This is a genomic window from Bradyrhizobium monzae (genome assembly GCF_021458635.1).
GTDB lineage: Bacteria > Pseudomonadota > Alphaproteobacteria > Rhizobiales > Xanthobacteraceae > Bradyrhizobium.
In genome coordinates, this window is record NZ_JAIRDQ010000001.1 from 1,576,154 (window position 1) to 1,798,702 (window position 222,549).

223 protein-coding genes, 1 tRNA gene and 1 pseudogene (2 of these 225 only partly in view) are annotated in these 222,549 nt (G+C 63.4%); 85 read left to right on the top strand and 140 right to left on the bottom strand.

What is annotated here, in order from left to right; translation table 11 throughout:
* From K3F49_RS07640 to motA, 9 genes are all read right to left on the bottom strand, one after another.
* A protein-coding gene (locus K3F49_RS07640; RefSeq protein ID WP_234680265.1) for a flagellar hook-basal body complex protein FliE crosses the window boundary here: on the bottom strand, positions 1-195 show its 5' portion. The gene continues 138 nt to the left of window position 1, outside the view; 195 of the gene's 333 nt are visible here — the first part of the coding sequence; it begins with the start codon at positions 193-195; the stop codon falls past the left edge of the window.
* A gap of 2 nt (positions 196-197) precedes the next feature.
* Positions 198-614 carry a flagellar basal body rod protein FlgC gene (flgC, locus tag K3F49_RS07645; protein ID WP_234680266.1) on the bottom strand — a complete coding sequence of 139 codons (417 nt, stop codon included), beginning with the start codon at positions 612-614 and terminating at the stop codon, positions 198-200.
* An 11-nt stretch (positions 615-625) separates the two neighbouring features.
* Complete coding sequence (gene flgB / locus K3F49_RS07650; protein ID WP_234680267.1) at positions 626-1,027, bottom strand: flagellar basal body rod protein FlgB; 402 nt, start codon at positions 1,025-1,027, stop codon at positions 626-628.
* A gap of 64 nt (positions 1,028-1,091) precedes the next feature.
* Positions 1,092-2,177 carry a flagellar biosynthesis protein FlhB gene (flhB, locus tag K3F49_RS07655; protein ID WP_234680268.1) on the bottom strand — a complete coding sequence of 362 codons (1,086 nt, stop codon included), beginning with the start codon at positions 2,175-2,177 and terminating at the stop codon, positions 1,092-1,094.
* A gap of 13 nt (positions 2,178-2,190) precedes the next feature.
* Positions 2,191-3,231: a flagellar motor switch protein FliG gene (locus K3F49_RS07660; protein WP_027535980.1), complete on the bottom strand. Its 1,041-nt coding sequence runs from the start codon at positions 3,229-3,231 to the stop codon at positions 2,191-2,193.
* Between the two features lie 2 nt (positions 3,232-3,233).
* A complete protein-coding gene (gene fliN, locus K3F49_RS07665; RefSeq protein ID WP_200469626.1) occupies positions 3,234-3,608 on the bottom strand; it encodes a flagellar motor switch protein FliN in 375 nt (124 codons plus the stop codon).
* Between the two features lie 75 nt (positions 3,609-3,683).
* Positions 3,684-3,998, bottom strand: a complete 315-nt coding sequence (locus K3F49_RS07670; protein WP_234680269.1) for a hypothetical protein — start codon at positions 3,996-3,998, stop codon at positions 3,684-3,686.
* Positions 3,979-4,920, bottom strand: a complete 942-nt coding sequence (locus K3F49_RS07675) for a flagellar motor switch protein FliM (RefSeq protein ID WP_234680270.1) — start codon at positions 4,918-4,920, stop codon at positions 3,979-3,981. The genes K3F49_RS07670 and K3F49_RS07675 overlap by 20 nt, the downstream gene beginning before the upstream one ends.
* Positions 4,917-5,825, bottom strand: a complete 909-nt coding sequence (gene motA, locus K3F49_RS07680) for a flagellar motor stator protein MotA (protein ID WP_234680271.1) — start codon at positions 5,823-5,825, stop codon at positions 4,917-4,919. The genes K3F49_RS07675 and motA overlap by 4 nt, the downstream gene beginning before the upstream one ends.
* A gap of 142 nt (positions 5,826-5,967) precedes the next feature.
* Between motA and K3F49_RS07685 the strand changes: the two genes are divergently transcribed.
* The 4 genes from K3F49_RS07685 (at position 5,968) to K3F49_RS07700 (ending at position 10,338) form a co-directional block, all read left to right on the top strand.
* Positions 5,968-6,759 (top strand): DUF1217 domain-containing protein, encoded by a 792-nt coding sequence (locus tag K3F49_RS07685; RefSeq protein WP_234680272.1) that lies wholly within the window; start codon positions 5,968-5,970, stop codon positions 6,757-6,759.
* 3 nt (positions 6,760-6,762) lie between these two features.
* On the top strand, positions 6,763-7,491 hold the full coding sequence (gene flgF / locus K3F49_RS07690; protein ID WP_234680273.1) for a flagellar basal-body rod protein FlgF: 729 nt from the start codon (positions 6,763-6,765) through the stop codon (positions 7,489-7,491).
* A gap of 36 nt (positions 7,492-7,527) precedes the next feature.
* A complete protein-coding gene (gene fliI, locus K3F49_RS07695; protein WP_234680274.1) occupies positions 7,528-8,853 on the top strand; it encodes a flagellar protein export ATPase FliI in 1,326 nt (441 codons plus the stop codon).
* Between the two features lie 849 nt (positions 8,854-9,702).
* Positions 9,703-10,338, top strand: coding sequence for a MarR family winged helix-turn-helix transcriptional regulator (locus tag K3F49_RS07700; protein WP_234680275.1), 636 nt, complete (start codon positions 9,703-9,705; stop codon positions 10,336-10,338).
* A gap of 898 nt (positions 10,339-11,236) precedes the next feature.
* Here K3F49_RS07700 and K3F49_RS07705 read toward each other — a convergent pair.
* Positions 11,237-12,301, bottom strand: a complete 1,065-nt coding sequence (locus tag K3F49_RS07705; protein ID WP_234680276.1) for a ketopantoate reductase family protein — start codon at positions 12,299-12,301, stop codon at positions 11,237-11,239.
* A 358-nt stretch (positions 12,302-12,659) separates the two neighbouring features.
* Here K3F49_RS07705 and K3F49_RS07710 point away from each other — a divergent pair, with 358 nt between their 5' ends.
* Positions 12,660-14,171, top strand: coding sequence for an ATP-binding protein (locus tag K3F49_RS07710; protein WP_234680277.1), 1,512 nt, complete (start codon positions 12,660-12,662; stop codon positions 14,169-14,171).
* Positions 14,172-14,292: 121 nt separating this feature from the next.
* Here K3F49_RS07710 and K3F49_RS07715 read toward each other — a convergent pair.
* The 11 genes and pseudogenes from K3F49_RS07715 to K3F49_RS07765 all read right to left on the bottom strand — a co-directional run bounded on the left by K3F49_RS07715 (position 14,293) and on the right by K3F49_RS07765 (position 27,361).
* Positions 14,293-16,603 (bottom strand): annotated as a pseudogene (locus K3F49_RS07715) (TonB-dependent receptor domain-containing protein).
* A complete protein-coding gene (locus tag K3F49_RS07720) occupies positions 16,575-17,639 on the bottom strand; it encodes a HoxN/HupN/NixA family nickel/cobalt transporter (protein ID WP_234680278.1) in 1,065 nt (354 codons plus the stop codon). Before K3F49_RS07720 ends, K3F49_RS07715 begins: the two are co-directional and overlap by 29 nt.
* A 248-nt stretch (positions 17,640-17,887) precedes the next feature.
* Entirely contained in the window at positions 17,888-18,628 is a 741-nt protein-coding gene (locus tag K3F49_RS07725; RefSeq protein ID WP_234680279.1) for an ABC transporter ATP-binding protein, read from the bottom strand.
* On the bottom strand, positions 18,625-19,473 hold the full coding sequence (locus K3F49_RS07730; RefSeq protein ID WP_234680280.1) for an ABC transporter ATP-binding protein: 849 nt from the start codon (positions 19,471-19,473) through the stop codon (positions 18,625-18,627). Before K3F49_RS07730 ends, K3F49_RS07725 begins: the two co-directional genes overlap by 4 nt.
* Complete coding sequence (locus K3F49_RS07735; protein WP_234680281.1) at positions 19,473-21,296, bottom strand: ABC transporter permease; 1,824 nt, start codon at positions 21,294-21,296, stop codon at positions 19,473-19,475. Before K3F49_RS07735 ends, K3F49_RS07730 begins: the two co-directional genes overlap by 1 nt.
* A gap of 53 nt (positions 21,297-21,349) precedes the next feature.
* On the bottom strand, positions 21,350-22,507 hold the full coding sequence (locus tag K3F49_RS07740) for an ABC transporter substrate-binding protein (protein ID WP_234680282.1): 1,158 nt from the start codon (positions 22,505-22,507) through the stop codon (positions 21,350-21,352).
* A gap of 62 nt (positions 22,508-22,569) precedes the next feature.
* A complete protein-coding gene (locus K3F49_RS07745; protein WP_234680283.1) occupies positions 22,570-23,148 on the bottom strand; it encodes an alkylhydroperoxidase domain protein in 579 nt (192 codons plus the stop codon).
* 14 nt (positions 23,149-23,162) lie between these two features.
* A complete protein-coding gene (locus K3F49_RS07750; RefSeq protein WP_234680284.1) occupies positions 23,163-23,762 on the bottom strand; it encodes a CMD domain protein in 600 nt (199 codons plus the stop codon).
* A 32-nt stretch (positions 23,763-23,794) separates the two neighbouring features.
* The gene (locus K3F49_RS07755) at positions 23,795-24,829 is read right to left on the bottom strand and encodes a putative FMN-dependent luciferase-like monooxygenase (protein ID WP_234680285.1); all 1,035 of its coding nucleotides are present in this window, start codon (positions 24,827-24,829) and stop codon (positions 23,795-23,797) included.
* A gap of 131 nt (positions 24,830-24,960) precedes the next feature.
* A complete protein-coding gene (locus K3F49_RS07760) occupies positions 24,961-25,743 on the bottom strand; it encodes a MetQ/NlpA family ABC transporter substrate-binding protein (protein WP_234680286.1) in 783 nt (260 codons plus the stop codon).
* Between the two features lie 175 nt (positions 25,744-25,918).
* Complete coding sequence (locus tag K3F49_RS07765; RefSeq protein ID WP_234680287.1) at positions 25,919-27,361, bottom strand: MATE family efflux transporter; 1,443 nt, start codon at positions 27,359-27,361, stop codon at positions 25,919-25,921.
* 154 nt (positions 27,362-27,515) lie between these two features.
* Between K3F49_RS07765 and K3F49_RS07770 the strand changes: the two genes are divergently transcribed.
* A complete protein-coding gene (locus K3F49_RS07770) occupies positions 27,516-28,091 on the top strand; it encodes a TetR/AcrR family transcriptional regulator (RefSeq protein WP_234680288.1) in 576 nt (191 codons plus the stop codon).
* A 106-nt stretch (positions 28,092-28,197) separates the two neighbouring features.
* Here the strand turns inward: K3F49_RS07770 and K3F49_RS07775 are convergent, their stop codons facing one another.
* The 10 genes from K3F49_RS07775 to K3F49_RS07820 form a co-directional block, all read right to left on the bottom strand.
* On the bottom strand, positions 28,198-28,485 hold the full coding sequence (locus K3F49_RS07775) for a DUF1330 domain-containing protein (protein ID WP_234680289.1): 288 nt from the start codon (positions 28,483-28,485) through the stop codon (positions 28,198-28,200).
* A gap of 10 nt (positions 28,486-28,495) precedes the next feature.
* Positions 28,496-29,416 (bottom strand): NAD(P)-dependent oxidoreductase, encoded by a 921-nt coding sequence (locus tag K3F49_RS07780; protein WP_234680290.1) that lies wholly within the window; start codon positions 29,414-29,416, stop codon positions 28,496-28,498.
* Between the two features lie 32 nt (positions 29,417-29,448).
* Positions 29,449-30,723, bottom strand: coding sequence for an amino acid ABC transporter substrate-binding protein (locus K3F49_RS07785; protein ID WP_234680291.1), 1,275 nt, complete (start codon positions 30,721-30,723; stop codon positions 29,449-29,451).
* 35 nt (positions 30,724-30,758) lie between these two features.
* A complete protein-coding gene (locus tag K3F49_RS07790) occupies positions 30,759-31,490 on the bottom strand; it encodes an ABC transporter ATP-binding protein (protein ID WP_234680292.1) in 732 nt (243 codons plus the stop codon).
* Entirely contained in the window at positions 31,480-32,244 is a 765-nt protein-coding gene (locus tag K3F49_RS07795; protein WP_234680293.1) for an ABC transporter ATP-binding protein, read from the bottom strand. Before K3F49_RS07795 ends, K3F49_RS07790 begins: the two co-directional genes overlap by 11 nt.
* Positions 32,241-33,239, bottom strand: coding sequence for a branched-chain amino acid ABC transporter permease (locus K3F49_RS07800; protein WP_234680294.1), 999 nt, complete (start codon positions 33,237-33,239; stop codon positions 32,241-32,243). The genes K3F49_RS07795 and K3F49_RS07800 overlap by 4 nt, the downstream gene beginning before the upstream one ends.
* Entirely contained in the window at positions 33,239-34,117 is an 879-nt protein-coding gene (locus tag K3F49_RS07805; RefSeq protein ID WP_234680295.1) for a branched-chain amino acid ABC transporter permease, read from the bottom strand. Before K3F49_RS07805 ends, K3F49_RS07800 begins: the two co-directional genes overlap by 1 nt.
* Before the next feature lie 103 nt (positions 34,118-34,220).
* Positions 34,221-35,204: a quinone oxidoreductase family protein gene (locus K3F49_RS07810; RefSeq protein WP_234680296.1), complete on the bottom strand. Its 984-nt coding sequence runs from the start codon at positions 35,202-35,204 to the stop codon at positions 34,221-34,223.
* Between the two features lie 31 nt (positions 35,205-35,235).
* A complete protein-coding gene (locus tag K3F49_RS07815) occupies positions 35,236-35,679 on the bottom strand; it encodes a cupin domain-containing protein (RefSeq protein WP_234680297.1) in 444 nt (147 codons plus the stop codon).
* A gap of 46 nt (positions 35,680-35,725) precedes the next feature.
* Positions 35,726-36,889 carry a zinc-dependent alcohol dehydrogenase gene (locus tag K3F49_RS07820; RefSeq protein ID WP_234680298.1) on the bottom strand — a complete coding sequence of 388 codons (1,164 nt, stop codon included), beginning with the start codon at positions 36,887-36,889 and terminating at the stop codon, positions 35,726-35,728.
* A gap of 188 nt (positions 36,890-37,077) precedes the next feature.
* On the opposite strand from K3F49_RS07820, the gene K3F49_RS07825 reads away from it, so the two are divergent.
* The 3 genes from K3F49_RS07825 to K3F49_RS07835 are packed head-to-tail and all read left to right on the top strand — an operon-like array spanning position 37,078 to position 39,751.
* Complete coding sequence (locus tag K3F49_RS07825) at positions 37,078-37,722, top strand: FadR/GntR family transcriptional regulator (protein ID WP_234680299.1); 645 nt, start codon at positions 37,078-37,080, stop codon at positions 37,720-37,722.
* A gap of 31 nt (positions 37,723-37,753) precedes the next feature.
* A complete protein-coding gene (locus tag K3F49_RS07830) occupies positions 37,754-38,839 on the top strand; it encodes an LLM class flavin-dependent oxidoreductase (protein WP_234680300.1) in 1,086 nt (361 codons plus the stop codon).
* 27 nt (positions 38,840-38,866) lie between these two features.
* Complete coding sequence (locus K3F49_RS07835; RefSeq protein WP_234680301.1) at positions 38,867-39,751, top strand: polysaccharide deacetylase family protein; 885 nt, start codon at positions 38,867-38,869, stop codon at positions 39,749-39,751.
* A 5-nt stretch (positions 39,752-39,756) separates the two neighbouring features.
* Here the strand turns inward: K3F49_RS07835 and K3F49_RS07840 are convergent, their stop codons facing one another.
* The gene (locus tag K3F49_RS07840; RefSeq protein ID WP_234680302.1) at positions 39,757-42,078 is read right to left on the bottom strand and encodes a molybdopterin guanine dinucleotide-containing S/N-oxide reductase; all 2,322 of its coding nucleotides are present in this window, start codon (positions 42,076-42,078) and stop codon (positions 39,757-39,759) included.
* Between the two features lie 457 nt (positions 42,079-42,535).
* Here K3F49_RS07840 and K3F49_RS07845 point away from each other — a divergent pair, with 457 nt between their 5' ends.
* Entirely contained in the window at positions 42,536-44,326 is a 1,791-nt protein-coding gene (locus K3F49_RS07845) for a peptide ABC transporter substrate-binding protein (protein WP_234680303.1), read from the top strand.
* Between the two features lie 80 nt (positions 44,327-44,406).
* On the opposite strand, the gene K3F49_RS07850 is transcribed toward K3F49_RS07845, so the two are convergent.
* A complete protein-coding gene (locus tag K3F49_RS07850; protein WP_234680304.1) occupies positions 44,407-45,342 on the bottom strand; it encodes an AraC family transcriptional regulator in 936 nt (311 codons plus the stop codon).
* A 103-nt stretch (positions 45,343-45,445) separates the two neighbouring features.
* On the opposite strand from K3F49_RS07850, the gene K3F49_RS07855 reads away from it, so the two are divergent.
* The 7 genes from K3F49_RS07855 (at position 45,446) to K3F49_RS07885 (ending at position 50,389) form a co-directional block, all read left to right on the top strand.
* The gene (locus tag K3F49_RS07855; protein WP_234680305.1) at positions 45,446-45,784 is read left to right on the top strand and encodes a carboxymuconolactone decarboxylase family protein; all 339 of its coding nucleotides are present in this window, start codon (positions 45,446-45,448) and stop codon (positions 45,782-45,784) included.
* Positions 45,785-45,920: 136 nt separating this feature from the next.
* Entirely contained in the window at positions 45,921-47,192 is a 1,272-nt protein-coding gene (soxC, locus tag K3F49_RS07860) for a sulfite dehydrogenase (protein ID WP_234680306.1), read from the top strand.
* Positions 47,179-47,724 (top strand): c-type cytochrome, encoded by a 546-nt coding sequence (locus K3F49_RS07865; protein ID WP_234680307.1) that lies wholly within the window; start codon positions 47,179-47,181, stop codon positions 47,722-47,724. Before soxC ends, K3F49_RS07865 begins: the two co-directional genes overlap by 14 nt.
* 10 nt (positions 47,725-47,734) lie before the next feature.
* Complete coding sequence (locus K3F49_RS07870) at positions 47,735-48,205, top strand: DUF302 domain-containing protein (RefSeq protein ID WP_234680592.1); 471 nt, start codon at positions 47,735-47,737, stop codon at positions 48,203-48,205.
* Positions 48,206-48,235: 30 nt separating this feature from the next.
* Positions 48,236-48,556, top strand: a complete 321-nt coding sequence (locus K3F49_RS07875; RefSeq protein ID WP_234680308.1) for a hypothetical protein — start codon at positions 48,236-48,238, stop codon at positions 48,554-48,556.
* Positions 48,557-48,716: 160 nt separating this feature from the next.
* Entirely contained in the window at positions 48,717-49,595 is an 879-nt protein-coding gene (locus tag K3F49_RS07880) for a carbohydrate ABC transporter permease (protein WP_234680309.1), read from the top strand.
* Positions 49,592-50,389 carry a carbohydrate ABC transporter permease gene (locus tag K3F49_RS07885; protein ID WP_234680310.1) on the top strand — a complete coding sequence of 266 codons (798 nt, stop codon included), beginning with the start codon at positions 49,592-49,594 and terminating at the stop codon, positions 50,387-50,389. Before K3F49_RS07880 ends, K3F49_RS07885 begins: the two co-directional genes overlap by 4 nt.
* A gap of 10 nt (positions 50,390-50,399) precedes the next feature.
* On the opposite strand, the gene dhaK is transcribed toward K3F49_RS07885, so the two are convergent.
* The 13 genes from dhaK to K3F49_RS07950 all read right to left on the bottom strand — a co-directional run bounded on the left by dhaK (position 50,400) and on the right by K3F49_RS07950 (position 61,113).
* Positions 50,400-51,389 carry a dihydroxyacetone kinase subunit DhaK gene (gene dhaK / locus K3F49_RS07890; RefSeq protein WP_234680311.1) on the bottom strand — a complete coding sequence of 330 codons (990 nt, stop codon included), beginning with the start codon at positions 51,387-51,389 and terminating at the stop codon, positions 50,400-50,402.
* A gap of 37 nt (positions 51,390-51,426) precedes the next feature.
* Positions 51,427-51,852: a hypothetical protein gene (locus tag K3F49_RS07895; RefSeq protein ID WP_234680312.1), complete on the bottom strand. Its 426-nt coding sequence runs from the start codon at positions 51,850-51,852 to the stop codon at positions 51,427-51,429.
* Complete coding sequence (gene ptsP / locus K3F49_RS07900; RefSeq protein ID WP_452100619.1) at positions 51,849-53,447, bottom strand: phosphoenolpyruvate--protein phosphotransferase; 1,599 nt, start codon at positions 53,445-53,447, stop codon at positions 51,849-51,851. Before ptsP ends, K3F49_RS07895 begins: the two co-directional genes overlap by 4 nt.
* A 4-nt stretch (positions 53,448-53,451) precedes the next feature.
* A complete protein-coding gene (locus K3F49_RS07905) occupies positions 53,452-53,766 on the bottom strand; it encodes an HPr family phosphocarrier protein (protein ID WP_234680314.1) in 315 nt (104 codons plus the stop codon).
* Positions 53,759-54,160 carry a dihydroxyacetone kinase phosphoryl donor subunit DhaM gene (gene dhaM, locus K3F49_RS07910; protein WP_129267357.1) on the bottom strand — a complete coding sequence of 134 codons (402 nt, stop codon included), beginning with the start codon at positions 54,158-54,160 and terminating at the stop codon, positions 53,759-53,761. Before dhaM ends, K3F49_RS07905 begins: the two co-directional genes overlap by 8 nt.
* Positions 54,157-54,771: a dihydroxyacetone kinase subunit DhaL gene (dhaL, locus tag K3F49_RS07915; protein WP_234680315.1), complete on the bottom strand. Its 615-nt coding sequence runs from the start codon at positions 54,769-54,771 to the stop codon at positions 54,157-54,159. Before dhaL ends, dhaM begins: the two co-directional genes overlap by 4 nt.
* Positions 54,768-55,775, bottom strand: coding sequence for an ABC transporter ATP-binding protein (locus K3F49_RS07920; protein WP_234680316.1), 1,008 nt, complete (start codon positions 55,773-55,775; stop codon positions 54,768-54,770). Before K3F49_RS07920 ends, dhaL begins: the two co-directional genes overlap by 4 nt.
* Positions 55,768-56,865, bottom strand: a complete 1,098-nt coding sequence (locus K3F49_RS07925; protein WP_234680317.1) for an ABC transporter ATP-binding protein — start codon at positions 56,863-56,865, stop codon at positions 55,768-55,770. Before K3F49_RS07925 ends, K3F49_RS07920 begins: the two co-directional genes overlap by 8 nt.
* Positions 56,866-56,870: 5 nt before the next feature.
* Positions 56,871-57,083: a hypothetical protein gene (locus tag K3F49_RS07930; protein WP_234680318.1), complete on the bottom strand. Its 213-nt coding sequence runs from the start codon at positions 57,081-57,083 to the stop codon at positions 56,871-56,873.
* Positions 57,080-58,033 carry a carbohydrate ABC transporter permease gene (locus tag K3F49_RS07935; RefSeq protein ID WP_234680319.1) on the bottom strand — a complete coding sequence of 318 codons (954 nt, stop codon included), beginning with the start codon at positions 58,031-58,033 and terminating at the stop codon, positions 57,080-57,082. Before K3F49_RS07935 ends, K3F49_RS07930 begins: the two co-directional genes overlap by 4 nt.
* Positions 58,030-58,989 carry a carbohydrate ABC transporter permease gene (locus K3F49_RS07940; protein WP_234680320.1) on the bottom strand — a complete coding sequence of 320 codons (960 nt, stop codon included), beginning with the start codon at positions 58,987-58,989 and terminating at the stop codon, positions 58,030-58,032. The genes K3F49_RS07935 and K3F49_RS07940 overlap by 4 nt, the downstream gene beginning before the upstream one ends.
* 100 nt (positions 58,990-59,089) lie before the next feature.
* Positions 59,090-60,436, bottom strand: a complete 1,347-nt coding sequence (locus K3F49_RS07945; RefSeq protein WP_234680321.1) for an ABC transporter substrate-binding protein — start codon at positions 60,434-60,436, stop codon at positions 59,090-59,092.
* A 275-nt stretch (positions 60,437-60,711) separates the two neighbouring features.
* Entirely contained in the window at positions 60,712-61,113 is a 402-nt protein-coding gene (locus tag K3F49_RS07950) for a VOC family protein (RefSeq protein WP_234680322.1), read from the bottom strand.
* Positions 61,114-61,890: 777 nt separating this feature from the next.
* Here K3F49_RS07950 and K3F49_RS07955 point away from each other — a divergent pair.
* Positions 61,891-63,297 carry a tyrosine-type recombinase/integrase gene (locus K3F49_RS07955; RefSeq protein ID WP_234680323.1) on the top strand — a complete coding sequence of 469 codons (1,407 nt, stop codon included), beginning with the start codon at positions 61,891-61,893 and terminating at the stop codon, positions 63,295-63,297.
* 186 nt (positions 63,298-63,483) lie between these two features.
* On the opposite strand, the gene K3F49_RS39625 is transcribed toward K3F49_RS07955, so the two are convergent.
* The 4 genes from K3F49_RS39625 to K3F49_RS07970 form a co-directional block, all read right to left on the bottom strand.
* Complete coding sequence (locus tag K3F49_RS39625; protein ID WP_452100625.1) at positions 63,484-63,591, bottom strand: Rap1a/Tai family immunity protein; 108 nt, start codon at positions 63,589-63,591, stop codon at positions 63,484-63,486.
* 30 nt (positions 63,592-63,621) lie between these two features.
* The gene (locus K3F49_RS07960; RefSeq protein WP_234680324.1) at positions 63,622-63,972 is read right to left on the bottom strand and encodes a hypothetical protein; all 351 of its coding nucleotides are present in this window, start codon (positions 63,970-63,972) and stop codon (positions 63,622-63,624) included.
* Positions 63,973-64,110: 138 nt separating this feature from the next.
* Positions 64,111-64,545 (bottom strand): phage terminase small subunit P27 family, encoded by a 435-nt coding sequence (locus K3F49_RS07965; RefSeq protein WP_234680325.1) that lies wholly within the window; start codon positions 64,543-64,545, stop codon positions 64,111-64,113.
* A 645-nt stretch (positions 64,546-65,190) separates the two neighbouring features.
* Positions 65,191-65,604, bottom strand: a complete 414-nt coding sequence (locus K3F49_RS07970) for a hypothetical protein (RefSeq protein WP_234680326.1) — start codon at positions 65,602-65,604, stop codon at positions 65,191-65,193.
* 157 nt (positions 65,605-65,761) lie between these two features.
* Here K3F49_RS07970 and K3F49_RS07975 point away from each other — a divergent pair, with 157 nt between their 5' ends.
* Complete coding sequence (locus K3F49_RS07975) at positions 65,762-66,202, top strand: Spy/CpxP family protein refolding chaperone (RefSeq protein ID WP_234680327.1); 441 nt, start codon at positions 65,762-65,764, stop codon at positions 66,200-66,202.
* 879 nt (positions 66,203-67,081) lie between these two features.
* Here K3F49_RS07975 and K3F49_RS07980 read toward each other — a convergent pair.
* From K3F49_RS07980 to aspD, 3 genes are all read right to left on the bottom strand, one after another.
* Positions 67,082-69,847 carry a decarboxylase gene (locus tag K3F49_RS07980; RefSeq protein WP_234680328.1) on the bottom strand — a complete coding sequence of 922 codons (2,766 nt, stop codon included), beginning with the start codon at positions 69,845-69,847 and terminating at the stop codon, positions 67,082-67,084.
* Between the two features lie 268 nt (positions 69,848-70,115).
* Complete coding sequence (locus K3F49_RS07985) at positions 70,116-71,591, bottom strand: OprD family outer membrane porin (protein WP_234680329.1); 1,476 nt, start codon at positions 71,589-71,591, stop codon at positions 70,116-70,118.
* Between the two features lie 234 nt (positions 71,592-71,825).
* Complete coding sequence (gene aspD, locus K3F49_RS07990; protein WP_234680330.1) at positions 71,826-73,439, bottom strand: aspartate 4-decarboxylase; 1,614 nt, start codon at positions 73,437-73,439, stop codon at positions 71,826-71,828.
* Positions 73,440-73,787: 348 nt separating this feature from the next.
* Here aspD and aspT (K3F49_RS07995) point away from each other — a divergent pair, with 348 nt between their 5' ends.
* Both aspT (K3F49_RS07995) and aspT (K3F49_RS08000) read left to right on the top strand, forming a co-directional pair.
* A complete protein-coding gene (aspT, locus tag K3F49_RS07995) occupies positions 73,788-75,479 on the top strand; it encodes an aspartate-alanine antiporter (RefSeq protein WP_234680331.1) in 1,692 nt (563 codons plus the stop codon).
* A gap of 28 nt (positions 75,480-75,507) precedes the next feature.
* Entirely contained in the window at positions 75,508-77,190 is a 1,683-nt protein-coding gene (aspT, locus tag K3F49_RS08000) for an aspartate-alanine antiporter (RefSeq protein ID WP_276575364.1), read from the top strand.
* A gap of 351 nt (positions 77,191-77,541) precedes the next feature.
* Here the strand turns inward: aspT (K3F49_RS08000) and K3F49_RS08005 are convergent, their stop codons facing one another.
* The 8 genes from K3F49_RS08005 to K3F49_RS08040 all read right to left on the bottom strand — a co-directional run bounded on the left by K3F49_RS08005 (position 77,542) and on the right by K3F49_RS08040 (position 83,514).
* Positions 77,542-77,736: a hypothetical protein gene (locus tag K3F49_RS08005; RefSeq protein ID WP_234680333.1), complete on the bottom strand. Its 195-nt coding sequence runs from the start codon at positions 77,734-77,736 to the stop codon at positions 77,542-77,544.
* Positions 77,733-78,665: a collagen-like triple helix repeat-containing protein gene (locus K3F49_RS08010; RefSeq protein WP_234680334.1), complete on the bottom strand. Its 933-nt coding sequence runs from the start codon at positions 78,663-78,665 to the stop codon at positions 77,733-77,735. Before K3F49_RS08010 ends, K3F49_RS08005 begins: the two co-directional genes overlap by 4 nt.
* Positions 78,666-78,703: 38 nt before the next feature.
* On the bottom strand, positions 78,704-78,898 hold the full coding sequence (locus K3F49_RS08015; protein WP_234680335.1) for a hypothetical protein: 195 nt from the start codon (positions 78,896-78,898) through the stop codon (positions 78,704-78,706).
* A 151-nt stretch (positions 78,899-79,049) separates the two neighbouring features.
* Positions 79,050-79,283 carry a hypothetical protein gene (locus K3F49_RS08020; RefSeq protein ID WP_234680336.1) on the bottom strand — a complete coding sequence of 78 codons (234 nt, stop codon included), beginning with the start codon at positions 79,281-79,283 and terminating at the stop codon, positions 79,050-79,052.
* A gap of 134 nt (positions 79,284-79,417) precedes the next feature.
* On the bottom strand, positions 79,418-81,229 hold the full coding sequence (locus K3F49_RS08025; protein WP_234680337.1) for a DNA polymerase: 1,812 nt from the start codon (positions 81,227-81,229) through the stop codon (positions 79,418-79,420).
* A 5-nt stretch (positions 81,230-81,234) separates the two neighbouring features.
* A complete protein-coding gene (locus tag K3F49_RS08030) occupies positions 81,235-81,891 on the bottom strand; it encodes a hypothetical protein (protein WP_234680338.1) in 657 nt (218 codons plus the stop codon).
* Positions 81,892-82,052: 161 nt separating this feature from the next.
* Entirely contained in the window at positions 82,053-82,727 is a 675-nt protein-coding gene (locus tag K3F49_RS08035; RefSeq protein ID WP_234680339.1) for a hypothetical protein, read from the bottom strand.
* A 172-nt stretch (positions 82,728-82,899) separates the two neighbouring features.
* On the bottom strand, positions 82,900-83,514 hold the full coding sequence (locus K3F49_RS08040; protein ID WP_234680340.1) for a hypothetical protein: 615 nt from the start codon (positions 83,512-83,514) through the stop codon (positions 82,900-82,902).
* Between the two features lie 336 nt (positions 83,515-83,850).
* Here K3F49_RS08040 and K3F49_RS08045 point away from each other — a divergent pair, with 336 nt between their 5' ends.
* From K3F49_RS08045 to K3F49_RS08055, 3 genes are all read left to right on the top strand, one after another.
* Positions 83,851-84,105: a helix-turn-helix transcriptional regulator gene (locus tag K3F49_RS08045; protein WP_234680341.1), complete on the top strand. Its 255-nt coding sequence runs from the start codon at positions 83,851-83,853 to the stop codon at positions 84,103-84,105.
* Positions 84,106-84,457: 352 nt separating this feature from the next.
* Positions 84,458-84,682: a hypothetical protein gene (locus K3F49_RS39370; protein ID WP_346657302.1), complete on the top strand. Its 225-nt coding sequence runs from the start codon at positions 84,458-84,460 to the stop codon at positions 84,680-84,682.
* Positions 84,683-85,490: 808 nt separating this feature from the next.
* Complete coding sequence (locus tag K3F49_RS08055; RefSeq protein WP_234680343.1) at positions 85,491-85,793, top strand: hypothetical protein; 303 nt, start codon at positions 85,491-85,493, stop codon at positions 85,791-85,793.
* Here K3F49_RS08055 and K3F49_RS39630 read toward each other — a convergent pair.
* The 16 genes from K3F49_RS39630 to K3F49_RS08135 all read right to left on the bottom strand — a co-directional run bounded on the left by K3F49_RS39630 (position 85,764) and on the right by K3F49_RS08135 (position 99,608).
* Positions 85,764-86,030, bottom strand: a complete 267-nt coding sequence (locus tag K3F49_RS39630; RefSeq protein ID WP_452100633.1) for a TackOD1 domain-containing metal-binding protein — start codon at positions 86,028-86,030, stop codon at positions 85,764-85,766. The genes K3F49_RS08055 and K3F49_RS39630 overlap by 30 nt on opposite strands.
* Positions 86,031-86,052: 22 nt before the next feature.
* Complete coding sequence (locus K3F49_RS08060; protein WP_234680344.1) at positions 86,053-87,099, bottom strand: HlyD family secretion protein; 1,047 nt, start codon at positions 87,097-87,099, stop codon at positions 86,053-86,055.
* 12 nt (positions 87,100-87,111) lie between these two features.
* A complete protein-coding gene (locus K3F49_RS08065; RefSeq protein ID WP_234680345.1) occupies positions 87,112-88,374 on the bottom strand; it encodes a glycosyltransferase family 2 protein in 1,263 nt (420 codons plus the stop codon).
* Between the two features lie 213 nt (positions 88,375-88,587).
* Positions 88,588-89,250 carry an SOS response-associated peptidase gene (locus K3F49_RS08070; RefSeq protein WP_234680346.1) on the bottom strand — a complete coding sequence of 221 codons (663 nt, stop codon included), beginning with the start codon at positions 89,248-89,250 and terminating at the stop codon, positions 88,588-88,590.
* A gap of 41 nt (positions 89,251-89,291) precedes the next feature.
* On the bottom strand, positions 89,292-89,846 hold the full coding sequence (locus K3F49_RS08075) for a DUF3237 domain-containing protein (protein WP_234680347.1): 555 nt from the start codon (positions 89,844-89,846) through the stop codon (positions 89,292-89,294).
* Positions 89,847-89,859: 13 nt separating this feature from the next.
* Positions 89,860-90,273 (bottom strand): hypothetical protein, encoded by a 414-nt coding sequence (locus K3F49_RS08080; RefSeq protein ID WP_234680593.1) that lies wholly within the window; start codon positions 90,271-90,273, stop codon positions 89,860-89,862.
* 878 nt (positions 90,274-91,151) lie between these two features.
* Positions 91,152-91,922, bottom strand: a complete 771-nt coding sequence (locus tag K3F49_RS08090; protein WP_234680349.1) for a bestrophin-like domain — start codon at positions 91,920-91,922, stop codon at positions 91,152-91,154.
* A 160-nt stretch (positions 91,923-92,082) separates the two neighbouring features.
* Positions 92,083-92,292 carry a PRC-barrel domain-containing protein gene (locus K3F49_RS08095; protein ID WP_234680350.1) on the bottom strand — a complete coding sequence of 70 codons (210 nt, stop codon included), beginning with the start codon at positions 92,290-92,292 and terminating at the stop codon, positions 92,083-92,085.
* Positions 92,293-92,437: 145 nt separating this feature from the next.
* The gene (locus tag K3F49_RS08100; protein WP_234680351.1) at positions 92,438-93,118 is read right to left on the bottom strand and encodes a LuxR C-terminal-related transcriptional regulator; all 681 of its coding nucleotides are present in this window, start codon (positions 93,116-93,118) and stop codon (positions 92,438-92,440) included.
* 702 nt (positions 93,119-93,820) lie between these two features.
* Positions 93,821-94,252 carry a hypothetical protein gene (locus tag K3F49_RS08105; RefSeq protein WP_234680352.1) on the bottom strand — a complete coding sequence of 144 codons (432 nt, stop codon included), beginning with the start codon at positions 94,250-94,252 and terminating at the stop codon, positions 93,821-93,823.
* 61 nt (positions 94,253-94,313) lie between these two features.
* Positions 94,314-95,423: an HlyD family secretion protein gene (locus K3F49_RS08110; RefSeq protein WP_234680353.1), complete on the bottom strand. Its 1,110-nt coding sequence runs from the start codon at positions 95,421-95,423 to the stop codon at positions 94,314-94,316.
* Between the two features lie 184 nt (positions 95,424-95,607).
* Positions 95,608-96,273 carry a hypothetical protein gene (locus K3F49_RS08115; protein ID WP_452100637.1) on the bottom strand — a complete coding sequence of 222 codons (666 nt, stop codon included), beginning with the start codon at positions 96,271-96,273 and terminating at the stop codon, positions 95,608-95,610.
* Positions 96,274-96,362: 89 nt separating this feature from the next.
* Entirely contained in the window at positions 96,363-97,109 is a 747-nt protein-coding gene (locus tag K3F49_RS08120; protein ID WP_234680354.1) for an outer membrane protein, read from the bottom strand.
* A 129-nt stretch (positions 97,110-97,238) separates the two neighbouring features.
* Positions 97,239-98,192, bottom strand: a complete 954-nt coding sequence (locus tag K3F49_RS08125) for an AraC family transcriptional regulator (protein ID WP_234680355.1) — start codon at positions 98,190-98,192, stop codon at positions 97,239-97,241.
* A 120-nt stretch (positions 98,193-98,312) separates the two neighbouring features.
* Positions 98,313-98,666, bottom strand: a complete 354-nt coding sequence (locus tag K3F49_RS08130; protein WP_234680356.1) for an HdeA/HdeB family chaperone — start codon at positions 98,664-98,666, stop codon at positions 98,313-98,315.
* 222 nt (positions 98,667-98,888) lie between these two features.
* On the bottom strand, positions 98,889-99,608 hold the full coding sequence (locus K3F49_RS08135; protein ID WP_234680357.1) for an outer membrane protein: 720 nt from the start codon (positions 99,606-99,608) through the stop codon (positions 98,889-98,891).
* Between the two features lie 249 nt (positions 99,609-99,857).
* Between K3F49_RS08135 and K3F49_RS08140 the strand changes: the two genes are divergently transcribed.
* Positions 99,858-100,343 carry a hypothetical protein gene (locus K3F49_RS08140; protein ID WP_234680358.1) on the top strand — a complete coding sequence of 162 codons (486 nt, stop codon included), beginning with the start codon at positions 99,858-99,860 and terminating at the stop codon, positions 100,341-100,343.
* Here K3F49_RS08140 and K3F49_RS08145 read toward each other — a convergent pair.
* On the bottom strand, positions 100,284-100,769 hold the full coding sequence (locus K3F49_RS08145; protein WP_234680359.1) for a DUF992 domain-containing protein: 486 nt from the start codon (positions 100,767-100,769) through the stop codon (positions 100,284-100,286). The genes K3F49_RS08140 and K3F49_RS08145 overlap by 60 nt on opposite strands.
* A gap of 391 nt (positions 100,770-101,160) precedes the next feature.
* Here K3F49_RS08145 and K3F49_RS08150 point away from each other — a divergent pair, with 391 nt between their 5' ends.
* The 5 genes from K3F49_RS08150 (at position 101,161) to K3F49_RS08170 (ending at position 105,690) form a co-directional block, all read left to right on the top strand.
* On the top strand, positions 101,161-101,622 hold the full coding sequence (locus tag K3F49_RS08150; RefSeq protein WP_234680595.1) for a DUF2721 domain-containing protein: 462 nt from the start codon (positions 101,161-101,163) through the stop codon (positions 101,620-101,622).
* A gap of 254 nt (positions 101,623-101,876) precedes the next feature.
* Positions 101,877-102,872 (top strand): AraC family transcriptional regulator, encoded by a 996-nt coding sequence (locus K3F49_RS08155; protein ID WP_234680360.1) that lies wholly within the window; start codon positions 101,877-101,879, stop codon positions 102,870-102,872.
* A gap of 226 nt (positions 102,873-103,098) precedes the next feature.
* Positions 103,099-104,040: an AraC family transcriptional regulator gene (locus tag K3F49_RS08160; RefSeq protein WP_234680361.1), complete on the top strand. Its 942-nt coding sequence runs from the start codon at positions 103,099-103,101 to the stop codon at positions 104,038-104,040.
* A gap of 269 nt (positions 104,041-104,309) precedes the next feature.
* Positions 104,310-104,969, top strand: coding sequence for a hypothetical protein (locus K3F49_RS08165; RefSeq protein ID WP_234680362.1), 660 nt, complete (start codon positions 104,310-104,312; stop codon positions 104,967-104,969).
* A gap of 190 nt (positions 104,970-105,159) precedes the next feature.
* Positions 105,160-105,690 carry a hypothetical protein gene (locus K3F49_RS08170; protein WP_234680363.1) on the top strand — a complete coding sequence of 177 codons (531 nt, stop codon included), beginning with the start codon at positions 105,160-105,162 and terminating at the stop codon, positions 105,688-105,690.
* 231 nt (positions 105,691-105,921) lie between these two features.
* Here the strand turns inward: K3F49_RS08170 and K3F49_RS08175 are convergent, their stop codons facing one another.
* Positions 105,922-107,349 (bottom strand): DUF1254 domain-containing protein, encoded by a 1,428-nt coding sequence (locus K3F49_RS08175; RefSeq protein WP_234680364.1) that lies wholly within the window; start codon positions 107,347-107,349, stop codon positions 105,922-105,924.
* 669 nt (positions 107,350-108,018) lie between these two features.
* On the opposite strand from K3F49_RS08175, the gene K3F49_RS08180 reads away from it, so the two are divergent.
* On the top strand, positions 108,019-109,323 hold the full coding sequence (locus tag K3F49_RS08180) for a TAXI family TRAP transporter solute-binding subunit (protein WP_234680365.1): 1,305 nt from the start codon (positions 108,019-108,021) through the stop codon (positions 109,321-109,323).
* A gap of 61 nt (positions 109,324-109,384) precedes the next feature.
* Here the strand turns inward: K3F49_RS08180 and K3F49_RS08185 are convergent.
* From K3F49_RS08185 to mnmA, 4 genes are all read right to left on the bottom strand, one after another.
* Positions 109,385-109,461, bottom strand: a tRNA-Met gene (locus tag K3F49_RS08185).
* 228 nt (positions 109,462-109,689) lie between these two features.
* A complete protein-coding gene (locus tag K3F49_RS08190; RefSeq protein WP_234680366.1) occupies positions 109,690-110,052 on the bottom strand; it encodes a hypothetical protein in 363 nt (120 codons plus the stop codon).
* A 46-nt stretch (positions 110,053-110,098) separates the two neighbouring features.
* Positions 110,099-110,737, bottom strand: a complete 639-nt coding sequence (locus K3F49_RS08195; protein WP_234680367.1) for a class I SAM-dependent methyltransferase — start codon at positions 110,735-110,737, stop codon at positions 110,099-110,101.
* Positions 110,738-110,869: 132 nt separating this feature from the next.
* Entirely contained in the window at positions 110,870-112,051 is a 1,182-nt protein-coding gene (mnmA, locus tag K3F49_RS08200) for a tRNA 2-thiouridine(34) synthase MnmA (RefSeq protein ID WP_234680368.1), read from the bottom strand.
* A gap of 343 nt (positions 112,052-112,394) precedes the next feature.
* Between mnmA and K3F49_RS08205 the strand changes: the two genes are divergently transcribed.
* The 8 genes from K3F49_RS08205 to flbD all read left to right on the top strand — a co-directional run bounded on the left by K3F49_RS08205 (position 112,395) and on the right by flbD (position 120,593).
* A complete protein-coding gene (locus tag K3F49_RS08205; protein ID WP_234680369.1) occupies positions 112,395-113,996 on the top strand; it encodes a flagellar hook-length control protein FliK in 1,602 nt (533 codons plus the stop codon).
* Positions 113,997-114,009: 13 nt separating this feature from the next.
* Positions 114,010-114,723 carry a flagellar hook assembly protein FlgD gene (locus K3F49_RS08210; RefSeq protein ID WP_234680370.1) on the top strand — a complete coding sequence of 238 codons (714 nt, stop codon included), beginning with the start codon at positions 114,010-114,012 and terminating at the stop codon, positions 114,721-114,723.
* A 274-nt stretch (positions 114,724-114,997) separates the two neighbouring features.
* A complete protein-coding gene (sciP, locus tag K3F49_RS08215; protein WP_002714638.1) occupies positions 114,998-115,273 on the top strand; it encodes a CtrA inhibitor SciP in 276 nt (91 codons plus the stop codon).
* Between the two features lie 191 nt (positions 115,274-115,464).
* Complete coding sequence (gene fliF, locus K3F49_RS08220) at positions 115,465-117,084, top strand: flagellar basal-body MS-ring/collar protein FliF (RefSeq protein WP_234680371.1); 1,620 nt, start codon at positions 115,465-115,467, stop codon at positions 117,082-117,084.
* A gap of 14 nt (positions 117,085-117,098) precedes the next feature.
* A complete protein-coding gene (gene fliG, locus K3F49_RS08225; RefSeq protein ID WP_234680372.1) occupies positions 117,099-118,190 on the top strand; it encodes a flagellar motor switch protein FliG in 1,092 nt (363 codons plus the stop codon).
* On the top strand, positions 118,190-118,810 hold the full coding sequence (locus K3F49_RS08230) for a FliH/SctL family protein (protein ID WP_234680373.1): 621 nt from the start codon (positions 118,190-118,192) through the stop codon (positions 118,808-118,810). The genes fliG and K3F49_RS08230 overlap by 1 nt, the downstream gene beginning before the upstream one ends.
* A 3-nt stretch (positions 118,811-118,813) precedes the next feature.
* Positions 118,814-119,164, top strand: coding sequence for a flagellar motor switch protein FliN (gene fliN, locus K3F49_RS08235; RefSeq protein ID WP_234680374.1), 351 nt, complete (start codon positions 118,814-118,816; stop codon positions 119,162-119,164).
* Between the two features lie 43 nt (positions 119,165-119,207).
* Positions 119,208-120,593 carry a sigma-54-dependent transcriptional regulator FlbD gene (gene flbD / locus K3F49_RS08240; protein ID WP_234680375.1) on the top strand — a complete coding sequence of 462 codons (1,386 nt, stop codon included), beginning with the start codon at positions 119,208-119,210 and terminating at the stop codon, positions 120,591-120,593.
* 124 nt (positions 120,594-120,717) lie between these two features.
* Here the strand turns inward: flbD and K3F49_RS08245 are convergent, their stop codons facing one another.
* A complete protein-coding gene (locus tag K3F49_RS08245) occupies positions 120,718-121,050 on the bottom strand; it encodes a GYD domain-containing protein (protein WP_234680376.1) in 333 nt (110 codons plus the stop codon).
* Between the two features lie 616 nt (positions 121,051-121,666).
* Between K3F49_RS08245 and K3F49_RS08250 the strand changes: the two genes are divergently transcribed.
* Positions 121,667-122,938, top strand: a complete 1,272-nt coding sequence (locus K3F49_RS08250; protein WP_234680377.1) for a M20 family metallopeptidase — start codon at positions 121,667-121,669, stop codon at positions 122,936-122,938.
* On the opposite strand, the gene K3F49_RS08255 is transcribed toward K3F49_RS08250, so the two are convergent.
* The 13 genes from K3F49_RS08255 to K3F49_RS08315 all read right to left on the bottom strand — a co-directional run bounded on the left by K3F49_RS08255 (position 122,929) and on the right by K3F49_RS08315 (position 134,552).
* Complete coding sequence (locus K3F49_RS08255) at positions 122,929-123,084, bottom strand: hypothetical protein (protein WP_234680378.1); 156 nt, start codon at positions 123,082-123,084, stop codon at positions 122,929-122,931. The genes K3F49_RS08250 and K3F49_RS08255 overlap by 10 nt on opposite strands.
* 82 nt (positions 123,085-123,166) lie before the next feature.
* A complete protein-coding gene (locus tag K3F49_RS08260; RefSeq protein ID WP_234680379.1) occupies positions 123,167-123,748 on the bottom strand; it encodes a flavin reductase family protein in 582 nt (193 codons plus the stop codon).
* Between the two features lie 32 nt (positions 123,749-123,780).
* Complete coding sequence (locus K3F49_RS08265; RefSeq protein ID WP_234680380.1) at positions 123,781-124,611, bottom strand: ATP-binding cassette domain-containing protein; 831 nt, start codon at positions 124,609-124,611, stop codon at positions 123,781-123,783.
* 7 nt (positions 124,612-124,618) lie between these two features.
* Complete coding sequence (gene ssuC / locus K3F49_RS08270; RefSeq protein WP_234680381.1) at positions 124,619-125,425, bottom strand: aliphatic sulfonate ABC transporter permease SsuC; 807 nt, start codon at positions 125,423-125,425, stop codon at positions 124,619-124,621.
* A complete protein-coding gene (ssuD, locus tag K3F49_RS08275; protein WP_234680382.1) occupies positions 125,422-126,600 on the bottom strand; it encodes an FMNH2-dependent alkanesulfonate monooxygenase in 1,179 nt (392 codons plus the stop codon). Before ssuD ends, ssuC begins: the two co-directional genes overlap by 4 nt.
* Positions 126,597-127,550, bottom strand: a complete 954-nt coding sequence (locus K3F49_RS08280; RefSeq protein WP_234680383.1) for a sulfonate ABC transporter substrate-binding protein — start codon at positions 127,548-127,550, stop codon at positions 126,597-126,599. Before K3F49_RS08280 ends, ssuD begins: the two co-directional genes overlap by 4 nt.
* A 38-nt stretch (positions 127,551-127,588) precedes the next feature.
* Positions 127,589-128,539, bottom strand: a complete 951-nt coding sequence (locus K3F49_RS08285) for a sulfonate ABC transporter substrate-binding protein (RefSeq protein ID WP_234680384.1) — start codon at positions 128,537-128,539, stop codon at positions 127,589-127,591.
* 369 nt (positions 128,540-128,908) lie between these two features.
* Positions 128,909-130,078: a cytochrome P450 gene (locus K3F49_RS08290; RefSeq protein ID WP_234680385.1), complete on the bottom strand. Its 1,170-nt coding sequence runs from the start codon at positions 130,076-130,078 to the stop codon at positions 128,909-128,911.
* A 169-nt stretch (positions 130,079-130,247) separates the two neighbouring features.
* On the bottom strand, positions 130,248-130,565 hold the full coding sequence (locus K3F49_RS08295; protein WP_234680386.1) for a DoxX family protein: 318 nt from the start codon (positions 130,563-130,565) through the stop codon (positions 130,248-130,250).
* A gap of 3 nt (positions 130,566-130,568) precedes the next feature.
* Positions 130,569-131,507, bottom strand: a complete 939-nt coding sequence (locus K3F49_RS08300; protein ID WP_234680387.1) for an NAD-dependent epimerase/dehydratase family protein — start codon at positions 131,505-131,507, stop codon at positions 130,569-130,571.
* Between the two features lie 53 nt (positions 131,508-131,560).
* On the bottom strand, positions 131,561-132,481 hold the full coding sequence (locus tag K3F49_RS08305; RefSeq protein ID WP_234680388.1) for a LysR family transcriptional regulator: 921 nt from the start codon (positions 132,479-132,481) through the stop codon (positions 131,561-131,563).
* Between the two features lie 292 nt (positions 132,482-132,773).
* The gene (locus K3F49_RS08310; RefSeq protein ID WP_234680389.1) at positions 132,774-133,502 is read right to left on the bottom strand and encodes a hypothetical protein; all 729 of its coding nucleotides are present in this window, start codon (positions 133,500-133,502) and stop codon (positions 132,774-132,776) included.
* Between the two features lie 261 nt (positions 133,503-133,763).
* A complete protein-coding gene (locus K3F49_RS08315; protein ID WP_234680390.1) occupies positions 133,764-134,552 on the bottom strand; it encodes a helix-turn-helix transcriptional regulator in 789 nt (262 codons plus the stop codon).
* 337 nt (positions 134,553-134,889) lie between these two features.
* Here K3F49_RS08315 and K3F49_RS08320 point away from each other — a divergent pair, with 337 nt between their 5' ends.
* Complete coding sequence (locus K3F49_RS08320) at positions 134,890-135,051, top strand: hypothetical protein (protein WP_234680391.1); 162 nt, start codon at positions 134,890-134,892, stop codon at positions 135,049-135,051.
* Between the two features lie 42 nt (positions 135,052-135,093).
* Here the strand turns inward: K3F49_RS08320 and K3F49_RS08325 are convergent, their stop codons facing one another.
* The 3 genes from K3F49_RS08325 to K3F49_RS08335 all read right to left on the bottom strand — a co-directional run bounded on the left by K3F49_RS08325 (position 135,094) and on the right by K3F49_RS08335 (position 138,847).
* A complete protein-coding gene (locus K3F49_RS08325) occupies positions 135,094-136,299 on the bottom strand; it encodes an LLM class flavin-dependent oxidoreductase (RefSeq protein ID WP_234680392.1) in 1,206 nt (401 codons plus the stop codon).
* Between the two features lie 58 nt (positions 136,300-136,357).
* Complete coding sequence (locus K3F49_RS08330) at positions 136,358-137,584, bottom strand: acyltransferase family protein (protein ID WP_234680393.1); 1,227 nt, start codon at positions 137,582-137,584, stop codon at positions 136,358-136,360.
* 87 nt (positions 137,585-137,671) lie between these two features.
* Complete coding sequence (locus K3F49_RS08335; RefSeq protein WP_234680596.1) at positions 137,672-138,847, bottom strand: AraC family transcriptional regulator; 1,176 nt, start codon at positions 138,845-138,847, stop codon at positions 137,672-137,674.
* A 174-nt stretch (positions 138,848-139,021) separates the two neighbouring features.
* Here K3F49_RS08335 and napE point away from each other — a divergent pair, with 174 nt between their 5' ends.
* From napE to K3F49_RS08365, 6 genes are all read left to right on the top strand, one after another.
* Positions 139,022-139,207 (top strand): periplasmic nitrate reductase, NapE protein, encoded by a 186-nt coding sequence (gene napE, locus K3F49_RS08340; protein ID WP_074122641.1) that lies wholly within the window; start codon positions 139,022-139,024, stop codon positions 139,205-139,207.
* Between the two features lie 25 nt (positions 139,208-139,232).
* Positions 139,233-139,544, top strand: a complete 312-nt coding sequence (locus K3F49_RS08345) for a chaperone NapD (RefSeq protein ID WP_234680394.1) — start codon at positions 139,233-139,235, stop codon at positions 139,542-139,544.
* Between the two features lie 17 nt (positions 139,545-139,561).
* On the top strand, positions 139,562-142,075 hold the full coding sequence (gene napA / locus K3F49_RS08350) for a nitrate reductase catalytic subunit NapA (RefSeq protein WP_234680395.1): 2,514 nt from the start codon (positions 139,562-139,564) through the stop codon (positions 142,073-142,075).
* Positions 142,039-142,542: a nitrate reductase cytochrome c-type subunit gene (locus K3F49_RS08355; RefSeq protein WP_234680396.1), complete on the top strand. Its 504-nt coding sequence runs from the start codon at positions 142,039-142,041 to the stop codon at positions 142,540-142,542. Before napA ends, K3F49_RS08355 begins: the two co-directional genes overlap by 37 nt.
* Positions 142,539-143,177, top strand: coding sequence for a NapC/NirT family cytochrome c (locus K3F49_RS08360; RefSeq protein WP_234680397.1), 639 nt, complete (start codon positions 142,539-142,541; stop codon positions 143,175-143,177). Before K3F49_RS08355 ends, K3F49_RS08360 begins: the two co-directional genes overlap by 4 nt.
* A 101-nt stretch (positions 143,178-143,278) precedes the next feature.
* Positions 143,279-144,394 (top strand): ATP-dependent DNA helicase, encoded by a 1,116-nt coding sequence (locus K3F49_RS08365; RefSeq protein ID WP_234680398.1) that lies wholly within the window; start codon positions 143,279-143,281, stop codon positions 144,392-144,394.
* A 13-nt stretch (positions 144,395-144,407) separates the two neighbouring features.
* Here K3F49_RS08365 and K3F49_RS08370 read toward each other — a convergent pair whose 3' ends face one another.
* A complete protein-coding gene (locus K3F49_RS08370) occupies positions 144,408-146,096 on the bottom strand; it encodes a caspase family protein (protein ID WP_234680399.1) in 1,689 nt (562 codons plus the stop codon).
* 246 nt (positions 146,097-146,342) lie between these two features.
* On the opposite strand from K3F49_RS08370, the gene msrA reads away from it, so the two are divergent.
* The 4 genes from msrA (at position 146,343) to K3F49_RS08390 (ending at position 148,272) form a co-directional block, all read left to right on the top strand.
* Positions 146,343-147,044 carry a peptide-methionine (S)-S-oxide reductase MsrA gene (gene msrA / locus K3F49_RS08375; RefSeq protein WP_234680400.1) on the top strand — a complete coding sequence of 234 codons (702 nt, stop codon included), beginning with the start codon at positions 146,343-146,345 and terminating at the stop codon, positions 147,042-147,044.
* A 30-nt stretch (positions 147,045-147,074) separates the two neighbouring features.
* On the top strand, positions 147,075-147,494 hold the full coding sequence (msrB, locus tag K3F49_RS08380; protein WP_234680401.1) for a peptide-methionine (R)-S-oxide reductase MsrB: 420 nt from the start codon (positions 147,075-147,077) through the stop codon (positions 147,492-147,494).
* Positions 147,495-147,601: 107 nt separating this feature from the next.
* Positions 147,602-147,766, top strand: a complete 165-nt coding sequence (locus K3F49_RS08385) for a DUF3309 family protein (protein WP_187436663.1) — start codon at positions 147,602-147,604, stop codon at positions 147,764-147,766.
* Between the two features lie 212 nt (positions 147,767-147,978).
* Positions 147,979-148,272, top strand: coding sequence for a hypothetical protein (locus tag K3F49_RS08390; RefSeq protein WP_027532521.1), 294 nt, complete (start codon positions 147,979-147,981; stop codon positions 148,270-148,272).
* 81 nt (positions 148,273-148,353) lie between these two features.
* Here K3F49_RS08390 and K3F49_RS08395 read toward each other — a convergent pair whose 3' ends face one another.
* Positions 148,354-148,914 (bottom strand): DUF4112 domain-containing protein, encoded by a 561-nt coding sequence (locus tag K3F49_RS08395; protein WP_234680597.1) that lies wholly within the window; start codon positions 148,912-148,914, stop codon positions 148,354-148,356.
* A 61-nt stretch (positions 148,915-148,975) separates the two neighbouring features.
* Positions 148,976-149,401 carry a DUF5413 family protein gene (locus K3F49_RS08400; protein ID WP_234680402.1) on the bottom strand — a complete coding sequence of 142 codons (426 nt, stop codon included), beginning with the start codon at positions 149,399-149,401 and terminating at the stop codon, positions 148,976-148,978.
* 143 nt (positions 149,402-149,544) lie between these two features.
* Between K3F49_RS08400 and K3F49_RS08405 the strand changes: the two genes are divergently transcribed.
* A complete protein-coding gene (locus tag K3F49_RS08405) occupies positions 149,545-149,790 on the top strand; it encodes a hypothetical protein (RefSeq protein WP_234680403.1) in 246 nt (81 codons plus the stop codon).
* A gap of 279 nt (positions 149,791-150,069) precedes the next feature.
* The gene (locus tag K3F49_RS08410; RefSeq protein WP_234680404.1) at positions 150,070-150,366 is read left to right on the top strand and encodes a hypothetical protein; all 297 of its coding nucleotides are present in this window, start codon (positions 150,070-150,072) and stop codon (positions 150,364-150,366) included.
* A 127-nt stretch (positions 150,367-150,493) separates the two neighbouring features.
* On the opposite strand, the gene K3F49_RS08415 is transcribed toward K3F49_RS08410, so the two are convergent.
* Together K3F49_RS08415 and K3F49_RS08420 are read right to left on the bottom strand one after the other, a co-directional pair.
* Positions 150,494-152,080: a hypothetical protein gene (locus tag K3F49_RS08415; RefSeq protein ID WP_234680405.1), complete on the bottom strand. Its 1,587-nt coding sequence runs from the start codon at positions 152,078-152,080 to the stop codon at positions 150,494-150,496.
* Between the two features lie 37 nt (positions 152,081-152,117).
* A complete protein-coding gene (locus K3F49_RS08420) occupies positions 152,118-153,410 on the bottom strand; it encodes an adenylosuccinate synthase (RefSeq protein ID WP_234680406.1) in 1,293 nt (430 codons plus the stop codon).
* Positions 153,411-153,836: 426 nt separating this feature from the next.
* Here K3F49_RS08420 and K3F49_RS08425 point away from each other — a divergent pair, with 426 nt between their 5' ends.
* Positions 153,837-154,769: a DMT family transporter gene (locus K3F49_RS08425; RefSeq protein ID WP_234680407.1), complete on the top strand. Its 933-nt coding sequence runs from the start codon at positions 153,837-153,839 to the stop codon at positions 154,767-154,769.
* Between the two features lie 113 nt (positions 154,770-154,882).
* On the opposite strand, the gene K3F49_RS08430 is transcribed toward K3F49_RS08425, so the two are convergent.
* On the bottom strand, positions 154,883-155,287 hold the full coding sequence (locus tag K3F49_RS08430) for a VOC family protein (RefSeq protein WP_234680408.1): 405 nt from the start codon (positions 155,285-155,287) through the stop codon (positions 154,883-154,885).
* A gap of 108 nt (positions 155,288-155,395) precedes the next feature.
* On the opposite strand from K3F49_RS08430, the gene K3F49_RS08435 reads away from it, so the two are divergent.
* Positions 155,396-155,878, top strand: a complete 483-nt coding sequence (locus K3F49_RS08435; protein WP_234680409.1) for a MarR family winged helix-turn-helix transcriptional regulator — start codon at positions 155,396-155,398, stop codon at positions 155,876-155,878.
* On the opposite strand, the gene K3F49_RS08440 is transcribed toward K3F49_RS08435, so the two are convergent.
* Complete coding sequence (locus K3F49_RS08440) at positions 155,865-156,269, bottom strand: DUF1330 domain-containing protein (RefSeq protein ID WP_234680410.1); 405 nt, start codon at positions 156,267-156,269, stop codon at positions 155,865-155,867. The genes K3F49_RS08435 and K3F49_RS08440 overlap by 14 nt on opposite strands.
* Positions 156,270-156,373: 104 nt before the next feature.
* Between K3F49_RS08440 and K3F49_RS08445 the strand changes: the two genes are divergently transcribed.
* Positions 156,374-157,309, top strand: a complete 936-nt coding sequence (locus K3F49_RS08445; RefSeq protein WP_234680411.1) for a DMT family transporter — start codon at positions 156,374-156,376, stop codon at positions 157,307-157,309.
* Positions 157,310-157,407: 98 nt separating this feature from the next.
* Entirely contained in the window at positions 157,408-158,385 is a 978-nt protein-coding gene (locus K3F49_RS08450) for a Bug family tripartite tricarboxylate transporter substrate binding protein (RefSeq protein WP_234680412.1), read from the top strand.
* Positions 158,386-158,536: 151 nt separating this feature from the next.
* Here the strand turns inward: K3F49_RS08450 and K3F49_RS08455 are convergent, their stop codons facing one another.
* Positions 158,537-160,222: a methyl-accepting chemotaxis protein gene (locus K3F49_RS08455; RefSeq protein WP_234680413.1), complete on the bottom strand. Its 1,686-nt coding sequence runs from the start codon at positions 160,220-160,222 to the stop codon at positions 158,537-158,539.
* A 262-nt stretch (positions 160,223-160,484) separates the two neighbouring features.
* On the opposite strand from K3F49_RS08455, the gene K3F49_RS08460 reads away from it, so the two are divergent.
* The 6 genes from K3F49_RS08460 (at position 160,485) to K3F49_RS08485 (ending at position 167,560) form a co-directional block, all read left to right on the top strand.
* Positions 160,485-161,528 carry a C-terminal binding protein gene (locus tag K3F49_RS08460; RefSeq protein WP_234680414.1) on the top strand — a complete coding sequence of 348 codons (1,044 nt, stop codon included), beginning with the start codon at positions 160,485-160,487 and terminating at the stop codon, positions 161,526-161,528.
* Positions 161,529-161,630: 102 nt separating this feature from the next.
* Positions 161,631-162,974: an ABC transporter substrate-binding protein gene (locus K3F49_RS08465; RefSeq protein WP_234680415.1), complete on the top strand. Its 1,344-nt coding sequence runs from the start codon at positions 161,631-161,633 to the stop codon at positions 162,972-162,974.
* Positions 162,975-163,141: 167 nt separating this feature from the next.
* A complete protein-coding gene (locus tag K3F49_RS08470; RefSeq protein WP_234680416.1) occupies positions 163,142-164,098 on the top strand; it encodes a carbohydrate ABC transporter permease in 957 nt (318 codons plus the stop codon).
* Positions 164,091-164,993 carry a carbohydrate ABC transporter permease gene (locus K3F49_RS08475; protein WP_234680417.1) on the top strand — a complete coding sequence of 301 codons (903 nt, stop codon included), beginning with the start codon at positions 164,091-164,093 and terminating at the stop codon, positions 164,991-164,993. The genes K3F49_RS08470 and K3F49_RS08475 overlap by 8 nt, the downstream gene beginning before the upstream one ends.
* Positions 164,994-165,122: 129 nt before the next feature.
* Positions 165,123-166,094, top strand: coding sequence for an MBL fold metallo-hydrolase (locus K3F49_RS08480; RefSeq protein WP_234680418.1), 972 nt, complete (start codon positions 165,123-165,125; stop codon positions 166,092-166,094).
* 110 nt (positions 166,095-166,204) lie between these two features.
* On the top strand, positions 166,205-167,560 hold the full coding sequence (locus K3F49_RS08485; RefSeq protein ID WP_234680419.1) for an esterase-like activity of phytase family protein: 1,356 nt from the start codon (positions 166,205-166,207) through the stop codon (positions 167,558-167,560).
* A gap of 151 nt (positions 167,561-167,711) precedes the next feature.
* Here K3F49_RS08485 and K3F49_RS08490 read toward each other — a convergent pair whose 3' ends face one another.
* A complete protein-coding gene (locus tag K3F49_RS08490) occupies positions 167,712-169,391 on the bottom strand; it encodes a mucoidy inhibitor MuiA family protein (RefSeq protein WP_234680420.1) in 1,680 nt (559 codons plus the stop codon).
* Positions 169,392-169,580: 189 nt separating this feature from the next.
* Positions 169,581-170,201: a response regulator transcription factor gene (locus tag K3F49_RS08495; RefSeq protein WP_234680421.1), complete on the bottom strand. Its 621-nt coding sequence runs from the start codon at positions 170,199-170,201 to the stop codon at positions 169,581-169,583.
* Between the two features lie 202 nt (positions 170,202-170,403).
* On the opposite strand from K3F49_RS08495, the gene K3F49_RS08500 reads away from it, so the two are divergent.
* Positions 170,404-171,441, top strand: a complete 1,038-nt coding sequence (locus K3F49_RS08500) for an AraC family transcriptional regulator (protein ID WP_234680422.1) — start codon at positions 170,404-170,406, stop codon at positions 171,439-171,441.
* A 3-nt stretch (positions 171,442-171,444) separates the two neighbouring features.
* Here the strand turns inward: K3F49_RS08500 and K3F49_RS08505 are convergent, their stop codons facing one another.
* Positions 171,445-172,656: an NnrS family protein gene (locus tag K3F49_RS08505; protein WP_234680423.1), complete on the bottom strand. Its 1,212-nt coding sequence runs from the start codon at positions 172,654-172,656 to the stop codon at positions 171,445-171,447.
* 140 nt (positions 172,657-172,796) lie between these two features.
* Here K3F49_RS08505 and K3F49_RS08510 point away from each other — a divergent pair, with 140 nt between their 5' ends.
* On the top strand, positions 172,797-173,507 hold the full coding sequence (locus K3F49_RS08510; RefSeq protein ID WP_234680424.1) for a Crp/Fnr family transcriptional regulator: 711 nt from the start codon (positions 172,797-172,799) through the stop codon (positions 173,505-173,507).
* Positions 173,508-173,554: 47 nt separating this feature from the next.
* Here the strand turns inward: K3F49_RS08510 and K3F49_RS08515 are convergent, their stop codons facing one another.
* Entirely contained in the window at positions 173,555-173,752 is a 198-nt protein-coding gene (locus tag K3F49_RS08515) for a DUF1858 domain-containing protein (RefSeq protein WP_234680425.1), read from the bottom strand.
* Positions 173,753-173,825: 73 nt separating this feature from the next.
* The gene (hemN, locus tag K3F49_RS08520; RefSeq protein WP_234680426.1) at positions 173,826-175,178 is read right to left on the bottom strand and encodes an oxygen-independent coproporphyrinogen III oxidase; all 1,353 of its coding nucleotides are present in this window, start codon (positions 175,176-175,178) and stop codon (positions 173,826-173,828) included.
* A 251-nt stretch (positions 175,179-175,429) separates the two neighbouring features.
* Between hemN and nirK the strand changes: the two genes are divergently transcribed.
* Together nirK and K3F49_RS08530 are read left to right on the top strand one after the other, a co-directional pair.
* Positions 175,430-176,527 carry a copper-containing nitrite reductase gene (gene nirK, locus K3F49_RS08525; protein ID WP_234680427.1) on the top strand — a complete coding sequence of 366 codons (1,098 nt, stop codon included), beginning with the start codon at positions 175,430-175,432 and terminating at the stop codon, positions 176,525-176,527.
* Positions 176,528-176,579: 52 nt separating this feature from the next.
* The gene (locus K3F49_RS08530) at positions 176,580-177,455 is read left to right on the top strand and encodes an SUMF1/EgtB/PvdO family nonheme iron enzyme (RefSeq protein WP_234680428.1); all 876 of its coding nucleotides are present in this window, start codon (positions 176,580-176,582) and stop codon (positions 177,453-177,455) included.
* Between the two features lie 196 nt (positions 177,456-177,651).
* Here the strand turns inward: K3F49_RS08530 and K3F49_RS08535 are convergent, their stop codons facing one another.
* Both K3F49_RS08535 and K3F49_RS08540 read right to left on the bottom strand, forming a co-directional pair.
* Complete coding sequence (locus tag K3F49_RS08535; protein WP_212298191.1) at positions 177,652-178,302, bottom strand: CoA transferase subunit B; 651 nt, start codon at positions 178,300-178,302, stop codon at positions 177,652-177,654.
* 15 nt (positions 178,303-178,317) lie between these two features.
* Entirely contained in the window at positions 178,318-179,025 is a 708-nt protein-coding gene (locus tag K3F49_RS08540) for a CoA transferase subunit A (RefSeq protein ID WP_234680429.1), read from the bottom strand.
* A gap of 273 nt (positions 179,026-179,298) precedes the next feature.
* Here K3F49_RS08540 and K3F49_RS08545 point away from each other — a divergent pair, with 273 nt between their 5' ends.
* The 4 genes from K3F49_RS08545 (at position 179,299) to K3F49_RS08560 (ending at position 184,614) form a co-directional block, all read left to right on the top strand.
* Positions 179,299-181,200 (top strand): AsmA family protein, encoded by a 1,902-nt coding sequence (locus tag K3F49_RS08545; protein ID WP_234680598.1) that lies wholly within the window; start codon positions 179,299-179,301, stop codon positions 181,198-181,200.
* Positions 181,201-181,395: 195 nt separating this feature from the next.
* Entirely contained in the window at positions 181,396-182,781 is a 1,386-nt protein-coding gene (locus K3F49_RS08550) for an ABC transporter substrate-binding protein (RefSeq protein ID WP_234680430.1), read from the top strand.
* Between the two features lie 97 nt (positions 182,782-182,878).
* Positions 182,879-183,751: a carbohydrate ABC transporter permease gene (locus tag K3F49_RS08555; protein WP_234680431.1), complete on the top strand. Its 873-nt coding sequence runs from the start codon at positions 182,879-182,881 to the stop codon at positions 183,749-183,751.
* Positions 183,748-184,614: a carbohydrate ABC transporter permease gene (locus K3F49_RS08560; RefSeq protein ID WP_234680432.1), complete on the top strand. Its 867-nt coding sequence runs from the start codon at positions 183,748-183,750 to the stop codon at positions 184,612-184,614. The genes K3F49_RS08555 and K3F49_RS08560 overlap by 4 nt, the downstream gene beginning before the upstream one ends.
* Positions 184,615-184,709: 95 nt before the next feature.
* On the opposite strand, the gene K3F49_RS08565 is transcribed toward K3F49_RS08560, so the two are convergent.
* Genes K3F49_RS08565 through K3F49_RS08590 form a run of 6 tightly spaced genes read right to left on the bottom strand, consistent with a single transcriptional unit; the run spans position 184,710 to position 192,002 of the window.
* Positions 184,710-185,522, bottom strand: a complete 813-nt coding sequence (locus tag K3F49_RS08565) for an ABC transporter permease (RefSeq protein WP_234680433.1) — start codon at positions 185,520-185,522, stop codon at positions 184,710-184,712.
* 1 nt (position 185,523) lies between these two features.
* A complete protein-coding gene (locus tag K3F49_RS08570) occupies positions 185,524-186,435 on the bottom strand; it encodes an ABC transporter permease (protein WP_234680434.1) in 912 nt (303 codons plus the stop codon).
* Positions 186,432-187,601 (bottom strand): ABC transporter ATP-binding protein, encoded by a 1,170-nt coding sequence (locus tag K3F49_RS08575; RefSeq protein WP_234680435.1) that lies wholly within the window; start codon positions 187,599-187,601, stop codon positions 186,432-186,434. The genes K3F49_RS08570 and K3F49_RS08575 overlap by 4 nt, the downstream gene beginning before the upstream one ends.
* A 52-nt stretch (positions 187,602-187,653) precedes the next feature.
* Positions 187,654-189,132, bottom strand: a complete 1,479-nt coding sequence (locus K3F49_RS08580; RefSeq protein ID WP_234680436.1) for a glycerol-3-phosphate dehydrogenase — start codon at positions 189,130-189,132, stop codon at positions 187,654-187,656.
* Between the two features lie 39 nt (positions 189,133-189,171).
* On the bottom strand, positions 189,172-191,856 hold the full coding sequence (locus K3F49_RS08585; RefSeq protein ID WP_234680437.1) for a sensor domain-containing protein: 2,685 nt from the start codon (positions 191,854-191,856) through the stop codon (positions 189,172-189,174).
* Complete coding sequence (locus tag K3F49_RS08590) at positions 191,856-192,002, bottom strand: hypothetical protein (RefSeq protein WP_234680438.1); 147 nt, start codon at positions 192,000-192,002, stop codon at positions 191,856-191,858. Before K3F49_RS08590 ends, K3F49_RS08585 begins: the two co-directional genes overlap by 1 nt.
* A 59-nt stretch (positions 192,003-192,061) precedes the next feature.
* On the opposite strand from K3F49_RS08590, the gene K3F49_RS08595 reads away from it, so the two are divergent.
* Positions 192,062-193,165 carry an NAD(P)/FAD-dependent oxidoreductase gene (locus K3F49_RS08595; RefSeq protein WP_234680439.1) on the top strand — a complete coding sequence of 368 codons (1,104 nt, stop codon included), beginning with the start codon at positions 192,062-192,064 and terminating at the stop codon, positions 193,163-193,165.
* 103 nt (positions 193,166-193,268) lie between these two features.
* Here K3F49_RS08595 and K3F49_RS08600 read toward each other — a convergent pair whose 3' ends face one another.
* Complete coding sequence (locus tag K3F49_RS08600; protein WP_234680440.1) at positions 193,269-193,451, bottom strand: YdcH family protein; 183 nt, start codon at positions 193,449-193,451, stop codon at positions 193,269-193,271.
* Between the two features lie 325 nt (positions 193,452-193,776).
* Here K3F49_RS08600 and K3F49_RS08605 point away from each other — a divergent pair, with 325 nt between their 5' ends.
* The 3 genes from K3F49_RS08605 (at position 193,777) to K3F49_RS08615 (ending at position 194,588) form a co-directional block, all read left to right on the top strand.
* On the top strand, positions 193,777-193,983 hold the full coding sequence (locus K3F49_RS08605; protein WP_008546179.1) for a YdcH family protein: 207 nt from the start codon (positions 193,777-193,779) through the stop codon (positions 193,981-193,983).
* Between the two features lie 113 nt (positions 193,984-194,096).
* The gene (locus tag K3F49_RS08610) at positions 194,097-194,315 is read left to right on the top strand and encodes a hypothetical protein (RefSeq protein ID WP_234680441.1); all 219 of its coding nucleotides are present in this window, start codon (positions 194,097-194,099) and stop codon (positions 194,313-194,315) included.
* Positions 194,316-194,336: 21 nt separating this feature from the next.
* The gene (locus tag K3F49_RS08615; RefSeq protein WP_234680442.1) at positions 194,337-194,588 is read left to right on the top strand and encodes a hypothetical protein; all 252 of its coding nucleotides are present in this window, start codon (positions 194,337-194,339) and stop codon (positions 194,586-194,588) included.
* Positions 194,589-194,590: 2 nt separating this feature from the next.
* Here K3F49_RS08615 and K3F49_RS08620 read toward each other — a convergent pair whose 3' ends face one another.
* Positions 194,591-195,310 carry a GGDEF domain-containing protein gene (locus tag K3F49_RS08620; RefSeq protein WP_234680443.1) on the bottom strand — a complete coding sequence of 240 codons (720 nt, stop codon included), beginning with the start codon at positions 195,308-195,310 and terminating at the stop codon, positions 194,591-194,593.
* Between the two features lie 141 nt (positions 195,311-195,451).
* Between K3F49_RS08620 and purE the strand changes: the two genes are divergently transcribed.
* Positions 195,452-195,940, top strand: coding sequence for a 5-(carboxyamino)imidazole ribonucleotide mutase (gene purE / locus K3F49_RS08625; protein WP_234680444.1), 489 nt, complete (start codon positions 195,452-195,454; stop codon positions 195,938-195,940).
* Positions 195,937-197,043 (top strand): 5-(carboxyamino)imidazole ribonucleotide synthase, encoded by a 1,107-nt coding sequence (locus K3F49_RS08630; protein WP_234680445.1) that lies wholly within the window; start codon positions 195,937-195,939, stop codon positions 197,041-197,043. The genes purE and K3F49_RS08630 overlap by 4 nt, the downstream gene beginning before the upstream one ends.
* 184 nt (positions 197,044-197,227) lie before the next feature.
* Here K3F49_RS08630 and aqpZ read toward each other — a convergent pair whose 3' ends face one another.
* Positions 197,228-197,950: an aquaporin Z gene (gene aqpZ / locus K3F49_RS08635; protein ID WP_234680446.1), complete on the bottom strand. Its 723-nt coding sequence runs from the start codon at positions 197,948-197,950 to the stop codon at positions 197,228-197,230.
* 259 nt (positions 197,951-198,209) lie between these two features.
* Between aqpZ and rpsU the strand changes: the two genes are divergently transcribed.
* Positions 198,210-198,512, top strand: a complete 303-nt coding sequence (gene rpsU / locus K3F49_RS08640) for a 30S ribosomal protein S21 (RefSeq protein WP_092227201.1) — start codon at positions 198,210-198,212, stop codon at positions 198,510-198,512.
* A gap of 125 nt (positions 198,513-198,637) precedes the next feature.
* A complete protein-coding gene (locus K3F49_RS08645; protein WP_234680447.1) occupies positions 198,638-199,288 on the top strand; it encodes a tetratricopeptide repeat protein in 651 nt (216 codons plus the stop codon).
* A gap of 9 nt (positions 199,289-199,297) precedes the next feature.
* Here K3F49_RS08645 and K3F49_RS08650 read toward each other — a convergent pair whose 3' ends face one another.
* The 11 genes from K3F49_RS08650 to K3F49_RS08700 form a co-directional block, all read right to left on the bottom strand.
* Complete coding sequence (locus tag K3F49_RS08650) at positions 199,298-200,275, bottom strand: prolipoprotein diacylglyceryl transferase (protein WP_234680448.1); 978 nt, start codon at positions 200,273-200,275, stop codon at positions 199,298-199,300.
* A gap of 93 nt (positions 200,276-200,368) precedes the next feature.
* Positions 200,369-200,653, bottom strand: coding sequence for a cupin domain-containing protein (locus tag K3F49_RS08655; protein WP_234680449.1), 285 nt, complete (start codon positions 200,651-200,653; stop codon positions 200,369-200,371).
* A 22-nt stretch (positions 200,654-200,675) separates the two neighbouring features.
* The gene (locus K3F49_RS08660; RefSeq protein WP_234680450.1) at positions 200,676-201,773 is read right to left on the bottom strand and encodes a calcium:proton antiporter; all 1,098 of its coding nucleotides are present in this window, start codon (positions 201,771-201,773) and stop codon (positions 200,676-200,678) included.
* 63 nt (positions 201,774-201,836) lie between these two features.
* Positions 201,837-202,637, bottom strand: coding sequence for an alpha/beta hydrolase (locus K3F49_RS08665; RefSeq protein WP_234680451.1), 801 nt, complete (start codon positions 202,635-202,637; stop codon positions 201,837-201,839).
* Positions 202,638-202,713: 76 nt separating this feature from the next.
* Positions 202,714-204,114 (bottom strand): NAD(P)(+) transhydrogenase (Re/Si-specific) subunit beta, encoded by a 1,401-nt coding sequence (locus tag K3F49_RS08670; RefSeq protein ID WP_234680452.1) that lies wholly within the window; start codon positions 204,112-204,114, stop codon positions 202,714-202,716.
* A 39-nt stretch (positions 204,115-204,153) separates the two neighbouring features.
* Positions 204,154-204,471 carry a proton-translocating transhydrogenase family protein gene (locus K3F49_RS08675; RefSeq protein ID WP_027532463.1) on the bottom strand — a complete coding sequence of 106 codons (318 nt, stop codon included), beginning with the start codon at positions 204,469-204,471 and terminating at the stop codon, positions 204,154-204,156.
* Positions 204,472-204,492: 21 nt separating this feature from the next.
* Positions 204,493-205,623, bottom strand: coding sequence for a Re/Si-specific NAD(P)(+) transhydrogenase subunit alpha (locus tag K3F49_RS08680; RefSeq protein ID WP_234680453.1), 1,131 nt, complete (start codon positions 205,621-205,623; stop codon positions 204,493-204,495).
* A 142-nt stretch (positions 205,624-205,765) separates the two neighbouring features.
* Positions 205,766-205,918 carry an aa3-type cytochrome c oxidase subunit IV gene (locus tag K3F49_RS08685; protein WP_008136857.1) on the bottom strand — a complete coding sequence of 51 codons (153 nt, stop codon included), beginning with the start codon at positions 205,916-205,918 and terminating at the stop codon, positions 205,766-205,768.
* A 99-nt stretch (positions 205,919-206,017) separates the two neighbouring features.
* Positions 206,018-206,413 carry a type II toxin-antitoxin system death-on-curing family toxin gene (locus K3F49_RS08690; protein ID WP_234680454.1) on the bottom strand — a complete coding sequence of 132 codons (396 nt, stop codon included), beginning with the start codon at positions 206,411-206,413 and terminating at the stop codon, positions 206,018-206,020.
* 12 nt (positions 206,414-206,425) lie between these two features.
* The gene (locus K3F49_RS08695; RefSeq protein ID WP_234680455.1) at positions 206,426-206,650 is read right to left on the bottom strand and encodes an AbrB/MazE/SpoVT family DNA-binding domain-containing protein; all 225 of its coding nucleotides are present in this window, start codon (positions 206,648-206,650) and stop codon (positions 206,426-206,428) included.
* 105 nt (positions 206,651-206,755) lie between these two features.
* Complete coding sequence (locus K3F49_RS08700) at positions 206,756-208,663, bottom strand: M3 family oligoendopeptidase (RefSeq protein ID WP_234680456.1); 1,908 nt, start codon at positions 208,661-208,663, stop codon at positions 206,756-206,758.
* A gap of 127 nt (positions 208,664-208,790) precedes the next feature.
* On the opposite strand from K3F49_RS08700, the gene K3F49_RS08705 reads away from it, so the two are divergent.
* The 3 genes from K3F49_RS08705 (at position 208,791) to K3F49_RS08715 (ending at position 214,758) form a co-directional block, all read left to right on the top strand.
* A complete protein-coding gene (locus K3F49_RS08705; protein WP_234680457.1) occupies positions 208,791-210,287 on the top strand; it encodes a sigma-54-dependent transcriptional regulator in 1,497 nt (498 codons plus the stop codon).
* Positions 210,288-210,632: 345 nt separating this feature from the next.
* Positions 210,633-212,882 (top strand): L,D-transpeptidase scaffold domain-containing protein, encoded by a 2,250-nt coding sequence (locus tag K3F49_RS08710; protein WP_234680458.1) that lies wholly within the window; start codon positions 210,633-210,635, stop codon positions 212,880-212,882.
* A 274-nt stretch (positions 212,883-213,156) separates the two neighbouring features.
* The gene (locus K3F49_RS08715) at positions 213,157-214,758 is read left to right on the top strand and encodes a DUF882 domain-containing protein (protein WP_234680459.1); all 1,602 of its coding nucleotides are present in this window, start codon (positions 213,157-213,159) and stop codon (positions 214,756-214,758) included.
* A 10-nt stretch (positions 214,759-214,768) separates the two neighbouring features.
* On the opposite strand, the gene K3F49_RS08720 is transcribed toward K3F49_RS08715, so the two are convergent.
* The 4 genes from K3F49_RS08720 to K3F49_RS08735 form a co-directional block, all read right to left on the bottom strand.
* On the bottom strand, positions 214,769-215,194 hold the full coding sequence (locus K3F49_RS08720) for a DUF1801 domain-containing protein (RefSeq protein ID WP_234680460.1): 426 nt from the start codon (positions 215,192-215,194) through the stop codon (positions 214,769-214,771).
* 43 nt (positions 215,195-215,237) lie between these two features.
* The gene (locus K3F49_RS08725) at positions 215,238-217,004 is read right to left on the bottom strand and encodes an adenylate/guanylate cyclase domain-containing protein (RefSeq protein WP_234680461.1); all 1,767 of its coding nucleotides are present in this window, start codon (positions 217,002-217,004) and stop codon (positions 215,238-215,240) included.
* Positions 217,005-217,114: 110 nt separating this feature from the next.
* A complete protein-coding gene (locus tag K3F49_RS08730) occupies positions 217,115-217,387 on the bottom strand; it encodes a DUF2312 domain-containing protein (protein WP_007596286.1) in 273 nt (90 codons plus the stop codon).
* Positions 217,388-217,584: 197 nt separating this feature from the next.
* A complete protein-coding gene (locus K3F49_RS08735) occupies positions 217,585-217,890 on the bottom strand; it encodes a DUF1244 domain-containing protein (protein WP_234680462.1) in 306 nt (101 codons plus the stop codon).
* A 170-nt stretch (positions 217,891-218,060) separates the two neighbouring features.
* On the opposite strand from K3F49_RS08735, the gene K3F49_RS08740 reads away from it, so the two are divergent.
* Entirely contained in the window at positions 218,061-218,657 is a 597-nt protein-coding gene (locus K3F49_RS08740) for a DUF1036 domain-containing protein (protein WP_234680463.1), read from the top strand.
* Positions 218,654-220,090 carry a pyruvate kinase gene (gene pyk, locus K3F49_RS08745; RefSeq protein ID WP_234680464.1) on the top strand — a complete coding sequence of 479 codons (1,437 nt, stop codon included), beginning with the start codon at positions 218,654-218,656 and terminating at the stop codon, positions 220,088-220,090. Before K3F49_RS08740 ends, pyk begins: the two co-directional genes overlap by 4 nt.
* A gap of 149 nt (positions 220,091-220,239) precedes the next feature.
* Here the strand turns inward: pyk and K3F49_RS08750 are convergent, their stop codons facing one another.
* Entirely contained in the window at positions 220,240-220,920 is a 681-nt protein-coding gene (locus K3F49_RS08750; protein ID WP_234680465.1) for a helix-turn-helix domain-containing protein, read from the bottom strand.
* Between the two features lie 268 nt (positions 220,921-221,188).
* Here K3F49_RS08750 and K3F49_RS08755 point away from each other — a divergent pair, with 268 nt between their 5' ends.
* Positions 221,189-222,549, top strand: partial view of a glycosyltransferase 87 family protein gene (locus K3F49_RS08755; RefSeq protein WP_234680466.1) — the 5' portion only. The gene runs 280 nt beyond the window's last position; the window shows 1,361 of its 1,641 coding nt (coding positions 1-1,361); the start codon lies at positions 221,189-221,191; its stop codon lies off the right edge, out of view.

Below are 222,549 nucleotides of genomic sequence, written 5' to 3' on the forward strand. Positions count from 1 at the left end.
GATCGACGCGCTCTCGCCGGCCTTCAGCGTGCCGATCGCGTCCGTGGTCACCTGCTTCATCACGGAATCGAAGCCGACGTCGTCGCCGGCCTGAACCGGAGACGACGCACTGGGCGCGATGGTCTGCGTTTCGGTGATGCGGGACGCCGCCGCCTGCCCAGCGGTGATCGCAGTGGATGAAATCGCTTCTAGCATTGTCAGCTCCTCAGAAGATCGATGGTCATGCCGAGCATCGATCTCACCTGCTTCACGACCTGGAGATTAGCTTCATAGGACCGGTTGACTTCCCGCATGTCCGCCATTTCGATCATCATGTTGACGTTCGGCATCTTGACGTAGCCGGCCTTGTCGGCCGCGGGATGTCCCGGATCGTACTCGACACGGTACGGCGTGGTGTCGACCCCGATCTCCTTGACCTTCGCCAGCTGCGTGCCCGAGGCACGATCCATCGCGGCATCGAAAGTGATCGTCTTGCGCTGATACGGATCGGCACCGGCGGTGCGTCCGGTCGAGCTCGCATTCGCGAGATTTTCCGAAACAACCCGCATGCGCGTCGACTGCGCTTCGAGCCCGGAGCTAGCGACCGTCAACGAAGCCGATAGGGCGTCAAGCATGTCAGTTCACCTCAGGTCTTCGCGCTGGTCAGAACCATGCGATTGAACGACCGCACGATCGCCGAATTCATCGAATAGTCGCGGTTGACGTCGCTGCCCTTGATCATTTCCTGCTCGAGGCTGACCGAGTTGCCGGAATGAACGACATCCCAGCTATCCTTCTTCGCGGTTGCCCGCGTATCGGTTTCTGCCGGGGACAGTTGCATATGCGTGGGCGAAGTCGTCGCGAGCCTGACCGGCATTCCGTCGAGCACCTTGTTGAATGGCTCGACGTCGCGCGCCTTGAAACCCGGCGTATTGGCGTTGGCGACGTTGGTAGCGATGGTCGACTGACGAAGCTCGAGCCAGCGCGCCTGCGACGATGCGAGTTCGAAGAGATAAAGCGGTCCCACGACGGCCCCATTATGATTCATTGGAAAGAACCCTAGGGCGTTAAGCTTTCGTCAAGCTGTTGCGCGGAGCACCATCCTCGTAAATCTACTGAACCTTCTCGGGTCGCGGCGTTTGCTTCGACTGCAGGAAGTAGATGATCTCGGCAACCGGGCGGAAGAATTCGGCTGGGATGACCTGATCGACCTGCACCGCTTCGTAGAGCGCACGTGCGAGAGCCTTGTTCTCGATTACCGGAATCCTGTTCTGCTCGGCGGCCTCGCGGATCTTCAACGCGATCACATCCATGCCCTTGGCCACCACGAGCGGCGCCGGGTTTTCGTCGCGGTTGTAGCGCAACGCGATCGCGAAGTGCGTCGGGTTCGCGATCACCAGCGTCGCGCGCGGCACGGAGGCGATCATGCGTTGGCGCGAGCGGTCGCGCGCCAGCGAGCGCAGGCGCGCCTTGATCAGCGGGTCGCCCTCGGCCTGCTTGTGCTCGTCCTTGATCTCCTGCTTGGTCATGCGCAGCTCACGCCGCCAGCGGAAACGCGCCCAGGCGAGATCGATCGCGACCAGCACGATCGTGGCAATGCAGATCGCCGACACGATCCGCATCGCGATGGTGAGGATCATCTCCGGCAACGCGACGGGATCGGTGTACATCGCCTCGAATGCCCTCGCTTCCGACGATCGCAGCACGAAGCAGACGACCGCGGTCACCGAGGCGAGCTTGAACATCGACTTGGCGAACTCCACCAGGCCCCGCGTTCCGAAAATGCGGCTCCAGCCGCTGGCCGGGGAGATTCGGGAGAAGTCGGGCAGGACGCGCTGCAGCACCAGTCGCGGCGCGTTTTGCAGCAGCGACGCAGCGAGCCCGAACGCCGCTATGATCACAACCAGCGGCACCAGGAATCGCAGTGCCTCGAGGCCGACCACGGTGAGAAGATTCAGTGCGTCCGCCGCGGTGCTGAGCGGGAAGCCATCGGGTTCGTCGATAAAGCTCCTCAAGGTCGGCGTGAGCCCCTGCACGCCCTGGCCGATCAGGAATGCCTGAATCACCATCAGCGCCGCCATGGTCGCGAACATGGACGCCTCCCGAGAGACCGGAATATTGCCCTGTTCGAGCGCATCGCGGACTTTCTTCTCGGTCGGCTCTTCTGTTTTGCTCTCCTGATCGGATGACTCTGCCATGCCTGCCCAGCGGTCAGCGGAAGACCAGCTCATCCTCCTGGTCGGGATTGAGCTCGATTTCACCCTTCTCGGCGAGGTCCAGGGCGAGGTCGGTGATGACGCGGCGCGCCTCCAGCACGTCGCGCTGGTTCGACGGCTCGCCAATCGCAAGTTCGTGCTCGACGACGCGACGGACGCGCGAGGCGACCGCGGACAGGATCAGCTCGCGGAAATGCTTGTCGGTGCCCTTCAGTGCGACGACGATACGATCGGTCGGCACCTGGTCGAAGATCATGGTGCGCGCCTTCGGCGCCAGGTTGATGACGTCGTCGAAGGTGAACAGCAGCTCCTTCAGCACTTCGGCCGACTTCGGCCGCTTCTCCGACAGGCTCTTGAGCATGTCCTCGATATGGCCTCGCTCCATCTTGTTGATGATGTCGGCGACGCGGGCGTAGGTGTCGGCGCCGAGGTTGCGGGCGAAATTGAGCGTCAGGTCTTCGTGCAGCGTCTTCTCGAGGACCTTCATAGCGTCGTCGACGATCGGCTTGAGACTGAGCACGCGCCGCATCAGCTCGTTGCGCAGACTTGACGGCAACTGGCTCATCACCTTGGCGGCGCAGGACGGCTTGACCTTGGAAAGGATCAGGGCCGCGGTCTGCGGATGCTCCTTGGAGAGGTAGGTCGCCAGCGAGTTTTCCGACACCGACGAGACGCGGTCCCACACCGACCGGCTCGAATTGCCGAGCAGGTCCGACATGATCGCCGAGACCTGGTCAGCGGGAAGCACGTCGCCGAGCACGGCTTCGAGGCCGCCGAGGGTACCGAGAATGTTCGCGCCCATCGAGAACTGCTGGGCGAACTCCTCGACGATGGACTCGAGTTCCTGCGCCGTGATCGGCCGCAGCTCAGCCGCAGCCTTGGTGACGATGCGGATGTCCTGCGGCTCAAACTGCGCGAGCACGCTCGCGGCCGCCTGCCGGCCCATGGCCAGCAGAAGCGCCGCGACCTTTTCCGTTCCGCCCAGCGTGGCAACGCCTCGTTGCTTGATGGGAGCGATGCCGACCTGTGCCGCCATGTTCAGGAATCACTCTGCCCCAGCGGGCCGACGATCTCGGTCAGCGACACGCCGAAGCGCGAATTGTCCTCTTCCACGACGACCACTTCGCCACGGGCGACGACGCGACCGTTGACCACGACGTCGACGGGCTCGCCGACGCGATGATCCAGCGGAACCACGGCACCGCGGCCGAGCTTCATCAGGTTCGCCACCGGGATGGTGGCCGATCCCAGCACCACCTGCATGGTGACGGGAATGCGCAGGATGGCATCGACATTGGCGAATTTGCCGGTCTCCTCTGCGGTGCGCGCGGCGATCTCCGCCAACCGCTCCAGCGGAGACGTCTCGGCATCATCTGATGCGGTTGCTGACTCGTAGTCGAAGGATTGCGCCATTTGGTATCGCCTCTTGGTATTTCCGCTCCCGGAGCGCCGCGGCGTTCCGATCCATCCGTTCAGCCAGTCCCGGCCCTAATGCTTGTTGACCTCGGTGCCGTTCGCGGTCGCAGCGGGCTGCAACCCGGTCCGCGCATCGAGCGCCGCAATAACCTCGTGAGCCTGGTCGATCCTGGTGCTCAGCACGTTGGCGAGCCGGCCAAGATTGGCCGTTGAATCATGCGCCGCGGTGATCACGGTATCGAAGGTGCCCGCGGTCTCGTGGACGATGGTCGAGAACTCACCCTGATAGTTGCGCAGCCGCGCCAGCTCGCGGTGCATTCGGGTCACGCGCATGCTGGTGAAGGCCAGCGCGATCAGCAACACGGCATCAACGAGATAGGATATCATCGACGAACTCCCGCTTCTGATCGACGGGATCAGCCACCTGCATGGCGTAGTAGCCATCAAGCTGGCCGATCTGGCACCAGAACAGCACCTGGTTGTTGCTCTCGAGCCGCGCCAGCGAGCGCGGCGTGGCTTCGAGCTCGAGCACCTGTCCGACCTTGAACTTCACGACGTCCTCGAGGGATATCATCTTCTCGTCGAGCACCGCGCTCAGCGTCACCTCGGTGCGGTGAACCTCGCTCTCCATCTGCTCGCGCCAGCGCGGGTCGGCCGCACGACCGTCGCTGACGACGACGTGGGCGAGCTTCTGCCGCAGCGGATTGAGCGCGGAATGCGGGATGATCAGGAACATCTGACCGCCGCGGTAGAGCGCCTGCAACATGATGTTCGCGCAGATCGACATGTTGCCGCTCCGCCCGATCGCCAGCGACGCCATGGCGGTCTCGACCCGCTCGACGCGGAAGGTGACGTTGGAGGTGCCGGCGAACGCGGTTTGCAGCGCCTTGGCGAACCGCTCGAACAGTGCCTGGACGAGACGCATCTCGATGTTCGAGAACGAGCGCTCGACGTCGAGAGGTGGTTCGGCGCCGTCGGAGCCGAACATCGCCTCGACCATGGTGAACACGAAATCGCGGTCGAGCACGATAATGACGCGGGAGTCCCACTGCTCGGCATAGAGTACGGCGGCGACCGCGTTGCCCTCGTAGTCCTTGATGATATCGCCGACGCGGTCGTTGACGATTCCGTTGACCGAGAAGTAGCAGGGCGTTCCGGCTATCGGCTGCAGGCTGTCCGTGCACGATGCCGCCATGCGATCGAAGATCACATTGAGCATCGGCATGCGTTCGATCGAGATGCCGGCCGCGTCCAGCAGGTAGTTCGGCAGCTGCTTCCGTTGATCGATCTCGACGTCTTCCATCGTCATGCGCGTGCAGCCTTGGGTGCGGCCTTGGGTTCAGCCTCGGTCACGACGGCCTTGGGACCTGCAATGGTCTCGTTCTCGACGACGTCGATCGACGGCCGCTCACCGCTCGCGATCATCTTGCGGCCGTGCTCGACCGCGATCTGCGGCATGGCGCCGTTCATGAACGCCAGCAGCGTCTGCTTGACGATGATGTAGGGCCGGCACTTCTTCTCGCGCGTCATTTTGATCTTCAGCGCGAAGGGCGAAATGATGCCGTAGGACAGGAAGATGCCGGCGAAGGTACCGACCAGCGCCGCGCCGATGAAGCCGCCGAGCAGCTTCGGCGACTGATCGAGCGCGCCCATGGCCTTGATGACGCCGAGCACGGCGGCGACGATACCGAGTGCCGGCAGCGCCTCCGACACCGTCACCAGCGCATGGTAGGGCGTCAGCTTGCTCTTCACGATGGTGTGGATCTCCTCATCCATGAGCGCCTCGATCTCGTGCGTGCGCGCATTGCCCATGATGATGAGGCGGACATAGTCACAGATGAACTGAAGCAGCGCCGGATCGGCCAGCACGCTCGGAAACGCCTTGAAAATCTCCGAGGACGAGGGATCGTCGATATGCGCCTCGACCTCGTTGCGGCCCTTGCCGCGGAGCTCGCGCATCAGCGCATGAAGCGCTCCGAGCAGATCGAGATAGTAGCGCTCACCCGGCACCGCGCCGGTGATGGCCTGCATGCAGGCCACCCCGGTATCCACGACCGTCTTCCACGGATTGGCCACGATGAAGGTGCCGACCGCAGTGCCCATGATGATCACGAACTCCCACGGCTGCATGAGCACGGCCAGATGCCCGCCCATGGCGGCAAATCCGCCGAGCAGCGCCGCCACCGTGATGAAAATCCCCACGAAACTGAGCAACCCGCCACTCCATCGCCGATCCCATCGAGAATATCTAGTCGGCCACGCTTGCGCGAAGCTGGCTTCGGCATGGCCAGCCCCGCGCAAGCAATTCGCGGCAGCTTGAGACGATGTCGCAAGAGCGGCCAAAGGGGCGCGTGCCATGCTATCCACGATCGCGGATTACACCAGGCTGACCAAGGACATGGGCAAGTCGCTCACGCAGGTGGCGGATGAACCGGACGTGAGCCGCGATACCGACTACTTTCTGAGCCATATCGGCAATGTGAAGACGATCGACGACTTCCTGGGCGACTATCGGCTCTACGCCTACGCGATGAAGGCCTATGGCCTCAGCGACATGACCTATGCCAAGGCCTTCATGCGCAAGGTGCTGACCGAGGGCGTCTCGGACAAGGACGCCTTCGCCAACAAGCTCAGCGACAGCCGCTACAAGGAATTCGCCACGGCGTTCAATTTCGCTGCCAATGGTGCCAACGCGACCTCGACCACCGCGGCCACGACCGGCACGGCGACCCAATACGTCACGCAGACGATGGAGCAGAACGCGGGCGACCAGAACGAGGGCCTGCGGCTTGCTCTCTACTTCACGCGCAAAGCCGCCTCGATTACGAGCCCCTACCAGATCCTCGCCGACAAGGCCCTGACCCAGGTGGTGCAGACCGCGATGGGCTGGTCGTCGACGATCTCTTCGTCCGACATCGACATGCAGGCCAAGATGATCACGGACAAGATCGATCTCACCGATTTCCAGGACCCGACCAAGGTCACCAAATTCGTGCAGCGTTTCGCGGCGATGTGGGATGCGACCCAGGCCCAGAGCGACACCTCGACCAACCCCGCGCTGGTCCTGATCACCGGCGCATCGACGTCGTCGGCCAGCCTGGATACCAACATGCTCACGACACTTCAGAACATCAAGTTCAACAGGTAAGCCATGCAATCGGCTCTTTATGTGGGATTGTCGGCGCAGGTCGCGCTCGAAAAGCGCCTCCAGACGATCGCCAACAACGTCGCCAACGTCAACACGTCCGGCTTTCGCACCGACGTGGTGAAATTCGAGACGGTGTTGTCCAAGGCCGCCGCGAACCCGGTCGCGTTCTCCTCGCCCGGCGAAAACATCATCTCGCGCGAGCAAGGGAGCATCACCGAGACCGGCAACCCGCTCGACGTCGCCGTGGTCGGACAAGGCTGGATCGCCTTCGCCGGCCCCAACGGCACGGTCTACACCCGCGACGGCCGGCTCCAGCTCGCCGCCAACGGCGACCTTCAGACGGTGTCGGGCTTCCCCATCATCGATTCCGGCGGTGCGCAGATCTCGCTCGACCCGAACGGCGGCCCCGTCTCGATCTCGCGCAGCGGCACGATCACCCAGGACAACAACGAGATCGGCAGCATCGGCCTGTTCAACATTCCCGCCGATGCCAATCTCGATCGCTACGGCAATTCCGGCGTCACGCCCGACCGTCCTGCGACCGCCATCGGCGATTTCAGCCGGGACGGCTTCAAGCAGGGCTATGTCGAGGGCTCCAGCGCCAACCCGATGATGGAATTGACCAAGCTGATGTCGGCCTCACGCGCCTTCGACAGCACGAACTCGCTGATCGAGGGCACCGAGAGCACGCTCAGCAACGCAATCCGGACGCTGGGCGATCCGAGTAAGTAGGCTGCGCGTCGCGCGTAATTGGGGTGGACGGTTTCCTTGAACGCTCTTCGTCAACTTGAGTGGGCGCTGCTCGAGCTCCAGCAGAGTACGCCGCTGGCAAGCATCAGCGGTGCGATCTCCGAGATCGCGCCGACGCATTTCCGCGTCTCCGGCCTGTCACGCGCCGTCAAGCTCGGCGAGCTGATCGGCGTCAATTCCGGGGGCAAGCCCCAGATCGGCGAGGTGGTGCGGATCGACAGCGACGGCATCGTCGCAAAGCCGTTCGACCGGCAATTCGCCGGCGGGCTCGGCTCGGTCGCCTACCGCATGCCGGCATTGTCGTTCGCGCCGGATCCGAGCTGGAAGGGCCGTGTCATCAACGCGCTCGGCGCCCCGCTGGACGGAATGGGCCCGCTCACCCCGGGATCGCGTGCGGTCTCGGCGGAGACCGAAGCGCCGCCGGCGATGAAGCGGGCGCGCGTCCACAAGCCGCTACGCACCGGCGTCCGTGTCATCGACCTGTTTGCGCCGATCTGTGCCGGCCAGCGCGTCGGCATCTTTGCCGGCTCCGGCGTCGGCAAATCGACGCTGCTCGCGATGCTCGCCCGCAGCCAGGGTTTTGACACCGTCGTGCTGGCGCTGGTCGGCGAGCGCGGCCGCGAGGTGCGCGAATTCATCGAGGACGTGCTCGGCAACGACCGCAACCGCTCCGTCACCATCGTATCGACCGGTGATGAAAGCCCGATGATGCGGCGGCTGGCGCCGAAGACCGCAATGGCCGTGGCCGAATATTTCCGCGACCGCGGCGAATCGGTGCTGCTCGTGGTCGATTCGATCACCCGCTTCGCCCACGCCGCCCGCGAGGTCGCGCTGGCGGCCGGCGAGCCCGCGGTAGCCCGCGGCTACGCTCCGACGGTATTCACCGACCTGCCCCGCCTGCTGGAGCGAGCCGGGCCCGGCGAGGAGGGCTCCGGGACCATTACCGGCATATTCTCCGTGCTGGTCGACGGCGACGACCACAACGAGCCGATCGCCGACACCATCCGCAGCACACTGGATGGGCATATCGTGCTCTCCAGGCACATTGCCGACCAGGCGCGCTATCCTGCCGTCGACGTGCTGGCCTCGGTCTCCCGCCTCGCCCACAACGTCTGGGATCCCGAGGAGCGCGAATTGGTGAGCAAATTGCGCACCCTGATCGCCAAATACGAGGACACCCGAGACCTTCGCCTGATGGGCGGATATCAATCGGGACGTGATTCGGGGCTCGACCAGGCGGTCGACATGGTCCCGCGAATCTACAACGCCATGCGACAGGACGTCTCTGCTGCGCCGAGCGCCGATCCGTTCCGCGAGCTCAGGGACATGCTCAAGAGCGACTAGCGGCGCAAGCTACTGCCTGGGCGCGACCAGCACCGGGCATATTGCCCTCGATACGCGCATGTCGTGGCACAAACTGCATAGGCGTTTGTCCGACAATGCTGGCCGCACGAGTCTCAACCATTTGGATGAGACGATCAGCATGGTCGTGGAAAACGACGTGCGGATGATACGCCAGGCACGACGTCATAACAACCGCCACGTGTAATCCCCGCGAGTTCCCCCGATGCCGTTCTGGCGATTCCAGAAGCAGATCACGGAAGTTGTGGATGATTTGCGTGGTGCACAGCGCCTGTCGTGCACAAGCTTCGATCAACTTGCATCGACGACGGACAGCAATATCCGTGCAATCAAACCGTCGTAGAACGGCATGCATCTAGCCCGTTAGACTACGTATTGCGTTCACTATCATGTGTCCTGAACAGCTAGATTGTCTTGAACGTTACATCCGTCTGCAACGACATCCGTGCGCAACGAGTGTCTCTACTTGATTTTGTTGAGAAGCTCATTCATCGTTTCGGGGAACATAAGAAACGTCTGCGTGTGACTTGAACTCAGGGGCTTCGGTTGTACAACTCCGATCCATCGTCCGGCGGTGACGGCAGCTCGGGCTTGCGTTTGACGACCCGGCAGTTGGCAGGCCATCGGCAGCAGCGTTTCTCGCGCAGTATCCTGCGACGCCCATCAGTCCAAATCATGTGCCGTGCAGTCCAAGGCTTCGCGCTGAAGCCGGTCACGACGCACGCATCGGACGTTGGCGGGCAACAGGATTCTCGCGAGACATTCGTGCGCCGTGATGCAAAGCGGCTTCGGGGCGCCGCACACGCGATTCCCGGGGCGAGGTAGGAATTTATGCCGTTGGCACGCGAAGCCGTCGAGCTGCTGGTTCAGGCGGCCAGAGCCTGGTATTTTGAAGGCAATCAACACGGGTTGCGCGATCGGGAATGGATGGCGTTGCGCTTTCTCGGCCGCGCCAATCGATTCTCGCGCACACCATCCGCGCTCGCCGGCTTCATCGGCGCGACCCGGGCGACCGCGTCGCAGATCGTGAAGACGCTGGAGAGCAAATCCTTCCTGGTGCGCAAACCGTCGCAGGAAGACAAGCGTTCTGTCGTGCTGCACGTCACGACGCAGGGTGAGAAATGGCTGAGCCAGCACGATCCGATCAATCACGTCGTCAACGCGGTCAGAGGCCTCGAGACCGACGACCGCATCCAGCTGCGCGACTCGCTCCGCGAGGTTCTCAATCATCTCGACGCAGCCCATCAGCGGCTCGATGCCAGCGTCTGCCGCGATTGCATGTTCCTGGCCGAGCGCAGCCCCAGCACGGGCAAAGGACGCGCCACCGCCGAATTCATGTGCCGTTTGTATCGTGCGCCCGTCTCGCTCGAGGAGACGGAGCTGCTCTGCACCAGCTTCGAGCGCACCCGTGACCGCCCCAAGATCGAGGAGCATCTCGATCGCGCGCGTGTGGCAAGCCAGAGTTGAGGGTGTTGCGTGCCGCGTGAGCGGTGTTGTGCGCAGCCGCTTCCCCATTGGGAGCGTCATCGCACAGTGCCGTAGGGTGTGTGGCAAGCAGCCTCCCCGATCTCGTCATTGCGAGCGCAGCGAAGCAATCCAGAATCCCTCCGCGGAAAGACTCTGGATTGCTTCGCTGCGCTCGCAATGACGGAGTATGAAGCGACGACTTCGCTCTTCCGGTTCGCATTTCGAATCTCAGACACGCCTTCTCATCCTCGCGACGCATTTCGCCCGAGCTTTGCTTGGTCACTCCACCCTCTTGTCCAAGAGGGCGCAGGGAAGGCCGGGTGCCGGCGGCACCCGCGGTCCGCTGCGCGAAAATGTAGCGCAGGAAAACCGCACAGCAGCATACAGGCGAAGCCTAACACACGGCCTTCCCTGCGCGGTGGGTTGACGGCTTATGCCGTGCTCTCCCGGGAGCCGAATTCCTTCTGGCCTCCCTCGCCTCGCAGATTCGCGATGCGGTTGACCCGGTTGGGCGCTCCACACCTCCGCGACAAGCTTGACCGTAGCGACGACGGTCGGGACCACACGGTTTTGCCGTACGCGCGTCCGCCCGATGCCAAAGGGTCTCGCAGCAGTGTGCACACGCGCCGCAAGAATGTTGGCGAGACGAACTTCACAGCGCCGCTCATCCACACGCGGTTTCGGGCTCACAGGGACTACCCGCCCTGCCCGCACCCCTCGTGCCGACGCTGCCGCGTCCACCGCAAGCCCGGCTCTCGATCAGTGACGACGTACGATCGCCCCTCCAGGTCGAGCCGGGATGCGCAACACATACGCCAATTCCGAATTTCGGTAAAGTGGAATATTTTTACCGGCGCGGATTGACAGCCCCTGCAGGTGTTTCGCCCGTCGGGCGCCGTTACTGCGCGCCCGATCCGCCCTGCACGATCTTTTCGTTCAGCTTCTGGTCGACGGTATCGACGGTGCGGTCGATCTCGGCGTTGGGTGTGCCGATCTGATGCGAGATCAGCTTCACCAGAAGGTCGACGCGCTCGATGAACGGCGCGCCGCCGGCCACGGCCCGCGCCGCCGACGACGGCTTGAGCAGGCTTTCGGCGGCCTTGGCGTATTTCGCAAACGGCACCTGGTCCTGCGGATCGGCGCCGAGGCGGCGCGCGATGGCGTCGACATGGTCGTAGATCGTCTGCGAGCGCGCGAGATCGCCGTGCACGGCGTCGCGGATCGACTGCGGCTCTTGCGGCGTGATGCAGCGATAGTTGCCGGTGAGCAGCATCGACCATTTCGCCAGCGGCACGAACAGCGAGTCAAACACCTTCAGCTTCACCGGCACGTCATGACCGTCGAGCGTCACCGCGTCGATATCGGCCTCGAGCTCGCGCAGCACCTTGTTGTGCTTGTCGTCGGCGAAAGCCGAGGCCTTGAAATTCGTGGGCAGGCCGACATGCAGCACGTTCGCCGCCTCTTCCGGCGGACGGAACGCCTGCGGATCGGGCGAGCACAGCGTCACCAACCCGGGCTCGAACCGCTCCCACACCTGCGCATTGGTGTAGGCCTCCTCGAGATCCATGTCGGCGAGCGCCGGAATGCGTTTGAGATAAGGCAGCGGCGGCATGTTCATGATCGAGAGGCACGGCAGCTTCGCCGCGGCGATCTTGACCATGAGCAAGCGGACGGTGTGGTTGGTGTATTGCGGCTCCTGCATCGCAAGACCGACAAGGTCATACCGCGAGACGTCGACATTCTGCGGCGTTATCGCGTCGAGCTTGCCGGGCAGATCGCGCGAGAAGATCGCGCGGTGCACCGCCTCGTCGCGCAGCTTGATGCGCACCTCGGTCCCGTCGCGGTTGATCAGCTCCGCGGTCTTGGCGCGGCAGACCAGGGTCACGTTGTGCCCGGCCATCAGCAGCTTGGTGCCCAGCAGAGAGCCGTAGGAAGCTCCGAGAATCAGAACGTTGCGCGCCATGGTTTCGTCCCCTCGACAATGTGTGTGATTTTTTGAGCCCCGGCTGTCGCGGGTGCGTTGCAGCATTTAAGGCAAACCGGCCCGGGATGGCAACTGGGATAATGCATACAAGGCAACGCCGAATTTTCCGTCTCCCGGACGGACCGGCGGCTCGCTTCCGCTGAAGCGGCTGCGGCTTTACCGAAAGCAAGGCGCCCTCAACGAGTCGCCCCTCGGGCCGCCCCGCGCTTCTACGACTTTCAAATCTCGGCTGAAATTCCGCCGTGGGCAACGCGGCGTGTTCCGTCCTGTTTCGCTCGACGCGTCCCGATCCGATTGATAAGCCCCTGTCCGCGAATGGAAGGGCCTGAGTCGGGACATGACGGTTGCGATCGAGATGGGGCTGACCACGGCCGGCGCCGCGGCGGCCATGGACCTCGAGGAACTCCTGGCGACCCGTCTCCTGGTGCAGGGCAATTCCGGCTCCGGCAAGTCGCATCTGTTGCGGCGCCTGCTCGAGCAGAGCGCGCCCTGGGTGCAGCAGGCCATCATCGACCCCGAAGGCGATTTCGTCACGCTGGCCGGGCGCTTCGGCCATCTGGTGATCGAGGCCGAGGATCACACCGAGCGCGGCCTGCAGGTCGCGGGCGAACGCGCCCGGCTGCACCGGGTCTCCACCGTGCTCAATCTCGAAGGGCTGGATGCCGAGAACCAGATGCGGCGCGCGGCTGCCTTCCTCGGTGGCCTGTTCGACGTCGAGCGCGACCACTGGTACCCGATGCTGGTGGTCGTCGACGAGGCGCAGCTGTTTGCGCCGGCGGTCGCCGGCGAGGTCTCGGATGAAGCGCGAAAACTCTCGCTCGGCGCCATGACCAATCTGATGTGCCGCGGCCGCAAGCGCGGGCTCGCCGGCATCATCGCGACGCAACGTTTGGCAAAGCTCGCCAAGAACGTCGCCGCCGAAGCCTCGAACTTCCTGATGGGCCGGACATTCCTCGACATCGACATGGCGCGCGCCGCGGACCTGCTCGGCATGGAGCGGCGGCAGGCGGAAGCCTTTCGCGATCTCGAACGCGGACAGTTCATGGCGCTTGGACCTGCGCTGTCGCGCCGTCCGCTGCGGCTGAACATCGGCCCGACCGACACCTCCCCGCGCAACTCGACGCCGCGGCTGATGCCGATGCCGGAAGCGGCGCTGGAGGACGCGCGCGCCGTGATCCTGGCAGCGCCGCCGCTGGAGGCAACGCGCGCACAGCGCCGGCCGGCGCCGGACCTGCTCGAGCAGCTCCGCGCGGCAAAGGCAGCAGCGCCCGAGGTCAGCCCCGAGGTGGTCGAGGTGCCCGTCAGTGCCGAAGAGCTCGCCGAGCGGCGCGAGCGCGTGGATCGGACGCTGCGCGCCGTGCTGGCCGCGCCCGATGCCGGCTTCCGCGCCATCGGCGTGCTTTACCAGGAATTCGTGGTCCGCTGCCGCATCGAGGGCCTCGGCGCCGCCGTGCCTGACCTCGGCGAATTCCGCCGCATGCTGACGCATGCACGCGCAGGCCTCGGCACAGACATCGCCGAGGACGAGGCCTGGCAGGAGGTGACGCTGCGCGCCTCGATCCTGCCCGACGACATGCAGGGCGTGTTCATGATGATCGCGCGCGCCGCCAAGGAAGGCTGGCCCTGCCCCGGCGATGCCGCGATCGCCCGCGCCTATGGCTCGCATTCGCTGCGCCGGGCCCAGCGCCTGCTCGGCTATATGGAGGAGCAGGGCCTGATCGTCGTCCAGCTCGACGGCGGCGGACGCAGGTTCGTGACGCTGGTGGAATTGGCCTGGGCGACGGCGCCGGGCGATCCCAATCGCGACGATTTACCGGTGGAGACGGTGCAGAGCGCGGCGTCGGCCTAACTTACATTGCAAGCTACGACAGAAGCCGTCATGCCCGGGCTTGTCCCGGGCATCCACGTTCTTGGTCACGCGCTGAAGGGCCTGGATGGCCGGGACAAGCCCGGGCATGACGATGTGGCAATCAAAACGCCCCGGCCACTGTCAGCCGAAACGTCAGCGGCTCGACCGGGTGCAGCACGTAGTCCATCACGCCGTTCTGGCAGACCGGGGTCGGCGCGACACCGCCGGCGCAGAGATTATAGAGCGTGTCGGTCTTGAGCAGCGAACCATAGGCGTAGGTGATCTGGTTTGCCTGCGTGTCGAACAGATTGAGCACGTCGAGCTGGATGCGCCAGCCATTGTCGGCGCGATAGCCGAGGCGGCCATTGAAGATGCTGGTCGCTGACGAGCGAAACGCATTGTCCTCCGTCAGCGGGCTCGCCGCCAGATAGCGCCAGCGCACACCACCGAACCAGCCGGTCTTCTCGCCGAGCGTGATGCCGGCGGAGGCCACCATCGACGGCGCGTTCGGAATGTAATTGCCGGGCGCGTTGCCGATCTGCGCCTCGGGATAGCCGGCGAGCGAGGCATAGACCGCCGCCTGGTCGAAATCATAGCCGCGGAAGCGCGCATGCGTCATGGCGAGATCGGCATCGATGTCGATCCAGGAGCGCGGGCGATAGTGGTTTGTCCACTCAAAGCCGTAGCGGCGGCCGGCGCGTGTCGCCTCGGTATCGCCGGCGTCACCCGAAAACAGGATCTCAGAATCCTGGTCGAGGATGAAGACGCTAAATGACGAGTCGAGGCCGGGAATGACTTTGCTGCGAACGCCGACCTCGGCGCCGCGGGTGCGCACCAAGAGCGGAGATTGCGAGAGCCTTGTGGCGGGATCGCTAGGGACTTCCGTCGTGGTCGCGCCACGGGCGTCGTTGGAGTGCATGCCGTAGCCAGCGCCAAGGAAGAATTCGGTCTGGTTGAACGGGCCGAGCACCATCCTGAATTTGGGGCTTCCGAGCGAGGCATCGACGTGCCCGGAATTGTTGGAATTGAACAGTGAGGTGACGTCAGCGTTATAATAATCACCGCGCCAGCCGACCGTGGTCCGGAGCCAGTCGGTCCAGCGCACGGTGTTTTCCGCATAGATGCCGACGCTGCCCTCACCCACCTTGTCACTGCGGACGCTGGACAGGAAGCTGCGCTGGAACGTGTTGGAGAGCGCGAGATCGATCGCGTCATTGCATGCCGAAGGTCGTCTGCATCGGCAGGCCCGCGAACGAGCCGTTCAGCGTGCGCGAAATATTCGCGCCGGCCATCAGGCGGTCGTCGTGCTGACGAAACTGGTCGCCGAGCACGGAATCATTTAGGAAGTAGGTGAAATTATTGAAGAGATCGAGCTGGCTCTTCACGACAAAGGCGTTGGCCTTCCAGGAGCCGAGATCGTCGCTCTGCGCGACGCGGCCTGACAGGGCGAAGCGATTGGTGTCGCCGCCGTCGCTTGGATCCTCCGAGCCGAAGCGGTCGAGAAAACCGCTGGTGATCGCGCGCTGCGGCACCTGGTCTGTCGAATTCCACGTGTTGGCATAGGCCATGCCAGTGACGGAGACGCCGTCGGTTGCAGTGCCCTGGCTGTAGCGCAGGAGGCCGTTGAGCTTCTTCACATCGTCCGGATTTACCCACGGGCCGTTATAGGTGCTGATCTCGCCGGCCACGAGCAGCGAACCGTCACCGACCTTGGCGGAATCCATGCCGAGCAGGCGGCGATAGCCAAAACTGCCGACCGTTACTTGCGCGAGGCCCTTTTCGGTGCGATCGATCAGGTCAATATGGATACTGCCGACCGAGGCGAAATCGCCTTCCTCGGCGAAATATGGCCCCTTGCGCACATCCATCGCGCTGATCGTCTCGGGGATCAGCCAGTTCAGGTCGGCATAGCCCTGGCCATGCGCATGGGTGCGCATGTTGACGGGGACGTCGTCGACGGTGATGGCGAGATCGGTGCCGTGATCGAGATTGTAGCCGCGCAGAAAATACTGGTTGGCTTTGCCCTCGCCGGAGTGCTGGGTGACGATCAGCCCCGGCACGGCCTCGAGCGCCTCGCCGGGCCGCGTGAAGGTGCGCGCATTGAGCGCCTCGCCGGAGATTGTGAACTCGCTCGCCATGCTCGGCGCACTCTTGGCGCCGGAGGCAACGCTCGTGGCGTCTGTTCCCGGAGCTGGCACCGGCTGGGCAACGACGGGACGCCTCGCCGCGGCAGGTCCGACGGGGCGTCGCGTCGTGGATGGCTTTTTGTGATGCGGCGTCTCGCCGCCGCTGACCTCGACGGGCGGCAGCTCATGCGGCGCACCGCTGCTCTGCGCGAAGGCGTCATCCGCTACAAGGACGAAGGCCGGGAGTGCCGCGAGAACGGCGCAACGACGGCCGGACTCAGGCCACCTCGGTCGCATCGAGACCATCCGGCGTGGCGCCGCGCCCGTCTGCGAACATGCGGCGGTAGATCAAGCTCGAGACGAGCCAGGCGATCACAAACAGCGCGATCACCGCGAAGCCGACATTGGCGAGCGAGTCGTTGAGGGCGTCGACCAGCGCCCACACGCCGCCGTTAAGGCCAAGTCGGTCGGAGATCAGGCCAAGCGCCTCGATGCCGCCGATGAACAGCGCAACCGCGACGGAGGCACCCGTGATGGTGAGGTTGTACCAAAGCTTTCGCATGGGATCGACGAAGGCCCAGCGATAGGCGCTCACCATCAGCGTTGAATCGGCGGTGTCCACCAGCGCCATGCCTGAAGCGAACAGAGCCGGGAAGACCAGGATGTCGGCGAGCGATGCGCCGCGCGCGGCTTCGGTGGCGGAGATGCTGAGCAGGCCGATCTCGGTCGCGGTGTCGAAACCGAGGCCGAACAGCAATCCGAGCGGAAACATGTGCCAGGGTTTTGTCACCAGCCGAAACATCGGGCCGAGCAGGCGCGCGAGAAAGCCGCGATTGGCAAGCAGCGCGTCGAGCCCTTCGGCGTCATGAACTCCCCGCTCCCGGGCCGCTCGAAATGTCCGCCACAAGCCGGCGAAGATGGCGAGGTTGATGGCGGCGATCACCAGCAAAAACAGCGCCGACACCGAGGTGCCGATCAACCCACCGATATCCCTGAGCAGGCTGTCGCCGCCGAGGCTGACCACGCCGAGCGCGAGCAGCATGGTCGCGATCACGACCACCGTGGAATGGCCAAGCGCGAAATAGAGACCGACGCTGCGCGGCGTATCGCCCGCCTGCATCAGCTTGCGCACGACATTGTCGATGGCCGCGATATGGTCGGCGTCGACCGCGTGGCGCAGGCCGAACACCCAGGCGAGCAGCGTGGTCGCCATCACTGCAGGTCGATCGCCGAACGCCGCGAAAGCCCAGGCCCATGCGACGACATTGGCGACGACGAGCCCGCCGAACAGCAGCACCGTTCCGGGCTCGACCGCCCGCAAAGACCTCGTCACGAAACTCATTCCGCCGCGCCTCGTTGCGTCAACGGTATGATCTTTTCACAGAATTATCATACGGACCAGCCCCGGCTGCTGCCCAATGATCGCATATGCGAAATTGCAGGAGGTCGTCATGCCCGGGCTTGTCCCGCCTGCGCGGCCGAAGCCGCTTCGGCGAGGCGAAGGCCCGGGCATCCACGCTCTTCGTGCCCGCAGCAAGACGTGGATGGCCGGGTCAAGCCCGGCCATGACGCCGTGGAGACAGCAGCGCCTTACGCCGCCTCGGAGCCGCCGAGATAGGCGTCGCGCACGCGGGGGTCGTCCTTCAGCGTCCGCGCCGAGCCGGAGAGCACGATCTTGCCGGTCTGCAGCACATAGGCCTCGTGCGCGATCTCGAGCGCGAGGCTGGCGTTCTGCTCGACCATGAAGACCGAGACGCCTTCCTGGTTGATGGTGCGGATCAGCTCCAGCACGCGGTCGACATAGAGCGGTGACAGGCCCATGGTCGGCTCGTCCATCACGATCATCCTGGGCCGGCTCATCAGCGCGCGCGCCATCGCCACCATCTGCTGCTCGCCGCCGGACAGGGAGCCCGCGCGCTGCGACAGCCGCTGCCCGAGCTTCGGGAACAGCGTCAGCATCTTGTCGAGATCCTGCGCCACCGCATCGCGGTCGTTGCGCACGAAGGCACCCATCAAAATGTTCTCGCGGACGCTCATGTCGGCGAACAGCCGTCGCGCCTCCGGCACCGAGGCGATGCCGCGGCGGACGATCTGCGGCGTGGTGAGCCCGATCAGCGAGGCGCCGTCGAACGTCACTTCGCCTGAGCGCGGCTTTACCAGGCCAAGGATGATCTTCATCGTCGTTGATTTGCCGCTGGCATTACCGCCGAGCAGGCAGACGATGTGGCCGCGACCGACTGATATGGACAGGTCGAAATGCACCTGGGCCTGCCCGTAAAACGTGTTGACGTCAGTCAGCACCAGCAGCGGTTCGGGTGCGCCCGTGGTCATGCCGCGCTCTCCTGCTCTGCCGTCCCCGACAGGCCGTGGCCGAGATAGGCCTCGATCACCTTGGGATCGTTGCGCACCTCTTCGCCCGGCCCTTCCGCAATCTTCTGGCCCTCGTCCATGACGATGACGCGATCCGAGAGCCGCATCACCATCTCCAGCTTGTGCTCGATCAGGAGGATGGTCAGCCCCTCCGCCTTCAGCTCGGCAACGAGTGCCTGCATCTCCGCGGTCTCGCTCGGGTTCATGCCGGCGGTCGGCTCGTCCAGCAGCAGGAGGCGCGGCTTCAGCGCCAGCGCGCGGGCGATCTCGACGCGGCGGCGGTTGGCGTAAGAGAGGCTGTAGGCCGGCTGGTCGATCCGCGGCAGCAACCGCTCGCCGAAGCGGGCGAGAATGGCTTTGACCTCTTCGCGCAGCCGCTCTTCCTCAGCCTTGACGCTGGAAGGGCGCAGCAGCGCCAATCCCAATTCCAGGAGCGGGCCGATCACCGGCACCGCCGGCTTCACCGCGCGCAAGCGTGTGTGGGCGCCGATCAGGACGTTGTCCATCACGCTGAGATTGCCGAAGACGCGGCCGAGCTGGAACGTGCGCGCGATGCCGCGGCCAGCCAGCCGTTCCGGCGAGAGGCCGGTGATGTCCTGTCCCTCGAAGCGAACCTCGCCCGCATCCGGCCGGTCGAGCCCGGTCACGAGATTGAACAGCGTGGTCTTGCCGGCGCCGTTCGGCCCGATGATGCTGACGAGCCCGCCCTTGGCGAGGTCGAGATCGATGCCGTCGACGGCCGTCAGCCCGCCAAAGCGGCGGGTCAAGCCGCGCAGGGACAACAGCGGTGCATGCGCCTCCGCCATCAGATCGTCCCCAACAGGCCCTGCGGCCTGAACCGCACGAGCAACAAGAGGACGATGCCGTAGATCAGGATGCGGTACTCCGCCGCGATCCGGAAGACTTCCGGCAGGCCAACCAGCGCGACCGCTCCGACGATAGCGCCGACGACGTTGCCCAAGCCGCCGAGGATCACGACCGTGAGCGCCAGAATGGATTGCTGCGTGTTGAAGGTCTCGTGGTTGATGTAGGAATATAGATGCGCCGCGATACCGCCGCTGACGCCGGCTGCGAACCCGCCGAAGATGAAGGCGAGCGATTTGTAGCGGTTCAGGCTGAGCCCATAGGCGCGCGCGGCGACGTCATCGTCGCGGATGGCGCGAAAGCTGCGGCCGAGATGCGATGAGAGCAAGCGCGCCTGGAGCAGCGCCAGCACGACCATCACGGCAAAGCTGAACCAGTACACCGAAGTGGGACTGATCAGATCGTAGCCGAACAGCGACAGCGGCGGGATGCCGGAGATGCCGATCGGGCCGCGTGTGACGCTTTCCCAGTTCAGGATCACCAGCGACACGATCTCGCCGATGGCGAGCGTCGCGATCGAGACGTAATGCCCGCGCAGCCGGAACGACGGCGAGATCAGGATCGTGCCGAGCGCGGCGCTCATCAGGCCGCCGGCGATGATGGCGAGACCGACGGGAACGGAGAGCGTCAGCGACAGCAGCGCCGACGTATAGGCGCCGATCGCGAGCAGCGCGGCGTGCCCCAGCGAGACCTGGCCGATCGTGCCGGCAACCAGCGTGAGGCTGAGCGCCAGCATGCCGAGCAGCCAGGCGTTGATCAAGGTCTGCAGCACGTAGAAGGACACCGGCAACAGCGGCAGGATCGCAAACACAGCCGCCGCGACCAGCAACGCCCAGCGCGGAATGCGCACCGGCCGGCTCGGCGCGATGAATGTGCCGGTGAGCGGCTCCGGCGGCGCCTGCCGGGCGCTGGCAAATAGCCCGTTCGGCCGCAGCACCAGCACGACGACCAGCAGCAGGAAGGCGAACAGATTGCGGTAGCTGGTGCCGAACACGGCGACGCCGTAGCTCTCGACCAATCCCAATAGCAGGCTGCCGACCACGGCACCGGGCACGTTGCCGGCGCCACCGACGACTTCCGCGACGACGCCCTTGAGCGTCGCCTGCAGGCTCATCGCGGTATCGATCTGGTTGTAGTACATGCCGACCAGCAGGCCGGAGACGCCACCGAGCGCGGCCGCAATGCCGAATACCGCCTGATTGACCCGGTTGACATCGACGCCCATCTGCATCGCGGCGTCGCGGTCCTGCGAGGCCGCGCGCACCGCCCAGCCGAGCTTGCTGTAGCGCAGGAACACGAACAGCAGCACCGCGCTGGAGATGCCGACACCAGCGATGAGGAGATCGAGCGGGCCGATCGTGCCGCCACCGACCTGGAAACGCACATCCGGCAGCTGGCTCGGCAGCGCGCGCGGATTGGGCGAGAAGGTCAGCATCACCAGCTGATCGAGCACGAAGCTGATGCCGATCGTCGCCAGCAGCGGCGCGATGCGCACGGAGTTCTGTAAGGGCCGCAGGCCGAACCGCTCGATGATCAGCCCGACCAGCGCCGCCACCACCGCGACGAAGATGATGGTCAGCGGCAACGGCGTGTGCAGCTGCACCACCGCGACCCAGCCGATATAGGCGCCGACGAGATAGATCGATCCTTGCGCAAAGTTGATCAGCCGGCTGACGCCGAAGATCAGCGCGAGCCCGACTGCCACGAGGGCGTAGACATTGCCGACGATCAGCCCGTTGATGGTGTAGTCGAGCCAGGAAGACACGCGATAGTCCCAATCAGAGAAAAGCGGCCGAGACTGGAGCCCCGGCCATCATGTCAGGTCGGCTTGCCGTCCCAAAGCGAGAACTGGCCCTTGCGGACAACGAGTTCTGCATTCATCGCGCCTTTGACGCGGCGGCTCGCGACGTCGAACGTCGCGGCGCCGAAGATCACGCTCGGAACGTCCTTGACCTTGGTGAAGGCGTCGCGGATCGCCTTGCGATCGGTGCCGCCGATCTTCACCACGGCGGCGGCCATGTTCATGGCGTCATAGGCGTAGGCGTTGAAGGCATCGGGCTCGAGCCCGTTGTACTTCTTCTTGAAGCCAGCGATGAATTTCTGCACTTCTGGCCGCGGATCCTCCGGGAAGTAGCGCGTGCCGACGTGAACGTCCTCGACGGCGTCACCGCCGAGCTCGAGGAATTTCGGCGAATAGACCGAGCTCGCGGCGCAGATCACCTGCTTCAACCCGACCTGGCGCGCCTGCCGCGCGATCAGCGCACCGTCGGAATAATAGGAGATCAGGATCAGCCCATCCGGATTGGCGTCGCGGACGCGGACCAGCGTGGAGCGGAAGTCGCGCTCCTCGGCGATATAGCCTTCGGTGATGGCGATCTCCGCGCCAAATTCCTTGGCGGCGTTGTTGAAATAGTCGCGGCTGGTGCGGCCCCAATCGGTGTTGAGGTGCAGCACCGCAAGCTTCTTCAGGCCAAGCTTCTTCACCGCATAGGCCGCCAGCAGCGGCTGCTCGTCGGCCTGGCTCACCGACGTGCTCCACATGAAATCACCGCCCTTGGTGAAATCAGGGTGCGAATTGGTGAAACCGAACTGCACGAGGCCGCCGCGCTGATAGATCGGCGAGGCCGCCATCGAGGCGGGGCTGGAGAAATCGCCGAGCTCCAGCACGATGCGGGGGTCGGAGACGAATTTCTGCGCGATCGCCACCGACTGGCGCGGATCGCTCTGGCTGTCCTCGAAGCTGTAGGCGAGCTTGCGGCCGTTGATGCCGCCGCCGGCCAGGATCTCGTCGAGCGCGAGATCGAAGCCCTGCTTCCACTGCGTGCCATATTGCGCATTCGGCCCCGTGAGCGGCCCGCTGACGCCGAGCAGGATCGGTTCGGCGTTGTCAGCGAAAGCTGCGCGCGAGAGTGATGTTCCCGCGATTGCGGCGGCGAGCGAGCCCTTGATCAGGGTTCGGCGATCGATGTTGCTCATGCACGGCTCCATCCAGTCAGGTGTTACAAACAAAGCAGCAATTCTTGTGCCGGTGAGATTGCCTATTTCGAGGGCTCGCCGAGCGACAGCATCAGCCGGTTCGCCCAGTTGAAGAACGAGGCGCCGTTGATGACGTCGACGATCTCGGCGTCGTCGAGGCCCGCACTGCGCAGCTCCGCGATATTATCAGGGCCGAAGGCGATCGGCGTCGAGGCCAGTGCCACCGAGGCCTTGATCACGGCGTTCCAGCGCGCGCCGAGATCGGCGTTGACGCCTTCATCGAGCAGCTTCTGCACGTCCTCGCGGCGTTTGGAATAGGTGCTGGCGAAGCGCGCATGTACCGAGGCGCAATAGATGCAGCCGTTGTAGCGCGAGGTCGCCGCCGCCGCGAGCTCACGCTCGGCACGCGGCAGGCCGTCGGCGACGTTGTAGAAGATGTCCTTGTCGGTCTTGGTGCGGGCTTCCAGCACCTCGGGATCGCGCACCAGCAGGCGAAAATATTCCGACTTGGCGCGGGCGCGATCGACCAGGCCGGCGAAATGCCGCTCGGTGAGCTCGGCCTCGGGCAGCGGCTCGATCCAGGAGACCCAGCCAAGCTCGTCCTGGGTGAAGACGACGGGCGGATTGACGGTGGCGCTCATGATGCAGCCTCTTCTTACGCGTTTACTGCGGCGAGCGTGCGCAGGCCGCTGATGACCCGCACCTGAAACGACAGAAACGCGACGAGTTGGGAGAAGGTGACGATGCCGGTGTTCGACCAGCCGGCGGCAAGCAGCGCCTTCATGTCGGTGGACGCCGCATCGCGCGGCCGGAACACCAGGAGGTGCGCATGCTCGAGCGCCGCGACGAGCCGGGTGCCGAGAACTGGCATGCTCGCCGCGCTCACCCGATAAATAAGACCGGCCGTGTTCTCGGCCGAGAGCGGGCCGGCAGGGAACGAGCCATACGGACCCGAGGTCTTGCCCCGCGCGATCTCGGCCTCGATCGCTTCAAGCAGGGCCGCCCCACCCGCGCTCGCCACAAGCTTCTCGCGATAGAAAGTCGCAACGGGGGACTCGCCATGGAGACCGGTTACGAAGGCCGCGACCGCGGCCCGCTCGAGCAGCGAGACCTCGCCGGCGTCGATCGGCTCGAACAGGGAGAGATAGCTCTTCTGCGCGTTCTCGCGCGCCTGCAGGCGCTTGGCGCGGATGGTGTCCAGCGCCGACCCGGGCTTGATCCCGGCGAGCGTGTCGATGATGTCAGGCGTACTCATCATAAGGCCTCGTACAATCCAGAAAATCCCGGCTAGCCGGCCAGGGCCACATCAGGCGCGGTCCGGCTCCAGCCCAGCGCCGGCGCGACCTTGTCGGCCACGAGTTCGATCGAGCGCAGCACATAGGGATGCGGCGCATCGACCGAATGGACCTGGAACACCAGATCGGTCACCCGCTCCAGCGTCGCGTCGGTGCGCAGCGAGGCAATGACCTCGTCGGCGCCGCCGACATGGGTGTCAAACGCCGTGATCATCTCCTCCAGCGTCTCGCCCGGAGGAAGGTGACCGCCCTTCATGAACTGCGGCAATGCGCGCCGCAGCCCGATGTCTGCCAGCCGCACCGCCTCGCGATGATCGTCCGCGACGAACACGCTGCGCGACGCCATGATGCGCGGCTCGGCGCCCGGCGGCAGTGCCGCGAGATAGGCATCGATGATCGGGTTCTGGATCTCGGCGAGCGTGGCGTTTGGCGCGTCCTTGGCGCGCGGCTGGGTGCGCGAGAGCAGCAGGCCGTCGCCAGCCTTTCCGGCGCGCGCCCCGCCCGCCACCGAGAACGTCGCCTGCCAGATGCGCTTGTCCAATTGCGGCCGCTGCGGATAGAGCGTGTCGCCGCCGTCGAGCTGTTTGCCCGTCAGCGCCTTGCGGACCACCTCCAGATTGCGCGCGAAGATCTCGTTGCGCTGGGTGCCGTCGAGACCGAAAGCGGCAAACGCGGACGGGTTGCCACCAGTTCCTACGCCGAGCTCGAACCGACCGTTGCAAAGCAGATCAAGCACCGCGGCGTCCTCTGCCACCCGGACCGCACTCTCCAGCGGCAAGGTGACGATGCCGGTGCCGAGGCGAATGCGCGAGGTTTGGGCTGCGACATAGCCGAGGAACGTGAAGGGCGACGGCAGTCCGCCCTCGCGCTCGTGAAAATGGTGCTGCGCGATCCACGCGGAATCGAGCCCCGCCTTCTCGGCCCGCACGATCTGCTCGGCGGCGAAGCGATACCGCTCCGCAGGCGGTGCCTCGTCGAGCAGCCGCGTGAAGAAGCCCAGGCGTTTCAGGTTTGCAAAGCGTTTCATACGACCCCTGTCGGGCGAGGATGGCCACGACCCCGATGATGTCGGTTGCGAGGGCCCAACACAAGCGGGCAATGCGCAAGGCTGCCCGCCGCGACCGGCCTCGTGCGCTGGACCTTGTCTAGGCAGATTGCCTACCAGCTCGGCAGCACTGCGCCCTTGAACTTGGTGAGGATGAACTCCTTCACCTCGGGCGTGTGATAGCTGTCGACCAGGATCTTGACCCAGGGCTTGTCCTTGTCGGCGCTGCGCACCGCGATGAGGTTGACATAGGGCCCCTTCGGGTCCTCGCGCAGGATCGGGTCCTTGACGGGATCGAGGCCCGCCTGGGTTGCATAATTGGTGTTGATCGCGGCTGCGTCGACGTCGTCGAGCGCGCGCGGCGCCTGGGCCGCATCGACCTCGATGAACTTCAGCTTCTTGGGATTCTCGGTGACGTCGAGCACGGTCGGCTTGAAGCCCACACCGTCCTTCAGCTTGATCACGCCCTTGTCGCGCAAGAGCAGCAGCACGCGGCCGCCATTCGTCGGGTCGTTGGGGATCGAGATCTTGCCGCTGTCGGGAATGTCAGCGAAAGCTTTGTGCTTCTTCGAATAGACGCCGATCGGGAAATTCACGGTCAGAGCGACCGACTCGATCTTGTAGCCGCGGTCGGCCTTCTGATTGTCCAGATAAGGCTGGTTCTGGAACGAATTGGCCTGGATGTCGCCGGCATCGAGCGCCGCGTTCGGCACCACATAGTCGGAGAATTCGATGAGCTGGATGTCGAGCCCCTGCTTGGCGGCGACCGGCTTCACGGCCTCGAAGATCTGGGCATGCGGCCCCGGCGTCACGCCGATCTTGATGGTCTCGGCTGATACTGCGGCCGACCATGCGGCCAGCGCCGTTGCGAGGATCAAAGCGGGACGAAACGACATCTTGGTCTCCGTGACTCGACGACAATGAGTGGAACCGTATTCGCTTCTCCGCCGGGCGAAATCAATGAAATGAAAATCCATATTTCCCGCCTGCGGCGGGCAACGCTTCTCCGTTCGCCGCAAAATGGGAAACGAACGCAAATCGGGGCAGATGCAGGCCGCGCGCAAGCCCTTCCTAGGCGCGCGGCTCGGCGCGCCAGGTCGACGGCGACAGCATGATCAGCACGCAGATCACGGCGTAGGCGGCGAGCGACACCGTGACCATGGCGGCGAGCCCGGTCATTCCCGCGCCGAAATACGCAACCGCAATCCAGCCGCCGCCGGCCGCGATCAGGATGCGCGCGACCGCGGACAGCAGAGGACCCATTGCCCGGCCCGTGCCTTGCGCGGCGAACGACGCGACGAAGCCAAAACCCAGCGCGGCATAGGCTGGCGCCACGATGCGCAAGTAGGTCATGCCTTCGCTCACCACGTCCGCGTCGTGGCTGAAGAGATGCAGCCAGGCCGTCGGAAAGATCGCGACCAGGAGGCCGATCGCGCCGGTCATGATCATGCCGGCGGCGCCACTGACCCAGCCGATCCTCTGCGCCCGCGCCGCCTGGCCCGCCCCCATGTTGACGCCGACCATGGTCAGCGTCGCCGTGCTGATGCCGAACAGCAGCGGGATCATGATGTAGTCGAGCCGCGAGGCGATGCCGTAGCCGGCAAGCGCGGAGGTGCCGAACAGCCCGACCGCGCCGGTGACGAGGATGACGGTGAGGTTGGTCAGAACGGCGTTGAACGCAGTAGGGATGCCGACCTTCAACATGTCGCTGAAAATCTTTGCGCGCAGCGGCACGATGTGCAGCCTCAGACCGGATGCCCCCGAGGACATGTAGCGCAGCAGGAACAGCATGGCCGCGCCGTAATAGAGGCCGAAGGCAATGCCGGCGCCGCCGATGCCGAGACTTGGGACTGGTCCGAAGCCGAAGATCAGCAGCGGCGACACCGGGATCGTCACGATCGCGCCGATCAGCGTCACCAGCGCCGGCACCTTGACGTTGCCGGAGCCGCGCAGCGCCGCCGCCTGGAGGTTAACGATCCAGACGGGAATCGCGCCCGCGAACAGATAACTCGAATAGGTGATGGCCGCGTCGAGCGCGCCGTCGCGGCCGCCGAGGGCGCGGAACAACGCCGGGCCGCCGAAGTGCACCCCCAGCGTAAACAGCGCGCCCGCGATGATCGCGAGCACAATGGCGTGGAACAGTGCCGCATCCGCGTCGTCGCGGCGGCCGGCGCCGACCGCGCGCGCCACCGACGAGGCGACGCCTGAGCCGAACCCGCCATTCGACATCATGGTCATCAGCATGAAGATCGGGAATACCAGCGCGGCACCGGCCAGCGCATCGGTGCCGAGATAGCCGACATAATAGGCTTCCGCGATATTGACCGCGGTCTGCGCCACCAGGACGGTCACGGTCGGCAGCGCGAGCTTGAGCAGCGTCGGCAGGATCGGCGCCGTCAGAAGCGCGGCGCGCCGCTGATCGGCGGCTATCGGCGCGGTGCGAGGCGCGGACACGCTGCGAGCGGGCGCCTCCATTGTGGACAAAGGCGATGCGGCGACGTCCTCGACTGACATTCCTGAGGTCCTGTTGTTCTTCGGGCCCGCCGCCGGTGCGTCAGCCATTGTATTATAATCATCATGCTTTATTATGATCGTAATGCAATAGCAAATCGCTCACGATCCCGTGGCCGCGCCTTTCAGGCCGGCCGACAGGAGGGAGTCAGGCCCCATGCGCTACGAAAAGGGACACAAGGACGAGACCCGCCGGCACATCCTGGATGTCGCCTCAGCGCAGTTCCGCGAGAGCGGGATCGCCGCAGTCGGCCTATCCGGCATCATGTCGGAGGCGGGCCTCACCAACGGCGCCTTCTACTCGCACTTCGCCTCCAAGGAGGATCTGGTGCGGGAGGTGCTGATCGACGCGCTCACCCGGCGCGAAGAGCGACACAAGGCCAATCTGGAAAACGGCGTCGCGCTGGAGAGCACGATCCGCGACTATCTCTCGACGCGGCATCGCGACCACGCTGGAACCGGCTGCCCGACCGCCGCACTTGTCGCCGAGATCGCGCGCCATCCGAAGGCGACACGCGATGCCTTCACCGGCAAGGTCGCTGACATCATCGTGCTGATGGCGGAGCAGATCAGGCAGGGCTCCGCCAAGGAGCGGCGACGCAAAGCGATCACGATCTATTCGACCATGGTCGGCGCGCTGCAATTGGCCCGCGCCGTCAACGACAAGGAATTGTCCGATGAAATCCTGGAGAATGCGGTGGAAGCCGCGGTGACAATCGCGAACGAACGCTGACGCGTTCGACAGCCCGATCGCCAACTTCCCCAAGCTCGCTGAGTTCGCACTGGACCCGTCGCCTGAACCTGCTGTCAGGCGACGGTCCGGTTTTCCTCAAGACGATCTAGTCAAGTCCCTCGACCGCCACCATGTGGCGCTCGGACGTGCCAATGGTGTATTTGAGCGCCTCGGAATATTCGGGCGAGTTGTAGCATTTCACCGCGGCATCGAGGCTCGGAAAGCGCGCGACGATGCTGCGTTCGTAATTGCCGCCCTCGAGGATTACCTGCTTGCCACCGCGCGCGAGAAACACGCCGCCATGCTTCTCGATGGCAGGCCCGGCGAGAGCGGCGTACTTCCCGTAAGTTTCGGGATCGGTCACGTGAACGCGTGCGCACCAATAGGCAGACATGGCTCTTCCTTTACGATTGGGAGGACGAAACTGTGGGCGCATCTGCGCCGCTGCGACGGTCGAAGCCGTTGATGTGCTCGAGCACGGCGCAGATCGAGGCGGTGTCGCGCGCCGCAAAGCCGAGCGCCTCGCCCACGTGATAGAGCTGCTCGGCCGCAGCAAAGACCGGCAGTGCGCAGTCGAGCTCGGCGGCGAAACCCGAGATGATGGAGAGATCCTTCAGATGGGTCCGGATGGTCGCGGTCGGATTGTCGTAATTCTCGTCGCGCATCAGCGGCCCGCGCATCTGGAACATGCGTGACGTCCCTGCGCTGTCGGCGAGCGTATCGTAGACCAGGCCTGGATCGATCCCGGCCTTCATGCCGAGCAGCATCGCTTCCGCAGCCGCGGCGTTATGGATCGTCACCAGATGATTGGCGATGTATTTCATGATGCTGCCGGTGCCGAACCGGCCGAGATAGACTTGCCGCCGCGACATCCCAGCGAACGCGGACGCGCATCGCTTGAACGCGTGCTCGTCGCCGCTGCCCAGGATCACGAGATCGCCGGTTGCGGCCTGCGCGCCGGTGCCGCTGACGGGGCAATCGAGCAAGGTCTTGCCAGCGCTCTCCAACACGGCGAAAGCCTCACGCTTGGCCGACAGCGGCAGCGTCGAACATTCAATCAGAATCTGTCCGGAGCCGCTCGCAACGGCGACACCAGCTGCGGCCTCCGCGAGCGCAGCGCTACCGGGCAGCGAGGCAAAGCTGATCCCGGCGGCCTCGACCACGTCCTTCGGCGACGACAGCACCTTGCCGCCCATATCGGAAAGACGATCCCGTGCCGCCGGCACGGGATCGTAGCCAACCACGGCAAAGCCGGCCTTGATCAAATTCCGCGCCATGGCGGAGCCCATGATCCCGATGCCGAGCATGCCGATCGCTTCAGTCATGAATTCTCGTTTCTTCTTTTTGAACGGTCTGGTCAGTTCTGCGCGGCCTTCTGCGCATTGGCGAACGGATAGACCAGGTCACCGGATTTGTACTTCGGCGGGAAGATGATTACTTCCTTGCCGGCCTGGGTGAACTGCTGGATGTCGTTGCCCTTGATGTTGCGGAACTGCACCGCGAACATCCGCGGCTCGACCCACTCGCCATCAGGACCGAAGGCGATATCGCCGACCACGGTCTGGAATGTGTTGCCATGGATGTAGCTGATCAGTTTCTGCTGATCGACGCCGCCGGTCTTGGTCACGGCCTCGCCGAGAACCTGAAGCGCCGAGTAGACGAAGGCCGGCACGTAATAGCCGAGCGCGTCGACGCCGACCTCCGCCGCCTTGGCCTGGTACTTCTTCAGCATGTCCTCGATGCCCGGGAATTTGACCGTCGGCTCGGGGATGTACTGCTCGAAGGAGACGACGCCGTTCAGCGCCTCGCCGAGCTGCTGCTTGATCGCGGCATATTGGGTGCCGACCATGGCGCCCCCGAACACCTTTGGCTCGAGATTGATCTCGTGCGCGGTGCGAATGATGCCGACCGTATCGGACGGATAGGACGCGACGAACACCAGGTCCGGCGACGTCGCCTGCAGCGCCTTCAGCACGGGCGTGAAGTTCACCGTCGTCGGCGGATAGACCTTGTCGTAGACGACGGTCAAGCCGAGCCGCTTGGCCTGCATGCGGGCGCCTTCCAGCGCGTTCTTGGAGAACTCCGCGTCAGCGCCGACCAGCGCCACCGTGGTCGGCTTCGGATCCATCGCGATCGCATTCTCGAAGAAGCCGCGGGTCAGCGAGTCCTTGCCGTTCGGCCCATAGGGCTGGATCTGGAAATAGCCGGGATATTTGAACTGCTCGTTGATGGCGAGCGCGAACATGCCCATGATCAACCGCTTGTGCTGAATGATCGTCGGCATCGCCGGCGCGGTCTGGTTGGTGTTGTTCGACAGCAGCAGATCGACCTTGTCGACGTCGAGCAGCTTGGAATAGATGCCGGGCACGAGACCGGGATTGCTCTGGTCATCATAGGGCACGAGCTCGACCGGCCGGCCAATCAGGCCACCGGCCTTGTTGACCTCGTCGGCCCAGATCTGCGCGCCGAGCAGCGCCGCCTTGCCGTTGCCGGCGAGCGGCCCGGTCAATTGGATGCCGAAGCCGATCTTGATCGGATCAGCCGCGCGCGCCGCATCGCTGGACAGATAGAGCGCGGCAATCATTGTCGAGAGCGCCAAAGCGACGCCCCTCAAGCCAGTCAGCCGAAACATCCTCACGTCGTCCTCCCTGTTTTATATTTTGAGTTCTACATGCCGAGATAATGCTGTCGTATCAGGTCGCTCTGCTGCATTTCTTCAGGGCTCTCGCCCCGGAAAGCGATCTCGCCGTGGACGATCACATAGCCCTTGTCGGCGATCCGCATCGCCTGTGTGAAATTCTGCTCCGCCATCAGCACGGTCAGATGATAGCGCTCCTTGAGCTGCGCGATCATGTCGATGGTGCGGCTGACGAACAGCGGGGCTAAGCCCACCGACGGCTCGTCGACGATCAAGATGCTCGGCGCCGACATCAGCGCGCGCCCCAGCGCCAGCATCTGCTGCTCGCCGCCGCTCATCGTGCCGGCGAGCTGCGCGCGGCGTTCCGCAAGTCGCGGGAACGCCTCATAGCAATAGGCCATGTTGTCCTTCAGCCGCGCCCGTGCCGTCGGACGGTAAGCGCCGAGCAGCAGATTCTCCTCGACCGTCAGGCGCGGAAACAGCCGGCGGCCTTCCGGCACCAGCGCCACGCCGAGATCGATGATCTCCTCGGTCTCCTTGCCGATGAGATCATGCTCCTTGCCGTCGATGGTCGCGACGATGCGGCCCGAGCTCGGCCGCACCGCGCCCATGATGGTCTTGATCAGCGTGCTCTTGCCGTTGCCGTTGGTGCCTAGCAAGATCACCGTCTCACGCGGGGCGACGTTCATGGATACGTTGTGAAGGACGCGAACCGATCCGTAGCCGGCATTGATGTTGTCGATGCGGATGCTACTGGCCAAGATATGCCCCTATCACCCGCTCATCGGCTATCACGTCCTTCGGCGCACCGTCCGCGATCTTCTCGCCGGCGACCAGCACGACCAGCCGCTCGGAGAATGCCATCACCGCGCGCATGATGTGCTCGATGAAGATCACGGCGACGCCGCGCTTGTTCAGCGCGAGCAGCAGCGCCAGGATCTCGTCGACCTCCGAATGCGACAGGCCCGCCAGGGCCTCGTCCGACACCAGCAGCGTCGGGTCCGTCGCCATGGCGCGCGCCAGCTCGAGCTTGCGCATCTCGACCTGGGTCAGATCGCCCGGCAGCCGATGCAGCTTGCCGCCGAGGCCGAATTCGCCGAGCAGCTCCGTGCTGCGCGCACGGATCTGCGGCTCGGTCAGATGCGTGCCGCCGCGCGCGTTAACCGCGTAGACCAGCGGGATGCGAAGATTGTCGAGCAGCGACAGGCTGTGAAACGGCCGCGGCAGCTGGAAGCTGCGCCCGAGCCCGAGCCGTGCGCGTTGATAGGACGAGAGACTGTCGATCGCCCTGCCCGCGAACGAAATCGAGCCGCCATCCGTCTTCAGCGCGCCGCACAGGCAGTTGGTGAGCGTGCTCTTGCCCGAGCCGTTGGGACCGATCAGGCCGAGCCGCTCGCCGGGCCGCACCGCGAGGTCGACATTGTTCAGCGCGACGAAGCCGCCGAAACGCTTGGTGATGCCGCGGGCATCGAGGATCAGATCGTTTGCCACAGCCGGGCTCGCCTCGGTCGTCATGGGCTGCTCCGCTTCTCGGTCACGAGCATCGCCGCGAGCGGATTGGTCTCCGGATCGACCTTCTTGCCCCCTAAGGACCGGATTAGTCCCAGAATTCCGTTCGGCGCGGCGATCACGAAGATCACGAGCAGCACGCCGACCACGAGCAGATTGACCGACGACGAAATCAACACCGTCATGGCCTGCTGCATGGTACCGAGCAGGACCGCCCCGATCACCGGGCCAAGCCAGCTCGTGGTGCCTCCGACCAGCGGCATCGCGACGCTGTTGACGGTGTAGGCCAGGCTGAACGAGGAGGTCGGCTCGACATAGGTCAGATAGAACGGCAGCGGCGCGCCGGCCATTCCCATCAAGGCGCCGCTGATGGCGGCTGCGACCAGCTTGAGCCTCAGCACCGGAACGCCGGAGGCGGCAGCCGCTGTTTCATCGTCGCGAATGGCGGCGAGGCCGAAGCCGAAAGTCGAGCGTTCGATGACGCGCGCGACGATGACGGAAGCGACCGCGAGCACCGTCATCAGGAAGAAGAGATAGGCGACATAACTGCCGAACACCGGAGCATCGGTCGGCCGCATGATGTAGATGCCGCGCGAGCCGCCGACATAATCCCAGTTGGTGATGAAGGTCTGGACCACGACCGAGAGCGCCAGCGTTGCGATGGTGAAGTAGACACCGCGCAGGCGGATCGTCAGATATCCCATGGCCAGCCCGACAGCGCCGCACAGCACGCCTGCAATCGGGATCAGCACCGGAATCGGCAGATCGAGCCATTTGTTCAGCGCCGCGGCGCTGTAAAGCCCGATGGCGAGGAACGCCGTCGTGCCGAAATTGACGTAACCGACATAGCCGCCGAGGATGTTCCAGGCCGTCGCCAGCACGACGTATTGAAGGACGAAGTAGGCGGCGAACACATAGTACTCGTTGGTCACGAAGGTGCTGGCACCGACCAGCGCGACGCCGACCAGGCAGGCAAGCAGGATGAAGCGCCCGTTAGACATCAGGCTCTCCCGAACAGGCCGGCGGGCCTGACCACCAGCGCAATCAGCAGGAAGCCGAACGCGATCGCGGGCGACCAGGACGGACCGTAGAAGGTCGCGGTGATGCTCTCTGCCACGCCGACGATCACGGCCGCGATGAAGGTGCCCGGCAACGAGCCGATGCCGCCGAGGACGCAGATCGCGAAAATTCTCCCGATATAGTCGCGCCCCATCGACGGCTCCACCGGCTGGAGAATGATGAGGAAGGCGCCGGCCAGCGACGCGGTGGCGGTAGATAGCCCGAAGGCGATGCGCTTGATGCGAACAGGCGCGGCGCCCATCAACTGCAGCGCGAATTTGTCCTGCGCCACCGCCATGATGGCGCGCCCGGTGAAGGTGCGCGCGAAGAAGATTTGCAGGCCAACCAGCAGCAGGACGGAGGCCAGGAACGGAATCAGCATCCGGACCGGCAGCGAGACCGGCCCGATATTGTAGGACGGCCCGATATAGGGCGCCTCGACCAGGCGGTAGTCGACGCCGAAGATCAGCTGAAGACCGACCTCGGTGATGAAGAGCAGACCGAAGAAGAACGCGAGGCCGCGGATCAATTGCGTGCCGCGCCGCTCGAAGGCGAATTCATAGGCGGTGTAGAGCAGCGTGCCGAGAAAGTAGAACGGAACGGTCGCGAGCAGGCCAACCAGGATCGGGTCCAACCCGAACTGGGAGTTCAGCACATAGGCGATGAACGAGCCGAGCAGAATGAGCGCCGGATGGGCGATATTGCTGATGCCGAGCATGCCGAACGCGATCGAGATGCCGACCGCCATGGCGGCGTAGAAGCCCCCGACCAGAACGCCGGACACGATCGAATCGAGCAATAGTCCTGCGTATTGTCCCATCCGCTGCCGGCCTCCTCCTGTTGACGTACCCAACCGAAATTATTGTTCTGGTTGTTCTGCGGGGTCTCTCGGAGGCGGGAGCTTGCCGCCTCCGTCGATAAAGTCAGGGCATCAGCAGCGACGACCCCTGGGTTGATCCCGCCTCGAGATCGCGATGGGCCGCGGCCGCCTCGGCGAGCGCATAGCGGTGCCCGATCACCGGCTTGATCACGCCCTTGCCGACGAGGTCGAACACGGCGGCGGCCGATGCCACGAGATCCTCGCGCGCGGCGATGTAAGTCGCAAGTGTCGGCCGCGTATAATAGAGAGATCCGTTCTTCTGGAGCAATGCCGCCTCGAGTGGCGGCGGCGCACCGGTGGTCGCGCCGAAGGTGACGAAGAACCCGCGCGGGGCGAGCGAGGCGAGCGTGGCTTCAAAACTGTCCTTGCCGACGGAATCATAGGCGATCGCGACACCCTTGCCGCCGGTCAGTGCCTTCACCCGCTCGGGGATGCGTTCGTTCCTACGGTCGATCACGGCATCGTAGCCGTGCGCGAGTGCGAGCTCCGCCTTCTTCCCGCCGCTGGTGACGCCGATCATGCGGGCACCGAGATGCTTGCCCCATTGGCCGGCGATCAGGCCGACGCCGCCGGAGGCCGCGTAGAACAGCACCTGCTGCCCCGGCTTGACCGCAACGCAGCGGTTCAAGAGGTACTCCGCCGTCATGCCCTTCATCAGCACGGCCGCTGCGGCCTCGTCACTCACGGATTGCGGAATGGGAGCGAGGCGTGCGGCCGGCATCAGCCGGTGGGTCGCATAAGCGCCCGGCGCCGAGCCGCCATAGGCGACACGGTCGCCGGCCTTGAATTCCGTCACGCCCTCGCCGACGGCCTCGACCACACCCGCGGCTTCGGCGCCGAGTCCGGCCGGGAGATCCAGCGCATAAGAGCCGTCGCGGAAATAGACGTCGATGAAATTGAGGCCGATCGCGGTCTGCCGCATCAGCACTTCGCCCTTGCCCGGCGCGGCCAGTTCGACCGTCTCCAGCTTCAGGACTTCAGGGCCGCCCTGCGCGGCCATGCGAATTGCCTTGGCTTTCGTACCCATCCAAAAATTCCCGTCTGCCGATCCTGCCCGGCTATGATGCCATCTTGATGTCAGCGCCTTGCGGAATCACGAGCCGTGCGCTGTCCGGCACTGCCAGCGCCTTGTTGGCACTGTCGAGGAACTCGACCGTGGTGAACAGCAGATCCGTGGTGCCGATGTTCTCGACCGCGTGCACCATGTACTCGCCGGCACCAAAGGCGAGATGCCTGGTTTCGCCCTTGTAGTGCTCGACATCGACGATGCGGCCATCCTCGAAATAGCCGCGCGCCTTGCCCGGATTGTGCGCGGTCCAGAAATAAGTCAGCACGTGGCGATGAAAGCCACAGCGCTTGCCCGGCGTGATCGACAGGTGCCAGACGCGTACGCGATCGGTCTCCGACACCAGCACGCTGCCGACGCAGCCGCTGTTGCGCCCTTCCTCATATTCGCGCTGCACTTCGACGGGCCAATGAGCGCGGGGATTCGAGTCCGACATGAGCCGTTTCCTTCCAGATGCTAGCAATTGCCGCAGGGCAGCGTCCTCACGCCACTTTCTTCTTCGTCTCGGTCACCGCGCCGCGGGTCTTGATCACGACCTTGATGGCGTCGTCGATGCGATTGCGCGCGTAGTGCAGCGCCATCGGCAGGTCCGCGAGCGGAAATGTGTGGGTATGGATCAGCGTGGCGTCGAAACGCTTTTCCGCCATCAGCGCCATGGCGCGATGCGTCGCGCTCCTGCCCTCGCCACGAATGCCATAGACGTAGATGTTGTTCTTCACGAGCGCACCGATGTCGGCCAGCACCGGCTCATGCGGAAACGCGGCGAGGCAGATCTTGCCACCGCGATTGACCATCTTGGCGGCTTCGTTGATCGCCGTGTCGGTGCCGGCGCATTCGACGACATAGTCGGCGCCGCGCCCCGTCATCTCCTTGACGACCGACACAAGATCTTCGTTGCGCACGTTGACGACGCGATCTGCGCCAAGCTTGGTGCCGATCGCAAGCCGGGCGTCGCGGGTACCCGACAGAATCACGGGGCTCGCGCCGAGCGCTTTCGCAACGGCCACAGCGAGAAGCCCGATCGGGCCGGGTCCGGTAACGACCACGCTCTCCCCGGCAACGAGGCCGCCGAGCTCGGTGAGGCCGTACATCGAGGTCCCGGCGGTGACCACCAGCGTCGCCTCCTCGTCGCTCATGTCGTCGGGCACGCGCGACAGCGTATTGATGTGGTTGACGGCATATTCGGCGAAGCCGCCATCGGTGGTGAAGCCGTTGGCGCGATGGCCCTTGTCGACATCGCCGTAGTTCAGGCCGTAGTTGTGGCAGGAGGTGTACATGCCCTGCCGGCAGCGCTTGCACTGGCCGCAGCCGGCGTGGATCTCGACCGTGACGCGCTCGCCGATCCGGTATTCGTCGACGCCGGGACCAAGCGCTGCCACCGTGCCCATATATTCGTGTCCGGGCGTAAAGTTCTTGTTGAAGGGCGGACCACCCTGGATCAGCGCCGGCGTGCCGTGCTCGATGATCTCCAGATCCGTTGCGCAGATCGCAACCGCATCGATGCGCACGAGCACTTCCGCGCGCTTCGGCATCGGCACCGGCTTTTTGCTGAGGCGGAGCTGGCCGGGGTCGCCCAGCACCCAGGCCTTCATCATGTCGGGAATCGGCATGTCGGTTGACGTGCGAACGTCAGCAGCCTCGACCATCGCAACGATCCCTCACCTATTGGTCAACCAATTTTACAATTGGCTTTTTGATTGGTTGAAGCCTCGCTTTCAAATCCGCTGCTGTCAACGTCAAACTTTCATCACTGTCGTTTTGGTCTTGCATTTGTGAACACAATGCGCGCGAAATAGAGATTGGTTGATATTGGTTGCAACAGAGGATTGGACCGGTGTTCGATTTGTTGGCTCGATTGACTGAAGGCGGTCCCGGCACGCGCCTTCCGCCGGAGCGACAACTCGCCGTGCAGTTCGGCGTTTCGCGCAACGAGATCCGCAAGGCGCTCGCGCGCCTCGAGCTGGACGGCCGCCTCTCGCGCGAGGTCGGCCGCGGCACTTTTATCCGCGCGCCCGCGAACAACGGCAGCGCCAATCTCGCCGCACTGCGCGACAGCACCAGCCCGCGCAACGCGATGGAGGCAAGGCTCGTGCTGGAGCCGGAGATCGCCAGCCTCGCCGCGGTCAACGCCACCTTCAAGCAGATCGAAGGCATGCGCGTGCTGGCGCGGCAGATGCGCGAGGCCGAGACGTGGAAGGACTACGAAACGCTGGACGGGCGACTGCACCGCCTGATCGCGGAGGCGACCGGAAATCCGCTGTTGTCGGCGATCCATCAGACGGTCGACGACGTCCGGCGCGCGGTGGTGTGGCGATGGCTCGATACCAGGCCGGAGCGTCCGCCGGAGGACTATTCCTCCTTTGCCGAGCACGACGCATTGATCGACGCGATCGAGCAGCGCGATCGCGCGCGCGCAATGGAAGCAATGCGCCGACATCTGCGAACCACCGTCGACAAGCTGATGGGAACGCAGGCCTGACGTCCCATATAAAAACAACAAGGTGCCGGCTATGAAACTGGGCTTCTTCACGATGCCGATCCATCCGCTGGAGAAGGACTGGCGACAGTCCCTGGCTGAGGATCGCGAAGCGTTTCTGCTCGCCGACGAGCTCGGCTTCAGCGAGGCCTATGTTGGCGAGCACGTCACCGACCAGGCCGAGAACATCACCTCCTGCATCGCGTTCCTGGCCTGGATTGCGGCCGCGACGAAGCAGATCAAGCTCGGCACCGGCACCGTCAATATGCCGAACGTTCATCCGGCGACGGTTGCTGCTACTATCGCGATGCTGGACCACATGCTCGACGGCCGCCTGATCTTCGGCATCAGCCCGGGCGGCCTGCTCTCCGACGCGGAACTGTTCGGTACACTCGAGCGCGATCGCAACGCCATGTTCCTCGAGGCGATCAATCAGGTCTTGCAGATCTGGAACAGCGAGCCGCCCTACAATATCAAGGGCCAGTTCTGGAACATCACGACCGAGAAGACGCTGATGGCCGACATCGGCCAGGGTTTTATCGCGCAGCCCCTGCAGCGGCCGCATCCGCCGATCGTCGTCACCGCCGTCGCCCCCTTCTCCAAAGGCGTCACCGAAGCCGCCGCGCGCGGCTGGGATCCGATCTCGGCCAACTTCCTGATGCCGATGTGGGTGAAGAGCCACTGGCCGAAATATGTCGAGGGGTGCGAGCGCGTCGGCAGGACGGTCGATTCCGGCAATTGGCGGGTGGCGAAGAGCGTGTTCGTGGCGAACGACATGGCGACCGCCAAGGCTTACGCCACCGATCCCGACAGTCCTTACGTCTATTACTACCGCTCGCTCTTCACCAAGCTGAAGCACAACGGCCGCATCGAGCTGTTCAAGACGCGCCGCGACCAGCCGGACGACGAGGTCACGCTCGACTCGGTCTGCGAGAAGCTCATCATTTATGGCACGCCCGACAGCGTCGCCGACCAGATCCTGGCGTTTCAGGAGGAGGTCGGCGAGTTCGGCACGCTGCTCTACGCCGGCAAGGACTGGCGCGATCGCGAGCTCGGACGCCGCTCGATGATCCTGATGGCCGAGCAGGTGATGCCGCGCGTCACCGCCGGCGGACGATAGTTTCAGCTCTAAGGCAGGAGGCTCGCGATGGCCCTCAGTGACCGCATTCCCTATCAGGCCCTGATCGACCGGCCGAAGCTAAAGCTGCCGGACGGCAAGCGGCTCGCGGTGTGGGTGATCCTCAATGTCGAGGAATGGCGGATCGAGAACGCCATGCCGCGCGTCGTCTTGAGCCCGCCGATGGGTCAACCACTGCTGCCCGACGTGCCGAACTGGTCGTGGCACGAATACGGCATGCGCGCGGGCTTCTGGCGCCAGTTCAAGGCGCTGACGGATCGCAACATGAAGGTGACGCTGGCTGCGAATGCCGATGTCTGCAATGCCTATCCGCGTGTTGCTTCCGCCGCGCGCGAGGCCGGCTTCGAGTTCATGGGCCACGGCTTCATGCAGGGACCGATGCACCGGCTTCCCGACCAGGCCGATGCAATCAAGCGCTCGGTCGAGACCATCGCAGAGTTCACCGGGCGCGCGCCGCGCTCATGGGAGTCTCCAGGCCTGACCGAGACCGAGGAAACGCTCGACCTGCTGCGCCTCAACGGCATCGAATATGTCGCCGACTGGGTGATCGACGATCTGCCGCAGGACATCGCGACGCCGCACGGCACCATCACGACAATCCCCTACACGGTCGAGACCAACGACATCGTCGTCCACGCGCTGCAGCATCTGCCGTCCGACCAGTTCTTGAAGCGCGGCATCGATCAATTCGACCGGCTGTATCTCGAGGGCGCCGACAATGCGCGGGTGATGGCGATCTCGATCCATCCCTACATCACCGGCGTTCCGCACCGGATCAAATACCTCGAACAGCTGCTCGACTACGTCATCGGCCACGACGGCGTCGCACTGATGACGGCGAGCGAGATCGGCGACTGGTATCGCGCGGAGATGACGCGGATCGCACGCGGCTAGCTGCGCTACACCGGATCGAACGCCCGGATCGGCGGCAGATTGCCGCTGAACTTTTCCACCTCCACCCTGGTGAGCTGGCCGGTGCAGCCCTGCGCAAAGGAGGAGGTGCCGATGTCGCGGGTCAGCACGTTGGGATTGCCGTGGACGCAGAGCGGCGCCTCGTCTTCCGGGTCCATCGGGTCATACCAGGCGCCGGTCGGCAGTTGCACGACACCGGGCGCGATGCCGTCAGTGACGTGTACAGCGGCAAGGCAGGCGCCGCGTTCGTTGAACAGGCGGATGATGTCGCCATCCTTGATGCCGCGCGCGTTCGCATCGCGCGGGTTCATGCGCGCGACCTCGCGGCCGCGATGTTTTGCCGCGATCGAATGCCCGCCGAAGTCGAGCTGGCTGTGCAGCCGCGTCACGGGCTGATTGGCGACGAGGAAGCACGGCGCGCCCGGTTTGGGCATGTCGCTCTTCTCGAGCCAGACCGGATGTCCCGGACAATCCGCATCGCCATGGCCGGCAATCTTCGCCGAGTAAATCTCGATGCGTCCGCTCGGCGTTGGCAGTGCGTGCGCGACCGGATCCTCGCGGAAAGAACGCAGCCGGCCGCCATCGTCCGGCTGCTGCGGCACGACCAGGCTGCCGCGCTGCCAGAATTCCTCGAAGCTCGGCGCCTCCAGGCCGCGTTTGGCGAGAGAGGCGCGGGTCGGCTCGTAGAGATGCTTCAGCCACTCTCGCGACGTGCGCCCCTCGGTGAAGGGCTCGCGGGCGCCGAGGCGATCGGCGAGATCGGCAAAGATCTCGTAGTCGTCGCGCGCCAACCCGAACGGCTCGGCGATGCGGTGCATCGCGACCATCAGTGGATCGTTGCTGGAATAGCCGATGTCCTCGCGCTCGAGCGTCATGGTTGAGGGCAGCACGATGTCGGCGTGGCGCGCCGTCGCGGTCCAGGCGAGCTCGTGCACGACCAGCGTATCGACTTTCGCGAAGGCCTTGCGCAGCCGGTTAATGTCCTGGTGATGATGGAAAGGATTGCCGCCGGCCCAATAGACCAGGCGGATATCCGGATAGCTGCGCGTCTCGCCATTGTAGCGATAGGTGTTGCCGGGATTGAGCAGCATGTCGGCGATGCGCGCCACCGGAATGAAATCACGGACGCCGTTGCGGCCCTGCCCCAGCGTCGGCCCGGGCACGTCGTTGACGCGGCGGCCATAATAGCCGATCGCTCCCAGCGAATAGGCGTAGCCGCCGCCGGGAAGGCCGATCTGGCCCAGCGCTGCCGCCAGCACCATGCCCATCCACACCGGCTGCTCGCCATGTTCGGCGCGCTGAAGCGAATGCGAGACGGTGATGAGCGCGCGCTTGCCGGCAAGGCGCCGCGCCAGCGTGCGGATCGCGTTCGCGTCGATGCCGCAGATCGCGGCCGCCCATTCGGCGTGCTTGGGCCGTCCGTCGCTCTCACCGGTGAGATAGCGCAGGAAAACGGGCCAGCCCTCGGTGTAACGATCGAGGAAGGGCTGGTCGTGCAGGCCCTCAGCGACCAGCGTGTGGACGATGCCGAGCATCAGCGCGGTATCGGTACCGGGGATGCATGTCATCCATTCCGCACCGGCCTCGACGGGCAGATCCTCGCGCAGCGGGCTCATCAGGATGAACTCGCAGCCGCGCTTCCGAGCCGCTTCCATGGCGCCGCGCTCGACATGCTTGCTGATCGAGCCGCCGGCCACCATCGAGTTTTTCAGCGCCATGCCGCCGAACGCGAGCACGATCTCGGTTTTGGCCGCGATCTGCTGCCAGGTGACGTTGCGCTTGGTGATGTCTTCGTAGCCGGCGAGAATCTGCGGCAGCAGCACCGAGGACGCGCCGGAGGAATAGGAATTCACCGAGCGGACATAGCCGCCCATCGCGATGTTGAGGAAGCGATGCACCTGGCTCTGCGCGTGATGCAGCCGGCCCGCGCTCGACCAGCCATAAGAACCACCGAACACGGCGCCGGGGCCGCGCGTGTCGCGGATGCGCATAAGCTCGTCGCCGAGCAGGTCCAGTGCCTTCTCCCAGCTGACGGAGACGAATTCGTCGCGGCCGCGCCTGCTATCGGGACCGGGCCCGCGCTCGAGCCAGCCGCGGCGGATCGCGGGCTGGGCGATGCGCGCCTGGTGGCGCAACGCGCCGGGGAAATTGTCGATGATGCCGTTCGGATCGGGATCGCCGCCATACGCTCTGACCTCGAGGCCAGCCTCACCGTTGCGTGCCGAAAACACGCCCCAATGCGAGGTGTGCGGCTTGAAGCCATCCGACAAATCTAGACCGGGGTCGGGGAAGCCAATCGTATCGTCCATCGCGTGGCCCTCATCTCAGGACCCGCCGTGCAGGCGGCCCCGGTCGCAATCAGGGCGCCAATATAATGAGGCGCCCGCGTTGAGGGCAACGGATTACCGATGCCTGGAACCCAGAGCATAGCGGCGTCCCGCTGGCCGCACGGCGTCTCTTCAAGGCACCCGGCCTCTCCTCGTCATTGCGAGCGCAGCGAAGCAATCCAGACTGTCTCCGCGGAGAGACCCTGGATTGCTTCGCTGCGCTCGCAATGACGGAGCAAGGTGCGACAGCATTAATCTTCCATTTGCGTCCGAAATTGCAGACACGCCTTCGCGTTCTTCGGGTGCCGGAGGCACCCGCGTTCCGCAGCCGTCATTTCGCCGCAGGGCATTCCGACGTTGTCGGCATTGCCGCCTCGTCCCTGATGCAACATGATGGGGCGCCGGTGACGACTGTTCTTTGACGGTTGGAGGTCATCTGATGGACGAAAACGACATCCGCGGCTTCATCGCCGAGGTGAAGCAAGGCACGCTCTCGCGACGCTCGTTCATCCAGACCATGGCTGCGGTCGGGATCGCAGCGCCCGTCGCGAGCCAGATCCTGCTCTGGAACGACGTGGCGATGGCGGATGCCACGCTGGCCTACAAGCCGACCAAGGCCGGCGGCGGCGGTCCGCTCAAGCTCCTGCTCTGGCAGGCCCCGACGCTGCTCAATCCGCATTTCGCGCTCGGCACCAAGGACCAGGTCGCCTCGCGTGTCTTTTTCGAGCCGCTCGCCGGCTGGGACAAGGAAGGCAACCTCATCCCCTGCCTCGCCGCTGAGGTCCCGACCAAGGCGAACGGCGGACTCTCCGCCGACGGCACCACCGTGGTCTGGAAGCTGAAGCAGGGCGTGCAATGGCACGATGGCAAACCCTTCACCGCCGACGACGTCGTCTTCACCTGGCAATACGCCGCGGACCTTGCCACCGCCGCCTACACCACGGGGTCCTATCAGAACATCACGGTCGAGAAGATCGACGACCACACCGTCAAGGTGATCTTCAAGGCCCCAACGCCGTTCTGGGCCGATCCCTTCGTCGGCTCGGTCGGCCAGATCCTGCCGAAGCATCACTTTGGCGACTATGTCGGCGCGAAATCGCGTGACGCGCCCGGGAATCTGAAGCCGGTCGGCACCGGTCCCTATAAATTCGTCGAGTTCAAGCCGGGCGATCTGGTCCGGGCCGAACGCAACCCCGACTATCACGTCAAGAACCAGCCGTATTTCGACACGTTCGAGATCAAGGGCGGTGGCGACGCGGTCTCCGCGGCGCGCGCCGTGCTGCAGACTGGCGAATACGACTATGCCTGGAACCTGCTGGTGGAGGACGAGATCCTCAAGCGCATGGAGACCGGCGGGAAAGGCAAGGTGGAGTTCACAATCTCCGGCGGCGTCGAGTTCATCATCCTCAACACGACCGACCCCTGGTCCGAGGTCGACAGCGAACGCTCCAGCGCCAAGACGAAACACCCGACGCTGTCCGACCCGGCCGTGCGCCGGGCGCTCAACCTGCTGATCGACCGCGACGGGATTCAGAAATTCATCTACGGCCGCGCCGCCATCGCAACCGCAAGCTTCGTCAACCAGCCCGGCCAATTCAAGTCGGGCAAGCTGAAATACGAATTCAACGTCGACAAGGCGAACAAGATTCTCGACGAGGCCGGCTGGAAGACGGGCGCCGACGGCATCCGTGAGAAGGACGGCAAGAAGCTCAAATACGTGTTCCAGACGTCGATCAACGCGCCACGCCAGAAGACGCAGGCCATCATCAAGCAGGCTTGCCAGAAAGCTGGCATCGAGATCGAGCTCAAATCGGTCACCGCATCGGTGTTCTTCTCCTCCGACGTCGGCAACCCCGACACCTACTCGAAATTCTATTGCGACATCGAGATGTACAACACGACGATGCCGCAGCCCGATCCGGAGCGATTCCTGAACCAATGCGTCTCCTGGGAGATCTCCAACAAGGAGAACAAATGGCTCGGCCGCAACGTCTCGCGCTGGTCCGATCCCGAAGCGGACAAGGCCTACAAGGCCGCGCAACAGGAGCTCGACCCGGTCAAGCGCGCCGCGCTGCTGATCAAGGTCAATGAGATCTTCTGCGAGGCCAACATCTTCCTGCCGCTGCTGTCGCGCTACATCACCGGCGGCGCTGTCAACAACCTCATGACCGACATCTCGGGGTGGGACGTCACGACGTGGAACGTAGCGAGCTGGTATCGGAGCACGTAGGATAGGTAGAGCGGGTAGCGAAACCCATCTCGCTCTCGCGATGACGAAGCATGATGGGTTTCGCAAGTGCTCTACCCATCCTACGAATCCGACTCCGTCATTCTCAGCGCGCCGGGCCGCATGCCGTATTTGCGCATGATGGCCTTGCTCAGGGCGCTCTCGGACGCATACCCGACCTCGTCCGCGATCTTCGCGATCGAATCGGACGTGCCCGCCAGCCGCTTGCGCGCGATCGCCAATCTCAGATCGGACAGGAACGTCATCGGCGCGACGCTTGCGCGCTTCTGAAAGGCGCGCACCAGCGTTGCGCGCGAGGCGATCGCGACCGCCGCCATTTTGTCGAGCGTCCAGTCGCGGGCGAGATCGCCAAGGATCGCCAGCACGACGCGCGCCGTGGTGCGGTCCTGCAACAGCGAAAGCGTCCCATTCCCGGACGCCTGCTCCGTCAGATGGTCGCGGAGCATCATGACGAACAGGGCTCTCGCGAGGTCTGCAGCGACCATCTCAGATCCGGCCCGCCCCAACTCCAGCTCTTCGCGGATGTCGAGCAACAGGCGCCGAAACCTTTCCAGCAACGGCTCTCCTGCCGTGCGCAGGATGATCTCGTCGGGAAGCGCAGCGATCAGGGGATTCTCGTCCGATTTTTCGAATAGGAAGCGGCCGCACAGCAGCTCGGTATCAACCGCGGCATCGAGCGTAGCGCGCTGACGGACACCGTTACGCACGTCGGTCGAAACCCGTCCGGCAGCGCCCTTCACCTCGCTGCGCACCAGGTGACTGTCGCCGTGCGGAAACAGGAGAATGTCGCCGGCTTCCAGCCTTTGCAAACCCAGCCCCGGCCGCTCGACCACGCAGGAGCCGCGCGTCACCATGTGGAATTGCGCCCATCCCCGGCCGTTCGGCGCGTGCAGCGACTCCCAGCTGCCACCGAACCTGCAGGAATCGTCGATCACGGGACGGATCCTGAACAGCGGCACCATCGCATTCAACAGTTCGGCTGCTTCAGCCTCCGACATTCGCACTCCTTGATCCGCCCGGACATGTCTCCGAGCCGCCCGGCCATATCCCGCCGCGGCGGACACAGACACACTACAGGCCAGGACACCGATGGAGGTCAACATGGCCATGTTCGACTGGAACACCTACCGCCGCCAGGTCGTCGCCGGCGTCGGTGAGATCGGGAAGTTGTCACCGGAGACGGTCAAGGGCTACGCGACACTGAGCGGCGCCGGCGCCAAGACCGCGCATCTTGACGCCAAGACACGCGAGCTGATCGCGCTCGCCGTCGCCATCAGCCTGCGTTGCGACGGCTGTATCACCGTCCATGCCGCCGAAGCAAAGAAGCACGGCGCGACCGAAGGCGAGCTTGCCGAGGCACTCGGCACCGCGATCTCGGTCAACGCCGGCGCTGCGCTGGTCTACTCGACGCGTGCACACGAGGCCTTCAAGGAAGCTTGAACAGCTGAAGGAGTGAGCGCGTCAGCGCTCACTCCTTCTAACACAAGCTAACGAGCAATCTGCGCGGCATGCGGTAAATGTCGCGACATGAGAGCGACGGTTTTTCCAAAAGACACGATTATCAGCGGGAGATCGTATGACGTCCAAGGCGACAATTGATGTATTGCCCCGACCTGCGAGCGTGTCGCGCCGGGGCTTTGTGGGTGGCCTGTCGGCGGGCATTTTGAGCGTGGCTGCGACCGAGGCGGCTAATGCGGAATCCCTGGCCGACGTCCCCGATCGCGGGCCTGGCGCGGATCTCAGCGCACACAGCGAACGATCCCGTTTCGCCAAGATCGATCGCATTCCGGAGTCCACACCAGGCAAGCGCAATATCGACCCGAGCAACGCCATCAATTCCAAGACGCCGCACCAGAGGCTGGTCGGCAACATCACGCCAACCGATCTGCATTACGAGCGCAGCCATTCCGGCGTGCCCGATATCGATCCCGAACAGCACCGGCTGCTGATCCATGGCATGGTCGGCAAGCCGCTGGTCTTCAGCGCAGACGATCTCAAGCGGATGCCATCGGTGACGCGCGTGGTCTTCATCGAATGCACCGGCAATGGCTGGGAGAACTGGAAGAAGGCTGATCCCGACTTGACGGTGCAGAACACGCACGGCCTCGTCAGCACCAATGAATGGACCGGCGTGCCGCTCAAATTCCTGATCGACCTCGTCGCCAAGGACAAGGACTCGACCTGGATGCTGGCGGAAGGCGGCGACGGCGCGGGTGTCGACCGCAGCATTCCCCTCACCGACGAGATCGTGAACGAGGCTTTCGTCGCCTATGGGCAGAACGGCGAGCCGTTGCGGCCCGCGCACGGCTTTCCGATGCGGCTGGTGATGCCGGGGTTCGAAGGCAATCTCAACATCAAATGGCTGCGCCGTCTCAAATTCGGCAGCGCACCCTGGATGACGCGCTGGGAGACGGCGCGCTACACGCAGCTCTTGGCCGACGGCAAGGCGCGGCAATTTCAATTGCGGATGGACACCAACTCCGTCATCATCCAGCCCTCTGGCATGATGCAGATTCAGCAAGGCTACAACCGCATCTCCGGCCTTGCCTGGAGCGGCCATGGCAAGATCGCCAAGGTCGAGATCTCGACCGATGGCGGCAAGACCTGGACGCAAGCGCAATTGAGCCAGCCGGTACTGTCCAAGGCCCAGGTCCGCTTCCAGATGGATTGGGCCTGGGACGGCAAGCCGACCAGGGTCGTGAGCCGCTCGACCGACGAACAAGGCAATGTCCAGCCGGACCGGCAGTCCTTCATCGCCGCGATGGGAACCAACGCGCTGTTTCACTACAACGCCCAGCAGACCTGGAGCATCGACGCGGCCGGGAGGGTTCGCAATGTCCTCGCGTAAGCGACTTATCACAGGTGTGCTCACGATCGGCCTGCTCGCCTCACCCGCCTTTGCGTTCGATTTCGGCCGTCCCGCGACACCTGATGAGATCAAGTTGTGGGACATCGACGTCGGGCCCGATGGTAAGGGCCTGCCTGACGGCAGCGGCACGGTCACACAAGGCAAGCAGGTGTTTTCGGACTATTGCTCGGCGTGTCATGGCGAGAACGGCCAGGGCGGCATCAAGGATCGTCTCGCCGGTGGACAGGGCACGCTCGCCTCCAACATGCCGGTCAAGACCGTCGGCAGTTTCTGGCCGTATGCGACGACGCTGTTCGACTACATCCATCGCGCGATGCCGTATCCGACGCCGGGCTCGCTCAGCAGCGACGAGACCTACGCCGTCACCGCCTACATTTTGAGCCTCAACGGCATCGTTCCCGCCGACGGCAAGGTCGACAAGGACAGTCTGCCGAAGATCAAGATGCCCAATCGCGACGGCTTCATTCCGGAGCCGGAATTCGACCCGGCACGATTATTTCACACGAAGTGAGCGCGTGATCATGAGGCTTCGGGCGCTCATCAAGATCCTCGCTCTGGTCGCAACGATGTGTTCATGGGAGACGCAGGCAATGGCCACAGACGGACTGATCACCATCAAGAGCAGCTTTGGGCCTGCGGACACGATGAAGCGGCTCGAGGCCGAGGTGAAGGCCAAGGGCCTTACCGTGTTTGCCCATGTCGATCACGCCGCGGGTGCGGCCGCGGTCGACCTGAAGCTGCGGCCGACTGACCTGCTCATCTTCGGCAATGCCAAGGGCGGCACGCCGTTGATGCAGCAGGCGCAGACTGTCGGCATCGACCTGCCGCTGAAAGCGCTTGTCTGGCAGGACGAGCAAGGCGCGACCTGGCTGTCCTATAACGATCCGGCCTATCTCACGGGCCGCCACGGCATTGGCGAGCGGGGGAAGGCCGTCGTCACGGCATTGACGGGCGCATTGCATGCCCTCGCAACCAAGGCGACCGCACCGTAAGCGCGACGCAACGCGCTCGAGGAGAGGCCCATGACCAGTCCCGACAATCAGTCGACCGGCCCCGGAGACGGCAAGCTTATCCGATGGGTCATCATCGCGGTGCTGTGCGCCCTGCTCGCCGCCGCCTGCATTCTCGGCTATCTCGGCTGGACCAGCACGGACACCAAGGTGCCGGAGGCGGGCTATATCGCGCTGGTGTTCGGCGTCGTGCTCTCGCTGCTCGTCGGCGCCGGCCTGATGGCGCTGGTGTTCTACAGCAGCCGCAAAGGCTATGACGAGCCGGTGGTGCTCATCCAGGAATCGGAAGGCGACCCGGAGAGCGATCGGGGCGATGAACGCAGTCCGCACTGACGACACATGATCGCCGCGCGGAACTGGGCTGCGCTGCCGTCTCTTGGACTTCAGCCGTTTGACAGGCTAGTTCTGATTTGATCCGGAATGCTGAGAAGGCCTCGGTGTCAATCGAGGCATTTTTCGTGCCTGGACGTGTCCCCCGCTGCAATCGTTTGAAATGAAGCCATACGACAACAGAGCCTGGTTCCTGGTGCTTCCCGCCCTGGTCATCGTGACCTTCGTCGGAATCCTTCCGCTGGTCGCCGTCACCAATTACTCGTTCCAGGACCTGTTCAGCCTGAGCAACCCGTATTGGGTCGGCGTCGACTGGTACCGGAACATCATCACCTCAGAGCGCTTTTACGCGAGCCTCGGACGCAGCTTTCTGTTCTCCGCCATCGTTCTGTCGATCCAACTGCCGCTCGGCGTCTGGATTGCGCTTCTTCTGCAGCGATCGCGTCGCATCGTCGTCAGCACCGTTCTCGTCCTGATCACCGTGCCGCTGGTGGTCCCGTGGAACATGATTCCGGTGATCTGGCTCAACTTCATCAATCCCAATATCGGTCTCGCCGGCCGTATGCTGGCCTGGCTGGGCGTCGGCTTCGACTACAAGTTCAATGCCCTGCACACCTGGATCGTGCTGATCGTGATGGACACCTGGCACTGGCTGGGGCTGGTCGTCGTGCTGGCTTATGCCGGCATCTCCAGCATCCCGCCCGCGTACTATCAGGCCGCCGCCATCGACGCCGCATCGCCATGGCAGGTGTTTCGCTTCATTCAACTGCCGAAGATGAAGACGGTGCTGTCGATGGCCGTTCTGCTCCGCTTCATGGACAGCTTCATGATCTATATCGAGGCGTTCCGCATCAATGCGGGAGGACCCGATAGCGCCACCGCGTTCCTCAGCCTCGACCTCGGCGAGGAGATCCAGTCCTTCAACTACGGACCGTCCGCCGCCCGCTCGATCGTCTATTTCCTGATCGTCCTGACAGTGGCGTGGATCTTCAAGGCGGCCACGAGCACACGGGCCCCGGTCGCCCTGGAGCCCGCCGAGTGAAGTCGCCGTCAGCTCTCGCGCGGATCACCCTGTTCGCACTGGTCGGTGCCTTCGTCCTGGTGCCGTTGGCGCAGACGATCGTCACCAGCTTCGTGTCGACGCTGCCGCGCGCCGGGATCGCGGAAGGGCATTTCAGCCTCATCAACTACCAGAACATTCTTCATTCGCCGGTTCTGCAGCAGGCGATCCTCAACTCCGTCATTTACGTCGTGCTCAACGTCGCGCTTTGCCTCGGCGTCGGATTACCGGCCGCCTATGCATTCGCGCGCTACAGCTTCGTCGGCGACCGGCAGCTGTTCTTCCTGCTGCTGGTGTTCCGCATCACCCCGACCGTCGTGCTGTCGCTGCCGATCTTCGTCCTGTTCGCGCAAATAGGCCTGGAGAACACGCCGGTGGGCATCGCGCTGGTTCACTGCGTCTTCAACATCCCGATCTCGATCTGGATTTTGGAGGGGTTTATCGCGTCAGTGCCACGCGAGTTCGACGAGACGGCGTTTCTCGACGGCCACTCGCTTCCCAGCTTCTTCTTTCGCCATCTCGTTCCTGCGATTGCGCCGGGCATCGGCGTAACCGCGTTCTTCTGCTTCATCTTCTCCTGGGTGGAGGTGGTGCTTGCGCGCATCCTGACGACGACCGGCGGCAAGCCGATCACCATGGCCATCAACGCGCTGTTCGGCTTCCGAACCGATTTTGGCCTCGTCATGGCGATGACCGTGCTCGCGCTCGTGCCGGGAATCGCGATGATCTATTTTGTGCGGAATCATCTTGCCAAGGGCTTCGTGATCCGCACGTGAGCCAAATCGATCAGATGCCCCAGCGAAGTGCTGCGGTATGAACGGGGGCGTCCCACAATTGCTTTGACTGGCTGTCGAGCACGGAGACGGTGATCGAGGCGCCAGCCATGTCGAGGGACGTCACATAGGACCCGGTTAGGAAGCGCGTCGCCGCGATCCCTGTCCCGTCCAGGATACGCTTGGCACTGTTGGCCATCAGATAGAGCTCGATCAGCGGCGTTGCGCCAAATCCGTTGACAAGAAGCAGGACTTCGCTGCCCTTGCTCGGCGCGAGATCGCCGAGGATCGCGTTGAGCATCTCGGAAGCAATCGCATCGGCAGATGCCAGCGGCACCCTGCGGCGACCCGGCTCGCCGTGAATGCCGACGCCCATTTCCATTTCGTTGTCTGCCAGGGTGAAATTGGGCCGGCCCGCCGCCGGAACGGTGCACGGCAGCAGCGCCACGCCCATTGAGCGGGTGCGGCGATTGACGTCATCGCCGAGCGTCTTGAGCGCGGCGAGCGGCATGCCTTTTTCGGCCGCGGCACCGACCATCTTTTCCACGATCAGCGTGCCGGCGACGCCGCGACGGCCGGTGGTGTAAGTCGATTTCTCGACCGCGACGTCGTCATTGGTCACCACGCTGACGATCTCGCGCCCTGCCATCTCGGCAGCCATGGTGAAATTCATCACATCGCCTTCGTAGTTCTTGACGATGAACAGCACGCCTGCCCCGGTGTCGACGGCCTCGGCCGCCTCGATCATCTGATCCGGCGTCGGCGACGTGAAGACCTGGCCCGGACACGCGGCATCGAGCATGCCGACGCCGACGAAACCCGCATGGAGCGGTTCATGGCCGGAGCCGCCGCCCGAGATGAGCGCAACCTTGCCCGGCTTCAGGGTACGGCGGCGCACGAACTTCCGCTCGGCGCCGAGTTGCAGGATATCGGCGTGTGCAGCCGCCAACCCGTCGAGACTCTCTTCAAGCACCGTGTCGGCGCTGTTGATCAGCTTTTTCATGGCGTCCTCCCGGTTATCTTTTTTCAGTCCGAATTCGTCAGCCGATGCTTTCGGCGTAGCGTGCGAGCTGAGCGGCGAAGTCGACGATGAGCTGCTCGAGCGCCCGGTTCTTCTTGTCGTCGCCGAGATCGGGCACGGTCACTGCGACAGTTCGCGTGCGCGTTTCGCGGTGGGCGCCGCGCAGCCGCCCCGGATGTGCGCGCCCGTAGGCTTCGAGGAAAGCGGCACGCTCGGCGCCTGCGAGATGGCAGACTTCGAAGATAATGGGGACATGCTTCGCCGGAATCGGCACCAGATAGGCCGGATTGGTAATCTGGCTGACGAAGGAGCGGTTCTTGCCGAGCGCCGCCGCGAGCTTCAACCGCGTCCCCGATGGCCGATTGTCGAGCGCCCGCCGCAGGATGAGCTTGTAATCCGCGACATTGCTGTCGCCCGGCCGGTCTTCGCCTGCATCGTCGCTCATGCGGACACCCCGGCGATGGCGGCCTTGAGCCGCGCCACCGCAATCGGTGAGACCGAGAGGGTCGTCAGGCCTGTCGCCACCAGCGCCTTCGTCAAGCGTGTATCGGCCGCGGCATCGCCGCACAGCGAGACCTCGACGCCGCGCTTGCGTCCGGCCTCGACGGTGCGCGCGATCAGCGCCAGCACCGCCGGATGGCCGGCATCGTTGAGATCGGCGACAGCACCGATGTCGCGCGCGGCAGCCATCGTGTACTGGGTCAGGTCGTTCGACCCGATGGAATAGAACGCCGCGCCAAAGTCCTCCGCGCATAGCGCAGCCGCGGGGACCTCGACCATGATGCCGAGCGGCGGCCTAGCGCAGGCGATGCCCTCTGCCCTGAGCGCCGCAAACTCCGCATCCAGCATGGCGTTGGCACGGTCGAGCTCCGCGGGGACCGCGATCATCGGCAGCATCACCTTCAGTGTTCCATGGACGGCCGCGCGGCACAGCGCCCGCAACTGCAGGCGAAACACCTCCGGCCGCGCCAGCGAGAGGCGGATCCCGCGCAGGCCCAGGAATGGATTGCGCTCGCCATCGACCGTCAGGCCGGCGATTGGCTTGTCGCCGCCGGCATCGAGGGTGCGGATCGTCACCGGCCGTCCCGTGGCCCATTCGAGAATGCGCCGATAGACCGCATATTGCGCATCCTCCTCGGGCAGGCCTCTCGATCCCTCGAACAGAAACTCCGTCCGCACGAGTCCGATGCCATCGCAAATCGCGGGATCGAGGCCCGCAAGTTCTTCGGGCGCGGCAACGTTGAGCAGGACGGCGATGCGCCTTCCATCGGCCGTCAGCGCCGGTTTGAGGCGGCCGGCATCGGCAGCGATCCGCGCGGCATTCGCAGCCACCATGCGGTGTTCGAACAGGCGGCGCGTTTCGGGCTTGGGATCAAAGATCACGGTGCCGGTGTCGCCATCGACGAGCGCCAATGACGGCGGCTGTCCGTTCCACGGCAACGGACCCAGTCCAACGACCATCGGGGCGCCGCGCGATCGCGCGAGCATCGCGACATGCGACGACGGCGATCCACTAGCCAGCGCGATGGCGCCGCCACGGGTCCAGTCGACGGCCAGGAACGTCGACGGCGAAATGTCATCGCCCATGACGACGGAATCGCCGGAGATCTGCGCGACCGCGTCTGCGCCATTCAGACCCGCGAGCACGCGGTCACGAATATCGACCAGATCCGCGGCACGGGCCCGGAAATATTCCTCATCCGCCGCGCGATAGCCGGCGATCTCCGCGTCGAGTGCCGCGCGCCAGGCTTCATCGGCCGCCGTACCGGCTGCAACAGCTTCGTAAGCCCCCTCCGCAAGCGCATCGTCGCCTAGCATCGCGACCTGGAACTCCAGGATTTCCGCGGCCTCGCCATGAACCGTCGCGATCAGCTCCGCGAGCTCCATCGCTGCCCCCTCGATCGCCGCCTTCAGCGCTGCGGCCTCCTGAGCGGGATCACCCTTCGCTGCTCGGCTCGCCACTGCATTCGTCAGCACGGCGACCGGGCCGATGGCGAGACCAGGCGAAGCGGGATGGCCGGTGAGATGGATCTCGCCCACGATTCTACGCCTCGCCGAAACCGTCATGCACCAGCCCCAGCATGGCCGCGAGCGCCGCCTCGCCATCGGGACCAGCGACGCGGAAATGCAGCGTTGCACCCTGCGGCGCCTTCACACGCATCACCTTCACCGGGCTCTTGGCATCCGTCCAGGGTCCGTCAGCGGCGAGCGCGATTTCGATCTTGGCGGTAAAGCCCTTTGCCAATTGGGTGAGCTTCACCGATGGCCGCGCGTGCAGGCCGACCGGATTGACGAGGACCGCGGAAGCGGTCAGCGTCGCAAACGTCTGGGCCGCCCGATTGGCGTTGGCATCATGCATAGAATTCCTCCGCGCTGCGCTTGACGGCGGCCAGCGGCGAGCCGCCTGAAGACTCGGTCGCAGCGATCACAGCCCCCTCGACCACCGGGGCATTGCAGACCAGGACGCGCGCGCGCCGATCCTCGGGAAGCATCTCCACCGCCATCTCCGAATTGGTCTCGGCACCACCGAGATCGACAAGGATCGCGACGCCTGCCGGTGACCAGGCCGTCTCGATCGCCTCGAGGATTCCTGCAACGTTCGTACCGAGCCCGCCATCGACATCGCCACCGGTCCAGGCCAGCGGCACCGCATCTCCGACCATCTGGCGCACCATATCGGCCGCGCCTTCCGCGATCTTCGGCGAATGCGACACGATGACAATTCCGACATTGCCGGGACGTAAACTGCTCATGTATTGACCTCGAACTCCAGTGTCTCAACTGCTGCGCCGATCAGAAGGGACGCCGAGCGCGAGCCCGGGTCCATATGACCGATGGAACGTTCCCCAAGAAACGACGCGCGGCCGCGGATCGCCTGCATCGGCGTGGTGCGATCGGCCGCTTGTACAGCCTCCGCCGCGATCGCCCTGGCGTCGCCGCCTTCCGCCAGAACGGCGTGCACCGGCACCAGGACATCCAGCAGCGTCTTCTGCCCTGCCTCGGAACGGCCGCGCGCCTTGACCGCCTCGATCGCCTTCTCCGTCGCTGCGACGAGATCGGCTCGGCTCGGTTGCTCCGGAAGTGCCTTGCCCAGCTCCATGAAGAAAGTTCCGACCAGCGGGCCCGATGCACCGCCGACCTTCATGACCAGGGTCATTCCGATCGCCTTCAGCATGTCCGGGAGCGCTTTGTCGGCAAGGCCCGGCAATGTCGCGAGCACAGCCTCGAAGCCGCGCTTCATGTTCAGCCCGTGATCCCCATCGCCGATCGCCTGGTCGAGGCTCGTCAATTCATCTGCGTGTTCGATCACCGCTCCCGCCAGCGCTCGCACCAATCTTTCCCTGGCTACCCGATCAAGGCTCATGCCGCTACCCTCCCGCCCTTCGCATCGAAAAACAGCGGCCTGTTCAAGCGGAGCGAGACCACATCGCCGGCGCCGAAGCCCGCCTCGGGATCCGCCAGGGTCACAACCGGCCGGCCGGCGAGGTCGAGATGGAGATGGCTCTGGTCGCCGAGATGCTCGACCCGCTTGACGGTCGCCGAGACGTCGCCACCGCCGCGCGCAATCGTCAGGTGCTCTGTCCGCGCACCGATGGTCTCGGCGCCGGCCGGCCCGCCGCCGAACAGGGCGGCCGGCAGCAGGTTGATCGTCGGCTGGCCCAGCCTTGCGGCGACATGCGCGTTAATCGGGTTCTCGTAGATCTCGCGCGGCGATCCGATCTGCATCAGCCGGCCGCCTTCGACCACGCCGATGCGCGACGCCATGGTCATCGCTTCGGTCTGGTCGTGCGTGACATAGAGGATCGTCGCGCCGAGATCGACCTGGATCCGCTTGAGCTCGAGGCGCAATTCGCCGCGCAGCTTGGCATCCAGCGAGGAAAGCGGCTCGTCCATCAGATAGATCGAGGGCGAACGAACCAGGGCGCGACCGATCGCGACGCGCTGCATCTGTCCGCCCGACAACTGCGTCGCCTTGTTGTCGAGCTTGGTCTCGATGTGAAGCAGACGCGCTACCTCGTGCACTTTCGCGCGGATATCGGCCTCTGGCACCCGGCGGGTCGGCGCGCGCAACGCAAAGGCCATGTTCTCGAACACGGTCAGGTGCGGATACAGCGAGTATTGCTGGAAGACAAAGGCGACGTCGCGGTCCGCCGGTGCATCGCCGGTCACGTCGCGCCCGTCGATGCGGATCGAGCCAGAGTCCGGCTGCTCCAATCCGGCAATCAACCGCAAGGCCGTGGTCTTGCCCGCGCCGGTCGGCCCGAGCAGTGCCACGAACTCGCCATCGCCGATGGTCAGCGACAGATCGCTCAAGGCTTGCGTCTTGCTGAAGGCCTTGGAAACAGCGTTGATCTCGACCTCAGCCATGCGCGCCTCCCTCATGCAGCGCGGTGCGAATGGCCCGGCCCGACGCCTTGTCGAAGATCGACAGCGTATCGGGCCGAAAGTCGAGCCCGACCGTCTCGCCGGTCCGGAACGATCTGCTGCTGGGCGAGCGGGCCTTCAGTGCGCCGTAGTGTGTCGTCACGGTCACGATCTGCGTCGTGCCCAGATACTCCGTGCCATAGACCTCGCCGCGGACCATGCCGCGATCGGTAAAGCGCACATGCTCGGGCCGTACCCCGAGCACGAGTTCGCTTTCCGCCATCGCCTCGCGCGCGGCCGGAATTGCAACATCACGCTCACCGAGCCGGATCGCCTCTGCGCCGGTCTGCAGGCCGGCGCGGAACGGCAGGAAATTCATGGGCGGCGAGCCGATGAAGTCCGCGACGAACAGCGATGCCGGTCGGTCATAAATGTCGCGCGGGGTTGCCACCTGCTCGACGACGCCATTGTTCATCACCGCGATCCTGTCGGCCATCGCCATGGCCTCGAGCTGGTCATGCGTAACATAGACGGTCGTTGCTCCCAGGCGGTCATGCAGGGCTCGCAGCTCATGAATCATGGCCTCGCGCATCTCGGTATCGAGGGCGCCGAGCGGCTCGTCCATCAAAAAGCACTTCGGCTTGCGTACGATCGCCCGCCCCAGCGCGACGCGCTGACGGTCGCCGCCGGCAAGGCCCGATACCGATCGATCGAGCAGATGGGAAATCCGCAGAATGCGCGCGGCCTCGACGACCCGCCGGTCACGCTCGGCCGCACTGATGCCCTCGCATTTCAGGGGAAAGCCGATGTTGTGCCGGACATTCATGTGCGGATAGAGCGCGAAGAGCTGGAACACGAAGGCGATGTCGCGCGCCGATGCGCGGTTCATCGTCACGTCCTCGCCGTCGAGCCGGATGGTGCCCGATGTCGGCAGCTCCAGGCCTGCGATCATGCGGAGCGTCGTGGTCTTGCCGCAGCCGGACGGTCCGAGCAGGCAGAGGAACTGACTGTCCTCGACCGTGAAGCTGGCGGACTTGACCGCATGAAACGCCCCGAAGGACTTGTCGAGCGCCTCGACCCTGATCTGTGCCATCGCGCCTACTCCCGGACCTTCGACACGATGGTGAACATCACCGTGCCGAACAGGGTCGTCGCAAACGACCAGGAATACAGCGTCAGGGAGAATGGCTGCATCAGCATGACGACACCGGCGGCGATGATCGTGGTCGCTGCGGCCTCTAACGGACCACGGCGCAGAATGCGATCTGCAAGACCGCGACGCGCGATGGATGGGATGGCATCGAGGCTCATTTGCGTACCGCTCCAAAGGTGATACCACGCAGCAGATGCTTGCGCAGAAGCACCGTGAACACCACGATCGGCACCAGGAACAGCGTCGTGCCGGCGGCTACTGCGGGCCAGTCCTGTCCGCCCTCGCCGATGATGATCGGAATGAAGGGCGGCGCCGTCTGCGCATTGCCCGAGGTGAGAAGCACCGCGAAGGCGTATTCGTTCCAGGCGAAGATCAGGCAGAAGATTGCGGTTGCCGCGATTCCCGTGGTGGCCTGCGGCAGCACCACCTTCACGAACGCCTGGAAGCGGGTGTATCCGTCGATCATCGCCGCCTCCTCGTACTCGCGCGGGATTTCGTCGATGAACCCCTTGAGCAGCCAGACCGCGAGCGAGACGTTGACCGAGGTGTAGAGCAGGATCATTCCGAGCCGCGTATCCGACAATCCGATGGTGCGGTACATCAGATAGATCGGGATCGCGACGGCGATCGGCGGCATCATCCGGGTCGACAGGATGAAGAACAGCAAATCGTCCTTCAGGGGCACGCGGAACCGCGAGAAGCCGTAGGCCGATAGGGTGCCGAGCGCAACGGCGAGCACGGTCGAGCCGAACGCGATGATCAGCGAATTGACGAAGCGCGGCACATAGTTCGAGGGACCGGCGACCACCATGTTGCGGTCGCGTGCGATGCCGTCGCAGAGCCCCTGCGGCGGTCCCAGCGAGCGGATGAATTCCGGGGTCTGGCGCGAGCGGGTCGTGAACAGGTTGCAGAAGCCTTCGAGCGACGGCTTGAACATCACCTTGGGTGGATAGGAGATCGCATCATCCGGCGACTTGAACGCGGTGAGCACGATCCAGACCAGCGGGATCATGGTGATGACGGCATAGAGCACGACGAGCGAGCCGGCAAAACGCCGTGTCGTTGCCGACGGCTCAACGACGGAATGGGCTGCGGTGACTGAGGTCATCGGCTTTTCACCTTGTTCAGCGCCTTGACGTAGATGTTGGCGAGACCGAAGACCGTCACGAACAGGATGATCGCGAAGGCCGAGGAATAGCCGGTGCGCCAGCTCTCGAACGCGGCACGCTTGAGCGTGATCGAGGCGACTTCCGTGGTCGATCCCGGCCCGCCGCCGGTGAGCAGATTGACCATGTCGAACATCTTGAAATTCTCGATGCCGCGGAACAGCACCGCCAGCATGATGAACGGCAGCGCCATCGGCAGCGTGATCGACCAGAACTGCCGCCATTTCGACGCGCGGTCGACCTCGGCCGCCTCATAGATGTAGTCCGGGATCGACCTCAGGCCGGCCAGACAGATCAGCATCACATAGGGCGTCCACATCCAGGCATCGACGATGACGATGGCCCAGGGGCTCAGCGTGACGTCACCCAGCATCTGGAATGACGAGGCCGCGCGTCCCGTGAAGAAGGCGATGACGTAGTTGAACAAGCCGATCTGCGGTTGATAGAGGAACGTCCAGAAATTGCCGACGACGGCGGGCGAGAGCATCATCGGCAGCAGGATGATCGTGGTCCACATGCCGTGGCCGCGGAACTTCTTGTCGATGAGATAGGCAAGGCCAAATCCAAGCACGGTCTCGATCACCACGGTCCAGATCACGAAATGCGCCGTCACCTGCATCGCCGCCCAGATGTCCGGATCGGTCAGGATCGACTGATACCAGTCGGCCCCGAGCCAGATCGTCGGCACGTTGGCGCGATTGGCGCGGTAATTCGTGAACGACAGATAGATCGTCCACAGCAACGGGAAGATATTGATCGCCAGCAGCAGCAAGATCGTCGGCGTGATGAAGAGCCAGGCGAGCGTCCTGTCGGACAGGCCCCTGATACGACGCGCCATGCCTGACCGGACCATGACGGCCCGATAGGTGATCCGCGAAGAGGCACTCAATTCATTCATTGCGTCGACCGATCCTGGCACCGGGGCGTCGACGATGCGACGGTTCCGGTCATCGAAGGAAAGCCCGGAGCGCGAGCGCACGCGCTCCGGGCAAGCTATCTCAGAACTTCTTGCCTTCTTCCTTGAAGATGGCCTTCCAGTCCTTCACCAGACCATCGAGCGCTTCCTGTGCGGTGCCCTTGTCGGCCACCATATAGTCATGCACGCGCTTCTGCTCGGCCTGCAGCAACTGGGCGTAGGACGGCTCGGCCCAGAAGTCGACGACCATGCCCATCGACTGCAGGAATTCCTTGGCGAAGGGCGCGCTGGTCGGGAAGCTCGGATCGTTCAGCACGGACTTGGCGCAGGAATAGCCGCCGAGCGCCCACCACTTCTTCTGGACGTCGCCGCCGGAGAACCACTTGATGTATTGCAGCGCCTCGGCCTGGTTCTTGGAGTAGGAGACCACCGAGATGCCCTGTCCGCCAAGCTGCGTCGCCTGTCCGGCGGGACCGGCCGGATTGACGAAGAAGCCGATCTTGTCGCCGCCGACATTCGGGTCCTTGTAGAGGCCCGGGAAGAAGGCGAAGAAGTTCATCTGCAGCGCGACCTGGCCGGACTTGAAGGCATCAAGCCCCTCCGACATGTAGGAGTTGGAGGCGCCGGGCGGCGTGCAGCACTTGTACAGCTCCTTGTAGGCCTCGAGCCCCTTCACCGCGCCGGCTGAGTTCACGAACCCGTCCATCGCATACGGCTTCTTCGGATCGTCGTATTTGAAGCCGTAGTCGTAAAGGTAGTTCGAGACGCCCATGGTGATGCCCTCAGAGCCACGCTCGGTGTAGATCGAGGCGCCATAGACCTTCTTGCCGTCGATCTCGCGGCCCTGGAAGAACTGCGCGATGTCCTTGAGCTCATCGAGCGTCTTCGGCACGCCGATATCGCGGCCGTACTTCGCTTTGAAGTCCTTCTGCACGTCCGGCCGCGCGAACCAGTCCTTGCGATAGGTCCAGCCCACCGCATCGCCCATCGCCGGCAGCGCCCAATAGTTCGGCGTGTTCTTCGGCCACTCGGAGTAGCCGACGACCGTGGCCGGCATGTAATCGTCCATGCTGATTCCTTCCTTCTTGAAGAAATCATTGAGCTTGACGTACTGGCCGTTCTCCGCCGCGCCGCCGATCCATTGGGAATCGCCGATGATGAGATCGCACAGTGAGCCGTGCGAGTTGAGCTCGTTCAGGAATCGATCGGCGTAGTTGGTCCACGGCACGAATTCGAACTTCATGCCGATGCCCGACTTGGCGGTAAAGTCCTTCGACAATTCGACCAGCGCGTTGGCGGGATCCCATGCGGCCCAGCACAGCGTGATGGTCTTGCCTTGCGCCAGCGCGGGCGTGGTCCCCGCTCCGACGCCAAATGCGGCGGCAACGGCCCCGCAAGCCACTACAAGCGTCTTCATCGTTCGTTTCATGATGCGTTCCCTCCGAGTGGGCCGGCCATCGACATGGCGCGGCTTTCCTGTCCGCCCGAATGCTTCGAGCAGAGCGACACAGTCCTTGACGAGCTGAATAACTAAACTGGCGTTTCCTCGCGCCGCCCGGATTCTAGAGGCCCGGCAGGCTCGATTTGTTTAGTGAACCACCATTTACTAAACATTGCAAGCGAGGTTGGCGGATTCTTCGACGCGGACGCGTCGATGCGTTTCCGAACCGCGTTCTGAGGCAGTCAGTCGCATTCGCCGCGAGGCTAGGTCCGCCCAATCAGCTGAGCGATCTCCCAGACATGACCTGAAGGATCGGCGAAGGCTGCGGTTCGCCGTCCCCATGGACGGTCCATCGGGCCATTGAGGAGATCGACGCCCATCCCCTTAAGGGCAGAGCAAACCTCATCGACGTCAGCGACCCTGATCGTCAACAGCGCGCGGGCCCCTGGGGAAGACGGCGCAACCGGCAGCGGCTCGACGAGCTGAGGCGCCTGAGACATTGCGAGAAGATTGATCAGGAGCCCGCCGAATCTCAAGACAGACGAGACGGCATCCTCCCAGACTGTCTCGGATGTAAAAACCTTGGCGTAGAACGCCTTCGACGACGCAATATCATCGACGAACAGCGTGATCACTTCAACTTCGGCCGGCAGACCATTGACCATGTCGCCCCACTCCCCACCGCTAAGGCGCGTGCTTGCGCAAACGATACAAGCGCCGCGCCGAGAAATCCCACGATCTCACGATCTCGCGGCGTGGGCAATTCAGCGAGTTATGGATCTGGTTGAACAGGTCCGGCTCCGCCTCGGTATTCCCACAGGGACGAGACCAGGCGGAGAATCGTGCTCTTCACCAGACCGGCATGCACGAGCGCTTGTCCCACCACTGCGGCGTTTCCTTGCGAAAACATGACGCTGCGTTCTCGCGGCTGATTTCGCCCGAGCTTTGCGTGGTCGTTCCGCCCTCTTGATCAAGAGGGCGCAGGGAAGGCCGGGTGCTGACCTCGCACCCGCGGTCCGCTGCGCGAAGGTGTAGCGCAGGAAAACCGCACAGCAGCATACAGGTGGTGCCAATCACTCGGCCTTCCCTGCGCAGTGGGTTGACGGCTTATGCCGAGCTCTCCCGGGAGCCGAATTCCTTCTGGCCTCCCTCGCCTCGCGAATTGACAGTGCATTTCACCCGGTTGGGCTCCCTGCACCTCCGCAAAGCTTGACCGTAGCGACGACGGCCAGGACCACACGTCTATATTTTGGCACTCAGTGAAACTAACTGAAACTAAGATAACCCTATGAAATAAGGGGTTTTCGACTAGCCTTCTACATGGGCTGTGTTTCGGGGTTCACCAAATCTAGGGCCGGGACCTAAGCCTTTCAGCGTCCGCACGACAAACTGAAAGCTCAAATCCCGGCCCCTTGGTCTCAAGCCTCAGGAGCCGAAACCACATGGATACTACCATCACCGCCGTCCCCGCTGGCAAGCGCGGACGCAAGAGCAGCGTCATCCTGTCCGACCGCATGTGCGAAAAGCGAGTCGCCAAGCGGACGAAAGTCTACGACCGGAAATGTCCGGGTCTCTACGTCAGTATCACCGCAGCGGGCGTCGCCACCTTCTCGTTCAAGTTCACCGACAGGCAGACTGGCAAGCAGCGGACCGGCTGGCTCGGCATCTACAATCCGGAGACCTTCAAGGTCGAGGATGCTCGCGCTAAGGTCTACAGCCTCAAGGGCATGGGCGGCACTGCGCTGGCCGAGACCTTCCGCGAGCACAAGGCCGACAAGGCCAAGCGCGGCAAGACCATGACCGAGATCATCGACGAACGGATCGAGTGGATGAAGACGCCGGTCAAGAAGCCGGACGGCAAGATGCGGCCCCGGCTTGAGGCGTGGGAGGAGACGGCGCGCCAGCTCAACCGCTTCCTGAGGCCCCGGCTCGGCAAGAAGCTGCCCAGCGAGGTCACCAAGCGCGACATTGCACAACTGTCCGACGACATCGTCGCGGGCAAGTTCGGCAAGCCGAGCGTCTCCAACGCCCGGCACATGCGCAAGGCGGCCTCGGCCCTGTTCGGCTGGGCGGCCGAGCCGCCGCGCGAGTACGTCAGCGCCTCACCTTGCGTCAACCTGCCCAAGCTCGATCCGGAGCATCCCCGCACCCGCGTCCTGAACGAGAACGAAATCCGCGTCCTCTGGCACGGCCTCGACCGCGACGACCTGATGGCGTCATGGGACCGCCGGACCCGGCTGGCGTTGCGGTTCGAGTTGGTGACCATGTTGCGCTCAAAGGAGCTGCTCGGCGCGCAGCGCGGCGAGCTGTTTGATCTGGACGGCCCGCGCGCCCGCCTCGACGTGCCGGCGTTGAGGGTGAAGAAAAGGAGACCGATCCGGCAGCCGCTGTCCGACCTCGCTGTCGAGATCATCAACGAGGCCTTGCGCGGATCGAACAAGCAATTCGCCTTCGCCAGTTCGCTCGGCGATCAGCCGCTGCATCGCAAAATCATGGCAGAGGCGTTACGCGGGGTGACCCGCAAGGGGAAGGTGACGATCCCCGGCGTCTGCCAGTTGCTTGGCTTGAGGCCGTTCACGCCGCACAATTTGCGCCGCACGGCAGCGAGCTGGGCGCGCCTGATTGGCCAGCCAACATCGAAGATCGCGCTCTGCTTGGATCATCGTGTGACGACCGAGGACGGCATCAAGCTGCCCCCCGTCACTGGCAAGCACTATATCCACGCCGAGGAACGCGAGGTCACGGAGAAGCGCGAAGTCCTGCAGGCGTGGGCCGCCGAGCTGCGGCGGATCATCGGCCGGTCTGCCGGGAAGGCCGTCGATCAGGAGGAGCTGCGGCTCGCGGCGTGATCAACGAAATGCTGCGCGTGCGTAGCCTTTTGAGCGGAGCGGCCCAGTCGGCAACCTCGCCGGCCGGGTCTTTTCTTTTGAAACACCGTGAAACGCGCTGTTTGGCCGCTGGTGCGCCGGCCGGGTGGCCCGGTGTTCAGTACCGGCGGGGTCGATCGGGCGCATAGGCGGGCGCGGCGTTGCCTCTTAGTGGCAGGGCCAACGATCACGCACAGCCGCCATGATGACGCTGGCAAACCGATATTGTTTTTCGTCTGGGTGCGCCTGCATGAACGCGACGGTTGTTTTGATCATTCCTGTGGTGTTGCCAGCTCGGAGCGCCTGTCACCGCGCCCGCAGCGACCGCGTCAATGGCGCGAACGGGCCTCGCACCGGATGCCCGGACCGGTGAACGGTGACCGGCGGCGGTGCCGGGGCGGGCTTCGGGACACGCTGCGCCAGCGCGGCCTCGATGCCGTCACGGTCGCGCCCTGACAGCCGCTGCAGCCGGCCGAGCCGTTGACGGACGTGGTGCCAGAAGCGGTCGGCCTCAGCGATGTCATCGAGCCAGTCCTGACCGATCGCCGCGAGCCGGCACATCCGCCGCGATGCCGGCCGGCCCTCGATCAGCGTCTGCTCCCACAGGGTCGCGGTGACGGTCCCCGATGTGCGACTCCACGCGATGCAAAAGGGCATGATCGGCGCTCCCTTCTTCACAGATTTTCTGTGTAGCGTGTAAGATCGCTTGCGAAGGCCGCTGATGCGCGTTTCGGTCTGGTGAAGCCACCTCGACATATCGCACCACAGGTACCATTGCAGGCCCGATGGCGCTGTTCAGCTCCCGAGCAATCCGTCGAACTTCGATGCCGATGGCGGCGGCGTCACGCCGCTAAGCCTCAACCTTCCGACCGGCGTCAGGCCGAACGCGCTGCCAAACTTCAGCATGTCGGCCTGCGCTTGGCTCGCTATCCTGATCAGCGGATTGACCCGGCGTTGACCGGTCTTCGTCGTGAATGTCAGCTTGCCGTCACGTGCGAGCAGTTCCTCAGCCTGTCGCAATTGCGCGGCGGCGGTGCAGTAGACCGAGAACGCGCTGATGTCCAAGACGGTAAGCAGGCCGAGCCGGTATAGCTCCGGTGCGACGGCTTCCCATTCCTGCCTCGCGTAATCGCTCAAACGCGCGGGGGGCTCCGGACACCGGTCAGGGCGTGCAGGCTCCGGCGGGACGCGGGCGCGGCGCTTGCCGGGGTTGCCCTTGAGCAGGCGCAAGTGTGGATGTTCAGGCGGCGGACCAGGCATGGGAGCCTCCTTTCGAGCCCCACCCGCCCGCAATCTACCACGGTTTTGGCTGGTTGGGCTCAGGTCCGCCTGTGAGGTAATGACGGCCGTTGGATGCTCGCTCCGAGCGTGTCGCAAGTCCCTCCAGCAGCGAAGTGGCGGGATGCCTCATCGAAGGTCCGCTTACCGAGGCATAGCGGACGAGATTTGCCCGCGCTGAGTTCTTCGCGTTTTGACCCACTCCGGAAATCGCCGGCAGCCGAAAAAAAACCGTTCGACGCCGTCCGCGCCATGACGATCGAAAATCTGGAGAAATCACGGACCACAACGCAAAGCTATATCGACATGATCGAGAACAATGCGGAGCGTTTCCGGCGCCCGAGAGAATCAGATCGGCGTGTTCAAGGCCTATATCGAGCGACAAGTTGCCGCCAATCATGCATTCGTTGACAGGCTTTTGCGCGCTAAGGACCTCCCGGAAGGTCTTTCGCATCGAAATGGAATACTTCCAGGCCCAAATGCCAGCCGCTACTTGAAAACGCGACCGAGGTCAGCGCGAAGCTGGCCAATCTGTTCAAACGCCCCGAAGGCTGAACGGTTTGGTGGACTGCTTCTCCCTCGCTTCAGCGCTGATCGCTAGATTTTGCACCGGGAATATTTGAGGGTCATTCCCGGAATCTCCTCGATCGTCCGGTCGATCGTATTATCATCGATGATCTTCAGGCTGAATTTGACGTTCTGGTTCATGATCGAGCTTGCGCAGGCTGCGGATAATTCGAGGCTGTCATTGTTCTGCTTCGTCGATTCGATTGTGCAATGTGCGGCCTTGCCGATGATGCGATCACCGTTAATGACAAAGCCGGAGCCGTACAGATCCGAGAGCTCCGCGAAGATCACCTTATCACCCTCCCTAGTGAAGACGCGGTCACACAATTCAGCGTCGCTGGACCAAGCGCCGGAAAGCTCGAACGCGCCAGCTTCCTGCAGCGAAGCCAGCAGGGCGCAGGCCAGTAACAAACCAGCAAGGCCGTTTGGCCGGACGAAAAACATTGCTGTCTCCTTGAGAATGAGTGGACGCTACGGGCACCTATGGGCGCTCCTAGGATGCGAGAACATTGACCTAGATCAACCCCGCTGGCTAGCGTCGGATCGAGCATATCTTTGCGTAGCGCCGAAGTCCGGCGCTTCCCAAGAGGAGAGGCCTGTCATGCGTTTAGCAATTCCGGTTTTCGTTGCCATTCTCGCCTTTGCGACGGCGCCAGCACACGCTCAAGGCACGTGGCTTGAGACCAGAATGGTAAAGGCAATTTGCGGTGGCGGGGCGACGTCCGTTACCGATACTGACGGCCTAGCGAGGCGGCTTAAGCTCACCAATCCTCAAAAAGCGGCGCTGAAAGACCTGACCGATGCGTCGGCGTCTGCCGACGCTTCTGCGAAGAAGTCGCTGTGTGCTGACAAACCGGATCTATCTACGACGCCCGGCCGAATGGCGTTCGCGGCAAAGATGGCGGACACTAGGCTCGCCAGCCTAAAGGCAGTCGAGCCCAAGCTTCAGGCGTTTTACGATGGCCTGGACGAGAAGCAGAAGAAAGCGTTCGACACTGGCGGGCGTGTCGGCGGCATATTCGACTGGTTGGGCAAGAAATAAGGGCTAGGCTGCTGGAACGGCGGTCGGCGGCTTTTGCATGTCTGGAATTGGCCGATATTGTTGCGAAAGTCGTTTTTCGCCGATGACCAAAATTCTGCGGGCCGTGGGCGCGACTTTCGCGTACAAGATGCGAGGGACCTCACGGCCTCACGCAAAATTCTCAGGCGACTTCGGTAACGCGATTGAGGTCATACGAGTCAGCGGTCGATCGCTGCGCAATGTTTTCGCGAAAACTCTTGAGCCCTGCAACTTTCGACTTTTGCAACACAATCGGCCCTTAGCGGCGGTTTGCTCGATGGAAGCAATCCGTCTGCTCACGAGGGTTAAGCAGACTTCGCAAAAAAATCCCTCCAACCTGCGGCCGCTAGCGTTGAAGCGCCGCCGCGCTCGGAAATGCTGCGACTGCTATTTGTCGAACCGCCCCCCTGGACCGGAATGTGGTCGGGATAGTCTCAGCCCGCGTACATCAGGGCGCCGGGCAAAGAGCAGCACGATGATCGAGCTATGCGCTGATGGTATGTGTGAACGTCTTTGCGACGTCGAGGCGTTTGCATCTCAGCTCCACTAAGGAAATCAGCGAAAGATCAATCGGAGCTGCCCTGACAGACAGCAGGATGATTGATGGCGCGGTTCTCCAAGTTCTTTGTTTTGAAAACGAATGCCGCAATTCCTCTCCGTCCAAACGGTAGAGACGCTAAGCATGGCAGAAGGCCGGCCGTTAGCATCGTTGCTGCTCACTTGACCCAGGCCAAGCGATGCACTTCGGAGATCACCCGATTCCTACAAAAGCAGTCGCCAGCAGTCGACGTTCGTCGGCCGTCGGCATATTTGCGGGTCCGACTGCGCTTTCTAACAGTGCTTCGAGATCAAACGTCTGTGTTACGATTTTGCTGCAACCGCTTTCGACTTCAATGAGCCTGTCGGCCGTCCTACGCCGGCGATCTTGGCGAGCGCCTCCTGCTTCACCAGCTTGAGCCCCTCCTTGGCGTCGTAGCCATGGATCTCCTTCACATCGAGCTTGCGCATGAAGTCGATGGTCTCCTGCGTAATGACCTGTCCCGGCACCATGATCGGGAAGCCCGGCGGATACGGGATCACGAAACTGGCGGACACGAGTTCCGGACCCGCCTTCAGCCGGCGGTCGATCTCGGGATCGTTGAGGCGGATGAATTCGCAACCGGCCGCGTCATACGCCGTGTAGAAGCCGCTGCGGATGTCGCCCTCGTTGGTCTTGGTACCGGAATCGCCCCGGAAGCTCGGGTGGAAATGCGAGAAGTTCGGCAGGTCCGGCACGTCCTTCATCAGGCTGTTGACCCGGGCCTCGAACGTCTTCTTCGCGTTCGCCCCGCCCTGCGTCAGGCCGCGATCAACCTCGCCAGCGATCTCGGCCAGCACCCGGATGAGGTGAGCAACATCGCTCCGGGTGTTATTGATGTTCGACTGCACCAGCACCGAGTTGCGCGACGTCTTGTTGACCTGGATGTTGTAATCGTTGGCCAGGATGCCCTTGAATTGCGTGCCGTCGAAGCCCGCGGTGCCGCACACCAGCGTCATGCGGGTCGGATCGAGGCAGAACTCGTCCTCGTCCAGGCTCTTCAGCGTGTTGGCCCAGTTCACGCCGGGAGCGAGGTAGTCCGTAAAGCCGCTCTGGCGATATTCCGAGGGCACCATGGCGTCCGCGCCGAGGATCCGGAAGTATTTCGAGATCAGCGGATTGTTGTTGACGGCCTGGCGGATCGCGAGCGCAATTTCCATGGCGTTGGCGACGAGTCCATAGCCCTCGAGCTCCATTTGCCTACGCGAGACGTCCAGGCTCCCAATGAGCTGCTGGTTCGGACTGGTGGAGGCGTGCGTGAACACGGCTTCCTTGAATTGCTGCTCGACCGTGTAGAACTCGACGTCCTTGACCGACAGCATCGAGCCCTGCCGGATCGCGGACATCGACTTGTGCGTCGAGTTGGTCTGGTAGACCCGCAGGCGGATCTGCCGCGGATCGGGAATCAGCCGGGTCTTGAGCAGGAGGTCGTCCGACGGATTCTTGCCGCGTTCCGCCTGCTGCTTCTCATAGGCCGCGACCGATTTCGGATCGCGCATCCACGCCTCGATCTCATTGGCGGCTCCCATCGCGGTGCGTCGCCGCAGGAACGGCGAGAACCGTGCAAAGCCAAACCAGGCCTCGTCCCACAGGAAGATCAGGTCCGGCTTGATGGCGAGGCATTCCTCCATCACCCTGCGGGTGTTGTAGATGTGGCCGTCGAAGGTGCAGTTGGTGAGGTCGAGCAGCTTGACGCGGTCGAGCCGGCCGTCGGCCTTTGCATTCAGCAGCGCCTGTTTGATCGTCCTCAGCGGCACCGCGCCATACATCGAATATTCCGTCATCGGGAAGGCTTCGACATAGAGCGGCTGCGCACCCGAGAGCACCATTCCGTAGTGATGCGACTTGTGACAGTTGCGATCGACGATCGCGATGTCGCCGGGCGCCAGCAGCGCCTGCACCGCCATCTTGTTGGACGTCGAGGTGCCGTTGGTGACGAAGAACACGCGATCGGCGCCAAGGGCGCGCGCCGCCTTGTCTTGTGCTTTCTTGATGTTACCGGTCGGCTCCAGAAGGCTATCGAGGCCGCCGGTGGTCGCGCTGCTCTCGGCCAGGAACAGGTTCGGGCCGTAGAACTCGCCCATGTCTCGGATCCAGTCTGACTTGAAGACGGATTTGCCGCGGGCGATCGGCAGCGCATGGAAGGTGCCGATCGGACGCTGTGCGTATTTCTTGAGATTGTCGAAGAACGGCGTGTCGTAGCGATCCTGGATGCCTTCGAGGATCGACAGATGTAGCTCGAGCAGTTCCTCGATGGAGTAGAAGATGCGGCGGACCACGTTGGCTTCGGGGTTGCCGGCCATTTCTTCGACGTCGCGGTTGGACATCAGATAGATGTCGAGCTCGGGCCGCACCCGCTTGATGATATGGGCGAGCCGGAGTGCATCCGCGTCGGATTCATCGTTGAGACCGGCCGCGGCCGTGATGGAGCGGAGGATCGGCGCGTTGTGGCGCGAACGCAGGCCAAAGCCCTCGTTGATGACGACGGCTGCTATATTGGGGTTAAGCATGGTCGCGCAGAACGCATCTTCCAGACTGCCAACGATGACCGGCTCATAAACGAAGGGGTCGACCGGGCGACGCAGCTTGCGCCATTCAGCTGCGAGCGTATGCCATTGGCTGGACGAGAGCCCGGTGACGATCAGGGTCTCGAAATAGGGGCGCCGCGCCGCATGCGAGCCGAAGGTCGGCGGCATCAGATCGGGCGCCTCGCCATTGCCTTCGTCCTTGAGATTCCAGTCGCTGGCGTGCTGGCGGAACGACCGGGTCGTCAGCGTCTGCGTGATCCGCGTCGCAAGGGCCAGTGATGTTGCTGAATCGCCGGCTGAAGCGGCTTCACGCAATGCCGCCATCAATTGCAGGCCTGGGTAGCCGTGAAACTCTTCGGTTACCGACAGATCGGCCAGCGCCGCATCGTATTTTGCGCGATCACTGCCGCGGGCCCATGCCTTCGCGGCCTCCACCAGATCTCGCCAGTCGTCTGCCCGCCCCCCGGGCCCGGAAAAGAATTGATCGATGCGCTTCTGCGCGGACTTTGTGTCCTTGGACATGGCTGTCTCCCAATCCATGAGGCAAGCTGATGCGGGATCGTGAGTGCGGCGCTGGATGTTCCATTGATCCAAGTCAACGGTCGCGTGGTGTGAACGCCGGACTTTTGCGGCGCACTGCACCGGGATCGGTGGATACGTCATCGCGCTGGTGCATGCTCTCGAAGAGAGCCTTCTGATAAAGCCAGGGCGATTAACTGAAGACCTTCAGGAGCATGCTTCCTGGGCAGCGCCTCCAACGCATCGCGTGCGTGGTGGTATCCAAGTTCTGCTATTGGTATGAAGACGGTTTGGCTGCCGACGGCGGTGGGCGAAAGAGCACGGTGTAGTCAACGATGAATCGAAACTCCGGTTGAGTATCGCGCACGTTATCGTGTTGCCAAACATTGGAGTATTGCGTCTTGAGACGAAAACCTTTCAGCGGACCTTCAGTGGGACGATACTGTATCCAAAGGTCCAGCTCCCTTCGATCTGGAATCCCTACGTTGGTGCTGGCGTTGATGGCTCCCCAGCCCTGCGAATACCATGTGCCGGCGCTGAACCCGGAGAGACCAATCGTACCGAAATCGTATGCGACGCTGGCGCCGACCGCCTTTTCATTGGCGTTGTCGAATGACACCTGCTGCATGTCCGTGTAGTTCGGCTTTGTACCGTACTGCGAGAATATCTTAGATTCATTCCCGGTGATCGAAGCCACAGCGAACAACGTCCATCCGGCATAAGTCATCTGCCCTTTCGCGGATGCTTGATAGGTCTCGAACGGACTTCCGGTGAGTAGATCAGCTCCGATGCTGCGTTGCCCGATGACGTTGGCGCCGATGATCCAATTTGGAACACCCTTCGGCTGCTTGAAATCGTATTCTGCTTGGGCGAAGGCCGTGTTGACAACGTCCTGGACGTTGTAATCCATAGCTACGAGCGAGAGCCCAACAGTTGGCCGGAATTTGACCATCCCGTAGGCCGCACCGTGGTTGATGACATCGCTGCCGGTGAGCGCATCCGACATCTGTATGAAGTCGTTCGAGTCTCGCTGCTTGATAGTCCAGAGATAGCCGACCGAGTAATCGTAATTTCGATTCTTGTCTGGCAGGCTGACCAGCGTGGCGCCCTCGAACGTATTCGGCACCATGCGATTGTCTTGTGGGTTGATGAGGGGGGTATCCACTAATTGGCGACCGCCTCGAATTTCCTGGTCGCCGAGCTGCACACGCCCATAAATCTGTCCCAGCACGCCGATTGAATTCTGCGGCGGAGCCAGGAGCTTTGTGCCGCCCTCATCGGACGGAGCGAAGATCGGTTGCGAAGTATAGCCCGCTAGATGCACGCCGAACACGTCGCCGATTAGACCCGAACGAAATGCCAGCCAACCTCCGGCCGCCCAGGCCTGGGACTTCGATCCATCAAAGTTGTCGCGCGTCAAATAATATGTTCGGGCTACGAACTGCACTAAGGAATCGCGGAAGAAAGCTGGCGTCTCTTTGGAATACTGCCAGTAGATCTCGTTCATGTAGGGTTGCGGGGGAAGCTTGTTCAGGTTCCAGGATAGGCGTTCTTGATCTGCAATCTCCTGGCGGTCACTCGGCAGAAGTTGTTGCGCCTTGGATTCCGTAGCCACACCAACTGCAACAACGCAGGCTCCGATCCAACCCGCAATGATGATCCTTCTGGCAATTCCGTTCAGACGCGGAATCTGCTTCGACATGGGAGACCACGCACCGCATACCGGGAATTTGCTAAGAACGCTCATGTATCCTCCGGGGACAGCTTCGCCAATATCCTGCTGGGTAGCTGGCGGTTATTCTCAAGCTCGATTTTAAGCGATCCTTCTCTTGAACCGACGTTCCAGAATGGCAACACCTCAAGGAAATTCGCGTGGCTTGGGGGCAGAGATCGGCATGATCGCCCTCGCTGGTCGACGACCTTTGATCGAAAAGTATCGCACCGGCAACGCTCTATGAGGGGCCCCGTAGCCGCGTTTCCTTTAGCCTCCCTTGGCCGCCTCGTATGTGTCGCGGTATCCCCTGGCAATCGTTCGAACGCCCCGTCCGATATCATCGTAGACCTCATCCGGCAGGTTCGCCAGGGAGATGCGCAGCGACCATTCGGGGGCATCGAAGCCGCCACCGTTCAGCAGCACGATCCCGTGGGCCTCCGCCAAGCGAAACGCAAGATCGAGCGGATGGATGTGCTTCTTCAAGTAGTCAACGGCATCATCCCCGATGTTCTTCCGCGCCCAGAACTCGAAATCGATCAGACCGTAATAGGCGTCGTAGTTTGGATTGGGCGCCAGCTTGTCGGCAAGTCCCAAGCCATCGAGCAGCGCCCACAGCCGCTTGTTGACGATTTCCATGCAGGCGGTCTGATAAGCCTTCTTCGAATCCATCATCTCCGAGAGCGAGAAAAGGCTCATCATTACCTGCTGCGGCAGCGACAGGCCCGCAGTGTGATTGAGCGCGACATCGCGGCTGTCGGCAACGATGCGATCGATGAATTTCAGCTTGCGCGGCTCCAGCGTCAGCGGCCCGTAACGTTTGTCGAGCGCCTTCACAGCGTCATCAGGCAGCTTCGCGATCATCTTGTCGAAAATGTTGTCTTCATGAATGGCGATGGCGCCGAGCCGCCATCCCGTGCAGCCGAAGTATTTCGAATAGGAGTAAACGCCGATGGTGTTGTGCGGGAGTTCGCCCAGCAACGAGCGGAAACCGTGGACGAAGGTGCCGTAGACGTCATCGGTGAGCAGCATGAGATCGGGGCGCTTGGTCCTCACCAGATTAGCCAGCTTGGCGATCGTCTCCGGGCTCACCCCCATCCCGGAGGGATTGGCGGGATTGACGATGAAGAAGGCCTTGATCTTCGGATCCTCGAGCTTCTTGATTTCCTCGTCGGTAAACTGGAATTTGTTCTCCTGCGGCGCTCTTATTTGGACGACCTTGAGGTCGTAATCCTCCAGATGCGTCATCTCGATGTAGGGCGTGAAGATCGGCGTTCCCAGAGCGATGGTATCCCCGGGAAGCAGTAGCCGGTTGGCCTTCAGTGACTTGAAGAGATAGCACATTGCCGCCGTGCCGCCCTCGACTGCGTAGATGTCGAACTTTCCGGCCGGCCGCGGCTCACCGCAAACGGCCCACATCAGATATTCGTGCACGATCTTCTCGTTGTGCACCAGGATGCGATCCGGCACGGGATAATTGTCGCCGATGATAGAATCGACGAGCTCGTGGACGAAGGCGTCCGGATCGAAGCCGAACTTCTTGACGGCAAAGGGTAGCATCTCAGACAGGAAGCTCGCGCCTGGCATATCGGAGTGCTTGGCGAGCCAAGCCTCATAGCGTGCCGCGATGCCCTTCGCCTGCGGCATGCCGCCAATCCCGGCCGGGTGCTCCATGACCCGCTTGCTTTCGGTGATTGCGAACTGTCCCAGCAGGAAGAAGCCTTCGCGCGGCGTGGTGGCCACCCAGTTTGGATTGCCGCGGCCGGCGTTCAGAAACGCGGATTGCGTCCGTTTCGACGTCGCCTTCGCGAGATTGATCAGCTCGTCCTTGATCTCGAACGGGCTCAGCGCCTCGAATTTCTTCAGCGTCAAGATATCGGCCATATCAAACTCCCGAACTGTGCGATCGGTTGGGACGAGGTGGACCCCGCTCCCGCGCCTGCGCAATCACGTTCAGGATGATCGGCGGCCCCTGGTGTCTATTGATCTACCTCAAGACTCAGACGCAATGACGCCCCGAATCGCCATCCCGCAACGCAGCAAGACGATGTCGTCGGTGGGACCCGGATGCGGCGAGTTCAGCCGTTGCGCTTGACATAAATCAACATGTCCCGTCCGACCCGCTGCCTCATGTTAACGATACGGCTTCAGCGCTCGTCATCGGGTCTTCGATCCGCGAGGTCGCGCCGGAGCGAAGCGGGCGCGCGCCGACGGCACGAACGGGGTGACATCATGATCGACTGGTTCTTTCAGACGCTCAGGAGCTATCCGGAAATCGCGATCTTCCTATCCTTGGCCCTTGGCTACTATTTCGGCTCCTTCACCTACAAGGGCCTGGGGCTGGGAGCCGTCACGGCGACACTGATCGCCGCTGTCATCATTGGCCAGATCGGGATCACGATTTCGGGCCCGCTCAAGCCATTCTTCTTTCTAATGTTCCTGTTTGCCATAGGCTACGGTGTCGGGCCGCAATTCGTGCGCGGCATCGCGCAGGACGGTTTTCCCCAGGCGATTTTCGCCGCCGTCGTTTGCGTGTTCTGCCTCCTCGCCGCGTTCATCGGGGCGAAGATTGCCGGTTACGATGTCGGTTCGGCCGCCGGACTTTATGCCGGCTCGCAGACGATTTCGGCGTCCATGGGTCTGGCCACCGACGCCGTCAACCGACTCGGGCTATCGCCGGAAGAGACCAAGAAAATCCTCGACGGCATGCCGGTCGCCTATGCGGTCACCTACATCTTCGGCACCGTCGGATCCGCGATCGTCCTGGCTCTGCTCGGCCCGGCCCTGCTCGGCATCGATCTCGAAGCAGCATGCAAGAGATATGAGGAGGAGCACGGCGGCAAGAAGCAGTTGGGTGGCCCCGGCACCGCGTGGCACCAGTTCGACGTCCGTGCCTTCCGCGTTCGCGAGCGCGGTCCAGCGGTCGGGAAGACGGTTCAGGAAGGCGAGGGGCTGATTCCCGATCAGCGGGTGTTTATCCTGCGGCTGCGACAGGGCGGGAAGATCATCGACGCCGTCGCCGATGCGGTGATTCACGCCGGCGATGTCGTGGCCGTTGCGGGCCGGCGCGACGTGCTGGTCCAGCTGATCGGCGAACAGGCGGAGGAAGTCGACGACCGCGAGTTGCTCTCGATGCCGATCGAAGGTGTCGATGTCTACGTGACCAGCAAGGATGTCGACGGCAAGACCCTGGAGGAACTGGCGAGGGAGCCGTCAGCGCGCGGCGTGTTCCTACGCAAGATCACGCGGGGCGCGATCGCGGTCGATATCCCCATCCTTCCCAACACCAAGCTGAACCGGGGCGACATCGTCACCATCGTTGGACGTACGCCCGATGTCGCGGCTGCCACAAAGATGCTGGGCCGGCCCGATCGGGCAACTGATATCGCCGACGTCGCCTTCATCGGTGCCGCCATTGCCATCGGCGCGCTGGTCGGCGCAGTCGTCTACAAGATCGGCAGCGTGCCGCTCACGCTGTCCACCTCCGGCGGCGCGCTGATCTCCGGTCTGTTCTTCGGTTGGCTGCGGTCCGTACACCCGACCTTTGGCCGGATTCCCTCGCCGACCGTCTGGTTCATGAACTCCGTCGGCCTGAACGTCTTCATTGCCGTGGTCGGTATCTCGTCGGGACCAGGCTTCGTTGCCGGCCTGAAGGCGCTTGGCTTCGGCCTGTTCCTCTGGGGCGTCGTGGTGACGACCGTGCCGCTGATCCTCGCAATGTATGTCGGTAAATACCTATTCCGCTTCCATGACGCCATCTTGCTCGGATGCTGTTCCGGCGCACGAACCACGACCGCCTCGCTCGGCATGATCAACGATCGCGCCAAGAGCCAGATTCCGGGTCTCGGCTATACCGTCACCTACGCGGTCGGAAACACGTTGCTGACGATCTGGGGCATGGTGCTCGTCATGCTGATGACGTAGAAACCGGCGGCCCGAGACGCTGACCTGGCTGGAACAGTTTCTCGTTCGCTATCCAGAGCTCGCGCTATTCCTGGTGATCGCTGCGGGCTACTGGATGGGGAGCTTCAAGATCGGCGCCTTCAGTCTTGGCCCGGTCACAGGCTCGTTGTTCGCCGGCCTCGTGGTCGGCGATTTCGCGCATGTGCCCGTTTCCAGCATGACCAAATCCTTCCTGTTTCTGCTGTTTCTGTTCGGAGTCGGCTATTCCGTCGGTCCGCAATTCGTGCAGGCGATGAAGCGCGACGGGCTGAAACCGATGCTGCTCGCCGTCATCGTGTGCCTCGCCGGCCTTGCGACCGCAATTCTCGTGGGCAGGATACTCGGGCTCGATCCCGGCTTTGCGGCAGGGCTGATGTCGGGGGCGCTCAGTCAAAGCGCGGCAATGGGAACGGCGACCGACGCGATCAACGGCCTCTCGGTGCCCGAGGCGCAGCGTGCCTTGTATGTCTCGCACATCGCGGTCGCTGACGCGGTCTGCTACATCTTCGGTTATGCGGGCGTGATCATGTGGTGCACGGTGATCGCACCGGCACTCCTGAAGATCGACTTGCGGGAAGAGGCGCTCAAGCTCGAGCAGTCGCTGGGAATGACGCGAACCAAACCGGGCCTGGCGTCCGCCTGGCGAAAATTCGAGCTCCGTGCCTATCGGCTGGACGAGCGCTCTGCTCTCGTCGGATCGACGGTCGCGGCCGCCGAAGTCCGCCTGCCGGAGCACCGCCTGTTCATCCATCGGATCCGCCGCGGACAACGCGTGCTCCAGGCGGAGCCTGGCGCCGTCCTCGCGCCAGGGGATGTCATCACGATATCGGCGCCGCGCCAGATCATCGTGGAACTGATCGGCTCTCGCGCCGAGGAGGTCGAGGACAGAGAACTGCTCGACATTCCTTTGATTTCCGCGGACGTGTTCCTGATCAACGCCAAGCTCGCGGGCGTGAACCTGCAGCAGGCCTCGCAGCGGGACTGGACACGCGGCCTCTATTTGCGTTCGTTGAGCCGCGGCGGCCAGGAGCTTCCGATTGCTCCCGGTGTCGTCCTGCAGCGTGGCGACCTGCTGCGCATTGTCGGCCCCGAACCGGTCGTGGACAACGCGGCGAAGAATATCGGTGTCATCGTTGCCCCCAGCACGAGCATCGATTTCGTGGTGCTGGGGCTTGCCATCTTCTTCGGCGGCATCGTTGGCGTTCTCGTGAGTTTTCCTGTCGGGGGCATCAAGATCGCGCTGAGCACGAGCGTCGGCACGCTGCTCGCCGGACTTCTGGTCGGCTATCTCCGCACACTCAATCCGCGCTTCGGCCGGATTCCTGACGGCGCCATCAGCCTGATGACGTCACTCGGGCTGGCCGCGTTTGTGGGGCTCACCGGGATCCATGCCGGGCCAATCTTCCTCTCCGCCTTGCGGGAATCGGGCATCGGCCTGCTGCTCGGCGGCATGGTCGTGACACTGCTGCCGCAAATCGTCGGATTTTGCTTCGGTCATTTCGTCTTGCGCATGAACCCGATCCTTCTGCTCGGAGGGTTAACCGGGGCGCAAACGGTAACGGCGGCGATGGCCGCCCTCCAGGAGCGCTCGGGTAGTCCGGTGCCCGTGCTGGGCTATACGCCGGCCTATCCCATCGCGAACATCCTGCTCACAACCTGGGGCTCGGTCTTGGTGGTCGTCTTCGCAACCTGAACCACGCCCTTCATTCTCTCCTCAGCATTAGCGTTTCGACTAGCACCAGCACCTGAATCCGCAGCGGCGGAGCGTTGAGGCTAACCGCCGAAGTTGCCGCTCAGCGACCCTTCCGCCCCTCGCCGCGGTTCACTGCTGTCTCTTCCTCAGCCAGAACCAGGTCAAGCAGCTCCCGTGCTTCCTCCGGCAATCCCCCCAGCGCGGTGGCGAAGCTGGAAGGCGAAGTCAGCGTCGTTCGCGACAATGCTCGGCAGCTCAAATTCAAAGCCGAGTCCACCGGTTTTGCAGATTAGTGGGCGATTCCAACTGCGTCGCTAGTAAGCTTTCCGCCCCTCGGATGATGGCTTCCAATCAATTGCCGCTCGCCATCCGCTCCAGTTCCTCCCACATCTCCCGGCCCACTTCGATTGGCGGTGCCCCGTACTCATCGGGCGACCAACAAAGCGGGATGATGAGATAGTTCTCCCTATCAAGCAGCCAGCCCTTGACGCCGCAGGTCCAGTAAGGAACGGCGTCTGCCTTAACGTAACGTAGCTTCGTGCTCATCCGTTGCACTCCGCGTGGTAGGCGGCAAAGAATGGGCGCAGATTGATGCTGATCGACGTGCCATCACTTTGCTGCAGAACCAACGTGTACCGCTCCGGCTCAAGTTCGCATCGCTTGATCGATGGGCCGGGAGGGCCGCGTTCGCCACGATCGCCCTTAGGACCTTGTTGGCCGCGCCTGCCAGCCGAAGCGAACAGCTGCCACCCGTCGCCGGGACACGATCCCGGATCGTCATGGCGCGCCACAAAGCTCGATCCATTCATTGTGACGATCGATAGCCGACGATACTTTTCAGCGGGATCGTAGGTACCTTCGATGCGAAAGTTAAGCGCATCCATGCCGTCCTGGCCGGGACGCGTGATGCAAAGCCAGTCTGTATGTGGTGGCATCGCCGCAGTGTCGCGTTCGGCTTGATACAGCGCGCCGTTGGCGACGATGAGATCACGTTCATAGTAGACGCGGCCCTCGACGTGATCCTTCACGATCTCCAGCTTCCCGGGCGGGCCAGCCGGACCGGGTGCGCCATCGACTGGCTGCTTAATCAGCGCCACCCGGTCTGCGATCTCGGTGCGGATTTCGGCGCGAAGCTCAGCGCGGATTTCTTCGCGCATTTCTGTTTTGGCAGCGCGGACCTCGGCTAGTGCCGTTTCGAGCTTCGCCGAATTGCTGTCCAACTCGCGGCGAAGAAATTTGTTGGTTTCATCGAACAGGCGATCGAGTTGTTCATTGATGCCCTCGCCCAATCCTCTGATAACGCCATCACGAACGTCTGCAACCTGCTCGCGCACGAGGCTCTCGACGTACTGCGCCCATGAAGCCTGAATGGCCTCGGTCGAGATCGTAGCAGCAACAGTTGGACTGTCCTTGGCCGCGGTGTCATACTTGGTGGAGTTGCCTATAACGCCACCGCCGCGCGATTTGCCGGACATCGAGGCCTCCTCTCGGTGCTACAGCGCATACTATAGCACTACTGTCCCAGACGTCGACGCCAGACGAGATCGACGATGCGTCGCTTCTCTTCCTCACTGCGATAGTGCCAGAGATCGATGATGTTTGGTGACCGAAACCAGCGAAAGCTGCCATCAAATAGCGGCGGGGGATTGCGATTGCGTCGCTCCTCCTCCGGCAAGATCTTCTGGCGATTGAAGGCCTCGTCAATCAATCGAACAGGAGCCATTGGTTCAACGTTCCCATCTCAAATACCATTACCACTAAGACAAGAGATTAATATAAGAGAACACAGGACCTGATGTCCGTTTAAGGTACGATCACATGACCGTTTAAGGGACAGTGCACGGCCGGTAAGAGACAAATCACGGCGGGGTGAGCAACGTGACGACCGGCGCTTTCTTGGGTCCGCGTCGCTCGATTTTGATCTGGCCGGCTGCCTCCAGGTGCGCCAGCACCCGGTATTTCACCTTGCGGTCAATGCCGTATTTGGTCAGCAATGCATTCGAGAGCTGGAACGTTGGGCTTCGGGCTTTCCATGCCATGTAGTGCAATAGCACCAAAACCGCAGCACCGGGAATTCCGGCCGCCTTCGCCATATTAGTAGCCCACACCAACGGTATCGCGGTGAATGCCGGCCGCTTCGTTCTGCGGGCTGGTCGGTCGAGCTCAACCTCTTCGACGAGAATGTGCTCGCCGAGGCCTGGGCTGTACACGTATCTCTCTGTTTCACTCACGCAACGCCCCGTTTCTTTGGTAACGCGCCGATGGCTTCGACCGTGTTCATGATCGTCGACCACATCTTCAGCGCCATTGGCCGGCTGTCGACATACCGCTCGCCGCCGTCGATCCGCTTGTCTAGGTCAACGCCGACCTCAAACCCGCCGCAAACTTCCCGGCCAGCTTTGCGCATGATCTCGATCGCCTGTTCGATCTTCTCCGGATCAGTCTCCTCAAACAGGATGCCGTCGTGAATGAGCATGATCGGCACGATGCCAGCTTCCACCAGGCGCACTGTGGCAAGCCGCAGCATTTCCGCGCCACCGCTTTGCATCGGAAAATTGTAGAGCGTGCGCCGGTTCGGGCTGTGCGAGATCCGCAATGGCCAGCCGAATTCGCTATCGATTCGCCTATCGAGCATGGCTGCCGTCACGGTGTCGGCGCGCCACTGCCAAAAGTGTGGATACCTTCGCTTGTGCAGCTGGATGATTTCGCTCGCGATCAGCGGGTGACGATTGAGACCGCGGGCCAGAGACGGTACGCCCATGCCGTAGTTGATACCGAGTTGCAATGGCTTCATCCGATCTCGCACCACCCGGCTTGCCTTCTTCCAGCGCACAGGATCACGATCATCGGTGAGGCCGCACATGACAGCGAGGGCGTGATAGATATCGCCGGCCAGATAGTCGGCCTTCAACATCGGATCATCGGATCGAGCGGCAGCGATGCCGACCTCCTGGCTGCGCCAGTCGAGATAGAAGCCGACCGAGCCGGCCGGGAATCGCATGAACGACCGCATACCGGCGTGCGCATTATACGGACTCTTTGCATGCGCATTGCGGCCTGTCGACGTACCGAATGGAAACAGCGACGGCCGATTTCGACCATCACGGCCGATCGGAAGCCGCGCTTTGCTGATGAAACCAAGGCTATCGCGCAACGCGTACAAGCCTTCAATGCCTGGCACATGGCTCATCAGACCGAACGCGTCGGCTGAAACGTCAAGTTGTCCGCTCTCGAGCCGGGGCCAAGCGGGGACGCCGGCATAGGCCAGCCATTCCGCAAATCGGACGTATTCCCACTCACCTTCATCCGAGAAGATTCGGTGCGGGCTGCCATAGCTCGGGTCGAAGCGACGGATCAGGTCGGCAATCACGTCGGTCTTGTTCTCCTGCACGATGTTCCACAAAACCATGTCGATCGGCATGCCGCGCGCCTGGATCAGGGCAATGGCCTTCGCGCTGTACTCGGACCAGTGCAACACCTTCGGCACGCTGGCGGGCTCGTAACAGTCGGTTCCGCGCAATTGGGCGCGCAAGAGGCGCTCGCTCGCGCGAACGTCTTCTTCGCAGTAATAGAAAACCTCCTGCTCAGTGTATTTCTCGCGCCACGTCCCGTTGCCGATGCTCTCGGATATGTCGCCCTTATCGATGCCTTCCCAGCCTTCAATGCTGTACATGCGGCAGGCATCCGACAGCCGCTTGCGCGGCTTGATACGCGCTTCGTCGGGGCTGTACGGCAACAGGATATTGCTGGCCGCGAGATAGGCGGTGTGCTGATCAAAAATGTATTTGGGAAATTTCCAGCCGAGCACCTTGAAGCAGGTCATCTCGGCCCACGCGCTGTAGGCGACCATCAACGTGTCGGACCCGATGTCGAACGGCGGCGCATAGCCGAACTCGCCGCGCCACAAGCGAATGGTGCGAACGTGCTGGCAGTTTTCATCCAGCACATAGGCCACCATGCAGAGCGGATTAGGCAGATCGCCGGGCGCGACTTCATATTCGAAATCGCACACGACAATATTTTTGAACTTGGACCTCATAGAGATCAAGTCAAGTTCTGTTTCGCACCGATCAGCCGCAGGAGCGCCGGGTGATCATGCCGATCAATCATGCGGCCGTTGAATGTCACCGTCACGAGATCATTGAGCGTGCGCTTCGGCCAATTCGGCACGGGAAAGGCATCAGGATCGCGGGCGTGGTCGATCTTGTAGCCTTCGGCGCCGTCCGCCTTCCGGCTCTCGACTTGAACCCACTGCGCCCGGCCCGTCAGGCAAGCCTGCACTGCCGTCATATTCCAAGGGTTATCAAGATTAGTCGACGGTACATGACAGAGAAAGAAGCTGTCATGCGGCTTAGACGCGAGCGCCAGGCGGAAACGCTGGATCTTCTTGCTCGACAGATAACTCATCGCCAGCTCCTCATCGATCAGATGGAGAAGATCCCGCTTCTGGCCGATGATCGGCACGTTTACGAAGCAGAATTCTGGCGACCAGTAATCTTCGCTCGCGTGAACGCGAACGAAGTCGCCGGCCTCCGAGATCTTGTGATGCGGCAGCGCAGTCAACAGCGTCTCAACACCCGCAATGTTGGAGGAACGCTTCGACATGAAGCGCTCCAATCCGCCCTCGGCGGGTTTCTCGATCGAGATGGGCGCGTCATTTGGTGACTGATCCACCAGTTTTGGTTTGGAATTTTCGTTCATTGAACTCTCCGTGCAGGACCTTGTCCGCCTTTTCGCTCTGTCGGCGTCCTCTTGTGAAACACGCGGCATCCGCCGGATCAGCCGTGTGGAATTCTCAAGCCCTTGTCCTGGGCGCGCGCAGGGCGAATCGCGAGGGCTATTGGAAACGGTATGGTCATCGGTCATGCGGGCCGCTCCACCGACATAGCTTGGGTTGCGCGCGCCGCTTGCCGCTTAGCCTTGATCGCGGCCTTGATGTCGTCATCAAACGCGTTCGCCCTGGTTTCGGTGATGGTGTTGACCACCACGGCGGCCATATCTTTGGTGCTGTCTTTCTTCAGGTCGAATAGCGATCCTTGGTCGGCATCGGCCAATCGTTCCTGCAGATGCGCGATCTCACGAATGCGTTCGTTAAGCTGGCGCTTGAGTCGGACCATCGGCGACACGCGAGCGTCCGACGCCTTCCCGTCGCCGCGCAGTACCTTGACGTCCTTGCGCTGCATCTTCGGATTGATAGCCCTGGTCCGAATGCCGTGTTCGAATTGTTCTACGGTGAGCAATGTCAGTTCGAACAGCGTGCCCCAATGCGCGGGCAAATGCGGAACGTGTTCCGCATTTCGAATATGACCGCACGTCGCGACTTTCATCAGCTTATTCGCGCCGGAACGGCTGATTGGCAGATCGGCCTTGACCATGGCGGCCCAATCGCCGTGCCGAAGTTCGGCCTTCGCGCATTCGAGCAGCGAACTGACCTCGAAGATGGATGGCACCTGTTTTTGCCACGCCTCGGTGATGCGCATGGCCCATTTGCCGCGCGTCAGGATGTTCGGAATCTCTTGGGCAGTGCTAACGATCATTTTGCCGCGTCTCCTCTCGCCCCTTGCGAGGCGGCTCGACCGGCGCTTAGATCGCAGGGCCGACGCAGGCCCGACCAAGTTTTCGGTCGGAAAAATGAAACGACGCCGCTCCCGGTTGGGCTGGGGGCGGCGTCTTCTCACTTATCGCAGGGGTCGGCGTTGGCCGTTTTATTTATTGCAACCAACTGGAACGGAACTCGGCGGGAAAAGCCATTTTGCCGACTTGCGCCCAGATCGCAGTCACTGCGGCCTCGCCGATAGCCATGCGCTCTTCGCCCAAGGCCTTCGCGACAATCGAACACCCGCTCGGCTTATGGCTGCCCGACCTAGTCGGTTTCAAATGGAAGCGTTCGCAAACGCTTCCGACAATGCAGGTGATTGCTATGCGCCGCAGGAAATTGTTTTCCGGCTTTTTCGACGGGCGTTGTGCGTAGGTGCGGCCCGCCGCGAACTCCTGAATGTAGGCCGCTAACGCTGGCGGGCGCGGCTTGCCCTCATGTTCGTACTGGATGTGCAGACTTAACAAAGCCTCGTGGGCGAGGCCCCAACCGGCGCGCGCCAGATGCGGCAGGTCCAACATCAGATTTGGGGAAAGGACCGCGAATCTCTCGATGAGCTGACGGGCCGCAGCGTGGTTATCGCCCCTCTCGAACCAGTTCAATGGCAAGCCGCATAGTTCCAGCTTCCCGTCGCGCACCATGCGCACTAGCTCCCGCGCATAGGCAATCGCGTCGGCCTCGGCGATCTCGGCGACAGCTTGATCGTATTTTCGGGCTAGCGGAACCATACTGCGCATTGTCGTCCAGAATCTGGTCAGGCGAAAGGTGGGGTTGGACGGCCGGACATGACCTTCGAGGCCGCCTGATCAATAAATAAAACGCCTTGAGGGCAGTCGCCGGCGTACCTTTTCGCACTAGTCCACTGCCATGAACATAAGACCAAGCCTTAGACCCGAACGCGACGCGACGCCTCGCGGCCAAGGCCGCAACCAAGCACAAGCGAGGCGCGGCACAAGAGGCGGCGATGATCGCAGCAGCACGGGAAGCCGAAGCGGGAGATGTCGTGCTGGAGAGAGCCGGACGAAAAGGACACCCTTGCGATGACTACAGCGGAACGACCGCAGATGAAAACGGAAGACGGCTCGTTGGGGATCGAACCTCGACGCATGCTCAACGAGAAGCAGGTCCTCCAGATCGTGCCGGTCGGTCGCACCACGCTTTACCGGATGGAAAAGGCAGGCCGCTTTCCGAAATCGACCTACATCAGCCCGAACCGACGCGTCTGGTTTGAGGACGAGATCGTGGCGTGGCAGAACGCGGTCGATGAGTTCGATCCGCATCGGGCTCGCGGCAAGGGGCGGCGTGGGCGTGCGGGTTGATTGGCAGAACCCCGGATTTCTGTTCCTCTGCCGCGCGGCGGCTTCCTGTGCCCAGTCGGTGCGTCAGCAAGCCGCCGGGCAGACGGGACCGGAGCGATGCTCCCCACCTGCCGCTTCGGTCTCGTACGTGATCATGGGACCGTTGATCTAAGTCAAATGGGAACTTGAGCGGCGGCAAAGGCTCTCCAGCGGGTGCCGGCCCGTCATGCGCGGCACACGTCACATGAGCGGCACCCCAAGTAATGGAGGAACGCCATGCTTCGATTTCTACTCGCCGCTTTGGCAGCGCTCGTTCTGATTAGCGTCAGTCTAGTTCCTGACGATGCATATGCCCGCCGTGGCGGAGGCTTCCATGGTGGTGGCATGCGTGCTGGAGGTTTCCACGGCGGTGGCGCTCGCGTCGCCCATGTCCGTGGCGGAGGACACCGGGTTGCAGGAGGCCGCTACGGCGTTGCTGGGCGGGGTTATGGCTATCGTCCGATACCGGGCCGTCCTGTGGCGCGTGCAGCCGTTGCACGAGGGGTCTATCGCAATGCTGCGTATCGCGGTGCCTATAGAGGCGCTGCCTATGGTCTAGGTGCAGCAGCCGTAGGAGCCGCCGCAGCTGGGGCCTACGGCTATTACAACAACAGTAACTGCTATTATGACACCTACGGCAATCAGGTTTGCCCGGGTCAGTATCCGTACGGGTATCGGTACTGACCACAATCGATGTCAGGGCGTGGACGGGGTCCATCCAACGTCCTGAGAACCGGAAGCGCCCCGATGTGCCGCATCATCAGCGGTGCTCAGCGGATCGGCTTTAAATCCATCCAGCGAGCAACTTGCACCGGGGCGCAACATGCATCGGGGGAGCAACATGAGATTTCCCATAGCGTTCTTGGCAGGAATGTTCCTACTGGCGAGCACGCTGACGAGCTATGCGGAGGTTCGCATCACGAATGATAGAGGCGGACCGATTGACTACTACATCGAACGGTACGAGAAGCTTCGGGCCTTGCGTCAATCCGTCGTGATCGATGGCCTTTGTGCCTCCGCTTGCACGATCGTCCTTGCGAGCATTCCTCCGGACGATCTCTGCGTGACTTCAAGAGCGAAACTGGCCTTTCATGCTGCGTGGAATTTCGCTCGGAACGGGAGCACCTTTACAGATCGTAAGGCGACGCGGATGCTGTATTCGATGTATCCCTCGCCGGTCCAACGGTGGCTCGATAGCCACGGAGGTCTAACTCCCCGTACGGTTTTCCTCGAAGGCAAGCCGCTGCATGTGATGTATCGGGGGTGCTCACGGCGCGATCTGGCCCATCGCCGACTGTAGCTGCGCGGCGACCCCCGACACGAGCGCTTGAGCCTAGACGCGCGCGAGGGGCGAGCTGACCGATGTCTTGGCGTTCATGATCTGGCTGCACAAATCTGCGGTGATCAAGGCGCTCTCTGACCTGATCGATCAGGAAAGCGACGATGCTGCCGCGATGTCGCAGCAAGACCTCGAAGTGCGCCTCGCCGAGATCGGGCGCGACCGACTGCGCGTGGAACGGGAAGAGGCTTGCCTGATCTGGGCGGTGCAGGCGGCAGGCGACAGCATCGAGCACCGCGGCCGACGCAACACCGAGCGCGGTACTTGGTGTCGAATTGCGGACCGTTGCACGATAAAAGCTCTAACGCCCGACTGCCTTGATGGGCTGTGATGCGATCATTTCTCTGCCGCAGTTGCTGCAAAGGGCTGATGTCCCAACGATCTCGCAGGTTTGGTCACCCGAGATAATGTTCCGCTGACATTTCGGACAAACATAGCTATCAGCCCTCTTGGCGAAGTCATAGATCGGCCCGACATACGCGCAGATCATGTGATGAAAAGTCGGTACAAAGGTCAGACCGGCGGCCTTGCAAGCCGGGCAAATCGAGGCGTCTGCTTTGACTTGCACAGGGTACTCCCTTCAGTGCCGTCTATTGCAGCCCAAGCGCGCGCGCGAGAGCGGCAGCACTGCGAAATACGATGTTGGCATAGAACATGCGCACGTAGACGGTTGCATTCAGAGGGGGTGGGACCGCATCGGAGGCAAATCGAATTCGCGCAATTTGCGTAGCAGGACTGTCACGCGTCAGAAGTGGTCGGTTCGGAGCATACACGCTCGAAACCGGCAGGATGTCTACAATCCTTGCCGAAATGCGGCGACTGCCGAACAAGACGAGCACTTCATTTCCAACCTTAGGCTCGACCAGTCGCGCGCTCGGGATGTGCCACTCGACAAAGACGTCGGTTGGATCCAGGATTTCGGCAATCGGCGTGCCTGCAACGAGCGATTGCCCGACATTCGCAAGATTGGTCGAAACGATGCCGTCGACCGGCGCCAACACCCGGCCAGCCGCGAAATTGCGATCCACCTCATCGAGCCGATCACGAAGCTGCTGGGAAAATTCGTCCAGGTCTGCCAGTTGAGTAATGGCCTCCGCAATCTCTGCCTCCTGCGAAATGACCGTCTTGCGCGCCGCAGCGCGTTCACGAAGCATTTCAAGACGGAACGTCATGCTGGCAGATTGCGATTGTTCAATTTGCTCGGCCGCGAGTTCCGTGACCTCCCGGTATGCTTTCGCCGCTTCCAGGGTCTCCTGCGCGATCCGCGCCCTGACGCGTAGCTCAGATCTACGGCTCGCGATGTCTGCCAGTGCACGCATATAGGTAGCCGCTATACTGTCGTGCTCTGGCGACCGCACCAACCCTATCTCGTCACCGGCTTTGACGGCGGTGCCGGGCGTCAGGTTCACGCTTCTGACTTGCACGATGTATGGGAGCGAAACGACGTGCGGTGGAGCGGAAACGGTGCCGGGTCCACTGAGAAAGACGAGTGGAGCGCCGAAATAGATCACGAAGAAGGCGAGCACCCCAAATACGCTGGTCCCATAGGCGATGCGAACAAGCCGCCCCGCCGCTCGCCTGCGGCTTTCGACGGGATCTGGAACATTCGGATCGAGGCGATTGATGACAAGATCCATGGCAGATTGCCCTCAATCTCGACCTGCAAACAGCGCACGACGTACGCGGGGCGGCACAAAGTCATCATGTCTTGAAGTGCCGAAGATGATTTCTGACGAATAGGAGAAAAACCGGGCACATTTCAAATAGACGCCCTGGTAGAACGGAAAGATCAGAGCGGCTCCGAGATTGAGGATGCCCGACGATCGGTTGAACATGGCGAAGGCGAGCGCCAGGTTGAATAGCGAAATCCAGAGCAAGAGCAGATACACGACGGCAAGGAAAAGAAAGGCGGCGTTCGCGCCGAATACCGCCACTAGGTAGACGAGATAGAATGGAAAACTGAGAGTGGGGATCAAATCGAATAGGATGAAATCCAGTCTTTGAAGAGTGTCAGGCAGCCGCTCAAGCCGATGGAGGAAACGCAATTCGCCATACATGATCAGGCGAACTCGCAGGGCATCTCGATCCCAGCGGGCGCGCTGGCGCAACAGACCGAGACCGCTCTCCGGTCCCGCTGTTTCCGCCCAAGCCTCAGGAACGAAACGAACCAGATAACCTAGTCGGCGCAGCCGAAGGCTGAACTCCAAATCCTCTCCCGGTCCGACATCGAGCCCACCCTGGCGAATGAAGACATCACGGCGGTACATTGAACAGGCGCCGGAAAGGCAGGCGATAGCTCCAACAATGTCGAGCATCGTCCGACCGGCGCTGATCGACATCAGGTACTCGATGCTCTGAAGCCGCGTCCACAGCGAGCTGCGCTCGTTGTTGATCGCAATATTGCAGCTTGCACCGGCAACTCGCGGATCATTAAACGCCTGCGCAAGCAGAGCAACGGCAGAAGGTTCGAAAACCGTATCTGCATCCACGGTCAACAAAAGATCGCCGCTGGCGAACCGGGCTGCTGCATTTATGGCCGCGCTGCGCCCGCAGCGTGTGCCATGGCAGATGACCATATCCACCAGCCCGAGTTCTCTGGCATGCTCTGCAATCGCGCGCGTCTCATCAATCGAGCCGTCATCGACCACAATAATCTCTATCGGCCGCAGTGTTTGTCGCCGGAGCGATGCGATCGATGGACCAAGACCTGCTCCGCCATTGAAAGTTGGCACAATTACGCTGATCGATTTGCTGATCGGTACTTCGCCGTGCTGCGGTTGCCTGGCAAGGCTGAGCAGACAGAGGGAAAGCAAGGAGAACGTATACCGGGGAATGTCGAAGATTAGCGCAGCGACCGCGAGCAGCATCCAGTGCGTGTCGGCGATTAACTGCACTGTCTCGACCATAGCCATCTGTCTCCGTAAGACAAATCGCGCTTAGTCCTTGCGAGCGCGACGAGGAGCAGCATCGTTGAGGGAACCTGAATGAGCGTTGCGGCTCCAACCACTATTGATCTATGTCAAACCTTAAAATGAAAAACGTTACCTATGCTCGCTCAGGTAAAGTTGGGCGATCGGATTGCGCACGATCGAAAGCCGCCCATCCATCGCTGCCCTGCGATCCATCTATGCTACGGCTTTATCTTCCTTATCGGCCCCGCACATCACGATCCTCAGCGCATCGTCCGGCAACGGTCGCTGCAACGCCTTCGCCTCGTCCCACGGCGCGCGCATCCAGACGTCACGCTCCTCATCGGTGGTCAGGATCACCGGCATGGCCTTCGGGTGGATCGGCTCGACCACGGCGTTCGGCGCCGTCGTTAGGAAGCCGTAGACCTGATGCGGACCCGGTACCGGCTTAGACTTCGTGCCCCGGTCGCCCTTGAACTCGGTCCAGATGCCTGCGAAGGCGAACAGCGGGCGGTCCTCGTTCAGCGCAAACCAGACCACGTCCTTCTTCTTGGTCTCAAGGTTCGGTTCCGGCGCGTACTCGGCGAAGCTGTTGGCCGGGACCAAGCAGCGGTTCTCGGGCTTGAGCCAGCCCCGCCAGTGCGGCGACGACGTGTTGCGGATGTTGGTGACGGGTGGACCGCCCGTGCGCGGGGGCGGGGGCATCCCCCAGCGCATCAGGGTTATCTCCGTGCCGGTATCGGTGTTGCGGATCACAGGAGCCGGATAGTCGGGAAAGACGCCGGGCATCGGGGCCAGGTTGCCTACGTAGCGGTTGACGACGCGGAAAAGCGCGCGGATGGCTTCTTGGTTGGTCGTAACAGAATACAGATTGCACATAAGGAAACGCGGGCACGACCCAGGCTAGTCTCAACGCGAACTCATCTAACGACGAAAAGATCGTAAACGAGGTGATCGCCGTTCTTGTACTCCACCATCTTCCCCACCGCCTGAACATCGTTGAGCCACGAATACTTCTCCGATTTGGTTTGGAAGATTGGAGCGCTGATAAGATAACAGTCGTCGGCTTTGATAACTTCTCCCTTGCGGAACCGAGCTGCGTTCTCCTTATCGCAGTGCATCCTGCCATTGTAAGTCACGTAGATTATCTCGTGCTCGTCGGTTTCAATGGTTACGCGAGCATCTAATCGGAGGCGCAGTCCATCGCCTGGCACTACGGTGACCCAATCGACAGATGGCTCCAAAATCCTTCCGCTGACCTTACCTTTTATCCAGCCACCTGTTTGGTCGCGAGAGATGATGAGATTGGTGTCAGCGAGTAGAGGGGGGTTTTTCTGTATATACACCGTCATCAGGTACTCGGGGTTGAGAGATGTCGATTGCGCGATCGCGGGGGTACCAGACAGAAGGACCGCACTCGCCAGCACCGCGAACCGTAAGCTCGAAACGTGGATCATCGCTTCCTCCTTGCTCACTTGATGGCTCACTTCACCGCTCGCCCGGCCACCATGTTGATGGTGGATCGTTCGCTGAAATCTTGGTCCGCCGCAGCGCCACCAGATGGCTGCGCTTGTACGGATAGCCCCGCACCTGAGAGCATTCCTTGCACCGCATGTAGCGCTCTAGCTCGTGAACCGGCGTAGACTTCGGGCGCCGCACGATGTCCAGGGCGACGGTCTGATTGGTGTCGCAACCGAGACACCTGACTTCAAGATAAAGGTAACCCGCATTGACGGCGTCGCCCAGGGTGGGCGATGGCTGCGCCGGTCCCTTGAAGGCGAGCATCCGCTTATTCCACGCCTCGCAGGCGAGCCGGTCGGCTTTCTTGCGGGCCTCAGCCGCCCGCTCAGCCGCTGCCCGGACCGAGCCGCCGTAGATGCTCTCGCGAGATTTGGTGCCCATGCCAGGAAGGTGCGCCGCCTGGCGCGACGCAGGCAAGCCGCTACGGATTGCGGTGGACAACGTGCCGAGCACAACGGACGCCAAGGAACGTCCCTGGGAGGCTCCAGCGCGCGACCACGAGACCCGGCAAGTTGCCGGGTCCTTTGGGGCACGTGCGAAACGCGGGGTACGCGCGACCCCGCCCGTCGGGCATATTTGCAGCTTCTGATTTTCGACTTTCTTTTTGTACCAGCTCGCACACAAAGGCTGGTGCGCGATGCGCAACGTACCGGTTCTACGTATTTGTGCGCAGCATGCGAACTTGTCTTTCGTGCCCATAGTTCACGAATACCCCGGCCTTAAGGCCGGGTATTCGCTGGCCCGTCTTTTGTGAACAGGTCAGTAAGGTTCAATAGCAGCGCGGATATGGAGGGTATCCACAGGCCCTGCGGTAGCCATACGCCCCGTAAGCCGCAGCTCCAGCCGCTGCCGCACCATAGTAAGCTCGCCGATGCACTCTGCGATTAACGCCAGCCACGCTCATCGGTGTGAGTGGTCGTCCAACTCTCGCTTCGGCGTTGTCAAGGGATGCGGATATCAGCTTCGTCGCCGAATAATGCAGCGATACGGGAGCGGCCGTTAGAAGCGCCGTGGCCACCATCAGTGCAAGACGCTTGGCATTTCTTGTCATGTTGCTTTCTCCCTTTAGTGCGCTGATCGAGGTATAGCGTGCCCCGCTGTCGCATCTCACCCTTGATCGAGATCAATGAAACCAAGCTGGTAATTCGGCTCGGCGAACCGGACCTCGACCGGCGGTGGGCGGTCCTTGAGGAACTGCCATGACCAATCATTCCGGTCTCGCACTGGCGGCAGTTATTTTGGCTGCTAAGGCGCGTTCTTTACGCTTTGCCCATCTCCAAGGTTTTGATTGCCTGGCGCATAGGGTCAGGGGAGATGCGAACGTGACCTCCAAAGCCCTGTTCCAGTTCGAGGATCATTGCGACGGCTCCCGCGACGGCCAATGCGCACAACGTCAAGGTGACGGCAGACGTTAAGTTCGGCGGTGCAAAAAGGCCGAAACTGGCGAACAGCAACGCCAACCAAAAGACAAGGAGAGCGATGAACGCTTTTGGCGTCCCCTGTCCAACGTGCTGGGCGATCAACCATCGTGTGTCTCCGATCTTGGCCGCGAGGGCCATCGCCTGGGCCAACCACCATTGATCGCGGGGATCTACAGGTTTCAAAGTGAGAAGCATGTCCTCCGTCCGCTGAAGTAGTTCATAGGTTGATGGATTGCCCAGACGCACATCCAAAGGATCGTCTGGGAACAGGTCGACTAACTTATGTTGGGCGTACTGGAGCAGCGTACTACGGGCAGGCTCCGCGTCGGCCCCATATCGTCGCAAGATATGATCCAGTCGGAGGATTTGCGCCGACAGCATGGTTACTTCGCCACCTAACCGTGTGAACGACGTATTCGCGTTGGAGATCAATAGGCCCAGCACTAGCGCCGAGACCGTCGCGATCACCGCCGTCGAAACATTCACAAGGCTTTTCGTTTCGTCCGTCAGATGATGCTTTGGCAGGTGGTTTCGGATTGTCGCGCCAGCAAGCGCCCCTGCAAGGATAGCAATGAAGACACCGAGCCCGATGATTAGCGTATTGCTCATGGGCAGGCTCCCATCCGCAGAGAGTTGCCGGGAGTGAAGGATTTCGCCAAGCCTCTCGACCAAACCACAATTCCCAAGAGATGTTCCGTGGATGGCGCGATTGTCGAGAACAGGGGCGCTGAGGATGAGGTCCCTTAGTCTGTACCCAGGGACGGTTTTGTCACTTCTGGGCCAGCTTGATCGTTGAGATCGGCCACTTACCGGGATGGCCAGCGACGGTGAGACGCAAACCGTGGGCTTCGTCCAAGTATATTCCCTCCACAGTTCCGGCCTTGCCATCCGTGAGTACGACGGCCTTGCCGATCAATTCCGTCTCGGCTTTGTGGTACTCCCGCAGAATGGTCGCGGCATACGCTTTAGCTCGGGGCATTGTCTTGAGGCTTTTCCAGTAGTGCCGATTGCAAACTGGGGAAATTGAGCTGCGTTCCTGATGGACAGCCCAGTTGAGACAGTCTTTAGCCGAGTGCTGTATCGCCGCGACGACAAGAAGGCCCAGTTGATACGCGGACTGAGCGCTAGGTTACGCCTCTGTAGGTTCTACAGCTAGCCAGTCGCTCCGCCGCATCCGCAATGTCGGCGGACGCGCCGGCGCTCAGCTTCGCGAGCAAGCGAACGCGCTGTTCTGCGATTTGCTTTGCCGTCCCGCCAAGCCGCCTGGCGATCTGAGCATCTGTCTTGCCAGCCGCCAAGCGCCTCAGGAGCTGCTTCTCGCGCGGACTTAGCAGCAGATTGCGCACAGGCGAACCAGCAGACGGTTGGCTCATCGTTCCATCCAACCTCCCTACACCGGCGGATGCATCGCGGACCAGCGCGATACATTGGCATAGCTTCCATTCAGGATGAAGAATAAGTGTTCGTTCGACGGAGGTGCGCTCGTGCGACGATAACTGGCTGAGCATGAACTCGCGCTCGTCGCCGGTGACCTCTAGGTCGGAGGCGATCCCGCTGGCATCAGGACGACCTATGCCGAGCATCAGAATAGCGTCAGATGCCGTGGCCCTGTTCTCTCGCATGAAGTCGCGAACACGGCGACGGACGTCCGGCGAAAGCTGCGCGAGAAGAAACTCACGTTCAGTAGGCTGTTCGAAGATCGGTCTATTCATAGCGCCGACGCAACGATTTCGAAAGTTGCCACCGCGCTCAACAGGAGCACTTGAATATTTTACCGCTGACAAGAGGAGGCTGTAAACGCGCATCCTCCCACGCCCTGGAAGCCGCGCGCGTCCGCGCATGTGAAATAGGGCCTATTAGGGCCCGGCGGATTTCCAGGGGGCCGTCCGCCCCCCGTCAAAGATCGAAAATTACCTGTATTTGCAGACACTTACCGCGCTATCGACAGGCCCAAAAAAGCCCTTGCACCAAGGACCACACGGTTTTGCCGTACGCACGGCCCGTTTGTTCGCCGCAATATTCCCCGGCCTCGTCGACGTTGCCGAGAAATTGCTGGCGAGACGAAGCCTGACAGCGCCGCTCGTCGACACGCGGTTTCGGGCTCACAGGGACTACCCGCCCTGCCCGCACCTCTCGCGCCCAACGCTGCCCGCGTCCACCGCAAGCCCGGCTCGCGAACAAGACGACACGAGATCGCCCCTCAAGGATGAGCCGGGATGAGCGACACATACGCCATTTCCTAATTTCGGTAAAGTGGAATATTTCTGCAGAGAGGGCTTGACGGGGGTTGAGGGTGTTTTGCCCGAGAGGCTACTAACCTCATCTACAGCATCCGCTCTACAAACTTACGCCCTATTCCAGTAGCACCGTGGTAGCCCGTCAACAGGTGCCTCCGCCCGACGGCCTCGCCTTGCCGGCTTCCATTTCAGGCGCTTTTTTGAGCACCGGCATGCACTTGGAGCGTAGCCCGCTTCACCGATCGATGGGAAGACTGCTGTCCGGCGTGCTCAAAAGTCCGGACCGAACACGTCGTTGTTGAACTGGGCCGAGGCCTCGTCGTTGTCCATGCTGTTGATCAGGTTCTGCTCGGGATCCGTAAAGCCACTCGCTGAGAGCGCATCTGCCGGCAATGCGCGATAACTGGCACGATATTTGTCCATTGCAGACACGCTGCCAACATACGCACAGGTGCATCCGGAGGGATCGGCGTAGACATAGTAGGGACGCCCGCCCTTTTGCCGCAGCTGGAATTGATTGGGCGGAAACGACATCAACCGATTCAACATCTCCGGCGTGGTGGCGGCGATGGGGTTAAAGCCCGATGATATCAACAATTGGCCCGTCGACTGCTGAGCATAGACGCGGGCGCTCAAAATTACCTCGGCGAGAAGAACGACCGAGACGATGGTTGCCGTAGCGCATGCAGATCGAAGACTCATTTTGTCCTCCGAGAGGCCCGAGCGGACCACCGATTTGAGCCGGAAGTGACACGAAAGACGTCTATAGATAGGCCGTGTACGAGCCGACCCACACCAGGATCGACATGAGCAAGCCGATGACGCCGGCGTTGTCCGCGAACACGGTGGCGGTGCCGGGCATGCCGAGCCTGAGCCGACTGCGGTCGATGGTTTTCGGTATGAAAATGGCAGCCGGATAGACCTTGGCGCCACCGATCGAGCCGACGCGCGCCAGTGCACCCGAGACCGCGATCTGGCCCTGCCCCACGCCTTGCGGAATGGCCGCGACCGTCGCTTCGTGGATGCGGCCGGGGTCGTCGTCGAACACGAGCTCGACGCGCGCGCCGGGCTTGATGGTCTTGAATCCGTTGGGGGCGAACATGCCCACGACAAGGATATCGTCCGTGACGACGAATGACATCACCGATCGCGCCAGCAGGGCGCGGTCTCCAACGGCCAGGGCCATGATCGTAACGACGCCGTCGCCGACGGCACGGATCGTCGTTTGCTCGAGCTCCCACTTCGCATGGTCGAGCTGGGCCTGGATCTGCGCGACGGTCGTGTTGACGCCGCCGATTTCCGACTCCATCGCCAGTTGCGCACTCAGCTGCGCGGCCTTGGCCGCCTGGAGCTGGAACTCGACCGTGTCGTGCTGCACCTGGATGTCTTGCAATCTAAACTCGGTCTGCGCATCGTCGCTGACGAGCTTGCGGTAATCGGAAAGCCGCTGGGTGTGAAACGCGAGCTGCCTGGACAGCCCCTCGACATTTGCAGTCGACTGGTCGTAGCTCGCAGCCAACTGCTTGACCTGCTGGCGCGCCTGGGCCAGCGAGGCCTCAAGTTGGTTGACCTTGTACTGAAACGGCGCCGGATTGATCCGGAACAATACGGCGCCGGCCTTCACCGGTTCGTTAGGCTTGACCGGAATTTCGATCACCTCGCCGGAAACATTCGGCGTGACCTCCATGACACGGGAAATCACCACAAAGCTTCCCGACGGGGTGAGATAGTTGAACATCGCGAGAAACACCGCGAGGATGAAGGCGCCGAACAGCCCTGCGACGGTGCCGGACGCCCAACCCCATCGCACCAACTTGAGCCTGAAGAAGACGAGCCACACCAGGACGACGTACAGCGTCAGGATGATGAACACGATCGAATTCCCCTAACTGCCGAGCATCGGATTGGACGCTAACAAGCCCGGTACCGCGGGAGTATCGGCCAAATGCTTGCATCCCCGACTCCGCCGTGCGTCCGCCAGACAGGCCTCAAGCGGGACGCGTCACCCCGTAGCTAGCCCGGCGCAAGGACGCCGGGCCAAATTCTACGCAGCTCCGTTAGTAGCACGGAGGATAAGGATAGTAACCGCAGACTGGCGGCCGATAATAGTACGGGGCGTACGCGTAGGCTGCTGCAGTTGCTGCAGCGCCGGCCGCCGCGGCGGCTCCGGCATACATCGCGCCCCGATAGGCTGTACGTCGCGCAACGCCCGCGAATGAAAGCGGCGTAAATGGAAGGCCGATGATGTCGATAAAGACAGAGGCAGGACCATCGGCACCCCTGATGTCACCTTCGAGAACATCGACATCAAAGGCAAGGTTGTCGCCTTCGAGCTTGGGATTCTTCAAGGTGACAACAGCGTCGCGCACAGTGCTGCCGTCCTTCTGGAATACGGACACCGTGGCGTTGGGCGGATTCTTCGCAAAATTGTCGCTGCCGGTTCCCCAATCTTCCACGATATGACTGGTCAGATCATGGCCGGCCGAGCGAACGGGCCGATCAGCAAATATGATCGCATTTGACGCAACGCCGGTGAGAAGCAGCTTGCCGGGCTGCATGTTCGCACCCTTCGAGTTGAAGACAATCAGCGATGGAACGACCTGAGGTTTTGTGGCCCCGATCGTCTTTAGCGGCACCTGAGGCGCCGGGTCTTGCGCCAAGGCCATGCTTGTGACCGTCAGAGCACCGAGAAAAGCAAGCGCACGCATCGTATTCGACAGCATGTTTCAACTCCAAAATCAGGGACCATCCCGGCCAAGGCATGATGGGAAAGAATGGAGGCCGGCGGAAATCGGCCGGCCTCCTTTCTTCGTCAGTAACCGCCGAACTTGTAATTGACGCGCACCGTGAGCAGACTCACGTCGGTCTTGGTATTAGTGGTGATCGAATTAACGGGCGCCAGCGATGGCGTCACGAAGGTGCTGCTGTCGCTCACCCGCCACAGATAGTCGTACTCGAGGCCGGCCGTCCAATTCGGGGAGAAGCCGTACTCGAAGCCGACACCCACGACGCCACCCCAACGGGTGCGCTTCGCAAAGTCGAGGCCCGTGCCGGTTGCGGTGTCGTAAAGACCAAAATTCTGACTACCAACCGCGGCGCCGCCCTTGGCGTAGAGCAGAACATTGTCCATCGCATAGCCAATTTGACCCGTGAACAGCCCCAAGCCGTCGAGGGTGGACCTGTAGGTATTGGCCGGGTTCTGCAGACTGACGCGCGTGTTGCGGATGTTGGTCCAGTCGCCCTGTCCTTCCAGACCGAACACCAACTGTCCGGCCTGCCAGCGATAGCCAACCTGGCCACCGATGGCGCCGCCGCCGGCGCTCTTGCAGCCTTCCGAGAAGACACCGCCAATTCCATTGATGGCGGTGATATCGACGCACTGGTTGCTCCAGCCATACCCGCCGTTCACGCCGAGGTAAAAGCCGGACCAGTTGTACATCGCCACCGCGACCGGGGCCGCCTTGTAGACGGGCCGCGACGGAAGGTCAGCGGCCTTTGCGATACCCGTGAGCGAAACGGACATCACCGCTGCCGCGGAAAGTACGTAAATTTTCTTCATTGCCTGCAAGCCTCATAAAATTGGAGAACACCTGGGCCATTTGTCATCGACCTTGTCTCAGTCGATATGCAGAAACTGTCACCTCGGACCATTTCACCGCACTGTTGCACCAAAAACACCATTTCGAGCTCACAGCGACTTGCCAGACTTCACCGCGCGAGACCGGCGATATGTCTCGGATGGCAACTCTCCGAACAGGGACCGATAGTGCCCGGCAAACCTGCCGAACTCGGTGACGCCATGGGCCGCCAGGATATCTGCGAGTCTGGCCGATGCGCCGTTGCCGCGACGGACATCATAGTAAACGAGGTTTAACTGCCTCAGCCTCAGATAGTGCTTTGGCGAGAAGCCGAGATAGCGCTCAAAGGCGCGCAGCAGGGTTCGGTACTCCACTTTGGTCGCTTTCACGATATCCGTGATGTTGATGATTTCCGTCGATCGTGTCCGTACGAATTCAAGTGTCTCCAGAACGATTCGCTCGGACGAGAGCGTGTACTTGTTGGGCAGGACAGTTTCGCTCAAGCGATTGTCCCAAACGTAAGCCAGCTCATCCATCAAGGCGCGCTCCATATCTCGGGCCATGATGGGCCGGTCAGCGGGAGCGCAATTGCAGATCGAACGCAAAGCCTGCCACGATGTTTCGATCAGTCTCGATGCGATCGGCTCCGGCAGCCGGACGAGATGCTTGGCGGTCTTCGGCGCATCCTGATTTGTGGCCGCGGGGAGGACCTTCCTCGCGATACCCTCTTCCCTCGGCAGCGACCACGCTACCCATTCGACATGACCGGAACGAACAAAGGTGAAGTGACAATCCGGAGGGAAAATGACCAGGTCCGAAGCCTGGCATGGCGCGCCATCGAGCATGACGCGGTTGTCGAAGTTGGACGACTGGATGATCAGCGTCGTAAAAGTCGGTTCAGTGATGCCATGGACGATCCCCGGGCCGCCGTCGGCGCCGAATTGAAGGATCGTGCGATTTAATGCGAGATACTTCACGCCCCAACGGTGCGAGGACGGGGCGGATTTCAGAAATGTCACCGTCGCGCCCTGAATGGCGTCGGTGTATTGCCCGAAATCACTCAAATCCAATATCCCGCCCGTCAGAGCGGTCGCTCAGGTGAAGTGGATGGTGAGCCTCTACGGATCGCCAAACTGCACAAGCGGATCGGTCCACAGCGAGCGACCGACCCGCTCGCATACAATCTATTTCATCCGGATGCCCATCATCTCCCGCTCTGCCTTGAACACGACAGCAATGGCATCGATGATGAGTTTTTCCGGATTGGCCTTGCAGTAGACGATGACTTCGTGCTCCGCGATCTTGCCCTTGCGCAGGTCGAGGAAATGCTTCTTGGCAAGGCCGTTGTACCACCCGCTGTACCAAGCCGTCAGCGCATCGGCGTCTTCCTGGTAGGTCCCCGCGAGTTGGGCGCAGGTCAGCTTCTGGACATCGATGAATCCATTCGCATCGACGTAGGACGACAGCGGCACCTGGGCCTTGGCTGTAGCCACGGTGGCGACAAGCAGCGCGACGGAAAACAACAATTTCGAGCGCATTGGGGACTCCTGTTGGAAAGATTCTTGAGATAGTTCAGACGATCCGGCTTTCAGAATCCGGACGGCCTTCGCGAGCGACTGGCATCTGGGTTGAAATCATCGACCCGGATGCGCGATCGAGATCGGTGCAACGCCATCGGATGGTCGAAGCGATGCCCCGCGCAACGCCGAGCGCGAGGACGCGTCGAACAAGACCGGGTCTGATCATCGATAGCGCCCTGTTCAGAATCGGTAGTTGACGCCGCCACGCACGACGTTCACGCGATCCGAGCTGACTCCGGTGCCGACGATTTTCGTGTAGAGATACTCGCCCTTCACAGACCAGTTCGGCGTGAACCCATATTCCACGCCAAGACCTGCCGAGATGCCCGGACGCCAGGACGAGCCCGAACAATCCGGCAGGACGCCAAGCGTGCCGCAGGGTACGCCGGCGACGGTCGATGCGCTGGCGGTCGACTTGACGAAAGCTGCGCCGCCCGTGGCGTAGAGCAGCACATTGTTCATCGCCACACCGATCCGCGCCCGCACCGTCGACAGCGCACTGATATTCGACGAGGTGTTCAGTGTGACACCCTGCCCGATGCCGAGAATGCTGGGTGTTACGACGGACGAACCCTTGATGTTGGCCCAGTCCAAATCACCTTCCAGACCGAGCACGACATTTCCCTGCTGAATCTGCCCGCCAAACGTACCGCCGATCATGCCGCCACTGATGTCGAAGCCGGCACGATCGAACCTGTTGGAGAACAGCACCAGCGGGTCCTGATTGCCCCAGCCATACCCGCCATTGATGCCGACGTAGAATCCCGTCCAGTTATAGACGGAGGCAACCGAAGCCGGCGCCTTGTAGGCGGGCGTCGCCGGCAAGTCTGCCGCAGCCGCATAGCCGCCCATCATTCCCGAAGCTGCGATCGCAACTGCAAACTTGCCAATCTTGTTCATTGCCCACCCGAGTGATTGAAGAAATTCGTGCAGCATCAAATCGCATCTGGCGCGCGCAACCCGCTATGCAGAATCTGACGCCTGCTTCCAATTTATCCGCCTGTGGCGAAGTTGCCGCAGCCGACGCATCGGCCATCGATGATGACCGCCGCCCCACCTTCGCGAATGGTCTTCGGTGCAAGGCGTGCGGGTTGATGAATATGCAAATTCTGACAATCAAGTGATGCTGAGCGAGGACCGGGCGCTCGCATGGCGCACATTCAGCGTCCCGACAATACGCCGGAACGGTCCATGCGAAATCTGCCATCGCGCAGGGCGCCGCATCGCAGCGGCTCCTACGGCAGATCTGCCTCCTCGGTGTCCTCGCATGAGGCCGGCCCGACAAATGGCGGCTCGGACATTTCCGCGAGCCAATCGCGAATGAGCGTCGAGGGTATTGCCCGTCGCGGCGTGCAGGGATTGATGGTGCCCGCGGTCACGACGTATCCCTGCTCGAATTTCTGGCGAGCAAACCTCTGGGCGTCGAGCTCGGTCGGAAAGCTCTCACTTTGCCTCGAACGTCGTTGCGCCGTTGCTTTGCGCACCTTCTTCGGCACCTCAAACGAAACATACCATGTTCTCAAGAGGTCAGTTGGCACCGGTCTTTCCGATTTGTTTTTCCTGTTTCGCGGAGCTTCAATAGACCGGACGCAGCTGTTGGCCGGAAAGGCCGACGGTGACATCGATGGCGACTGATCCCTCTACGGAAACGGGCTGCAGCGCAAACGACCGGCCCGAGCCACCGACAAGAACATTGACGCCGGCGCCCAAGCCGAGGCCGATATCACCTGACGCCCCGACATATTCGCCGGCCAGAGCTCCGACCGGGGGGCCTGCCGTCGGGGCAAGAACCGCCCAACCAAGTGCGCCTCCGGCCGAAACGCCGATATCGATTCCGACGGTATTGAGTGCGCCTTCATAGAGCTGAATCGGGAACGGCGGGTTTTGTGTAAAGCGGCATGACATCGATTGATGGCCGAATATGACAAATCCGATGCTGGGGTCGACCTTGCACGCCAGCATGCCGATCTGGGTCCACGATGCCTGTTGGGCGCCTGCGGAAGACACAGAGTCGGACCATGCGCCGAAGGCGCAGAGGACGGCCAGGATTGGTGCACGCATTCGCTTCCCCATCATCACGCAAAACCTCGTTGATCGCGGGCAGGCGCTTGGTCCTGAACCGCCCTCTGCTTTTCGTAGCTGAGCATGCGCGAAGCCCATGAGACTATGCAAAATCGGCGCGCTGAACCTGCCGTAAGCGAAAAATCGCGCCTTCAACGGCTGAATGACGGGCTCCCATGGCCGAGCCCGCTTGCGCACATACGCGTCTGCCTGGCGTAACCGCGAACGGCGAGGCCGGACAAGAACTTACGACCGGCCAGCGGCAACTTTGCCGAAATTGCATACTCGATCTTGATGGCGCGCGCTATTCGGTCTTCAATCCACGCGTTACGTCCCCACAGCGCCTGCAGGTCGCGGCCCGCGTAGCCGGTTCGCGGAAGAAAGGATCGTGATGCTGATCGACACACCGACTGCGACGCACCTGTCGCAGGTCATTTCGCAGGTGACGGCGCCAGCGTTTCTCCTTGGCGCAGTTGCAGCTTTCGTTTCGGTTCTGATCGGACGGATGAACCGCATCGTCGACAGGCTACAGACGCTGCACGCCACAATCGACGACGATATTTCCGCAGTTCACCCCGACGTGCCGCATCTCGAGCGCCGGGCCGTGCTTTTGAACAAAGCGATCATTCTCTCGACGATCAGCGCTATCGTCACCTCGCTGCTGGTGATCCTGGCGTTTGTCTGCAGCTTCTTCCAGTTTCGGCATGAATACGGGGTCGCCCTGCTCTTCGTTATTGCACTCAGCTTCTTCACGCTCTCGCTGGTGGATCTGGTGCGCGAGGCTCGCCTTTCACTGCATGACCTCAGCCACCACAAGCAAAGCCAACACCGGCCCAAGGCATCAAATGCTTAGCAAGGGACCGCGTTAGAACTCCAGTGCCCGGCCCCGGTTAGTTGACTCCGACCATCCATGATCCCCGCGACAGCCGAAATCTATCGGTGACCGGAGGCGGCGATAGTCGACGAAAGCTGGCCCTTTTGTCACATTGATCAGAGGTTGTGCGTGATACTAGATCGTAGTTTACTCTCGAGGACGACGTTACTTTCCAAACGATATCTCTAACAAAATTAGATTGGCGGGAGTGGCAGGTGTTTTGGATTAGGACGATGAGGATCGAAGATCCCCTGCTTTGCCCGAGTGCCGTTCGAGGATGCGAGCTCAACGTATTTCCGACAAAGCGTGGCGAGTTTGATCTGAAGATAGAGCAGATTGGATTGAATCGGCTTTGGATGAGTCGATACGAGGTAAATCTGCCTCAAGTCAACAAACTGGCCGTCCAGCCGGGCCGCAGGTCAATCAGCTTTCTGACGCAATCGGAAGGCGCTCCAATTCAACACTGCGGCATGGACGTCTCGCCGGGTGATATCATCATCGACAAGTTCGACGTGTCGCATAAGCGTTCCGGCGCCAACCTTCGCCAGGGCGGGATGTCTCTCTCCGAGGAGGATATGAATACAACCCTCGCGACCGTCATCGGAGCCGACTTTCTGGAAAAATCGACAACCCGCGTGGTTCGGCCTCGCCCGGAGCTGATGTCACGCCTGCTGAAGATGCATCAGACCGTCGGCGAGTTGGCCCGTACGACGCCAAAGGCTCTGGAAACGCCGGAGCTACGCCGCGGGTTCGAACAACAAATGTCTTATCTGATGGTTCGATGCCTTGCCGAGGGCGCCGGCATCGAGATCACCGCTGGCAGGCGGCGTCACGACGCGATTATCGCGCGACTCGAGGATTATCTGGCTGAAAACCCGGACCGCGCCATTTATCTGACCGAACTCTGCGCCGCGACCGGCGTTTCCGAGCGGACGCTGCGATCAGCTTGCGAAGAACATCTCGGCATGGCTCCGATCCGCTATCTCACGCTGCGAAGAATGCATCTGGTCCGGCGCGCGCTACTGCGCGCTGACGCGTCCAAGGCCACCGTTACCCATATCGTGACCAATTACGGGTTCTGGGAGCTCGGGCGCTTCTCGGTCGCCTACCGCACGCTGTTTGGAGAGTTACCGTCGGAAACACTGCGACGGCCCGCGCAGGATCCCCATGTCTATCTCATGCGTCCCACAACACTGCCAATCGAAGTCATCGTGGGACGGCTTCACTAGTCGCGGCATTTGCCTTGCCTAATCGCGCAAATCGACCGGCCGATTTGCGCCAACGCAGCTTGCGATCGAAATATCCTTTCTGCGCTCTTTGAAGCGCCCCTTTGTCTCATGGCGCCGGAATTGCATAGTCGAACCCTATCGATTGCCTGATGGTGCCTCATCGACGGGACCCTTGGGCATCAAATGGTCGCAAGAGCCATCCGCCCGTCCGATGGGACAAGGGGATATGGCTGAACGCTCTATTTCAAGGTTTGACGATCCCGGAGCCTACGAAGCCGGATTTGGCGATATCGGTGTCAATCTCACGATAACTGGTCCCGGGGATTTCGAAGCGGAGTTGCTGCGGCTGAAACTGGACCATCTCGTCATCGTGCGGCTGCGTGAATCGCTGCCGCGCATTGCCTGCATTTCGCTCGCGGCTGACAGGGTCTTTTTGTCCTTTCCAGTTAGCCGGGTGAGCCCGGAATGCGACGGGTTTGCCCTTCAGAACGGCCAGATCGCCTTTCACGGCCCCGGTCAGCGGATGCATCAGCGATCGAACGGCAAATGCCAATGGGGTCTGATATCCTTACCCGTGGAGCAGTTTGCAAAGAGTGGTGCGGCATTGATCGGCCAGCCGATCCCGCCCCCGCGCTCCACCAGACTACTTCAACCTTCCGGCGCTGACTTGTCCCGTTTTCAGCGCCTGTTCCAACACGCGTGTCACCTGGCAGCTCCTGCAAACAAACTGATTGAGCAGTCCGAAGTGGCAAGGGCGCTCGAACAGGACATGATTCATGCCGTGATCCATTGCGTCACCAGCGACGGGACGGAAAACAGTTCCAGGACACGCTCCAACCACACGGCCTTGATGACCCGATTCGAAACAGCGCTGCGCAAATCCGTCGACCGCAAGATCACGTTGACCGATCTTTGCGCCGAAATCGGCGTGGCCGAACGCACCTTGCGGATGTGTTGTCACGAGTTTCTCGGCGTCAGCCCGATGCGATACCTCCTGTTGCGGCGGCTGAACAAGACCCGCGCCGCGCTACGGCGCGCCGACGCCTCCACTGCGAGCGTCGCCAGCATCGCGCGGGAGCATCAATTCTTCGAGCTCGGCCGCTTTGCTGCGACTTACCGTGCAGCTTTCGGAGAAGCGCCGCTGACGACGCTTCAGCGCAAGGCTTAGCTGCGTTCGGGAGAGCTGCTCGATGACAGCAGGCGGAGCGCGAGGACGAGTTACCCGAGATGGACAAGGACCAAACTGACATGGCGACGTTGAACGTTGCCGCGAACAAGGTCGAGAGCTTGCTTCATACGCGCCGGGCCATGCTGAAAAACGTATAGTTGGACAGCCGCGCTCGTTTTGCCGATTTTGCATAGGCGGCCGGATTCGGCGTGTCTACGGTTCGCGTCCACCAACGTGCCGGCCCCCCGGCTGATCGCAAGGAGAACGAGATGCGCAACAAGAAAGCCGTGCACGTTTGCATGGCATTGCTGGCGGCGACGTTACTGCTCGACACCGGGACTGCGCGTGCCCAGAGCGCGCCCAACGGACAACTGAAGACGATCGGAACACCCTCCGCTGCACAGGCTCAAATCGTGCCGTCGCTCATCGTGCTCAATTCCCGTGGTGCAACATTGCAAGGCGACAGCCTCGTGCTGACCGGTGTCACACCGAACTCGATCATATTCGCAGACCGGCCCGTGCGCGCCGCCGGCCATCAGCTCACGGCTGACATCATCGCCGACTGGGGCGCGGGCAAGGACAGCTTTGCCAACGATCCTCCGAACGCAACGGTTTCGGTTTTCAATACCAAGGACGGCTCCGTCAAGGATGCCGTGGTTGTCCTGAAGAATCCGAAGCTGGATGGGGACAGGCTCGTCTTCGCGGTTCAGACCCTCGAGGGCGACCTAAACGGTGCCGACGGCGGAGCCTCGATCTTCATCGATATTATCGGACGCCCCTTTACACCGTTTTCCTTTGCGGGCGTCGCGCGGCGCACTGCATTCCGGGGCGCGATGTATGCCGGAGCCGCCGCCGTCGGAGCTGCAGCCGTCGGAGCCGCCTACGCCCGGCCCTATTGCGGCTATTATCCCTATCCTCCTTGTTATTGAACGCGTCTCGTGCCGGGCGGCAGGTAGCTGCCGCCCGTTCCGGTTCGGCCCTTGCCGCGGCCTTGGTCGAGCAGGTGTAGTACCCGTATCTGCCGCTCTTCCCCGTCCTCAGCGTCATCGCGTCAGCGGTACGCGCGTCACGGAGCGCTAGCGTGATTGCCGCCGCCCACGGCTCGAGGCTAGTAGAAGCATGGATTTTCTCGCGTCGGAAGCGTGGATCACAGACTGGCTGTGGGGACTCCCCTTGATCGTCCTTGCGTCCGTCGTCCACGTCATCGGTCTCGGAGCGATTGAACTTGGCATCGAGCGGAGTTTGAGGCGCGCGAAAAGACTTCGTAGCCATCTGGCGACGTTTGTAGCGGTGGTAGGAGCGACCGTGCTGTCGGCCACCGCCTTGCACGCCACAGGGGCAGCTATCTGGGCGGGAGCCTACCTCTGGCTCAACGCACTTCCCGACGAGCGCTCGGCGATGCTGTACTCAATTGGCGCGATGACGACCTTCGGCCATGCAAGCCTCCATCTTTCTGACCGTTGGCAGATGTTGGGGGCGCTCGAAGCTCTCAACGGCATGCTGCTGTTTGGGCTGACCACGGCCTTCCTCTACGCCGCCATCCGCAACGTTCATGCTGCCATGTTGGGCACGCGGGCTTCCGCTGTGGAGGACGTGGAAGACATGCGAGCGGTCCATCCGGTTGGCCCAACGCGCCAGTCCAGGTCCTGAACGCAAACGGCCATTTTCCTGGCATGAGCGGACGGGCCGCTGAAACAGCCACCGCGATACAAAAGCCACCGGTCTACCGGACGCGCTGCATATGATTGCCCCGCGACGTCTTTCGCCGAGATTCATGCTTCTGCACCGTCGCTCACCTTTCCTATTGGCGACGGTGCAGTGGGATCACGAAGTCAGTCAGCCATGCCGGCCCACCAGAGGGCCGGCATGCGTCCAAGTTTTTCAGCTGACCTTTTTAGCGGCAGGGACCGTCCATGTGCCGTTGATGATCGACGGGTCCGTTTCTTGCGGCCAATACATGCGCAACATGAGGATGAAATCTCCCTCAGGCGCGGGAAGCCAGTTCGACTCCTTGTCTTTGCCCGGAGAGTCCTTCTGAATGTAGAGATCCGTTGAGCCGTCCGGATTTTGCTTCAGGTCTTGCCGCGCGCTGATGGAGTAGCGGTTGAGCGGATTGTCCACGAAGAAGTAGGCGCTGTTGTACATCGTGAGCGACCAGAATCCCTCGGCGGGAGGCAAGTGCCCCTTCGCGAAACGCATGACGTACTTGTTTGCGCCAGTGTACGCGTGGCCGTCCGCGTCCTTTTGCGAGGTCGGGTAGACCGCATCCTGCGGACGGTTGGCGCCAAGTCCGATCGCGGTGACGAGGGCCCGCATCAGATAGTCGGTACCATAGATGCCGGTTCTGGTCGTGTAGGCAAAGCCATTCTCGTCCTTGATGGCCTTGTTGATCTTGAACTGGAGCATGATCCTGTCGAATGACACCTCCGGCACACGCTTCACGAAGTCCGCCTTGAGCTTGCTCTCATCAAAATCCTGCCCGGGAACGATGCCGATGCGGGCAAATTTGGCAAGCTGGGGCGCATCCGCTTCATAGGGCGGATTGGTTTTCATGAGCTCGCAGAGCAGCTTGAAATACGACACCGCGTCCATGCGATTGACCTGTTCGCGGACGGCCGTCTTCATGTCGATCGAGGAATCGACCTTCCCCGCAGGCGGCGTGTACGGCTTGCCATAGGCGCTGAGCGGAACGAGCTTGCACTCATCCTGCAGCTTGTGCACGGCCTCGTAGTCCTCCGGCGTGCCGGTGCAATAGATGCGGCCGAGCAGCCACACCATGTTGGTGGACGATTTGTACTCCTTCACGCCGTCCGGCAGCGTGCCTTTCCAGCCCGGCCCGGTGATCGCGTAGGTCTGCGCCCCGGTGCCGGTGGTGCGCTTGCCCGGCACCTGGAACACCGTGGTCCAGCCGTCCAGCATCGGCATCAGGAAATAGCGCCCCTTCATGTCGGGGATGCTGAGGACCCACGGCTCTTTCCCGACATCGAAAAAGGAGGTCGTGTAGAGCGTGTCCGCGTTCGGTGCCGTGACGTCCTTGAATGAAGCGTTCGGATACTGGCGCAGCTTGATGATCTGCCCCATCGGTGCCTTCGTTCCCACGGGTTCGGCGACGTTGGTGAGAACCCGGCGGGTCATCTCCATCGTCACTAACGGATAGCCGAAAACGTAGGCGTCGCTCGCGAGCCAAAAATCCTCCAGGCCCCGCCCCACGCCAAAGAAGGAATCCTGCGCAAGGGCTGATCGTGTTGCAGCTGCACCTGCCAGCAGGCCCATGCCTCCCAGCGCAAGATTACGACGAGTGATCTCCATTTTTCTCTCCTAGGTACTGATTGGAACGACTTCAAACGATTGGCGAGCGGGACCGACAACGATTTAACTTCCAGGATGCGACCGAGGAAGTTCGCGCTTCATCAGAGCGTACGCTCAGGATCATTGGCTTTTGCATCAAATGCTCACTTGCCGTTGTTGAGCGAGCTGGCATACCAGCCACTTCTCGTCCGCTTACCAACTTACGGAGGACTCGGCGGCCTGCTATGCAAATTCGGCAAGCGCGAGCTTTGGTCGCGAACCAATGGACGATGGATCAGCTTCGGTGCGACTGCGAAGGACTTCTCACGGCATGCTGCCAACGGAATCCGCGCCTGTGCTGAAATTGCATAGCGGATCGGTGAAATTGCTCTCTAATAACTTACGTTGCGCGCGTTCGCCCTGACGCCTGAGGGCGTGGCGGCGCACTTGGTCGGTTCGCGAGGAAAGCATTCAATGCAGATCGATACTCCGTCAGCCCCGCAACCGTCGCAGGTCATTTCGCAGGTGACCGCGCGCGAGGCGCCTATCGCTGCATGAGATCACACATCAAAACCAAAAGTCGGTTCACGGCGTCGGAATGCAATTCAGAGGCAAGACACGGCTGTGTCAAAGAGGTGCGGTTGATCACGCTTCCGCGCAAGGCCTAGCTTTAGTCGGAGAATAAACTCGATGAGCGCCGTCAGACTACCGGCCTGGCTTCGTGTCGTGATGGTGAGCGGCGCATTCCTGCTGGTCATTGGCGCCGGGCTGTTCGCCCATCTCTGGTACATCCGACCGGTCACGCTGACCGCCGCAGTTGGATCGCTTGATGGTGAAGCCGCTAAGATCCTGTCGGCCATCGCAAGTCGCCTGACCGCCGCGTCAGCGCCGGTGAGGCTGCGGATCGCCAATCAACCAGGTGCGCGCGAAGCCGCCGATGCCTTTTCATCCGGCAAAGCCGACCTCGCCGTCGTCCGCGGCGACGTCGGCGACCTGTCGCAAGCCCAAGCAGTCCTCGTGCTTGCACATGTGGCCGTGCTGATTGTGGCTCCTCCCGGTTCGCCGCTGACCGACGTGGCAAGCCTGAAAGACCATCGCGTTGGGGTGGTCGGCGGAGAGATCAACAGGTCCGTCGTTAATGCACTGCGTCAGCAATATGATCTCGACCGCGCAAACGTGAAATTCAAGGATGTCTCGTTGCTGGAGGCACGCCAGGCAATCGACGCCAGGAGCGTCGATGCGCTTCTACTCGTCGTTCCCCTCACCCCAAAATACCTGTCGCTTGCGCGCAGCCTCTTCCCGCAATATCCGAAGTCCCAGCCGGTCCTCATTCCCATCGAATCGGCCGACGCGATTGCGGAAAGTCATCGTGCCTACGAAAGTTTCGACGTGCCGAAAGGCACGCTCAGAGGTTCACCGGCAGTCCCGGATGACGACCTGACGACACTGCGGGTGTCGTTCTACCTGGTCGCACAGAAAAAGCTCAATCCCGACACCATTGCCGATCTGACAAGATCGCTTCTCGCAGCGCGCCGGGACCTCATCGGCGAACTGCCGATCCTGGCGCAAGTCACAGCCCCTGACACGGATCCCGACGCCTTGCTGCCGGTCCATGCCGGTGCAGCGGAATACTTCAACGGCACTCAAGAAAGTTTTTTGGACGAATGGAGCAATGCGATCTACCTGACGCCGATGATCCTCGGCGGACTGGCTTCGATCCTCGCCGCGGCCTGGAGGTTTATCGGCTTGCGGACGTCGAAACCTGATGAATCGGCGCTCGACGCGCTCTATACCCTGGCTCGCCAGGTTCGCAAGGCCCAGCACGAGGATGAACTATCCGACATTGGGAGCCGGATCGATGACATCTTGAGCGACCAGCGGCTCAAGATTGCAAGCGGAGACGAAGATGCCGCCGATATCGCGACATTGAACGTTGCCGCGAACAGGGTCGAGGATCTGATCCATGCGCGCCGGGCCACACTGAATACGTCATAATTGGCCGTTGCCCATTCCGAAATCGCGGAAGATCGCAGCCTGGCGTGGAAAATCGTACGATTGGTAGCGGGAGAGGGACTCGAACCCCCGACCCCAGGATTATGATTCCCGTGCTCTAACCAGCTGAGCTACCCCGCCACAGGGTCGCGAACGGCGGAACAGCCGATCTCGCGAACGCGCGGCATATAAAGAAGGGGGCGGCGGGAAGTCAAGCAAGTGCAGCTGATTTTGGCGTCGGAAGGGGGCGCTTTCCGGCACCGGACTCGCGCAGTCCCCCTCACCCGAAATTCGCGCTTTGCGCGGATTTCGGCCTCTCCCTCCGCCTTCGCCAAGGCTTCTGCGCGACAAGCGCGAGCGAATTCGCCTTTATTTCGGCCGGACCGTGGGGTCGCCGCCGGGGCTGCCGGGAGGCGGGATCACGGGCATGCTGCCGTCGGTGCTCGGCGCGGGGGCGTGCATTTCAGGGTCGACGCCGGCGGGCGGGCAGAGCACGCCGTCGGATTTGGCCAGCTTGTCGCCGAGCGGTTCCCGGGACCGGCCGGTGGTGGTGCCGTCGGGCGCGGTGGCGCGGTTCGGGCGGTCCTGCGGCGTGCAGTCCGCCGTGTGTGTCGGGGATGGCGGCGCGGTCGCTTGCGGCGGCGTCGCCGGGGCGGGCGGGGCTTGCGCGATCGCGGCGCCAGAGGCGGCGATCACGAGGCTTGCCAGGATGATGTTTGATGTCGTGCGCATGGATAGGAAACGCGCGAGGCGCGCGCCCTGTTCCAGCCTCCAAGCATTACGATTTGTGGTAGCGGATCAGTGAAAAATGGCCCATCGGCGGCATGGGGCGGCGCTCGGCGAGCGTGACGCCGCCGTGCCTGGCGGCCCAATCGACCAGGCGCTGCCATGGAAACTCCGGGCGCCAGCCGAGGCGGCGGGCGAGCGGCGCGAACGCCAGCTCGGAGAGTTTGCGAAATCCCTTTTCCGCGCCGATGTGGTTGACCAGGATCAGCTCGCCGCCGGGCTTGAGCACGCGCACGAATTCGTCGAGCGTACCTTCGGGATCGGGCACGGCGGTGATGACATATTGCGCGACCACCGCGTCGAATGCGGCGTCGGGGAAGGCGAGATTTTTCGCGTCCATCACCGAGAGCACTTCGACATTGGAAAGCCGCAACGCGCGCACGCGTTGTTGCGCCTTGCGCAGCATCGGCTCGGAAATGTCGACGCCGCAGATCTTTGTGGTGCGCGAATAATCCGACAGCGACAGCCCGGTGCCGACGCCGACGTCGAGGATGCGGCCGCCGATGCGGTCAGCCTCCGCGATGGTCGACTGCCGCCCGGCATCGAACACCTTGCCGAACACGAGATCATAGACCGGCGCCCAGCGGCCATAGGCCTTCTCGACCCCGGCCCGCGAGATGTCTGCTGCCATGCCCCCTGCCCTTACGCGAAACTCTGGAGTGTGATGACGGTTGGTGAAATCGATGCCAGTCTCATCCTCTCCCGCAAGCGGGAGAGGGTGCACACTTCCGGTGTCGCGAGAGTGCTCTCTGATCTCATCTCTTTAGCCGCGCACGGCTTCGGCGAGCGGCCTCGTCGTGTTCGTCGCGACCTTCGCCGCGGCGCTCTGGATGAAACCGCCGCCGAGCACGCGCGCCTGGCCGCTGGCCGCGTCGTAGAACACGCAGGCTTGTCCCGGCGAGACGCCCTCTTCGCCGGCGACGAGCTCGACCTCGTAATGGCCATTGGCGCCGCGCAGCCACGCCGGCTGCGGCGCGCGGGTCGAGCGGACGCGGACGAACAGCTCGAGGCCATTGCCGATCGCGCGGTCGATGTCGCCGCCGCCAATCCAGTTGACGTCGCGCAAGGCGATGCGGTGCATCTTCAGCGCATCGCGCGGGCCGACGACGACGCGGCGGTTGGCGGCCTCCAGCCGCACCACGAACAGCGGGGCGGCGGCCGCGATGCCGAGGCCGCGGCGCTGGCCGATGGTGAAATTGGCAATGCCGTGATGCTGGCCGAGCACGCGGCCATCGAGATCGACGATGTCGCCGGGCTCCATCGCGTTCGGCCGCAGGCGGGTGATGATGTCGGTGTAGCGGCCGGTCGGCACGAAGCAGATGTCCTGGCTGTCGTGCTTGTCGGCGACTGAGAGACCGAAGCGGCGCGCGAGCTCGCGCGTCTCGGGCTTGGTCATGTCGCCGAGCGGGAAGCGCAGAAAGTCGAGCTGCTCCTGCGTGGTCGCGAACAGGAAGTAGCTCTGGTCGCGGTCGCTGTCGGCGGCGCAGACCAGCGCGCGCGAGCCGTCGACGCCGCGGCGCGAGGCGACGTAATGGCCGGTGGCCAGCGCCTGCGCGCCGAGCTCACGTGCGGTTTTCAGCAGGTCGCGGAATTTGACGCTGCGGTTGCATTCGATGCACGGCACCGGCGTCTCGCCGAGCGCGTAAGAGTCCGCAAAGTTATCGATGACGGACTCGCGAAAGCGGTCCTCGTAATCGAGCACGTAATGGGGAATGCCGAGCTTTGCGGCGACGTCGCGGGCGTCGTGAATATCCTGTCCGGCGCAGCAGGCGCCCTTGCGGTGGGTCGCCGCGCCATGGTCGTAGAGCTGCAGCGTGATGCCGACGACGTCATAGCCCTCCGCCTTCAACAGCGCAGCCGTCGTCGAGGAATCGACGCCGCCCGACATGGCAACGACGACCCTGGTGTCCTCAGGACGGCCTTCGAGATCCAGACTGTTGAGCATGGGCCTAAGCGGTTGTAACGGCGGCGATCCGCGATTCCTGGTGCTTGCGCCGGGACATCAGCAGTCCCTGGGAACTTTGGTTCCGCGGGGGCACTGGCTGGCCCGGTCGAAAGCGGCTGAGAGCACCCTTTAATATAGGCGGCATTCCGGTGAAGCAATCGCGGCCACCCCAAGCTTAGGGCAATTCTTGCCGGGGCGGCAGAAATGGCGGGGTTTTCGGGGACGTGGCTGCGGCAGTGCCGATTTGATAAGATATTGACATAACTAGACAAAATCACAATTCAAGGGATTGGCCCACTCCTTGCTGACCTCCTGGTCCGAAGATGTTTTCAAGGGGTCGCCTGTGGTTGGTGTCACGTCAGACGTCGCGGCAAGCGCGCAAGTTTCCAGCGCGCAGCAAAAGCCTGCCCGGTCGCAGAGCACCAAGGACTCGAGCCCGGCCGACTCCTTCGGGTCGTTGGTCGACAGCAACACCCAGGCCATCAGCAACAGCGCCTCGTCGTCGAGCCAGGACCCGGCGCCGCGGCGGAGCGATTCGTCTTCGTCGTCGACCTTCTCGTCCGATGGGAGCACGCGCGACTCGTCGTCGGCCGACCAGTCCTCGCAGAGCAAGGCGAGCGACAGCACGGATTCCTCGACGCAGGCGGCGAGCGACACGACGGCCGATCCGACCAAGGCGCCCGGCAAGACCAAGGACAAGAGCGACGCCTCCTCCACCAAGGCGGGCGACAAGTCGCAGGATTCCAAGGACAGCAAAAGCGACAAGACCGACGGCACCACCGACGGCCTCGCCGCCGCGGCGGACGCCTCTGCCGCAGCACAGGCCGCCGCGACGGCGGCGGCGACGCCCGATCCGACCGCTGTCCCCGTTGCCGCGCCCGTGGTGCCTGTCGATCCGAACGCGGCGGCCAACCAGGCCGCGAACACCGCCTCCTCGCCGCTAACGATCGCAGCCGCCGGCATCGCCGCGAGCGCCTCGACCGCGGCGCAGATCGCCGGCGCCAAGACGGATGCCTCCGGCAAGACCGCCGACGCGCTCGCTGACGCAGCTGGTGATGCGACCGACGCCACCGCAAGCGCCGCCACGGCCAACGCCGCGCAGCTCACGGCGGTCGATCAGGGTACGCCAAAGACTTCGTTCAAGGCCGCCGCGACGGCGCAAGGCCAGACCGACGTCTCCAATATCGGTCAAGACACCGGCAAGACCGCACAGACTGCCGCCACCGCACAAAATCCCGCGGCCGCGACGGCGGCGAACGCCGTCGCGCATCCGCAAGCCGCCAAGCCGCAGGCTGACGCAGCTGCTGCCGACGCCAAGGCCGATGCTGCCAATCGCACCGCTGATGCGACGCCGGCCGCGCCGACCACGCACGCGCATGCCGATACGCAGGCCGTGGCTGCTGGCACCGACGTCAGCACGCAAGCGGCCAACGCCGTGCAGGCGCCGCTGACCACGACCACATCGACGGCGACCGCCTCCACCGCGACGCTGACCGCGACCGCGGCGAATCCGACCGCGGTGCCGATCAGCGGCATTCCGGTCGAGATCGCCGCCGCCGCGCGCGCCGGCAAGACGCGCTTCGACATCAGCCTCGATCCGGGCGATCTCGGCCGCATCGACGTCCGCATCAATGTCGACCGCAACGGCCAGGTCACCTCGCACCTCACCGTCGAGAAGCCGGAGACGCTGCAGATGCTGCGACAGGACGCGCCGCAATTGCAGCGCGCGCTCGACGATGCCGGCCTCAAGACCGGCGGCAACGGGCTCTCCTTCAGCCTGCGCGACCAGAATTCATCGGGTCAGAACTCAGGCCAGAACAACGACAATTCCGGCAATTCGCGCCGGCTGATCATCAGTGAAGACGATTCTGCCGCGGCCGCGCCCGTGAGCCGCAGCTATGGCCGCATGCTCGGTTCGAGCAGCGGCGTCGATATCAGAGTGTGAGGAGTATTCGCTCATGACCACCACGAATGCCGCCACCGCCCCCTCCGTCGTCTCCGGCACCACGCAGAATTCGTCATCCTCCTCGTCGAGCTCGAGCCTGGGCTCGACCACGGGCGCGACGCTCGCCGGCAACTTCCAGACCTTCCTGACGCTGCTGACTACGCAGCTGCAGAACCAGAACCCGCTCGATCCGCTCGACACCAACCAGTTCACCCAGCAGCTGGTGCAGTTCGCCGGCGTCGAGCAGCAGCTCAAGACCAACGACTCGCTGTCGCAGCTCGTCACTTTGCAGCAGACCACGCAGGCGACCCAGGCGCTCGGCTTCGTCGGCAAGACCGCCGTGGTCGACGGCACCACCGCGACGATGAAGAGCTCGTCGGCGACCTGGCATCTCAACGTGCCGACCGACGCGACCGTCGACATTTCCGTCGCGAATTCCAGCGGCCAGACCGTGTTCACCGGCAAATACACCGCTGGTGCTGCCTCCGACGTTCCCTTCACCTGGAACGGCCAGGGCAATGACGGCACGCAATGGCCCGACGGCAAATACACAATCACCGCGACCGGCAAGGACGTCGCGAACAACAATGTCGGCATCGCCGCGCAAGTGCAGGGCGTGGTGAGCTCCGTCGACCTGACCCAGTCGCCGCCGCTGCTCACCATCGACGGCAGCAGCTACACGCTGAGCCAGGTGAAGAGCATCGTCGCCACCAGCTCCGGCAGCTAAGGGCGGCGCCGCCACATGCTCGGTGTCGTCCTGGCTTTCCGCCAGGACGACAGCAGGGGCCATTGCGACGTCACAGCAGGCCCCGTTCGTTAGTAAAGTATTTACGAAGACCCCCGCTCGGCCGGCTGAAATTGTGTTTTCAGCCCGCTGGGCCGGTAGTGTTCCAGCAAGTTTCAAGGAGAATTGTATTGAAGCCTTAGGCTTAGCGGATTTTTAAGCCCGCATGCGTACGGTTGTGAAGTGAGTTCAGTGGTTGAGAGTTTGTGAGTACGCCATGACAGAACCCCATCGCCCGAGGGTAAAATACGTCATCGGGCCGGACGGCAGTCCGCTGACGATTGCAGATCTGCCCGCACCCGGCACCAAACGCTGGGTCATCCGCCGCAAGGCCGAAGTCGTCGCCGCTGTGCGCGGTGGACTTCTCTCGCTCGAGGAGGCCTGCAGCCGGTACACCCTGACGGTCGACGAATTCCTATCCTGGCAGTTTTCCATTGACCAGCACGGTCTGGCGGGCCTTCGCACCACCCGCATCCAGCAATATCGCCAGTAAGCAATCCGGAAATCTGCTGCTTTTGACGAAAATCGGCCCCGCTCTGCGAGGCCGATTTTTTTCATGTTTCGTTTTGGCGCTACTTTTGTCCCAGCTCTTAACCTTCGTTAACCATATCGAAACCATCACCTAGGCAATAATTGCCCACTCGGCCGCTCTTGGAATGCGGGTCGAAGCTTCGGGGCGGTTTCTTGCAAGGTCTTACGGACTTTCTAAAAGGTATCGGCGCCGCCCGCTTCGGGGCGATGATCGCCGTCACCGCCGCGCTCGTCGGCTTTTTCGCGTTCGTTATCATGCGTGTCACCACGCCGCAGATGACGACGCTGTTCACCGACCTCTCGGTCGAGGATTCTTCTGGCATTATCAAGGACCTGGAGCGCCAGGGCGTCCAGTTCGAGCTGCGCAACGAAGGCACCATCATCATGGTGCCCAAGGACAAGGTCACCCGGCTCCGGATGAAGCTCGCCGAGGGCGGCCTGCCCAAGGGCGGCGGCATCGGCTATGAAGTGTTCGACAAGTCGGACGCGCTCGGCACCACCTCTTTCGTCCAGAATATCAATCACTTGCGCGCGCTTGAGGGCGAGCTCGCGCGCACCATCCGCGCCATCGACCGGATCCAGGCCGCCCGCGTCCATCTCGTGCTGCCCGAGCGTCCGCTGTTCGCGCGCGAAGCGCCGGAGCCCTCGGCCTCGATCGTCGTTCGGGTCCGCGGCTCGCTCGAAGCCCAGCAGATCCGCGCCATCCGCCACCTCGTCGCCTCCGCGGTCAACGGCTTGAAGCCGCAGCGGGTCTCGATCGTCGACGAAGCCGGCCAGCTGCTCGCCGACGGTGCTGCCAACGATCCGGAGCAGGCGGTCGGCGACGAGCGCCGCACCGCCTTCGAGAAGCGGATGCGCAAGCAGGTCGAGGACATCGTCTCCTCCGTGGTCGGCTCAGGCCGCGCCCGCGTCCAGCTATCCGCCGATTTCGACTTCAACAAGGTCACCCAGACTTCGGACAAGTTCGATCCAGAAGGCCGCGTGCTGCGTTCGAGCCAGACCCGCGAAGAGCAGAGCATGACCGCCGACAATAACGGCCAGGTCACGGTCAACAACGAGCTCCCCGGCCAGCAGCAGAACAGCGGCGCCCCGGCGGCGAAGGACCAGAGCAAGAAGACCGAAGAGACCAACAATTACGAGATCTCCCGCACCACCAAGACCGAAGTGACCGAGGCTGGCCGGGTCAATCGCATCTCGGTCGCGGTGCTGGTCGACGGCATCTACGCCAAGAACGACAAGGGCGAACTCGCCTACACCGACCGCACCAAGGAGCAGCTCGACCGCATCGCCACCCTGGTGCGCTCGGCGATCGGCTTCGACCAGAAGCGCGGCGACCAGGTCGAGGTCGTCAATCTGCGCTTTGCCGACGCGCCCTCCACCGCCCCGATCGCCGAGCCAAGCGGCTTCCTCGGCGCGCTGCAGTTCACCAAGGACGACGTCATGTACTTCGTCGAGCTCGGCGTGATGATGCTGCTCGGCCTGGTCGTGATGTTCATGGTGATCCGCCCGCTGGTGAAGCGCATCCTCGCCTCCGACGAGGTCGCCGCCGCCATCTCCGGCGTCCTCACCGGCCCCGCCGCCTCCGAAGAGGGCGCGGCTGGCGCCGGCGGCCAGGCGCTGATCCCGGGCGGCGCCGCCAGCGCCATCGACGTCGCCACCATCCAGGGCCAGGTCCACGCCCAGTCCGTTCATCGCGTCGGCGAGCTCGCCGAGCGCAACCCCAACGAAACCGTCGCCATCATCCGTCAATGGCTGACCGAACCCACGAAATGATCGAGTGAACTGACATGGCCGGCACTCTGCAGAACGCCAACTCGAACGACATCACCAGCGTGATCTCGACGCTCGGTCAGCGCGCCGTCAGCCGCACGGGCGCCAAGGTCGAGGCGGTGGCAGGGCCGAAGCGCGCCGCGATCCTGATGCTGGCGCTCGGCGAGCAATATGGCGGCAAGATCTGGTCGCTGCTCGACGACGACGAGGTGCGTCAGCTCTCCCTGGAAATGTCGACGCTCGGCACCGTCGAGGTCGACACGGTGGAAGACATGCTGCTCGAATTCGTCTCGCGCATGTCGGCCTCCGGCGCGCTGATGGGCAATTTCGACGCGACCGAGCGCCTGCTGCAGCAATATCTGGCGCCCGAGCGCGTCAACGGCATCATGGACGAGATCCGCGGCCCCGCCGGGCGCAACATGTGGGAGAAGCTGTCCAACGTGCAGGAAGAGGTTCTCGCCAACTACCTCAAGAACGAATATCCGCAGACCATCGCCGTGGTGCTGTCGAAGCTGAAGCCGGAGCATGCCGCGCGCGTGCTCGGCATCTTCCCCGAGGACCTCGCGCTCGACGTCGTCAATCGCATGCTGAAGATGGAAGCTGTGCAGAAGGAGGTGATCGAGAGCGTCGAGAAGACGCTGCGCACCGAATTCATGTCCAACCTGTCGCAGACCCGCCGCCGCGACGCACACGAGGTGATGGCGGAAATCTTCAACAATTTCGACCGCCAGACCGAAACCCGCTTCATCACCTCGCTGGAAGAAGATAACCGCGAATCCGCCGAGCGCATCAAGGCGCTGATGTTCACCTTCGACGATCTCATCAAGCTCGACTCCGGCTCGGCCCAGACGCTGATGCGCAACGTCGACAAGGACAAGCTCGGCGTCGCGCTGAAGAGCGCCAACGAGGACGTCCGCAACTTCTTCTTCGGCAACATGTCCTCGCGCGCGGCCAAGATGCTGCAGGACGACATGGCCGCGATGGGTCCGGTGCGCCTGCGCGACGTCGACGAGGCCCAGGCGCTGCTGGTCAACCTCGCCAAGGACCTCGCCGCCAAGGGCGAGATCATGCTGACCAAGAACCGCGCCGACGACGAGCTGGTGTATTGATGGGCGCTCCGGCCAAATTCCTGTTCGATACCGACTTCGCCGCGCCCGACCGTACGCGCGAGAAGGGCGCGACCGCGGCCGAGATCGCGCAGAAGGTCGCGGAGGCCGAAGCGCGCGCCTATCAGGACGGCTTTGCCACGGGCCAGCGCGAGGCCAAGGCCGAGAGCGACCGCCGCGTCGCGCTCGCCATGGAAGAGATCAACATCGCGATCCGGGGCATCGCTTCGGGCATCGGCAATATCGAGAGCAAGATGGAAACCGAGGCGGTCGACGTCGCGGTCGCCGTGGCGCGCAAGCTGTGCGCCGATCTGGTCGCCGCCGAGCCGCTCGGCGAGATTATGGCGCTGGTGAAGGACTGCTTCTCGCATCTGGTCGCAACGCCGCATCTCGTCGTCCGCATCAACGACGCTCTCTACGACAGCGCGCGCGAGAAGATCGAGCGGCTCGCCAAGCAGAGCGGCTTCGAGGGACGGCTGGTGATCCTGGCCGAGCCCGAAATTGCCACCGGCGACTGCCGGATCGAATGGGCCGATGGCGGCGTCGTGCTGGAGCGCAGCGCCATCGCGGCCAAGATCGACGACATGGTCGGACGCTATATCGCGTCTCGCAAGGGGAACTAAGCCATGAGCGACAACGACGGACAGGTCCCGCTGCCCGATCTCAACGGCCCATTGCCGCCTGCTGGCGCCGATGTCGGCTACAACGAGGACGAATATGCGGCCCGCGTCGCCGCCGACCTCGAGGCCGTCTTCGACGTTCCGGTGCAGGTCTCGGCCGTGCTCGGCCGCTCCAAGATGGACGTCAGCGAATTGCTGAAGCTCGGACCCGGCACCGTGCTCGAGCTCGACCGCCGCGTCGGCGAGGCCATCGATATCTACGTCAACAACAAGCTCGTTGCCCGCGGCGAGGTGGTGCTGGTCGAGGACAAGCTCGGCGTCACCATGACTGAAATCATCAAGACTGAACGCAGCTAGCGCTTGACGCGCGATAGCGCGAACAGACGGACAGGAGACTGACATGCGGCTTCTCATCGTTGGCACATTGAAGGGCCAGCTTACCACCGCCACCAAGATCGCGATGGAGAACGGCGCCACCGTCACCCACGCCGAGGATCACGAGCAGGCGATGCGCGTGCTGCGCGGCGGCAAGGGCGCCGACCTGCTGCTGGTCGACGTCGCCCTCGACATCCGCGATCTCGTGATGCGGCTCGAGGCCGAGCACATCCACGCTCCGATCGTCGCCTGCGGCATCACCAACGACGCCCGCGCGGCGGTCGCCGCGATCCACGCCGGCGCCAAGGAATACATCCCGCTGCCGCCGGATCCGGAGCTGATCGCAGCAGTGCTGGCTGCCGTCGCCAACGACTCGCGCGAACTGGTCTATCGCGACGAAGCCATGGCGCGCGTCATCAAGCTCGCGCAGCAGATCGCCGGCTCCGACGCCTCGGTGATGATCACCGGCGAATCCGGAACGGGCAAGGAAGTGCTGGCCCGTTACGTCCACACCCGCTCGGCTCGCGCCAAGCGTCCGTTCATCTCGATCAACTGCGCCGCGATCCCCGAGCATCTGCTGGAGTCCGAGCTGTTCGGCCATGAGAAGGGTGCTTTCACCGGTGCGATCGCCCGCCGCATCGGCAAGTTCGAGGAAGCGACCGGCGGCACGCTGTTGCTGGACGAAATCTCCGAGATGGATGTCCGCCTGCAATCGAAACTGCTTCGCGCCATCCAGGAGCGCGTGATCGATCGTGTCGGCGGCACCAAGCCGGTGCCGGTCGACATCCGCATCATCGCGACCTCGAACCGCAACCTGGCGGAAGCCGTGCGCGAAGGCACGTTCCGCGAGGACCTGCTGTTCCGCCTCAACGTCGTGAATCTGAAGATCCCGCCGCTGCGGGAGCGCCCCGCCGACATTCTGGAACTCGCCCAGCACTTCGTGAAGAAATATGCCGAGGCCAACGGCGTGCCGGTGCGCCCGATCTCGGCGGAAGCGCGCCGCGTGCTGTCCAGCAACCGCTGGCAGGGCAACGTCCGCGAACTCGAAAACACCATGCACCGGTCGGTGCTGATGGCACGGGGCGACGAGATCGGCCCCGATGCGATCCTGACGCCCGACGGCGACCGCCTCGACCTCGCCAAGACGGCACCGGCCGTGGCGCACGCCACCATGGCCGCCGAGCAGGTCACGCGAGCCCTCGTCGGCCGCACCGTCGCCGACGTCGAACGCGACCTGATCCTGGAGACGCTGAAGCACTGCCTCGGCAACCGGACCCATGCCGCAAACATCCTGGGCATCTCGATCCGTACGCTGCGCAACAAGCTCAACGAATATTCCGACGGCGGCATCCCGATCACGCCGGCCGGCACGCCGGGTGAGTACCCGCGGATGCCGATGATGGGGGCGTAGGCAACCAGCTTGCTGGTCTCTTGACGCCCGACCCCGGGCATCATCATGAAGCGCATCGACGGCCGGGACGTCCCGACCGTCGCGACCAGGTGTTTGGCTATGCGGCCACTACGCCTGCGTCAGACTACTTGCCCGGCGGTACGTACACGCTTGCAAGCTTCGCGGCTTTTTCCGCGACAGCTTTAAATTCACTCATCTTCCAGGCGCGCACCGTCTCGATCTTGGCAATGGCGCCGCTTGCAGCGGCGGCCATTGCGATGGCGACGGCATCCGCTCCATCGGGAAACTCCGTGACGAGCAGCGCGTCATGTGGGCCGGTGGTCATGAAGGCTCCCTGGAGCCTCCCGCCGGCCTTTTCCACCATCGCGCCGATGACCGCCGTGCGATCGGTCGGCTTGTCTACCATTCCTTTGATCCCGGAATTTGAGTACGAGACGTACGAGATGAACAACGGCATGTTTCTCTCCGTTGAGGTTACAGCGACGACAATGCAGTCTTGAAATGCAGTCTTGAAAAGCAGTCTTGGAAACGAGGCTCTGAAACGAGAGCAGGGCATTGCCTGCCGACGGCATGCGAGCTGCCTTGAAAAATCCGGCTTCGGACTTCGGCACGTCCAACTGGCAGCTTGAGCTGACTATAGCCGACTGCACAATCCAGCGCGAACGGTAAGCCAAGCCTACCCATTCGACCTCGACGATTCCGCCCGCCAGGACACCTCTGCTTCCTGGTCGATGGGCCGCTGTCGGCGAGTGACAGCAGTTCACAATCAAACACATCAAGATAGCTGGAGCCCTCGCGCAGCGCGACGGACATGGGCCGGAAGATCGGTGCGTTGACCGTCGCGACGCAGCTTCGCGGTGAAAAAGCGATGGCGGAACCGAACCGTTATGGCCGCTGCCGTTTGGGACGAGCCAGGAGGGATCCATCCGCTCGCGCGTCCGAATTGGCCGGACAACTTCGCCCCTGCGCCACCCGACGTGCGATTCTGCGCACAGTGCCCGCGTTCGGCGCCTACCTCATCGTCGACGAGGGCTCTATAAACGCAGCATAACATCAGTTGGGGAACAGTGACGATGTCGGAGACTCAAATCACGGATTGGCTGGCGTCGCAGCGGCAGGCGATGATCGATCTGCTGCGCGATGTCGTGAACGTCGATTCCGGGTCTTATGACAAGGCAGGCGTCGATGCAGTCGGTGCGCGGTTCGAGCGCCACTTTGCCGAGCACGGCATCCCCTCGCGCCGGGAGAGCCACGGCACGTTTGGCGACGCGCTCCACGCGGAGGTGGCGAAACCCGGCAGCAACGAGAAGCCGGTGCTGTTGATGGGGCATCGCGACACCGTGTTCGGCAAGGGCGAGGCCGGGAAGCGCCCGTTCACGATCAGGGACAAGCGCGCTTACGGACCCGGCGTTGCCGACATGAAGGCCGGTGTCGTCATGAATATCTTCGTCGCCACAGCCTTCCACAAATTCGGGGGCAACCCGCATCCGATCAAGCTGTTGATCACCTCGGACGAGGAGATCGGCTCGCCCTCGTCGCGGCCGGTGATCGAACGCGAGGGGCGCTCGGCACGCGCCGTGTTCAATTCCGAGCCGGGGCGCCCCACGGGCAATGTCGTCACCAGCCGCAAGGGCGGCATCTTCATGCATATGGCCGTCACCGGCAAGGCGGCGCATTCCGGTGCCAATTTCGCCGCTGGCATCAGCGCGATCGGCGAACTCGCGCACAAGATCATCCAGATCCACGCGCTGACCGACCTCACCAAGGGCATCACGCTCAATGTCGGCCTCATCTCGGGCGGACAGTCGGTCAACACGACGGCGCCATATGCCGAGGGACAGATCGACATGCGCTATGTCGATCCGAAGGATCGCGCCACGGTGATGGCGGAGATCGAACGGATCATCGCAACGCCCTACGTACCCGGTACGAGTGCTGTGCTGACCATCAAGGGCGAGTTCGTGCCGGTGGTGCAGACCGAGGCTTCCAGGGCGCTGTTCGAAGGCTATCAGGCCGCAGCGAAACAGGCCGGCCTCACCACGCTCCAGGGCGAGTTCTCAGGCGGCTGCGCCGATTCCGGCTTCACCGCGGCGGTCGGCACGCCGACGATCTGCGGCGTCGGACCGGTCGGCGGTCTCGCACACACGCCGGAGGAATATCTCGAGCTCGACAGCATCGTGCCGCGCGCGCAGGCGCTGGCGCTCGCGATTTTGCGGGGTGAAGGTGACATCGTTGGTGCCGTAGGGTGGCAAAGCGAAGCGTGCCCACCACCCGCGGCGCCACGAGAAAACGGTGGGCACGGCGCAACTGCGCCTTTGCCCAAGACTCCCGAGTTCTACGAATAGCTCGGCGCGTCGGGCTTGCGAAAAATGTGGATGGGATCGCCCGGCACGAACGGCTGGCCGCGGAAGGTCGCATAGGCGTAGAGCACCAGATACATGATCGCCAGTGCGCCGACGGCATAGAAGGCCCAAATCCCGACGCGCTTCATCATCTCGCTCCGTTGCTCCCGATAGGGCAAGCTCAGGAACGGCTTCTAGAGCGATGATGGGGAAAAGACCAGCCTGCCGCGCTCAGATGCCGCGGCGGCTGCGCGCGGGAACGCTGACATCCGCAAGCCTTGCTGCGTCCTCGTCCTGATCCACTGCCACATACTGACCGTGCCAATAGGCGAGCGCCGCCGTTCTGGTCGTGTTCTTGATGTCCCTGACGCGGCCGATGACGATGCCGTGCGAATGCCGCTCGACGATCTCCTCCACTTCGCAATCGACGGCGGACAAGGCGCCGACCAGCAGTGGAACGCCGGAAACCGCCGTGACCCACGTGCTGCCTGCAAAACGATCGGCGCCCTTCAGCCCACCCTTGCCGGCAAAACGCTCGGCAACGTCGAGCTGATCGGCCGCAAGGATGTTCACACCGAAGGCGCCGTAGCGGCGGATCAGCGGAAATGACGAGGCATCGCGGTTGATGCTGACGATCAGCGTCGGCGGATCGACCGACAGCGAGGTTACGGATGTAACCGTCATGCCCGTGATGTCCTTGCCCCGCCCGGCGGTGATGATGCTGACGCCGCCGGTGAGGTGGCGCATGGCGCCGCGGAAATCGGCAGACGAGACGGGGATTTCGGTCATAAGATCGCGGGGCACTACGTTCATGGCATGCTCCCCGAAACGGGGTCCCTCGTTATCTAGGTACGATCGTCCGCTGACAACAGGTGGCTCAGGATCGAGCCTTCCAGGCCGGCAAGCTCGACCGAACCGCGCTCGCGCGGCCGGGCGGTGTTAACCATGACGTCGTGGGCGATACGGCCCTCGTCGATCACCAGCACCCGGTCCGCCAGCGCAACCGCCTCGGCGACGTCGTGGGTCACCAGGATCGCGGTAAAGCCCTGGTCGCGCCAGACCCGCTCCAGGAGCCGCTGCATCGAGATGCGGGTCAACGCGTCCAGCGCGCCGAGCGGTTCGTCGAAGGCGAGCACGCGCGGACGGGAGACCAGCGCGCGGGCCAGCGCGACGCGCTGCTTCTGGCCGCCGGACAGCACCGAAGGCCACTGATCGCGCTTGTCGGTCAACCCGACTTCGGTCAGCGCCTTCTCGGCACGTGCGTGCGCATCGCTGGACGAACGATCGCGGCCGAGACCGACCTCGACATTGGAGAGCACCCGGGCCCAGGGCAGCAGCCGCGGCTCCTGGAACATCACGCGGATGTCCTCAGGTTGAACCGCCGCATCACCGAAGCTGATGCTGCCGGCGTCGATCTTTTCCAGGCCGGCAATGAGGCGCAGCAGCGTACTCTTGCCGCAGCCGCTCTTGCCCACGATAGCGACGAACTGGCCGGCGGGGATGTGCAAATCGATGCCGCGCAGCACCTCGTTGTCGCCGAAGGATTTTCGCAAGCCGCGGATGCTGAGCGGCAGGCCGCTCACATGCAGCGGCCGCGACACGCGGGTCGCCGGCGCAAAGTTGGCCCGGCTGGCGAGCTCGGTTTCCGGAAGAGACGTCCGAAGGGCTGTCTGCATGTCACTCTCAGCGTTTTTGGAAGGCGGGGTGCCAGGAGAGCGTCAGGCGCTCCAGCACGCGGGATGCGCTGTCGGCGAGCTTGCCGAGCAGGGCGTAGATCAGGATCGAGAGCACGACGACGTCGATCAGCATGAACTCGCGCGCCTGCATCGCCATGTAGCCGAGACCCGACGACGCGGCGATGGTCTCCGCGACGATCAGGGTCAGCCACATGATGCCGAGCGCGAAACGGATGCCGACGAAGATCGACGGCAGCGCGCCCGGAAAGATCACGCGGCGGAACAGCTCGCCGTCGCTCATGCCGTAAATCCGTCCCATCTCGATCAGGTGCGGATCCACGGTACGGATGCCGTGCAGCGTGTTGAGATAGATCGGGAAGAAAACGCCGAGCGCAACGAGAAACAGCTTTGCGCTCTCGTCGATGCCGAACCACAAAATGACCAGCGGGATCAGCGCCAGATGCGGCACGTTGCGCACCATCTGGAGCGTGGTGTCGGTGAGTTTTGCGGAGAGCTGCGACAGCCCGTTCGCGAGCCCGAAGGCGAAACCGATGCTGCCGCCGATCAGGAAGCCGATCGAGGCGCGCCAGAACGAGACCCAGATGTTGCGGATCAGCTCGCCGGACAGCAGCAGCTTCCAGCCGGCGAGCGCGACATCGCTCGGCGCCGGCAGCACGCGCACCGGTACGAAGCCGGTGACGCTCGCCACCTGCCAGATCGCGATGATGGCAAGCGGCACGATCCACTGGACCAGGCCGTCGACGCGCGGCAGGCGGAAGTTGCGTGGAAGCGAAACGCTATCGATCAAGCTCATGATTGCGACACCCGATGCTGCGGACGGTAATCGCTGCCGACCGTCTCGCCGAAGGGACCGCCGTTGAAGTGCAGCTTGGTCACGTTGCTCGGCTGTTCCAGCGAGAGCAGCGGGAAGACCAGCTCGGCGAAGCGATAGGCTTCTTCCAGATGCGGGTAGCCCGACAAGATGAAAGTATCGATGCCGATGTCCTGATACTCCTTGATGCGCGCGGCGACCGTCTGGGCGTCGCCGACCAGCGCCGTGCCGGCGCCGCCGCGCACCAGGCCGACACCGGCCCAGAGATTCGGGGCGATCTCGAGCTTGTCGCGCTTGCCGCCATGGAGTTGCGCCATGCGCTGCTGACCGACCGAGTCCATCCGCGCAAAGTTCTTCTGCGCGGTGGCGATGGTGTCGTCGCTGACATGCTTGATCAGCTCGTTCGCGGCGCTCCAGGCTTCTTCGTTGGTCTCGCGAACAATCACGTGAAGGCGGATGCCGAAGGACAGCTTGCGGCCACGCGCCTCTGCGACCGCCCTCACCCTCGCGACCTTCTCGGCGACCAGCGCCGGCGGCTCGCCCCAGGTGAGATATTTGTCGACGGTGTCGACAGCGACATCGATGCCCGCATCCGACGAACCGCCGAAATAAAGCGGCGGCCGCGGCGACTGCACGGGATGGAACAGCAGCTTGCCGTCCTCGATGTGGATGTGCTTGCCCTCGACATTGACGGTCTTGCCAGCGAGCAAATCGCTATAGACGTTGAGGAACTCGCGCGTGACCTCGTAGCGCTCGTCATGGCCGAGGAAAATGCCGTCGCCCTTGTTCTCGACGGGATCGCCGCCGGTGACGACGTTGACGAGCAGCCGGCCATTGGTGATGCGATCGAGCGTCGCGGTCATGCGCGCCGCTACGGTCGGCGATTGCAGCCCGGGACGAACGGCCACGAGATAGCGCAGCCGCTCGGTAAACGGCGCCACGCTGGAGGCGACGACCCAGGAATCCTCGCAACTCCGTCCCGTCGGCAGCAGCACGCCGAAATAGCCGAGCTGGTCAGCCGCCTGCGCGACCTGGCGCAGATAGTTGAAATTGACCTCGCGGCCGCCGATGCCGGTGCCGAGATAGCGGCCATCGCCGTGGGTCGGCAGGAACCAGAGGATGTTGGCGTTGGATTGTTGACTCGTGATCTTGCTCATGTTCCTGGCCTCCGCGCCACGTCGGAAATCTTGATTGCCTTGGGGATCAGGTTGAGCGCGAAGAACGCGTCGGCAACCTGCTGCTGATCGGCGATGGCGGCATCGGTCAGCGGCTTGATGCCGTAGGCCTGCCGCTTCAGCGCCACCTCGACCACCGGGACGGACAGTCCGATCGCCGGCGCGAGCTGCTCGGCCACCGCATGGATGTCGCCCTTGGCCCAATCGTCGACGGTGCTCAGTTCAGTGAGCACGGCGTCGACGATCCTGGGGTTGGCGTCGAGGAACTTCTTCGAGGAGAAATAGAACTGGTAGTTGGCAACGATGTCGGTGCCGTCAGCGAGCGTGCGCGCGCCGGTCGCCGCTTCGGCCGCGGCCTGGAACGGATCCCAGATCACCCACGCATCGACCGCGCCGCGCTCGAAGGCGGCGCGCGCATCGGCGGGTGCCAGGAACACCGGCTCGATCTCGGAATATCTGACGCCCGCCTTCTCCAGCGCCTTGACCAGGAGATAGTGAACGTTGGAGCCCTTGTTGAGCGCGACCTTCTTGCCTTTGAGATCGGCCACCGACTTCAGGGGGCTGTCCTTCGGCACCAGGATCGCCTCGCCTTTCGGCGCGGGCGGCTCATAGGCGACGTACTGGATCGGCGCGCCGGCGGCCTGCGCGAAGATCGGCGGGGCTTCGCCGGTGTTGCCGAAATCGATCGCGCCGACATTGAGCGCTTCGAGCAGCGGCGGGCCGGACGGGAATTCGGTCCACACCACCTTGTAGCCGGAGGCGGCGAGCTTCGGCTCCAGCGTGCCCTTGCTCTTGAGCAGCACCAGCTTGCCGTATTTCTGGTAGCCGATGCGGACCACCTTGTCCTGACCGTAGGAGGTGCCGACTGCGGCGGCGACGATGCCGATCGAGAGCACGATCGCCGCGATCAGACGCTGAATGATACGCCTCATGTTCAGACCTTTTGAAGTGGGGAGATTGGTTGGCACGATCAGGTCGCCGTGCTGCGCCAGACGATGTCGCGGATGACGATCGGCTTCGGAATCAGGCCGAGCTTGTGGAAGCGGTCGGCGACGCCCTGCTGCGTCACGACGATGTCGTCGGTGACGGGGCCGACCACGAAGTTTGCGCGGTCGGCCGCGACGGTCTGGATATCCAGCGGGACGCCGGTGACAGCGGCCAGCGATCTGGCGACCTCGCCACGGTGCTGTTCGGCCCACTTCCCGCTCGCGGTCGTCACGTCGACGATCTGTTGCAGGATCGCGCCATGATTCTTCGCGAAATCACGGTTGGCGATATAGAAGGAATTGGTCTTGGTGACCTCGCGCGCATTGATCAGGATGCGGCCGCTCTGCCTGGTCTCGCCGATTGCGAAATACGGATCCCAGATCGCCCAGGCCTCGATGCTGCCATTGGCGAAGGCGGGACCGGCGTCCGGCGGCGTCAGATAGACCGGGGTGATGTCGGCATAGGTGAGGTCCGCCTTCTCCAGCGTCTGCACCACGACGTTATGGGCGCTGGACCCCTTGGTGAAGCCGACGCGCTTTCCCTTCAAATCGCCGATCGATCGGATCGGCGAATCCCTGGGCACCAGGATGCCCTGCCCGTTGGTGATCGGCTGGCCGGCGGCATAGACGATCGCCGCGCCTGCGGCCTGGGCGAACACCGGCGGGGAATCGCCGACCGAGCCGAAATCGACGCTGCCGACATTCATCGCCTCCATCATCGGAGGGCCCGAGGAGAACTCGACCCACTTCACCTCGATGCCTTGCGGGTTGAAATGTTTTTCCAGAAAGGCCTGCTGGCGCGCGATGACCAGCACGCCGGTCTTCTGGTAGCCGATGCGAATTTCCTTCACCGCGCCTTGCGCGCTGGCGCGCGAAGCAAACGCAGCTGCGGCGGCGGTTCCAGCGGACAGTTTCAGAAAGTCACGACGCTGCATTCCAGTCTCCCGGCCGCAGGCGGCCGTCATCATTCATGTCTCGGTGAATGATGGTGCGAAGCGAGAAAGCTGTCGAGACGCGCGGGAAAATAGCGATGCGAGCACTGCGCGCAGGTCAGCGCGCATGATTAATCTTTCAAACGGCGGAGCGAATGAAGATGGAATTTTTCTGCACGCGGTTGTGAAGGCCGCGGACGTTCGATCGCAAGCTCGGAGCCGGAACGGAAAAGCGAAAAACAACCCCATGCACAGTAGCCGGGGTGTGCGAAAACCATCGCCTGCCAATTATCCGAAATAAATTTGACACGTCGGGCAAAACAGGCGCAAGATGGCATGATGGCGACGTTCGGGTGGACGGCTCGTGCCGGGCTATTGCAGCCACCGCACCGGCAAATTCTGCAGGCCCCTGAACGCCCAGCCGCCGATCCGCACCGGCTCGTCGTCGGCAAGCTCGATATGCCCGGCACGCGCAAACACCGTCGGCAGCGCGACGTCGGCGATCATCGCGCGCGAGGCCCAGGCACCGGCGCAGAAATGCGGACCGGCACCGAAGGCGACGCTCTTCGAGGTGTCACGCCGCACGTCGAACTGGTCGGCGCGCTCAAAATGCTTCTCGTCGCGGTTGGCGGAACCGAACATCAGGAACACGCGCTCGTCCGTTTCGAACGCGACGTCACGGATCGACCACGGTTTTGCGATCCGCCGCGGCGACATGCCGATCGGCGAGATCCAGCGCGCGTATTCCTCGAAGGCCTCGAGCCAGGTCACTTCGCCCTTGCGCACGAGCGCGAGCTGATCGGGATGGGTCAGCAGCGCCCACACCGTGCCGGCGATCGCCTTGCGCGGCTCGTTCTGGCCGCCGGAGATCGCGAGTTTGACATTCGCGCGCACGCTCTCCATCGGCATGCCGGAGGCGAGCAGCACGCCGAGAATGCTCCGGTCGGGATGCTTGCGCATCACCGGCAGGATGTCGTCGATCGCAGCATCGATGCCCGACGTCGCGGCGTGGCAGCGCGCCTCGACCGCGGGATCGCCGCCGTAATTGGCGATGCCCTCGATCATGCCCTGCGACCACGCGTCCATGTCGGCGAAGCCGATATTGGTGAGGCCGGTGATCGACTTCAGGCATTCGCCGGAAAACGGCAGCGCAAAGTCGCGCATGAAATCGATCCGGCTGCCGGGCTCGACGCCAGCGATGATGCGGTCGGCATGGGCCTGAAACAGCGCGGTCCAGTGCGCCTTCACCGTCTTCGGCGACACCGTCGGAAACATCGCGCGCCGCTCGACCTGATGCGCCTCGCCGTCCTTGCGCATCATGTTGTGGCCCATCAGCCGGTTCATCAGGCCGGCGGGCTGGTGCGAGGAGAACACGTCGATCTGCTTCTCGGAGATCGAGATGTCGTCGCGGGCTGCCAACAGCGTCGAACCGAGCTGCGGCACGAAGGCGATCGGCGCTTCCTTGCGCAGTTTGGCAAGCATCGGATAGGGATCAGCCCAGAACGCGACAGGGTCGATGTCGATGCGTGGCGCGGTGCTCAAGCGTGTTCCCTCTGGATCTCGTTTGCTTCACGCCAGATTATCGAACTCCGCAGCCCGCGTCTGTCCCTAGTGATAGGGACAGACGGTTTGACGCCCAAGGGGAGTCGTTCTCCTTCCGCATTCCAAGCCGATCGGCAGCTTCCCCAAGTGCCCGGAAGCCGCCGATCCTTCAGGAAATCCGGCTCGCCATCAGGAGCAAGGCAGCAAAACAACCGATCGGCGCGAGATGGGAAAACTCCCGATGTCGCAGGATGGTCAAAGCTGCCGCCGCGAGAATGAGGGCGCAGAGAATCAAACCTGCTGCACGGGTCGCCGGTATAGCGACCAGGATGGCGGCCGATATCTCCAATCCGCCGGTGACTCGGCACCACCACGCAGGATACCCCCATCGAACAAAGTTGCTCCGCGTCGTCGATGTCCCGATCGCATTGAACAGACCTGCACTGGCGAAGGCAACGGCAAGCAGCCTGATGAATGTCACGTGCATGGCTTAAGCGACCGCCAACGCGTAAGCGTGCAACTCGTCGATTATCGATGCCCGTGAGGGATTCCAGCCGAGTTCGCGCTTCGCCTTCTCGCCCGAGATGGTCTGATCGCAGGCGATCGCATCGGCGAAGGCCCAGAGGATCTTGCGCGCCTCGTCGAGCGGCCAGGCCGCTACTCGGCCCCCGGCACCGCCTAACTCGCTCGCTGCGCGTGCGATCTCGACGAACCGCGGCGCCGAACCGTGCGCACCATTGAAGACGGATCCCGCTGGTGCCCGCTCGAGCGCGAGCGCATAGAGATCGGCGAGGTCGTCGGCATGCACGGTCGACCAGCGATTTTGACCGTCACCAACATGAAGCGCCGCGCCATGTTCCTTGGCCGCGGCGACCATCATCATCGCGGCGCCGCCCCAGTTGCCATATACCCAGGCAGGCCGGATAACGACCGGATGGACGCCCTCGGCTCCGGCCGCGAAGATCTCGCGTTCCAGCGCCTGGCGCCAGCGGACCATATCGACCGGGTTCAGTGGCGTATCCTCGGTCGCTGACGTTTCGCCCGTCGAGCCGTAGACCAAACTGCCACTGGTATAGATGAAGCGCTTACCCGTTCCGCGCAAAGCTTCAAGGATTGCACGCGTCGCAATCTCATCGAGAGACGCAGCGTTCTGGTCGTTGGGCGAAGCGGCATGGACGACGGCGTCCACGCCCCGCACCGCCGCGGCCAGGCTCACCGGGTCGGCAAGCTCACCCTTCTCCGCCACGAAGCCTCGGTCCAGCAGCTTGCCAGCGCTCGCTTCCGACCGGGCGAGCCCCACGATTTCGTGACCTCCCTCCTTCAATCGATGCGCCACCGCACCTCCGATCAAGCCAGTCGCGCCCGTTACCAAAACTCGCATGCCGATCACCTCTTCAATTTCGGTGAATCCAACAAAGCGGAACGACAATGCGGATGGAAATCGCGAGTCCTGATGTGGCGCTATCGATCGCGCCGATGGCGTCAAGCCGAGGCTGCGATTTTGGTGATGATGCCGCGCAGCCAGGCGATAGCCCCATGCGTATCCGCCCGCCGGTGCCACATCAAATGGAGTGGCCAGGTGGGTAATTCGAGCGGCGGCTCATATATCGCTATGCCGGCTCCCGCATCAGCAAACCTTCGTGCGATCCGGGAGGCCAGCGTCGCGACGAGGTCGGTTCCGGCGATGACGAAGGGGGCGGCCAGGAATTGCGGCAGGCTCAGCACGACGCGCCGTTCGAGACCGAGATCGGCAAGCCTTCGATCGACGATCCCAGAGCGGTCGCCTTCGGGAGAGACCAGAAGATGCGGCGCCGCTGCGAAAGCCTTGAGGCTTGGACCACCAGCGAACGCCGGGTGTCCCACCCGCACGACGCAGGCAAAGCTCTCAAAAAACAGCGGGCTGCTGATAATCCGCGCCGACGTCTCGACGGGGAAGCCAATCGCGACGTTCGCCTCGCCGCTGTCGAGCAGCGTGATAGCTTCGTCTCGTCCGAACATCCCGCAGACACGCACGTTGATGTGCGGGGCATCGACGCTGAGGCGGGCCATGAGCGACGGCAACAAGACGAACGCGGCATAGTCGGTCATCGCGAGCGTGACGGTATTGTCGGCCGTCGCGGGGTCGAAGCTATCGGCCTGCAGCGCGCTCCGGAGAAGCCGGAGCGCATCCGAGACGGGACCAGCAAGGTCATGGGCGCGGGGCGTCGGCTGCATGCCTGAAGGCGTCCGCACGAAGAGCTCGTCCCCAAGAAGCTCTCGCAAACGCGTGAGTGCTCCGCTCATTGCCGACTGGCTGAGGCCGATCCGCGATCCGGCGCGCGTCACATGACGCTCCGCGTACAGCGCATCAAAGGCCTTCATCAAGTTGAGGTCGAAACCAGTTATATCCATGCGGCCGATCATAAGGGGATGCGCTCAACGGGGATAGCGGCCAAAACCTTCCTGGCCTCGACCTCCAGAGAGGCTCGGTGGATTTGCAGCAGCCTGCTAGCCGGAGGCAAGCTAGCCGGCGAAAATCAACTCGCCGAAGTCAAGGTCCGCCGCTAGTCCACGCTGCCCGTCGGCTGCGCCCGAGACACAGGATAGCGTGGCTCGAGGGATTTCGAGCCATGCGGAATGTTTGCTTCGAGGTCACTTGCAGGCTTCGTGTGCAGTGGCGTCAACGTCAGCTAAGGGCCCAAAAGGGGACCATGGCTCAAGGGTAGTAGGAACGCGGTCCGGCGCGGACCAAATGCCGCTCCAAAGCGCGATCGGGCGTCGAGGACACCCGGAGAGGTTTGGTGAGCGCAGTGGGAATTTCAATCTCGCAACGATCGGGTCCATCGTGATAGACGAGTGCTCCTTGCGAAATCCGCAACACGATATTCGAACCGGGCCGTGGTTCATCGGACCATCGGTCAAGAGCTGCAATACTATCGAGCATTGCAATTCCCTGGAACGTTTTGATCTGGCTAATGAGCCCACTGACCAGCCGCGTTCTAAGCTGTATGGTACCGGCAAGAACTTCGTCCAAGAAGCTGCTTGTATCTGGCATTGCTTGGAGTCGATCGACCATTCGCTGAAGTCCGATCGTACGATTTCGAACGTTTCTGTAGAAATTCGGGGGCCAAGGTGAAAAGAGCAGATTTCCTGGCAGCCCGTAGCGCATATTGCCAGAGTTTGTTCGTTGCCACGGCCACGGGCAGCTTCCGCCGACGTCAGGTGATCGAACGAACAGCACGCCCTTGGTTCGGCGGATGACAGGCCAGAAATTTTGCGCCGGCGAGCAACGAATTGCATCGTGAAACTGGGCCATCGCAAGAGCAACTGGAAGTGCCTCGGCCAACTCCTCGATGGCCTCTGCTACGTGCTGGACATTCTCGCGAGCGTAGTCCTCCGCCAGCCGGCGGTTCAATCCGCGGAGATGTTCCCGATAGGTCCACATTTGCGCATCGTATGCGTCCGTCGCGTGCTGAGGCATTGATTGTCCATCATCTTTGCATCGCGCAAAGCATCTAATTGTCCGGTTGTTCCGCCGCTCCTAGGCCGGATGCTATTGTCATTTTGTTAACAGGAGCTAGACGGCAACGAGGCCGCAGTGACGTCGTCGGCAGGTCTGCTCAGGGTCCAAAAGGCGACGATCCCGGAGAGCCGGCCGCGCCGTGCGCTTTGCTCCCGGAAGCAGATATGCGAACTTGGGACACCCCTAGTTCAGTTGCTCAGGCCCCGCAATCAGCCGCAGCACGATTCCGAACAACTCGTTCTGCGAGGAAATGCCGAGCCGCTCATAGGCGCGCTTGCGGTAGGTCAGGGTCGAATGCAGGCTGATGCCGAGCGCTTGCGAGATCGCCTCGGAGCTGAGGCCGAGCAGGATGTGGCGGCAGACCTCCTGCTCGCGCGGCGTCAGCGCGGAGAGTGGCGCGCGCGTGGCGAACAGCGCGGCGAGGTTCTGCTCGGGCGCTGCAGTCGTGGCCTGCTGAAAATGACGTGCGACGCTGGCGCCGATCGCCGGCGCGATGGCCTGCAGCCGCGCACGCTCGGCATCGCCAAAGCGGCCTTGGGCGGTGATGCGGTAGAAATTGACGTAATAGCAGGTGTCGCCGACCCAGATCGCAGTCGCGCATTTGTCGACGATGTCCGAGTCCTTGAAGAATATCTTCCGGTAGCGCGCGCCGTACATGCGCGGCGCGAACGAGGGCAGCATGATCGGCGCGCTGTCCTCGCCTTCGAACAGCGTATCACGATTGGGATCGGATTCGTGAAACTGCCCGGCATAGGCCGCGCCGAGATCGCCGCCTGTCGGAATATTGCCGACATCGAGCAGGCAGCTCGCCGCGCCGGCGCGTGTCAAGGCGAACACCATGCAATGGCCGACGCCGGCCTGCCGATGCAGCGTGTCGATGAGGACGTTTGGGAAATCCGGACGGCCGACGGCGAGCACCGCGGGCGTGACGTCGCCCGCCGCTGGATTTGAGGGCGTCCCGTGGGACCGCATCGCTATCCTCCGCCTAACATCTTTTGCCGGAGGATAGCAGCAAGGGGGATTCACCGGAAGCCGGCGAGGCCGGCGTACGCAGCGGCCGGGTCAACCGATTCCGGTTCACCAATCCAGGTACACCTAAGTATGCCCCCTTCATACCCGTGCGCAATGGCGCCATCCGAACGCCTGATGCTACCAATCAATCCAGAGTGAAAAGCAACGGAACCGGACTTGCGAGCCGGCAGTTGCAGGGCAAGGTCGGCGGCGTAGCGCCCGCCGGCCTTTCTCGACCGAGCGGCGCATTGCCGCTCAATTGGTGTCTACTGCCACGCTTGGCCGCAGAGAGTACGCCATGAGAAACATCGCCGATCTTCTGACGCGGTTCTGGCAAGGGAGCCAGTCCGCATCCAATGCCGAGGTTGCGGCCATTGCCGAAAGCCGGGATCGATCCAGCATGGCTGATTTTGTCCGGATTCTGCAATCCTACGATCAAGTCCAGTACGGCAGGAGCTAGGGGCGACCGCGTCAGTCCTCGCAACATGACTTGACGACCAGCCTACCCCGCCGCCGCCTTCGCCGGCGCGACGTTGATCGCGAGCTTGCCGTAGCGGTCCGTAAAAGCCTCGGTGTCGATCTCTTCCAGCTTGATCTCGCCGCTCATCACGCCCTGTTTCCAGGCCACCTGCGCCGGGTCGTTCTGGAACTCGGGCATCACCTCGCGACCGAACAGCTCGAGCGATTCGCAGATGTGCTCGTGGCTGTTCTTGCCGGCCTGGTCGAGCAGGATGACCTGGTCAATGTGAGAGCTCTGAAAGCGCCTCAGTTTCTTGCGGATCGTTTCGGGCGAGCCGATCAGGCCGCCGCGCAAGGCCGCTTCCTGCGCTTCCGGATTGTCGCGCTTCCACTTGTTGTACTCGTCCCACATGTTGACGGTGTACGGCGCGGGCCGCTGGCGGTTCTGCGAGGCGCCGTAGAAGCGCAGCGCGAACTGGAAGAAGGTGGCGCCATCAGCGCGGGCGCGCGCCTCCTCGTCGGTCTTGGCGCACATGAAGAACGACACCAGCGCCATGTTCGGATTGATCTCGTAATCGGCGAGCTTGTGCAGCCGTTTTGTCATTGCGTTGTAGTAAGCATGCACCCAGGCGTGTGCAGCGTCGGCGCTGACGAACTGGAAACCCAACGCGCCAAAGCCGTGGCGGCCGGCGCGCTCGATGGTCGGCAGCTGCGAGCAGGCCATCCACAGCGGCGGATGCGGTTTCTGCACCGGCTTCGGCACCACATTGCGCAAGGGGATGTCGAAATACTTGCCGTGATGCTCGGAGCCGGCGTCCTTGAACATCGGGAAGATCGCGGCGACGGCCTCCTCGAACACCTCCTTCTTGGTCTCCATGTCACGGCCGAACGGCATCAGCTCGGTGATCGACGCGCTCTCGCCCATGCCGAATTCGCAGCGGCCGTTAGACAAGAGGTCGAGCACCGCAACGCGCTCGGCAACGCGCGCCGGATGGTTGGTGGTGAGCTGCAGGATGCCGTGGCCGAGCCGGATGTTTTTGGTGCGCTGGCTCGCAGCGGCGAGGAACGACTCGGGCGACGGCGAGTGCGAATATTCTTCGAGGAAGTGATGCTCGACCACCCACGCGTGCTCGTAGCCGAGCTTGTCGGCGAGCTCCATCTGCGAGAGCGCGTTCTGGTAGAGCCTGAGCTCGTCGCCGGCCACCCAGGGCCGCGGCAGTTGCAGCTCATAGAAGATGCCGAACTTCATCACGCTTCTCCCGCTTATTTTTTTGTTGCGGGCATCTTAATGCGCGGGGCGGCGCTGTCTACGCAGTCGCAATTCCGCCTTGCGGGAGAACGCGCTTTTCGGCGCGGCGGCCATTCAGGACCGCACCGATGAAGGTGAAGCGCACCAGCAGATGATAGCTCGCCAGCATCGGCGGAATCGCAACGAGAAGAATGATGGCGAACTTGACCAGCCCGGGCCAGTCGCGTTGCGACAGCACGACCTGCAGCGCCATCACGATCGGCATGTGGATCAGATAGAGCCAGTAGGACGCATCGGCGAGGTAGCGCCAGGTCCGGCTGAAGCCGGACATGAAGCGAAGCGCGAGACCGATGGCCGCGAAGGTCGCAATCCAGATTGCCGGTGCATAGAGGATGGCGGAAAGGAGCCTGAGCGTGGCGAAATTGAAGGGCAGTTTCGGTGCGCCCGGTGAGGACAGCATCACGCCCGAGAGCACGAAGCTGATCAGGATCAGCACGATCGCGAGCAGGAGGTGCGGAAGCCAGCGTCGCTCGAGCAGCAGCAGCAGCAGATCGATTTGCCGATGCAGCAGCCAGCCGACGCCGAAGGCGGTGCCGAAGCCGATCCAGGCCTGCGCGTTGGTGATGAGCGATTGATCCGGCGTCCTCACGCCCATCACATTGATCCAGCGCTGGTCGAGACTGAAAGCAATGCCGATCGGGATCGCAAGAACAAGCGGGGCCAGCGGATTGCGCATGATGCCTGCGAAGACGCGGTCAACGATCGCGCGCCAGCTGCCTGACGCATCGAGCCAGACGATGGCGCCGCGCAGCAGCAGCAGCGCGACATACAGCTCCAGCAGCACATAGAGGAACCAGAGATGGGTCAGGGGGAAGTTCGGCAACACCGGCGGCCAGCTGCGGGACCAACCGCCATTCGGGAAATGAGACGCCCAGATCGCGATGAGGCTCATGGGCGTGAACAGGATCGGCCAGCCGATCACCAGCGGCAACCCGATCCGCTGCAGCCTGTCCCGGACGAAACCCCAGGTGCCGCGGCGATGAAAGCTCATGCGGGCGAAGAAGCCGGCCATCAGGAAGAAGGTCGTCATCCGGAAGACATGGATGGTGAAGGACAGCAGGCCGAGGAGCAGGCTTGGATGGGTGTCCTGAATGAACCAGAACCTGGGCGAGGCAGGCACGAACGACATTGCCGCGTGCAGGACGATGCCGAGCAGCAGGGCGCCGCCCCTGAGTGCATCGAGGGCGTGGAGTCGTTCAGAGGCAGGGGCGATCGAAGCAGACATGGATGCCCTCATTCCGGCTGGCGAGGATTCTCGCCGCACAGTCTGCCCCATTCGGGGCACGGCGCTCTCGCCCGATCCAAAAAACGGCTAGCCGATTTCTCGGTGCGGCTGGTTGATCCCGGGATCGCAGCCGGTTTCCGGCCGGCTGAACGCCTCGCGCCGGAATTCGGTCGGGGTCACGCCGGTCTCGGCCTTGAAGGCGCGGTTGAAGGGGCCGATCGACTGGAAGCCGGCATCCATGGCGATGGTGAGCACCGGCACCTCCCGTTGCGTCACGTCGGACAGCGCCAATCTGGCGTCCTCGATGCGGTAGCGATTGAGGAACGCATTGAAGTTCCGGTAGCCCAGCCCTTCGTTGATGGCCTGGCGCAGCCGGTGCTCGGGAACGTCGAGCCGCGCCGCCAGCGCACCGATCGCGAGGCCTTCCTGCCGGTAGGTTCGCTCCACGGTCATCAGATGGTCGAGACGCCGCAGCAGGATGGGATCGACGGCGACCCGGGGATCGACGACGATCCGTTCCGCGGCGGCGCGGTCGGCCCCGCGCCCGCTGCCGGATGCGATCGCCGCCGTGGCATCGTTGACGGGCACGACCGGCTGCGTGGCGAAAGACCCCAGTCCGGCAATTATGGCCACCACGAACAGGGCGAGCGCGGTCGGAAGACTGCCGGGCGCACCGGGGACCGCGACGGGAATTGCGGCGAAGCCGGCACCAGCGACGACCGCGATGAGCCCGACATTCATGGCCAGCATCGCCAGCCGCAGCCGGCGGCGCCGCGCAACCAGATCGGCGCGCCAGGTCTTGACCGTCTGGACCGCGGCCGCGAAAGCCAGTGCCAGATTGACCAACGCCAGGCCTCGACCGCCGGCCCCGGCCAAAGCGGGCCAGTAAGCCCAGCCCACCGTGAGCGCAAAGCCGAAGGCCACGATGCCCAGCCACAGGGCGCCGTGCCATCGCCTCAGCACGAAATCATCGTCGAACGCCGCGCGCGCCCACAGCCAGAACACGGCAGGCTGCGCGGATAGAATCGGCAACACCCACCACCATGACGATTTGGGAAAGAACGGGGCGGTCGCGATGGCGTAGAACACGCCTCCGGCACACATGGCCATGCCGAGTATAGCCTGCTGATCAGTGGCACGACGCAGCAGCGCCACGAGAATAATCAACAGGAACACGCCGCTCGTCGCGCCGCGAAACCCGAGATCGATGGCCGTGAGCCCCGTCACACCTTGCCGTCTCCATTCGAGGCTCAACTCTCGCATCGCCTTCGCGTGTGCACAATCCAAAATTGCGCCCTTGGCCGTGGCGGCAACCATCATCGCAACTTGAGCAGTTGATTTAGATCAACGCGTTAGCCGGCCTGTTGGACCTAAAGTGCAGCAAGGCAACGGCCCGGATGCCGTCCCGATTCCAATACCATTTCAGAGAGACCGAATATGTCGGCCCCTGACGACACGACGACGCGCGTGCGCCGTAAGCGCATGGAGATTTTTGCGTTCCTGTTCCTGACCGCGGTCGTGATGCCCGTCCTCGCGGTCGGAACGGTCGGCTCTTACGGGCTCGGGGTCTGGATCTACCAGATGTTCGCCGGCCCTCCCGGCCCGCCCCCCTCCCCGCATTGATCCCCTGAAGCGAAAGACAGGCATCATGGCTCACGCCACACTCAACCGCCGTGCATTGATCACCGGCCGGGTGCTCAGCACCGACCGCATCGTCCCGCCGCCCGGCTGCGAGATCGCCAGCATCATCGTGCAGGCCCGCCCCGAGCGCCTCGCGGAGCTGGAGGCCGAGATCGCCGCACTTCCCGGCTGTGAAATCCACGGCCGCGACGCGCGCGGAAAACTCGTCGTCGTCACCGAAGCGCCTGACGCCGGCAGCCTCGGCACCATGCTCAATACCATCCAGTCGCTGCCGAATGTCTACTCGGCAGCGCTGGTGTTTCACGCCATCGAAACCTGAAGGCCGGGAGAGCCATCATGACATCGCCAAAGCTCGACCGCCGCCAGATGCTGAAGCTCGAGGCCGCCGCCATCGCGATGGCCGCCGCGGGGATGCCGGCACCGGCGCTCGCCGCCAATCTCGTCACCGAGCGCGACACCTCCGAACTGAAATGGGACAAGGCCGCCTGCCGCTTCTGCGGCACCGGCTGCTCGGTGATGGTCGCGACCAAGGACAACCGCGTCGTCGCCACCCATGGCGACATCAAGGCCGAGGTCAATCGCGGCCTGAACTGCGTCAAGGGCTACTTCCTCTCCAAGATCATGTACGGCCACGATCGCCTGACGCAGCCGATGCTGCGCAAGACGGGCGGCAAGTACGACAAGAACGGCGAGTTCACGCCAATATCCTGGACCGAAGCCTTCGACATCATGGAGGCGAAATGGAAGGAGGCCTTCAAGAAGCGCGGACCGAACGGCGTCGCCATGTTCGGCTCCGGCCAATGGACGATCTGGGAAGGCTATGCGGCGTCAAAGCTGTTCAAGGCCGGCTTCCGCACCAATAATATCGACCCCAATGCGCGTCACTGCATGGCCTCGGCCGTCGCCGGCATGATGCGCACCTTCGGCATCGACGAGCCGGCCGGCTGCTATGACGACATCGAGGCGACCGACGCCTTCGTGCTGTGGGGCTCCAACATGGCGGAGATGCATCCGATCCTGTGGACGCGCCTTGCCGACCGCCGGCTCTCAGCGCCGCATGTCCGCGTCGCGGTGCTCTCGACCTTCGAGCACCGCTCGTTCGACCTCGCCGACATCGGCATGGTGTTCAAGCCGCAGACCGATCTCTACATCCTCAACGCCATTGCCCACCACATCATCAAGACCGGCCGGGTCAACAAGGACTTCGTCGCCGCTCATACCATCTTCAGGCGCGGCCAGACCGATATCGGCTACGGCCTGCGGCCCGAGCATCCGCTGCAGAAGAAGGCGACGGGCGCGGCCAAGGCCAACGACTCCACCGACATGAGCTACGACGAGTACGTCAAGTTCGTCTCGGACTACACGCTGGAGAAGGCGGCGCAGATGTCCGGCGTGCCGCTCAATCGCCTGGAGGCGCTCGCCGAGCTCTATGCCGATCCGAAGACAAAAGTGGTCTCGTTCTGGACCATGGGCTTCAACCAGCACACCCGCGGCGTCTGGTGCAACAACCTCGTCTACAACATCCATCTTCTGACCGGAAAGATCTCCTCGCCCGGCAACAGCCCGTTCTCGCTGACCGGGCAGCCCTCGGCCTGCGGCACCGCGCGCGAGGTGGGCACCTTCTCGCACCGCCTGCCGGCCGACATGGTCGTGACCAACAAGGAGCATCGCGACAAGGCGGAGCATCTCTGGCTGCTGCCGGAAGGCACCATTCCCGACAAGAACGGCGCCCACGCCGTGCTGCAAAGCCGGATGCTGAAGGACGGCCTGATCAACGCCTATTGGGTCCAGGTCAACAACAACCTGCAGGCCGGTCCGAACGCCAACGAGGAGACCTATCCGGGCTTCCGCAACCCCGACAATTTCATCGTGGTCTCGGATGCCTATCCGTCGGTGACGGCGCTCGCCGCCGATCTGATCCTGCCGACCGCGATGTGGGTGGAGAAGGAAGGCGCCTACGGCAACGCCGAGCGCCGCACGCAGTTCTGGCACCAGCTAGTCCAGGCGCCCGGCGAGGCCAAGTCCGATCTCTGGCAGCTCATGGAGTTTTCAAAACGCTTCAAGATCGAGGAGGTCTGGCCGGAGGAGCTGATTGCGAAGAAGCCCGACGTCCGCGGCAAGACGCTGTTCGACGTGCTCTACAAAAACGGCCAGGTCGACAAGTTTCCGACCTCGGAGATCGAGGAAGGCTACGCCAACGAAGAATCCAAGGCGTTCGGCTTCTACGTGCAGAAGGGACTGTTCGAGGAATATGCCTCGTTCGGCCGCGGCCACGGCCACGACCTCGCGCCGTTCGAAAGCTATCACAAGGAGCGCGGCCTGCGCTGGCCGGTGGTGAACGGCCAGGAGACGCGTTGGCGTTTCCGCGAGGGCAGTGATCCCTACGTCAAGCAGGGCACCGACGTGCAGTTCTACGGCTATCCCGACGGCAGGGCGCGCATCTTCGCGCTGCCCTACGAGCCGCCGGCGGAATCGCCCGACAATGACTATCCGTTCTGGCTTTCGACCGGCCGCGTGCTGGAGCACTGGCATTCCGGCACCATGACGCGCCGCGTGCCCGAACTCTACAAGGCTTTCCCTGAGGCCGTCTGCTTCATGCATCCCGACGACGCGTCGGAAGCAAAACTCCGCCGCGGCGACGAGGTGAAGGTGGAATCCCGCCGCGGCTTCATTCGCGCCCGCGTCGAGACCCGCGGCCGCGACCGGCCGCCGCGCGGGCTGGTGTTCGTGCCGTGGTTCGACGAGTCCAAGCTGATCAACAAGGTGACGCTCGACGCGACCGATCCGATCTCGCTGCAGACCGACTACAAGAAATGCGCCGTGCGCATCGAGCGGATGACCCAGTCATAACACAACGATTTGGCATCGCCCTGCTCGCCTGCGCGATCGCCGCCGGCGCGAGCTCGCTGACAGCGCAGACGGTGAGTTCGGGCCTGCGCGGCCCCACCCCGCTCAATGAAGAAGGTCCGGCGCCGCCGATGCTGCCGAACCGCAACACGTCGGAGCGGGAATCGCGCAACTATCCGGAGCAGCCGCCGGTCATTCCGCACACGATCGACGGCTACCAGATCGATCTCAACAGCAACAAATGCCTGTCATGCCATGCGCGCTCGCGCACGTCGGAATCGCAGGCGCCGATGGTCTCGATCACCCACTTCATGGACCGCGACGGCCAGTTCCTGGCCTCGATCTCGCCGCGGCGCTTCTTCTGCACGGAATGCCACGTGCCGCAGAACACCGCGGTGCCGCCCGTGAGCAACGATTTTACGGATATCGACACCTTGCTGTCACGTGCAAGTCCGGGTGGCCGGCGATGACGACAACTGACGAGTCAAAAGCCAAGCGCGGCTTCATCCTGCGCTGCCGGGATTTCGCGCTCGAGCTGTGGGACGTGCTGTCGCGGCCGAGCACCGTCTTCGCACTCGGGACGCTGGTGCTCGCGGGCTTTGCCGCCGGCGTGATCTTCTGGGGCGGCTTCAACACGGCGCTGGAACTGACCAACACCGAGAAGTTCTGCACCGGCTGTCACGAGATGCGCGAGAACGTCTTCGCCGAGCTGAAATCGACCATCCACTTCACCAACCGCTCCGGCGTGCGCGCGACCTGCCCGGATTGCCACGTCCCGCACAACTGGACCGACAAGATCGCGCGCAAGATGCAGGCCTCCAAGGAAGTCTGGGGCAAGATCTTCGGCACGATCGACACAAGGGAAAAGTTTCTGGACCATCGGCTCGAGCTCGCCGCGCATGAATGGGCGCGCTTCAAGGCCAATGATTCCCTGGAATGCCGCAACTGCCACAGCGCCGATTCCATGGACATCACCAAACAGTCGCCGCGGGCCTCGGTGGCGCACCAGCGCTTCCTGTTCACGGGTGAAAAGACCTGCATCGACTGCCACAAGGGCATCGCCCACCATCTGCCCGACATGCGCGGCGTTCCCGGCTGGCAATAGGGCCGAAGGCAGCCGGATTTGCCCCGCTTGAACCGGCGGGGCGAATGGTTAGTTTTGGGAGACGGCGAATCGCCTCGTTTCGCCCCCTCCTCAAGACAGATATGACCAACTTCTCCCCGCATCAGGATGCCGCCCTCAAGGCCGTCGGCGATTGGCTGAAGGCCAAGCCCGGCCGCAACGGCACGCCGCCGATTTTCCGCCTGTTCGGCTTTGCCGGCACCGGCAAGACCACGCTCGCGCGGCACATCGCCGAGGGCGTCGACGGCGAGGTGAAATTTGCCGCCTTTACCGGCAAGGCCGCGCTGGTGATGCGCAACAAGGGTTGCGACGAGGCCTCCACCATCCACTCGCTGATCTATCGCGCCCGCGAATCCGGCGAGGAGCAGCCGAGCTTCGAATTGTGGGACGACGCGCCGGCGTCCAAGGCCAAGCTGATCGTGATCGACGAATGCTCGATGGTCGACGCCGAACTGGGCCGCGATTTGATGTCGTTCGACTGCCCGCTGCTGGTGCTCGGGGATCCCGCGCAGCTGCCGCCGATCCAGGGCGGCGGCTTTTTCACCAACACCGAGCCCGATGCGATGCTCACCGAAGTGCATCGCCAGGCCCAGGACGATCCGATCGTGCGGATGTCGATGGACGTGCGCGAGGGGCGCGAGCTCGACATCGGCCGCTACGGCGAGAGCGAGGTGGTGTCGCGGAAAGAGCTCGATCCCGATCGCGTCATGGGCGCCGACCAGGTGCTGGTCGGCCGCAACAACACCCGACGCGCCTACAACATGCGGGTGCGGCAGCGCCAGAATATCGAGGACGTCTTTCCGGTCGCCGGCGACAAGCTGGTCTGCCTGCGCAACAACCGCAAGAAGGGCCTGTTCAACGGCGGCCTGTGGCGCGTGAAATCGCGCAACACCTCGCGCTCGAAGTCGCGCATCCTCTCGATGCGGCTCTCGCCGGACGAGGATTTCGGCCACAAGGTCACCAAGGTCTCCGTGCGCGCCGATTGCTTCGAGGGTGGCGTCGAGGCGATCGCCTGGGAGCAGCGCAAGCCCTATGACGAGTTCGACTACGGCTACGTGCTGACCGTGCACAAATCGCAGGGCTCGCAATGGGACGACGTCGTGCTGTTCGACGAAAGCTTTGCGTTTCAGGAGAGCCGGGCACGGTGGCTGTATACGGGCATCACGCGCGCGGCAAAGCGTCTGAGTATCGTGGTTTAAAACACCGCCGCCTTTACTTCCCGGCCACGAAATAAAAATCTTCCCGTCCCGGCGGCGAGCCATACGAAAACGGCTGCTGCTCGTGCTTGGTGGCGGACCAGACGTCGTCGCGGACGATGTCGAACAATTTCCGGATCTCGACCTTCGGCACCTTGATCTCGCGGGCGAGCGCGGTGGAGAACGGGCTGTCGGCACCGTTGTCGCCGTCGATCGCGGTCTCGCCATGCTTGGCGGCGTAGACCACCATGAAGCCGGCGCCGGGCTCGATGTTGGAAAAGCCCTTGTCGACCAGCTTCAGCGACAAAGTGTGCTGCATGGTCGGCGCGAACGGATTGTCGCGGCAGGCATCCAGGATCACCAGACGCACTTTTCGCGCGGCACCGACGGCGGCGATCACCTGCTCCAACGCGACGGCCTGGGTCTCGGCGTCCCGGTCGACGGCAAGCTTCGCGTCAACAGGAACGAGATAGTTCACCCCGCCGATCTCGAATCCGTGGCCGGCGTAATAGACCACGGCCCAATCGGCCTTCTCCGCTTCGTCGGCGAAGGTCTTGAGCGCGTCGAAGAACTTGTCGCGGGTGAGGTCACTGACGGAGATCACGGTCTGGAAGCCGACATCCTTCAACACGCTCGCGATCATCTTCGAGTCGCGCGGCGGATTGGGCAGGGCGTGAACGTTCTTGTAGGCACCGTTGCCGATCACCAGCGCAACGCGGCGCCCGCTGGGCGCGCCGCCCGGCGTCTGCGGCGTCAGCGCGGCGAGCCGCTGCTGCGCGACGGTGCGGGCGCGGGCGACGTCGAGCTCGTCGAATTTCGTCAGCGAATAGGCGGCCGAGCGATAGTCGGCGCGGGCCTGGGCGAGATCCTTCTTGCGTTCGTAGAGCTGGCCGCGGCCGGAATGGGCGCGAATGTTGTTCGGGTTGATCTGGAGCGCCGCATTGTAGTCCTTCAACGCGGCGTCGAAATCGCCCTTCATCATGCTGACATCAGCACGATTGTTGATCGCGCCGGTGTTCCTCGGTTGCTTCTCGATCAGACCGTTGCAATCGGCAAAGGCCTGGTCGAACTTGCCCATCAGGCCGTAGGTGATGCAGCGGTTGCCGGCGATCTGCGGAGCGGTCGGATCGATCTTCTCGGCCTCCGCGAAATCGGCGAGCGCGCCGTCATAGTCCTTCATCAGCGTGCGGACGCGGGCACGGTTGGTCCAGCCGAGAATGAATTTGGGCGTGTATTTGATCGACAGGCTGAAATCGTCGAGCGCGCTTTGCAGCGCGTTCCGACGGAGCTGGATGACGCCGCGATTGTTGTAGGGAACGCCGTAGGTCGGGCGTTTCTGGAGCGCAAGATTGAAGTCCGCCATCGCAAGGTCGTCCTGGCCCGTGCGCTCATAGGCGATGCCGCGCAAATTGAGGATGATGGCATTGTCGGGATCGAGATCGAAGCCCATGGATAGGGTCTCGATCGCATGGACGTTGTCGCGCTTGTTGATGAGATTATTGCCGCGCACGGACAGCGCGACCGCCTTGTCCTTGCCGGTGACGCGGTCGGCGTTGAGCAGATTCTCGCAGGCCGTCGTCCGCGCCTGGGCGTCGGCCTGGCGGTCGCGGCAAGTGGCGAGGTCGTCGCCGAGCTGGGGCTGTGCCGAGGCGATCGAGACACCGGCGGCCAGGGCGACGAGAATGAGGGAAAGGACGCGCAGCATGTTGTCAGATCAGCTCCAGCCACCACATTTTTAAGTCGATCAGCGATCGCGCCGGTTCATCTAGCCCGGAGTTCCCCGCCCCGCCAAGCCGGGTCAAGGGTCGCGGCTTTTTTCACGGGTTCGTGTCTCTCCACCCGTAACAATCGCCCGGCCCGCCCGTATCTCTGGTGTCTGAAAAAGCCGGGCAGGCTGTTCGCCCGCCCTCAACCGCCCTAAACTGTCAGGCCTTCCGAAAGAGGATCCGCCATGCGCCGCTCCGTCCTGTCCCTGCTCGCCGCCACCACCGCACTGACGCTGGCCTTTGCCGCGCCGACCCGGGCCGCGGAAGACGCCGTCGTGATCCCTGCCCCCACAATGGACGCAGCCCCCGCGAGCGGCATCCAGACCGCGGTGATCGCCGGCGGCTGCTTCTGGGGCGTGCAGGGCGTGTTCCAGCACACGGCCGGCGTCGTCAACGCCGTCTCCGGCTATGCCGGCGGCAGCAAGGCGACCGCCGATTACCAGACGGTCTCGAGCGGCCGGACCGGCCACGCCGAGTCGGTCGAGATCAAGTTCGACCCGAAGAAGATCTCCTACGGCAAGATCCTCCAGATCTACTTCTCGGTGGCGCACGATCCGACCCAGCTCAACCGCCAGGGACCGGACAGCGGCACGCAATATCGCTCGGCGATCTTCACCACGTCCGACGAGCAGAAGAAGGTCGCGGAGGCCTATATCGCCCAGCTCGACGGCGCCAAGGTGTTCAGCAAGCCGATCGTGACCAAGGTCGGCGCGCTCGAGGCGTTCTACCCGGCCGAGGGCTACCACCAGGACTATCTGACGCTGCACCCGAACCAGCCCTACATCGCCTACAACGACATTCCGAAGGTCGAGAACCTGAAGAAACTGTTCGCGGCTAACTATATTGAAAAGCCGACGCTGGTGAGCGCCAGCAAGGCCACCAACTGATCGCAAGATCGCAAAAGAAACGGGAGACCCATGCCCGACACCAAGACGAAAACCACCGACGACAAGGTCATCAAGAGCGAAGAGCAGTGGCGCAGCGAGCTGTCGCCGATGCAGTACGCCGTGCTGCGCGAGAAGGCGACCGAGCGTCCCTTCTCCGGTGAATATGAGCACGACCACCGTGCCGGCACCTATGTCTGCGCCGGCTGTGGCAACGTGCTGTTCGAGTCCGACGCCAAGTTCGACTCCGGCTGCGGCTGGCCGAGCTTCACCGCGCCTGCAGTCGAGAGCCATGTCGACGAAGAGCGGGACACGACGCACGGCATGATCCGCACCGAGGTGCTCTGCTCCAAATGCAGCGGCCATCTCGGCCACGTCTTCCCGGACGGACCGGGGCCGACAGGCCTGCGCTACTGCATCAATTCGGCAGCACTCAAGCTGGAGCCGAAATAAAATTGCGCGCCGCCCGGTTCCCCGATGGAACCCGGCGGCGCGATATGCTTTTCTTGTCTGGCGGTGCAGCCGTTGAGCGCAATCCGGCGGCCGCCAGGGAGGACGCCATGTCACTCGGGACCATCCTGATCATCCTGGTGATCATCTATCTGTTGGGCGGCTGGTCGGGCCGGATCGGCGGCTATGGCTATGGGATGGGCCATTCCGGCATGGGGATCGGCGGCGTTGTTCTGGTGGTGCTGCTGGTCCTGTTGCTTCTCGGAAAGCTGTAAACTACATAAGCCACTGAAATTATTTAATTTTCCGTGGTTGCGGACCTGCCATGCGTGGATTCATCATCTCCCATCGCAGGGGTCGCATTTCTGTCAAAACGGCCTATATTAGTGGTCGAAAATGATGTGCGGCGGGCTCGCTTGATTGTGGCCTCCGCCCTCGCAAACCCCACGCGCTTAAAGCCCCAGACAAGATCACGAGGTCTTTGACCATGCGTCCACTGCGTCCGTTCAATTTCAACACCTCCGCCGAACTCTTCCCCGCTGCGATCCGCAAGAAGAAGCGCGCCGGCTTCACCTATCGCCGGTTCGGCACCGCGGCTGAAGCCGTGCAGTTCGCGATGGAGCAGTTGCCGACGGATTCGCTGAATGGCGCGTATCTCCAGGTCGAGGAAGCCCGTTTCGACCAGAACGGCATCCGCTCTCTCTATGAGAGCGAGGCCTTCCCGCTGCCGCGCCACCGCAAGCCGGAACCGGTCGCCGAGACCGACGCCGACGCGGCGTAAATTTCTTAAAGCCTCCGATGTGCGCAGAAAGCGCGATGGCCGAAAGGCTGTCGCGCTTTCTGCGTTTCTCGAGGGCGCGCTTCAGATGCGCGGCTGCTTGTCGAGCCAGCGGCGCAACAGACGCACGTTGCGCATGTTGGCGCGGAACATGACGTCGAAGGCGTCGCCCACGAACGGCACGATGCCGACCACGCCGTCCACCGCGACATTGCCGAGCATCCGCGCCGTGAGATACCAGGGCGCACCAAGCGCACGGGCTTCGCGCACCAGCCACAGCGAGATCGCGGTCGTAATGATGTCGCCGATCACAGGGATCAGGCCGATCAGTCCGTCAATGCCGTAGCGGATATTGGTGCCCGGCAGAATGAAGGCGACGTCGAGCAGCTTTGCGAGCGCCTCGAGCCGCGCGATGCGCTGCTCGCGCGTCAGGTTGCCGAACGGGTTGCCGCCCCGCCCGAGGTCGAAGCGAAACTCTTGAAAGCCCTGCTCCAGGGTTTCAGGGCGGATCTGTTCAGGCCGGATCTCATGGCCGTCCTGGTCGATGATCGGCCCGCGTGCCGCGCGGACCGAAAAATCGGCGCGCGACTGCGTCCCTGAGCGGGACCTGCGTGGCGTGAGAATGTCGTCATCGGGCATGGTCATGGCCATCAGGGAACGCGCGAGCGCGGCAGAGGTTGCTGCACCGCGTCCGAAGGTCGCGCAGTCAGCTCGCCGCCGCCGCAGGCCGCGGCTCCTCGACATAGTGATGCACGAACCAGGATGACAGCACCGCCGGCACGAAGCCGACCAGGCCGTACAGGATGAACTGCACCGCGCCCGAATCCGACCCGCGCGAGCCGTAGATGAACGCGGCGAGGATGAAGGCGATCAGGCCGACCAGCAGCATCCGCAGCACCGGCCCGACCCGCCTGACATGGATCAGGATGTCGTCGACCGCGCCGATCATCAGCGACGGCAGGAAGCCGAACAGATAGCTGTATTGCAGCGTCTTGAAGAACACCACGAACAGCTTGCCGACCTCGCCGAGATTGGTCTGGGTCCAGTAGCCCGACTGGTAGGTCGTCGTCAGCAGCAGCAGGAAGCCGCCCAAGAACGGACCAACGAGCGCAAACACCAGATAGCGTTTCATCAAGAACTCCTCAAACCCACAGCGTTTATAGCAGCGCGGCGGGAACCTTGGATAGCGGGGTTGCGGGCTGTTTGGGGGAACAAGTGGCAAGGCGGCGGGTTCAAATTGGACCTGCAATTCCCTTGTCAGATTTGGAGCCGCCGATGTCTCGTAAACTGTTGTTGCTGGCGACGATCACCCTCTCGGCCCTCGGCGGCCTGTCGAACGCGCCCGCCTTTGCGCAAGGCCATATGGGCACGCCACAGGAGCAGAACGCCTGCTCGCGCGATGCCTCGCGGCTGTGCCGCAAGGATCTCGGCAATGACAGTGCGGTGCAAGGCTGTCTGCAGGCCAACCGCGCCAAGCTGTCCAAGTCTTGCAGCAAGGTGTTCCAGAGCCACGGCATGTAAGATCGGAATGTAGATCGGCATGTCAGGTTGCGCGCCGCGTTTTGCGTGACGGTCGCGCAACATCTGCGAATTCCTTCGCGTCGCCCATTGCAGCTTCGTAACAATCGCGCATACTCGAATCGGGCGGCGCAGCACTTTTCGATTCGAGCATCAAGAAATCGAGCGACCACATGCGGGATTGAGTTCCCGACGTGAAGGCTGTGACATGCGGCAGATCAAGCCGCGTGCGGCGCCCCAAAACCAAGTGGTTCAACCCACGGAACTCGGGGACGCATCTCCATGGCACGCTACCAAACCATCGCTTCGCTCTTCAAGACCACCGCTTCGCTGTTGGCCTTCGCCGCCACCGCCTTCGCGCTCCAGACATCACCCGGCTTCGCCTTTTCGTCCGAAGCGCAGCAGATGTGCTCGGGCGACGCGATGCGGCTGTGCTCCAGTGAAATTCCCGACATCTCGCGCATCAGGGCCTGCATGGTGCAGAAAAAGGCGCAGGTCAGCCCCGGCTGCCGCGCCGTGATGGACCGCGAAGCGGCCGCCGCTGCGGCCTCGCGCAAGCGGGAAGCGGCGGCGCAATAGCGCTGGCCATCCACAGCGTCATGGCCGGGCTTGTCCCGGCCATCCACGCCTTGCCCCAAGGCACGAAGGACGTGGATGCCCGGGACAAGCCCGGCATGACGATCTCCCTCGATAGAAAGAGAAGGGCTCAGTCGCCCCACTGTGCGAAGGCGTCGTTGAAGGCGCGCTCGCCGGGAGCGCCCTTCTCGATGGCGATGATGGCGCGGCGCTGGTTGGCGTAGACCAGCGGCACGTCGAACCACGAGCGCTCCTTCAGGAGCTGGACGTTGCGGCTGCGGTCTGCGTCGACGTTGGAGAGGCCGACCAGGAAGAAGCCGTCGGTGACCTTGACCGCGAGGCCCGCGAGCGGCGTGCCACGCGCCTGCTCGTTCGACTTCATCAGGATGCCCGGCACGTTGGAGACGCTGCCGCCCGGAAAGTCCGGCGGCAGGATGAAGGTCAGTTCGGCCGTGTGGCTCGCCGGCAGCGACGAGTCGGTGTTGCGGCGGAACGACATCGTCATCTTGAACTTGCGGTCCGGGATCTCGATGTCGGCGCGCACGGCGATGTCGGCCTTCTGGTTGCCCGACGCCTTGATCGGTTCGAGCCGCCACACCACCGAGCCGACATATTGCTTGCCCTTGGGGTCAGACGGATCCTCGTCATAGAGCACGACCTTCTGCGCCACCGGCGCAGCCGGCTGGTCGCTGGCCGAGGGCTGGCCGACACGATCCGGAATCTTCGGCTTGCTCTGCGGCTGCGAGGCATCCTTCGGCGCCTCCACCACCTGGGTGGGCGAGGACTTGAGCAGATTGGTCGCGGTCTGCACCAGCTGTTTGCCCCAGAGGATGCCGGCGCCGACCAGGATCAGCACGATGCCGACGGCGATCGCGCTCTTGAACGGGAAGATCGAGCCGGCGCGCTTGGGCTTCCTGGCACCGCGGTCGGCCGCAATGCGCGGACGCGGCGATGGCGGCTGCGGCGCGTAGCGCTCGGCCTCCTCCATCGACTCGTCATAGGAATAGGGTGCGTCAGGTTCGGCGGCGCGGTTTTCCAGGCTCGGCTCGAGCCGGTCGAATTCCGGCGAGGGCGACGGCACGTTGGCGTAGGTGCGGCGCGCGGCGCGATTGGCCTGCGCGGCGGCACCGCCGAGATCATTGACGTCAGCGGTGATGTCGCGGAAGCCGCGCACGCCCGGCGCCGGAGGTGGCGGTGGTCCGCCATCCGGCGGACGACGCGGAGGAGAGCGCCCGGCCGGCGGCTCCGGCGCGGCCGGCTGGCGCGGCGCATCGAAACGCGGGGCGCGCGGCGGGCGCGGCGCGTCGTTCTGGTCGTCGCCGCCGAGCGGCGGGCGGTCATTGCGCGGCGGCGGTGCGGCGGGACGAGCCCGCGGCGGCCCGGCCGACTGAGGCGATGCGGGCGGGTTGTTGTCGGCTGCTCGGGCGCTGGCCCGGCGGAACGCATCGCCGCTGCCGCCCCCGCTGCGGGCACCGCCACCGGGGCGCGAGGCCTCGCGGGCCCGCTGGGCGGCTTCCGATTCGACCTTGCGGACGGCCTCTTCCAGCGACAGCCGTTCGCGGGTGATCTCGGATTCGGAGAGCGGCGGCTGCACGCTGCGCAGTTGTGCGATCAGGGCGGTGCGCGCCCGCTCATAGAGCGCGCGCCGGCTTTCGCCGGGAGCGTTGGGGTCCAGGGCGGCAATAGCGCGGGCGATCAGCGGATAGTAATCAGCCATTTCTACTCAATTATACGCGCGTCCCGGTAAGATATCGTTAAGCCTCAAACGGATTTTGCACGAGGATAGTATCCTCGCGTTCGGGGCTCGTGGAAAGCAGCGCAACCGGGCACCCCACCAATTCCTCGATCCGGCGAACATATTTGATGGCCTGGGCGGGCAGGTCGGCCCAGGACCGAGCGCCGGCGGTCGGCTCCTTCCAGCCCTCGATGGTCTCCCAGATCGGCTCGACCCGGGCCTGCGCCCCCTCGCCGGCCGGGAAATGATCGATCTCCTTGCCGTCGAGCTTGTAGCCGACGCAGACCTCGATCGAATCGAAGCCGTCGAGAATGTCGAGCTTGGTCAGCGCCAGCCCGTTGATGCCGCAGGTCCGCACGGTCTGGCGGACCAGCACGGCGTCGAACCAGCCGCAGCGGCGCTTGCGCCCGGTATTGACTCCGAACTCGCGGCCACGACGGCCAATCTCTTCGCCGATCTCGTTCAGCAGCTCGGTCGGGAACGGCCCCTGACCGACGCGGGTCGTGTAAGCCTTGCAGATGCCGAGCACGTAGCCGACCCCGCCCGGACCGATGCCCGTTCCGGTCGCGGCCTGCGCCGCCACCGTGTTGGACGACGTGACGTAAGGATAGGTGCCGTGGTCGACGTCGAGCAGCGCACCTTGCGCGCCCTCGAACAGGATGCGCTTGCCCGCACGCCGCTCGATGTCGAGCAGGCGCCACACGGTCTCCGCGTAAGGCAGCAGCTGCGGCGCCAGCGTGCTCAGTTCCTTCAAGATCTCGTTGCCGTCGAACTCCGGCAGGTTGAGCCCGCGGCGCAGTGCGTTGTGGTGCGCAAGCAGCCGGTCGATCTTGTGCGGAAGCGTGTCGAGGTCGGCGAGGTCCATCAGCCGGATCGCGCGGCGGCCGACCTTGTCCTCATAGGCAGGTCCGATGCCGCGGCGCGTGGTGCCGATCGCCGTCGCCGAGTTGGACGATTCGCGCAGCGCATCGAGCTCACGGTGCAGCGGCAGGATCAGGGTGACGTTCTCCGCGACGCGCAGATTCTCCGGGCCGACCGCGACGCCCTGGCCGCGCAGCTTGGCGACCTCGTCGAGGAAGGCCTGCGGATCGAACACCACGCCGTTGCCGATCACCGCCAGTTTGGACGGGCGCAGCACGCCGGAGGGCAGCAGCGCGAGCTTGTAGGTCTCGCCGTTGATGACCAGCGTGTGGCCGGCATTATGGCCGCCCTGGAAGCGCGCGACGATGTCCGCCTGCTCCGACAACCAGTCGACGATCTTGCCCTTTCCTTCGTCGCCCCACTGGGCGCCGACGACGACAACATTGGCCATTCGCGGGTAATCCTTCGAAGAATTATCTCTATAGGTGCATGATCCAAACGGAAAACCGGTACCCAGTTTTCCGGGATCACGCCTACGCCCAGCCCAATTCCCGGCTTGGAGCCGTTCGTATGCGGGGCAGCCAACCGGATAAAGGAAGCAGCCTCTCTAAGCAAGCAAGAACGGGGCTTTTTGAGGACCCAATGCACGATCCAAGCCTTTGATATCCCCGGAAAATCCGGAAATCTTCCAAGGCCACGCACCGACCTCGACCAAAGCGCTAGGCACAGCGCCGGCCGCTGCATGGTCGCGATGCGCCCGCCCCCGTTGATGCAGCCTCGATTTCCGTGTCTTTGAACGGGGCCGGGTTTCGACCGGCCCGGATGCCGCCGGGCTGGTGGCCTTGGTGCACTCCACCGCGGGGCCACAACAATCACAATGTCCGCCACCGGCCAGACCACGAGCGCCGACACATCCGGCCAGCACTGGATTGCGAACCAGCCATATCTCCTGCTCAGCATCACCGCGCTGTGCTGGGCCGGCAATGCGGTCGTGGGGCGCCTCGCCGCCGGCCATATCCCGCCGGTGACGCTGTCCTTCCTGCGCTGGACCTTGGCCTTCCTGCTGGTGCTGCCGTTCGCCTGGAAGCATCTCGCCCAGGACTGGCCCGCGATCCGCGAGAAACTCGGCTTGATGATCGTGCTGTCGATCACCGGCATCGGCGCCTTCAACACCCTGCAATATTGGGCGCTGGAGCATACCCAGGCGCTCAACACCCTGCTGCTGCAATCGGCAGCACCCTTGGTCGTGGCGCTGTGGTCGCTGGTCATCCTCGGCATCCGCCTCACCGCGGCGCAGGCCTTCGGCGTGGCTCTATCGATGTGCGGCGTGCTGATCATCCTGCTGCATGGCGATATCACCACGCTGTCGAACATCGCCTTCAACAAGGGCGATCTGATCTTCATCGTCGCGCTGATCATCTTCGCGCTCTATTCGGTGCTGACCCTGAAGCGGCCGCCGATCCACGGCCTATCGTTCCTCGCCTTCACCTTCGGCGCCGGTGCGGCCTGCCTCATTCCGCTGGAGATCTGGGAATTGTCGGCGCGCCCCGTCATGAAGCTCGACGGGCCGAACCTGCTCACCCTGTTCTACGTCTCGGTGTTTCCATCGACGCTCGCCTATCTCTGCTTCAACCGCGGCGTCCGCCTGATCGGCGCCAACCGCGCCGCGCCGTTCTTCCACGTCGTGCCGGTGTTCGGCTCGATCATGGCGATGGCCTTCCTCGGCGAGCACCCGCAGGCCTTCCACTTCATCGGCTTCGCGCTGGTGCTGTCGGGCGTGTTCGTGGCGTCGAGGAAGCAGACGAACTGAGCTCGCTCCGTCAGATTTGTTTGACGAGACTTGATTCATGGCAGCACGAGAAGACCGCCATGAGCGATTTATGTTGGCGCTCAACTGCGCGGATGCGCCCGAAGAAGCCGCGCTCAGCCGTGTGCCGACGGATTCATCCACACCATCTCCCAGACATAGCCGTCAGGATCTTCGACGTGCCGATTGTACATAAAGCCGAGGTCCTGCGCCGGGTTGGGATCAGCACGACCGCCCGCATCCGCCGCGCGGGCCACCGTCGCATCGACAGCATCGCGAGCGTCGACCGTCAGAGCGTACATGGCTTGGCTGTCGCGGCGCGCGTCGCCGATCGGGCGCTGGGTGAATTCGCGATAGTGCTCGTGGGTCAGCAGCATTACGCCGATCGCTTCGGTGAAGTTGAGCAGGGTCGAGTTGGCGCCGGAGAATTGGGGATTCACCGCGCCGCCTAACGCCACATAGAAGGCCGTCGATGCGGCGAGGTCGCGCACAGGCAAGTTTACTAAGATCATCTTGGACATCGTTTTTTTCCTTCAAAGCGGCTGGAGAATCGCGCTAGTGTCTTGGTATCAAGACACTAGTTCCAATGTATCTCGATATCAAGATACTTAATATGGAGATATTATGCGATGGATCGTGCCGAGATTGCCTCCAAGCAATGGGCTCGCGAGCGCCCCGACCTCGCCATGTTGCCTGTTGAAACGCTGGGCCGTCTACTCGATGCCGCGGCGCGCGTGATCCGCGATCACATGAACCCGTTGCTCGCGACAGCGGACCTGCAGGTTGGTGAGTTCGATGTGCTCACGCCGCTCCGACGCTCCGGCGAGCCCTACACGCTTTCGCCGACGCAGCTCTATGAGGCGGCGATGATCTCCTCCGGCGGCATGACCAACCGCCTCGACCGGCTGGAGCGCGCGGGGCTGGTTGAGCGACGTCCCGATCCCAACGACCGGCGCGGCCGGCAGATTGCGCTCACCGCTGCCGGCAAGCGCACGATCGACGATTTGATGGGCCCAATGGTGGCGCTGGAGGAAAGATTGATCTCCGTGCTGTCGCCGGCAGAGCAGAAAACGCTCAATGCGCTCTTGAAGAAATTGCTCACCGGCCTTTAGACGATTCCACCTTGAACTTGCTGTACGCCTCGCTCGTCGCGATGATCACATGCTCAGCACAGCCATTGCGGCGATGCGGATCGGCATCGCGCTCGTAGGCTTCCGACGTCATCATGTCGAGGAACGCGCTGACGGTCGGATAGTAGACCAGCGCGACGAAATCCCAGTCGTTGCCCGCATGCGGGCCGAGCGCGATCGCCTTGGCCTCGCCGGTCCAGAGCAGCGTGCCGCCGCGCACCTTGATCATGGGCACGGTGATCGCGCTGTAGCGCAAATACGCATCCCAGCCCGAACCATTACCGTCGCGCGAGCGCGCGTGAAAACGCATCAGGTTCAGCATCACCACCGGCGCATGCCGGTCGAGCCCTTCCAGGCCCACAATGTTCAACATGTTGACCGCCAATGCCACCTCCCGGGTTGTGCCTGCATTGTAGCATTGCGGTGGCGTGGCTTGTGTCACGACGACAATCCGGCGCAAGGTCGTATGTGACGCCAATGACGATCGCTTCCCCCGCGCCACCTGCCTCGAATCCGGCCAGCTGGCTCAACAACCAGCCTTACCTGCTGCTCAGCCTGAGCTCGCTGTTCTGGGCCGGCAATATCGTGCTCGCGCGCCATGTCGGCGCGCATGTGCCGCCGCTGACGGTGACCACGATCCGCTGGTTCGGCGTATTCCTGATCCTGCTGCCGTTTTCCTGGCCGCATCTGAAGCGCGACTGGCCGGCGTTGCGCAAGAGCCTGCCGCTGATGCTGTTCCTGTCGCTGGTCGGCTTCGCCTTCAACAACGCGATCTCCTACTGGGCCCTGCAATATACCGAGGCGCTGAACGCGCTGCTGATCCAGTCGGCAGGTCCCCTGTTCGTGGCGCTGTGGTCGCTGGTGCTGTTCGGCGTGCGGCTGACCGGCGGTCAGCTTGCCGGCATCGCGATCTCGCTGCTCGGCGTGCTGATCATCATCCTGCGCGGCGACCTTGCGGCGCTGGCGAGCATCTCGTTCAACAGGGGCGATATCATGTTCGCCTCCTCGCTGGTGGCGTTCGGGATCTACTCCGCCTTCATCCCACGGCGGCCGAAGGTTCATCAGCTCTCCTTCCTGTCCTTCACCACCTGCTGCGGCGCCATGATGCTGCTGCCGACGGCGGTCTGGGAGGTGCGGTCCGGCAATGTCATGCAATTCGACACCGTGACGCTGCTGACGCTCGGCTACATCCTGATCTTCCCCTCGGCGCTCGCCTATCTGTTTTTCAACCGTGGCGTCGCGCTGATCGGGCCGAACCGCGCCGCGCCGTTCTTCCATCTGGTGCCGGTGTTCGGCTCGGCGATGGCGATCCTGCTGCTCGGCGAAAAACTCCAGCCGTTCCACCTGATCGGCTACGCGCTGGTGCTCGCCGGCGTCGTCATCGCCTCGCGCCAGGGCTCCGCGGTGAAGTAATTCCGCGCAGCGGACGCGGTGCGCGTCCTTGCCGTCTTCCGGTTTTGATGTGGACCGGCTAGGTTCCCGGCCAACGAAAAAAGAGGGAACGTCCGAACATGCTGTCTTCGCTCATGCGCGTCCTGCGCACGGCCTGCGCCGCGGCGCTGTGCCTTGCTGCCGCATCCGCCGCCCAGGCGGATAATTGGCCGAGCCGCAACATCACGCTGGTGCTGCCGTTCGCGGCCGGCAGCGGCACCGACACCACGACGCGGCTGATCTCGCAGCATCTGTCGCAGGCGCTCGGCGTCGGCATCGTCATCGAGAACAAGGCGGGCGCCAACGGCATGATCGCGGCGACCTATGTCGCGCGCTCCGCGCCCGACGGCTATACGCTGCTGGTGACGACCAACACCACGCATTCGGCCAATCCCTATCTGCTCAAGAGCCTGACCTACGATCCAGTGAAGGATTTCACCCCGATCGCGCGCACCGGCGACCTGCCCTTCATGCTGGTGATCCACCCGGACGTGCCGGCCAAGACCGTCGCCGAGCTCGTCGCCTACGGCAAGGCCAATCCAGGCAAGCTGAGCTACGCCTCGGGCTCGTCCTCGGCGATCGTGTCGGGCGCGACCTTCGCACACAATGCGGGGCTCGACCTCTTGCACGTGCCCTACAAGAGCTCGCCGCCGGCGCTCAACGACGTCATGGGCGGCCGCGTCTCGATGATGTTCGTCGACATCCTGACCGGCCTGCCGCATGTCCAGGGCAACGCGCTGCGCGCGCTCGCCGTCACCACCAGGGACCGCACGCCGCTGATCCCCAGCCTCCCCTCGATGCAGGAGGCCGGCGTGCCGGACTTCGACATCTCGTCATGGCAGGGTTATTTCGGGCCGGCAGGCATGCCGAAGGAGATCGTGACGCGGCTCAACGCCGAAATCCGCAAGATCGTCGAGAAGCCCGAGATCAAGGCCCAGCTCGCCACGCTCGGCATGGACGCCTTCTCCGGCACGCCAGAGGAGCTCGGCTCGTTCGTCAACGAGCAGCTGGTGCTGTGGCAGCGGCTGATCCGGGACGCGGGGATCGAGAAGCAGTAGGGATAGCACTCATCCACATCCACTCTCCGTCGTGGCCGGGCTTGTCCCGGCCATCCACGCGCACCCGCGAACGCGGTGCCTAAGAACGTGGATGCCCGGGACAAGCCCGGGCATGACGACATCGTGGGTAGAAGTACGCCTGCGTGAAACTTTACGCCGCGCGGACCTTGGCGAGGAAGCCGTCGACCGCGCTGCGCAGGGCGCCGGACTGGCTGTCCAGCTCGCGGGCGTTGGTGAGCACATCGCTGGCCGCACTGCCGGTTGCTTCCGCGGCCGAGGTGACGCTGCCGATATTGGCGTTGATCTCGTTCGAGCCGGCCGCAACCGACTGAATGTTGCGGGCGATCTCGCGGGTCGCCTCGCCCTGCTGCTCGATCGAGGCCGAAATGCCGGCGGTAATCTCGCTCATCTCGGCGATGGTCTGGGTGATGCCGCCGATCGCTGCGACCGCATCGCTGGTCGAGGTCTGCATCGCCGCCACTTGTGCCGAGATTTCTTCGGTGGCCTTGGCCGTCTGGTTGGCCAGCGCCTTGACCTCGGAGGCGACGACGGCGAAGCCGCGGCCGGATTCACCGGCACGCGCCGCTTCGATGGTGGCGTTGAGCGCCAGCAGATTGGTCTGCGCCGCGATCGAATGAATGAGCTTGACCACCTCGCCGATCTTTTCGGCGCCGGTCGAGAGCTCCTGCACCGTGGCGTTGGTGCGCTCGGCGTCGCTGACGGCGCGGCTCGCCACTTCGGTCGAGCGCGTCACCTGACGGGAGATCTCCGCAACCGAGCTCGACAGCTCTTCGGCGGCCGCGGCCACCGTGCCGACGTTGCCGGAGGCCTTCGACGAGGCCGCACCGACCGTCGCCGCCCGAGACGAGGCGTCGCTGGCGGTCGCGGTCATCGACTGCGCGGTCGACTGCATGCCGGCCGCGGCCGAGGAGACCGAGCGGACGATGCCGTTGACGCTGCGTTCGAAGTCGTTGGCGATACCTTCCATCGCGCTGCGGCGTTCCGCCGCGGCACGCTCCTTCGCCGCCGCGTCGGTCTTCTCGAGGTCGCGGATGCGGACCGCGTTGTCCTTGAAGATCTGAACGGTCGCAGCCATCGCGCCGACTTCGTCGCCGCGGCCGACGCCGGGGATATCTCCCTCGAGCTTGCCGTCGGCGAGATCCTTCATGCGGGTCCCCAGCAGCGCCAGCGGACGGCTGATGCTGCGGCCGATCATCCAGGCGACACCGCCGGCGGCGATGACGATGGCCAGCATGGCAAGGCCGAGCGACCAGAACACCGGGCCCATCTTGGTGTCGATGTCGTCGAGATAGGCGCCTGTGCCGAGATACATGTCGAAGCCGGGAACGGCCACCGCGTAACCGATCTTGCGGATCGGCGTTTCCTGGCCCGGCTTCACGTATTCATAGTACAGCAGGATCGAGCCGTTGGCCTTGACACCGTCCATCAGCTCGATCGACAGCTTGCGGCCGTTGGTCACGACGTCCATGCGGTTGGTGCCGATCTGCTTCGGATCGGGCGCGAGCTGGGTGATGCCGTCATAGGACGTGCCGAACAGATAGCCCGATCCATTGTCATACGTCATCGCGTTGCCGTAGCGGCGAAGGTCGGCCATGGCCGCGTCCTTCGTCAGCTCGCCCGCATCGACGCGCTTCTTCAGCGCGGCTGCATAGTTGCGGCCGAGGTCGACGATCGACTTGGCCTGATCGATGCGCGCATTCACCATCTCGCGCTTCATCAGGTATCCGGCAAGAACTCCGGCGACGCACAGGCCGAACAAGGTGACGCCGACAAGAATGCCAAGCTTGGAGGCGATCTTCAGATTGCTCAACTTCACGGGGTGGGCTCCGGGGAAAAAGGGATGCGGGCGCGCGAGTGAATCGATCGAAATTGAATCAACTTTTAGTGTCGGACCCCTTAGCAAGTTACTTACACGCCTCCGTAGAAGCCCGGACGATGCCGGCAAAAACGACAAATAATCTCGACGGCGACAACCGGGAATTGTACGCGACCGCGCCGATTTCGCGTAAAAGACGCAAAGGCCCGAGCGAGAAGGCCGGGTCACAACAAGAACCGACAAACCAAATCGGGAGCAGGAAATGCCGAAATACAGGGTGGTGACGCCGAAGGGCGCGAGCTTCACGGTCGCCGGCAGCGACTATTCGTACGAGCGCGAGGCGCTCGATCCGATCGATGCCGAGATCGTCGAGGCGCCGGCCAACGAGGCGGAGTTCATCGCCGCCGCGAAGAATGCCGACGCGATCTACGCCAAGGGCATCCCGATCACCAAGACCATCATCGACGCGCTGGAAAGCTGCAAGGTCATCACGCTCGGTTCGGTCGGCGTCGACAGCGTCGACGTGAAGGCGGCGACCGCGCGCGGCATTCCCGTCACCAACATCCCCGACACGTTCATCGAGGAAGTCGCCGACCACGCCATGATGCTGCTGCTCGCCGGCTTCCGCCGCCTGGTCGAGCAGGACAAGATGGTACGCACCGGCCGTTGGGCCGAGGGCCGGCCGGCACTGCTCAAGGTTCCGCGGCTGATGGGCCAGACGCTCGGCTTCGTTTCGTTCGGCCGCGTCGCGCGTGCGGTTGCGAAACGCGCCGCGCCGTTCGGCCTGCGCATGATGGCCTACGATCCCTTCATCCAGGAAACACTGATGTGGGACCACGGCGTCATTCCGGCGACGCTGAACGAAGTGCTGTCGCAATCCGACTTCGTCTCGATGCACGCGCCTGCCCGGCCCGAAGTGCATCACATGCTGACCGAGAAGCATTTTCGGCAGATGAAAAGGGGCTCGATCTTCATCAACACCGGGCGCGGCGCCACCGTGGACGAGGAGAGCCTGATCAAGGCGCTGCAGGAGGGCTGGATCGCGCACGCCGCCCTCGACGTGCTGGAGAAGGAACCGCCGTCGCACAACAACCCCATCCTCAGCATGGAGAACGTGACCCTGACCGCCCATGTCGCCTCGGCCTCGGCACGGTTCGACGAGGCACGCAAGCGCCGAGTAGGCTACGAATTGTCACTGGTGCTTCAGGGCATGTGGCCGGTAAGCTGCGTGAACCCGTCGGTGCTGCAAGACACCGCGCTCCGCCGCTGGCAGCCCGTCAGCATGGACCGCGGTCCGAACAGCTAAGGCGGCCGGCCGCAAATAGCGCGCCGAAAGACCGGCAAAAGAACGAAACGGCCCTTCACCGGCGATCAACGCCGGGAAGGGAGACATCATAGGGAGGAACTGATGAGGAACGACATCACACGTCGTGATGCCTTGGCGCTGGGCCTGTCCGTTGCAACGGTCGCCGCCACTGGTGTTGCAGCGCACGCTCAATCCGCGATCAAGGCCGCCGACGTCCCCGCGCCGAAACTGCCGATCGAGAAGGGCGCAAGCTTGCGCATGCTGCGGCCGGTGCGCTTCGTCCAGGCCGACGAAGACGTGTTCCGCGCCAATGCAGCCAAGTTCACCAAGGAGACCGGCGTCGAGGTCAAGGTCGATTTCGTCGGCTGGGAAGACATCAACCAGCAGACCGCGGTGACCGCCAATTCCGGCGCCGGCCCCGACATCATCATCGGCTTCTCCGATGCTCCGCACATCTACATCGACAAGCTGATCGAGCTGACCGACGTCGCCGACTATGCCGGCAAGCGTTACGGTGGCTGGCTGCCGCTGGCGCAGCGCTACGGCAAGAAGAACAAGAGCGACACCTGGATCGGCCTGCCGTTCGGCGCGACCGCGGGTCCGCTGATCTACCGCAAGTCGATCCTGCAATCGGTCGGCTTCGACAAGGTGCCGGAAGACCATGCCGGCATTCTCGACCTCTGCCAGAAGCTGCAAAAGGCCGGCAAGCCGGCGGGCTTCGCGCTTGGCAACGCCAAGGGCGACGGCAACGGCTTTGCGAGCTGGGCGCTGTGGTCGCACAACGCCGCCCTGCTCAACGAAGAGGGCGACGTCATCATCAACAGCAAGGAGACCATCGCCGCCCTGAACTGGGTCAAGCAGCTCTACCCGACCTTCATCGCCGGCACGACCTCGTGGAACGACGTCAGCAACAACCGCGCCTATGCCGCGCAGGAGATCGCGCTGACCGCCAACGGCGTCTCGCTGTACTTCTCGCTGAAGAACGATCCGGCGACCAAGGCGATCGCCGACGACAGCGAGCATCAGCTGCTGCCGAAGGGCGTGGCCAAGGTCTCGCCGATGGCGGGCCTGACGCTGAATGCCATGGTGTTCAAGCACAGCCAGTACCCCAACGCCGCAAAGGCCTTCCTGCAATTCATGCTGGAGAAGGACCAATACGAGCCGTGGCTCAACGCCAACTCCGGCTATTGGGCGCAGCCGCTCGCGGCCTATGCCGAGGCCGCCGTGTGGTCGCAGGATCCGAAGGTGAAGCTGTTCAAGGACACCATGAACAGCACCTATTACGACGGCTATGCGGGCCCGATCTCGACGGCGACCGGCGCCGTCAGCGCCGACTATGTGCTGATCCAGATGTTCGCGTCGGTTGCGACCGGTGCGGCCACGCCGGAGGCCGCCGCCGCAGAAGCCGAGCAGCGCTGCAAGCGGTATTTCAGGCGGCAGAAGTAGCGGCCGAAAGAACGGCCGTCATTGCGAGCGAAGCAAAGCAATCCAGTCTGTCTCCACAATTGCAGTCTGGATTGCTTCGTCGCAATAGCGCAAAATTGCTACGCAATTTTGTCGCGAGCTCCTCGCAATGACGGGTTTGGTGATCGTCAACGACAGGACAACAACGAATGTCCGTGACCACCCTCTCCCCAACCGTACTGATCCAGCGGCAACCGAACTGGCTGGTGCGCCTGTTCGACTACAAGCCGTTCCTGGTCGTGATGTGCCTCGCGCCCGCGATCGGCTTGCTTGCGGTGTTCCTGACCTATCCGCTGGGGCTCGGCATCTGGCTCGCTTTCACCGACACCACGATCGGCCGGAAGGGCGAGTTCATAGGCCTGGAGAACTTCCAGTACCTGCTCACCGATTCGCTGTGGTGGAACGCGGTGTTCTACAGCGTGGTCTACACGGGCATCGCGACCTTCGGAAAGTTCGCGCTCGGCTTCTGGCTCGCGCTGTTGCTCAACAACCATTTTCCGTTCAAGAGCCTGTTGCGCGCGATCATCCTGCTGCCCTGGATCGTGCCGACGGTGCTGTCGGCGCTGGCATTCTGGTGGATCTACGATCCGCAATTCTCGATCATCTCCTATTTGCTGGTCGACGTGCTGCATTGGCGCACGACCAATATCGACTTCCTCGGCTCGCCCTGGCCGGCGCGGTTCTCGCTGATCGCCGCCAATATCTGGCGTGGCATACCCTTTGTCGCGATCTCGCTGCTGGCGGGCCTGCAGACCATCTCGCCCTCGCTCTACGAAGCGGCGATGCTCGACGGCGCCAGCGCCTGGCAGCGCTTCCGCTACATCACCTTTCCGATGATGATGCCGATCCTCGCCATCGTCATGACCTTCTCGATCATCTTCACCTTCACCGACTTCCAGCTGGTCTACGCCATCACCCGCGGCGGGCCGGGCAACTCGACGCATTTGCTGGCGACGCTCGCGTTCCAGCGCGGCATCGCCGGCGGTGAGCTCGGCGAGGGTGCGGCAATCGCGGTGTCGATGATCCCGTTCCTGGTGTTCGCGACGCTGTTTTCCTATTTCGGCCTGGCGCGCCGCAAATGGCAGCAGGGAGAGGCCAATGACTGATACCGCCGCGCAACCCACAGCCGTCGCCGACGCCAAAGCGGCACCCGACACCATGGCCTGGGATTCCGGGCTGCGCCGGCTGATGATGATCTATCTGCCGCTCGGCTGCTTCGTGCTGATCCTGCTGTTTCCGTTCTACTGGATGGCGATCACGTCGTTCAAGCCGAACGCGGAGCTGATGAACTACAAGGAGCACAATCCGTTCTGGATCACCTCGCCGACGCTGGCGCACATCAAGCACCTCTTGTTCGACACCGCCTATCCGCGCTGGCTCTGGACGACGATGCTGGTTGCGATCGGAGCAACCACATTGTCCCTGATCGCGAGCACGCTGGCTGCCTATGCCATCGAGCGGCTTCGCTTCCGCGGCAGTCCCTATGTCGGCCTCGGCATCTATATGGCCTATCTCGTGCCGCCGTCGATCCTGTTCATTCCGCTCGCAACCGTCGTGGTGCAGTTCGGCCTGTTCGACTCGCCGCTGGCGCTGATCCTGGTCTATCCGACCTTCCTGGTGCCGTTCTGCACCTGGCTGCTGATCGGCTATTTCAAGTCGATCCCCTATGAGCTCGAGGAATGCGCGCTGGTCGACGGCGCGACGCGGCTGCAGATCCTGCGGCGGATCACGCTGCCGCTCGCGGTGCCCGGCCTGATCTCGGCCGGCATCTTCTCCTTCACGCTGTCCTGGAACGAGTTCATCTACGCGCTCGCCTTCATCCAGAGCGGCGCCAACAAGACCGTGCCGGTCGCGATCCTGACCGAGCTCGTCACCGGCGACGTCTACCAGTGGGGCGCGCTGATGGCGGGCTCGCTGCTGGGCTCGCTGCCGGTTGCAATCTTCTACTCGCTGTTCGTGGACTACTACGTGTCTTCGCTCACCGGCGCGGTGAAGGAGTAACGGACCACCGCGCGCGTAAGCGATCGTGCAGTCCTGATAGACTGCTGTCTGTCCTGGTCGCACCTTAGCGCGCCGACGGCGGAGCGACCGTGGCCGCAATCAATCCTCGCTTCAGAAAGCGAGCATCGCATGGGATCGCAAGAACTCCATTCAATGTCCCGACGCGGCTTTTGCCTGTGTTGCGTCGGCGGCGCTGCGTTCGCTGCCACAGCGGGCTGGCTCAGCCCTCGACAGGCTTACGCCGAAGCGCGCGGCCTCGTCAGCCTAATCAAGGACAGCGCGGCAACATCACAGATCAAGACGTACAAGCTGCGTAACAACATCAGCGTGCTCGAAGGATCCGGCGGCAACATCGCCGTCCTCACCGGGCCAGACGGCAAGCTTCTGGTCGACGCCGGAATCGGCGTATCGCGCCCGCAACTGAGCAAGACGCTTGCCGAAATCAGCGGCGAGCCGATCGCTCATCTGATCAATACGCACTGGCACTTCGACCATGCCGACGGCAACGAATGGCTGAGCGTTGCTGGCGCGAAGATCATCGCCCACGAGAACACCCGCAAGCATCTCGCCGGCGTCCAGCGGGTCGAGGATTGGGACTACAATTTCCTGCCGCTTTCCGCAGGCGCTCTCCCGACCCAGGTGTTTGCCAGGGAACACAGTCTCAAGCTCAACGGAGCGTCGATCGCGCTGAAATATTATGGGCCCGCCCACACCGACAGCGACATCTCGGTCATGTTCGCCGAGGCCAATGTCCTCCATGTCGGCGACACCTTCTGGAACGGCATCTATCCCTTCATCGACCATTCCACCGGCGGCAGCATCGACGGCATGATTGCGGCGTCCGACGCCAATCTGGCGGCGGCCAAAGACGACACCATCATCATCCCCGGTCATGGCAAGCCCGTCAGCAACAAGGCCGAGCTACAGGAATTCCGCGACATGCTGGTCGCCATCAGGGACAACGTCGGCAGTCTCAAGAAACAGGGAAAAACGCGCGGCGAGACGGTTGCCGCCAAGCCGACAGCCGCGTTCGACGCGAAGTGGGGTCAGTTCGTCATCGACCCCGGCTTTTTCACCCGGCTGGTCTATGAAAGCGCGTGAGACGCAGGCGCACGGTAAAGAAATAGCCTGTGCCTGCGGCGTTTGGCCCGGTTTCACAAAACTGCAATAAGCGATCCGCATAAGGCGTCGTCCGCTAACAGGAGACGCACATGCGCGCGACTTTTCTCAGCACCGTCGCAACGATCATTCTCACCGCGAGCACCGCGCTCGCGCAGAGCGGAGGTGAATTTCCGGCCAAGCTCGCCGGCCACGTGGTGATGCCGGCCGCGACCTTCATCGATGCCCCGGCCGATGCCCCCGCTGATCTCAAGACCTCGGGGAAATACACCACCGGCAAGCGCGTCGATGCGCTCGGCACCGTGATGGGAAAATCCTTTGAACGTTCGACCGGCGTCTCGCTGCCGTTCAAGGGCCAGCCGCTGCAGGGTCATTCCGGCATCAAGAAGATGCCCGACGGCAGCTTCTGGGTCATCACCGACAACGGCATGGGCGCGCGCGCCAATTCGATGGACTCGATGCTTTACCTGAACCACTACAAGATGGATTGGGCGGGCGGCAAGATCGAGCGCGAAGCAACCGTCTTCCTGCATGACCCCGACAGACGCGTGCCGTTCCGCATCGTCCACGAGGACACCGAGAGGCGCTATCTCACCGGCGCCGACTTCGACACCGAAGGTTTCCAGATCATCGGCGACACCTTCTGGATCGGCGACGAGTTCGGCCCCTACATCCTGAAGGCCGACAAGACCGGCAAGATCCTCGCCGTGTTCGAGACCATTGCCGACGGCAAGCCGGTGCGCTCGCCCGACCATTGGGCGGTGGGGACGCCCGGTGCTCCGGGCGCGACCTACACCAACGTCAACCTCCGCCGCTCCAAGGGCTTTGAGGGCTTCGCCTCCTCCAAGGACGGCAAATTCCTCTACGGCTTGCTCGAGGGCCCGCTGTGGGATGCCGACAAGAAGGATTGGGAGCGGGTCGACGGCAAGGAAGCCTCCCGCATCCTCGAATTCGACGTCGCCGCGGAGAAATTCACCGGCCGTTACTGGCAGTATGTGTTCGAGCAGAACGGCAACGCCATCGGCGACTTCAACATGATCGATCCGAGCGCCGGTCTCGTCATCGAGCGCGACAACGGCGAAGGCACGCCTGACAAGGCCTGCCCGGCGGGCACCCGCGACGTAAACTGCTTCCCCGACGTTGCCAAGTTCAAGCGCGTCTACAAGATCGAGCTCTCCGACGCCAGTGTCGGCAAACCCGTGCGCAAGATCGGCTATATCGACCTGATGAAGATCCAGGACCCCGACAAGAAGGCGCGCAAGCCGCTCAATGACGGCGTCTACACCTTCCCGTTTTTCACCATCGAGAACGTCGATCGCGTCGACGACACCCACATCATCGTCGGCAACGACAACAATCTGCCGTTCTCGTCGAGCCGCGATCCCAACAAGGCCGACGACGACGAGTTCATGCTGCTCGAAGTCGCCGATTTCCTGAAGGCGAAGTAAGGCCGCGCCCTCTCCTCTCCCTCCCCCGCTTGCGGGGGAGGGCCGGGGAGAGGGTGTCGCAACAACGAAGGCTCCCCAAGAGGAAAGAGCCCTCACCCCAACTCTCTCCCGCAAGCGGGAGAGGGAGCGTACCTCCTTCGTGGCTGGCAACCTAGCCCGACGGCACGATCACCATGCTCTTGTCCTTCGGCCAGCGGGCGCGCCAGGCGAAGTTGATGTCCTTGACCTCGCCGGGCTTGGCGTCGAACGACCATTCCAGCACGCCGCGCTTGTCACGAATATCTTTTGCCGTAGGCGGCGTGGTCGCGGGCAGCATCTCCACGACGATCTCGTCATTCTCGCTGACCGGCAGCTGATCCTCGATCGCGACGTGAATCGGGAAGTCGTGGCCGTTGCGGATTGTGGTCTTGTAGGCGCGCTCGTCGGTCTTCGACGTCGTCACGATCAAGCCTGCCGAGCCTTCGTTGCGCTTGAGCACCGCGCGCTCGATCTTGACCTTGTCGTCGGCGCCGAAGCCGAGCCGCACGATGTCGTCCTTGGCCGAAGCGGACAGCTTGCCGCGGCCGACGAAGACACCGTCGCGGTAGATCGCGACCTTGCCCGGCAGCAACGTCGTGTCATCGGTCTGCTTGAAGCTGGCTTCGAGGAACGCGGTGGGATCCAGCACCGGCGCAGCGCGCACCGCGAGATCCGCAGGCACGCTCATCGAGGCGATACGCAGGCTCTTGGCGCCTTCGGCGGCGCCGAGGCTGACGCGACCGGGGATCTTGAAGGTGGCCTGGAAATCACCGATCTCGGCAACCGCTTGCTGTTCGTCGGCGCGTTGGGCGGGCAGATCAAATTGTTCCCTTGGGGTCTCCATCTTTCGCAACATCGGCGCCGCTGCAGGCGCAGGCATCACCATGTCCGAAACCTGGCCCAGCGCGCGCGGCTTCGGCACTTGCGGATATTGCGCCACCAGCGATCCCAGCTCCGGCGCGCTGCCGCCGCGGGCGATACGGACGGTGGAAACACCGAGCGTGACGTTCGACCAGTCCTCGCCGGTCGATTGCGTCACCTCGGCGCGGCGGACCAGCTCGAGTTGCGGCTTGCGGTCCTTGGCGCCGGTGTCGAGCCGGGCGTCGTAGAGCGGCAGCCAGCGCGCATTGCGCACGGCGTAAGTCACCCGCAGCGTCGCTTTCGTCGCCGCCGTCGAGGCGACGTCGATCCGCACCTCCAGCTTGCTCGGTGGCTTGGCGGATCGGTCGGCTTCGAGTTGCGCGATCTGGCGATCGATCTCGCGCTGCTTTCGCGCGGCATCGCGGATCGTGGCCTCGGCGGCAGCGACTTCCTCGGCCACGGCGGTAAAGGCCGCGCGCCATTCGGTGATCGGGCGCGCCTCGCCCTTCTCGCCGAGGCCGGCGGGAGAGGCTTCGGCGAAGCGTTGCGCGAATTTGCGCCGGGCGGCGGCCGCATCGATCGCGCCTTGCTGGTCGGCGCGCTCGTCCTTGAGCGCCTCGATACGCTTGTCGAGCTCGGAAAGATTGACCGGCGGCACCGCGCGTGGCGGCCGCGCGTCGATGGTGCCGATGGTGAGCTTTGCGCCGGCCTCACCTTCGACGCGGAGAGAGGACGGATCGAGCGAGAGCGGAAAATCCCTGGCGACCAGCGTGCTGTCGCCGGAGGCGAGGTCGATCGCGATCAAGCGGGTGACGGTGGCGCCGTCAGGATAGACGGTGACGGTGTCGATGGCCGATGTGGCGTCCACATCGGCGGCCCATGAGGGCGCGGCGAGCGCCGCGATCACCAGGACCAGGCTCGTCGCCGCCAGACATCTTGCGATCGTGCGCATCAAACTTCTCCCTGCCGATATCGCCGCGCCGCCAGCCGGACGCTGCGAAAACATGCCACGCCATCGTGGTGAGACGCGGCAGGGAAGGAACTGGTTCGATTGGGGTTTCCGTTGGGCGCCGCTGCGGCGGCACCATGGCCGCGGAACGCGTCACCGCGCCGCGGCAGAACCTCGACTCAAAGGCCGCGTTCAGGTCTGGCTGGGCGAACCCTGCCCGTAGATGCGGCGGAGCAAATCTGTCACGTTGCGGGCGCCGGCCTTCTTCAAAATGCCGGCGCGATAGCCCTCGACCGTGCGTGCGCTCAGATGTATGCGACGGGCGATTTCCTTGTTGGTCAGGCCGGCGGCGAGATGGGCGAGCACGTCGCCTTCGCGCGCGGTCAGGGGCTCGCAGCCGGGCAGCCAGCGCTGCCGGCTCGAATCGGGCTGGGCGGACTCGTCGATCGCGGCATCGATCCGACCGACGACGTCGTGGGTGCGAAACGGCTTCTCGATGAAATCTGCCGCGCCGCTCTTGATGGCGTCGACCGCCATGGCAATGCTGCCGTTCGCCGAGGTGACCAACACCGGCGCCATGCAGTTTTCCTCGCGCAGGCGCCTGAGCACGTCGAGGGCGGAGCGATCCGGCGGCATCTCCAGCAACACACAGGCCGGCATCCGCGCCTTGGCCTCCGACAAAAGCGATGCGCCGTCGGCAAAGCAAATCACGTCGTAGGCGCTCTGTTGAAGCGCCGTCGACAGTTGTTCGCGGGAGGCGGCGTCAGTTTCAATGACGAATACCTCACCCTTGGAAAGCATGTTTCCCGGCATAATCCCGATCCAGTAATGTCTTGGTCAAATGGCACGTGACGGCCGGAGGCCCCATCGCGCCCCGCCGTCAATGAGCACGGCATTCGCGCCTGTGCTTCGGTCTTCCTTATGTATGTTCCACACTGTTCCCGGATTTGACGGATCGGGACAGAAACTTTACATTTCGGGACATCTGCGGGAATGGCTGACAGGAACAGGTCGCATGACCGACCTCATTCGCAGCGCAGGCTTGAGCTGTTACCCGGAAGTCGCCCGGTCGGTCGGGCTCGACCCCAGGCAGATGATGCGCAGGGTCAGACTGCCGCTGGCCATCCTCGACAAGCCCGATACACCCATTGCGGTCCCAGCTTTGCGTCGCCTGCTCGAATTGTCGGCAGAGGAATCCGGTGCCGAAGATTTCGGCTTACGGCTGGCCGAGCGCGGCGGCCTCACCAATTTCGGCGCGGTCGGCCTGATCGTGCGCGAACAAGCAACCGTCGGTGAAGCCATCGACGCTTTCTCGCGCTTCATCCATATCCATCATGACGGCATGAAGCTCGACGTTGTCAGAGACAAGCAGACCGTGACCGTCACATTGCATCTGCGCGGTCGGCAGCCGACGGCCCCGCGCCAGTCGATCGACATGGCGCTGGGCAGTGTTCACCGCATCATCCAGTCGCTGTACGGAGGTGACTGGCGGCCGCAGGAGGTGCATCTGCACTACCCGCCGCCGCACGACCGCAAGCGCTACCGCGACTTCTTCGGCTGCCGCGTGATCTTCAATGCGGAGGAGGATTCGATCCTGTTGTCGGCGCACGACATGGAGCGGCGGATCCCGAGCGCGCATCCGCTGATCGCGAACTATCTGCGCAAGCGGATCGAGGCGATCGAAAGCCGGCCGGCGAGCTGGGAGGAGAAGGTCGACGAGGTCGTGCGCATCCTGCTCGCAGGTGGCGACTGCACGGTCGAACGCGTCGCCGAGCATCTCGCCTGCACACGTCGCACCATCCACCGGCGCTTGGCTGAAGCCGGTACCAGCTTCTCGGCCATCCTGGATGCGCAGCGCGCCGATCTCGTGATCCAGCTGATCGAGGACCCCGGCCGGCCGCTGGCGGATATTGCCGCACAGCTCGGCTTCTCCGCGCAGAGCGCCATGGCCCGCTGGTTCCGCGGCCGCTTCGGCTGCACCATCACCGACTGGCGCAAGGGCGTGCGGCCGCTGGCGCAGCCGGCCGACGTCGCGTCGGCATCAGCCGCTTAGGGTTCAGCGCGCCGGCGCCGGCACGCCCATGATGGCGAGTGCGCGCCGCGGGCTGCCGGCGAGCAGCGGTCCGAACGCGGCTGCAAAACCGAGGAACGCGACGATCCAGCCGCAGGCGGTGATGTGCAGCAGCACATCGCCATGCGCCGGCAACACCACGGCGGCGACCCGCGCCAGTGCCGCGACGATGATCGCGACGTAGATGGCTTGCGTCGCCAGTGACGCCGTCAGCGCCTGCCCGGTATGACCAAGGCTCGCGCGCGTCATCACCGCGAGCGTCATGATTCCGGCCGCGCCCGTCATCCAGGCATGAATGCCCGCACTCGGCGGCAGCTCACCGAAGCCGGCCAACGCATTGAGGAAGAAGCCGAGCGGAACGAAGGCGTAGCCGACATGCAGGATCAGCAGCAGCCGCTCCCGCGTGGTGCGATCACCGGCCCAGCGCGCGAGCCGCACCAGGTGCAGCAAGCCGACAAGCGCCATTGCAACCCCTGTAACCGTGTTCAGCGGCGCCGCGATCCACGCGATGAGCGTCAGCGCACTCAACCCGATCACCACGCCATCGAACCGTCCGAACGGCACCGGCAGGCGGCCGGAGTTGAACTTGACCAGCCAGTTGCGGGTAAAACTCGGGATGATGCGGCCGCCGATCAGCGAGATCAGCAGCACGACCACGCCGATGCCGACGCGAATGCTGACATCGGCTGCACCTTCGTAGTGGGCTTCGAGATGGAAGGCGACATTGCCGCCAAGCAGCACCAGCGCGAGCACGACGACCGGCAGATTGCGCCAATTGCCGCCCGCGATGATCTCGCGCGTTGCCGCCGCAACGACGAGTGCCAGAAAGGCGGCGTCGACGCCCAGCGCGAACGCCCAGCCGATCTCGGCGGACAGAACCACCGCGGCGCGCCCGGCGAGCCAGACCACCAGCAGCGCGCCAAGCGACGTGCCCTGGATCGGAAGGCGCCCGGTCCAGTTCGGGATCGCCGTGAACAGGAACCCGGTGATGACAGCGGGCAGGAAGCCAAAGAGCATCTCGTGGACATGCCAGTCCCGCGGCGCGAAGGCCGATGTGACCGACAGCTCGCCATAGAACATCGGCAGCCAGACCAGGATCGACAGGCCCGCCTGGATCGCGGCGAGCAGGAAAAAGGGTCGAAAGCTGTTCGCAAACAGCGGCCAGCCCGCAAAGTTACGGGATCGTACGCCAGCCATGGGGCAACTCCTGTGAATTCGGACCGTCACTTGGATCCTGACTTGGAAAAATACTGCCGTCCGGCCGGCCCGTTTTGCGCTATCGCAAACTACTGGACGATTGCAGGTGCCATCACACTCCTGAGCGCCAAGGAGGCAGGATGGCCAAGGTCGACACATCGCTGGTTGCGCATTTGCCGCTGTTTGCCGGCGTCAAGCCGGAAGCCCTCGACGAGATCCTGCGCGAGGCCCGATCAGTGCGCTATCCCAAAAACACCGCCATTTTCGAGCAGGGCGCGGACGCGCAGTCCTTCTTCCTGCTGCTGCACGGCCATGTCCGCGCCGCCAAGACCACGCCGGCCGGCGAACAGATCGTGGTACGCTATGTCGCGCCCGGCGAGACCTTCGGGCTCGCAATGGCGATTGGCGCCGCGCAGTATCCGGCGACCGCGATGGCGGTCGATGACAGCGTCGCGCTGATCTGGCCGAATTCGGCCTGGCCGCGGCTGACCGAACGGTTTCCCGCGCTTGCCGCCAACACGATGCAGACCGTCGGCAAGCGGCTGCAGGAGAGCCACACCCGTATTCTCGAAATGTCGACCCAGCAGGTCGAGCAGCGCGTCGCGCATGCGCTGCTGCGGCTCGCCAGCCAGTCCGGCAAGAAGCTCGACCACGGCATCGAGATCGACTTCCCGATCAGCCGCCAGGACATCGCGCAGATGACCGGCACCACGCTGCACACGGTGAGCCGTATCCTCAGCGGCTGGGAGAGCCAGGGTCTGGTCGAGAGCGGCCGGCAGCGCATCATCCTGCGCGATCCGCACAGGATCGTCGTGCTGGCAGAGCGGAATCCGGGCAGCGGCGCCGCCTGACGATAGGGGTGAGGTCGGGCGCGCCCCCGCGCAGATTCCAACTCATATCATGCCGGCACGCATTCGCTCAGCGCGGCGAGAAACTTGTCGCGATCGATGCCGTGCTCGCGGCAGGCGTCGTCCACGGTATGGAAGGTTGCGATCGGACAGCCGACACAGGCCATCCTGAAGGCGAGGAACACGCGGATCGTGTGCGGCGCCGCGCGCATGATGTCATCGACCAGATCGTCGGATCGGAAGGGCATGGACAACTCCGTTCCGAAGTGACGATAGCGGAGCTGGGCTGAGTTTCTTTGTTGAAGCGCAAGCTGGTGGCAACTACACCGCCCGGCTATGCAGCTGCTTACCCGGATCCAGATGCGCATCGAACGCGGCCGCGACGCTGCGGACCAGGAAGCGCGCGTCGTTCGCGACCGCAAGGCGATCGCCGTCGAGCCTCACCACGCCATCCGAGATCAACGGCTCCAGCCGCGACGCAGACTTGAGCATCGCCTCCGGCTTTGCGCCATGACGCGCGCAGATGTCGCCGAGATCGGCGCCGAACTCGCACATGATGCGCTCGATGATGTCGGCACGCAGCCGGTCGTCATCGGTGAGCCCATAGCCTTTTGCGGTGGCGAGGCGGCCATCCGCGATGCCCTGCGCATAGGCACCGATCTGCACCGCGTTCTGGACGTAGCCCTGCGGCAGACGTCCGATCGCACTGGCGCCGAAGCCGAGCAGGACCTCGCTTTGGTCGGTGGTGTAGCCCTGGAAATTGCGCCGCAGCGTCCCCTGCTCGAATGCGACCGCCATGGCGTCGTCGGGGCGCGCAAAATGGTCGAGCCCGATCTGCATATAGCCGGCCTCCTTCAGCGCGTTGGCGATGGCGCAGGCCTGGTCATGGCGCGCAAGGCCGTCGGGCAGATGATCCACGTTGATCATGCGCTGGTGCTTCTTGAAATCAGGCACATGCGCATAGCCGAACACCGAGAAGCGGGCCGGCGCGAGCTCCAGCGAACGCCGCACCGTATCCAGGCAGGACGCAATCGTCTGGTGCGGCAGGCCGTAGATCAGGTCGAAATTGATCCCCTTGATGCCGGCGCTCTGGAGCATGTCGACGACGGAGGCGGTCTGTTCAAAACTCTGCAGGCGGTTGATTGCGCGCTGCACGACGGGATCGAAGCTTTGAACGCCGAGGCTGGCGCGGTTGACGCCGGAGAGCCGCATCGCTTCCACCATCTCTGATGTCAGCGTGCGCGGGTCGATCTCGACCGCAATCTCGGCCGAAGGCAACACGAAGAAGACGTGACGCATCGCCGCCATCAGCTCGGCAAAGGCCTCCGGCGCCATGATCGTCGGCGTGCCACCGCCGAAATGGATGTGCCCGACCTTGATGCGGCGGCCGATGGCATCAGTGACCTCGGCGATTTCGCTGCGCAACGTCCGCTGATAGGACGCGATCAGCCCGTCGCGGCGAACGATCTGGGTATGGCAGCCGCAATACCAGCACATCTCGCGACAGAACGGCACGTGCAGATAAAGTGATGCGCTCGCGTTCGAGGGAAGCTCCGACAACCAGCGTGCGTAGGTGTCGGCACCTATCGACGGCGAGAAATGCGGCGCGGTCGGATAGCTCGTGTAGCGCGGCAGGCGCTCCTCGCCGTAGCTTGCCGCGAGATCGGTCCTCATATCCTACCCATTCGTCGATTGATGCCGCTTGCGGTAACGGCAGGCTCCGGATGGCACTGGATTACCCGCTTTCGAACCCGCGACCTTGCGCTCGCTCAAAGTCCGGGCGCCGTGCCGCGCGTCGGTGCACCTCCTAAGGAATTCACCGGAGGCGAATCCGGCAAAACCTTGTCGCAGCGCAAACACTCTTGCGGCAACAGGCGCACACTGCATCCGTCATTAAAACCCTTTCACATGAAGGATGCTTTACGATGTTCACCCGCAGAGCCGCATTGATCAGCGCCGCCGCGACCGCTCTGATGCTCGCGACACCCGCCTTCCCTGCCAGCGATCTCAAGCTGCCGCGGCAGAAGGTCGAGCTGGTCGCCCCGCCCTTCGTGCACGCGCACGAGCAGGCCACGACGCAAGTGCCCAAGATCATGGAATTCAAGATGACCATCGAGGAGAAAAAGGTGGTGATCGACGACAAGGGCACGACCTTCCAGGCCATGACCTTCAACGGCTCGATGCCGGGCCCGCTGATGGTCGTGCATGAAGGCGACTATGTCGAGCTGACGCTGCTCAATCCCGCGACCAACACCATGCCGCACAACATCGACTTCCACTCCGCGACCGGTGCGCTTGGCGGCGCCGAGCTCACGCTGGTCAATCCCGGCGAGCAGGTCGTGCTGCGCTGGAAGGCGACGCGGACCGGCGTGTTCGTCTATCACTGCGCGCCGGGCGGCCCGATGATCCCCTGGCATGTCGTCTCCGGCATGAACGGCGCCGTGATGGTGCTGCCGCGCGACGGACTGAACGACGGCAAGGGCCACGCGCTGAAATACGACAAGATCTACTATGTCGGCGAGCAGGACATGTACGTGCCGCGCGACGAGAAGGGCAATTTCAAGTCGTACGACTCGCCGGGCGAGGCCTTCACCGACACCGAAGAGGTGATGAAGAAGCTGATCCCCTCCCACGTCGTGTTCAACGGCAAGGTCGGCGCGCTCACCGGCAAGAACGCGCTGACGGCCAAGGTCGGCGAGAACGTGCTGATCGTGCATTCGCAGGCCAACCGCGACAGCCGCCCGCATCTGATCGGCGGCCATGGCGACTATGTCTGGGAGACCGGCAAGTTCTCCAACCCGCCGGAGACGGGGCTCGAGACCTGGTTCATCCGCGGCGGCTCGGCGGGCGCGGCGATGTACAAGTTCCTGCAGCCCGGCATCTACGCCTATGTCACGCATAATCTGATCGAGGCCGCCGACCTCGGCGCCACTGCGCACTTCAAGGTCGAAGGCAAGTGGAACGACGATCTGATGACCCAGGTGAAGGCGCCTGCGGAGATACCGGCTCCCAATACCAACTAGATGCAACAAGGGGCCGGCCATCGCCGGCCCCTTCTTCTTTCGGGGGATGACCATGCTGATTGCATTCAAGCTGAAATTGCTACTTGCCTGTGCGGCCGGCTTCGCAGGACCACTGGCTGTTGCGCCCCTGGTCTCCGAGATGTCGACGCGCGGCGCGCAAGGCGAGCCTGTGATCGTCGAGATCGCCGCAGGCAGCTTCGCTTATCGCGAGGCCGGCGATTTCACCCGCGCCGGGCAGCAGGCCGAAGCGCCGCTGCACAGATTGCAATTCACGCGGCCGCTTCACATCATGCGCGAGCAGGTCTCCTCCGCCGCCTACCAGCTTTGCGTGCGGGACGGCGAATGCCATGCGCTCGATCGCGGCGTGACGATTGCGCCCGACCGCCCCGCGGTGCAGGTAAGCTGGCACGATGCGCAGGCCTATGCCAGCTGGCTGTCGCGCCAGACCGGCCATCACTATCGTCTGCCGAGCGATGCGGAATGGGCCTTTGCCGCGGGCTCAAAGTTCAGGGATGACGGTGCGCCGGTCGAGGCGGACGATCCCTCAAAACGCTGGATCAGCCGCTACGAGCGTGAATCCGAACGTGACCTGTCCGACACCACGGCCTATCCGTTCGGCCAGTTCGGCCTGAACGAGCGTGGCGTGTCCGATCTCGCCGGCAATGTCTGGGAGTGGACCTCGACCTGCTTCGTGCGCTCGCGCGTCGACGAAGCCGGCAAGGCCGGCCGCCCGACGGTAAATTGCGGCGTGCGCGTCGCCGAGGGCGCGCACCGTGCCTACGTCACCGACTTCATCCGCGACGCCCGCGCCGGCGGCTGCGCCCAAGGCGTGCCACCCGCCAATCTCGGCTTCCGCCTAGTGCGCGAGGAGCGGTCGTGGGTGGCGAGCGTGTCGGCGAGGTGGGGGAAGGTCTGGGCGCGGTCGTAGCGACGCTCCGTCATTGCGAGCACAGCGAAGCAATCCAGAGTCTTTCCGCAGAAACAGTCTGGATTGCTTCGTCGCTTCGCTCCTCGCAACGACGACTTGGAGGCGACGCGCGCCTTCGCAAGTACCTGCATTGCATTGGCAAACGAAAATGGTCGGGACGAAGCCCGGCCATTCCTAATCGTTCGGGATCGTTGCCTTACGTGTTTTTCAGCGCGACGCGGAATTCGGCTTCGGTCTTGGCCTTGACCTCGTCGAGCGTGACGCCGTCGGCGAGCTCGATCAGCGCCATGCCGCCGTCGCCGTGCTTGTCGATGGTGAACACGGCGAGATCGGTCACGACCATGTCGACGACGCGCTCGCCGGTCAGCGGCAGATTGCACTTCTTCAGGAGCTTGGCGCCGTCCTTGGCGGAATGCTCCATCACCACGACGACGCGCTTGACGCCGGCGACGAGGTCCATCGCGCCGCCCATGCCCTTGACCATCTTGCCGGGGATCATCCAGTTGGCGAGATCGCCGTTCTGGGCCACCTGCATGGCGCCGAGGATCGACAGGTCCATGTGGCCGCCGCGGATCATGCCGAAGGAATCCGCGCTGGAGAAATACGAGGTCGAGGGCAGCTCGCTCACGGTCTGCTTGCCGGCGTTGATCAGATCGGCGTCCTCTTCGCCCTCATAGGGGAACGGGCCCATGCCGAGCATGCCGTTCTCGCTCTGGAGGCTGACGTCGACGCCGTCAGGGATGTAGTTCGAGACCAGCGTCGGGATGCCGATGCCGAGGTTGACGTAATAGCCGTCACGCAATTCCTTCGCGGCGCGCGCAGCCATCTGTTCACGGGTCCAGGCCATATCGATCTCCTGATCTTAAGCGGCGGTGCGCGGGCGGGTGTTGCGGAATTCGATGCGCTTCTGGGCCGTGCCGACCTCGACGATGCGCTTCACGAAAATGCCGGGCGTGTGGATGTGGTCGGGATTGAGTTCACCGGCGGGAACCAGATGCTCGACCTCGGCCACCGTAACCTTGGCGGCGGTCGCCATCATCGGGTTAAAGTTGCGCGCGGTCTTGCGGTAAATCAGGTTGCCGGCGGTATCGCCCTTCCAGGCATGCACGATAGCGAGGTCGGCGAACAGCCCGCGCTCCATCAGGTACTTCTCGCCGTCGAACTCCTTCACTTCCTTGCCTTCGGCGATCAGCGTGCCGACGCCGGTCTTGGTATAGAAGGCCGGGATGCCGGCGCCGCCGGCGCGGATGCGCTCCGCCAGCGTGCCCTGCGGATTGAATTCGAGTTCCAGCTCGCCGGCGAGGAATTGCTGGGCGAACAGTTTGTTCTCGCCGACATAGGACGAGATCATCTTCTTGATCTGGCGGGTTTCCAGCAGGCGGCTAAGCCCGATGCCGTCGACGCCGGCATTGTTCGAGACAACGGTCAGACCCTTCACGCCGGAGTCGCGGATCGCGTCCGACAGGGTCTCGGCGATGCCGCAGAGGCCGAAGCCACCCGACATGATCATCATGTTGTCCTTGAGAACGCCCTCAAGAGCCGACTTGGCGTCGGGATAGACCTTGTTCATGAAAAAACCCTCGACTGAAGCTGCGGCCTGCAGGCGTCGCGCCCTTATTGGCGGCGATTATTAGGCGAAATCGTCCGAAGCCGTCAATGATACGGGGTTTTCCGTTCCGAGACCCGGTGATAGAAGCTGCCCACACCGTGGGCAGACCCGTCCTCGGCCTTGAAAGCGACAAGAAAACCCATCAAGTTGCGGGGGTTGGGCGTGGGGGCGCGCAGGTTTCTCGCCCCGCCCTTTTGCTCCAGCGACCAACCCGATCAGGACATGCCATTGACCATGGCCCAAGGAATGAAGCGCCTCGGGACGCCGATCGCGGCGCTGTTCGGCGTCGCGCTGATCGCCCTGATCGCGACCTCCTGGCTCATCAACCGCGACGCGTTGCGCAAGGCCGTGGAAGCGCAGATTCGCGATGTCACCGGGCTCGAGCTCAGCGTGGCGGGCAGCATCGACATTTCCGTGCTGCCGGCGAGCTACATCTCGTTCCATGATGTCGGCCTGAAGGGCGGCGGCACCGCCGACCCCGCGCTTCATGTCGACGTGCTCACCGCCAATCTCCGGCTCTTGCCGCTGCTGCTGCAACGGTTCGAGATCGCCGACCTGACGCTGCTGCGGCCACACATCCATGTCAGCCTGAAGCCGGACGGCGAGAGCAACTGGACACCCTTTATCCAGACCATCGCACGGACGATGAAGCCCGGCGCCGACAACCAGGTCTCGTTCTCCGAAATCAGGATCCAGGACGGCGTGCTCAATTACGAGGACGTCGCCACGAACGCCACCGAGAAGTTCGAGGACATCGACCTGTCGCTGGCCTGGCCCTCGATCTCGCGCTCCTTTGCCGCGACCGGACAGTTCGACTGGCGTGGCGAGCGCGTCGACGGCTCGATCAGCATTGCCGATTTCGTCGCCGCGCTCTCGGGCGACCGCTCCGGGTTGAAGGCGCGGATTGCCAGCGCACCGCTCAAGCTCGCCTTCGACGGCAGCGTCGCCAACCGCACCAGCCCAATGATGGAAGGCACGCTCACGATCGACAGCCCGTCCTTGCGCAACGCGTTGCGCTGGACCGGCCAGCCGCAGCCCGGCAGCGGCGGCTTCGGCCGCTTCGCGCTGAAGGCGCGCGCCAATGTCGTCGGCGCCTCGATCGCGCTCACCAACGTCAATGTCGAGCTCGACGGCAACACCGCCGAAGGCGTGATTACTTATGCCAATAACGGCCGGCAGACGCTGCAGGCGACGCTCGCCGCCGACGCGCTGGACCTGACACCCTATATCTCCACCTTCCGCCTGCTCGCGAGCGGTGCGCGCGACTGGAACAGGCAGCTGTTCGATCTCAACGGGCTTTCGAGCACCGACCTCGACATGCGCCTGTCGGCCGCCAGGCTGACGGTCGGCCCCTCGAAGCTCGGCCGCACCGCGATCGGCGCCAACTTGCGCAACGGCACGCTGGCGCTCTCGGTCGGCGAGGCACAGGTCTATGGCGGCATCGCCAAGGGCTCGTTCGGCATCTCGCGCTCCGACACGGTCGCCGACATCAAGGCGCAATTCCAGTTCACCGACGTCGACCTCCAGGCCTGCGCCTCCGAACTGTTCGGCCTCAACAAGCTGTCCGGCCGCGGCAATATCAACGTGTCGCTGCTTGCTTCCGGCTCGAGCCCGTTCGGCCTGGTGCAGTCGCTCGACGGCACCGCCACCGTGACCGGGCATGACGGCGCGATCGCGGGCTTCAACGCCGAGCAGTTGCTGAAGCGGCTGGAGCGCCGGCCGTTGTCGGGCGGCGGCAATTTCCGCAACGGCTCGACGCCCTTCGACAATCTCACCATCGCCGTGAAATTCGCCGATGGGATCGCCACTGCCGAGGACATCCGCATCGAAGGGCCGGCCGCGAAGATCACGCTGACCGGCACGGCATCGGTGCCCACGCGCGAATACGACATGAAGGGTGTGGCGAGTCTCAACACAACGTCCGGCTTTCAACTGCCGTTCATGGTGCAGGGCCCCTGGGACGATCCGCTGATCTTTCCCGATCCCGAGGCCCTGATCCGCCACTCGCCCGCTGCGTCTCCTTTCCTCGATTTGCTGAAGCAGCGCATCACCGGCGGAAAGCGACAGGCACCCGAGGGATCGCCGACCGCGGAGAACGCGAAGGAAAACGCCAAAGAGGGCGCGAAGTCGAACTGAGGACGGCGTCCGCGACATCGGCGAATTGATCGGGGCGAATTGATGCGGCGATCGCATCGATGCCCACATTAAGCATCTCCTTCAGCCCGGTAACCCTCGACCTAGGTCTGACAACATGCCGCTAGATCGGATAGCGGCCATGCGCTAGTGTTTTATCCGACCGGTTAAAACACCGGCGGCTTGAGGGAGAAAAACGTGAAATTCAAGGTTATTGGCGCAGTATCACTGGCGGTCGCTGCGGCCGGGCTGTTTGCAGCCGCTGCACCCGCATTTGCACAGCAAAAGACGATTACGGTCTGGTGGGGCAAGGGCTTCTATCGCTCCGAAGACGACGCGCTGCTCGATACGATCAAGAAGTTCGAAGCCAAGACGGGCATCAAGGTCGAATTGTCGCAGTACGCGATCCAGGACATGATTCCGAAGACGGTCGCCGCACTCGACGCCGGCACCGTGCCCGACGTCGCCTATTCCGATTCCTATGACGTGCAGGCGCAAGGCAAGTGGGCCTACGAGGGCAAGCTCGAGGATCTCACCGACGTCATGGAGCCGATCAAGGACCGGTTCGTTCAGAACACGCTGGACGCCTCGATCCTCTATAACGACGTCACCAAGAAGAAGGCCTATTACGGCTTCCCGCTGAAGCAGCAGAGCATGCACGTCCAGATTTGGAACGACATGCTGGAGAAAGCCGGTTTCAAGCAGAGCGACATCCCGACCGACTGGGCGGGCTACTGGTCATTCTGGTGCGACAAGGTGCAGCCGGGCATCCGCAAGGCCACCGGCCAGCGCATCTACGCCGTCGGCCAGCCGATGGGCGTGGAGTCGACCGACGCCTTCCAGTCGTTCTACACCTTCATGGACGCCTATCACGTCAAGCTGGTCGATGATGACGGCAAGCTCACGGTCGACGACCCTAAGGTACGCGAGAACCTGATCCACGCGCTGAAGGACTACACCGACACCTATATCAAGGGCTGCACCCCGCCGTCCTCGACGACCTGGAAGGATCCCGACAACAACGTCGCCTTCCACAACAAGACGATCGTGATGACCCACAATTTCACGATCTCGATCGCGGCGAAGTGGTACGAAGACTCGCAGAATCAGGCGCTCACGCAGGAGCAGCGCGACGCCGGCAAGAAGGCCTATGAGCAGGACATCATCACCGCGTCCTTCCCGAAGGCGCCGGATGGTTCGACCATCCGCTACCGCTCGGACGTCAAGACCGGCTTGATCTTCACCGCAGCCAAGAACAAGGCCGAGGCCAAGCAGTTCATCAGCTTCCTGCTCCAGGAAGAGAATGTCCGCCCTTATATCGAGGGTGCGCTCGGCCGCTGGTTCCCGGTGACCAAGGAAAGCCAGGAAAGCCCGTTCTGGCAGGCTGACAAGCATCGCAAGGCCGTGTACGCGCAGTTCAAGGGCGGCACTGCACCGTTCGACTTCACCAAGAACTGGAAGTTCACGATTCTCAACAACGAGAACATCTGGGCCAAGGCGATGAATCGGGTCGTCAGCGAGAAGGTCCCGGTCGACAAGGCCGTCGACGAGATGATTGTCCGCATCAAGCAGGTTGCGGGCTAAGTTCTCTTTCTTCCTCTCCTCGCTGGCGCGGGGAGAGGCAAAACGCTAACACCGGCCGCCTCGTGCGGCCGGAAGTCCTTTCAAAGAGTCCCAAAGAATGGCGATCACGCTCTCTGGCGATCATGCGCTCCCCTCCCCTCCCCTGTCGCCGCGGCTGACCCCGGCGCAGGTCTGGGGCATCGTGCTGCTCGCGCCCTATCTGCTCGTTTTCCTCGCCTTCGTGGTCTACCCCGTCTGCTACGGGCTGTGGCTGGCGCGGGCCCCGTCGAACTATGTCGCGCTCTATAACGACCCGATCTTCGCGCGCGCCGCGGTCAACACGCTGATCTTCCTGGTCATCGGCATCAACATCAAGATGCTGATCGCGCTGTTCCTGTCCGGCTTCTTCGCCATGCAGCGCACCTGGATCAAATGGCTCTCGGTGATCTTCATCCTGCCCTGGGCGGTGCCGTCGATCCCGACCATCCTGTCCGTGCGCTTCATGTTCAATCCCGAATGGGGCGTGATCAACCACCTCATTTTCTCTTTCACCGGCGATGACGGTCCGAACTGGCTGAACGACCCGACCGTGGCGCTGACCATGGCGATCGGCGTGCACATCTGGAAGTCGCTGCCGTTCTGGACGCTGATCCTGATCACCGGCCGCCTTGCGATCGCGCAGGATCTGTTCGAGGCTGCCGAGGTCGACGGCGCGAGCTGGTGGCAGAAATTCCGCTTCATCACCTGGCCGTCGATGCAGACGCTCTACATCACCTGCACGCTGCTCTCGATGATCTGGACGCTCGGCGACTTCAACAGCGTCTACCTGCTCACCGGCGGTGGTCCGGCCGATCTCACCCACGTGCTGTCGACGCTCGGCATCCGCTATCTCCGGCTCGACCAGCTTTCGCTCGCGATGGCCTCCATCGTCTGCGCGATGCCGTTCGTCCTGCCGCTCGTGTATTTCATGATGAAACGGTTGTCGCGATGAAGCTTCCCGGCGTAAGCGAATTTTCCTGGCGCGACGTCGCGACGGAAGCGCGGCTGCTGCTGATCGGTATTCCCGTCTTCCTGTGGACGATGATCCCGATCTACCACATGTTCCTGTTCGCGATCTCCCCGAAGGAGGACGCGTTCTCGGGCAAGCTGTGGCCGGACCATCCGACGCTGCACAACTTCGAAATCGTGTTCAAGCAGCAGCATTATTTCCTGCGCGACTTCTACGCGCAGTTCTGGAATTCGACGCTGATCGCAGCCGCAGTCGGCGCGCTGACGCTGTTCATCGCGACCGCCGCGGCGTTCTCGATCTCACGGCTGAAGGTGCCGGGCGGACGCATGGTGCTGAACCTCGCGCTGTTCACCTATTTCATTCCGGCGGCGTTCCTCGCAGTGCCGATGTACCGGACCATGGGCAATTACGGGCTGCTCAACAATCACTGGGCGCTGATCCTGGCGATGGTGACGATCGCCAGCCCTTACGCGATCTGGGTGCTCAAGCAGGCCTCGGACAAGCTGCCGGTCGAGCTGGATGAAGCCGCGGTGATGGACGGCGCCACCACGCTGCAGATCTTCCGCCTGGTCTATCTGCCGCTGATGATGCCCTCGCTGGTCGCGATCGGCACCTATGCGGTGCTGCTCGCCTGGAACGAATATCTCTACGCGTTCCTGCTGCTCTCGAACGATCGCGAGATCACGCTTCCCGTCGCACTCGGCAACTTCCTCGCCGCCGACGACTCGCCCTGGGAGCTGCTGATGACCACCGGCTTCATCTACGCGCTGCCGCCGGCCGCGGTCTATTACGCCTTCCGCCGCTACATGGTGGGCGGGCTGACAGCGGGCGCCGTGAAGTCCTAGCACCGCTCGTCATTGCGAGCGAAGGCGAGGCAATCCAGGAATATGTCCGCGGAGACTTTCTGGATTGCTTCGCTTCGCTCGCAATGACGACAGACTTATAGCGGCGCCGCGCTCTCGCCCTGCGAGCTCGAAAGCTTTGAGGCAAGCGAGGCGATGACGATGACGACCGCGATCAGGGCGATCACCAGCGTGCAGATCGCATTGATCTCCGGCTTTACGCCGAGCCGCACCTCGGAATAGATCCGGATCGGCAACGTCGCCGATCCAGGCCCCGTGGTGAAGCTCGCGATCACGAGGTCGTCGAGCGAGAGCGTAAAGGCGAGCATCCATCCGGCGACGATCGCCGGCGCGATCAGTGGCAGCGTCACCGACAGGAAGGCGCGGACGGGGGCGCAGCCGAGGTCCATCGCCGCCTCCTCCAGCGACCGGTCGAGCGAGCCGAGGCGCGACTGCACGACGACGGCGACGAAGCACATCGTCAGCGTGGTGTGGGCAATCGTCACCGTCCAGAAGCCGCGCTCGGCGTTCAGCGCCACGAACAGCAGCAGCAACGACAGTCCCGTGATCACCTCCGGCATCACCAGCGGCGCGTAGAGCATGCCCGAGAACAGCGTACGGCCGCGAAAGCGCTCGCCGCGCGACAGCGCCACTGCAGCCAGCGTGCCGATCAACGTCGCAATGGTCGCAGATGCAACCGCGACCCGCAGGCTCATCCAGGATGCCTCGATCATGGCCCGGTCGCCAAAGAACTCGTAATACCAACGCAGCGACCAGCCGCCCCACACCGTCACCAGCCGCGAGGCGTTGAAGGAATAAATAACGAGAATGAGGATCGGCAGATAGAGGAAGCCGAGCCCGAGCGCGAGCGAGGCGATGTTGAAGCGGGACAGACGGGAGACCTTGCGCATCTCACCGTTCCTCCAGCTGCCGCCGCTGCAGCCGCTCATAGAGCAGAAGCGGCAGCAGCAGCACCACGAGCAGCACGATCGCCGCGCTCGAGGCAACCGGCCAATCCTTGTTGGTGAAGAATTCGAGCCACAGCGTCTGGCCGATCATCAGCGAATTCGAGCCGGCGAGCAGATCAGGAATCACGAATTCGCCGACGATCGGGATGAAGCACAAGAGCACGCCGGCGCCGACGCCCGGCAACGACAACGGGAAGGTGACGAGCCAGAACACCTGCCACGGCGGCGCGCCGAGATCACTGGCCGCCTCCTCCAGCGCCGGCTCCATCTTGGCGAGCGTGGCATAGAGCGGCAGGATCATGAACGGCAGATAGGAATAGACGATGCCGATATACATCGCGGTGTCGGTGGACAGCCACACCACCGGCTGGCTGACCAGATGCAGCGCCAGCAGGATCTGATTGAGCAGGCCGTCGTGCTGCAGGATGTTGATCCAGGCATAGATGCGGATCAGGAACGAGGTCCAGAACGGCACGATCACCAGCACCATCGCCATCGCCTGCCAGCGCTTCGGCAGCCGCGCCATGCCGTAGGCGATGGGATAGCCGATCAGCAGCAGCAACGCGGTCGCTGTCACCGCAACGGTGAGGCTGCGCAGATAGGCGAACACATAGATGTCGTCGGAGGCGATCAGCTTGAAATTGTCGATTCCCAACGCGGCAAAGGCCGCCCGGATCGTCGTCCACCCCGCTGTCAGGTCGAACACCGGCTCGTAAGGCGGCTGCGCGATTGCCGTCTGCGACAGGCTGATCTTCAGCACGAAGCCGAACGGCACCAGGAAGAACAACACCATCCAGACATAGGGTGCGATCGCGGCGAAGCGGGCCGGTCGCGCGAAAATCCGGCGCGCGCTCATGACGGCAGCACCACGCAATCGTCAGGCGTGAACCAGGCGACGATTTGCTGATTCAGGCTATAGGCATCGACATCGAGGCGCGCGCTGTTGGCGACGGACGCCTGCACCACGCCGCCGGTATCGAGCTTCACCTTGTAGGTGGTGGTGCCGCCGAGATAGCAGATGTCGGCAATCACGCCGTCCAGCCGGTTGATCGCGGTTTCATGACCGGCCTCGCTCACGGGACCGCGACGCGACAGCTTGACCTTCTCGGGGCGGATCGCGACCGAAAATCTGCTCTCGCCGACGGGCTGGCGCGGCGCGGCCACCACCAGCGTGCCCGCATCGCGCGTACCAATGATCAGGCGATGACCATCGCACAATTTGGATTCGGCGTCGAACAGATTGATGTCGCCGACGAACTCCGCGATCCAGCGCGAGCGCGGTGCCTCGTAGAGCTCGCGCGGACCAGCAACCTGGGCGAGCTTGCCGGCATTCATCACGCCGATTCTATCAGCCATCGTCATCGCCTCTTCCTGGTCGTGGGTGACGATGATGAAGGTCATGCCGAGCCGGCGCTGCAGCTGCATCAGCTCGCCTTGCGTGTTTTCGCGCAACTTCTTGTCGAGGGCTGCGAGCGGCTCGTCGAGCAGCAACAATTGCGGTCGGCGCGCCAGCGCGCGGGCCAGCGCGACGCGCTGCCGCTGGCCGCCGGAGAGCTGGTCGGGCTTGCGCTTCTCCAGCCCGTCCAGCTTTACCAGCGCGACCATCTCCGCGACGCGCGTTGCGATGTCGGCGCGTGCCAGACGTGCGCGCTTCAAACCGAAGGCGATGTTGTCGCGCACTGAGAGATGCGGAAACAGCGCGTAGTTCTGGAACATCATGTTGATCGGGCGCTCATGCGGCAGCGCCTGCGCGATGTCCTTGCCCCCGAGCAGGATGCGCCCCTCGTCCGGAGCCTCGAAGCCCGCGAGCATGCGCAGCAGCGTGGTCTTGCCGCAGCCGCTGGGGCCGAGTAGCGCAAAGAACTCACCGGCCTTGATGTCGAGCGACACGCCGTCGACCGCACGGAACGTCCCGAACGTCTTGGCCACGCCCTCGATGCGCAACAGTGGCTCGCCCGCGGCCGGATGCATCTCTCCAGCCGCATTGGCCACGGCGTCCGTTCTGGGCAACTCGTCAGTCATGGTCCCTGCCAACCCCAATGCCGCCGCACGCTAGCGGCGGATCGAGCTTTGCTCAACCGGTTCGGGGCGGATCGTTCACACCCGCCATGAAGGCAGCCAGCGCGTCGCGGTCCGCCGCAGGCATGGTTAGGCCGAGCTTGGAGCGGCGCCACAGGATATCGTCCGGAAAGCGCGCCCATTCGCGGGCCATGAGATAGCGCACCTCGGCGCCGGTCAGGTCGGGGCCGAAGGCCGGTCCCAGCTCGTCGCGCGTCTTCGCCTCGCCCAGCACGGCCGGCAATCGCGAGCCGTAGGCCGCGACCAGGCGCCGGGCCTGCGGCTCGGAGAGAAAGCGCCAGCGGTGGCACGCGAGGTCGACCTCTGTCTCGAAGCGATCCCAGGCAAAATCTCCCCCGGGCAATGCTGCGCCGGCGGTCCAGCGCGGCGACATCGGATAGAACGGCGTCAGCCGCGTCACCGCTCGCTCCGCGCGCAGCCGCGAGGTCGTAACGTCGCCGCCGAACATCGTGAGCAGCGGCGCCTTGCCGCGCCGCGCGTGGAACTGCGTCGTGCCGTCGCGTCGCCGCGCGGACGCGGGCGTCAAATTGACGCCGGAGACCGTGCGCACCACATCGGTCGGGCCAACGCGCTCGCGGAAATAGCGGCTCGCAGCCTCGCAGAGATAGCTGACATCGGCGCCCGGCATCGCCACGATGGCGGGATCGCCGGTGAAATCATGCGTGACCGTGCCGACCAGCGTGAAATCACGCTCGAACGGGCCGGCAAAGATCAGCCGTCCGTCGCTGTTCTGGAACACATAGACGTTGTCGGACTCGAACAGCCTGGGCACGACGATCTGGCTCATCTGCGTGGCCACCAACGCCGGCTGCGGCTGCCGCAGCACGGTCTCCGCGACCATCGACGTCCAGCCGCCGGTGGCATTGGCCAGCGCGCGTGCCGTGATCACCCGGCGATGGCCGCGGTCGATCAGCGCGAGCCGCCAGACGTCGGTCCTGTCGGCGCGCACGCAGCGCGCCCCGGTCCGGATCGCGGCACCACGCTCGGCGGCATCCAGCGCCGTGAGCACCACCAGGCGCGAATCGTCGACGACACAATCGGCATATTCGAACGCGATGCCGAACGGCCGTTTCAGCGCGTTGCCCACCGGATGATGCGTGATGTCGATCGTCGTCGATCCGAGCAGGCCGCCGCGGCTCGTGAGGGCGTCATAGACATACAGCCCTGCCCGCAACAGCCATGGCGGACGTTCGTCGGAATGGGCGGGGATCACAAAGCTCATCGGCCGCACCAGATGCGGCGCGATCCGGAGCCAGGTCGCCCGCTCGGCCAACGCCCGGCGCACCCGCCAGAAGTTGCGGCGTTCCAGCACGGATAAATCGCCGTGGATCAGCCGCGGTGTCGCCGATGACGCGGCGGCGGCGAGATCGCCCTGCTCGATCAGGATCACCCTTAAGCCCCGGCCGGCGGCATCGCGCGCGAGGCTGACGCCGTTCAGGCCGCCACCGATGATCGCGAGGTCGTAGTCCGCCATGAAGCCGTCGGGAGCGAGCGAGGTGAGTGCCCAACACCACTAGCCGGTCTTGAGCGCAAGCTCCATGGCCTCGACGCGGCCGACGAGGCCGGCATATTTCCCGATGGGCAGCGGCTTGCCGAGCAGATACCCCTGCACGCCGTCACAGCCTTCCCTGGCAAGGAAAGCGAGCTGGTCGATGGTCTCGACGCCTTCGGCGATGATCGACATGTCGAGGCCGTGACCGAGGTCGATTACGGCGCGGACGATCGCGGCTGATTGCGGATTGCGGCCGAGATTGATGATGAAGGCGCGGTCGATCTTGATCTTGTCGAACGGAAACGCCTGGAGATAGCTCAGCGAGGAATAGCCGCTGCCGAAATCGTCCATCGAGATACGGACCCCGAGCGCCTTCAGACGGCGCAGCAACGCCAGGCCGCGATCGAAGTCCTCGATCAGCACGCCCTCGGTAATTTCCAGCTCGAGCCGGCCGGGAGCCAAGCCCGTCTCGATCAGGATCGAATGGACGAGCCCGACCACGTCGCCGTGCATGAACTGCGCCGGCGACAGATTGACCGCGACCTGCAGCGGCTTCGGCCACGACGCCGCCTCGCGGCAGACCTCGCGCAGGATCCATTCGCCCATCTCGACGATCAGGCCGCTCTCTTCCGCGATCGGGATGAATTCGGCCGGCGAGACCTGGCCACGCACCGGATGCTGCCAGCGCGCCAGGGCCTCGAAGCCGATGATCTCGCTCTCGACGACGCTGTTGCGCGCGATGCCCTGGGGCTGGAAGGCCAGCGACAGCTCGCCGTTCTTGATCGCCTTTGACAGATCCTGGTGCAGCACGCGACGGTCGCGAATCTGCTGGTCCATCTCGGGCTGGTAGAGGCTGATCGTACCGCGCGATTTCTGCTTGGCGCGGAACAGGGCGGCGCCGGCATTGGCGAGCAGCGAAGCACCATCGGGGCCGTTGTGCGGGAAGATCGACATGCCGGTGGTGATACCGGCTCGGACCGCGCGGCCATCGATATGGAATTCGGGCGCAAGCACCTCGCCAAGCTGCTGCGCCAGCGCGAGGCCCGCATCGGGCTGCTTGCCGTCGATAATCAGGCCGAATTCGTCGCCGGAGAGGCGCGCCACCAGGCCGCCGCGTGCGGCGTCCTGGAACCGCTGAGCCACCTCGATCAGCAGCTTGTCGCCAAGCGCATGGCCGAACACGTCGTTGACTTCCTTGAGGCCGTCGAGATCGACGCACAGGACCGCGAACTCCTCGTCGGTTCCCTCGCAGGCCTCGATCATCTGGTTCAGTGCCTGAAGGAAGGCGGCTCGGTTCGGCAAATCGGTGAGGCCGTCATGATAGGCCATGTGCGCCATCCGCGACTCGGTCTGCCGGCGGTTGGTGACGTCCTCGTGGGTCTTGATCAGATATTGCGGCTCGCCGGCATCGTTGAGCACCGTGGCGCGCCGGGTCAGGAACAGGCGCAGGCCGTCCTTGGTGGAGATCGGATGCTCCTCGGTGATCATCCCGCGCTTTTTGATCGCGGCCTCGTCGCGCGCGATGATCAGCTTGGCTTCCTTGGCATTGAAGATGTCGGAGGCGGTCAGGCCGGTGGCTTCCTCGCGCCGGCGGTTGAGGATCGTCTCAGCGCTGCGGTTGGCGAGCAGGTAGCTGCCATCCTTGACCTGCTCCACGATCAGCGCGACCGGAATGTTGTCGACCACCAGCTCGAGGAACTTCTTGGTGCTTTCCAGCTCCATCGACAGGGATTGCCGATCGGTGATGTCCTCGAACACCACCAGCAGGAATTCCGGCTTGTTGCTCTCGTTGCGGACCACGATGCGGATCGAGGCCACCATGCGCCGGGCCTGGTCGCGCTGGACCTCGACCTCGAACTCGTTGCGATACTGCCCTTCCGGCGCCAGCAGCGCGGCCCGGTCGGTCGCCTCGATGCTCGCCGCCGATTTCGCTCCGAACAGCTCGCGCGCATTCTTGCCGACGACCTGGTCGCGCGAAAAACCCCAGAACCGCTCATAGGCGCGGTTGGCAAAGATGTAGCGACCGTCTTCGATATTCTTCGCGGCCACGCAGGCCGGCACGTTGTCCAGCACGGTTTCCAGGAATTGCTTGGTCGAGGCGAGCTGCCGCGACAGCTTGCGCTGCTCGCTGACGTCGAGATGGGTCGCCACCGAGCCGCCATTCGGCAGAATGAAATATTTGACCAGGATGGCGCGGCCGTCCGGCAGTTCGCTGATCAGGCCGTTGGAGCTCGCCGCCTTCTCGTAGAAGTCGTCGTCGGAGACGGCGAGGACCCCGCGCTGGCGCCGCAACTCGAGGATGTCGTAGCCGCTCATGCCGGTCCACAGATCCGAGCGCGTCAGGCCGTAGATCTCGAGATAGCGATCGTTGCAGAAGATGATGCGCCGCTGCGCATCCGTCATCACCACGCCCTGGTTGAGATTGTTCATCGCGGAGGAGACGAAGGCGTTGCGCCGCAACTGCGAACGCTTGCTCCGGCGCAGCGCGGAATGGATCCACAGCGCGATGGCTGCCAGGAACGCGCAGACGACAATGCCCCCGATCAGGGCTTCCCAGACCAGATTGGGGTCGAAATTGCCAAGATAGTTCGGCGGAACAAGGGTGTCGGCATCGGCACGCGAAGGCGCGACCGCGCTGGCCAGGCACACGACGGCCTGCACAGCAATCGGAAGCATGCTGCCTTCCTGCCAGTTCTTCTCAGCCATCAGCCACCCGCGATTTCAACTGCGGATTGTCTGGCTTCACGGGTTTGGATCGGGTAAACGCCTGTACGCCCAACAGAAAAATGTGACGCGAAATACGGCAATTGCCCTGACATGATAAATTCTTCCTTAATGGACAACAGCAGCACGGCTCGTTTCCCAGGCAAACCGGCCCTCTCGGCAACTTCAACGGGACTTCTGCGCAACCATGGATAGGGTCGACTGCGTCGTCATCGGAGCCGGCGTCGTCGGGCTCGCGGTGGCCCGGAAGCTGGCCCAGGCCGGGCGCGAAGTGATCGTGCTCGAGGAAGCCGAGGCCATCGGCACCATCACCTCCTCACGCAACAGCGAGGTGATCCATGCCGGGATCTACTACCGCGCCGGAAGCTGGATGGCGCGCATGTGCGTCAGCGGCAAGCATGCGCTCTATCGCTATTGCGGCGAGCGCGGCATCCCGCACAAGAACTGCGGCAAGCTGATCGTCGCGACCAATGCGAAGGAAACCGAGAAGCTGCAATCGATCAAGGCGCATGCCGAGGCCAACGGCGTGCTCGACATGCAGTTGCTCTCGGGCGAAGCCGCGCGCGCGCTGGAGCCGGCGTTGGCTTGCGACGCCGCACTGCTCTCGCCGTCGACCGGCATCATCGACAGCCATGCCTACATGCTCTCGCTGCGCGGCGAGGCAGAGGAAGCGGGCGCGGCGTTCGCCTTTCACACGCCGCTGATCCGCGCCAAGGCGGATGCCGGAATGATCGAGATCGAAGCCGGCGGCGAAGCGCCGATGACCTTGCAATGCGACCTGCTGGTCAACGCCGCCGGCCTTTCGGCGACGACCGTCGCGCGCCACATCGACGGCATGCCGGTTGACCGGATTCCGCCGGCCTATCTCGCCAAGGGAAACTATTTCAGCTGCAACACGCGCGCACCGTTCTCGCGCCTGATCTATCCGGTGCCCGAACCCGGCGGGCTCGGCGTGCATCTCACCCTGGACATGGCAGGACAGGCGCGCTTTGGCCCCGACGTCGAATGGATCGAGACGATCGACTATGAGGTCGATCCGTCGCGCGCCGAGCGCTTCTATCCTGCGATCCGCAAATACTGGCCGACGCTTCCAGACGGCGCGTTGATGCCGAGCTATTCGGGCATCCGCCCGAAGATCGTGCCGCCGGCCGTAGCAACGCAGGATTTCCTGATGCAGGGTCCGCGCGACCATGGCGTCGCGGGTCTGGTCAATCTGTTCGGCATTGAATCGCCGGGACTGACATCGTCGCTCGCGATCGCAGACCACGTCGCGGAGCTCGCGCTGATCTAATCCTGCGCAACCATGATCGCGCACCTTACAGCAGGGACGAGCACAAAGGGTCTCATCCCTGCCTGAAAGGATGCGATCAAACTCTACACTGATACGGGGGTTACTAGTGGAGCGTGTCGCCGGTATGCTTCAGACGCTCGATCTGGTCCTTGACCAGCAACTTCCGTCGCTTCAACTCAACAATTTGCAGGTCGTCTGTTGAAAGGTGCACGAGAGCTTCGTGCAATTCGTTTTCGAGAGTTTTGTGCTTCCGTTCCAATTCAACCAGATGTGCCTGAATTGTCATTCGAAACCTCCTCGGTAGGGGTGAACCTTGGATTCGATCCGGACGAGGAAGTGTACATCACCGATTCGTTCTGTCGATAAGTATCCTCGTCGCACCGTCATTTTTGAAATTCATATGTAATGAAGCGTGAGTAAGGAACCACGTGGTGAAAAATCCATGATATCAATGAGCTTGCGCTACACCGCGGCGAATCGTTGAAATATCTTGCGAGAGCGCGGTGCGCGAAGGTCGCAGGCCGCTTGCGATCACGCCGCACAAGGACGATAATTTCCACAGGGCATCCACAGCCTTAATCTCAGCCTTTCGGTTTTCGGCCACCGCAAACATGACCAATGAAGACGAGCGTGAGCTCGAAGCCGAGCTCACCCGGTTGCAGCAGGAACACCGAGATCTCGATGCGGCGATCGATGCACTGCATCAATCGCCCGCCCCCGACCTGTTGCGGCTACAGCGGCTGAAGAAGCGCAAGCTGTTGTTGCGCGACCGTATCGCCTTCATCGAAGACCAGATCACGCCCGACATCATCGCCTGATCCGCTGGCAGTCGCGGATTGCTGCGCAGGAATCCGCTTGACTCGAAAAGAACAAAAGAGGAACATAAATCCTGCCCCCGACGCCCCAGGAAACGCCCGCAAGGACACCGCAGATGTCAGTCCCCGCCCTTCTCGACAACAGCTATTATGAGCAAGCCTGCGATCAGGCGATCGCGATGTGTGACGGCAATCTGCGCAGCACCATCAAGGCGCTGATCATGGCCAACGAATATCTGGAAGCCGAACTGGAAGAGCTGCAGGCCGCGATCTCGGCCGGCTGCGTTCCCGAGACCTCGCGCAGCTGGACGCGGGGCAAGAGCGGCGCCGCTTGAATTCATCAATGGAGCAACGCCATGTCGGACGTGACCTACTACGTTGCAATGCCCTTCCTGATCGATGCCGACGGATCGCCTGTCGCGGGCGCCGCCGAGGAATGCCAGAGCTCGACGGCCGCGTTGCGGCGCGCCGAGGCCCTGGCGCGCAGTGCCGGCCACATCGGCGCGGTCGCATTCAGCCGCAGCGGCGATCCCATGACCGGCGAATTCGGTGACGCCACGCTGCTGCGCAGATTCGGCAACGTCCCGGAAGATCTGGCCACGCTTTAGGATCAGCTGCTGGCAAGCCTGATCTCCGGCTCGTGCCGCCGGCGGGCCTTGCGCACATACATGGCGGCGTCGGCCTCCTCCAGCGCGCGGACGGCATCGGACTGCGCACCGAGCAACGCGACACCGGCGGAGGCGCCCGCGGTCACGTGCTGGCCGCGAAAGGTGAACGACAAATCGTCGATCGCCTGCTCGAAGACCAGGGCCTTCGCCTTGGCATCGGTCTCGCTGAGATTCCACAACAGCAGCGCAAACTCGTCACCGCCGAGACGCCCGACCACGTCGGAGGCGCGGATCTGCCGTGTCAGCGTCGCGGCGATCGCCTTCAGCACCTCATCGCCGGCGCCATGACCGAAGGAATCATTGATCGGCTTCAACCGGTCGACGTCGAGCACGATCAGCGCGCCGCTGGCGCGGTAGCGCTTCATGTAGGCGACGGCACGCTGGAGCTCGCGCTCGAAGCCGCGCCGGTTGGGTATGTCCAGCAGGAAATCGGTGTCGGCCGCCGCCTCGAGCTCGGCGACGCGCCGCAGCGCCTGCGTGAGCTTGGTCCGCAGGCCGCGGATGGTCGCCTTGCTGCTATCCTTGCTCGTTTCCTTGGCAGCGCGAGCTGCGGCCGCACGGCGCGGCGCCGCAGCCCGCTTGGATGCAGTTTTCGTTCGGCTTCCGCCGGTTTTTCGGCCCTTTTTGGCCTTCGCAGCGGTCGCCCTTTTTGGATTCTTCATGGGCATCCTGCTCAATGAAGGCTTGCGGGGATTCACCAAGACAGGATAGTCCATTCGCTTCTCCTTGCCACCGCCTTGCGAGCCGCCGGCCGGAACCGTTAATCTGGCCTATCTTTCTGTTTTCCGAGCACAATTGACGCCATGACCGCGCCGATCGCCATCATTATGGGAAGCCAGTCGGACTGGGAGACGATGCGGCACGCCGCCGACACGCTCACAGCGCTTGGCGTCACCTTCGACGCCCGCATCGTTTCGGCACACCGCACCCCTGACCGGCTCTTTAGCTTCGCCAAGGGCGCCAAGGCGGCCGGTTTCAAGGTCATCATCGCCGGCGCCGGCGGTGCTGCACATCTGCCCGGCATGGCCGCGGCGTTGACGGAACTGCCGGTGTTCGGCGTGCCCGTCGAGTCCAGGACGCTGAAGGGCATCGATTCGCTCTATTCGATCGTTCAGATGCCCGCCGGCATTCCGGTCGGCACGCTCGCGATCGGCAAGGCCGGCGCGATCAACGCGGCGCTGCTCGCAGCGTCCGTGCTGGCGCTGTCCGATCCGGCCCTGTCCGACCGCCTCGCCGCCTGGCGCAAGGCCCAGACCGAGGCGGTTGCCGAGCGCCCGGAGGACAAGGCGTGACTGACGCAAAGCAGGTGAAGCTGAAACCCGGCGACACCATCGGAATTCTCGGCGGCGGACAACTCGGACGGATGCTGGCCATGGCGGCGGCGCGGCTCGGCCTGCGCTGCCAGGTGTTCTCGCCCGATCCGGATTCGCCCGCCTTCGACGTCGTGCTGAACGCGACCTGCGCCGAATATGCCGATGTCGAAGCGCTCGAAATGTTCGCCCACGACGTCGACGTCATCACCTACGAATTCGAGAACGTGCCGGCCGCTGCCGCCATGGTGCTGGACGCACGCCGCCCCGTGCTGCCCAACCGCAAGATCCTCGAGACCACCCAGGACCGGCTCGCCGAGAAGGATTTTGTCACCCGGCTCGGCATCGGCACCGCCGCTTATGCCGACGTCACCTCGGTCGCATCATTGCGCGAGGCGATCGCCAAGATCGGCCTCCCCGCCGTCCTGAAAACCCGTCGCTTCGGCTATGACGGCAAGGGCCAGGCCATCATCCGCGAGGGCGACGACATCGCGAAGGTCTGGACCAGCCTCGCCACCAAATCGGCGATCCTGGAAGCCTTCATCCCGTACGAGCGCGAGATCTCCGTGATCGCCGCGCGCTCGGCCGCAGGCCAGGTCGAATGCTTCGACGTCACCGAAAACGAGCATCGCGACCACATTCTGAAGATTTCCCGCGCGCCCGCGCCGATCCCGGATGCGCTCGCCGAAGAGGCGCGCAGCATCGCCGGCAAGATCGCGACCGCGCTCGACTATGTCGGCGTGCTGGCGGTGGAAATGTTCGTGCTCTCCAATGGCACCGGGCCGAAGGTGCTGGTCAACGAGATCGCTCCGCGCGTGCACAATTCCGGACACTGGACGCTCGACGGCGCGTCCGTCTCCCAGTTCGAGCAGCACATCCGCGCCATTGCCGGCTGGCCGCTCGGCAAGCCGGTGCGTCACGGTGAGGTCGTCACCATGACCAATCTGATCGGCGACGAGATCAACGAGTACGAGACCTGGCTGAGCGTGCCAGGCGCGACCGTCCACATCTACGGCAAAGGCGTGCCGCGCCCCGGCCGCAAGATGGGCCACGTCACCGAAGTCAGGCCTTCAAAAAGCAAGTGAGAGGACCGCAGCAAAAGCTGCGATCCCGTTTTTTCGAGTTTTTGTCTTGACGCGAACCGATATCCACGTCGCTCGAAAACGCTCTAAAGCGCGATGAGATCTGGATGAATCGTCATCGCGCTTCAGGTGGTTGTTTGCGCATGATCTTTCCGGAAAACCGCTTCGCACTTTTCCGGATCATGCACTAGGCCGTCTTCACGCCCGCGACGACGCCTGAGGGCTCCTCGCTGAGCCAGCGATAGATCACCCCGCCGAGCGCGCCACCGATCAACGGTGCGACCCAGAACAGCCAGAGCTGCGCCAGCGCCCAGCCGCCGACGAACAGCGCAGGGCCCGTGCTACGCGCCGGGTTCACCGACGTGTTGGTGACGGGGATGCTGACGAGATGGATCATCACCAGCGCAAGTCCGATCGCGAGCGGGGCAAAGCCCGCGGGCGCGCGACCGTGGGTCGAGCCCATGATGACGAACAGGAACATCATGGTCATCACCACCTCGGTGACGAAGCAGACGACCATGCTGTACTGGCCGGGCGAATGCGCGCCATAACCGTTGGAGGCGAAGCCCTTCGTGACGTCGAATCCCGGCGCACCGCTGGCGATCACATAGAGCAGCTCGGCGGCGACGATCGCTCCGCAGACCTGCGCGATCACGTAGGGCAGGATCTGGCCTGCCGGAAAGCGTCCTCCGGCGGCAAGGCCGACCGTGACGGCCGGGTTGAGATGGCACCCCGAGATATGGCCGATCGCATAGGCCATGGTGACGACGCTCAAGCCGAAGGCCAACGACACACCGACCAGGCCGATGCCGACTTGCGGAAAGCCGGCCGCGATGACCGCGCTGCCGCAGCCTGCGAATGTGAGCCAGAACGTGCCGATGGCCTCAGCAGCATATTTCTTCATGTCCATGTGGCGTCTCCCCTGATTTCAAAGATTCCGGAACTATGTCCGTCGCGACCCCCGTTCTGGCGCCGAATCTCCCAAATCGGGCCCGCGTGGAAGCATTTTCGCCGCATTTAATGGCTGAACTTGGCCCGAAACTCCGCTTGGCAGGTGGACATGGCAGGTTTTGTCTGATACATCCGCGCGCTCAAGGTTAAGGGCTTGCGCTTTTGCCGTCCCTTTGACTTACCAGAATTCAAATCCGATCCACTGAAGAGGATGCCGCGTGCAGGTTCTCGTTCGCGATAACAATGTCGACCAAGCCCTCAAGGCGCTGAAAAAGAAGATGCAGCGCGAGGGTATTTTCCGCGAGATGAAGCTCCGCGGACACTACGAGAAGCCCTCTGAGAAGAAGGCCCGCGAAAAGGCCGAAGCCGTGCGCCGCGCGCGCAAGCTGGCCCGCAAGAAGCTGCAGCGTGAAGGCCTGCTGCCGATGAAGCCGAAGCCGGTGTTCGGCGCTGGCCCCGGTGGCGACCGTGGCGGCCGCGGCGGCCCGGGCGCTGGTGCAGGTCCGCGCGGACCGCGCTGATCTTGCCGAGATTGCAGGACTGAGTTTTCAATGACGCGGGCCCCGGGCCCGCGTTATTATTTTGTGAGCGGTGCCTTTCTGGGATGGGGCACTACAGATGCGGCACCAGCGCGAGCGAACCGTAGATGGCCTCCCCTTTCCCCGAGCCCGGCTTGGCGCGGTTGCGCCGGATCTGGCGCCAGCCGCTCGCGCTGACCTTGGTGGGGATCGCACTATGCGGTTGCTCCTTCGATCTCGGCTCGCTGATGCCGGAAAAGGACAAGCCGCAGGAGGCGCCCAAGGCGGCTGCCGCCCCGGATGACGCAGTCAGCGCCGCCAACGTCACCGAAGCCCAGACCCACACGACAAAAGCCCAGGCACTGGCCAAGTCGGGCGAGACGCAGGCAGCACTCGACGAGTTCAACCGCGCCGTCGCGCTCGATCCCTACAATGCGCAGGCGCTCTACGGCCGTGCCCTGCTCTACCAAGGCAATAACGAGCACGACTTCGCGATCGCCGATTTCGGTGCTGCAAGCGGGCTCAATCCACAAAAGGCCGAGCCGCTGCTCGGCCGCGCCGTCAGCTATCTCGCCATCGGAAAGGTCAAGGAGGCGGCGGCCGATCTCGATGAGGCTGCAGAGGCCGATCCGCACAACGCGCAGGTCTGGACGACACGGGGACAGGCCTATGAGCGGCTGGGCGACAAGACCAAGGCTGCGGCGTCCTACAACAAGGCCGTCAGCCTGCGCCCACGCGATGACGCCGCCCGCAGCGGCCTGGCCCGCGTTGGCGGCTGACAGAGCGTCTTAATCGGGGGTGGAACTCTTCGGCAGGACCGAGTGGAACATCGACTTCATGCCCGACAGCATGTCGTCGGCGACATTGGTCTTCTTCGGCCGCGGCATTGACGCACCGGCGTCGGCGCGCAGGTCGAGCGGGGGCGCGATCACCGGCACGGGAATGTCAGCCGGGGGCGTCATCCGATTCGGGTCGTCGTTGCCGACCGAGGCCGTGTAGGACGGGCTTCCCTGCGAGGAACCGCCATTGCCATAGGCCTCGGGCAAGGGCGTCGACACCGTGATTGGCGGCGGCAGGGGACGCACCCCGGACGGCTCCAAGGAGATGACACGCGGGGCCTCCGGCGTGCGGGCAGCTTCCCGCATTGCAGGCTCAGCGGTCCGCTCGGCCGGCTTGGTCTCGGCGGACTTGGTTTCGGCGGACTTGGCTTCGAGGGACTTGGCCTCGAGGGACTTGGCTTCGACGGACTTGGCCTCGACAGATTTGGCCTCAGCGGCCTTCCCCTCGGGCGACTTGCGCAGACGCTCGATGGCGGCGCGCGCGAGATCATTGGCGTCGGGGGTCGCGGCAGGCGACGCAGCAGCCGGCGCCGAATTAGCTTCAACCACCGGCGTGGTAGCTGCCGGGGGCGACTTGGCAGCCGCCTTCTCACGCGCCGCGGGACGGCCGTGCGAAGCGGTCTCGGCGGGAGCAACGTCCGCAGCCTTGACGTCCGCCTTGGTCTCGGACTTGTCGGCAGGCTTCTCGACCGTCGCCTTCTCGGTCACATTCTTCTCGGAGACGCCCTTGGCCTTGACGCCGGGCGTGGGAAGGTTGGCGGTATCCGCCGGCTTGGCGTCCTTGCCGGCATTGGCCGGCACCACCACCGCCGGGGTATCCGCCGCCGGCCTGGCGTTGATGTAGTGATTAACGATGTAGGCCCCGATGATCGTCGCGAGCACCGAGGGGAAAATATCCATCGAAATTTTAGCGAGGTATTTCAGCATTTCTCGGCCACTCCCCGCGCGATCTGATGCGGGAACTTTGGGGCATTGTAAGGGATCAACTGCGACGGATCGATGGCAAAGGTTACGCGTGCCTTACGGCTTCAGCTCAATCTCAAGGAACACGATCTCGGTTGAGGTTTCGTTAAGTACGTCGTGTTGGACGCCGGCTTTGCGAAAGTAAGATTTTCCGGCCGCAAGCTGCGCCTTGGAACGCTCCCCATTGGGCGCCACGATGGTCATTTCGCCGGCCACGACGGGAACGATCACATAGTCCATTCCGTGGGTGTGATGCCCGGTCGCGCTGCCCGGGGCAAGCCGCCATTCGGTCACCCGGACCTCATCATTGTCGACCTGAACCTCGGACCTGGCGGCAAGCATCGGAACCCTCCTGGGAATCGGTTCAGGGTACGAAGACCATGAACACGTAGACGGCAAATACCACCATATGGACCAGCCCGAACAGGACATTGGTCCTGCCGGTACCGAAGGTCAGCATGCTCAGCAAGAATGTCAGGAACATCAGTGCCGTGTTCTGGGGATTGAGGCCCAGTACCAGCGGCTGGTCGAACGCATAGGTGGCGATTCCGACCGCCGGGATGGTCAGGCCGATCGTGGCGAGCGAGGACCCGAGCGCCAGGTTGATGCTCTTCTGGAGGTCGTTCTTGCGAGCCGCCGCGATCGCCGAGACGCCCTCGGGCATCAGGATCAGGAGCGCGACCAAGAGGCCCGCAAACGCCGGCGGAGCGCCGATCCTGTCGGCGACGGCGTCCACCACCAGCGAGAATTTCTTGGCGAGGAGAACGACGGCCAGGAGCGAGATCAGCAGCAGCACGATGCTCAACACCAGCATCTTGCCTGACAAACGCGCCTCGCCGCCCTCACCGTCCGCCCGCTCGTGAACGAAGTAGTCCTTGTGCAGGACGATCTGGATGTAGAGGAACACGCCATAAAGCACGATCGTGATGAGGTCGACGAAGCCGAGCTGGAGCGTCGAATAGATCGGCCCCGGCGTCGTCAGCGTGTAGTTGGGCATGATCAGCGTCAGGGTCGCGAGCGCGATCAGCACGCTGAGATAGACGTTGGCACCGGAGACCTGAAAACCCTGCTCGCGGTAGCGAAGCCCGCCGATGAACACGCAGAGGCCGACGAGACCGTTGCAGACGATCATGACGACCGCAAAAACGGTGTCGCGCGCCAGTTCCGGCGCGGGCTTGTCGCCGAGCATGATCGTGGTGATCAGCGCGACCTCGATGACGGTCACTGCGAGCGTCAGCAGCAGCGTGCCGTAGGGCTCGCCGATCCGCTCCGCGATCACCTCGGAATGATGCACGGCCGCGAACACGGTGCCGAACAGGATCACCAGCAGGACGACCGCGAACAAGGCTCCGCCCGCCGACAGGGTGAAGCCGTAGCCGGTCACGGTGACGATCAGGAATAGCAGCACCGCCAGAGCGGGGAAGATCCAGGACGACCGCGGCATCGGTCCGTGTGCGCTCATGCAGGCGATTCCTTCATTAGACGGGCCGCCGATTATGCGCGAGAAGATCGCGCCCGTCAGCCCTCAGGAGCCGCTAATGAAGCGTCGCGCGATCTCGGCCATGCCAAAGCTGCCGAGATCGTCATGCCCGCCCGCAGGGATACGAACGAACTGCTTCGGCTCGCGCGCCAGCGCGAACAGCCTCTCGCCGAATGCGATCGGGATGGTCCGGTCCTGCGCGCCATGGACGATCAGGAGCGGCACTGTGACGCGCGCAATGCGCCGGTCCGAGTGGAGCGGATCCCGGATCAAGAGGCGGACCGGAACGAAGCGGAATTGCGCAGCTGCGACGTCGGCGATCGACGTGTAGGGCGCTTCGAGGACCAGCTTTTGGATTGGATGATCGGACGCCACAGCGACGGCAACGCCGGTCCCGAGCGAGAATCCCCAAGCGACGATGCGCTGGGCGTCATAGCGCGCCGCCGCGAACGAATACGCAGCCGTCCCGTCGCGCAGCAGGCCGTCTTCGCTCGGCGCACCGCTGGAGCCCGCATAGCCGCGATAGGACAGAGCCACGAGACCGGTGCCGTCAGCCGTCAAGGCCTTGAAACGACCGACCAGGCCGGCGAGAAAATCGCCATTGCCAGGGAAATAGAGGATCACGGGACGGCCGGGCCGCGCCGGCACGTGCCAGGCGATCACGTTCTCGCCGTCCGATGCCGCCAGGACGTGCTCCTCGGCTTCCGGAAAGCCGGCGGCAGCGGGCGCCGTCCGCTCGATGGTCGGGATCGGAAACAGCATGTCGCGTTGCTTGAAATAGAGCAGCGCGAGACCGGCGAGATAGCCGGCCGCAAGAATGATGGCGATCCACTTGATGACGGTCATGCCGGACGGAATCTCACGTCGGCCGCCCACCGCCGCATGGACGGCGCGCCGATTGACGCGCCGCTGCCGCGCGATGCTACATCGCCTTGACGATGTTCTCGGTGACCTTCTTGGCGTCGCCGAGCAGCATCATGGTGTTGTCGCGGTAGAACAGCGGATTGTCGATACCGGCATAACCCGATGCCAGTGACCGCTTGATGAACATCACTGTGCCGGCCTTCCAGACCTGGAGCACGGGCATGCCGTAGATCGGCGAGGTCTTGTCCTCTTCGGCCGCCGGGTTGGTGACGTCGTTGGCGCCGATCACGAAGGCGATGTCGGCCTGCGCGAATTCGGAGTTGATGTCCTCGAGCTCGAACACCTCGTCGTAGGGCACGTTGGCCTCGGCGAGCAGCACGTTCATATGGCCGGGCATGCGGCCCGCGACCGGGTGAATGGCATACTTCACCTCGACGCCTTCCTTCTTCAGGACATCGCCCATTTCACGAAGCGCGTGCTGGGCCTGCGCCACCGCCATGCCGTAGCCGGGCACGATGATGACCTTCTGCGCGTTCTTCATGATGAAGGCCGCATCATCGGCCGAGCCGAGCTTGGCGGGCTTCTGCTCACCGCCTGCTCCTCCGCCGGCCGCCGCCGTCTCGCCGCCGAAGCCGCCGAGGATGACCGAGATGAAGGAGCGGTTCATCGCGTGGCACATGATGTAGGACAGGATCGCGCCGGAGGAGCCAACCAGCGCGCCGGTGATGATCAGCGCGGAATTGCCCAGCGTGAAGCCGATGCCGGCCGCGGCCCAGCCGGAGTAGGAGTTGAGCATCGAGATCACGACCGGCATGTCGGCGCCACCGATCGGGACGATCATGAGCACGCCGAGCGCCAGCGCCAGGATGACGGTCATCCAGAAGTCGAACGCGCTGCCCGACATCACCAGCCCGACGATGAAGACGACGAGCGCGATCGCGAGCGCGATGTTGATGATGTGACGGAACGGCAGAATGATCGGGGCGCCGCTCATGCGGGCCGACAGCTTCAGGAACGCGATCACCGAGCCGGTGAAGGTCAGCGCGCCGATGGCGACGCCGAGCGACATTTCGACCAGGCTCTGCGCATGGATGTTGCCGGGCGTGCCGATGTCGAAGGCCTCGGGCGCATAGAACGCGCCGGCGGCGACCAGCACCGCGGCCATGCCGACCAGGGAGTGGAAGGCGGCGACCAGTTCCGGCATCGACGTCATCGGCACGCGGCGCGCGATCACCGCACCGATGCCGCCGCCGATCGCGATCGCGAGGATGACCAGCAGCCAGGCCACGCCGTCAGCCGGCGGGTGGCTCGCAAGCGTAGTGGCGACCGCGATCGCCATGCCGATCATGCCGAAAAGATTGCCCTGGCGCGACGACGCCGGGCTCGAAAGTCCACGCAGCGACAGGATGAACAGCACCCCCGCCACGAGATACAAGAATGCAGAGAGATTAGCGCTCATCTCAGGTCCCCATTGATCCCATCAGCCCGAGGTGGCCGCTTACTTCGACTTCTTCTTGTACATCGCCAGCATTCGCTGGGTGACAAGGAAGCCGCCAAAGATGTTCACGCAGGCAAAGATGAGCGCGACGAAGCCGAAGCCGCGCGCCCAGCCCGAACCGCTCGAGACATTTGCGACGCCGACCGCAAGCAGCGCACCGACCACGATCACCGAGGAGATCGCGTTGGTCACGCTCATCAGCGGCGTGTGCAGCGCAGGCGTCACCGACCACACGACGAAATAGCCGACAAAGACGGCGAGGACGAAGATCGACAGCCGGAAGATAAAGGGGTCGACGAGTTGTGCAGCATGCTCCATGGCGGCTCTCCTTGGGCCCAATTAAGCCGACTTGGGCTGAAAGTTCGGGTGAATCACGGCGCCGTCCTTGGTCAGCGCGGTAGCCTTGACGAGTTCATCGTCCCAGTTGACGGCAAGCTTCTTCTCTTTCTTGTCGACCATAGTTTCGATGAAGGAGAACAGATTGCGTGCGTAGAGGCTCGAGGCCGAGGCCGCGACGCGGCCGGCGACGTTGGTGTAGCCGACGATCTTGATGCCATCGAGGTCGACGACCTCGCCCGGCCTGGCGCCCTCGACATTGCCGCCGCGCTCGACGGCGAGATCGACCAGCACCGAACCCGGCTTCATCGACTTGACCATCTCGCCCGAGACGAGCTTCGGCGCGGGTCGGCCCGGGATCAGAGCGGTGGTGATGACGATGTCCTGCTTCTTGATGTGCTCGGCGGTGAGCGCGGCCTGCTTGGCCTGGTACTCCTTGGACATCTCCTTGGCGTAGCCACCGGCGGTCTGCGCGTTCTTGAATTCCTCGTCCTCGACGGCGAGGAATTTTGCGCCGAGCGATTCGACCTGCTCCTTGGTCGCGGGCCGCACGTCGGTCGCGGTGACGATGGCGCCGAGACGGCGCGCGGTCGCGATCGCCTGGAGGCCGGCGACGCCGACGCCCATCACGAACACCTTGGCGGCCGGCACGGTGCCGGCGGCGGTCATCATCATCGGGAAGGCACGGCCGAAGGCCTCGGCGCCCTCGATCACGGCGCGGTAGCCGGCGAGATTGGCCTGCGACGACAGCACGTCCATCACCTGCGCGCGGGTGATGCGCGGCATCAATTCCATCGCGAAGGCGGAGACGCCGGCATCGGCGATCGTCTTCAGCGCGGCCTCGTTGCCATAGGGGTCCATGATGGCGATGACGAGCGCGCCGCGCTTGTATTGCGAGAGCTCGGACGCCTCGGGGCGCTTCACCTTGATGATGATGTCGGCGTCTTTCAGCGCATCGGCGCTGACCGTGGCGCCCACGGCGGTGAACTCGGAATCCGGCAGGCCCGATTTGAGGCCGGCGCCCGGCTCGACGGCGATCTCGGCGCCCAGCGCCTTGAACTTCTTCACCGTATCGGGCGAAGCGGCAACACGCGGCTCCGACGGATCGATTTCCTTGGCAACGGCGATCTTCATAGGCCCTCCGGCGACGCGGGAAAAAGCGCGCGCGCAAACTTAGCGTTACTCCCGCAACGTTGCATACCGGCTTTGGAACCGGCTTGTTTGCAAATTTAGTGGGCAGCTGCCGCCGCAGACGTGGGCAGCCGCCGAAGACGAGTTAGGTGAGGAAGATCGCCATCAGGATGACGATGAGCGCGACCGAGGCCGTGCCGTATTTCACGAGCTTGATGAAGCCCTCGTAGGTCTGCTCGTGGGCAACGTAGTCGTTGCCGTCGGCGGTGGTGTACGCCACTTCGCTATGATCAGCCATTGATGATGTCCCCAGTCGAAAGTCGAATTCTTCGGTTGGGATACCTTAAACCTTCGAGCAGGGCAACGGCACCGAAGCGCGGTTTTCCAGCAAATAGGCTCATTTGGAATCCAGATTATCGCGGATCCAGCGGACGAGGCTCTGCTCGCTGACTTCACCGGCGGCGAGGGAGAGGATGATGGTCGTTGCCTCGGCTGGATCGGGACTGAAAGCCACAGCATTCCGGTGCAGAAAGACCATCATCGCCATGAAGGCGATGCGCTTGTTTCCATCAACGAATGCGTGGTTTTTCGCGAGCCCGAATGCATAAGCAGCAGCAAGTTCGTCGAGCTGCGCCTGCTCATAGCGCCATCTGTTGATGGGCCGCTCCAACGCTGAGCGCAACATGCCTTCGTCGCGCAACCCCGGCGCACCGCCGAAACGGCGGAGTTGTCGGCCATGAATTGCGACAGCCTGCTCGTAGGTGATCCAGAGCGGCTCTTCGGGCTCGCTCATTTGATCAAGCTCTTACTTCGCCAGCGCAGCGAGAGTGTCGCGATATTTGTCCATGATCTCGTCGGCGATTTCCATCGTCCGCTCGAAATCGGGATCGTGCGGCAGAAGCTGAAAACCACCACCAGGCAATTCCACGACGTGGAGTTGCTGCCCGCGCTTGAGATCGAGCCGCTGCATCAACTCGCGCGGCAGCAACAGACCATCCGAATTACCGATCTTCTTGATCTCGATCTTCATGGCCTTCCTGCCATCCCGATAGGTTATACATATGTATAACATCGCCCGGGCGGAGGTTCAACAGATGTTTTACGTGACTTCCGCTCGCGCCGAGCCCGGCCCCGCTCAGCCCATCGCCTCCAGCTCGTCGATCATTCCTGCGATGACCGAGAGTCCGCCGTCCCAGAATTTCGGGTCCTTGGCGTCGAGCCCGAACGGGCGCAGCAGCTCGGAATAATGCTTGGTGCCGCCGGCGGCGAGCATGTCGAGATAGCGCTCGGCAAAGCCCTCGGCCGCATTCTCGTAGACGGCGTAGAGCGAGTTCACGAGGCAATCGCCGAAGGCATAAGCGTAGACATAGAACGGCGAGTGGATGAAGTGCGGGATGTACATCCAGTAGTTCTCGTAGCCCGCCTTGATCTCGATCGCCGGCCCCAGGCTCTCGCCCTGCACCGACAGCCAGAGCTCGCCGAGCCGCGTCGCGGTGAGCTCGCCGTTCTTGCGCTCGGTGTGGACCGCGCGCTCGAACGAATAGAACGCGATTTGCCGCACCACGGTATTGATCATGTCCTCGACCTTGCCGGCGAGCAGCGCCTGGCGCTGCTTTGCGCTCTTGGTCTGCGCCAGCAGCCGCCTGAACGTGAGCATCTCGCCGAACACGCTGGCGGTCTCGGCGAGCGTCAGCGGCGTCGGCGCCATCAGCGCGCCGTTCTTCGCCGCCAGCACCTGATGCACGCCGTGGCCGAGCTCATGTGCAAGCGTCATCACGTCGCGCGGCTTGCCCTGGTAGTTCATCAGGACGTAAGGATGCGCCGACGGCGTGGTCGGATGCGAGAAGGCGCCCGGCGCCTTGCCCGGACGCACCGGCGCGTCGATCCAGCGGTCGGTGAAGAAGCGCTCGGCGATATCGGCCATTTTCGGCGAGAAGCCGCGATAGGCTGACAGCACCATGTTGCGCGCATCGGGCCAGCCGATCGTGTCGGTCGCGGCGAACGGCAGCGGTGCGTTGCGGTCCCAATAGGCCAGCCGCTTCTTGCCGAACCACTTCGCCTTCAGCGCGTAGTAGCGATGCGACAGCTTTGGGTAGGCCGCGCGGACCGAGGCGACCAGCGCATCCACCACCTCGCGCTCGACGCGATTGCTGAGATGCCGGGAATCCGCGACGTCCTTGAACCCGCGCCAATTGTCAGAGATATCCTTGTCCTTGGCGAGCGTGTTGGTGATCAGCGCAAAGGTGCGCTCGTTGGCCTTGAAGGTTTTCGCCAGAGCTTCCGCCGCGGCCTTGCGCTTGGCGCCGTCGCGGTCCTGCAGGAAGTTCAGCGTCGGCTCGATGGCGAGCTCTTTAGCGCCGACCTTGAAGCGCAGGCCGGAGATGGTCTGGTCGAACAACCGGTTGAACGCGGAATAACCGGTTTGCGCCTTCTCAAGGAAGAGCTGCTCGAGCCTGTCGTCGAGCTGATACGGCTTCTCCTTGCGCAGGTCCTCGATCCACGGACGGTAGTGCGCGAGCTCGGCGGCCTGCATTCCGCGGTTCAAAATATCGTCATCGATTCGATTGAGCTCGAGCGCGAAGAACAGAAGATGCGTCGATGCTGCCGTCAGCCGCTCGGAGACGTCGCCGTAAAACTTTGAAATCGTAGGGTCCACGCTGTCACCGGCGTGGACGAGGCCGGCATAGGAGCCGAGACGGCCGGCGACATCGTCGATCGCCTCATAGCGTCGCACGGCTTCCGCGAGCCATTTTCCGCCATCTTCGTTTGCTGTGCCTGTTGCGAGCTTGTCCTTGTAGTCGGTCTCGAACGCGACGCAATCGGCATCCATCGTTTCGAGATCGCGCGCCACTTCCGGCGCATCGATCCCGGAATAGAGATCGGCGAGGTTCCACTCCGGAAGCTTGCCGGTCTTGCTCGCAGGTTTGGAGGGTTTTGCCTTGGCGGCGGATTTCTTGACGGCGGATTGCTTGGCAGCTGGCTTGCGGAGAGCAGACTTTTTAAGAGCGGTCTCTTTAAGGGCGGTCTTGGAGCGCGAAGTCATTGTGTGGGAAACCTGTGTTCAACGAACGCTGCGGCGGGCGGGGGCATCAAGGTTTAAGAGTGCGTTAATCGGCTTCGGCCAGAGTGACCCGATTCGAGACAGATAGTAGTAGCGTGCGGGGAGCACCATGGCTGCCAGTATTTTGATCGCCGACGACGACGCCGTAGCCCGCCGTCTGGTCGAGAACATGGTGCAGAAATGCGGCTATGAGACGGTCGTCGTCGAGTCCGGCGACGCCGCAATCGCGGCCCTCACTGCCCCCGATGCGCCGGCGATCGACGCCGTGATCCTCGATCTCGTGATGCCCGGCCTCGACGGCATGGGCGTGCTGGCGAAAATCCGCGAAGCCGGCCTCAGCGTACCCGTCATCGTGCAGACCGCCCATGGCGGCATCGACAACGTGATCTCGGCGATGCGCGCCGGCGCTGCCGATTTCGTGGTCAAGCCGGTCGGCGTGGAGCGGCTCCAGGTCTCGTTGCGCAACGCGCTCAACGCCTCCGCACTCAAGGGCGAATTGCAACGCATCCGTCACAGCCGCGAGGGCAGGCTGACCTTCTCCGACATCATCACGCGCGCCGAAGCGATGGCGGGCGTGATGCGCGCGGCCCAGAAGGCGGCGAACTCCTCGATCCCGGTGCTGATCGAAGGCGAGTCCGGCGTCGGCAAGGAAATGTTCGCGCGCGCCATCCACGGCAGCGGCGAGCGCAAGGCAAAGCCCTTCGTTGCAGTCAATTGCGGCGCGATCCCCGACAACCTCGTCGAGTCCATCCTGTTTGGCCACGAGAAGGGCGCGTTCACCGGCGCGACCGAGCGGCATACCGGCAAGTTTGTCGAGGCCCATGGCGGCACGCTGTTTCTGGACGAGGTCAGCGAGCTGCCGCTGACCACGCAGGTCAAATTGCTCCGCGCCCTGCAGGAAGGCGCAGTCGAGGCCGTCGGAGGCCGCAAGCCCGTGAAGGTCGACGTCCGCATCATCTCCGCGACCAATCGCAAGCTTCTGGAGCGGGTGAAACAGGGACACTTCCGGGAAGATCTGTTCTACCGCCTGCACGTGCTGCCGCTGACAATCCCGTCGCTCAGGGCCCGGCGCGAGGACATTCCGCATCTCCTGCGGCATTTTCTGGCGCGCTTTGCCGCCGAGGAGAACCGCCCGATCTCCGGCGTCAGCGGTGAGGCCATGGCGCATCTCGCCCAGCTCGACTGGCCCGGGAACATCCGCCAGCTCGAAAACGCTGTTTACCGCGCGGTGGTGATGAGCGAGGGCGACCAGCTCGGCCTCGACGATTTCCCGCTGGTCGCGTCGCATCCGCAGACCGCAACGGAGATTCCAACCGCGCCGCTGATGATCGAGCCTATCGCAGCGCCATCGTTGGTGTCGGGTAATGAAATACCGATCGTTCCGCTGCCCCTGGCAGGGTCTCTCTCGATGTTGACCTCCACCGGCGATGTCCGTTCTCTCGAAGACATGGAGAACGAGATCATCCGCTTTGCGATCTCGCACTATCGCGGGCAGATGTCGGAGGTGGCGCGTCGCCTCAAAATCGGCAGATCCACGCTCTACCGCAAACTCGATGAAGCCGGGGTTCCCGGACATGGCGGGAAAAGCGGCGAGGAGACGCACTGAACCTCATGCGAACGAGGTTCGCGCGGCCCGGCATTGCGCCCGCAACCCGTTGAATTACGGCAAAATTCGGCAGCGCACCGAACCGTGACTTGGAAGTGACAGACACCGGGAAAAGCGCGCGGTGAAGCCGCACAATCCGTTGCAAACGGCCTGTCTTGAAGTCAGTTTGTCGTGAGTTGTCCCGGGTAGCGCTGGCCGCAAAAACGGGGCCTGTATATCGTCTGCGTATGAATCGTTGCGTGCAGGCGTGCAACTTTCGAGAGGCCGGCGCGGTTTAGCCGAAACTCAATTTGGCGATAACGAAGCTGTTCCACGGGGGACAGTTCACCCAAGGGGTGCGACACAATGCGTGACTGTTTGAACCACCGTGCAGGCTTTGACCGCGTTTTGGCGACGATCGCGGCGACCCTCCTCACGGTATCGGCCGGCTCTGCGCTGGCACAGGATCAGGCGCGCAGCAGTGCTGCCGAGCTCGCGATCGAAGCCGCGATCCCGCGCCCCGAGCCCGCAAACGTCCCGCCCCCGACCGCATCCGACATCAAGCTCGACACCACCGCCACGGTCCAGGACGCGCCGAAGGAGCCCGCCAAGGAAACTGCGAAGGAGCCCGTGAAGGCCGAGGCTGTCCCAGCTCCCGACAAGGTCGAGACCAAGCCGTCCGGCGTCGCCACCACGCCGGCGGCCGACGCGCCGAAGAGTGAAACGGCCAAGACCGAGCCTGCGAATCCCGAACCTGCGAATCCCGAACCTGCGAAGACCGAACCAGCAAAAGCCGACACTGCAGCAGCTCCGGCGGCCACCCCCGCTGCACCTGCGGCGGCAGCAGCGACCCCGGCCGCCGAGCCCGTGAAGGAGGCCGCGAGCAACGTCCCCGCCGCCGACCAGCCGGTCGCCGACAAGATCAAGGATATCATCGGCGCCAAGACCTCGCGCCATTTCGACCGCAAGAACGAGCGCGCGGCGATCGAGAAATTCTACGGCGCCCGTGACTTCGCGCCGGTCTGGACACAGGCCGGCAGCCTGACGGCCGCGGCCAAGGGCGTGATCGCGCGGTTGAAGGACGCGGCCTCTGACGGCCTCAATCCCGCCGACTATCCGGTGCCGGATTTCGCCGCCGCCACGACGCCCGATGCGCTCGCCGATGCCGAGTTGAAGCTCACCGCCAGCATGTTCGATTATGCGCGCCAGGCGCAGAGCGGCCGCATGCACTGGTCCCAGGTCAGCGCCGACATCCTCTATCCCGAGCATCCGACCGATCCGAACGAGGTGCTCACCAAGGTCACGACGGCGGCCGACGCCTCGGCCGCGCTCGACAGCTACAACCCGCCACAGAAGCTCTACAGGGAGCTGAAGGCAAAGCTCGCGCAGCTGCGCGGCCAGGGCGACGGCCCGGTGATCGAGATCACCGACGGCCCGGCGCTGAAGTACACGCCGGCCAAGGGCAAGAAGCAGGCGGAAGTCGTCGTGCAGGATCCGCGCGTGCCGCAGCTCCGCGCCAAGCTCGGCATCACCGAGAACGCCAGCGATGACCGTTACGATGCCACGGTCGCCGATGCCGTGCGAAAATTCCAGGACGGCGCCGAGATCAAGGCGACCGGCGTGCTCGACGCGCCGACCGTGAAGGCGATGAACAGCCCGAAGCGCGACAAGCAGATCGACACCGTGCTGGTGAACATGGAGCGCTGGCGCTGGTTGCCGCGCGACCTCGGCGTGCCCTCGCTGGGCGACGCCTACGTCATCCTCAACATTCCCGACTACACGCTGAAGGTGATGCAGCGCGGCCAGCAGGTCTGGACCACCCGCGTCGTGACCGGCAAGCCGGGCCAGCACGCGACGCCGCTGCTGACCGAGACGATGAAGTACATCACGGTCAACCCGACCTGGAACGTGCCGCCGTCGATCGTCTATGGCGAATATCTGCCGGCGCTGCAGCAGGACCCGACCGTGCTTCAGCGCATGGGCCTGAAACTCGAGCAGAACCGCGACGGCTCGGTGCACATCTCGCAGCCGCCCGGTGAAGCCAACGCACTCGGCCGCATCCGCTTCAACTTCCCGAACAAGTTCCTGGTCTATCAGCACGACACGCCGGACAAGAACCTGTTCGCCAGGGAAGATCGCGCCTTCAGCCATGGCTGCATGCGCGTTCAATATCCCGATCAGTACGCCTCCGTGCTGCTCAATATCGCCCTGCCGGGCGACAAGTACACGCCGGAGCGCGTGCGCAGCATGTACGGCTCGGGTGAGGTCGACCTGAAATTCCCGACCCCGATCCCGGTCAACATCACCTACCAGACCGCCTTCGTGGATGACGGCGGCAAGCTGCAATTCCGCAAGGACGTCTATGGTCGCGACGCGACCATGATCAACATCCTGAAGAACAGCCGCGGCAAGGACCTCGAGAACGTCGTTGCTCACTCGCAGCCGAGCTATTCGCGCCCGGCGACGACGCTGCCGTCCGGCGTGGCGGTGGCCAACAATGGCGGTGGTTTCGGCTCGTCCGGCCCGAACTTCTTCGAGCGCCTGTTCGGCGCACCGACCCCGCCGCCCGCCCCGATCGGCCGCCGGCCCCAGCAGCAGCGGGTATTCACCCGCTGAGGCCCGGCTGAGCCGTCTCAGCTTCCGAAATTCTTGAACGAAATCAACGACCCCGCCCCATGGACGGGGTCGTTTAACGTTAACCATTCGCCACCCGAGTTCGGGCGGCGGGCGTTTTTTCGCCACACTCAGACGCTTAGGATTGTAGTCTGACTTGGTTTGGGGGCGGGAAGGTCAACCTCGAATTAACCTTCTCGCTTTAACAAAGCGTTCATCCTCTTTCGCGCGCTAACGGGGTTGGCGGGAGAGTCCATTTTGAACGCTCGTCGACTGGGTGGGCTCATACGTGCTGGCTGGTTTCGCACGCAAATTTGCTGCGGTGTCGTTGTCCCATGCGGGAGTGAAGGTCGGATCTCGGATCGGCCTCGCCTCGCTGGTGCTGCTTGCGGCTGCCGGTTCGGTTCATAACGCCGCAGCGCTGAACGAAACCAAGACGCTCTCCTTCCATCACACCCATTCCGGCGAAGACCTCACCGTCACCTTCAAGCGCGATGGCCGCTACGACGAAGCCGCGCTGAAGACTCTCAACCACTTCCTGCGCGACTGGCGCACTCAGGACGAGACGGTCATGGACCGTCACCTCTTCGATATCCTCTGGGAAGTCTATCGCGACGTCGACGGCAAGCAGCCGATCCAGATCATCTCGTCCTATCGCTCCCCCGCCACCAACTCCATGCTCCGCCGCCGCTCCTCTGGCGTGGCGCGCTTCAGCCAGCACATGCTGGGCCATGCGATGGACTTCTACATCCCGAACGTTCCGCTGGAGCAGATCCGCTTCGCCGGCCTGCGCCTGCAGCGCGGCGGGGTCGGCTTCTACCCGACCTCCGGCTCGCCCTTCGTGCATCTCGACACCGGCAGCATCCGGCACTGGCCGCGCATGACGCATGACCAGCTCGTCCGCGTGTTCCCGGACGGCCGCACCGTCCACGTCCCGACCGACGGCACGCCGCTGAAAGGTTACGAACTCGCCAAGGCCGACATCGAGCGGCGCGGCGATGAGACCGCGGCCCTCGGCAAGCCCAGCTTCTTCGCCGCCTTGTTCAAGGGCAAGTCGGCTCCCGCCAGCAGCGACGAGGATGACGAGGGCGTGGCCGAGAAGCCCGCGACAACCACCGTGGTCGCAGCCGCCGCCAAGCCGGCCGATCCGGTCCCGACGCCCCGCGCCAAGCCGTCGGTCGCCGCCGCGATCCAGCTCGCCTCGGCCGACGTGCAGTTCGTTGCGCCGCCCAAGCCGAAGCCCGCGCCCGTGGCTGACAAGCCGGCTGCCGGTAAGCTTGAGACCCCCGCCGATATCATCAACGCCCGCGGCTTCTGGGATGCGCCTGCCACGCCGCAGCAAGCGACGCCGGCACAGATCGCCGCGCTGAAGGCGCGCCAGGCGCTTGCCGCCGCCACCGATCCACAACCGACCGCGAGCGTCTCCAACGCAACCCTTCAGGCGCTGGCTTACGCGCCGGCCGCCTCCCCGGTCGACCGCGCCAACGTCGTCGCCGCCTCTGCGCCGATCCCGCGCGGCGTGCGCCCGGTGTCCGCCGCCCGCAATTCTGCGCCGGCCACCGAGATCAATACCGTCGTCGGCAAGACCACCGACGGCATGATCGCCACCGCGACCCGGCTCTCCGCCGCCAAGGGCGAGAGCATCTGGCTGAAGATCGTGATGCTGTCGCCGAGTGCCAGCCGCGCGATGTCGGTGACGCTGATGGGCGAGCTCGATACGGTCGCGTTGCGCGGCTTTTTCGTGAAGCCGCAGGCCGTGATCGCAATGGGTTTCACCGATGATCCGATGCAGGGCCTGTCCTGCGACAGTTTCTCGGGCAGCGCCACCGCCAAGCTCGAGACGACGTCGTTCGTCATGCGCACCGCCGCGTTGCGATGAGGCTGACAGCCTAGCGCGCCTTCTTTGCTCGCCGATCCAGATGATAGGTCAGCGCCAGCGACAGGCAGATCGATAGCTCCTGCTTCGGCAGCTTGCCCGACACCGGCAGCAGCAACGCCCTGGTCTGCCGGTATTCGAACGCATCGGGAAAGCGCTCGCGAAACGTATCGACCAGCGTTGTCTTGCAGTTGAACAGAATTGCGGCGTGCTCGGAGTCTTTGAGGCGGCCAAGCCGGATGGTCGAGCCGCTGCCGGTCTCGTCGGTCAGGTAGGCGGGCTCGCCCCATTTCAGGGTTTCGGTGAGCCGGCCGACATTGTCATGCGTTGCAGCAGTCGCGAAGATCAGTCCGCGCACCTGGAGCAGCCGCTTGCCGACCGGCGCCGGGAAAGCGTCGAAAACGCGGCTCACTTCGCGTGGCAACGTCGGCTCAATCACGGCTTCACTCTCGATCGCTCATCAGTCTCCGCGATCCGCCAGATCAGGCCGGCAGGCCAGCTCCGCGAAGGCCAGCCTCGTAGCGCTGACGGTCAACGTCGCGCTTATAATGCTGAGTGGAGAGATGATTGGCCACTGAAAATGCCGGCTCGCGCTTGAGAACCTCGGCCGCGTGAGCGCCGGCCGCAATCGCGTTGCCCATCTGGGCGAAGATCGCGGCAAGAAATGCGTGGTGGGTTTGATCGGGCCGCGTGATCCGTGAGAAGGCCTCGGCGGCTTCGGCGTATTTCTCGGCACAATAATAGGCGCGCCCGAGATGGCTCCAGAAGCGTTCCGGGTGGTACGGGTTGAGCCGCATCGCCTTCCTGATCCAGTCGATGCCCTCCTCCGGCCTCCCCAGCCAGGTCAACAGTTCGCCCTGCTGCACCACCACAAGATCATAGTTCGGGTTGAGCGCGAGCGCCCGCTCCTGATGGTAGGTGGCCTTGTCATGGTCGTCGCGGTTCAGATTGAGCGCCGCGAGGATGCGGTGGACGTCGCTGTCATTGTCGTCGAGGACCAGCGCGGTCTCCAGCTCAGACGCCACCTGCTGGAACGTGGTGTCGCGATCCGCGCACCAGCTATAGACCCAGGTCTGGCCCAGAACGCACGCCTTCCACGCGTGTGCGTGAGCATAGTTCGCATCGAGCTCGAGCGCCCGGTCGAGCAGAAGTTGCGCCCGCGCATTGTCTTCGCGATTGGAACGATGGTGTAAGACCTTTGCGGCCAGCACGCATTCATAAGCCGCCATGTTGTCCGTGGGCTTGCGGTTCGCCCGATCGTGCGTGGCCGCCTCGACGCGGCCGGGCAACGTGGCGGCGATCGCCCGGGTCATCTCGTCCTGGATGGCGAAGATATCCTTGAGCTCGCCGTCGTAGCGTTCGGCCCAAATGTGCCGATCGGTTTCCGCATCGATCAGCTGCACGGTGACGCGGACGCGATCTCCGGCCTTTCGCACACTGCCCTCGATGACATAATCGACGCCGAATTCTCGGCCGACGTCCTGCACCTTGACCGCCTTGCCCTTGTACACAAAGGTCGAGTTGCGGGAGATCACCAACAGGTCGTGGAAGCGTGACAGCTCGGTGATGATGTCTTCGGTCAAGCCATCCGCGAAGAACTCCTGTTCCGGGTCGCCGCTCATGTTGGCGAAGGGCAGCACGGCGATGGACGGCTTCTTCGACTTGCCGGTCGTCCTCGCAGGGCCCTTCGTGCCGTCTGATGCGCTTGCCGGGCTCCCCTCCAGTCGTATCCGGTAGACCCGGATCGGGCGGACGATGTTCTTGACGTTCTGCTCGCCGATATCCTCGAATGCAACGCCATCAAGCCGCTCGCCGAGTTGGTCGCGCACCGCGCTCGAGATGCAGATACCTCCAGGTTCGGCCAGGGCCTCCAGCCGTGCCGCGACGTTGACGCCGTCGCCGAAAATATCGTTCTGGTCGACGATCACGTCGCCCAGATTGATGCCGATGCGGAATTGTATCCATCGCGGCGGCGGGACGTCGGCGTTGCGTCGACCCATCCGGTTCTGAATTTCAGCAGCGCACAGCACGGCGTCGACGACGCTATGAAATTCGACGAGCATGCCGTCGCCCGTCGTCTTGATGATGCGGCCGTGATTTTTGGCAATGGCCGGATCGATCAGCTCGATCCGGTGGGTCTTGAGGCGCGCGAGCGTGCCAGCCTCATCGACCTCCATGAGCCGACTAAAGCCGACCATGTCAGCCGCGAGGACCGCTGCGAGCCTGCGCTCAGGTCCAGGCACATCCATTGCTCGGTCCCTTCACCGAGCACTCTAGCAGACAAGCGGATTTTGCCCAAGCTGGGTGCGCTGCGGCGGGACGAGGTACTCCTTACCGGTGACGCTGCGGCCTCATCGCCTCAGATCATCCCCAGCGCCTGCATGTAGGTCTCGAGAATCGTCTCGGCCTCGGCCCGTTCGTTGGGATCCTGCTTGCGCATGCGTACGATGGTGCGCAGCGCCTTGACGTCGTAACCGTTGCCCTTGGCTTCGGCGAAGACGTCGCGAATGTCGTCGGAGATCGCCTTCTTCTCTTCCTCCAGCCGCTCGATGCGCTCGATGATGGATTTGAGCTGGTCCTTGGCAAATTTCGTCGCGGGCTCATCGTCGCGGACGGCGGCGGAGGTGGCCATCTTGGTACTCCCAATGGAACTGGCAAAACGAGGTGACGCCGGCATCCTCACCGCGCGTGCTGGCAAGACCCTTAGGGTTGGCGCCGACTGCGTTCAAGCAAGCATCGCGCTCGTCCACAGCGCGCCCACACCTTCCTGCAGCTGAGCGAAGAAAGCTGTTGTGTGGTGCGACTCAAGCCGGCCCCCGGACAGTCACCTCAGTGACTGTGGGGAGGGACCTTCTTCATCGCCTCGTGCTGCTCGGGCGTGGCCGTGCCCTGGTGCTTTGCCTTCCAGGTCTCGTACGGCATGCCGTACACGGCTTCCCGGCTCTCGTCCTTGCTCAAGCTGACGCCTTGCGCGTCGGCAGCCTCCTTGAGCCAGTTGGACAGGCAGTTGCGGCAGAAGCCGGCGAGATTCATCAGATCGATGTTCTGGACGTCCGTCCGCGTCTTCAAATGATCGAGCAGGCGCCGGAAAGCGGCCGCCTCGAGCTCCGTTCTGGTTTTGTCGTCGATTGCCATAGCTGGACCTCTGGCTCTGACCTTGATGGTGGTCACCCTTACGGGATCAGGTGGGGTCCTGTCACAGATTTTGCCATATCGCGGCGCAAACGGAGCCCTTGGGTGCCCCGGGGCAGGTTCCGCCCACCCCTACGCCAAATCGTCAATGATCTGATATAGCTTCCGCGACAATGATCGCCGAATCTCCCCGCTCCCCCCTTCGCCTGCTCGCCCGGTTGGTCCCGGTGCTGGTGGTTGCTCTGCTGTGTCTCTGGTCCAGTCCGGCCTCGGCCGATTTCCGGCTTTGCAACAACACCTCGAGCCGGGTCGGCATCGCGCTTGGCTACAAGGACGCCGACGGCTGGACCACCGAAGGCTGGTGGAACATCTCGTCCCGCTCCTGCGAGACCCTGCTGCGGGGAACGCTGGTCGCCCGCTACTATTACATCTACGCGATCGACTATGACCGCGGCGGCGAATGGTCGGGGCAGGCCTTCATGTGCTCGCGCGACAAGGAATTCACCATCCGCGGCACCGAGGACTGCCTGGCGCGCGGCTATGACCGGACCGGCTATTTCGAGGTCGATACCGGCGAGCAGCGGGCCTGGACGGTCCAGCTCACCGATGCCAACGAGCAGCCCGCCCAGCAACGTGTCCCCGGGATGCCCGGCCCTGTTGGCCCAGGTGGCGGCGTTCCGGGTTTGCCCAATAGCCCGCCCGGTGGTACCCCCCCCGCCGCGCCTGGCCTTCCGCCAGCCCCCTCGCCACCGTCTGGAAATAAGCCATGAGGCGTCTTCGCCGTATCAAGATTCTCGCGACTCTCGGACCTGCTTCTTCGGACCTCGCGATGATCCGCCGCCTGTTCGAGGCCGGCGCCGACGTATTCCGCATCAACATGAGCCACACCCCGCATGACAAGATGCGGGAGCTGGTGGCGACGATCCGCAACGTCGAGAGCAGCTATGGCCGCCCGATCGGCATCCTGGTCGACCTTCAAGGCCCGAAGCTCCGGCTTGGCGCGTTCGCGGAAGGCGCGGTGCAGCTCCAGAACGGCCAGACCTTCACGCTCGATTCCGACAAGACCCCGGGCGATGCCAGCCGCGTCAATCTTCCCCATCCGGAGATTCTTGCTGCACTTCGGCCCGGCCATGCCCTGCTGCTCGATGACGGCAAGGTGCGGCTGATCGCGGAAGAGACCACGAAGGAGCACGCGGTGACGCGCGTCGTGGTCGGCGGCAAGATGTCCGACCGCAAGGGCGTCAGCCTTCCGGATACGGACCTGCCGGTCTCGGCGATGACGCCGAAGGACCGCGCCGACCTCGAAGCCGCGCTGGTCACCGGCGTCGACTGGATTGCGCTGTCCTTCGTGCAGCGCGCCGATGACGTGATCGAGGCCAAGAAGATGATCCGTGGCCGCGCCGCGGTCATGGCCAAGATCGAGAAGCCGCAGGCGATCGACCGCCTCGCCGACATCATCGAGGCCTCCGACGCGCTGATGGTGGCGCGTGGCGACCTCGGCGTCGAGCTGCCGCTGGAGCGCGTGCCGAGCCTGCAGAAGCAGATGACGCGCATGGCGCGCCGCGCCGGCAAGCCGGTGGTGATCGCAACACAAATGCTGGAATCGATGATCCAGTCGCCGGTGCCGACCCGTGCCGAAGTCTCCGACGTCGCCACCGCCGTCTACGAGGGCGCCGACGCCATCATGCTGTCGGCGGAATCGGCGGCCGGCAAATTCCCGGTCGAGGCGGTCTCGACCATGAACCGCATCGGCGAGGAGGTCGAGCGCGACCCGACCTACCGGTCCGTGATCACGGCCCAGCGCCCCGCACCGGAGTCGACCGCGGGCGACGCCATCGCCGACGCCGCGCGGCAGATCGCCGAGACGCTCGACCTGCCCGCCCTGATCTGCTGGACCAGCTCCGGCTCGACCGCCGTGCGCGTGGCGCGCGAGCGGCCGAAGCCGCCGGTCGTGGCGATCACGCCGAACATCCAGGCCGGCCGTCGGCTCGCCGTCGTGTGGGGCGTGCATTGCGTCGTGGCGGAGGATGCGCGCGACCAGGACGACATGGTGAGCCGCGCCGGCCAGATCGCCTTCCGCGACGGTTTCGTCCGCGCCGGCCAGCGCGTGATCATCGTCGCCGGCGTGCCGCTCGGCATTCCCGGCACCACCAACATGGTGCGCATCGCCTCCGTCGGCCCCGAGGGCGACGCAAATATCTGATCCGCGCGCCCCGGCCGACAAAAAAATCGAAAACAACCCCATGCACAGTAGCCGGCCGGTCCGGCTGCTTTGCTCGGGTTGTACGAAAAGACGTGCTCGGGCAACGGCCTGAGCGCGATCGGCTCGGAGCCCCCATGGGAGCGGGGTTTCTAAGCCCCGACCAGCGCCTTGGCCGTCGGCAGCAGAGTCTGCTGCACCACCAGGCCGCGGGCGCGGGCGTCCATGACGCCGACGGCGCGCAGCGCAAGCAGCGTCACGGTCTGCACCGCATCGCGCATCTTGACGGGATCTTCGAGATTGTCCGGCGCAAGCGGGCCGACCAGCGCTTCGTGCAGCGCCCCCAGCAGCGCGGTCGCGGCCAACGCGGTGTCCTGCGCCGGCAGATGGCCGGCGCGCACGGCTGCATCGATCCGCCCGGCCATCTCGCCCGCGATCTCGCGGCGGCTGGCCAAACGGGACGCACTGACATCGACATCGACAGGCTCGGCCAAAATGCCCCAGGCCAGCCGGCGCTGCGACAGCGTATGAACGGCCACCGTGGTCACGGCCGCCGCCAGCGCCGAGGACGGGCCAGGCGCGGCATCGGCCGCCCGCCGGATCGCCGCGAGCTCGTCGCGCGAGACCTCGGAAATCAGTTCGGAGATCAGCTCAGCCTTGGAAGGGAAGTAGCGATAGACGGTGCCGGCCGCCACGTTGGCCCGGACCGCGACCGGTGCGATCTGCACCGCCGCCATGCCGCCTTCCGCCGCGGCTTCCCTTGCCGCCGCCAGAATGGCGCTGCGCCGAGCCGCAAGGCGCTTAACCACTTGATGCGTTCGCCGATAAACCATGGCGCGCTTCCTGTCCCACACGCTTGCCGCACGCCCGCGGCCGAACGCTTCGTCACTGCACTAGATGCAAATCGCCCCGCAAGGACTGAACAACTATTCAGGGGGGATGACAAGAAGCAAATGCGTCCCTGCATTGATTCATGCAACCTTAACTGGCTGGACATAGTCCTACGGGGATCAACCGGAATTCGGCCATGCGCCCTACAAGCGTACTTTCTGCGTCGCATCCCGTTTTCGAAAATGGGCTGCCATCAAACGTGGCGCCTTGATGCTGCAGCGCACGACGACCATTGCTGACTTGCCCGACTCCCTCGCCATGCCCGCGGCCGGAAGCCTGCGGCGATCAAGGACGACGAACCTGCGCGGGAAAGCGCTTGCACCCATCGCCATTGTCGTCTGCTCGATGCTGGCCGGCGCGCTCTACACCTTCGCGATGGGCGAGGACGTCAACTGGGATTGGCAGAACTACCACGAGTACAATGTCTGGGCCGTGCTCTATGGCCGCTATGGCGTCGATGCGGTCCCGCCGGGCTTTCAGACCTACTTCAATCCGATCGTCTATTTCCCCGTCTATTACCTCCGGCACTATCTGCCGTCGCCGTATGGGCTGATGATCATCGGCGCAATTCACGGCCTCAACCTCGCGCTGATTTGCCTGTTTGCACGCGTCGCCCTGCGTCAGGCCGCAACCGTCGCTGCGATCGCGGCGGCGGTCGCAATCGCGGCCTCAGGTCCGATGACGCTCTCGGAAGTGGGCACGAGCTTTTCCGACGTGCTGCTGGCATTGCCGGTGATCGGCGGGTTCCTTCTGATCCTGGCTGCGGATCGCCGGCCCGCAGCCAGCCATCTGCTGGCCGGGCTCCTGATCGGTGCCGCGGTCGGGCTCAAGCTGACCAATGTCGTCTACGCGATCGGCGCAGCCGCAGCAGTGCTCGCCGCGGCGCGTCCGCTTCGCGCGACCGTTCTGCTTGGATTCGGCGGGATCGTCGGCGCGGCGCTCACGGGCGGCGAATGGTGCCTGATCGCCTGGCGCGACACCGGCAATCCGATCTTCCCGCTGTTCAATGCGGTCTTCCAGTCGGGCGAGGTGGCGGCCATCAATCTGATGGACGCGCAGTTCATGCCCCACAGCGTGTCCGACGCACTGGCCTATCCGTTCTATTGGCTGATGGGCGACCACAGAGGCGCGGAGCATCCGTTCCGCGACGCCCGCTTCGCGGTCGTGACGGTCCTGCTCGTGCTCGGCCTGCTTGTGCGCGTGGCGCGCGGCAGCGCGATCCTCACACGACGCGACGTGCAGCTGGTGGTGCTGTTTGCCGTCTCGTATCTGGCGTGGCTCGGCCTGTTCTCGATCCAGCGCTATGCGGTGGTTCTGGAATTGTTGTGCGGCCCGATCATCGTTCTGCTGCTCGCGCGTCTCGCTGCAAGCGCGACGCCGACATTGCCCACGGTGTCCTCGGCTCCGCTGAACGTGCTGATGGTGACGGTTGCAGCCGCGATCGCATTGTGGTCGCAGCCGGCGGACTGGTGGCACCGCCCCTGGTCCGAGATCTACCGGCCGAAGATCGCCGACGCGCTCGATCAGCCCGCGACCTACTTCATCCTCGGCAAGCCGCTCGCCTACATCGC

What these genes read in the sequence shown, in the direction of transcription:
- flgC (WP_234680266.1), bottom strand. Translation starts at nt 614, where the DNA reads ATGCTTGACGCCCTATCGGCTTCGTTGACGGTCGCTAGCTCCGGGCTC.
- flgB (WP_234680267.1), bottom strand. Translation starts at nt 1,027, where the DNA reads ATGAATCATAATGGGGCCGTCGTGGGACCGCTTTATCTCTTCGAACTC.
- flhB (WP_234680268.1), bottom strand. Translation starts at nt 2,177, where the DNA reads ATGGCAGAGTCATCCGATCAGGAGAGCAAAACAGAAGAGCCGACCGAG.
- K3F49_RS07660 (WP_027535980.1), bottom strand. Translation starts at nt 3,231, where the DNA reads ATGGCGGCACAGGTCGGCATCGCTCCCATCAAGCAACGAGGCGTTGCC.
- fliN (WP_200469626.1), bottom strand. Translation starts at nt 3,608, where the DNA reads ATGGCGCAATCCTTCGACTACGAGTCAGCAACCGCATCAGATGATGCC.
- K3F49_RS07670 (WP_234680269.1), bottom strand. Translation starts at nt 3,998, where the DNA reads ATGATATCCTATCTCGTTGATGCCGTGTTGCTGATCGCGCTGGCCTTC.
- K3F49_RS07675 (WP_234680270.1), bottom strand. Translation starts at nt 4,920, where the DNA reads ATGACGATGGAAGACGTCGAGATCGATCAACGGAAGCAGCTGCCGAAC.
- K3F49_RS07685 (WP_234680272.1), top strand. Translation starts at nt 5,968, where the DNA reads ATGCTATCCACGATCGCGGATTACACCAGGCTGACCAAGGACATGGGC.
- flgF (WP_234680273.1), top strand. Translation starts at nt 6,763, where the DNA reads ATGCAATCGGCTCTTTATGTGGGATTGTCGGCGCAGGTCGCGCTCGAA.
- K3F49_RS07700 (WP_234680275.1), top strand. Translation starts at nt 9,703, where the DNA reads ATGCCGTTGGCACGCGAAGCCGTCGAGCTGCTGGTTCAGGCGGCCAGA.
- K3F49_RS07705 (WP_234680276.1), bottom strand. Translation starts at nt 12,301, where the DNA reads ATGGCGCGCAACGTTCTGATTCTCGGAGCTTCCTACGGCTCTCTGCTG.
- K3F49_RS07710 (WP_234680277.1), top strand. Translation starts at nt 12,660, where the DNA reads ATGACGGTTGCGATCGAGATGGGGCTGACCACGGCCGGCGCCGCGGCG.
- K3F49_RS07720 (WP_234680278.1), bottom strand. Translation starts at nt 17,639, where the DNA reads ATGAGTTTCGTGACGAGGTCTTTGCGGGCGGTCGAGCCCGGAACGGTG.
- K3F49_RS07725 (WP_234680279.1), bottom strand. Translation starts at nt 18,628, where the DNA reads ATGACCACGGGCGCACCCGAACCGCTGCTGGTGCTGACTGACGTCAAC.
- K3F49_RS07730 (WP_234680280.1), bottom strand. Translation starts at nt 19,473, where the DNA reads ATGGCGGAGGCGCATGCACCGCTGTTGTCCCTGCGCGGCTTGACCCGC.
- K3F49_RS07740 (WP_234680282.1), bottom strand. Translation starts at nt 22,507, where the DNA reads ATGAGCAACATCGATCGCCGAACCCTGATCAAGGGCTCGCTCGCCGCC.
- K3F49_RS07745 (WP_234680283.1), bottom strand. Translation starts at nt 23,148, where the DNA reads ATGAGCGCCACCGTCAATCCGCCCGTCGTCTTCACCCAGGACGAGCTT.
- K3F49_RS07750 (WP_234680284.1), bottom strand. Translation starts at nt 23,762, where the DNA reads ATGAGTACGCCTGACATCATCGACACGCTCGCCGGGATCAAGCCCGGG.
- K3F49_RS07755 (WP_234680285.1), bottom strand. Translation starts at nt 24,829, where the DNA reads ATGAAACGCTTTGCAAACCTGAAACGCCTGGGCTTCTTCACGCGGCTG.
- K3F49_RS07760 (WP_234680286.1), bottom strand. Translation starts at nt 25,743, where the DNA reads ATGTCGTTTCGTCCCGCTTTGATCCTCGCAACGGCGCTGGCCGCATGG.
- K3F49_RS07765 (WP_234680287.1), bottom strand. Translation starts at nt 27,361, where the DNA reads ATGTCAGTCGAGGACGTCGCCGCATCGCCTTTGTCCACAATGGAGGCG.
- K3F49_RS07770 (WP_234680288.1), top strand. Translation starts at nt 27,516, where the DNA reads ATGCGCTACGAAAAGGGACACAAGGACGAGACCCGCCGGCACATCCTG.
- K3F49_RS07775 (WP_234680289.1), bottom strand. Translation starts at nt 28,485, where the DNA reads ATGTCTGCCTATTGGTGCGCACGCGTTCACGTGACCGATCCCGAAACT.
- K3F49_RS07780 (WP_234680290.1), bottom strand. Translation starts at nt 29,416, where the DNA reads ATGACTGAAGCGATCGGCATGCTCGGCATCGGGATCATGGGCTCCGCC.
- K3F49_RS07785 (WP_234680291.1), bottom strand. Translation starts at nt 30,723, where the DNA reads ATGTTTCGGCTGACTGGCTTGAGGGGCGTCGCTTTGGCGCTCTCGACA.
- K3F49_RS07795 (WP_234680293.1), bottom strand. Translation starts at nt 32,244, where the DNA reads ATGACGACCGAGGCGAGCCCGGCTGTGGCAAACGATCTGATCCTCGAT.
- K3F49_RS07800 (WP_234680294.1), bottom strand. Translation starts at nt 33,239, where the DNA reads ATGTCTAACGGGCGCTTCATCCTGCTTGCCTGCCTGGTCGGCGTCGCG.
- K3F49_RS07805 (WP_234680295.1), bottom strand. Translation starts at nt 34,117, where the DNA reads ATGGGACAATACGCAGGACTATTGCTCGATTCGATCGTGTCCGGCGTT.
- K3F49_RS07810 (WP_234680296.1), bottom strand. Translation starts at nt 35,204, where the DNA reads ATGGGTACGAAAGCCAAGGCAATTCGCATGGCCGCGCAGGGCGGCCCT.
- K3F49_RS07815 (WP_234680297.1), bottom strand. Translation starts at nt 35,679, where the DNA reads ATGTCGGACTCGAATCCCCGCGCTCATTGGCCCGTCGAAGTGCAGCGC.
- K3F49_RS07820 (WP_234680298.1), bottom strand. Translation starts at nt 36,889, where the DNA reads ATGGTCGAGGCTGCTGACGTTCGCACGTCAACCGACATGCCGATTCCC.
- K3F49_RS07830 (WP_234680300.1), top strand. Translation starts at nt 37,754, where the DNA reads ATGAAACTGGGCTTCTTCACGATGCCGATCCATCCGCTGGAGAAGGAC.
- K3F49_RS07835 (WP_234680301.1), top strand. Translation starts at nt 38,867, where the DNA reads ATGGCCCTCAGTGACCGCATTCCCTATCAGGCCCTGATCGACCGGCCG.
- K3F49_RS07840 (WP_234680302.1), bottom strand. Translation starts at nt 42,078, where the DNA reads ATGGACGATACGATTGGCTTCCCCGACCCCGGTCTAGATTTGTCGGAT.
- K3F49_RS07845 (WP_234680303.1), top strand. Translation starts at nt 42,536, where the DNA reads ATGGACGAAAACGACATCCGCGGCTTCATCGCCGAGGTGAAGCAAGGC.
- K3F49_RS07850 (WP_234680304.1), bottom strand. Translation starts at nt 45,342, where the DNA reads ATGTCGGAGGCTGAAGCAGCCGAACTGTTGAATGCGATGGTGCCGCTG.
- K3F49_RS07855 (WP_234680305.1), top strand. Translation starts at nt 45,446, where the DNA reads ATGGCCATGTTCGACTGGAACACCTACCGCCGCCAGGTCGTCGCCGGC.
- soxC (WP_234680306.1), top strand. Translation starts at nt 45,921, where the DNA reads ATGACGTCCAAGGCGACAATTGATGTATTGCCCCGACCTGCGAGCGTG.
- K3F49_RS07865 (WP_234680307.1), top strand. Translation starts at nt 47,179, where the DNA reads ATGTCCTCGCGTAAGCGACTTATCACAGGTGTGCTCACGATCGGCCTG.
- K3F49_RS07870 (WP_234680592.1), top strand. Translation starts at nt 47,735, where the DNA reads ATGAGGCTTCGGGCGCTCATCAAGATCCTCGCTCTGGTCGCAACGATG.
- K3F49_RS07875 (WP_234680308.1), top strand. Translation starts at nt 48,236, where the DNA reads ATGACCAGTCCCGACAATCAGTCGACCGGCCCCGGAGACGGCAAGCTT.
- K3F49_RS07880 (WP_234680309.1), top strand. Translation starts at nt 48,717, where the DNA reads ATGAAGCCATACGACAACAGAGCCTGGTTCCTGGTGCTTCCCGCCCTG.
- dhaK (WP_234680311.1), bottom strand. Translation starts at nt 51,389, where the DNA reads ATGAAAAAGCTGATCAACAGCGCCGACACGGTGCTTGAAGAGAGTCTC.
- K3F49_RS07895 (WP_234680312.1), bottom strand. Translation starts at nt 51,852, where the DNA reads ATGAGCGACGATGCAGGCGAAGACCGGCCGGGCGACAGCAATGTCGCG.
- K3F49_RS07905 (WP_234680314.1), bottom strand. Translation starts at nt 53,766, where the DNA reads ATGCATGATGCCAACGCCAATCGGGCGGCCCAGACGTTTGCGACGCTG.
- dhaM (WP_129267357.1), bottom strand. Translation starts at nt 54,160, where the DNA reads ATGAGCAGTTTACGTCCCGGCAATGTCGGAATTGTCATCGTGTCGCAT.
- dhaL (WP_234680315.1), bottom strand. Translation starts at nt 54,771, where the DNA reads ATGAGCCTTGATCGGGTAGCCAGGGAAAGATTGGTGCGAGCGCTGGCG.
- K3F49_RS07920 (WP_234680316.1), bottom strand. Translation starts at nt 55,775, where the DNA reads ATGGCTGAGGTCGAGATCAACGCTGTTTCCAAGGCCTTCAGCAAGACG.
- K3F49_RS07925 (WP_234680317.1), bottom strand. Translation starts at nt 56,865, where the DNA reads ATGGCACAGATCAGGGTCGAGGCGCTCGACAAGTCCTTCGGGGCGTTT.
- K3F49_RS07930 (WP_234680318.1), bottom strand. Translation starts at nt 57,083, where the DNA reads ATGAGCCTCGATGCCATCCCATCCATCGCGCGTCGCGGTCTTGCAGAT.
- K3F49_RS07935 (WP_234680319.1), bottom strand. Translation starts at nt 58,033, where the DNA reads ATGACCTCAGTCACCGCAGCCCATTCCGTCGTTGAGCCGTCGGCAACG.
- K3F49_RS07940 (WP_234680320.1), bottom strand. Translation starts at nt 58,989, where the DNA reads ATGAATGAATTGAGTGCCTCTTCGCGGATCACCTATCGGGCCGTCATG.
- K3F49_RS07945 (WP_234680321.1), bottom strand. Translation starts at nt 60,436, where the DNA reads ATGAAACGAACGATGAAGACGCTTGTAGTGGCTTGCGGGGCCGTTGCC.
- K3F49_RS07950 (WP_234680322.1), bottom strand. Translation starts at nt 61,113, where the DNA reads ATGGTCAATGGTCTGCCGGCCGAAGTTGAAGTGATCACGCTGTTCGTC.
- K3F49_RS07955 (WP_234680323.1), top strand. Translation starts at nt 61,891, where the DNA reads ATGGATACTACCATCACCGCCGTCCCCGCTGGCAAGCGCGGACGCAAG.
- K3F49_RS39625 (WP_452100625.1), bottom strand. Translation starts at nt 63,591, where the DNA reads ATGATCAAAACAACCGTCGCGTTCATGCAGGCGCACCCAGACGAAAAA.
- K3F49_RS07960 (WP_234680324.1), bottom strand. Translation starts at nt 63,972, where the DNA reads ATGCCCTTTTGCATCGCGTGGAGTCGCACATCGGGGACCGTCACCGCG.
- K3F49_RS07970 (WP_234680326.1), bottom strand. Translation starts at nt 65,604, where the DNA reads ATGTTTTTCGTCCGGCCAAACGGCCTTGCTGGTTTGTTACTGGCCTGC.
- K3F49_RS07975 (WP_234680327.1), top strand. Translation starts at nt 65,762, where the DNA reads ATGCGTTTAGCAATTCCGGTTTTCGTTGCCATTCTCGCCTTTGCGACG.
- K3F49_RS07980 (WP_234680328.1), bottom strand. Translation starts at nt 69,847, where the DNA reads ATGTCCAAGGACACAAAGTCCGCGCAGAAGCGCATCGATCAATTCTTT.
- K3F49_RS07985 (WP_234680329.1), bottom strand. Translation starts at nt 71,591, where the DNA reads ATGAGCGTTCTTAGCAAATTCCCGGTATGCGGTGCGTGGTCTCCCATG.
- aspD (WP_234680330.1), bottom strand. Translation starts at nt 73,439, where the DNA reads ATGGCCGATATCTTGACGCTGAAGAAATTCGAGGCGCTGAGCCCGTTC.
- aspT (WP_234680331.1), top strand. Translation starts at nt 73,788, where the DNA reads ATGATCGACTGGTTCTTTCAGACGCTCAGGAGCTATCCGGAAATCGCG.
- K3F49_RS08005 (WP_234680333.1), bottom strand. Translation starts at nt 77,736, where the DNA reads ATGAGCACGAAGCTACGTTACGTTAAGGCAGACGCCGTTCCTTACTGG.
- K3F49_RS08010 (WP_234680334.1), bottom strand. Translation starts at nt 78,665, where the DNA reads ATGTCCGGCAAATCGCGCGGCGGTGGCGTTATAGGCAACTCCACCAAG.
- K3F49_RS08020 (WP_234680336.1), bottom strand. Translation starts at nt 79,283, where the DNA reads ATGGCGAAGGCGGCCGGAATTCCCGGTGCTGCGGTTTTGGTGCTATTG.
- K3F49_RS08025 (WP_234680337.1), bottom strand. Translation starts at nt 81,229, where the DNA reads ATGAGGTCCAAGTTCAAAAATATTGTCGTGTGCGATTTCGAATATGAA.
- K3F49_RS08030 (WP_234680338.1), bottom strand. Translation starts at nt 81,891, where the DNA reads ATGAACGAAAATTCCAAACCAAAACTGGTGGATCAGTCACCAAATGAC.
- K3F49_RS08035 (WP_234680339.1), bottom strand. Translation starts at nt 82,727, where the DNA reads ATGATCGTTAGCACTGCCCAAGAGATTCCGAACATCCTGACGCGCGGC.
- K3F49_RS08040 (WP_234680340.1), bottom strand. Translation starts at nt 83,514, where the DNA reads ATGGTTCCGCTAGCCCGAAAATACGATCAAGCTGTCGCCGAGATCGCC.
- K3F49_RS08045 (WP_234680341.1), top strand. Translation starts at nt 83,851, where the DNA reads ATGAAAACGGAAGACGGCTCGTTGGGGATCGAACCTCGACGCATGCTC.
- K3F49_RS39370 (WP_346657302.1), top strand. Translation starts at nt 84,458, where the DNA reads ATGGTGGTGGCATGCGTGCTGGAGGTTTCCACGGCGGTGGCGCTCGCG.
- K3F49_RS08060 (WP_234680344.1), bottom strand. Translation starts at nt 87,099, where the DNA reads ATGGATCTTGTCATCAATCGCCTCGATCCGAATGTTCCAGATCCCGTC.
- K3F49_RS08065 (WP_234680345.1), bottom strand. Translation starts at nt 88,374, where the DNA reads ATGGCTATGGTCGAGACAGTGCAGTTAATCGCCGACACGCACTGGATG.
- K3F49_RS08070 (WP_234680346.1), bottom strand. Translation starts at nt 89,250, where the DNA reads ATGTGCAATCTGTATTCTGTTACGACCAACCAAGAAGCCATCCGCGCG.
- K3F49_RS08080 (WP_234680593.1), bottom strand. Translation starts at nt 90,273, where the DNA reads ATGGGCACCAAATCTCGCGAGAGCATCTACGGCGGCTCGGTCCGGGCA.
- K3F49_RS08090 (WP_234680349.1), bottom strand. Translation starts at nt 91,922, where the DNA reads ATGAGCAATACGCTAATCATCGGGCTCGGTGTCTTCATTGCTATCCTT.
- K3F49_RS08095 (WP_234680350.1), bottom strand. Translation starts at nt 92,292, where the DNA reads ATGCCCCGAGCTAAAGCGTATGCCGCGACCATTCTGCGGGAGTACCAC.
- K3F49_RS08100 (WP_234680351.1), bottom strand. Translation starts at nt 93,118, where the DNA reads ATGCGCGTTTACAGCCTCCTCTTGTCAGCGGTAAAATATTCAAGTGCT.
- K3F49_RS08105 (WP_234680352.1), bottom strand. Translation starts at nt 94,252, where the DNA reads ATGAGTCTTCGATCTGCATGCGCTACGGCAACCATCGTCTCGGTCGTT.
- K3F49_RS08115 (WP_452100637.1), bottom strand. Translation starts at nt 96,273, where the DNA reads ATGCTGTCGAATACGATGCGTGCGCTTGCTTTTCTCGGTGCTCTGACG.
- K3F49_RS08120 (WP_234680354.1), bottom strand. Translation starts at nt 97,109, where the DNA reads ATGAAGAAAATTTACGTACTTTCCGCGGCAGCGGTGATGTCCGTTTCG.
- K3F49_RS08130 (WP_234680356.1), bottom strand. Translation starts at nt 98,666, where the DNA reads ATGCGCTCGAAATTGTTGTTTTCCGTCGCGCTGCTTGTCGCCACCGTG.
- K3F49_RS08135 (WP_234680357.1), bottom strand. Translation starts at nt 99,608, where the DNA reads ATGAACAAGATTGGCAAGTTTGCAGTTGCGATCGCAGCTTCGGGAATG.
- K3F49_RS08140 (WP_234680358.1), top strand. Translation starts at nt 99,858, where the DNA reads ATGGCGCACATTCAGCGTCCCGACAATACGCCGGAACGGTCCATGCGA.
- K3F49_RS08145 (WP_234680359.1), bottom strand. Translation starts at nt 100,769, where the DNA reads ATGCGTGCACCAATCCTGGCCGTCCTCTGCGCCTTCGGCGCATGGTCC.
- K3F49_RS08150 (WP_234680595.1), top strand. Translation starts at nt 101,161, where the DNA reads ATGCTGATCGACACACCGACTGCGACGCACCTGTCGCAGGTCATTTCG.
- K3F49_RS08155 (WP_234680360.1), top strand. Translation starts at nt 101,877, where the DNA reads ATGAGGATCGAAGATCCCCTGCTTTGCCCGAGTGCCGTTCGAGGATGC.
- K3F49_RS08160 (WP_234680361.1), top strand. Translation starts at nt 103,099, where the DNA reads ATGGCTGAACGCTCTATTTCAAGGTTTGACGATCCCGGAGCCTACGAA.
- K3F49_RS08165 (WP_234680362.1), top strand. Translation starts at nt 104,310, where the DNA reads ATGCGCAACAAGAAAGCCGTGCACGTTTGCATGGCATTGCTGGCGGCG.
- K3F49_RS08170 (WP_234680363.1), top strand. Translation starts at nt 105,160, where the DNA reads ATGGATTTTCTCGCGTCGGAAGCGTGGATCACAGACTGGCTGTGGGGA.
- K3F49_RS08175 (WP_234680364.1), bottom strand. Translation starts at nt 107,349, where the DNA reads ATGGAGATCACTCGTCGTAATCTTGCGCTGGGAGGCATGGGCCTGCTG.
- K3F49_RS08180 (WP_234680365.1), top strand. Translation starts at nt 108,019, where the DNA reads ATGAGCGCCGTCAGACTACCGGCCTGGCTTCGTGTCGTGATGGTGAGC.
- K3F49_RS08190 (WP_234680366.1), bottom strand. Translation starts at nt 110,052, where the DNA reads ATGCGCACGACATCAAACATCATCCTGGCAAGCCTCGTGATCGCCGCC.
- K3F49_RS08195 (WP_234680367.1), bottom strand. Translation starts at nt 110,737, where the DNA reads ATGGCAGCAGACATCTCGCGGGCCGGGGTCGAGAAGGCCTATGGCCGC.
- mnmA (WP_234680368.1), bottom strand. Translation starts at nt 112,051, where the DNA reads ATGCTCAACAGTCTGGATCTCGAAGGCCGTCCTGAGGACACCAGGGTC.
- K3F49_RS08210 (WP_234680370.1), top strand. Translation starts at nt 114,010, where the DNA reads ATGACCACCACGAATGCCGCCACCGCCCCCTCCGTCGTCTCCGGCACC.
- sciP (WP_002714638.1), top strand. Translation starts at nt 114,998, where the DNA reads ATGACAGAACCCCATCGCCCGAGGGTAAAATACGTCATCGGGCCGGAC.
- fliG (WP_234680372.1), top strand. Translation starts at nt 117,099, where the DNA reads ATGGCCGGCACTCTGCAGAACGCCAACTCGAACGACATCACCAGCGTG.
- K3F49_RS08230 (WP_234680373.1), top strand. Translation starts at nt 118,190, where the DNA reads ATGGGCGCTCCGGCCAAATTCCTGTTCGATACCGACTTCGCCGCGCCC.
- fliN (WP_234680374.1), top strand. Translation starts at nt 118,814, where the DNA reads ATGAGCGACAACGACGGACAGGTCCCGCTGCCCGATCTCAACGGCCCA.
- flbD (WP_234680375.1), top strand. Translation starts at nt 119,208, where the DNA reads ATGCGGCTTCTCATCGTTGGCACATTGAAGGGCCAGCTTACCACCGCC.
- K3F49_RS08245 (WP_234680376.1), bottom strand. Translation starts at nt 121,050, where the DNA reads ATGCCGTTGTTCATCTCGTACGTCTCGTACTCAAATTCCGGGATCAAA.
- K3F49_RS08250 (WP_234680377.1), top strand. Translation starts at nt 121,667, where the DNA reads ATGTCGGAGACTCAAATCACGGATTGGCTGGCGTCGCAGCGGCAGGCG.
- K3F49_RS08255 (WP_234680378.1), bottom strand. Translation starts at nt 123,084, where the DNA reads ATGAAGCGCGTCGGGATTTGGGCCTTCTATGCCGTCGGCGCACTGGCG.
- K3F49_RS08260 (WP_234680379.1), bottom strand. Translation starts at nt 123,748, where the DNA reads ATGAACGTAGTGCCCCGCGATCTTATGACCGAAATCCCCGTCTCGTCT.
- K3F49_RS08265 (WP_234680380.1), bottom strand. Translation starts at nt 124,611, where the DNA reads ATGCAGACAGCCCTTCGGACGTCTCTTCCGGAAACCGAGCTCGCCAGC.
- ssuC (WP_234680381.1), bottom strand. Translation starts at nt 125,425, where the DNA reads ATGAGCTTGATCGATAGCGTTTCGCTTCCACGCAACTTCCGCCTGCCG.
- ssuD (WP_234680382.1), bottom strand. Translation starts at nt 126,600, where the DNA reads ATGAGCAAGATCACGAGTCAACAATCCAACGCCAACATCCTCTGGTTC.
- K3F49_RS08280 (WP_234680383.1), bottom strand. Translation starts at nt 127,550, where the DNA reads ATGAGGCGTATCATTCAGCGTCTGATCGCGGCGATCGTGCTCTCGATC.
- K3F49_RS08285 (WP_234680384.1), bottom strand. Translation starts at nt 128,539, where the DNA reads ATGCAGCGTCGTGACTTTCTGAAACTGTCCGCTGGAACCGCCGCCGCA.
- K3F49_RS08295 (WP_234680386.1), bottom strand. Translation starts at nt 130,565, where the DNA reads ATGCACGTGACATTCATCAGGCTGCTTGCCGTTGCCTTCGCCAGTGCA.
- K3F49_RS08305 (WP_234680388.1), bottom strand. Translation starts at nt 132,481, where the DNA reads ATGATCGGCCGCATGGATATAACTGGTTTCGACCTCAACTTGATGAAG.
- K3F49_RS08310 (WP_234680389.1), bottom strand. Translation starts at nt 133,502, where the DNA reads ATGTGGACCTATCGGGAACATCTCCGCGGATTGAACCGCCGGCTGGCG.
- K3F49_RS08315 (WP_234680390.1), bottom strand. Translation starts at nt 134,552, where the DNA reads ATGCGGTCCCACGGGACGCCCTCAAATCCAGCGGCGGGCGACGTCACG.
- K3F49_RS08320 (WP_234680391.1), top strand. Translation starts at nt 134,890, where the DNA reads ATGAGAAACATCGCCGATCTTCTGACGCGGTTCTGGCAAGGGAGCCAG.
- K3F49_RS08325 (WP_234680392.1), bottom strand. Translation starts at nt 136,299, where the DNA reads ATGAAGTTCGGCATCTTCTATGAGCTGCAACTGCCGCGGCCCTGGGTG.
- K3F49_RS08330 (WP_234680393.1), bottom strand. Translation starts at nt 137,584, where the DNA reads ATGTCTGCTTCGATCGCCCCTGCCTCTGAACGACTCCACGCCCTCGAT.
- K3F49_RS08335 (WP_234680596.1), bottom strand. Translation starts at nt 138,847, where the DNA reads ATGCGAGAGTTGAGCCTCGAATGGAGACGGCAAGGTGTGACGGGGCTC.
- napE (WP_074122641.1), top strand. Translation starts at nt 139,022, where the DNA reads ATGTCGGCCCCTGACGACACGACGACGCGCGTGCGCCGTAAGCGCATG.
- K3F49_RS08345 (WP_234680394.1), top strand. Translation starts at nt 139,233, where the DNA reads ATGGCTCACGCCACACTCAACCGCCGTGCATTGATCACCGGCCGGGTG.
- napA (WP_234680395.1), top strand. Translation starts at nt 139,562, where the DNA reads ATGACATCGCCAAAGCTCGACCGCCGCCAGATGCTGAAGCTCGAGGCC.
- K3F49_RS08355 (WP_234680396.1), top strand. Translation starts at nt 142,039, where the DNA reads ATGCGCCGTGCGCATCGAGCGGATGACCCAGTCATAACACAACGATTT.
- K3F49_RS08360 (WP_234680397.1), top strand. Translation starts at nt 142,539, where the DNA reads ATGACGACAACTGACGAGTCAAAAGCCAAGCGCGGCTTCATCCTGCGC.
- K3F49_RS08365 (WP_234680398.1), top strand. Translation starts at nt 143,279, where the DNA reads ATGACCAACTTCTCCCCGCATCAGGATGCCGCCCTCAAGGCCGTCGGC.
- K3F49_RS08370 (WP_234680399.1), bottom strand. Translation starts at nt 146,096, where the DNA reads ATGCTGCGCGTCCTTTCCCTCATTCTCGTCGCCCTGGCCGCCGGTGTC.
- msrA (WP_234680400.1), top strand. Translation starts at nt 146,343, where the DNA reads ATGCGCCGCTCCGTCCTGTCCCTGCTCGCCGCCACCACCGCACTGACG.
- msrB (WP_234680401.1), top strand. Translation starts at nt 147,075, where the DNA reads ATGCCCGACACCAAGACGAAAACCACCGACGACAAGGTCATCAAGAGC.
- K3F49_RS08385 (WP_187436663.1), top strand. Translation starts at nt 147,602, where the DNA reads ATGTCACTCGGGACCATCCTGATCATCCTGGTGATCATCTATCTGTTG.
- K3F49_RS08390 (WP_027532521.1), top strand. Translation starts at nt 147,979, where the DNA reads ATGCGTCCACTGCGTCCGTTCAATTTCAACACCTCCGCCGAACTCTTC.
- K3F49_RS08395 (WP_234680597.1), bottom strand. Translation starts at nt 148,914, where the DNA reads ATGACCATGCCCGATGACGACATTCTCACGCCACGCAGGTCCCGCTCA.
- K3F49_RS08400 (WP_234680402.1), bottom strand. Translation starts at nt 149,401, where the DNA reads ATGAAACGCTATCTGGTGTTTGCGCTCGTTGGTCCGTTCTTGGGCGGC.
- K3F49_RS08405 (WP_234680403.1), top strand. Translation starts at nt 149,545, where the DNA reads ATGTCTCGTAAACTGTTGTTGCTGGCGACGATCACCCTCTCGGCCCTC.
- K3F49_RS08410 (WP_234680404.1), top strand. Translation starts at nt 150,070, where the DNA reads ATGGCACGCTACCAAACCATCGCTTCGCTCTTCAAGACCACCGCTTCG.
- K3F49_RS08415 (WP_234680405.1), bottom strand. Translation starts at nt 152,080, where the DNA reads ATGGCTGATTACTATCCGCTGATCGCCCGCGCTATTGCCGCCCTGGAC.
- K3F49_RS08420 (WP_234680406.1), bottom strand. Translation starts at nt 153,410, where the DNA reads ATGGCCAATGTTGTCGTCGTCGGCGCCCAGTGGGGCGACGAAGGAAAG.
- K3F49_RS08425 (WP_234680407.1), top strand. Translation starts at nt 153,837, where the DNA reads ATGTCCGCCACCGGCCAGACCACGAGCGCCGACACATCCGGCCAGCAC.
- K3F49_RS08430 (WP_234680408.1), bottom strand. Translation starts at nt 155,287, where the DNA reads ATGTCCAAGATGATCTTAGTAAACTTGCCTGTGCGCGACCTCGCCGCA.
- K3F49_RS08435 (WP_234680409.1), top strand. Translation starts at nt 155,396, where the DNA reads ATGGATCGTGCCGAGATTGCCTCCAAGCAATGGGCTCGCGAGCGCCCC.
- K3F49_RS08440 (WP_234680410.1), bottom strand. Translation starts at nt 156,269, where the DNA reads ATGTTGAACATTGTGGGCCTGGAAGGGCTCGACCGGCATGCGCCGGTG.
- K3F49_RS08445 (WP_234680411.1), top strand. Translation starts at nt 156,374, where the DNA reads ATGACGATCGCTTCCCCCGCGCCACCTGCCTCGAATCCGGCCAGCTGG.
- K3F49_RS08450 (WP_234680412.1), top strand. Translation starts at nt 157,408, where the DNA reads ATGCTGTCTTCGCTCATGCGCGTCCTGCGCACGGCCTGCGCCGCGGCG.
- K3F49_RS08460 (WP_234680414.1), top strand. Translation starts at nt 160,485, where the DNA reads ATGCCGAAATACAGGGTGGTGACGCCGAAGGGCGCGAGCTTCACGGTC.
- K3F49_RS08465 (WP_234680415.1), top strand. Translation starts at nt 161,631, where the DNA reads ATGAGGAACGACATCACACGTCGTGATGCCTTGGCGCTGGGCCTGTCC.
- K3F49_RS08470 (WP_234680416.1), top strand. Translation starts at nt 163,142, where the DNA reads ATGTCCGTGACCACCCTCTCCCCAACCGTACTGATCCAGCGGCAACCG.
- K3F49_RS08475 (WP_234680417.1), top strand. Translation starts at nt 164,091, where the DNA reads ATGACTGATACCGCCGCGCAACCCACAGCCGTCGCCGACGCCAAAGCG.
- K3F49_RS08480 (WP_234680418.1), top strand. Translation starts at nt 165,123, where the DNA reads ATGGGATCGCAAGAACTCCATTCAATGTCCCGACGCGGCTTTTGCCTG.
- K3F49_RS08485 (WP_234680419.1), top strand. Translation starts at nt 166,205, where the DNA reads ATGCGCGCGACTTTTCTCAGCACCGTCGCAACGATCATTCTCACCGCG.
- K3F49_RS08490 (WP_234680420.1), bottom strand. Translation starts at nt 169,391, where the DNA reads ATGCGCACGATCGCAAGATGTCTGGCGGCGACGAGCCTGGTCCTGGTG.
- K3F49_RS08495 (WP_234680421.1), bottom strand. Translation starts at nt 170,201, where the DNA reads ATGCCGGGAAACATGCTTTCCAAGGGTGAGGTATTCGTCATTGAAACT.
- K3F49_RS08500 (WP_234680422.1), top strand. Translation starts at nt 170,404, where the DNA reads ATGACCGACCTCATTCGCAGCGCAGGCTTGAGCTGTTACCCGGAAGTC.
- K3F49_RS08505 (WP_234680423.1), bottom strand. Translation starts at nt 172,656, where the DNA reads ATGGCTGGCGTACGATCCCGTAACTTTGCGGGCTGGCCGCTGTTTGCG.
- K3F49_RS08510 (WP_234680424.1), top strand. Translation starts at nt 172,797, where the DNA reads ATGGCCAAGGTCGACACATCGCTGGTTGCGCATTTGCCGCTGTTTGCC.
- K3F49_RS08515 (WP_234680425.1), bottom strand. Translation starts at nt 173,752, where the DNA reads ATGCCCTTCCGATCCGACGATCTGGTCGATGACATCATGCGCGCGGCG.
- hemN (WP_234680426.1), bottom strand. Translation starts at nt 175,178, where the DNA reads ATGAGGACCGATCTCGCGGCAAGCTACGGCGAGGAGCGCCTGCCGCGC.
- nirK (WP_234680427.1), top strand. Translation starts at nt 175,430, where the DNA reads ATGTTCACCCGCAGAGCCGCATTGATCAGCGCCGCCGCGACCGCTCTG.
- K3F49_RS08530 (WP_234680428.1), top strand. Translation starts at nt 176,580, where the DNA reads ATGCTGATTGCATTCAAGCTGAAATTGCTACTTGCCTGTGCGGCCGGC.
- K3F49_RS08535 (WP_212298191.1), bottom strand. Translation starts at nt 178,302, where the DNA reads ATGGCCTGGACCCGTGAACAGATGGCTGCGCGCGCCGCGAAGGAATTG.
- K3F49_RS08540 (WP_234680429.1), bottom strand. Translation starts at nt 179,025, where the DNA reads ATGAACAAGGTCTATCCCGACGCCAAGTCGGCTCTTGAGGGCGTTCTC.
- K3F49_RS08545 (WP_234680598.1), top strand. Translation starts at nt 179,299, where the DNA reads ATGGCCCAAGGAATGAAGCGCCTCGGGACGCCGATCGCGGCGCTGTTC.
- K3F49_RS08555 (WP_234680431.1), top strand. Translation starts at nt 182,879, where the DNA reads ATGGCGATCACGCTCTCTGGCGATCATGCGCTCCCCTCCCCTCCCCTG.
- K3F49_RS08560 (WP_234680432.1), top strand. Translation starts at nt 183,748, where the DNA reads ATGAAGCTTCCCGGCGTAAGCGAATTTTCCTGGCGCGACGTCGCGACG.
- K3F49_RS08565 (WP_234680433.1), bottom strand. Translation starts at nt 185,522, where the DNA reads ATGCGCAAGGTCTCCCGTCTGTCCCGCTTCAACATCGCCTCGCTCGCG.
- K3F49_RS08570 (WP_234680434.1), bottom strand. Translation starts at nt 186,435, where the DNA reads ATGAGCGCGCGCCGGATTTTCGCGCGACCGGCCCGCTTCGCCGCGATC.
- K3F49_RS08575 (WP_234680435.1), bottom strand. Translation starts at nt 187,601, where the DNA reads ATGACTGACGAGTTGCCCAGAACGGACGCCGTGGCCAATGCGGCTGGA.
- K3F49_RS08580 (WP_234680436.1), bottom strand. Translation starts at nt 189,132, where the DNA reads ATGGCGGACTACGACCTCGCGATCATCGGTGGCGGCCTGAACGGCGTC.
- K3F49_RS08585 (WP_234680437.1), bottom strand. Translation starts at nt 191,856, where the DNA reads ATGGCTGAGAAGAACTGGCAGGAAGGCAGCATGCTTCCGATTGCTGTG.
- K3F49_RS08595 (WP_234680439.1), top strand. Translation starts at nt 192,062, where the DNA reads ATGGATAGGGTCGACTGCGTCGTCATCGGAGCCGGCGTCGTCGGGCTC.
- K3F49_RS08600 (WP_234680440.1), bottom strand. Translation starts at nt 193,451, where the DNA reads ATGACAATTCAGGCACATCTGGTTGAATTGGAACGGAAGCACAAAACT.
- K3F49_RS08605 (WP_008546179.1), top strand. Translation starts at nt 193,777, where the DNA reads ATGACCAATGAAGACGAGCGTGAGCTCGAAGCCGAGCTCACCCGGTTG.
- K3F49_RS08610 (WP_234680441.1), top strand. Translation starts at nt 194,097, where the DNA reads ATGTCAGTCCCCGCCCTTCTCGACAACAGCTATTATGAGCAAGCCTGC.
- K3F49_RS08615 (WP_234680442.1), top strand. Translation starts at nt 194,337, where the DNA reads ATGTCGGACGTGACCTACTACGTTGCAATGCCCTTCCTGATCGATGCC.
- K3F49_RS08620 (WP_234680443.1), bottom strand. Translation starts at nt 195,310, where the DNA reads ATGAAGAATCCAAAAAGGGCGACCGCTGCGAAGGCCAAAAAGGGCCGA.
- purE (WP_234680444.1), top strand. Translation starts at nt 195,452, where the DNA reads ATGACCGCGCCGATCGCCATCATTATGGGAAGCCAGTCGGACTGGGAG.
- aqpZ (WP_234680446.1), bottom strand. Translation starts at nt 197,950, where the DNA reads ATGGACATGAAGAAATATGCTGCTGAGGCCATCGGCACGTTCTGGCTC.
- K3F49_RS08645 (WP_234680447.1), top strand. Translation starts at nt 198,638, where the DNA reads ATGGCCTCCCCTTTCCCCGAGCCCGGCTTGGCGCGGTTGCGCCGGATC.
- K3F49_RS08650 (WP_234680448.1), bottom strand. Translation starts at nt 200,275, where the DNA reads ATGCTGAAATACCTCGCTAAAATTTCGATGGATATTTTCCCCTCGGTG.
- K3F49_RS08655 (WP_234680449.1), bottom strand. Translation starts at nt 200,653, where the DNA reads ATGCTTGCCGCCAGGTCCGAGGTTCAGGTCGACAATGATGAGGTCCGG.
- K3F49_RS08660 (WP_234680450.1), bottom strand. Translation starts at nt 201,773, where the DNA reads ATGAGCGCACACGGACCGATGCCGCGGTCGTCCTGGATCTTCCCCGCT.
- K3F49_RS08665 (WP_234680451.1), bottom strand. Translation starts at nt 202,637, where the DNA reads ATGACCGTCATCAAGTGGATCGCCATCATTCTTGCGGCCGGCTATCTC.
- K3F49_RS08670 (WP_234680452.1), bottom strand. Translation starts at nt 204,114, where the DNA reads ATGAGCGCTAATCTCTCTGCATTCTTGTATCTCGTGGCGGGGGTGCTG.
- K3F49_RS08675 (WP_027532463.1), bottom strand. Translation starts at nt 204,471, where the DNA reads ATGGAGCATGCTGCACAACTCGTCGACCCCTTTATCTTCCGGCTGTCG.
- K3F49_RS08680 (WP_234680453.1), bottom strand. Translation starts at nt 205,623, where the DNA reads ATGAAGATCGCCGTTGCCAAGGAAATCGATCCGTCGGAGCCGCGTGTT.
- K3F49_RS08685 (WP_008136857.1), bottom strand. Translation starts at nt 205,918, where the DNA reads ATGGCTGATCATAGCGAAGTGGCGTACACCACCGCCGACGGCAACGAC.
- K3F49_RS08690 (WP_234680454.1), bottom strand. Translation starts at nt 206,413, where the DNA reads ATGAGCGAGCCCGAAGAGCCGCTCTGGATCACCTACGAGCAGGCTGTC.
- K3F49_RS08695 (WP_234680455.1), bottom strand. Translation starts at nt 206,650, where the DNA reads ATGAAGATCGAGATCAAGAAGATCGGTAATTCGGATGGTCTGTTGCTG.
- K3F49_RS08700 (WP_234680456.1), bottom strand. Translation starts at nt 208,663, where the DNA reads ATGACTTCGCGCTCCAAGACCGCCCTTAAAGAGACCGCTCTTAAAAAG.
- K3F49_RS08705 (WP_234680457.1), top strand. Translation starts at nt 208,791, where the DNA reads ATGGCTGCCAGTATTTTGATCGCCGACGACGACGCCGTAGCCCGCCGT.
- K3F49_RS08710 (WP_234680458.1), top strand. Translation starts at nt 210,633, where the DNA reads ATGCGTGACTGTTTGAACCACCGTGCAGGCTTTGACCGCGTTTTGGCG.
- K3F49_RS08725 (WP_234680461.1), bottom strand. Translation starts at nt 217,004, where the DNA reads ATGGATGTGCCTGGACCTGAGCGCAGGCTCGCAGCGGTCCTCGCGGCT.
- K3F49_RS08730 (WP_007596286.1), bottom strand. Translation starts at nt 217,387, where the DNA reads ATGGCCACCTCCGCCGCCGTCCGCGACGATGAGCCCGCGACGAAATTT.
- K3F49_RS08735 (WP_234680462.1), bottom strand. Translation starts at nt 217,890, where the DNA reads ATGGCAATCGACGACAAAACCAGAACGGAGCTCGAGGCGGCCGCTTTC.
- K3F49_RS08740 (WP_234680463.1), top strand. Translation starts at nt 218,061, where the DNA reads ATGATCGCCGAATCTCCCCGCTCCCCCCTTCGCCTGCTCGCCCGGTTG.
- pyk (WP_234680464.1), top strand. Translation starts at nt 218,654, where the DNA reads ATGAGGCGTCTTCGCCGTATCAAGATTCTCGCGACTCTCGGACCTGCT.
- K3F49_RS08750 (WP_234680465.1), bottom strand. Translation starts at nt 220,920, where the DNA reads ATGGTTTATCGGCGAACGCATCAAGTGGTTAAGCGCCTTGCGGCTCGG.